Source organism: Fibrobacter sp. UBA3718, from assembly GCF_002371935.1.
Lineage (GTDB): Bacteria > Fibrobacterota > Fibrobacteria > Fibrobacterales > Fibrobacteraceae > Fibrobacter.
The window spans coordinates 173,390-342,887 of sequence record NZ_DFHR01000024.1 but is presented as its reverse complement, the minus strand read 5'-3'; the positions used below and the strand labels follow the sequence as shown (position 1 = coordinate 342,887).

The window sequence follows — 169,498 nt, the reverse complement described above, 5'->3', positions numbered from 1 at the left end:
GCCACATTCCCGCGGGCTTTTTTTGTGCCCGCTAGCCGCCTGCATGCGCTACTAACCTTTCTAGACGAAGGGCAAAATTGGCTGACAGGCATTATTGCGTTAGCGGCTTGTGTTTTTTATTTTCTTCGTAATGACTAGCTTAAAACACATTCTTTTGCTTTTATTGTCTTTTTCTGCAATGTCCTTCGCCGTCCCCGTTTTTTATGGAATGGCGACCGCGGACACTGTCAGAGTGATAAACATGGGTAGCGAGCATCCGCATTCACTCATAGTCGTCGATCGGGGCTGCCGTTCCGAATTTTTCAAACAGGATTCCGTGATAGACAAGAACCTTCCGCAGGATTCGCTCCTGTCCCTAGTGTACGGAAACGTCCCTAGCCCGGATAGTGCAGATATTTATCGCGGCTGGAGCGACAACTGTCAGAAATACGCATCAGAAAGATTTGAAAGTGGCTGGAAATCCATTGCCCTGGGGGTGGTCTCTGTTGCTGTAGGGGTGACCTTGACTTTCATTGTCGACTATGACCACCTGGGAACGGCTATAGCGGGGCGAACTTTTGGCATAGCAACGCTGCTAACTTTAGTTCCCGTTACTTTCTCGTTGGGTGCTTCAGATATTTCTGGCTCGTCGGCGCAAAAGGAGCAAGGCAAACGCTATAAGGAAAAGGCTGAACAGTACAAAGATCGGTACAAAATCAGCGTTGCGCCGGCGATAAACCTGCGCGAACCTGGTGGCGGCCTGCTTGTGCAACTCGGTTTTTAACCGCAGCAATCATGCCAGGCCCCTCAATAAACATCCCGAGTCCCTCAGTTGCTAGTATCCAATGACTAATGACCAATAACTGGCAACTAAAATTTCTATTCTTCACTACATGAAGCCGACAATTTCCTTTGTTCTCCAGCTATCGCCCGCCACAGCCTACAAGGATCTTGAAGCCGTTGCGCGTAATTTGCTCGACGGCCTTGACGTGTTGCTTACGTCTGGATTGGTGAAGTGTTCGGTCTACATGGATGGCCCGACGCTTCGCATGCTTCGCAAGGTGGCCAAACCGCTTGCATTTGGCAAGATAAAGAATGGTATCCGCGAAGGTCTTCTCGAATTCCTGGGCGGTGGCTTCTACGATCCGATGCTTCCGCTATTCCCAGAAGAAGTGCAACGATTGCAGTTGGAACAGCACTGCACGCTTCTCAGGAAGTTTTTCGACATGGAGCCGCAGGGATACTTCAATTCTTCGCTTGTCTGGGAAATGGATATGACGGCGGTGCTCGCGAAATCGGGTTTCGACTATGCACTGGTGAGCGAGGCTGCAATCCAGGATGCTCTCGGACGTTCGACTCCGACATCCGGTTGGTTCACTATTGAGGACAAGGGAGCGCTGATGCGCATCGTTCCTGTTTCCGGTGAGCTTTCGCGTGCCATCGAGAACGACGATCTCAACTGGCGTAAAATTGCGGAGCCTTACTGCCGAGAGGGGAAGTCGGCTGTCGTTCTTTTGGATTTGCCCCCGGAACCTAGCGAAATTGTCGCTTTCTTCGAGCGTCTTGTTGATTTTGTAGAAACAAACGACGTGCAAACGTGGCCTGTGGGCTATACGGTGAACCAGCTTGAACCGGAAGGCTCGCTCAGCTACCTCATGTCGGCGGGTCGCAAGCTCGGGCTTCCCGCCTCGGCGAAAACCTGTCGCGAGATGCTGATCCGCAGGCCCGAAGTCAACGTGCTGCAGAAGTTTTTCCTTTCGCTTTTCCGTCGGGGGCGTGACTCGCTTTCTGACGAAAAGTTCGAAGTCTTTTGCGACAGGCTTATTCCCGCGATGTCCCCGATTTTCTTCCGCGACTTGGCAAACGAGGAGGGGATGCGGTGCTTGAATGTCCGCAAATGGGGCTTCCGTTATCTTCTTACGGCTTCTTCGGCTCTAGACTCGATGATGTCTTTTTCGGGGCTCCGCGTGGAAGTATGCGATTTCTTGCTGCGCGGCGAAAAGCAGATTTGGATGGAAAATTCGAACATGTCTTCGCTGCTCGACTATCGCGCCGGTGGCGTCCTGCGCCTGCTGTGCCACAAGTCGTCGGCAGTGAACCTGCTGAATGCGTGGCGCGATGACGGCGAACCCTCCCTGGGCTTCCTTGACTGTCTCTTGCCGAACGTGGACATGACTCCGGTTCAGATTGGGCTTGCGCTTTCCCTCCGCGAATACCTGCTCAAGGATCCCTACGACTATACGATTAGCCGCAGCGAGTCGGGGGCCGAAGTGCAGCTCCTGGAAGAGCAGGGATTTACGGTTGGCGGCAAGAAGGGCGTATTCCGTGTCGAGAAGGACTATGTGCTTGCTCCTGGTGCATCGAGTATTTCCGTAAAGTACACGCTGTCAAATTCCACGTACATGGATTCAAAGTGCTTTTTCGGTACCATTTTCGAACTCGGTTTGCTTGGAAAATCCGGCGGAAGGATTGTTATCGATGGCTTTGACTTGAAGTGGGATGGCGAGAATCCGTTGGTCTATCCGGAAGCGAAGGAAATGAAGATTCAGGATTTCGCTCAGGGTTGCGTCGTGACGATGAAGTTCGATTCGCCCGCATCCGTTTTTGTCGGTCCTGTATTCGGGGCCTCGTCGTCAGCGGCCCCCGAGGTTTATCAGGGCTTGCGTATATATCCGTTCTGGCGGACGGCGCTTACCGTTATGGACGAAAAGAAGTTCGGCATTTCCGTGTCGGTATCGGGGAGGTAGACGGTGCGCTCTGACTTGATTGACATACAGGTCGAAGATTACGGAGAAGACGTGGAAATTACGCTGTCCGGTTCGTTGGGCGCTTTTCAGCTTCCGGCAGTCCGCGAGAAGATTGACATGCTTGCGGATGGCCCCGGTTGCTTTTTCTTCCTGAACCTTTCGCATGCGCATTTCAAGGTGAACGATTATCTTGACCTGTTCCTTGAACTTTTGAATAAGCTCCAGGCTCAGAACTCCAAGCTGGTCCTGATCTTCGACAGCGAGGAACTGGATGAATACTTTGCGAAGTATCGCAACATCTTCGAGATATTCCCGAGCAGGAGTGCCTACAAGGATTCGGGCATGTCGAAGCAACTGCAACAGATTGGAATCCATTATGCGGTCAAGACGGGAATCAGGTTGAGCCCGAGTGTCGCCATTGCGGGTGCTCTTTTAATTGTGGGCTGGGCGATTACGCTGTTCTTAATCGTAGCGGCGCAGGGTCGTGAGATTGCCGATAAGCAGGCGCAGATTATAGCGCTTCAGGCGCAGAAGGAACGCTATGTCCGCGAAATTGACAGGCTGGAATCTTCTATAGGTCCGCTCCGCAAGCTTGGCGTGGTACAGGATACGACTATGCTCAGTTCCTTTGGCATTATCCAGGACTGGGTGACGTATCTGGAATACCTGGAGAACTCGCGCCGTGAAAAATAGTGTCCGGGTTTCTGGCCCGATGGTGCTTGTCCTGTTTGCCGTCGCGTTCGTGACGATTCTCGTGTTTACGAATTTTTGGCTCGTCCGGCGAAACCAGATGACAGAACTTGTCACCGAGGAAATGGAACTCCGCGGGGATTTGGAACAGCTTGAAACATGGGGTCGCTGGACCATCGAGTATGTAAAAATCGACAAGGCGCTCGCATACCTTTCGAAGGGACGCATTTCCCCGGAAACCCGCGCGGAACTCACGGAACTCATCTGGAAAAATGCGCATTCGTATTCGACGGATCCTCTGCTCATTCTGGCGGTCGTTGCGCAAGAAAGCCACGGCAACCCGAACGCCCGCGGACGCATGCAGTCGGGGGCCTTTTCGGGGGCGCTTGGACTTATGCAGATCAAGCTGGAAACGGCACAGAAGATGGGGCGTCGCTTTGGTCTCAATATCGAGACGACCGAAGACCTGATGAAACCCGAAGTGAACGTGATTGTGGGAACCGCCTATCTCATTCGCCTTATCGCGAAGTACGGAAACTGGAAAGATGCGCTCGTTGCCTACAATATCGGGCATTCGGCAGTTGACAGGATGCAGGAACAGAACCGTCCGCTTCCCACGGGCTATTACGAGAACGTGATGGCGAAATACTGGAATCTTTCGCGCATCGATTTTCTTGCAGATGGCGGCAAGTAGAATCTCCTGACCAACGGAGGTAATTTGGCGACCGCTGACGGGCTTTCCTGTCATGTTTTTGCTAGATTTATATTATGTTCCGCATCGTGGCAGTCCTTTTGGTGGCGACCTTTGCCTTTTCGGGAGAGGTCCGCTATGACTGTATGCGCTTTGTGGAAAAGGGGCTTGCCAATGATCCCCAGCTTGCCGAAACCAGATTCGGTGTGCAGGCCAAGAAGGAAAAGCTTTCCGCGCTCACTTCCGAGGTAATCCTCCCGACATTCAATATCGCGATGATGGTTGGGCCCGCACCTGGCTTGAAGGAAGCCATAGACAACTGGGGCGATACTATCGATGTCTATGACTTTTCGAAGATGGGCCCGTTCTGGGGTGTCGAGGGCAAGTTTATTCAACCGCTGAACTTTGGACAGTATCGCTCTGGGAAAAAGGCTCTGGAGGCGGATGTCCAGCAAAAGCAGTACTCCATTGAAAGCCAGGTCAACAAGAAGGACGTCGAACTTCAGTCGTATTACTACAACTACCTCCTTGCAAAGGAAATGCAGCGGATTGCGTCCGATGCTCAGAAGCAGGTGGACAAGGCCTACGAACAGCTCGAGGAGGCGCTGGATGACGATGACCCGAACGTTTCGCAGATGGACCTCCTGAAGCTGAAAGCGCAGCTCCATTCGGTGAAGGAGGGCGTTACGGATGCGGATCTGGGAATGAAACGCGTGCAGCTCGCGATAAGGTTCTCGCTGGGGCTTTCCGAGGGAGACGTCTTTGTTGCCGAAGATACATGCCTTGCGCCGCGCCCGGAACCGCTTCCGACGCTGGAAGAGGTGCAGAATTATACGGTGCTGTTCCATCCGGAACTCAAGCAGCTTGCGGCGGGACTTTCGGCGCGGAGGCTGCAGATGGACTTGGCCGAGGCTAGGCTTGCTCCGGAGTTCTTTATCATGGGCCAGTTTGAATACGTGAAGAGCTGGGCGGGCAACCGCAAGGTCATGGTGAAGAACGCCTTTGCCGAAGATGCCGTCAACAAGCTTTCGGGGCTTATTGGGGTCGGTTTGCGCTACCGCCTGAACTTCTGGAAAGACTGGTCCAATTTCCGCGAGGCGCGCACGGAATACCGCGGATTGCAGATGAAGGAGCACTATGCGGCCGATGGCCTTGTCGCGAAGGCTGTGGAGCAGTATTACCAGGTGGTTGCTGCGAAGGACAAGCTTGATGCCATCAAGGAGAGCCTGCGGGCGTCGGAAGCAATCCTGAAAGGGGCCGCCATGCAGTATGATTTGGACAAGTCCAAGACGGGTGACCTTGTCTCTGCCTACACGCAGAATGTATCTTTGCAGAAGGATTATTACTTCGCCGTGTGCAAGTATAATATCGAGTTTGCGTCCCTGATATCCAAGATGGGGATGTCGCTTGCGGATTTTCATAAAGAATTCATGGAAAAATAGGAGATGTGTATGATTAGGAAGATGTTTGTGTTGCTCTCGCTCGCATCGGTTCTTGCTTTCGCTGCCGATGATCCCGTGGCTGCAATCAAGAAAAAGGACGCCGAACTTCAGACGCTCCTTAAAAAGTCTAGCAGGAACGCGAAGGAAATGGAACGCGTGAAGTCGTTGCTGAACGATTCGTTCGACTTTGCGCTCCTTGCTAAGAAGTCGCTTGCGAAGGGCGACTGGGACAAGCAGGATGCCGCCTCGCAGGAAAAGTTTGTCGCGGAGTTCCAGCGCATGGTACGCAATTCCAGCGCAAAGCGTCTTGAACTCTACCGTGCCGATTCCACCGTCTATGAACCTGCGAAGATGAAGGGAACGGACGAGGCCCGCGTGACGGCCCACCTCTGGAACAAGGGCAAGGAATCCGTGCTTGAGTACAAGATGAGCCTCGTGAACGGCAACTGGAAGGCTTGGGACCTGGTCATCGACGACCTTTCGACCGCACGCAACTACAAGGAACAGTTCGGCCAGATCTTGAAGACCAAGAGCTTTGCCGAACTCATCGACATCATTAGCAAGAAGGCTGACGAAGCCGAAAAGTAATGGGCGGATTCTTCTTCTGGCTGCTGGTTGTCGTCTGCGTCATCGCGCTGGTTGTCCTGTTTTTCCCTCTCAAGTTCAGGGTTGACTTCGATGCGAACGAACGCGGCGGACGTGCCGAGTTTTTCTTTCTGGGAAAGCGGCTGTGGAGCGGCGAGAAGAAGCGAAAGCACAAGGATGGCGAAGAGGCTTTCGATGTCGACGCTTCGGGTGATTCCGACGCCGCCGTGCCGGAGTTTGTAGATACTGCCCCTGCGCCGGTCGTCGAGAAGAAACCGGCTCCGGTAGAATCGAAACCTGCCGAAGAAAAAACTTCTGGACCCGAGCCGTCAGAGGCAAAGCCCCTCAAGATAGAACCGGCTGAACCAGCCGTGCCAGGGCCTGTAGAAGCGGAGCCTAAACAACAAACCGAGGAAAAAATCAAGGCGAATCCAGCAGAACCTGAGGCCAGGGAATCCGGGAAGCCCGATGAAGAGCCTGCCGCGGAGAAAGAGGAAAAGCGCAAGCTTACGGACAAGGAGTTCTGGACGATTCTGCTTACGCCGGATCTGGACGGTCGTGCCTTCCGTTACCTCAAAAATATTATTGCGGAAAGCCTCCGACTACTCGACATCAAGTTCGTGGACTGCTATGTCGAAGGAATTCGCGGGGACTATACTTCGATGGGTTATGGAGCCGCCGCAAATGCGGTTGCGAAGGGTTTTCCTTACCTGGAAGCCTGGGATTTTCGGATGGACTGGGAACGTAACCGTGAACTGCGTGCGGCGGGGAAAATTTGCGCTTCGACCAACTTCTGCCGCATTTTCTTTTGGCTGTTCCTTGTGGCCGTCTACGGCGGAATTCTCTTTGTTTCGTTCTGGCGCCGTCGCGCCCGTGTGCTTAAGACGGGGGAACTGCCGGAACTCGGATATATCCGCAACAAGATAGTCGCTTTTATGGTGGAGGATTGATGCCCGCTTTGACCTTGGACCGCCTGCTTGCTAGCATCGGCTTCGGAAGCCGCAAGGAGGCCCGTGCGCTTGTGCGTATGGGACTTGTCGAACTGGATGGCGAGGTGCTCGACGACCCGTTTATGGAGTTTGCCTCACGTCCCGAGAGTATCATGGTGAATGGCGAGGATGTCCCGACCGTAGAAAAGTTGTACGTGATGCTCCACAAGCCCGTGGATGTGGAATGCAGCCACAATCCGCGCGACCACCAGTCAGTATATTCTCTGTTGCCGGATAGGTTCTCTGCCATGGGAATCCAGACGGTGGGAAGGCTTGATGCGGATTCGGAAGGCCTTTTGCTCCTGAGCAACCAGGGCGACTTCATCCACCGCGTCGAGAGCCCCAAGAAGGGCTGTCTCAAGCGTTACCGCGTGACGCTTGCTCGTGAATTTACGGATGCGCAGGAGAAGGAGCTCCTTGCGGGCGTGATGCTCAAGGACGAACGTAGACCCGTGCTTGCCCGTGAAATCGTTCGCGAGGAGGGCTCCGTGGTGATAGCCATTGGCGAGGGACTCTACCACCAGGTCCGCCGCATGTTCGCAGCCGTAGGGAACCACGTGGAGACGCTGGAACGCATCTCAATCGGCCCCCTGCAGCTGGATGCGACGCTCGGCAAGGGTGGGTGGCGCTTTTTAAGTGACGCCGAGATAGCCTCATTAATGTAAAAGTAAAGCCGGCGCTTGTGCGTCGGCTTTGCGTATAGTCTTGAGCGAGAATTAAATTTCGATCTTGGCCTCGGCTTCTTCGGGTTCGGTTGCCGATTCTCCAAGGATGCCTTCGAGCGAGTTAATCTTGTCCTTGATGTCGTTACTGAACTTGAACGTGGGGACCATGCGTTCTTCGATCTGGACGGTCTCGCCGGTGCGCGGGTTCCTTGCGGGGCGGGCCTTGCGCGGCTTGCACGCAAACGTGCCGAATCCGCGGATTTCGATGGTGTTGCCCTCGATAAGTTTCTCGCCGACAAGGTCAAGGAACTGTTCGATGACGGTCTTGATGTCGTTGCGCACAAATCCAGTGGACTTGGCGATTTCTTGAATTAGCGATTGTTTTGTAACGTTTGGCACGGTTCAGTGTGGGGTTAATAGATTTTTTACGTCATAAATATAAGTTTAACAAAGAGTTAGCGTATACCTTGGCTGAAAATTAAATAATTTTTTCGGGCTCTCGTTGCGGACAATGTGTGGATAATTGTTGCTAAAATGTTGAAAGATGTTGAAAATTTGGAAAAGGTCGAAAAGCCGTCGCGGACAACTTTCCGGTTGCGGAATCTGGAAGTGTTCCCGAACACGATACTCTCACCGATGGACGGGGTGACGGACGCGCCCTTCCGCAGGCTGTGTCGCGTGCTTTCGGGTGACCGCATGGGGCTCCTGGTGTCGGAGTTCGTGCCCACGGACGGCGATGCGGTGTTCAACCTGGAAGGCCACAAGCAGCTCAGGTTTTTCCCGGAGGAGAGGCCTTTCGGGGTGCAGTTTTTCGGGCGTTTCCCCGACAAGATGGCGGATGCCGCCCGGAAGATTGCGGTGGCGCTCAAGCCCGACTACATCGAGGTGAATGCGGGGTGTCCGGCGCCGAAGGTGGCGGGCAAGGGCAGCGGCTCGGGCCTGTTGCGTGACCTGCCCCGCCTGCAGGAGATTTTGCACGACGTGCGTGCCGCGCTGGACGGTTGCGGGGTGGATATGCCCCTCACGCTCAAGTGCCGTATCGGCTGGGACTCTGAGAGCATCAACGTGCTGGAGACGCTCCGGATTGCTGAAGGCGAGGGCGTTGAAATGCTTACGGTGCACGGCCGCACCCGCCTGCAGGGCTATAACGGCCTCGCCGATTGGGACTGGATAGGGAAGGTCGCCGCAGCCGCGAAGATTCCCGTAATCGGGAACGGCGACGTGAACAGCGTGGAAGTTGCCCGCGAACGAATTGAAAGTTATGGCGTGTCCGGCGTGGCCATCGGGCGCGGCGCCATGCACAACCCCTGGATTTTCGGGCAGATTGCCGACGCCTGGGAAGGCAAGCCGAAGCGCGTGATAACCGCGGGCGAGGCGCTCGACGTGTTCAAGCTTTACTACGGTTTCAAGATTGAGGACGGCAGCACCGACAAGGGCGCCGAAGGCCGGCTCAAGCAGCTCGCCGCAAGGCTCTGCAAGGGATTCTGTGGGAGCGAAGACGATGTCGCGATGCAGGTGCGCCAGGCGCTCCTTTCGAGCAGTTGCGCAGCCGAACTCTTGGACCGTGCGCAGTCCCTCAAGGATGGCCTCGCGAAGGGCTTGGTGTTCGACCCCGGCCGTCTCGTGAACCTGAACGGCGCCAAGGAAACTGAACTCAAGTTCGGCGACCAGTTCAAGGGCCGTTAGCCGCCTATATTATATTTACAAGGTGAGGTTTCTATGAATATTTCCCCTTTGTTCGCGGGTGCGCTTTCTGTACTCGCTGGTGTTGGAACTGCCCTTGCCGCGCAGAACGCGGTGATTGTTGACGACCTGCATCCGGGCGTCGTTATCGACAAGCAGAACATGATGGCGGCGGACCTTGCGATTTGGAACCCGCCCAGCCGTTACTACGATATGACCAGTGCGCTCGTGGATGGCGGCTACACGCTGTTCCGCTTCCCGAACGGGAGCCTTTCGAACGATTATCACTGGAACGGAATCGGCAGCTACGATAGCACCGGGCTCTGGACAGCGGATACTACGAAGTGGGCGCGCGGATTCTTGGGCGAGACGATTTACCGCGGTACGACGAAGGACAACTACGGCTTTGTTCGCAGGAGCCACCTTGCCGACGGCAAGAAGGAAACGATGTGGTGGGGCGAAATCCTCGACCCGGTGGACCCGCCCTGGATAGTGGTGGAATTTCCGGAGAAGATGAATCTCGATTCGCTGCAGATTGACTGGGGTGAACTGCGCCCGAAGGCGTTCGAGTTTGCGTACTGGACCGAGGACTATGCCGAATATCCGGGCGTGCACCAGGCGCTCGAGAACAAGTTGAAGACGGAATCTGTGGTGCGCGTGAACTCTGAGACGACCAAGTACAAGTTCGCACAGATCAGGACACGTTATGTGGCCATCCGCTTCAAGACTCCCGATCTGCCGAGCAAGGGCGTGCAGATTCGCGAGATGAAACTCTATAGCGGCGAGAGTGACTTGCTCGAGGGCAACAACTACAAGTTCTACGCGATGTCTACGCGCAATGGCGACAAGGCCCGCACGGACTGGACCGACATCAAGTGGGATTTCGAGGAGTTCATGAAGTATATCAAGACGCTCCCGAACGCACAGGCCGTGATTTGCGTGAACGCGGGCACGGGAACCTCGAAGGAAGCGGCAGCCTGGGTGCGCTATGCGAATAAAGTAAAGGACTGTAACATCAAGCAGTGGCAAATCGGTAACGAACTTGACGGCGAGTGGGAAGAATCGGGCCCGATTTCGGCAAGGCATTATGCGGCACGTTACCTGGAATACGCCCGCGCGATGAAGGCCGTGGATTCTACGATTATCTTGCATGGTCCGCTGTTCAGCACGCACAAGATGCAGCAGAAGGGCGCGGGCCTGCTCGATGGCAAGTACTGGATGGAAGAATTCCTGCGCATTGTGGGTGAGGCCGAAAAGAAGGATGGCAAGCGCTACCTCGATGTGGTGGACCTGCACAATTACCCGTACTGGACTCCCAACGAGCCGAAGCCTGCCGAGATGCTCAAGGCGATGCTTGACGTGGGCCCGAACATGGATACGCTCGACGTGTGGATGAAGCGCCACCTCGAAGGTGAACGCCGCGTGTTCCTCTCGGAATTCAGCACGTGCGTGCAGGGATTTAGTTTGCTTATGGATTACCCGCAGGCGACCGCGGTGGCGAGCATCTTTGCCCAGCACGCGATGCGTTTTGGTAACCGCCTGCAGGTGCTCCCGTGGGATGCGTTCGGCAACCTGTTCAAGGGCCCGGACGATACCTGGGGTACCATCAGCATGACGGCGCTGTTGAAGGAAGGTTCCTGGAACTACTGGAAGTCGCTGGAACCGACTGCGGAATATTACGGCATGTATATGACGTACAAACAGTTCCTGGAAGACGGCTTTGCCGTGTTGCCGGTTTCGAGCATGAGCCCCGACGTGGAGGCGTATGCGATTGGCAAGGGCGATTCCGTGCGTGTGATGCTTGTGAACTTGTCCGAAGTCCCGCAGGTGGTGCAGGTGGACCGCGCAAGCGTTGCCGCTACCGGGAGTACCGAAGTGGGCAAGGGCGACCTGGTGCGTACCGAGGTGGATATCTTTGGCGCCGAGCAATTCAAGTGGGTAGGGACTAGGCAGGATGCCTTCCCGTACCCGAAAATGGGCCCGAGCGGGCGCCGTATAAACCCGAGCAAGTCGAAGGATATCACGATTCCCGCGTTCGGGCTTGCCGTGGTGCGCATCAACCCGAAGGTCGTCGGGCTTGACAAGGCGACGAAGGAGGATGCGGCGACCCCGCAAATCATTTCCGCATCCCTCGAAAAGAAGGTGCTCCTTGCGGGCGACACGCTCGACCTGTTCGTGACGGCGGTGCAGGAAAACGGCCAGCTTACGAACGGCTCCGTGAGCGTGGGCAACTGGGGCAAGCGCGGCATGATCGAGGTGTCCGCCGTTCCCGATGACGGCAAGTGGAATGCGTCCATCGAGAGCTTCAACGTAAAAATCCCGATTCCGCCCGAGATGTATTCCGCCCCGCGGGAACTCCGCGTTGTTGTACGGGGGCTTGGCGGGAAGGTTGCTGTACTCAACATCCCGTTCCGCGTGCGTGGCGCCTACCGTACGACGATGGTCATGCAGAACTTTGACAACGGGCTCGATGCGGTGGACTGGTACCCGGTCGCGAACGGCGATAATGCGACAACTATCGGCGCAAAGGTGTTCAACGGTGCTCCTCCGCATGGCGGGTTCATCCGTCACGACTTTGTTATCGAGCAGCCGCCTACGCAGAGCTGGCCGAACTTCGCGGGTGCCTACTATGTGATTCCCGAAGAAGTCAAGAAGTCGGTGGGTATCGTGTTCGACTACGCGACGAACCACAACAATCCCGACGGCTACTTCGAAGTGCAGATTGCGAGCAGCCAGGTGGAAGACTACGACGAGTTCATGGTTCGCCTCAAGAACACCCGCGGTTCGTGGGTGCGCGACACGCTCATCTGGGAAAACATGAAGCAGGAAGGCTGGGGCAAGACCATCCCGCAGCTCGACCCGACCAAAATCAAGAACTTCGCCTTCCGCGCACGCCATAGCGGCATGGGCTACATCAGCCTTGACAACATCTACCTGCTCGGCGAAGAGGGCGAAGAAATCCCGATGCCGCGCGGGCTGAGGAGACTGAGGTAAGATATGGATAAAGAACCCGAAGTACACGATGTGAAGGAATTGAACGGCGCCTCGCCCATGCAGAAGGGGCTCGCCGTATTCTTCGTCATCATGTCGCTTTTGTACACGGCATCGCCCATCGACTTGGTGCCCGATGCAATCCCCGTAGTGGGCTGGCTCGATGATGTCGGCTTCCTCGTGACCGCGACAATGAATGCCGTGCAGCAGTTCACGAAAGACCAGAATTCCGCCATGGTGAAAATCCTGAAATACGCCAAGTGGTTCATGGTCATCGCCGTCGTGATTGCTGCGTTGCTACTCGGTGGTTTGATTGCCGCGATTGTGGCGTTGGTGGTGAAGTAAGAAATCTTATACAAAAAGCGAACGACAATAATTGTCGTCCGCTCGTTTTGCTTTAAAGTGGTCTGCAGGGCTGGCGAGCCTATTGTTTATCGCTTGTCCCTATCGATCCAGGGCCGTTCCGTGTAGCCAGTGTAAATCTGGCGCGGACGGTTGATCTTGGAATTCGGGTCGTCGTGCATTTCCTTCCAGTGGGCGATCCAGCCGGGGAGTCGCCCGATGGCGAACATCACGGTGAGCATGTTCGTCGGGATGCCCATGGCGCGGTAGAGGATACCCGAGTAGAAGTCCACGTTCGGGTAGAGCTTGCGCGCGATGAAGTAGTCGTCCTTCAGGGCGGCTTCTTCGAGCTTGATGGCGATATCCAGGAGCGGGTCGTGCACGTGTTCGCGCTCGAACACTTGGTACATGAGTTTCTTGAGCACCTTGGCGCGCGGGTCGTAGCTCTTGTACACGCGGTGGCCGAATCCGGAAAGGCGGAACGGGTCCTTCTTGTCCTTGGCCTTGTCCATCACCTGCTCGATGGTCATGCCGCTCTGCTGGATGCGCAGGAGCGTTTCGAGCACGGCCTGGTTCGCACCGCCGTGGAGCGGGCCCCACAGGGCGCAGATGCCTGCACAGATACTCGCGTAGAGGTTCGCCTGCGAGCTGCCCACCATACGCACGGTCGAGGTGGAGCAGTTCTGCTCGTGGTCGGCATGCACAATCAGGAGCGTGTTGAGCGCGCGTTCCATGATCGGGTCCGGGTGGTAGGGGCGGGCCTTGCTGCTGAACATCATGTTGAGGAAGTTGCTGCAGTAGCTGCGTTCCGCTTCGGGGTACACGAACGGTTCGCCGATGCTTGCCTTGTAGGCGAAGGCGGCGATGGTGCGGATCTTGGAAATAAGGCCCGCGGTAGTGAGCTCGAAGGCGCTCGCGATGTTTTCGTCGTCGTAGAAGCGCGGGGTAAAGAGGCCCACGGCGTTCACGATGGAACTGAGGATGCCCATCGGGTGCGCGCTCGGCGGCATTTCGCGGAAGAAGTGCAGCAGGTTCTCGTGCAAAAGCGCATTCTCGGTAAGGAGTGTGCGGAAGTGCCCGAGCTGTTCCTGCGTGGGGAGTTCTCCGTAAATCAGGAGCCATGCGGTCTCGGGGAAGGTGGCCTTCTCGGCAAGGTCCTCGATGGAGTAGCCTCGGTAGCGGAGGATGCCCTTTTCGCCGTCAACAAACGTAATGGCGCTCTTGGTGCTGCCCGTGTTCAGGTAGCCGTAATCCAGCGTGACAAGCCCGGAATCCTTGCGCAGCGTGCTGATGTCGAGGCCGTGTTCGCCCTCGGAACCTTCCACCACGCTTAGTTCGTAGCTCTTGCCATTATAGTTCAGTGTTGCCTTTTCGGACATTTATCCTCCGGAGGGGCGGGTTTCAACCGCCAATTATTTCATCTTCAAAATGCAATTATAAATATTTTCGAACAGCTTGCCGAGTTTTTCGGTCGGGACGGCGCTGAATGCGATGCGGATAAGGCCCGAAAGCATGATGGTGCCCGTGCTGTAGTCCTTGATGAGCTTCTGGCGGAGTTCCTCGGCATCCACGCCCTTCGGCTTGATGCACATAAAGTAACCGCTGTTGCACGGCATGGGCTCGAAGGCTTCCTTGTATTCCGGGTGGGCAGCGAGTTCGTTCTTGATGATGTCGAAGCGCTTCTTGAGCGTGTTGTACTTTTCCTGTTTCTGCTGCAGGTATTCTGGGCTCTGGAAGGCGGCGAGCAGGATCTTCTGGCTGATGCTCGGGGCGTTAGAGATGTTGCCACGGACCGTACCGGCGGCCTTGTCCTCGAGGGCCTTGAGCTGGGCTTCGGTGGCGCCCTTGAAACCGAAGGTCATGAACCCGACGCGGAAGCCCCAGACGTAGTCTTCCTTGGTGGGGCCGTCGAGCTTGACGGCGAGCAGGTTCTCGTTGGCTTCGAGCAGCTTCACGAACAGGGATTCCTTGGTCACGCCTTCCTCGTACACGAGTCCGAAGTAGGCGTCGTCGAGCAGGGCCACGACCTTGTTGCCCGCGGCGGCGCAGTCGGTGAGAATCTTCGCGATTTCGACGGCTTCCTTCTCGGTGGCGGTGTAGCCGGTCGGGTTGTTCGGGAAGTTCAGGAGCACGACTTTCTTCTGGCTCTTGCTTTCGGCGAGGGCGGCCTTGAGGGCTTCGGTATCGAACCCGCCGTCCTTGAAGGTGTTGAACGTCTTGATCTTCGCGCCGCAGCTGTTCACGAACACGAGTTCGTAGTTGTCCCAGTAGAGGTCCGGGATGATGACTTCGTCACCGGCGTCCAGGAACATGTAGCCCGCGCAGCTGATGGCGTGGGTCAAAGCACAGGTCACGACCGGGTTGCTGAACTGCTTGCCTGCGAGGCTCGGGTTCTTGCGGACAATCTGTTCCTTCCAGGCCTTGCGGAGGTCGGGGTTGCCGAAACTCGGGGCGTACAGGAACGCCTGCTTGGGGAGGTTCAGGCTCTTGAGCACGCAGTCGAGCACGAGCGGGCTCCCGTCGTCTTCGAGGGCGGTGCCGATGGTCGCGTTGATTTCGGAGCCCTTGGCTTCGGCGCCCTGGCCCAGGATGCCCTTGCGCGGGAAGAAGATTGCCTTGCCCCTTTCGGAAAGCATGGAGAGAACGTTGCAGCCGTTTGCGGAGAGTTCCGCGTTTGCCTGTTCGGCGAGAGGATTGTAGCTCATGACCTTGGTCCTGTTAAAAATTCCGAGGCCAAAGATAGTAAAATGGAGGTCTAATTTAAATCCCTGAAAAACTCGGGACGGTGGAAATCCGGCCTCTCGGTGTCGATTGGGAAGGCGCTGAGGTAATGGGGGGTCTTTGCCTTGTCGGCGCACTTGTAGAGGTTGCCGCGAAGGCGCATCCCTTCGAACGAATCAATCCCGAACAGGGCCGCGGGGAGGGTGACGCTCATACCCCAGCTGATGAAGTCCCCGACGACGCTCGCAAGTTGCTTCGTGCGCTTGATGGTCCCGATTTCAGAATCGTCGAGCTTGGTCCTGTTTTCGCGTCCCTGTCCACGTGCGGCGAGGATGAATCCGCGGCTGGTCGTCTCGAAGTTGAAGTATTCGCTAGAGTTGCGTGGATTCTGCAGAAAAATCTCGACACAGGAGTCTTCCCAGCAGGGTCCGCCGTTCTCCATGACGTCTGCCCTGAAGCAGTCGAGCGGTTCCTCGACGGTAAAGTCGACTCGGATGGCGTCGGGGGAGACGGTCAGTTCGGCAAGTACGGTGGGGAGGGCGATCCCCTGGTTCTTTTCCCAGTTCATGTTCGGTTGAAGCAGCATGCCTCCAAGATAATTAAATCACTGATTAATCACTTTAGTCACTGACTAAAAAAATGGGGAAATGCCGTTTTTTGCTCAAAAACGCTGTTTCTGGAATTGGCATGCTTTTTGCACTTATAGGGCGCCCGTGAAGGTCCGGAGCAAAGTGAGTTTTCCGGTGCGGGTTTCATACAAATTACAGGAGGCCTTATGGCAGAAGAAAAAAAAGAAAAAGTGGTGAACGTGTCGACGGCATTCGATTGTCTTGCCGTGACGCAGGTCCTTGTCTATCCGTTCCGCGATGGCGTGAGCCTCGGGCACATGAAGGCGATTGCGACCATTGTCCTCAACGACCAGATTGAAATTCGCGGGCTTCGCGTGATGGATGGCGTGAACGGTCTGTTCGTGTCCTACCCGATTGACCCGTTCTTCAAGGGCGAGGAGTACAAGACGGTCTGCACGCCGATTTCTCGCCAGCTCCGCGAGCATATCGAAAATTGCGTGCTCGAAAAATTCCAGGCGGCAGTAGCTTAGTGGGTGTATCTTGTTCCGCAGAATTCGTTCGTATTGCCTGTTCGGGATAAAGGCTGTTCCCGTTAGTGTCGAAGTAGATTCTTCCCAGGGTTTACCGGGGTTCACCCTTGTCGGGCTTCCCGACAATGCCGTGCGCGAGTCGCGGGAGCGCGTCGTGTCGGCGGTGAGGTCTATCGGGAAGGTCGTGACCGGGTTTAGGACGACCGTGAACTTGTCACCGGCGGATCTGCGGAAGGAGGGGAGTGCACTCGACCTTCCACTGGCGATAGGGATGCTGGATTCGACTGGAGAGATCGAAATCCGGAACCTGGAACGCTTTGTCTTTGTGGGTGAACTTTCTTTAGATGGGTTGTTGAAGCCAGTGAGGGGAGTTCTGTCCATCGCGATGAGTTTGCCCAAGGACGGTTCTAGCGTCTTGGTCGTTCCGCATGCGAATGCGGAAGAGGCCGCGCTGGTGGAAGGTCTTCGCTATGTGAGCGTCTCGACGCTGAAGGAGTGTGTTGATTTTCTGGAGGGAAAATCGGGGAAAGTCCAGATTGCCGAGGGGTTGAAACGGGATGTCTCGGTACAGGGGTGCGTCCCCGATTTTGCCAATGTGGTTGGGATGGAGGGGGTGAAGCGTGCCCTGGAAGTTGCCGCGGCGGGCGCCCACAATTTTTTGCTGGTCGGTTCGCCGGGCGCGGGCAAGACGCTCTGCGCCCGGTGCTTGCCGGGAATACTGCCGGACATGACGGACGAGGAAGTTCTGGAGACGACCCGCATCCATTCCTGTGCGAGTCGCGCGGGGGATGCGTTCTCGTTTCGCCCGGTGCGGTCGCGGCCTTTCAGGACCCCGCACCATAGCGCGTCGATGGTGTCGCTCGTGGGCGGCGGTTCGAGGCTGTTGCCCGGGGAGGCTAGCCTTGCGCATAACGGGGTTCTCTTTTTGGACGAACTCCCGGAGTTCAACCGCTGCGTGCTGGAAGCTCTGCGTGAGCCGATGGAAGACGGCTTTATCTCGGTGAGCCGGGCAAGCGGCACGGTCGTTTGGCCTGCTCGGTTCATGATGGGAGCCGCGATGAACCCCTGCCCCTGCGGATTCGCCATGGATCCGCGACGCGCCTGCACGTGCCTGCCCGATGCCCGCAAGCGCTACCGCGAAAAGATATCGGGACCGCTGTTGGACCGTATCGATATCCAGGTGAGCGTGCCTCCCATGGATTCGCGATCGCTTGTGGATGGCGGCGGCCGCGAAAGTTCTGCCGACATCCGTCGCAGGGTCTGTGCCGCGCGAGCTGTGCAACGTCGCAGGTTCGAGGGACTGCCGTTCAAGTCGAATTCCGAAATGACATCGGAGTGCGCTCGCAAGTTCGCGAACATGTCGAGCGAGACCGAGCGTTTCGCTGTCGCTTCGTCGGACAAGATGAACCTGAGCGCGAGAGGATTCTTCAGGCTCCTGAAGGTGGCGCGCACGATTGCTGATTTGAGGCAGGCTCCCGATGTGGAGATTGCGGATCTCGCCGAGGCCCTGCGCTATAGGACTATGGGATAGCCTTATCGGCGGATGCGGATGGTCGATTCTGCCCCTGCACAGTCCGGGATAGCCTGCGGCTTGCAGATGGAAACTTCGGCCATCTGGGCCTTGGGGTAGTTTTCCAGGATATGTTTCGCCGTTTCGAGGACTAGCGTCTCTTCGAGCTGGAACTGGGAGTCCTGGATGAATTTCTTTAAATCGTCCGAAAGCCGGGCGTAGTCTATGGAATGGACCAGGTCGTCATTTTGGGCGGCCAGCGAAAAATCCAGCCATACGGATACGTTCAGGACAACAGGCTGTTCCCTTACCCTCTCGCTTGGGAGGGTGCCGAGGATACAGCAGAACTTAATGTCTTTTAGTGAAATTTTCCCGGTTTCGATTACCATACGAAGAGCACGATGGCTGCCGTCAGGGAGACTGCGGTGAAGCCAAACCAGAGGTTACGGGCGAATGCGTAGGAATCGCGGGTGTTCTTGTTGGTTTCTATGCGCTTTTCGAGTTCGTTAACCGTGTAGGGAATACCGAAATCGGCATACTGCTTCATCGCGATGACGCAAGCTTCCGGATTGTCGTTTGTCTGGCAGGCGTTATTGATGCCCTGGAAACCTTCGCCGTCGCCGTTCATAATCTTGTCATGAAGGCCGCTGAGGTCGTCGTAGGCGCTGCCGGCCTTGTTCGCTTCCATGTGCTGCAGCACGCCGATAACGGCGCCGGTGGCTGCCAATGCGGAAAGACCGATGGCAGTCCAGAAGCGGACTTCGTCGGCGATACCGAAACGGTCGGTGGCGTTTTCGGAAGCGTCGCTGATGGCATAGTCGCGGGCGTCGGCCTTGGCGTTGGATTCGTCGAGATCGCCGGTGACATCGACATCCTCATCTTCGTCTTCTTCTTCGCAGTCCGGATCGTATTCGTCGCATTCCTCTTCTTCGCTGGAGGCCACGGCGGGCTTTGCGGAAGGAGGTTCTTCGGCGGGAGCGGAGCCGGTCAGTTGCACGGAGGCGCCGTCGATGAAGGCGAAAGCGGTGGAGTAGCCCGGGATAAAGACGGACTTGCCATCGAAGTAGACGGTCTCGACATCTTCTTCGGCAGGCATGCCGCGGCGGGCGTAGAACTTGGCCGTGACGAGCTTGGAGTAGTCAACGCCGTCGGCCTTCAGGGCGGCTATCGAGGAAAGGTTGCCTTTGCCTCCCTGGTAGAGCTGGTAGGCGGTGGGCTGCTCGCCAAACGGGTCTGTAAACTTCTGACGGACGACGAGACGGCCTTCCTGGAGGGAGCTGACCTCGTCTGCCGGAGCGGTCTTGAGCTGGCCGCCGAATTCGGCTGTAATATAGTTGTCGGGGCTTCCGGCATCGGTCGCTGTAAATTCTTCAATGTCATAGGGCCCGGCGAAAGCCGATGCAACGGAAAGGCAGAGTGCCACAATAAACAGACGCTTCATCTTCATCTTAATCTCCGATTCAGACTCTTTTTGGAGAAATATATAAAAAAAAAGCCAGATGTTAAAAAAAATAAGGTTTTTTGAGTATTTTAACCCCGTTTTATGACGTAGAACAATCTTTCTTGTCATTTATATGGTATTCCTGCATGAAAAATTCTACTTTTTAGCCCGTAAATTTTAACCCTAAAAGAGGAATCCATAATGGCAAAGCTCTCTATCGAAGATCTCGAACTCGCCGGCAAGCGCGTGTTCATCCGTGTTGACTTCAACGTTCCGCAGGACAAGGTGACTGGCGAAATCACCAACACCAAGCGTATCGAAGCCGCCCTCCCGACCATCCAGTACGCTCTCGATCACGGTGCAGCCGTCGTGCTCGCTTCCCACCTGGGACGCCCGAATGGCGAAAAGAACATGAAGTACACGCTCGCCCCGGTTGCCAAGAAGCTCGAAGAACTCATCAAGAAGCCGGTGAAGTTCCTCTCCGACTGCGTGGGTCCGGAAGTCGAAGCCGCCTGCGCCGCTATCAAGCCGGGTGAAATCATCCTCCTCGAAAACCTCCGCTTCCACATCGAAGAAGAAGGCAAGCGCAAGATCAAGAACGCCGATGGCACCGAAACTAAGGAAAAGGCCGACAAGGAAGCCGTGAAGGCCTTCCGTGCAAGCCTCACCAAGCTCGCTGACGTCTACGTGAACGACGCTTTCGGTACCGCTCACCGCGACCACTCCTCCATGACTGGTGTTGAACTGCCGCAGCGCGCTGCCGGTTTCCTCATGAACAAGGAACTCAAGGCATTCGACCAGGTGCTCAACAATCCTCCGCGTCCGTTCCTCGCCATCCTCGGCGGTGCAAAGGTCGCTGACAAGATCCAGCTCATCAACAACCTCCTCGACAAGGCCGACAAGATCATCATCGGCGGTGGCATGGCATTCACCTTCAAGAAGGTTCTGAACAACATCGAAATCGGTTCTTCTCTGTTTGACGAAGAAGGCGCCAAGCTCGTTCCGGATCTGATGGCCAAGGCCAAGGCTGCCGGCAAGGAAATCATCCTCCCGGTTGACTACATCGCTGCCGACAAGTTCGCTGCCGACGCTGCTACTAAGGCTGTCTCTGACGCTGAAGGCATTCCGGCTGGTTGGATGGGCCTCGATGTGGGCGCTGAATCCACCAAGCTCTTCGTGAACGCAATCAAGTCCGCTAAGACCATCGTCTGGAACGGCCCTGCAGGCGTGTTCGAATTCGAAGCATTCGAAAAGGCTACCAAGGCTATGGCCGACGCTATCGTCGAAGCTACCGCTGCCGGCGCAATCACCGTGATCGGTGGTGGCGATACCGCTACGGCTGCCAAGAAGTACGGCGCAGACAAGAAGGTGACCCACACCTCTACGGGTGGTGGCGCTTCCCTCGAACTCCTGGAAGGCAAGGTTCTTCCGGGCGTCGCATTCCTCACGGATAAGTAATTTTCCCTTATAGGCTTCGCGATACTGCGTTGTCGGGACCCTCGCTGTATGTCTTATACAGCTTCGGTCCCTCCGCCTTGTCTCACTCGCCTCTAAGAAAAAATTGGATTTTGTGAATCTCGATGAAAGTCGAGATTCTTTTTTTTTGCTCTGCTCGCAACTGAAAAAATTCGTAAGGCGAGTGAAGCGCGAACGCTTGCGTTCGCATTTCCGAGCCTAGAATTTTGCGCTTGCGCAAAAAATTGAATTATATAGAAACTCTCGTGCTCGCGAGAGTTTCTTTTTTTGCTCTGCTCGCAACTGAAAAAATTCGTAAGACGAGTGAAGCGCGAACATTTGCGTTCGCATATATTTTATATTTGGCTCATGTTTTGCAACAGAATCCTCGGGACGACACATCATGGCACCTACAAGAAGGTTGTAGATGTTCCTCTCTTGCGAGAGGAACTCACGGCGCGGTCGGTGCGCTGCATTGCCCGCGATGGTGTTGAAATCGAAATGGAACTCTACGAAGACCTGCAGGAAGGCGATATCGTCGCGGAGACGGAGCAGAATGTCTATGCAATCAAGGTGTTTGTTCCGAAGAAGCGGGAAGAGGCCGAGGTCCCGCGCATGAACAAGAGCTATCTCTGATTTTAGTGGTGCGGACGGCGCGGCCCTAATCCTTGATGCTTAGACTTTCGCGGACGCCGATTTTCTCTTTGCCGAGCAGGCGGTAGAGCTTGCAGCGGAATAGCGGTATGGCTGCGATAACCACGGTTGCGACCACGGGGATGGCAAGGTAGGCGACACCTGGCTTGTTGAAAGCTTCGCGGAAAAGCAGGCGCATCACGAGCAGGGTGTACCAGTGGACGGCGAGAATCACGAGCGCGTTACGCGAGATGTTGCGGAGAATTCCCTTGGCAATGCGGACGGGGATGATGTTCGGCAATTTGTCGGCGAGAACGAAAGTGCCTATGAGGCCCGCGATGCCGAAGAAGGAACTCGCAACAAAAATGCGGAAGTCTTTCCCGAGGTCGTTGTTCATGATGCTGAAATCTGGGTCGGGAACTTCGAGGTATGCGTAGGCGGCGAAAGAGACGATAGTGGCTGCAACGAGAGCCAAGATTTTTTTTGTGTTTTCTTTCAACATTCCCTTACATAGCCAGCCGTTTGCAAAGAAGAACAGTACGGTCAGGTCGCGCTCTATTCCGAGCGGCAGGCGGATGTGGTTGACATACAGGAGCCAGCCACCCGCAAGACTTGCCAGCGAAACAAAGAAGATGAATCTTCTCGGTACAATTTTTTGCACCCCATAAAACAGTAAACTTACCGAGTACAGCGTGAACACGAACCAGAGCGGCCCCGACCCGATGGAAGATTTGCCTGCTACGAAGATTTTCGCGAGGTTCCAGTAGATGTAGTTCCACACAGTCGCGATTTCGGGCCGGATGTTCATCACCGTCATGCGCGGCGCCTTCGGGAAAAGGTCGAAATTGTAGAGTACCGGGTCTAGCGCGAGGAACAGGAGCGAAAGCAAAATGTAGGGGACGAGCAGGACGTGCGTCTTGTGGATAAAGTAAGCCTTGAAATTGCCGAAGCGCCGCGTGCTGAACAGCATTCCCGAAATAAAGAAGAAGGCCGACATGCGGAGTGCGCTCAGGTGCAGCATTCCCATTTGCGCCTGCGGAAACGACTGTTCCACGTGATAAAGGCACACGAGCAGCAACACGAATCCCTTGAATTCGTCAATCCACCCAATTCTTGCCGTCGCCTTGTCACTCATGCTTCGTGCTCACCATCCCCGCATTTGTCATCCCCGCTATACGATACTTGGCAACTTGTTGCCATAGTAGAGTTATCCTCTTTGAGGAGAAGGCGGGGATCTGCTTTAATACCACCTTCTCTCATCCCCGATCGTCGTCATGGGCCCGTGTCCGGGGAACACCACCGTCTCTTTCGGGAGTGAAAGAAGTTTGTTCTTAATCCCGCTTACAAGTGCATCGTCGTCGCCGCCGAATAGGTCGCTGCGGCCGCGGCTTCCTGCGAAGATGATGTCTCCGGGGAACAGGAGCGGTGGTGCCTTCTGACCGTTCACTTCGCCCGGTTTTTCGCAAAAAAACGCGATGCCGCCGGGGGAGTGGCCAGCCACGTGGATGACCTGCAATTCTATTTCCGGCACCCCGACGGCATCGCCCTCGGCAAGGTAGTTGCCGAGCCCGGGCGAAGGTTCACGCAGCGGGAGTCCGAACATCTCGCTCTGTTCTTCTTGCAAATCCAGCATGAATGCGTCTTCTTCGTGAGCCTCGGGCTGCACGCCGTACTTGCGGGCGACAAACGCATTGCCCAGCACGTGGTCCAGGTGCAGGTGCGTGTTGAAAAGGTGCTTTACCGTGAGTTTGCTCTGCTCGATGTAGCTTGCTAGGGCGTCCTCTTCACGTTCGTTCGACACGCTCGGGTCTATCAGGATGGCATCGCCCGCGTCATTGCTGAGCACAAAGCCGTTTACGCCGAAGGGATTGAATACAAATTGCTTGATACGCATAAGATAAAATGTAAAATCGGACAGGACACTTGACAACTGAAAAAATTTAATTATCTTGATTAGACTCACGTTTTTGGAGAGGACCTATGGCGATCAATCCTAATCTTTTGACCGGTCAGTTAAAGTCAGACGGCCTTGCCCGCACGGGCGAGGTTATTCGTGACGAAAAGCCCTTGCCGATTCATCATTCGGGTGCCGTCGTGCGACACCATACGGCGAAAATGCCGCGCATTCCCAAGGCGAAGGCCAAGGGATAAAAAAATCCGACCGCGCATAACGGTCGGAGAATATTAGTTTATTCAAGGGGCTTCCGGGTTATTTCAATTCCCAGGTCGTGCCTTCCTTGCTGTCCTTGATGACCACGTTCATCGCGGCGAGCTCGTCACGGATGCGGTCACTTTCGGCCCAGTTCTTGGCGGCACGGGCTTCCTTACGGGCGGCAATCAGCGCTTCGATCTTTGCGACATCCACGCCGTCGTTTGCGCCCTTCTTGGCATATTCTTCGCGAGGTTCGTCGAGCTTCAAACCGAAAATCTGGTCGAAGTCGGCCACCAGGGCGGCCTTCTCACCGTCGTCGATATCGCTCTTGAGCATCGTGTTCATGATGCCGAGTGCACGCGGCATGTTCAAGTCGTCGCCGATGGCGTCCTTGAATTCGGCCTGGAAAGCCTTGGCGGCTTCGCTTGTAATTGCGGTAGCCTTGCCGATCAGCGGGTCCGTCTTCTTGTGCAAGCTCTTGAGGCCTTCCTTGGCGCCTTCCAAAGCTTCCCACGTGAAGTTCAGGTAGTTGCGGTAGTGACTGCCAATCGCGAAGAAGCGGTAGTCGAGCGGGTTGAAGCCGCGGTCCATGAGGAGCGAAACCGTCAGGAATTCGCCGCTGGACTTGCTCATCTTGCCGAACTTCTGCTCGGTCGTGCCGTCTTCTAGCTTTTCTTCGCTTGCTGTGCGGAGGAATTCGCCGTGCATCCAGAAACGTGCAAAGGTCACGCCGTTGGCGCATTCGCTCTGGGCAATTTCGTTCGTGTGGTGCACGCGGATGTGGTCCGTACCGCCACAGTGGATGTCGAGGGTTGGGCCGTTGTACTTCATGGCCATCGCGGAGCATTCGATGTGCCAGCCGGGGAAACCGACGCCCCACGGGCTGTCCCATTCCATGGCGCGCTTCTTGTCCTTCGGGCTGAACTTCCACAGAGCAAAGTCGGTGGCGTTCTTCTTTTCGCCCATGTCGATGCGGCTACCCTTGCGCAGGTTTTCCACGTCCAGGCGTGCAAAATCGGCATAGCGCGGGAACTTGAGGCTGTCGAAGTAGATGCCGTCGCTGGTGCGGTAGGTGTAGCCCTTTTCTTCCAAGGTCTTCACCAGTTCAATCTGTTCCTGGATGTGCTGCGTGGCAGGCGTCCAGCGGGTCGGTTCCTGGATGTTCAAACGGTGCCAGTCGGCCATAAACGCGTCGGTGTAGAACTTCGCGATGTCCCAGACGGACTTGCCTTCGCGGGCGGCGCCCTTTTCCATCTTGTCGTCGCCAGAGTCTGCGTCACTGGTGAGATGACCCACGTCGGTGATGTTCACGATGTGGTTCACCTTGTAGCCGTAGTACTTCAGCGTGCGGACCAAAAAGTCTTCGAAAATGTAGGTGCGGAGGTTGCCGATGTGGGCGAAATGGTACACCGTCGGGCCACAACAGTACATGCGCACGGCGGGGACGCCTTCGGGGAGTGTGAATACTTCTTTCTTGCGCGATGCGGTGTTGTAGAACTGTAGAGCCATTTTAGCCTCCGTTAAATGCGGCGCAACATGCGCCAAGCGGGGACAAATATAGAAAAAAGGCGAGAGTCACGACAAAGGCGCTTGTGCCATTTGGCATGACCGAGCCGAGCTATATGCGCACCGAAGGGGCGCCAATATAGAAAAATGCACTCCGAAGGAGCGCCAATATAGTTTTTTTCTACTTGATGGCGATGCGCTTCGTCAAACTTGCTGACCCGTTGCGCACGCGCACCATGTAGAGCCCTTCGGCGACATTCAGCTCGACAGAGCCCGTTTCGCACTTGCCGCTGAATACCGGGCGGCCCTGCATGTCGAACACGTCGACCTTCGCAGACTGCGTGCCGGCAATGAACAGCGTGCGGCCTGCAACGTGCATGGTGACGCTCCCCGGACCGGCAGACTGTGCAATCGCGATGGAGGAGTCTTGTGCAGTTGTGTCGGAGCTTGTCGTGTCCGTGACAGTTGTATCTTGGGGCGGCTCGAAGTTTTGAAGCCTCACCAGAATGCTATCGAATGCCGGTTTCGGATTCAGGTTGTCGTCGTATATAAGTCCTTTCTGCCTGTTGAGCCCGCCAAGCCAGCTCCATTTATCGGATACGCCCCAGATCAGGTACGTGTCCGCGTTCGGTTCTTCGAGGATGATGTCCAGGTATTCACGGAAGGTCTTTCCCTGACGTTCGAGGTCGCTCTTGCTCACGTTGATGCCGCTCTTGAATCCGATATCGAGCTCGGTGATTTTCAGCTTGATGTTGAGCTTTGCAAGTTCCCTGGCAAGCGAGCGGAGGCTGTCCGGAGAACCGATAAAGTGCTTGTCGGTAGTGGTGTCTTCCACGTGCGTCTGTGAACCCACACAATGGATAGGAATGCCGTTTGCAACCCAACGCTTCACCTGTTCCAGCAAGAAGCCCGCCTTGGCTTTCGGGCTGATGCCTTGCTCGAGGTTGTAGTCGTTGTAGCAGAGTTCCGCATCCGGGTCGGCGGCGTGTGCCCACACGAAGGCGGAGTCGATAAATTCAGGGCCGATTCCCTGGTACCACACGGAATAGGAACGCCACATGGGTTCGTTGTTGCTGATGGCTTCGTTCACCACGTCCCATTCGTCCACTTGCCCTTTCCAGTGTCCGACAACGTTGTTGATGTGGTTCTTGAGAACGGAGAGCAGCTTCTTCTTGTCGTTCTTGTAGTTGTTCACCCAGTTCGGAACCTGGCTGTGCCAGGCGAGGGCGTGGCCGCGGACGCGCATGCCGTTCTGCTTCGCGTACTTGACCATCTTGTCGCCGTTGTTGTAGTTGAACCTGTTTTCGCTAGGTTCGGTCGCGTCGAACTTCATCTCGTTTTCGGCGACGACGATGTTGAACTGCGTCTTGTGAATTTGCTCGTACTGCGCGGGAAGTCCGCCGCCAAACCACTGCGAGTTCAGAATGGCACCGATATAGATGTCGTTCTTTTCTGCGTACGATCGGAGGGTTTCATCTGCGGCGAAGGTGCTTGCGATGCCTGCGCCAATCAGGGCTACGCTGAGCATAAACCCAGAAACGGGAAAAAGGTTTCTCATTGTTACTCCTTGTTTTTCCCTAATACGTAAACACCCACATATAAAATAATCAAAAAAAGCGGGGACGGGTGTAAATTAACCGAAACAGAAAAAGGCACGACATGCCCAAAATGGCTATATTTCTTACCGTGAAAAAGCGCAAGCGGAAATCTCGTCCCCCCATGACACGTTCGCAAATGATGCGGGCGGTGCGTTCCGAGGATACGAAGCCCGAGGTCCTTGTGCGTCGCGCGCTGTTCCGCGCGGGGCTACGCTACAGGCTTCACCGCCATGACCTGCCGGGTTCGCCCGACCTATTCATCCTGAGGTACAACGTGGTCGTTTTCGTGAACGGATGCTTCTGGCACCAGCACGGCTGCAAGTTTACGAGCCGTCCCAAGAGCAATCCCGAGTTTTGGAACGATAAATTCACGAACAACGTGGTGCGCGACGTGAAGACGGCCTGGAAGCTCTCGCTCATGGGGTTCCGCGTGGCGACGGTCTGGGAATGTTCCGTCAAGAACGATTTTGCCCGCACGGTGGAGCGCCTTGCGGCATTTATCCGGGGCGACGAGGAGTCTGTCGAAATCTAGCCCCGCGAAAAAATTATAATTAGGGAAAACGGAGGTCGTTTATGAATTGCAAATTCGGTATCGTGGTTGCTGCCGCGGCGCTTGCGCTGTGTGCCTGCGGGAACCAGGAACAGTCCAAGGCGGAAACTGCCGCGGAGGCGGCAAAGCCGGCCGTGTCGAAGTCGCTCGTTGTCTATTACTCGCAGACGGGCGCGACCAAGAAGCTCGCGGAGATTTTCCAGAAGGCGAAGAACGCCGACGTGTTCGAGCTTGCGATGGTGACGCCGTACCCCTCGACATACGACAGCACGATTGATGCGGTGGCCGCCCAGCGCCAAACCAAGCTGTGGCCCGCGCTCGTGAACGCGAAGGCAGACCTCGCGAAGTACGATACGGTCTACCTCGGCTACCCGATCATGTTCGGGAGTTTCGCGCCGCCGATCTATACCTTCCTCGCTTCGAACGACCTTTCGGGCAAGGTGGTGGTGCCGTTCTGCACTTACGGTAGCGGCGGCCGCAAGGCTTCCGCCGCGGAACTCAAGACGCTCGAGCCGAACGCGAACGTGACGCTCGCCTACGGGATTTCGAACAAGCGCATCACCGCCGAGAACGGTGCGGAAGTCGCTGCTAAGGAAGTCGAGGGATTTTTCGCGGACCTTGCCGCCGGCAAGACGGACGAAATGCTCATGGGTGGCTTTTCGGACCAGAGAGCGCTCACTGCAGAAGATTCTGCGGTGTTTGCGACCGCGACGAAGGATTACGCCTACTTGAAACTTGCTCCGTTGAGCGTGGCCACGCAGGTCGTCGCCGGTATGAACTATCTGTTCGTGTGCACGACCAGCGGGTTCAACCGCCCTCCGACCGAAACGCTTGTAAAGATTTTTAAGCCGCTCCCCGGGAGGGGCGAACCTGAGTTGATTGTCATGGAAAAGTAGAGTTTGCGGAAAGTTTCCCGCAGTCTATGAAAAAGCCTCCGTTTCGTCGAAGGCTTTTCGTTTAGGTTCTACTGCCTAGCGGCAAGTTCCTCAGGTGTGCGCGCAAGTATATCCCAATCGCCGCGCTTGATTATCTTGTAGGCATAACCCTGTTCCGTGAGGAACAGCTGGCGGTTCATGGCGAATTCCTGTTCCTTGGAATCCTGCGTCACGATGCTGTAGAAGTGCGCGGCACCGCCGTCGCTCTTGGGGCGCAGCACGCGGCCCAGTCGCTGGGCTTCTTCCTGGCGGCTTCCGAACGTTCCCGAAACCTGGATAAGCACGTTCGCGTCGGGAAGGTCGATGGCGAAGTTACCCACCTTCGAAACCATGAGGTTCTTCTGGCTGCCGTCGCGGAAGGCGGCGTACAGGCGTTCGCGTTCCTTGTTCGGGGTCTTGCCTGTGATGAGCGGAATCTGCAGGTCTTCAGAGAGGGCCTCGAGCTGGTCGATGTACTGGCCGATAATCAGCACGCGGTCGTCGGGCTTGTCGAAATGCTTGAGCAGGCGCTCCACGATGTCCGTCTTTTCGGGGTTCGTGCTGGCAAGCGTAATCTTCTCGCGGATGGGCGCGAGGGCGTACTTCATCTTGAGTTCCGCTTCCATCGGGATACGAATCTCGTTACAGTCGGCGGTCGCGATCCAGCCCTGCGCTTCCAGGATACGCCACGGGATATCGTACTTCTTGGGGCCGATAAGGCTGAAGACTTCCGTTTCCTTGTGGTCTTCGCGCACGAGCGTCGCCGTAAGGCCAAGGCGGCGGGTCGCCTGCATTTCGGTACTTAGGCGGAACACCGGGGCGGGCAGCAAGTGCACCTCGTCGTAAATCATGAGCCCCCACTTCTGCTGGCTGAACAGCGGGAAATTCGCGAGTTCCTTCTTCACTTCCTCGTCGCTCATCTCGAGGTCTGCGGTGTCGGGGGCGTTCTCGTCTTTTTTCGCGCGCTTGCGCTGGGTCAATATCTGGTAGGTCGCGACGGTCACCGGGCCGATTTCCTTGACTTCGCCGGAGTATTCCTTCACCTGGTCGAGGGTTAAGTCGGTCTTGTCGCAGATTTCGCGGATCCACTGGCGCGATGCCGAAATATTCGGGGTGAGGATGAGTGTCTTGGTCTGCACCAATGCCATGGTGGCAAGACCAATCACCGTCTTGCCCGAACCACAGGGGAGCACGATGACGCCCGAACCGCCCTTCTCGGATCCGCTCGCATAGAACACCTGTGCGGCTTCCTTCTGGTAGTCGCGGAGTTCGAACTTCTTGCCGCCGAGAGTTGTCTCGCGCAGGTGGATGGGCAAGGGGTCGCCCACGGTGTAGCCCGCGAGGTCCTCGACTGGGAACCCGGCGTTGGTAAGCGCCATTTTGAGGTGGCCGCGGCGTTCCGGGTCCACCTCGGCATGCAGGTCGTCGATGAAGTTCAGCACGAACGGCTCGACTTCCTTGAGGCGACAGATTTCGGCGAACATGTAGTTGTCGTCGGATTCGACAATCAGGCGGTCGCCGTCTTTCTTGAGACGCAAAAGCCCGTAGCGGGCCATGTAGTCCTCGATCTCGGTGATGACGGTCTCCGGGATCGGGAAGCGGCTCTGGCTTTCGAGTCGTTCTATGACATCCTTGGCACGGAGCCCGGTAGAGGCGGCGTTCCAGAGGCTCAGGTGCGATATCTTGTAGGTGTGCAGGTGCTCGGGGCTCTTGACCAGTTCGGTAAAGGGGGCGATTGCGTCGCGTGCCGCTTCGTAGGAGGGGGAATCGACCTCGACCATGATTTCGAGGTTGCTCTGAACAATGATTGCGCCATTCGGATTCATAGGGCGCCAAAGATAGTAAAAAAAGCGTTTTTTGGTTAGAGGGGAGGCGATGAATGGTTTTGCCGACGGAGCAAAAGAAAAACCCCGATTTCCTGTAGAAATCGGGGCTTTCGAGCCACCCAGCAGATTTGAACTGCCGACCTGCTGATTACGAATCAGCTGCTCTACCAGCTGAGCTAGAGTGGCATAGCGGGGTCAAAAATAGCAATAGGCCCCTTTTTTGTCAAGATGCGTTTGGTGTGAGTTGGCAAAGTCTTCCATTTTTTCTATGTTTGGGTCACTAAATTTAAAATGGAAGTCGAAAATGGCTAACGAATCTAACCAGAGCAATTCTGAAATCAAGGAATTTTTTGTCCAACACGGAACCAAGGTCCTCGTGGCCCTGGTGATTGTCCTTGCCGTTGTGGCCGGCGTTGTCCAGTTTAGGGACAGCCAGAAGGCCGCTGCTGCCGAACAGGCCGAAATTCTCGGCAAGGGAATGGCGCTCCTCTACACGAACGACAAGGATGCCGCCCTCGCCGAATTCGAGGCGCAGATTAATTCCGGCAAGATTGACGGCCTCGCTCTTGCGAAGGCAGCCCTCTTCGCTGGAAATATCAAGTATGAGAAGGGTGATTTCGATGGCGCCGCCTCGCTTTTCCAGAAGTCGCTCGATAACGCGGGTTCCGTGGAACTGGTCCGCTCGGCTGCCCTGCACGGTCTTGCTTCTGTGAAGATTGAAAAGGCAGACTACACTGCCGCTGCCGGTCTGCTCGAACAGTACGTGTCCGAGTTCGGCAAGCGCACTGGCGACAAGGAAGACCGCTTCCAGAAGGAAGAACCGGTTGACCAGGTCCCGATGGTTGCCGACGCCATGTGGAAGCTCGTGCTTGTATACCAGCAGCAGGGTGCAAACGACAAGGCGAAGAATACCGCCGAACGCATCGTCGAGGTCTACGGCGACAATGCGATGTATGCCGACAAGGCGAAGAAGTTCCTCGCAAGCCTTTAGCTTAGAGCGAACTTCCAGCCGATAGCGAAAATCGCGAAATAGATAGTGACCCACACGAGGTCGACCAGTTTGGCAGGCGTTCCCCAGCGGAGCGCCTTCTTCTTTGGGATGAACCCGCAGAGCGCGCCCGCGACAAAGCCGTAGGCGTGGCCCAGCACGTCGGCGTTCTCACCGATGCCGAGGAATACGGCGAGCGAGGCGGCGCCGCAGAGGGGGGCGAACCGCCGGAGCATGCCGTGGGTCTCCTTGGGCATGAGCCTGAACTCGATGACGGAAAGCGCGCCGATGGCGGCGAACACGAACGTGGAGAATCCGAGGGCGCGGTAGTCCGTCTGCACGGTGAATGCGACGAAGAAGTTCGCGACGGCGCTTGCGATGGCGAGGAATGGGGCCATGCGTGCGAGCGGCGTGCGGTACGACATGAGGTTCAGCACGATGTAACCGCTCACGAGGTTCGATGCGATGTGGCGCGCGTCGGCGTGCAGCGTGAGCGCGGTGATGGTGCGCCACCACTGCCCGTGCATCACCTTGTCGGCATCGGAAAGCCCGAGACTATGCATGCGGGCGACCTTGCCCGAAAAGTCGAGAAGCGTGCAGACGACAGGAACAAGAAGAACCCAGATGGGTTGCAGGCTCAGCGTGAGGGGGAGCGGCGGGTTCTCTTCTCGGGGAGGGTTCTCCTTGCGGTAGAGCGCGAGCTGCAGGCGTGCGCGGTCCTCGTTTTCGGGTAGGATGAAAATCTGGAACGGGCCCTCTTCGGAGCGCATGATGCGGTGGGTGATGCCCTGCGAAAGGAGCACGAGGCTGTAGTCGCGGATTTGGCGGAATGTCCCTTCGGATATGCGAATCGTTTCGGGGTACTGCGGCTCCTCGAAAGTATCTGCTGTCGTGTCTGGCGCCTGGTTGCCGGAAGCGTTTTTTAATGCGTCTTGCGGGGTCGCGGTATCGCCGTGTGCGGCATCGTTTTCGCGGGGGAGCGGATGCACCTGGAGGCCTTCCCGCGGGATGTCCGTGGGATAACGCATGTAGCGCGGACGCAGTGGCGACATCAAGCGAGGCATGATGCGATCCCCTTATCCTTCGGCCCTTGCCGCCGACGTGAGTGCGAACTTGCCGGTGGCTGTTTCACATTCGGCGCGGAGATAGGCGAAATTGTCCGCGTAAACGGAAATATCTGCCGATTGGGGCGCCGCGACCAGGCTTTCCTTGCAGATTTCTTCGTTCGGGGAGAGCTTGCCGTTGCTCAGGTAGCGTCGTCCGAAGATGCGGATGTTGCGGAATCCGCCGCCGAAGTCGGCCGTATTGCGGGCGTGGAAGATGATTCCCTTGCTCCCGTGGATTTCGGCGCGTTCCCACCAGAGCGCGGGCCCGTCGGTGATGTAGCAGTTGTCGCCTGCGAAAGCGGCGTTCAGCGCCTCGCGCGTGAGTTGCGTTTTTGTCATCCCCGGCTCCGACCGGGGATCTTCTTTCACGGCTGTCCGCACCTTGCCGAAGATGTGGTCGCGGGTGTGGCGCAATGTGAATAGCGGGGTTGCGACGGAGGTGGTGTCATTCAGGTCGCCGTGCGCGTCGTTGCCGCCGATAGGGAGTAGGTAGTTTCCCTTGCCGAGTTCCTCGATCCACCATTGGCGTCCGAGTTTGAATCCTTCGTCGCGGATGCCGTTCCAGAACTGGATTCCGCGAATCTTGTGGCGAGCTTCGAGGTTCAGGTCCTTGTGGCTCCAGTAACCGCGCCGGAAGATGAACTTTTCGAGCAGTCCCATGGGCTGCATTGGGTGCGCCGCGAAGCAGTGCGCTTCGGTCATTTCCAGGAGTTTCGGAATTTTGAACGTGGGCTTGTTCTCGAGCCAGTTGCGGCCGCAGTCGCCGAGGCCGGGCAGGTAGCTGTCGGGCGCGAAGGCGAGCATGTGGACGTTTTCACCCTTGCTGTTGCCTGCGGAAACTTCTTCGCCCGCGAGCAGGAGGGGCATGCCTTCGCCGGCAGGAAGCGACGTAATCTCGTCGCGCAGTGCCTGGAACCTGGGCGCGGGCGATGGCGCTTCCTTCGTGTAGTCTTCTTCAGTGAATGCGAAATCGTAGGCGTGGTCGGTGCAGCTTACGAAATCAAGCCCGACTGCCTTTGCCGCCTGTTGCAATACGGCAGGGGATGCTCCGTGTTCCACGTGGTCGCAGGAGAATCGCGTGTGGCAGTGCATCTCGCCGGCGACAAATCCGGGTGCCTTCGGGGGCTGTTCCGCGAGTACGTGAATTTTGAGCGGCTTGGGCTTTAATCCGGGATAATTCCAACGGTTGAAAATCTTGGTCGCGCAACTTTTCCCGTCTTCGCTGGTTCTTTTTGCATAAATCCTGCAGTTCAGTTCGTGAACGCCCGCTTCCAGGTGCCCAAGCTTGATAGGGTAAAAGCCGAATTGTTCTTCCGCCTGAATGTTTAAATCAAAGTTCTTGCCATTGATTTCCGCTTTCTCGATAAGCGTCGGGAATCGGTGCGCATCACGCACGACAATCCATAGGGTTGGCTCTTCGCCGGGTATAAACTGGAACGGCGCGTCTACGATGATTTCGGGCCACGGCCTGTATAGAAGTGACCACGGAAGCCTGAACTTGAAGTGCGTTTCGGCGTAACGCAGTTTTTCCCCCGGCCAGAAACTCATTTATTCCGCCTTTGCTTTTTCGCTTGCGGGTTGTTCTGGTTCCTGAGCGCTGGGGGCTTCGGCCGCAGGCTCCTTGGCCGTCGTTGATTCGGAGGTGCCCGTCCCTTCGCCAGTCGGGCCGGCCGCGGCCGCGTTCCCTTGTGCGGGAGTGCTTTCGACAGGAATTGCCGGTGCCGTTTCGTTTTCGGTTCTGCTCTTTGGCAGGAGTGGTTCCTTGGGCTTGTTCCACAGGCCGAAGCTCACGCGGATCTGCAGTTGCAGTCCGCCGATGTTCCATTTGGCTTTTTCTTCGGGGCCGTCGGGAACTATGTCGGCGAAGCGTTCCTTGGATTCGACGGAGATGGAACTGAACCCGATGTCTCCGTAGATGTTGAATCCGTTCCAACTGGTGACCAGGTAGCCGAGACTTACTCCGAACCCGGCGCCCAACGGGCTGTTTTCTGCTTCGAGCTTGCCCCAGGTGGTGTAGATCTCGGTGCCGGGAAGAGTCCAGTACCACCGGACTCCGATGCTGAAGAGCGAACCGTTCGAAAGCGTGATGAGGCTTGTGGGAATGGCGAGCCTGTATTCGAGGAACATGGGCACGCCCTGGATTGTGTAGCTATAGTTGTGCGCCTTGTTCTTGCGGTCGGTAAGCACGACGGATTCCTTGTCGTAGATGAATCCGATTCCGGCACTCAGAAAGTGGTCCTTGTGCACCTGGAACTGGATGCCACCCATGACGGGGAAGCAGAAGTTGACCTTCTGGAAGTTTTGCTTTGCGACGCTGAGCGATTCTTCCTTGTCGACGGCCTGCGCCCTGAAGTCGGCGTAGATGGTGTCGATGGCCTTTTGGAAGTATTCACGTTCGTCGAAACTCAGGAACGAAATCGCTGGCTGCATGAATATGGAAAGGCGCGAGTTGTCGTGCTCGACCCTCACTTCCTCGTCGGCATAGGCCGTCGAGACGATGAGGAGTGCGAACAGTATCTTCAGGAAGTTCTTCATGCCAACCACCGGGCGCCTGGCGAATCGCTAGTAGAAAAGGGTCTTCTCTTCTTTCTGGATGCGTTTCTTCTCGGAATCCTTCTTCATGCGCTTTTCAAAATTCTTCTCGGCCTTCGCGATTTTCTTCTCGGTCTTCGCGAGGAGCTTTTGCCCGTCCTTGTCGTCTTCTTTGAGTTCTTCCTTGGCAAGAGCGAGGTATTCGCGGGCGGTTTCGAACTGGTCGAGGTCGGTATAGGCCTGCGAGGTGAGGAAGAGCGCTTCCTTGCGCCTCTTGGACTGTTGGTATGTCTCGAGGAATTCCTTGAAGTAGATGACGGCTGCCTGAGGCTTGTCCATGCGCAGGTAGAGGCGCGCAGTCTGGAATTCTTTTTCGGCAAGGCGTTCGATGAGGAGCCCGTAGTAGTAGTTGATGGAGTCGCGGAGCGGCGTATCCGGGTGGTTCGACAGGTAGCGCTCGAAATCCTTCATTGCGATGGTGGTGTTCGCCTCGTCGCGGCTCACGCGGAATTCCATGTTGAACGAAGCAATCGCCTTCTTGAATTCGGCTGTCTCCACGAAGGGGGATCCGGGGAAGTTCGTGATGAAGCTTCCGTACTCTCCGCGGGCGTCGATCCATTCTTCCAGATTGAAGTAGCTTTCGGCGAGAAGGAAGGACGTCTGTTCCAGGTAGCCAGTCCCTGCGCAATAGCTCATGATTTCTTCAAGTTTGTCTATGACGCGTCCGTATTTCTCTTTCTTGAAGAGCTCCTCGGCCTTGTCGAACTTTTCCTTGCAGAATTGCGTGTGTGTTTTCTTTGCGCCATCGGACGATGCGCAGCCGCTAAAGAGGGTCAATGCGAAAAAAATGCTTGAGAACAGGGCTGTCTTTGCGATGTGGTTCATTCTTTTTCTTTGGTTAATTCTAACTTTCGCTTATCAAAGTAGAAAAATATTACCGAAAAGAAAAATGATTCTAGTCCGTTATGTGTTGAAAGAACTCATTGGCCCCTTTATGGCGGCGCTTTTCGGCATAACGTTTTTGTTTGTCGTCGATTTTCTCGTGAAAATTCTGGACAACGTCCTGTCCAAGGGACTGCCCGCATCGACTGTCCTTGAAATTTTTGCGTTGAACCTCGCCTGGATGCTTTCGCTCTCGATCCCGATGGCCGTGCTTGTTGCGTGTCTTATGGCCTTCGGGCGCCTTTCTGGCGACCACGAGATTACGGCGGTAAAGGCGGCGGGAGTCTCGCCCTTGTCCCTGATGCGTCCGGTGATGCTTGTCGCGATGCTCCTTTCGGTTCTGATGGTGCTGTTCAACAACTGGGTGCTGCCCGAGGCGAATCACCGTTCGGTGGAACTGATGAATGCCATTTCGCGCAAGAAACCGCACGTGTTTGTCGATGCCGGGCGCCTGATTACGCAGTTTCCCGACGTGCAGCTCTGGGTGAACCGCATCGACCCGGTTTCGGGTGTGCTTTACGGCATCCAGGTGTACGAGATGGAACGCAAGGGCCCTCCGCGCGTGGTCTATGCCGACAGTGCGACGCTGGATTACGTGGATAACGGGGCGACGCTCATGTTCCGTTTGCGCAGTGGCGAGACGCATATCGTGGACCCTGATAAGCCCGAAAACTACTTCCGCATCCGGTTCTTTTCGCAGGACCTCGCCATGCAGAATGTAGATGAGCGTCTGGAACGCCGTAGCCGCAGCTATAGGAGCGACCGCGAGATGCCTGTCGAAATGATGATGGACGTGGTGAACGAGGCTCGCGCGAAGTATGATACGGTCTCGCAACAGGCCATGAAAGTCAGACTATCCACTCTTGCAGATGCTAAGGCTTCCGTGTTGGGCGACAGTATTCTCCCGGCGGATGCGGAAGGAATTGCCGAACTTGATTCGGTCCAAGCCCGGCGGTCGCTACAGAAGATGCGTCTTCAGGAAATCAGCGCACTCCGCACGACAGAACGCCTCTGGGGGCGCATGGAATCCGAAAAAAAGCGCGAGGCGCAATACCTTGTCGAAATCCACAAGAAGTTCAGCACTTCCTTTGCCTGCTTTATCTTTATCCTGATCGGGGCGCCGCTCGGGATTATGGCGCGCAAGGGAGGCATTGGCACGGGAATCATCTACAGCCTTGCCTTTTTCGTCATCTACTGGATTTGCCTTATCGGCGGGGAGAACCTGGCTGACCGACTCATCATCTCGCCGGAACTTGCCATGTGGTCTTCCAACATGATTATTGGGGCGTTCGGCGTGTTCATTACCATCGCGATGGTCCGGGACCGCTTTACGGGGGATTCGAAATTTTTCAGGGCGATGCGTGCCATCGGTCGCTGGTTCCGTTCTATCGGCAGGGGGCATGCGTGAAATTCTCTCGTTACCTTGTCTGGAATTTTTTGAAGATGTTCCTTATCGTGACGATCGGGGCCATCTTCATGTTCGCGGTCATCGACTTTGTCGGAAACATCAAGACGTGGCTTGCGCGCGATACGAAGGATGCTGTCGATTACTATGTGAGCTACATTCCGTACATGCTCTATCTCATTACCCCGGTGTCGCTTTTTATTGCAGTGCTCGCTTCGGTGGGCAACATGGCTCGGCACCTCGAGATGAGTGCTATGCAGAGCTCCGGGCAGAGCCCTCTCAAGACCCTATTCCCCATTTTCTTTCTGGGCGTTCTCGCTTCGGTCGGTTCCTACGAGATGAGCGAACTCTGGCTTCCCGATGCAAACCACAAACGCCTGGAAATCATGGAGACGAATGCGCAGAAAAAGAAGAACCCGCGCATCAAGGAAAAGAACGATTTTACCTTTATCGACAGCGAACGCGCAAGCTGGTTTTTCAAGTTCTATTCGGGGAAATCCAGGACGGGACGCGACGTGGTGCTGCTCTTGCGCGAGCAGGGAAGGCTCGTGGAACGTTACGACGCCAAGACGGTCCGCTGGGTGGAACCGGATACGGCATCCCTCGACAGTGCCGCCCGCGACAGCGTGATGAAGACTTTTGCGGACGAGTCGTACTGGATGTTCGAACGCGGCATGAAGCGCATCTTCAACAAGGACGGCACTGTGACGGTCATGCCCCTTGTGCGCGAGAAGATGCGGGGAAAGGTGTTTACTCGGCCTGAGGACTTGATTAACGAACGCCAGGTTTCCGACGAGATGGATTCGAAAATGGTCAAGCAGCGCATCGAGGTGCTCAAGCGCTCGGGCGAAGACACCCGGGTTATGGAGACTGCGCTCCATTTCAAGCTCTCTGCGCACTGGATGAACCTGATTGTCCTTTTGATCGGGGCGGCGCTCTGCCATCGTTATAGCCGCTCTGGGGGGCTTTCCCAGAAGTTCGGTGTTGGCCTTTTGCTCGTTTTTAGCTATTATATCCTTGAACGGATTGGGCTGAAGATGGGCGAAAATGGTGCCTTGACGCCGTTTCTGGCGGCCTGGATAAGCCATATTATTTATGGCGGCGTAGCTTGTCTGATGCTTTACCGTTCGTTTAGGCTGTAGAGGGTCGGATGCTGATGTCCATAATTTTGTTTGTCGTTGCAGGATTGCTGCTGGGACTTTCGTTCCAGGGCGGGCTTCTCCTGTTCCTGATTCCGTTTGCCGGTGTCGCCGCCGCGCTCGGCTATATGAACTTGCCCCGGGTTCCGGGCGGTAAGACGGCCTCGCTTCCGGTGGTGACCCGCGCCATGCGCGCGACGGGGATAGCCCCCGCTGTAACCCCCGAACTAAAAAATTCCTTCGATGATTCTGCCGCCGACTACAATGAGCCCGGTTCTACCCTCCGCGTGAACCAGGTGTGGGCGCGGGCCGATGCCGACGTGAAAAAGGCGTTTGGCGATATGCTCGAAGGGCTCAAGCGGGTTGTCCCCAATGTCCATACGGTTGTGGTTTTCTCTCCGCTCAATTCCATGAAGGAATGGGGAATCCGTGCCTACGCAAGCACCGACCCGAACGCGCAGGTGGCGACCGATGTGAAGATTACCGAGAATTCCGGACTTATCAGCCAGCTGTTCCGCCTCGACGTGAACCGCCTTCTCGAAGGAGACCTTTCCGGCGGCAAGAGCCTGCTCTACTACATCGACAATCCGATGATCAGGTCACTGGTGGCGGTTCCCATGCTCGACAGAAGCAAGAATCGTGTGGGGGCGCTCGTGATGGACTCGCTCTATCCCAATGCGTTTGGCCACCAGACGGCGCAGGCGCTTACCTATATCGCAAGTACGCTCTACGCCCTCTACTTCAAGAGTTTTGCTTCCGCCAAGAACTACATCGAGCAGCAGCAGTTCAGCGTCCTTTACCACTATCAGCATCAGTTCTTCAAGAACATGACGGTCAAGGATATTTACCGCCAGATTTTCGAGTATGTCAAGGGGAATATCCCGTTTGACCGCATGATGCTCCTTGCCCTCGACAAGCAGGACGACAACAACCTTCACCAGGAACGTGTCGGCCATGTGGTCTGCTGCGACGGAATCGATGCCGACCAGTTCTTTGGCAAGAAGTTCTCGCTTTCGGACAAGGGACTCGCGATCCTCGCGCTCTACCACAACCGCCCTGTAGAACGCACCTTCAACCAGTCCTCGTTCAACGCCTATATCCCGCGCATCGACAACCAGGAAAAGAAGAACATGGAAATCCGCCAGCTGTTCGTAATGCCGGTGCCTTCGGATGCGAACACGGAACAGGCGGAGCTCGCTATTTGCCTCGAAAGTCGCAAGAGCGACCGCTATACTGAGCACGAGATGAACTTGCTCAAGGCGTTTGCGGGGGTCGCCGGGTTTGCCTATGCGCGTGCCTGCCAGTTCGAACGCGGCAAGGATCTGGCAACCCGCGACGGCCTTACGGGCCTTATCAACCACCGCACGTTGCACGAGAATTTGCGTACCGAAAAGATTCGCGCTGACCGCCAGAAGTATAACATTGGCGTCTTGATGATGGACATCGACCACTTCAAGAGCGTGAACGACACTTACGGCCATCCGATTGGTGACGTGGTCATCAAGGGAATCGCTGGTGCTATCAGTGGAGAAATCCGCAAGGAAATCGATGTCGTCGCACGCTATGGCGGCGAGGAATTTGTTGTGGGCCTCATCGACACGACTCCCGAGGGCATGATCGAAACCGCCGAACGAATTCGCCATGCGGTGATGAAGCTGGAATTCGATGTACATCAGCAGGACCCGCTCCGCGTGACGGTGAGTATTGGCGCCTTCCTCGTGACTCCGGAATTCCACGACATGAAGAAGGCGGTGACCTATGCGGACCAGGCGCTCTACAAGGCGAAAGAAGGTGGTCGAAATCAGGTTATCCAGTATACGGAATTGCCGCTCGAGCCTGCTCCCGAAACGGACGACGACATCCCGGTCCTAACTTCATCGCTCAAGGCGTAACCCCGATTTATGTTTACCGCTGTTGACTGGCTTGTTCTTGCGGCATACCTGCTGCTTTCTCTGCTTATTGGTCTCTGGGTTTCCCGTGGCAACAAGAACCTCAAGGAATATATGTTCGGTGGCGGATCCATTCCGTGGGTCGCCGTGGGCATTAGCCTCATCGCTACTTCCGTAAGCGCGACGACTTTCCTCGGTGCGCCCGCCGACGTGTACGGCGACAACATGACGTTCCTCATGTTCCAGATAGGAGCTCTCCTGAGTATCGTCGTCGTGGGTTTCGTGTTTATCCCGCGTTTCCGCACGTCGGGCATTTCCAGTGCATACGAACTTTTCGAGGTGCGGTTTGGCTCGAAGACGGTGCGTCGTCTTGCGGCTGTTTTCTACAGCCTGCACTTGCTGCTGCGCACGGGAATTTTGCTCTATGCGCCGTCGCTTGTGCTTGCGCAAATCCTCCACGTCGACCTTAAACTGGCTATCGTGGTAAGCGCTGCGGTCGCGATTTTCTACACGTGGTTTGGCGGAATCAAGGCGGTCATCTGGACCGACGTGATGCAGTTCTGTGTGTTTTTCGGCGGCGGCGTCCTAGTGCTCGTGCTTATCTCGAATGCGGTTGGCGGTTTCGGCGAAATGGCTGCCCTTGCGAGCGAGGCGGGCAAGACAAAGTGGTGGGACGCAAGTCTTGATGTTTCCAATGCGCGCACACTTGTCTCGGCGGGCTTTGCTTATGCCATTCTCGAAATTGCCATCCGCGGATGCGACCAGCAGTTTGTACAACGTTATCTGAGCTGCAAGGACGTGAAGGCGGCAAACCGTTCCAGCATCCTCTCGATGGTGCTAGGTTGCTTCGTCTCGATTCTTTTCTACTGGGTAGGTGCTGCACTCTATGTGTATTACAAGGTTTCGCATGTTGCCGCCCTTCCCGAGAGCGTCGGCCAGAACGATGTATTCCCTTATTTTATCGTAAACGGGCTTCCGGTAGGCGTGACCGGCTTGATTGTCGCCGCCATCTGTGCCGCCGCCATGAGCAGCCTTTCCAGTTCCATCAATTCGCTCAGCAATACATCCGAACGGGATTTTCTCGGCTGGGACGAATCTACCGGAATGGGCGGACTCAAACGTGCTAAAATCTGGACGGTCGTGTGGGGCGTGCTCGGCGTGTTTTTCGCTCTGTTTGCCGCGACGCAGCAGGGGAGCCTCCTCAAGAATGCGCTCTTCTTTACCGGACTCTTTACAGGCCCGCTCCTCGGCATGTTCCTGCTCGCCTTCTTCGTGAAGGGCCTCAAGAGCTGGCAGGTGATTGTTGCCGTCGTTTGCGGCATGGGGAGTCTCGTGCTTATTCAAGGCATTCCCGCCTTTGGTGTGCCTGCGGTTCTTGGTGGAATCTTCAGCTGGCCGTGGATGCCGTTCATCAGCATGACGACCACCGTGCTCGTCGCGGTCGTGCTGAAGTTCTCTGCGATGCTGCTTGCAAAGAAATAAAAGCCATATTCTAGTTTAGACTATAAGAACCGGTAAAATTCTTTTTGCCCGAGAGCCGTTGCTTTTGGGATTCTTTTTTGTGTAGATTGAAAAGGAAATCTCAAAAAGGAGTGCCCTATGCAGAACAAAGTATCATACGTCGTCATCATCGTGCTTGCGTTCGTGTGTCTCGTGCTTTCACTCAGTATCGGGCGCGCCTCCGACGTTTCTGCACAAACGAAGGTATCGTCCCTGGAACCGGCTCCGGAACAGGAGGGACAGCCTTTAGGTGGCGTGACCGTCTCGAGCGAGGAGACGAAGAACTTTCTCGCCGACGAGTATGTCACCAGTTTCAAGATGGTTCTGAAGGACAAGAACAAGGATGTCGCTTACAAGCGCTTGAACGAGAGCCGTGAAAAGATTCTCGCCCTGCTGCAGAAGCATTCCGTAGGCCCGCAGGGGTACGAACTTCTCAGCACGTCGCTCGAGAAGGAATGGGATTATGCAAAGGGCAAGAGGTTTTTTCTGGGGTATACGGCATCGCAGATGGTAAAGGTTATTTCGCATAGCAAGCAGGAATCCGATTCCCTGGAATTCGACTTGGCCAGTTTTGCGTTTGTCGATAACGTGTCCACGCAGTCGCGGCTCAAGAATGCCGAAACGCTAGAGGTTGACGTTATCAAGAGCGCCTGCAAAAAGGCGTCCCGCCAGGCCGAAGTGAACGCGCAGAGTGTTGGCGCGAATATTGGGAAGGTAATTTCCGTGGAAGGCTCTTCGGAAGTGGAAAAGTTGAGTTCTTCGGATTCCGTGGAGGTGTCGGCATCGCTTATGGCGACGCTTTCCCTGGATGGTATGGAAAGTAGCGGAAAGTCGTATGTCCGCGTTGTCCAGGTCGAGCACAAGAAGTTTCTTGCAGACAAGTTTGTCGTAATCGCGAATATCATGTTCGATGGAACTGACAAGGAACAGCTTTTTAAGCAGATGAATGTGCGTCGTGGTGATGTGGTGCAGATGGCGAAAGGCCTTGGCGTTGCCGAATCGGAGATAGAGGCGCAGTCCATGACGCTGCGCAAAAAGCAGAAGTACGAGTTTTACGGCAACGAATCGTCCAAGAATGTCTTTTTGGCGACCCAGAGGGTTACGGTCAACTTTACATCCAAGGACGCCGCCGGTGCGTTCCTGGATGGAATTGTCGGTCTAGAAAACGTTAACGTGTTTAAAGCCGAGCCTGTTCTGAAGAACGAGGATTCGCTCAGGGTGCAGGTCGTAAACATTGCTGGGAAAAAGGCGATGGCGCGCGCCAAGGCGATTGCCGAGGGCTTTGGCGGTTCCTTGAACAAGGTCGTTGCGGTGAGCAACAAGCCCGTAGACGAGTTTGGCGGGACCGTTCTCGGTGCTCGCTACAACGACCTTTCTTTGCGCAAGGCCAGGGGAAAGTCCTTGCCGGCGTATGACATACTGATGGCAGGTTCTTCGGAATCCAAGATGAATATCGCCGATTCCGTCTCCGTCTCGGCGTATTTGGCCATCATGGCCGAGATAAAATAGCCTCCAAAAATACCGCTCGGCTGCGGCAGCTTGTCAACTCGGTTTTGTGAAAAAAGCCCCTTTTTGGGGTGTGAATAGATTTTTTACGCTCCGGAAACAGCTAAATGTTTGTGCAATAGGGACTTGGACCACTCGAAACCCGACCTGCGGTGGTGGTCCGGATTCCGGTTTTGGGGCCGTGTTGATAGTTTGCCTCTATATTACAAAAAAATTACGGGAATTTATGAAAAAAAGTTCCCATTTCCAAAATCTTTTTATTATCTTATGTCTATATCTTGTGTTATTGGTTTGGTGTTGAACACAAGATATAGTAGAAAAAAGGAAAACAGGCTTATTTTGAACAAACGTCTTTTGACTAGGGCTTAGTTAAGGGATTTGAAGGATAGGTGATGATTTTTACAGTCAAGAAGCGCGACGGCCGCGAAATGCCGTTCAACATCGAGAAGATTGCAGACGCCATTGTTAAGGCTTTCCGCGCATCGGGTGAACTCAAGGACCAGATCAAGGCCTCCCAGGAGCAGATGGACCTCCTTGGCCAAGAAGACATTTTGAGCAGTACTGCCCTGAAGGTAGCCGCCTATGCGGTGGGCCGCCTCGAGGCCGAAGGCAAGACCAAGCCGGATATCGAAGAAATCCAGGACGCCGTCGAAAAGGCCCTTACCGACAACAACTATGCCGATACGGCCAAGAGCTACATCCTTTACCGTGCCGAACGCACCCGCATCCGCGAAGTCAACACGCGCCTCATGCACACGCTCCGTGACATCACGTTCAGCTCCGCGAAGGAATCCGACCTCAAGCGCGAAAACGCGAACATTGACGGCGATACCGCCATGGGCACCATGCTCAAGTACGGTAGCGAATCCGCCAAGCACTTCTACACGATGATGATGCTCAAGCCCGAGCATAGCCGCGCCCACATGGAAGGCGATATCCATATCCACGATCTGGATTTCTATTCCCTTACCATGACGTGCTGCCAGATCGACCTGAAGAAGCTCTTCAAGAACGGCTTCAATACGGGGCACGGTCATCTCCGCGAACCGAAGGACATCCGCAGCTATGCGGCCCTCGCGGCGATTGCCATACAAAGTAACCAGAACGACCAGCACGGCGGTCAGTCCATTCCGAACTTCGACTATGCCATGGCCGACGGCGTGCGCATTACCTATCGCAAGGCCTACCTCTCGAACATGGTGAAGGCTCTCATCCTCCTTACCGGCAAGACCGAAGAAGAAATCCAGCCGGTGGTGAAGAAGCTCCACGCCGAAATGGCGGAGATGGGCATGGTCGCGACGCTCGTGCCGAACGAGAAGTTCGTGGAAGCGGAAGCCCGCGAACTTTCCAAGACCTTCGATACCGAAATCGTGATGAAGGCCCAGAAGTTTGCCGAGAAGATGGCTTACGAAGAGACGGACAAGACCACCTTCCAGGCGATGGAAGCGTTTGTCCACAACCTGAACTCCATGCACAGCCGCGCCGGTGCGCAGACTCCGTTCAGTAGCATCAACTATGGCATGTGCACCGAGCCCGAAGCCCGCATGGCGATGCGCAACTTGCTGCTCACCACCGAAGAAGGCTTGGGCGGTGGCGAGACGGCTATTTTCCCGATCCAGATTTTCCGCGTGAAGGAAGGCATCAGCCTCAATCCGGGCGACCCGAACTATGACCTGTTCAAGCTCGCCTGTCGCGTGAGCGCGAAGCGCCTGTTCCCGAACTTCAGCTTCCAGGATGCGCCCTACAACCTCCAGTATTATAAGGAAGGCCACCCGGAAACCGAAATCGCCTACATGGGCTGCCGCACGCGCGTCATCGGCAACAACTACGACCCGACCCGTGAGATTTCGTATGGCCGTGGCAACCTGAGCTTTACCTCCATCAACCTTCCGCGTATCGCCATCAAGATGAAGTCCGTGGACCTGTTCTTCAAGGAACTCGACCGCATGATGCAGCTTGTGAGCGACCAGCTTATGGAACGTTTCGCCGTCCAGAGCCGCCGCAAGGTAAAGAACTTCCCGTTCCTCATGGGACAGGGCGTGTGGATCGATTCCGAGAAGCTCGGCTGGGAAGATACGGTGGGCGAAGTCATCAAGCACGGCACGCTCTCCATCGGCTTTATCGGCCTTGCCGAAACACTCGTGATGCTCACGGGCAAGCACCATGGCGAATCCGAGGAATCCCAGCAGCTTGGCCTCAAGATTGTGGGCCACATGCGTGACTTCTGCGACAAGGAATCCAAGCGCCTCGGCCTCAACTTCAGCTTGCTCGCAACGCCTGCCGAAGGCCTTTCTGGCCGCTTCGTGCGCATGGACAAGAAGAAGTTCGGCGAAATCAAGGGCGTCACCGACCGTGACTACTACACCAACTCGTTCCACGTGCCGGTGTACTACAAGATTTCGGCGTTCAAGAAGATTTCGCTCGAAGCCCCCTACCACGCGCTCACCAACGCGGGCCACATCAGCTACGTGGAACTTGACGGCGACCCGACGCAGAACCTCGATGCCTTCGAAAAGATTGTGCATCACATGGCGAAGTCGGGCATCGGCTACGGCTCCATCAACCACCCGGTTGACCGCGACCCCGTCTGCGGCTTCGTGGGCGTTATCGGCGACAGCTGCCCCCGTTGCGGACGTAGCGATGGCCATGCCATCTCGGAAGAGAAACTGAAGGAATTGCGCAGGCTCTACCCGGGAATGCCGGCGTTCAAGGGCATCCGCTAATCACAGGAATTAAAACAAACTATCAAGGAGTGAAAAATGTCAGAAAGAGAAATGAATCTGTATGGAGAAGGCGTTTGCTTCGAACGCATCCGCCGCATCACGGGCTACCTCGTGGGTACAGTCGACCGCTTCAATAACGCGAAGCGCGCCGAAGTCAACGACCGCGTAAAGCACAGCGTATAATATGGACGAATACCCGCGCTTGCGGATTGCCGGAATCGAGCCCGAATCCTTCGTGGACGGTCCCGGGATCCGCATGACCATCTTTACCCAGGGGTGCCATCACAACTGCCCCGGGTGCCAGAATCCCCAGACCCACGATTTCAACGGGGGTCATTTTATTGATATCGAAGAAATCCTCTCGATGATCGACGAGAACCCGCTCCTGGACGGAATCACCTTCAGTGGCGGAGACCCGATGGACCAGGCGGCGGCGCTTATCCCGCTTGCCCGCGAAATCAAGGAACGCGGACTCAACCTTGTCATCTTTACGGGTTACACGTTCGAGTATCTGCAGCAGCACTGGGAAGAAAAACCGGATTTCCTGGAACTTCTTTCGTTTGCCGATATCCTTATCGACGGTCCGTTCGTCATGGCGAAGAAGTCGCTCGAACTCAAGTTCCGCGGCTCAAGCAACCAGCGTATCATCGACGTGCAGAAGAGCCTTGTCGAGGGCCGTGCTGTGTTGCACCAGATACAGCTAGACGAGATGGCTGCTCGCCCCGACCTCGTGCCGGCGTAGTTGAAAAGGTATGTTTTGATCCCCGCCCCGGTCCGGGCGGGGATTTTTAGTTTATATGGGGTTTGGAAGAATGTGGTGGGTGGGGGAAGGAGGGGTACGGGAAAAGGGAATGTTGTCAATCAGACTCCGCTGGCGCGGCTGATTGACAACCCTTCGGGCTCGATGCTCGCAGGCTCGCATCAAGCTCAAAAACCTCCTATTGCATGCGCTTCGCGCACGGAGGTTTTTGCCGCACCCTCGACCCCAAGGGGTCTCGTGTGCATCCCTTTCCCTGTACTTAAAAAACAAAAAGACGCTTAAAAGCGTCTTCTTTGTTTTTAGAGCGGGAAAAGGGACTCGGACCCTCGACCCCGACCTTGGCAAGGTCGTGCTCTACCAACTGAGCTATTCCCGCGAGGTGAGACCAATTATAGAATATTATTTTAGGCTTGTCAAGGGTCTTTGCAGAGAAAAAATCAAAATTTCATGCTTTTTTCCTCTCAATTCGAAAAAACCTTCCTTCTTGCTCATGTAGCCGTGGGGGAGGGGGCGCGGGAGCATGGCGTAGAGGTCCTCGGAAATCAGGAATTCCTGCCCGAGCTTGGCGCAGAGCGACTGGATGCGGCTGGTGGTGTTCAGCACGTCGCCGTGATAGGCCATCTCGCTTCCGAAGTTGCCGACCTCGGTCGAGATGACTGTGCCGCAGTGGGCCCCGGCCTTGAATTTCGGGGCGCGGCCGTACTTCTTGATGAACTTGGGCGCTATTTTCTCGAGGCATTCGTTGAAGTCGTAGAAGCAGTCCACGGGGCGCGCCTTGGTCCTGCAGGCGGACATGGGCCAGGTCAGGAACGCTCCGTCACCTGCAATCTGGTAGATTTCGCCCTGGTTTTCCTCGCAGCAGTTCGAAAGCAGCTTGTAGTAGTCCTTCATGAAGTTGCTGTAGGTGACATGCCCCAGTTCTTCGGCTAGTTCGGTGGAATTCTTCAGGTCGATAAACATGAAGATGAGGTTCTCTTCCAGTGGCTCCTGCGACTTGCCGAGCAGGGTGTTCCAGAAAACGCGCGTGCCGAACTTCTTGTGGACGCTGCGGATGAAGGTGATAAGGCTTGCGAGCGCGAAGAATAGGAAAATCCGAACTTGCGTTTCCGGGTCGCGGAACTCTGCGATGACGCTTGCGAGCCCCTCCTCGTTTACGATTCCTTCTCCGTCCTTTATTCTGAAAAGCAGGGTGCAGAGGATGATGCTCGAAGAGATGGCACTGATGAAGTAGGCCGACCGCAGCATCAGGGCCTTCCATACGGCCCGGCAGTCCATCTCGTCCTTCAGGATGAGGATGTCGTAGACGCCGTGAGAGAGTCCCATGAAAAGGGCGAACTGTAGCATCTGGAGCAGGTGCACGCCGTCGATCTGGGCATGTTGCGCATACATGATGAGCACGTCTGTGCCTACGGCCGCAAGGATCCAGCAAAAGACGTAATAGCAGACGGCCCTGAACTTTCTTTCTGTCTGTCGCGATATAGCCATTGGAGTCAGTGGATGAAGAGGGGGAGCGCCCAGACCATGGAAATGAGGATGATGTCCTTGTAGGAATCGTCCAGGAGAAGCGACGACGCGAGGAAGAAACAGGTGGTCGCGATAGCAAGAAAAACAAAGAGGGGAAGCCTCTTTTTCATCCTTTGCGCGAAATTGTCTTTTTTCTGCTCTTCCATGTTTACGATTATAAATTAAATTTTTACAAAACGGATGTCTAAAATTATCAAAAAATTGGAATTTTGATGCTCGGCCTATATATACATGTCCCTTTTTGCAAGAAAATCTGCGATTATTGCGATTTTCATGCGTTTCCGGCCCCGGAATGGTTGCAGTTGGAATATTTGAACTTGATAGAGGCCGAAATGAGCACCTTTGCCGGGAGGCGTCCGGGGCTCCTTGAACGGGTCGAGACGCTTTACATAGGCGGGGGGACCCCATCGGTGCTTTCGCCCGATGCCTTGGCTCGCCTTTTCGGGGTGATTGCGGGGGCCGGAGTCCCGATGGGGGCGCTCCGCGAGGCGACGATGGAGTTCAATCCCGAGTCCTGCGACGCTGAGCGCGTGGCGGTGGCCCTGGAATCGGGAATTACGCGGGCGAGTCTCGGGCTCCAGAGCTTGCATCAGCGTCTGCTCGACCGCGTGGGGCGGCATCACGACGTGGAAACGGGTATCCGCGCCCTCGAACGGCTCGTGGGGGAGTCGCGGCTGAGGGTCAATGCTGACCTCATGTTCGATTTGCCGGGGCAGACCGTGGAAGATGTCGTGGAAGATGCTGCCTGGCTTGCGGAAAGCGGTGTCGGGCACATAAGCCTCTACGGGCTGAAGATTGACCCTTCGCGCCGGCTCGGGTTGCGTATCGCGAAGGGGCTTGAATCGGTGGACGAGGACCTGTATGCGGACATGTACCTGCGGGGCGTGGAATGCCTTGAAACACGGGGCTTCGGACGCTACGAGACATCGAATTTTGCCCGCGAAGGCGAGGAAAGCCTGCATAATCTGAACTACTGGAAACGGGGTGAATACCTGGCCTTCGGACCCAGCGCGCACGGCTTTTTGGGCGGGGTCCGCTTTTATGCCCCGGAACGCTATGCGAAGTGGCGGGACTACGTGAAGGCGGGGTGTCCCGAGTCGGGACTTTCGCTCGATACGCTCACGCCCGAGGACGGAGCCGCGGAATTCATCCAGTTGTCGTTACGGACAAAGTACGGCATGAGCCTGGAGGGTTTGGAAAGGCTCGGCTTTAGTGTCCCGGGAAGCGTTTTTTCGAGGTGGATTTCGGAGGGGTTTGCCGAGATGTCGGATGGCATTTTCCGCCTGGTCGGGAGGGGATGGCTGTTTATGGATACGATAGTTCTCGACTTGTATTCAAAATGTATGCAAAATCACTGATTTTGGCCGTTTTCTATTCCAAAGTGGAATAGAAACGAGCCTCTATTTTCCAAAAAAAAAGATACATTTTATAATGTAATGGTCGTACTTGGTGTATAGGCCGTGTTTTTGAGGTTTTTATGCAGTTCCTGAATCGACATTTTCCGCTCCTTTTCCTGTGGTTGCTGTTGCTCCCTGCAGGGCTTTTGGCGCAGGAATCGATCGACTGCATCGACTACGAGGGCGACGCCCCGGACCCGCGCTGCGCCTACCAGCTGTTGCAGACGAAAATCACGAAGGCTCTCGGCCTGTTTGTCGTGCCCGAAAAAGAGGATCCCGTTTCGGCAAACGCGCTCCCGAATACGGATTTCTACATCTATGCCCCGAAGGCGTCTTCCGATTCCGTAGCCGTAAAGCTCGTTTCGGAAGGGATGCCGCAGGTGACCCACATGGAAAAAGTCAATTCCGGTGCAAGCGGGATTGTACGTGTAGTGGCCGAAGCGAAATTCCCTGTCTACAACGTGGCTGTCGGAACGGCGCTCAGGCCGGATGCGGATTTCAATGTTGCCCGAGTCTACAACTTCTACGTGCCGGGCATTCAGTATTGCCTAGACGAGGAATGCGACCATCCTGTGGACAGTGAAACCAAGATTCAGCTCGAGGTGGGTGACGAGGTCAAAATTTACGTGCGCGCCTATATCCCGATAGGCCCCGATTCCGCCAAGACCGATACTGCCGTGAACGAAAAATCTTTCTACATCCAGTCGCTTGCGGCGGGCGAGAACCTGCGCTACTACAGCGTGAGCGGCATAGAACTCCAGAAGACGGTTTTCGGCTACCAGATCGACTTCTACAAGGGGCGCGCCGAGTTCATCATCCGCGCGACGAAGGCGGTGACCGATGGGCCCACGTTCACCATCAGTTCCTTCAAGTACGAGATAGCGGAAGGAGACACGGGCTTCATCGTCACCGAGACTTTCCCGGGAGACCTGCAGTTCGTGAATCCCGACATGCCCATCCTCGACAGCGCGTTCATCTACGACACGAACGGTGACGGAAAGGGCGACAGCATCGGTGCGTATTTCACCGGTCGCCTCGATTCCGTGAAGATGGAGGCGTTCTTCCATAACTGGCCCGACGGCGGCAAGTTCAAGGAGCATACGGGCGAGTCGGATTGGTCCAAGAAGAACGGCGTCCTGCAGTTGACCAACGTGAGTACGGGTATCCCGGCGGATGTGGGCGAGGGCTCGCTCAAGGTCGAGATATCTTCGGTGAATACGGGCGCGAAGGGTGATGCGCAGAAGGCGCTCGTCGATCGTATTGGCCCGGTTATTCTGACAGCGAACCTTATTCCGGGCGACAAGGATGCTTCGACCGACACGCTCGAACTCTTCTACAACAAGGCTGTCGATACGAACTGGACGAAAGGGAAGGGCTACCTCTTGAACGATGCTCCGGTCTACCTCGAGGCAATAGAGAAGGACGGCAGGAGCTGGGTGTTCGTCATCGATAAGGGCTTGGTGCGGTATGGCGATTCCATCCAGATTGCGACTATCTGCAAGAAGGACTGCCCCGACGGCCTCGTGAAGGCGGCGGACGGCAACGAGACGGGCAAGAACAATCCGGCAATCGTCGGCAAATCCGGGCGCAGGTATGCGGACAACGAGAAGAACGCCTTCTTCGACCGCGATGGCGACGGACGTATGGACAGCGCTTCGGTCGTGTTCGATGACGCGCTGACTCGCAAGGAACTCGAAGAAATGACCTTCCGCTACTACTGGCTCGATACCAACGGTAATGTCCTGGAAATTGAACCCGATCCCGACATGCTGACCCTTTCTGCCGACGGCACTGTTGTCGGCTTTGCCCTGAACCTGAAGAAGGACGAGTATCCCATCAAGGAGAAGCTCACCGCTGTCGACGACAGGAGCTACGCAGCGCAGGGCGAACGCTATGGCTACGTCACCTACACTTACACCGAGACCAAGGACGGGAAGGATTCGGAGGTGACGAAGGAAGTCGCGATGAATGACCGCATGGCGCCGGTCATATCGGGAACGTTCCTCATGCCGGAGTCCTACCAGAAGATGGCCTCCGACGTGTTCAAGATAGAGTTCTCCGAAGCAATTGACTACAAGAACGTGAGCACGCTCGAATTCGAGAACGCCTTCCAGTTCTACGTGGATGGCGAGTGGAAGTCGATTCCGTTCTCTGCGGTCGAATGGGCTGCCGACGGCAAGTCTGCCGAAATCCGCATGGAAAGCGGCACGCGGCTTGTGGAACGCATGAATCCGGCCGATTCCGTGAAACTCGATACGCAGTGCGCGAGCTTTGTCGACAAGGATGGGAACGGTGCTTCGGGACTTGCTCCTGCCGAAATGGTCGAGGGCGACCCGCGCGTTATCATGCAGAACTACGCCTTTGCTTCGAGGGAAGATATTGACGAGTCGGCGCAGGACGCCATTACTTTCGATGTCGCCGACAACCTTTCCTCCGAGGAGGCGAAGAAGAACCTGGGCGTGCTGATGGATGTGAGCTTCTCTACGATTATGGAAAAGGATTCCCGCGAGATGGACCTCTCGAAGGTCGGGCTCGAATGGGAACTCCACGTCTACACGAATTTGGGGACGTATGTCGCAGGAGCCTCGCAGAAGATTCGCTGCGACGACAAGGATTTGTTCGATGGCAACTGCTTCGAGAATCCCCATCAGCTGTATTTGCGCTGGAACATGCTTGCCGACAACGGTAGGCGTGTGGCGGTCGGTGCCTATGTCGCGCACTTCAAGGTTCGCGTCTACGGTGCCAAGGAAAATTTCAAGGTGGAAAGGTTCTACAACTGGGGCATCACCGGGTCTCGCAAGATTCGTTCCAGGTAGTAGAATTTTTCGGAGGTTGACGCTATGAAAACGTTGGCAAAATTGTTCTTGATGTGTGTCGCTGCTGCGGGGACTGCCCTTGCTGCGGGAGGGACCATTGCGGCGCCGGAAAACCCGGCGACCGGTATCTGGATTCAGCAGGTCGGCGATATTGTTCCTCACGCCTCCACTAAGGCGACCCTGTATTATACGAAGTATAGCCAGAGCGACCGTGTGAAGAACCTGAGCTACTATTACGATGGCGCGGGTTACCTGCAGCTTCTCAATAAGGAGACTCTCTGTACCTCGAATGCGTCTGACGGCATGGTCGGTGCTGATGGTATCGTGCATCACCCGGACGGAGACCTCCTCGTTGCGGCACAGGGCAGAAACATTCACAAGGTGAGCAAGACTGCAAAGAAGGAAGGCGGTAAGTGCGTTGTGAAGACTGCGACCCCGTTTGGCAGCACGGACGGTTTCTGGCATTTGATGATGGACCCGAACCAGGATTGGCTCTGGGCGGCAGGTATCCCCGGCTACCTCTTCAGGTTCTCGACCAAGATAGACAAGGATCACCCCGAAAAGAAAAATTTTGCGGACAAGGGCTACAAGGTGGTGCTGGAGCCCGACCCCTCGGACCGCCTGAAAAAAGATAAACTGGCGACACTTATATGGGACAAGGACGGCAATGCGTTCTTCACGTATTCCGACTACTTTGGGGGAGGCTGTGAAACTAGCGTCACGGGAACGCCTTGCTCTCCTGAATCCAAGGCGAAAAAGAGGGCTGGCGCCTATTTCGGCTACGTTACCGATACGGTTTGGACCAAGGTGACCAGATCGAACAAGGATTCTATCGGTGGCGAGGTGGACGATTCCGTCATTACGAAGCTAAAAACGAAAATCTTGATAGACTCCCTGGAAGGGGCGCACGGCGGTACGTACGACCCGTATTCCGAGACAATTTTCGTGTTCGGTGGTGCCCGCATTGTACAGATTAAGCCCGAAGTAAAGAACAACAAAATGACGGCAAAAGTTGTCGCTTTTATTGATTTGCGCGATTATTTCTTCGAAGAAGATTCTACGCACCTTACCTTGCCGAGAACCAAGGACAACGGAACGTATGTTGGCTGGCGTCTGGACCAGGGTACGGTCGATGGCATGGGTCACCTGTTTGTCGCTAGCAATACGGGTCACCTCGTGTTCGTGGACTATGCGGCGAACCCGAACAAGTACATCAACGACAACGTGCTCGTTCACTTGCAGTGGATAGACAACTTCCTCGATGACCTGGCTCCGCTTTCGGGTGCAGGTGTCGTGCGTACCGGTGCGAATACGGGCGAGGACGAGGATCTCTCGAGCAGCAGCGTCGGTTTCAGTTCTTCGCGTATTACTTACGAGGAGTCTTCCAGCAGCGCGAAATCGAGCAGCTCCGGCAAGAGCTCCAGTTCTGGCAAGTCGAGCAGCAGCGCGAAGTCCAGTTCTTCGGGCAATAATCCCGGCTCCTCTACGGGCGAGAATCCGGGTAGCAGCAGCGGTAACAACCCCGGCTCTTCTACCGGCGAGAATCCGGGCAGCAGCAGCGGTAACAACCCCGGCTCCTCTACGGGTGAAAACCCAGGTAGCAGCAGCGGTAACAATCCCGGCTCTTCTACCGGCGAGAATCCGGGCAGTTCCAGCGGTAACAACCCCGGTTCCTCTACGGGCGAAAATCCGGGCAGCAGCAGCGGCAACAACCCCGGCTCGTCTGCTGGTGAAAATCCGGGAAGTTCGGACGGTTCCTCGACGGTCAGCTCCTCGAGCAACAAGGCCGGTTCCGAGGATATCGATTTCGGCTCCAGTTCCTCTAGGGTATATGTCGGCTTCGAGGATTTCGACCTCTCCAGCAGCGGAGGCATCGACTTCTATCCGTCCGATGACAAGTTCGAGAAGGGTGACTCCATCGTTTCGGAAGTGGTCGTCCTCATTCCTGTGGATTCTGCAAGCGGAACGGGCCTGATCAAGATAGGCGAAAACTACTACATGGAAGAGAATAACCCCTCGAGCATTTCTCTCGATCTCCATGTGAATTCGAATCTCGATTCCGCTCGCGTAGGCCAGGTGGTTGCCCTTACGCTCGATTCCGCAAAGATCGCGGAGTATTTTGGAACGGATCTGGATAGTCTCGTGTTCGCGACCAATTCGGGCCTGACCTTGATTGACCCCAAAAATCCGAATGCGAGCGATACCATCCACGTCAATGCCGACGGTTCCGTTACGATTTGGGTGACTGCGGACAAGGTTGTCGATGGCGGTTCCATCATCGTCTACGATCCCGTGAAGAATACGACGGTGATTATAGACAACATCAACTTCTACGACCCGATCCCCGATTCGGAACTTGGCTATATCAAGGACTCCGACGGAAACAGGGCGCTTGACTATGTGGAAATCGTCCTGAAGGATTCCGTGCGCTCCGATTTGAAGGTGGCCTCGGTGATGCTCTATGTGAACGGCGATACGCTCAAGACCAAGAATTTGCCGCAGCTGAATGCAGGCCGAGACCGCATTTTGCTGGATGTGTCCGACCTGGAAGACGTCTTCCCCGAAAAGTTCCCGGATAACGCGCGTGCAATTATCACGTATGCCGATGAAAACGACGGGACGACCTACGTCCGCGATGCCAACCTTGTCGAGGTCGGTAGCCAGGTCATCAAGAATGCGTTTGCCATCAGGAACGAGAGAGGCCGCGATTCTCTGTTCGTGGAATTCAACATCGACCTCATCCCGAAGGATGTCTCGTCTCCGGAACAGTTGTTGATGCTCAAGCAGGAAGCCGAGCGCTACGGTTTCAACCTGGACCAGATTACCAACATCTACATGCCGACCAGGAACATGGTGATTCTCGTGGGCGAAAAGATGGGCCTCAAGGGCGACATGCGCGACAGCGTGTCCCTGCATCCCAATGTTCAACTCTCGAACCTGAAATATATTACTTCCGACGAGTTTGACCGCGAGGTGCCGGTATCTGTTGTGGACCGCCTGCCTTCTGTGGCCAATGCGGAATACTGGGATACGGATGGCGATGGTGTCCTCGACCAGATTGTCACGAATTTTGATGAGCCTCTGACCGCGAAGGAGCTCTCCATGCTCTACATGACATTCCCGTGGTACAGCCAGCGTGGAATGATGATCCAGCTGCAGGCCCAGCCTGCCGACTTGAGCTTCGACGGAAAGGATTCTAGCCGCGTGGTCTGGAAGGTCCATTCGACGACTCAGATTGCGAAGGGCGTGACGGACATCAGCGAATCGCTCCCGCCGGCGACGGTGTACAGCTATTACGACGTGCTGGGCCAGACTTTCGTTAGCGAAGAGGCCGCACCTATTGTCGACAAGATGTCGCCGGTCGTTTCTGCCGTGACGCTCAGCTACGGCAAGAAGGCGGACACGCTGATTGTCTACTTCTCCGAGGTTATCAAGTACAAGGATTTGAAGGGCAACGACTTCTTCAGTTACATCCACGGCAAGGATACAATCGACATCATGCCGAAGGGTATCGACTGGTCTCCGGATGGCTTGAGCGCGAAGGTTATCATCGACGGTAGCGTCTCGACGATTCTCCCGGGCGATTCGCTCATGGTCGTGAAGGGCGCAAAGAGCGTCATCCAGGACAACTTCGGCAACGTCGCGGGTGAGGATCCGAGCCCGGTCGTGATTGCAGGCCTCCTGAACCACCTCGTGGAAGCGACCAACATGGGAACCTTCGATGGCGAAGACGAAGTGTTGCAGACGCTCAGTTCCGTTACCCTGCGCTACATGCCGGGCTCCACGACCAAGGAGGACATGGAGAAGGAGGGTGCGCTGGGCCAGCTGGTGCAGCTAGGCGAGAGGTTTGTGCCGCAGTTGCTTGACCGCGCGCAGATATCTGCCGACGGTACTGTGGACCCGTCCGTCCTCGATTCTCTCGACCCGGAAAAGGTGTTCATTACCTTCGTCGTGAACTACTACGATCATCTGGGACAGTACGTGAACGACACGACTATCATAGTGCCGTGCAATAGCCCGAAGTTCGGCGGAAACTGCCTTGAGTCTGACCAGAAGATCTTCGTGAACTGGAACTTCAAGGATCACCGCGGACGCTTCGTAGGAACGGGTGTTTACACCGTTCAGTTCAAGATGGTCGTGCGCTACGAGAAGAAGAGGATCGAAGAAGAAATCAAGGACAAGTGGGGCGTGCGCCGCAAGAAAAAGAAATAGCCTAGAATGGATATGAGAAAGGCTCCGCAAAAGCGGGGCCTTTTCCTTTCATTAAAAAAGATCCCCGCCTGCGCGGGGATGACAATCGCTAGCGGCGGCGTTCAGCCATCTCTTTTTTGAGGATGTCCATGACGGCGCCGAGGTCTGCCGGAGCCTTGAACACGGGGTTCGCGAACTTGGAGCAGATGTTTTCGAGCTTCTTTTCGTGATAGCCGACCTTAAATTCGGTGAACTTGAGGCCGTGTGCCGTGCTGATGACGACCACGTTTTCTTCCTTATCGATCTTGCCCGCGGCCACGAGCTTTTCGAGGGCACCGAGGGCGACACCCGTATGCGGGCAGCAGTAGAGACCGATGCGGTCGCCGCGGTGGGCGGCGTTCGCGAGTTCTTCTTCGGTAACGCTTACGACCATGCCGTTGGTCTTCTGGATGGCGCGTACGGCCTTCGGGTAGCTGACCGGGTTACCGATCTGGATGGCAGATGCGAGCGTCTTCTTCGCCTGCATCGGGACGAGCTTGTCGAAGCCGCGTTCGTAGGCCTGGTAGAACGGGTTGGCGTTCTCGGCCTGGGCGACGATAATGCGAGGAATGCGGTCGATAAGGCCCATAGCCTTGCAGTCTTCGAAACCCTTCGCGAGGGCGCTCACGTTGCCGAGGTTTCCGCCCGGGATAATTACGGTGTCGGGAACCTTCCAGCCCATTTCCTGGCAGATTTCCGGAGAAATGGTCTTCTGGCCTTCCACGCGGAGGCTGTTCATGGAGTTTGCGAGGTAGATGCGGTTGTCGGCGGTGACCTGCTGCACAATCTTCATGCAACCGTCAAAGTCGGTGTCAAGGGCGAGCACGATGCTGCCGTTAGAAATCGGCTGAATCAGCTGGGCGACGCTGGTCTTCCCGGCGGGGAGGAACACGATGCTCGGAATGCCGGCCTTCGCGCAGTAGGCGCTCAAGGCTGCGGAGGTGTCGCCGGTAGAGGCGCAGGCCACGGCGTCTATTTCGTGAATCTTCTTCTTGATAATGTGGTTCACCTGGCTCACGAGGACCGTCATGCCGAGGTCCTTGAAGCTGCCCGTGTGGGAGTTGCCACAGAGCTTCACCTTCAGGCTCTTGATGCCCATTTCCTTGGCCAGCGGGGCCGCGTCAAAGAGCGGGCTCCAGCCTTCGCGCATCGTGACGATGTCTTCGAGGGGCATGTCGGGGAGCACCATTTCGCGCTTGCTCCAGATGCCGCTCATGTCGGCCGGTTCAAAGCTCATGCGGCGTTCGGCAAAGAGCTTCTTCCATTCGTCGGGGCTCTTCTCGGCAAGTGCTGCACGGTCATGTTCGACTTCGAGCAGGCTTCCGTCCACCTTGCTCCTGTAAATGACGTCGGTCAGCGGGTAAGTATCGTCCCCGTTGATGTTCCTGAAATGCGCGTTGAATTGGGCCATAATGTCCTCTTGATTTTACGAGCGCAAATATAGCAATTGTGGCAACTAGTTGCCAGTTGTTTGTTGCTAGAGAAGACTGTCTGCGGGTGCTTTTGTGCTATCGGCCGGAACATCGGGCGTTTTACAGTCCTTGATTGCCTTGCCGACTTCTTCGCGGATGGAGTCCAGTTTTGCCTGGTAGCGCGGGTTTACGGTCGTGTCGCCGTCACAAATCTGGGTCCTTGCGTATTCGCCCTCGTCATACGGGAACGAACGATTGACGCATGTGCGTACGCTGTCGGTGACGTTTTCGCCGGCTGCAGCGAGACTGTCCAGTTTTTCATTTATACAGTTGTTGGAAACTTCGTTTTTTTCTGCGAAATCCGTTTTTTGGCAAAGCGGGGACGGGGCCGCGGAACTGCTGGAAGCCTCGCTGGAGCTGCTAGTGAAACTGGAACTGCTGTTGAACAAACTGTCATATGCGGCTTCTGTATAAATTAGCCCATCCTTCGCCCTTAAATTTGTATAGGTCTTGCCGTCGGAACACTTGTATTCAAAGCGGACTCTCATTTGGTTCATGCATGCAGGAACCCCGTAAACGGGTTCCGCATAGAAGTCGGAGCAATTTTCCAGCTCGTCTTCTATTTTAGCCAATTCCTCGATAGAACGTGTCGTATTGTTCTCTAGGTCAGCTTGTAGAGAAGGACAGGTTCTGGGCCTATCACTATTTGTGCTTAAGTACACACATTCACTGTAGATGATTTGCTCTGAGGTGCAGGTGACGCTCGAATCGCTGGCGAGCCTGTATTGCTCGGCGCTGCTGCTGGAGAGGTTGTCTGCCGGAGTCGAGGAAGACGATTCGGGAGATTCGCTCGATGTCGCTTCGGAACTGCTGGATGTCTCTTCAATAGAGGCCGAAGAAGGCGGTTTGAGGGACTCGCTCGATTCCGGGGCGGAATCGTCGGTGCCAATAGTGCCGTAAAGGGGCTGGGCGTTGTCGGAGCAACTTGCCCAAAAAACGGCCGTTACGGATAGTAAAAACTTGCCTAGTCGTAATCTGAACTTCATGAAAATCCTCCTACTTTATTCAAAATATATGTTTTTTTTGAACGGCGTACACGTAGTGCTGTTTTTTCCCGTTGACTTTATGTCTATGGACGGCTTATTGCGATATGACGGTCTTTTGGATGGGAAAATTGGGCGAAAACAGGGCTCTTTTTCTATATTTATGCCCGAAAAAAGTGTTCAATTCGATACGGAGTACCGAGTGAAGAAGAAAAAAGTTGTTTTATTGTCTTTTTTGACGATTTTGGCGTTAACGCTGTCGGCGTGCCTGTTTGATTCCGACAACAACGCCCTCAGCGGCTGGCTTAAAGACCAGGGCCTGCCGGATAGCTACAGGGTCCAGACGCTTACGGTAGACGGACTTTTGCCCGTGTCTGCAAAGACGTATGAAGGGCGCAAGGTGTTTTCTGCTTCGGATCGCGCCCTCTTGGGGGCGCAGGCCGGAATTTCGCGCGACTTGGTGCTCGATATCGCTTTCCGCGATTCTGCCTTCTTTGCCGAGCTTGACAATGCTGATTCTGCAATCTCCTTCGTTGCCCTTTACGTGTTCAACCCATTCTATACCGCGGACGAGTTCCCCAGCGATTCCTTGCCTTATGAGGAAACGCTCGAGATGAACGTCAGTTGGAAGGTGGAACGCGGAAAATCCAAGGATTTCAACGACAGCATTGCGAAGATTGCCGATTCTACATGGCACGCGGAACTTGAGGAATGGGAGGCGGACAATTCTGCCGACACGACTTATGAAATTTCCGTGGGGGCAAAGGATTCTGTGGTGACGTTCGTTTTGCCCCTCGCCATCATGGAAGATATCAAGAAGGCGGGCCCTGCCTGCCGTATGCAGATTCGTCTCTCTGCACCGAACGCGAAACACATGTACCGTTTTTACGGATCGAGCAATGCTTCCTTTGCGACCATATTCCGCATGAGGACTTTCTTGGATGAAGAATATAAGGATAAGGCTGCTTCGCCCTTTAGAATGGCGAACGTGCTTACCTATAACGAAGATTGTGGCGATTGCCTGGTGCTTCATGGCGGTGCTTTCGATTCTCTGGTCGTGGAGTTCCCGTCCAAGGAAATTATGGAAGCCCTGGCAGAATTTTATGGCGACGACTTCCCGTTTGCGGAAGGCGATGGCTTCGACGTGCGCCAGGCCGTGGTCCTTGCTCAGTTCACCTTTGCCCGGGACGATTCCGGGAGCGAGAGCGAACTGGGACTGCCCGTGCAGGTTGTTGTTGGCTCGTTCATCGACAGCATGGGCACCGAATTGCGCAAGATGGAAAACTACAAGCTGAACCGCCCGCAGGTTGTCGAATCCGGACATCCGAACATGGTTTTCTTTGATGGGGATTCCCTTTCGCTGCAGGTCACTCTGGGCATGCGCAGCTTCATCAACCAGGCGCGAAACGGGGACAATTTCAAGATGATGCTCCGCCTTGGCTTCCCCGTGTTGCAGGCGAAGGATTCGACCTACATGAACTACGAGACGGCGGAAGGGGATACGAGCTTCGTGTTCCTCGGCGTTTTCGATTACAACCGTTACGACTTTACATCGATGATGAACCAGCCGGCGACCCTGAAGCTCTGGCTTGCAACCAAGCGGGGTGAAGAATGAAAAAGCTTTTTGGATTGATCCTCTTTTTTGCGGCTCTTGCCTCTGCCTCGATGATTGGCGTCGATGCTCTGGGCGAGGAGCAGATTGCTAGCGGGTCTGCGGGGGCCGCGGGTCGTGGCTTTGCGGGCGGTGCCAAGACGGGCGAGGCCGAAGGCTTTGTCGTGACGAACCCTGCACGAATCGCCTTCGATACGAAGGTCGTGTTCAACCTGAACTTCTTGATGGATCTGTATTCTGCCGAGAGCCACGGCAAGAGCTATTTCACCGAGACGCTTTCTCTTCCCTCGTTCAACCTCTCCTTCCCGATGGGGGACTTCGGGGCGTTGGGACTCTCGCTCTGGCAGAGCTATTCGACGTCGCTTCTCGAAGACGTAAAGGATTCCGTAAGCAATGCCGATGCCAAGATTGAATACCAGGGTAGCGTCTACGAGATTATCCCGAGCTATGCGGTGAGGCTCCCGTTCTTCCGTGGTGTTTCGCTGGGCTTCTCGGTCCACATCGTCCTGGGCAGCAACATGAGGAGCCTTACGCTTGGCCCCGACAACAGCGATGTTTCCGAGGATGACGCATGGGCGACCAATAACTCCTTGCTCACGGACTACGTGGAAGGTTCTTGGGAAATAGAGAACCATCCTGCCTACTACACGGGTTCCGTGATGTACAGGGGCCGCGTGGCGTCATTCTACTTCTCCTATACTACGGGGCATACGCTCCTGAACAAGCTCGACTTTGATTTCCGCTTCTCGGAACTTGACACGCTAGTGCCGAACAGGATCGACCGTACCATCGATGTCCCTGCAATGTTTGCGACGGGTATCAATTACCGCCTGGCCAGGCGGCATAACGTGATGGCGGACTTGCAGTGGCGCTCGTGGGATGCCGACATTGAAAATATCGGACACAGCTACGACATGCCCTCCTATACGGAAACGCAGAGCGATTTTGTCGTGTCCGTCGGTTACCAGCGCGACGGAAGCGGACTTTACTACGACCCCTACTGGGACAGGATTTCTTATCGTGCGGGCGCCTGGTACAAGAACTGGTACATCAAGGACGTGTTCGAGATGGGCGGTTCTATTGGCGCTGCATTCCCTCTCGGAAAGAAGGGGACGACCATCGACCTTGCTTTGCAGGGCGGCAAGCGCTTCTCTGATTCCAAGGCCAACTGGGAAGAGACGTTCATGGCGATTCGCCTCGGCTTGATGGGAATCGGGTCCTGGGGACAGACGCGCAGGTAAGTTTTATTGAAGGAGGCTGTAATGGCTACGAAAAAGACAAGTGCTACAGTTAAGGCTAAAGCGTCGAAGACGACGGTCGAGAAGGCCGTGAAGAAGACGACCGCGACAATCAAGTCGGCTGTGAAGAAGGTGGCAAGCAAGGCTGCCGAAACGGTCTCGGCTAAGAAGCCGGCGGCAAAGACAGCCGATAAGGCCGCGAAGGCTACGGCTCCGAAAAAGACGGCAAAGTCCATTGTGAAGACTGCCGCAAAGACCATTGCAAGCGCAGTGGTGAAGCCTGTTGCGAAGGCTTCTGCCAAGTCCGCCCCGAAGGCGTCCGAGCAGACCGATGTCGTACTGAAGTCGACCGCCAAGAAGCCGGCCAAGGTTGCCGCAAAGCCTGCCGTGAAGATTCCTGCTGCGAAGGCTGCCGCGAAGCCTGTCACCAAGACGGCGAGCATGGCCCAGAATTTTGATCCGGAATACCTCGTGCTCATGCAGAAGGATCCGAACTGGATGCAGGCCTTCTGGGAAGTCTCCGAAGACCGTATCAAGCGCGCGAAGAAGGGCAAGGGCAAGCTTGTGCTCCGCCTGTTCGATGTTGCCGGCGACCTCACCGTGAAGCGCGCCAAGAAGCGCAAGTTCCGCGACGTGGAAGTCCCCGCCGACGCCCGCAGCTGGTATGTGGAAAACAAGGCTTCCGCATCCACGGTCGCCGTACTCGGTTTCGCCGACGGCAAGAACTTCATGCCGCTCGTGGAATCCGTACCCGTACAGGCCTATTCTCCGGAAGGCTCCGAAGTGAATGTGGATGACGTGTTCGTAAAGGCGTCCCTCGGCGGTGCCGCCATGGGCGGCTTCGGCAGCTCGGGGCTTTCGAGCATGTCCGCGAAAACCTGGCTCGAACAGATGGCGGGCGGCCTTTCGAGTTCCTCGGGCTCCATTTCCTCGGGTGCGCTTTCGAGTGCGGCGCTCAAGAGCAACAAGCTCGAACTCCCGAAGGATTCCGTGAATTATGGCAAGGACTTTTTCCTGTGGGTGAAAACTCGCCTTATCGTTTACGGCGGAACGCGTCCCGATGCCCATTTGCAGGTGCGCGGAGAACCCTTCCCGCTGAACCCGGACGGCACTTTCAGTTTCGAAGAGGATCTGCCCGATTCCACGAAGATCATCCCGGTGTTCGCGACCGACAAGGATGGCGACTTCCCGACAACGATTGTCCCCATCGTGGTCAAGCGCACCGAGTAGGCGAGCCTGCTCGATTGGACAGGGAGGGTTGATTGACCGCACCCGGCAAAATACATCTGCTGCTGCATGCGCACCTGCCTTTTGTGCGCGAACCCGACTATGACCGGTTCTTGGAAGAGAACTGGTTCTTCGAGGCTATGGCGGAAACCTACCTGCCGCTGGTGCAGATGCTCTGGCGCCTGCAGGAGAAGGGCGTGCCGGGGATTCTCAACCTGAGCGTGTCGTCGTCGCTGCTTGCGATGATGACCGATCCCTTGCTCCTTGAAAAGTTTACGGAGCATCTGCGTCGACAGCTGGATCTCATCGAGAGAGAGCGGGACCGCACCTACGGAAACGAGGATCTCGCTACGGTGGTGGATTTCTATTACCGTCGCCAGATTGCGCTGATAGATTGTTGGGAGAACGATTGCGTTTGCGAAATTGTTCCCGTGCTGAAGCGCCTGGAGGATTGCGGCAAACTTACGCTTTTGACCTGCGTGGGGACGCATCCCTTCTTGCCTGCGTACCAGTCCGATGTGCAGTCCATCCGCTTGCAGCTGGGCGTTACGGTCCGTGCGTTCGAGGATGCGTTCGGGCGCAAGCCGCACGGACTCTGGCTTCCGGAATGCGGGTACTTCGAAGGACTCGACTTTTTGCTTGCCGAATTCGGTTTCGAATATTTCTTCCTCGAGACCCATGGCGTGCTTTTGGCAAAGCCCGCGCCCAAATACGGCGTATTTGCGCCAATAAAGACCCCTGCGGGGCTTTATTGCATGGGCCGCGAGCAGAGCAGCTCGATGGAAGTCTGGAGCCGAAAAACGGGCTATCCCGGGCATCCCGAGTATCGCGAGTTCTTCAAGGATATCGCGACCGAACGCACCCCCGGTTATCTCGGCGACTATTTCATGGCGGGCGATACCCCTATCGAAACGGGCCTCAAGTATTACCGGATTACTGGCAGCGAGGAAAAACAGATTTACCGCCCGTGGAATGCGATGCGCCTTGCCGAAGACCACGCACGACTCTTTATTGCGAACCGCGAGGCGACCGTCACCGAGCTTCTCCCGAAGATGGACGGCAATAAGGTTTCGATACTTTGTCCCTACGATGCGGAACTCTTTGGGCACTGGTGGTTCGAAGGACCGCTCTTTATCGAGAAAATGTTTGAACGTGCCGCAAGTTCGAATGTCGTGGAAATGGCATCGCTCGAATCCACGATGCATTCTTCTTGCGATTCGGATGTCCACAGTCCCATATTCTCGTCATGGGGCGAGGGCGGCTTCGGCGAAGTTTGGATGAACGACGAGGTCTGTTTTGCCTATCCGCTGTTTTTCCGTATGCGCGGGATGATGGATTCGTTCAAGAAGGCTCTTGTCGCCTGCGAAAAGAGCGGCAAGAACGCGCAGACAAAACTCTTCCGACGGTTCTACGAGCAGATGGCGCGCGAACTCCTGCTGTTCCAGGCTTCGGACTGGGCGTTCATGATTCACAACAGGTCTGCCGCCGAATATGCGAAGGCTCGTGAAAACGGCCATTACAAGAATGTTTGCGCCCTTTATGCCGCAGCTATGACTGGCCTTGCGATGGGCCGCAAGAAACCCGATACGTCGCTCCTTGTCAAACTCGAAAGACAGGACAATCTCTTCCCGTGGATCGGGGATTTGCTCTAAAATAGGACTAACCTGCCTTTTTTGGAGCGTTTGGTCCTATCAAAGACCCGTTTTTGCTAAGCGTTTTAACTCAACTCGCCAAAACTTCTTGCTGAGATAGGACTAAATCACTTTTTTTGGAGTGTTTAATCCTATGATTTAGTGATTTTGCGCTTCAAAGATAGGACTAAAACGGTTTTTTCTTCGATTTAGTCCTATTTTTTGCCGATACGGGCATTTTGACTTCTAATAAACGACGATAAACTTTTCCGTCTTCCCGCTGGAACCGGCGCGGAAGCGATATACGCCCGGCTTCATTTTCGATTTGATGATGTCGCCGTCGATGCAGTGCGCCGCTCTCGTGTAGGGCTCGCGCATGACGAGTTCCCCGCGCCCGTTCCTTATCTCGATAAAGTTTTTTGACTCGGGCAGCGGGGTAAAGCAGAGCTGCCCGGATCCGCGCCAGGGCACGGGGTAGGCTCGCAGCGTGGAATCGCGAACGAGGATGGGAATGTATTTTGCGGTATCGATGCGGCTGAAAATCCATGTGAGGGAATCGGCGGCAAAACTGTCGTTCACGATGGAATCAAGAGTCGCCGTCGTGTGCACCTTGCGAAGTTCGGCCTTGCCGAACTGGAAGAGAGCCGCCGTTATCTTTCCCTTGAAGTCCTTGATGTTCGGGATTCCGCCCCTGAAGAACGAGTAGGCGAAGTTGGTGGTGTCGGGCTCGAACGATTCCCTCGTACGAATCAGCGGATTGTTCCAGCGCGGCTGATCGGGCGAAATCCATTCGCTGGAATCGATGGCGGCGGCCCGGATCCCGGAGAAGGAGAGCCTGGTTGCAAAGTCGTGGAACACGTTTCCGATGTCGAGTCCTTTTTGGCCAAGAACGGCCTTCAGAACCTCTTCGAATGGTGTGCCGGGATGCTTCGCGTATTGTTCCCAGATGTTTCTGTCGAAGAACTTGTCGATGTGGTTGTAGAGGTCGATGAACAGGAGGCTCACGCCATAGTCGCTCATCCTGTCGATGGATGACCCCGTTTCCTGCATGAAGGTGGAAATGTGGAAAAAGTAGTCGTCGATGTCGGGAGCGCCGGCTTCCTCGATTCCGACCGCGGAAGCTTCTGTCCAGAACGTGCTGTACTTGAATAGGTCCATGTACTGCAACTGGATTGCGTGGTAGAATTCGTGGAATGCGGTGACGCGGATGCCCTTCGCCCATTCCTCCGCATAGGAGTATCCGTATGCGGCGTTGGTAAGGGGTTCGGTAGAAACTGTGTACGGGCAGGACTTGCCTCCGACATCTACCGTATCTGTCGTCACTCCGGATTCGGGGACGAAATAGAAGTCGTTGTCGATGATGATTTGCGACTTGCGGTAGTCCTTTTTATAGTCGGGATGGGTGACGCCAAAGCATCCGTTGCAGCTTGCGGCTTTTAGGACGTCGTAGGGGTCGCGCAAAAAATCGATTTCGACAACCTCGATGGGGTAGAGCCCTGCCTTGACGGCTTGCCTGTAATGGTGCGTCGTATCGCGACCCTGAGGCTTTCGCATGCCGAGCTTGTCGACTTCGAATTCGAATGCGTTTTCAAGGGATGCCTTGAGGCTGTCGATGAACGGAAGCGTCGTGGCGTGGAGTCCCGAGAGAGTATAGAAAATCTGGAAGTGTTCCGTTTCTTCGCTGTAGACGCTGTCGTAGTAGGCTTCGGCTTCGCAGTAGTTTGGCGAGGTTCTCGCGGAGATGGGCGCCTTTCCCTTTTTTTGAAAATTGTCGATGGAAAATATGGTCCCGCACTTGTGCGCCTGTGCGGGGACAATCGCCGAGGCGAGGATTGTCGCCGTTAAAAGTAGAGCCCTGGATATGGCGGGGGTGGCTCTAGCGTGCATTTTCTAGAACCTCCTTCGCTCTTGAAACAACGTTGTCCGGAACTTCGAGCGCCTTCTGGTGGCGCGGCTTGATGGTCGCGTCTATGATGAGCGGGGCCTCTATAGCCCAATGCTTCTGAACAAAGCGTTCGTTCAGTCCGTAGATATCCTGCGCGGGGTCGGAACGCGTGAACGTTAGCCACAGGAAATCGTCCAGGCTCTTTTGCGAGTTGCCACCGATGGTGGAGGTGTCGTCCACGATGCTCACCCACGGGTAGTTTTCGTGGTATTCCCAGCTTGCGAGGACGTTGCGGAGTTGCGCGATGTTTTCGGGAGCGGGGGCGCCGCCGTTTAATACGCCGCCGTTATTGCCGCCATCCCACTGTATGGCGAGCACGCCCTTCATGGCGATTCGTGCATTGCTGAAGCCCACGGGCAGCTTGAGCCCGTCGAGGTCGCCCGTGCACTTGCGTAGTTCGCGGCACTTGACGCCTGCTGCGGCAATCACGAGTTTGGAGCCGTGATTGAGACGCGTTCCCGTGTAGTCGAGCGTGTCGATGAAGGTGGATGTCTGAAAATGCAGGTCACGTGCGAAGTCTACGCGCTCCAGTACGTGCGCGAAGAATGCGGGAACGTCGCGGACGTCCAGCGATCCGGACGCGTCTTCCTTCGCGGCGAGCATCAGGTACTTCGCGAGCGATACCTGGTTAAAACCGAGCAACGCGTTGGCCGTCTTCAGGAGTTCGAGCGGTTCGCGTTCCTCGGGCCTGATGTAGGGTATAAAGTTTTCCTTCGCAATGGCGAGGCACAGCGGGTGCACTCCCGACGCGTCGACCGCGTGGACTGCCTCTACGCCCGGGAGCGACGAGGGGACCATCGGTTGGGTAATGTCGTGTATGAACTCGCCGAAAATCGTGTCTTCTTTCGGGGGCCTGCCTACGGAGGTGAACGGGTAAATCGCGTTCCTCTTGCAGAGCACCTTCTTCACTTTCAGGTAGGGGAACAGGTGCTTGCCGGAGTAGTAGCCCACGTGGTCGCCGAATGGCCCCTCGGGCTTGAGTTCGGGAGCGACCTCTCCCAGGATGCAGAAGTCCGCATCGCTCGAGACGATGTAGCCCTCGTGCATAAAGTAGCGGAAGCGCCGCCCGCCGAGCATTCCGGCGAAGGTCAGTTCCGAAAGGTCCTCGGGCATGGGCATCACCGCGGCAATGGTATGCGCGGGCGGCCCGCCCAAGAACACGCTCACCTTGAGCGCGCGGCCTTCTTCGATGGCCTTCCGGTGGTGCCGTGCGATGTCGCGATTTATCTGGTAGTGGATGCCGCATTCGTCGGGTACAAAGTCGTTCCCCGCAATCTGCACGCGGTACATGCCGAGGTTTGCGGTGAGAATCTTCGCGGTTTCGCTCGGGAGGGTAGCTACTTGCGGAAGCGTGAGGAACGGACCGCCGTCTTCGGGCCAGCCGACGACCTGCGGGAGGTCGGCGAGCGTGCATTCATCGAAGTCGCGGATGCTTCCGGAACATAGCGGGAGGGAACGGATTCCCGCTAGTGCTGCCCGCGTGAGTCTTGAGGGCGTCGGGTGCCTGAAAAATTCTGCGGGGTTCGACTTGAACAGGACCGCGGTCCTTGTGCTTTCGAGCGTGTCGCGGAACAAAAAGTCCATGCGTTCGCGCGTGCCGAAGATGTTGCATGCGGCGCGGAACCTGCTCCCTTTTACCTTCTCGAAAAGCAGTGCCGGCCCCTTGCTGTCGAATGCCTGCCGGGTGATTTCTGCCATTTCCAGGTACGGGTCCACCTCTTCGTGGATACGTCTGAGCATGCCTGCCTTTTCCAGGTCAAGCAGTGCTTGTTCCAGTGAGGAATACATGGCGGAACCCCCGGTGCGGGCTTAACCCGCCGTGGCACCCAGGTCGAGGGATTCGAACGCCTGCGTCTTTTTCTGGGATTCGATGGAAAGCATCACGTCGCGGGTATCCTTGCGGGCAAAAATGCCGTAAACGAGGTTCGCGTTCGCCATGAGCCCCGCAAAGACCTCCTCGGATATGCCGATGAAGCCCTGGAAGGAGAACTCGTCGTAGCAGGCGGTCATGTGGCCTTCGGGGGCGAACTTATGGTTGCCCGTGAATCCGCGGAACGGACCCTGCCCCAGGCGGACGGTGACCTGGTTTTCCTTGACCGAACTTATGATGCCGGTCCACTTGATGGCCTTGAACCCGCACTGGAGGTGGTAGCGGATGGTCGCACCGGGAACGAGTTCTTGGGGGAATACGTAGTGAAGGAGCGGGGTTTTCCCGATAGTCAAGTTCATGGGAGCGTATCGAAGCGTTTCCAGGACATTGGGAAGCGAGAACTCTTGCCATGAAGTTTGACTAAACTGTACCATACATCAAGTAATTTAGCAAAAAAAATGCGAAAAAGGAGCAAAAAGTTGTGATTATGCCGGCTCGAACATGTCGATGCGCTTCTTGTGCTTGCCGCCCAAGAATTCCGTTTCGAGGAACTTGGTGGCGAAAACTTCGCACTGGGCGTAGGCGATGATGCGGGCTCCCATGCAGAGCACGTTCGCGTCATTGTGGAGACGCGTGAATTCGCAGGAGGTGAGGTCGCCTACGACTGCCGCACGGATGCCCTTGTGCTTGTTCGCGGCCATGCTCATGCCGATGCCCGTGCCGCAGATGAGGATTCCGCAGTCGGCTTCCTTGCTAGTCACCTTGTTGCAGACCTTGTCCGCAAAAATCGGGTAGTCGCACGATTCCGTGGAGTCCGTTCCCATGTCAAGGACTTTGTAGCCCTTGCCTTCCAGAAACTTGACGAGCTTTTCCTTGTATTCGAACGCGGCGTGGTCGCAGCCGATAGCGATGGTCTTGAACATTTTTTGACTCCTGGAGTTGCGGAAGGAAAGGTTCTTCCCCGCTTTATTTCGTCCTGCAATATAGTTAATTCATCGGATAATGACCGGGCTGGAGGTCCGTTCGTGCGCAAATAAATCTATTTTTCCATTTGAGAGGTTTGATTCCATGACCAAGTATGTTTTTGTCCTGACAAGTTCCCCGAAGGATTTTTATTGCGAGCAGACGCTCGTGGCGGTTGCATCTCTCCGGGTCCACAATCCGGGTGCATTTGTGACGCTCTTGACCGACGACAGGACGCTTGCGACTCTCACCGGTAACCGTGCCGCCCTCAAGGATGCGGTCGACGAGATCAAGGCGCTCACGCTTGACGAAAAACTCACCCCGATGCTTCGTTCGCGTTTCCTGAAGACCTCGATAAGGAACGTGATTGATGGCGATTTCTTGTTCCTCGATTCCGATATCGCTGTCGTGGGTGACCTCTCAATTCCAGAGGAATGGAAAGGCGGCATCTACGCGGTGCTCGACTTCCACACGAACCTCTCGAAGGCAATCAACCGCAAGAAGGTCCTGAACAACGCGAAACGCATGGGATTTTCGCCGATTCTGAACGACCAGCTTTTCAACAGCGGTGTAATGTACGTGCCGGACACTCCCGAAATGCACAAGTTCTTCGAGACCTGGCATACGCTTTGGGAGGAGTGCGTGACGAAGGGATTCCCCTACGATATGGCGAGCCTCGCCGAGACGGATTTCAGGTCGGGTTATGCCATCAAGGAGATGCCTGGTGGATGGAACTGCCAGCTCGCTTACGGTAACCGGTTCTTGCCTACGGCGAAGGTTCTCCACTTTTTCGGGTCCCGCATTATCGATACGCGCGGTCGCAAGGTTCCCGAGAGTATGAACCTTTTCTTGCCGAAAATCCTGCGTCGCGATTTCTATACGAACCTGAAAAATTTGCCTGTCACGGTCAATGCCGACAGGTCGGTGCATATCGACGGGTATTACGACGACGTGATTGCGCATGCGAAGGAAGCCTTCGAATTCCAGACGAAGAAGGTGGGTGCAGCCGGTGCCTACATTATCCGTAGCTACGCCTTCGCAAAATCGCTTGCGTGGCTATACAAGAATATCCCTATACTCGTGAAACCCCTGGAATTGCTCGGAAAGATTTTCTCCTAGAACGAAACTGTGGCGTAGGTAAAAAAATGAACGAAAAGAAATCCCTGATTGAAAGATTTTCGAACTGGTACATACCCCTGATTTGTGCCCACAAGTACAAGGCGCTGGCCTTCTACCTGCTGCTCGCCGTCCTCTGTGCGTTCCCGATTCTCGTAAAGCCGGGGCTCAAACTCGATGCGGACCTCTCGCACCTGCTTCCCGAAAATACGCCGAGCGTGAAGGCTCTTGAAGAATCTTACCAGCGTTTCGGATCTACCGACCGCTTCATGATTGCCATCCAGAGCGAGGACGTGGAACTGGTCGCCGCTCTGCAGGATTCCATCAGCGATTACATCCGCAAGAACTGGCAGGGCGACTACGTCTCGACGCAGGTGGACAACGACAACAAGTTTTTCAAGGACAATGCGCTCCTCTACTTGCCGGTCAAGCATCTCGAACACATCCGCGACAACCTCGAAGACCTGCAACTCGAAATAGGGCGCAAGAACGGCCCCCTGGTCGTCGATTTGCTGGGCGATGCTCCCGCTTCCGATTCTGCAGGCGGAACGGCATCTGCGGCGCCCACCAAGAAGGAACGCGTGTGGTTCGATGCGAACCTGCCGCAGGAACTGGGACTTCCCGACGAGGCGGTGAGCGCGTTCGATACGTTTTTCAAGAAGGGCGAGGAAGAATCCGCAAAGAAGGACGACAAGTCTCCCGAAGCCGAGGAATGGGACAAGAAAAAGCCTGTCCCGGCACACCTGAAGACGCGCCTTATCGGTTGCCCGCGTCCGGACAGTACCGGAAAGATTCTCTTCAACGGCGTGGTGAACGCGAAACTTCTCAGGCCCTCGACCGATTACGAGTTCGTGACGCGCATTCTCGCGCGGACCGATTCCCTGCTTGCTTATTTCAACTCCAAGACATATCCCGTGCCGACGCGCTTTACGGTGGAAGGGACTTACGAAGGCCTCAAGGAAGTGGATGACGTGGCGAACGATTCCATCTTCTCGTTCGGCATCAGCCTGGTGCTCATCATCTTCCTCACGATTTTCTTCTTCAGGAGCGTGAAGGGCCCGATTCTGGTGACTGCTTCGGTGCTGTACGCTTGCCTCCCGACGCTTGCGTTTACTGCCCTCTTCTACGGGAAGCTGAATCCGTTCACGGTATTTGTCGCTTCCATCATTCTGGGCATCGGCATCGACTACTCGATTCACATTTTGGGCACTTCGCAGAAGTTGCTGCACAAGCATGCGACTTTGGAAGAAGTCCTGGAAGCGGCCCAGAGGAAGATGCTCAAGCCGTTCTTCCTTGCAAGTTTCACGACTATCGCCGCGTTCCTCACTTTGCTTGCGGCACACTTCCGCGGCTTCTACGAGTTCGGCGTGGTGGCGTCGATGGGCGTATTGTTCAGTATGCTTACCTCGGTGCTCGTGCTTCCGGTCTTTATCAAGTGCATGGGGGGGATCCCGAAGGCGCCCGATAACACGCTGTTGCCCAAGTCCTGGGACGAGGATAAAATCCGTCGCTTTTTCAAGTACGCGGCTCTTGCAGGCTTTGCGCTCGGTGCCGTTTCGCTCTGGTTTGCCCAGGATGTGGACTTTGAACACAACCTGCGCAACCTGCGTCGTGTCTCGACGGAAAAGAAACAGGAAAACGGCATCAACACGAGCGTGACGCGTACGAACAACCGGGCCACTTCTACTCCTGCGGCCGTCATGGGAAGCAAGGCCGAACAGCTCGACATGCTTTACGATACCCTGATGGTGCGTCTGCATGTGGAAAAGGATCCTACGCTCCGGAGTTTCCTCACCCTGAAGTCGTTCGTGCCGTCGCTGGATTCCCAGGAACGGCGCCTCGAAATTATCGAGGAAATCCGAGACCTGGTCGAAGCTCGCGTGTTTGACCGTGCCGAAGGGGAGGATTCCGCAAATATCGCGAACCTCCGGAACCTGGCCTCCGTCGAGAAGCCTTTTACGGCCGAGGATATTCCCGAATGGGCGCTCGACCTGCTCCGTGAAAAGGACGGCAGCTACGGAAAGATTGGCTTTATCTACGGCAATTTCCCGAGTTGGGATGCGAAGGCGCTTCATAACTTCCAGGATCGCTACAGCCACTGGAATTTCGACGGCGAGGACCTGCGCACGTTCTCTTCGCAGTTCATCCTTTCCGATGTCATCGAGTCCGTGAAGCAGGATAGCTTCAGGCTTGCTCTCGTGATAATCCTGGTTATTTTCGGTACGCTCGTGGTTTCGTTCCGGAAACCCAAGCTGTTTGCGGCGGGCTGCATCTCCTTTGGAATGGGAACGCTCCTGACGCTTGGACTTTTGGGTGTCCTTACCGACCTGTTCGAGTTCGGGAAAATCAGTATATACAACGTTATCGTGATTCCGATGGCGCTTGGTATCGGTATCGATTCCACCATCCACATGATAACATCCTGGATGAGCGACAAGAACATGACCCTTCGCCAGCTGATGGACACCACGGGCAGAAACGTGATGGCAAGTTCCACGACGACTATCGCGGGCTTTGTCGGGTTCCTGTTTACGACGCATCGCGGTCTCAAGGGCATCGGCGACCTCGCCTGCATCAGTATCGCTATGTTCCTCATCACGAGTATCGTGTTCACGATGTTCCTTTGCGGAACCTGGCTCAAGAAAAAGTGAGCCTCGCTATAAGCTTCGCATAACTTCCTTCTCGGACTCTCGCTGTACTTATGTACAGCTTCGGTCCTGCGGCGTCGTTCTGCTCGCTTCTAGCATCGGTTTTGAAATAAACTTCGGCCAGCTTCGTTCTCGCTTTAGAACTGGCGAAAAAGATTACTTGCGAATTTGTCTATAGAGTTCCAGCTGGCGCGTAAAGCAGTCGTTCCAGCTGAATTTTTCGGCGTAGGCACGGGCTTTCTGCTTCATGGCGGCCATGTCGGAATGGTAGAGTTCCACGATGGCGTCGGCGAGCGCTGTGGGGGTGCGTTCCTTGAGGATGGTCCCTGCTCCCGATTCCGTCACGTGCTCGAAGGCGGCTCCCGCGGCGGCTCCCACCTGGGCGTTCCCGCTTGCCATGCTCTCGAGGATGGAAAGCCCGAAGGTTTCCCAGCCCGATAGGGCGAGCCCCAGGTCCACGCTTGCATAGTAGCGCGCCATCTCGTCGATGGAATTGACGAACCCGATGTAGCGCACGTGTTCGTACTTCCGTGCCGCTTCCTCGACCAGCGGGAGGCTCGGCCCCGTGCCCGCGAATACGATGGCGGGCTCGTGCCGAAGTTTCTGCGTCAGGATGTCATAGGCGCCGAGCAGAAGGTCGATTCCCTTCTCGTTGCAGTGCCTGTGGGGGAAGAAAATGGTGAGGCGTTCGGGACATCCCGCCTTGAGTTCTTGGACGAGGGCTTCGTCTCGCTTTGTAGGCGAGAACATCTGGATGTCGCAACCCAGCGGAATCCAGCGCGGGTTGGGGAGCCCGTTCTTGCGGAGTCGCGCCATCGCTTCTTTCGAGGATGCCTGGATGCAGTCGAAGCCCTTGAATTCCTTGCGGGCATACCAGAACGCTTCCTTGCGGGCGAACGTGCCGATGCCTACGCCGAGTTTTTTTGCGACGGGGCGGCCCACGTAGGTCACGGGGAAATCCGCATGCCAGAACCCGACAAGTTTAGATTCGGGACTCACGCGCCTTGCCGCCCTGCGCACGACGGTCGGGAGGATATAGGGCGACCCCACCTCGATGATATCGGGCCTGTATTTCGCGAGTACGGGTTCCACCTGCGAGAGTTTCCAGATAAAGCGGTATTCCCAGTTGCCGGGGAACTTGAACGCCTGCACATGCTCGATGATAAGGCTATTGCTCTTGACTTCGGTGAATGTCTTTGAATCGGGCATCACGAAAACGGAACGGACACCTGCATCGGGACTTGCCGAAGCGAGTTTCTCGTAAAAAGCCATCTTTTGCAGATGGTAGCGGCGCACGCCACCGCCCGACGGACTCCAGAAGTTGTTGAAGTCTACGATGGTGAACATCAGGCTTCCCAGATGCGGTTGGAATTCTCGTCGATGGAGAGCTTGCCCTTGTAGAGGTTGTTGTTGCCGAGCCGCTTGGAATTGACCGTCAGGAAGAGCTCGTTGTCCTTGGCTTCCAGCCAGTAGATGGCGTCGGAGTCGCGCAGGTAGGCGCGGGGCGCTATCAGTTGGCCGTCGTCATCGACAAGCTCTCCGCCGATGAACAGCGGGATGTCGAGCGTCTTGTAGATGTCTAGCATGACCGACGAACGGCGCTCGTAGATATCCGCGAGGTCGGGACGGTCGGTTACCTTGAAATGGTCGACACCATCGATGATGACGACGAGGTCGTGGTGCTCGCGCTGTTCTTCCTTGAGGGTGGCGAGGAGTTCCTTGTTGTCGAATGCGGGCTGGTCTTCCCAGATTTCCATGCGGTTGTCTCGGACATAGCCCATGAGCTTGCGGGTCGCTTCGAGAATCTTTGCGTTGATGCCCTCGTCGCTGTTGCGCTTGCGCACATCGAGCACGGAGAGCCCGGTCAGCATGGCGACCATCCTGTCGAAGATCTGGCGGCGCGGAGTCTCGAGCGCGATGTAGATAAGCTTGAGGTCCTTGTTTGTCTCGATGAGGTCGAGTGCCATGCTCGAAAGGAGCGACGTCTTGAGGTTGAACGGATTCGAGGATACGTAGAAGATTCCGGACTGGATGCCGTCGATTTCCTTGGTGAATCTCGGGAAGGAGTCCAGCGGGAACCCGACGCATTCGTCGGGCGGGCATCCCATCGCCGTGTCGAGGTTTTCCTTGATGTCCTGCAGCAGCATGGAGCGGCGGTGCGTGTGGACGGTGTCCTCTTCGGTCGAGTCGATAAGGTTCAGGAGCTGGTCGGCGCCGTCGTTACGGACAAGCTGGTCGACGGTCACGTTTTCGGGGAGTACGATGGACTTGAAGCGGAGTCCCTGCGTTTCCGCCATCTTCAGGTAGTTCTGGATGCGGAATTCCTGCTCCCTGCGGTTCGCTTCGCGACGCAGGATCAGCGTGACGGAGTTTGCCCCGCAGGCCTTGAGCTTGTACAGGTGGCTCATCGTGAGGTCCTGGTACATGGTCGAGACCACTCCGGGGATGCCGGCGAGGTCGGCTGTCAGCGCATCGAACATGCCTTCGACGATGATGGGGCTTTCGTTATCGGGCTGGATGTTGAAGGGGATGTCGGTCGGGCCGGACGCATACGAGATGTAGGGGTTGTGCATCCCGTCGTCTTCCATGGAGCGTCCGTAGACGGAGTGGATGAGTCCCTTGGAGTTGCGTGCGGGGATGGTGATGCGGGGCTCGTGGTAGGCTTCCAGGTTGTCGAGGAAGAACGCGACCTGGTGGCGTTCGATGCCCGAAAGCATGCAGTAGCTGTAGAAGGGTTCGGGGTCGCCGCTGTAGTAACCGAGACCATAGAGCTGGGCCTGTCCGATGCTCCAGCCGCGCTGGGCGAAGAAGTCGGCGGAAGAGGGGCTCTTGCAGGCGGCCCAGTGGCAGTAGCGCACGAAGTTTTCGAGCACGCGGGATTTTTCGCCGCCGATTTCCTTGATCCAGGGATGTTCGTCGGGTTCGGAATCCTGTTCTGTTTCCTGGGCTCCCAGGAACTCCATCGCTTCGGCGCGTGCGGCAGGTTCATCGAGGCCGTTGAAGCGGCTCCTCATCACGAATTCGACCAGGTCGCCTTCGCTTCCGCATTGCAGACAGCGGTAGCGCCAGTAGCCGAGCGCATCGTAGAAGAATAGCGACGTCTCTTCGGGCGAATGGAACGGGCAGCTTGCGATAAGGTTGCGGCCCCAGCGGCTCAGGGGAACACCGAGCTGTCTGGGGTGTGTTTTCTTGCGCATGATTCCGGCATGTTCTTGATCGATGACCATAAAAACCTCTCTGTCAAAATCTAATAAGAATTTGCCGCGAAGGCATCGGGCAAATGATATTTATCTAATTTGGAGGCATGATTATTCTTGGAATCGACCCGGGCTCTATCACGACGGGCTACGCCTTTGTCGAAAAGTCGGATGGGAAAGTCCGCGTCCTCGAATACGGGGTGCTGCATGCTCCGGCATCGCATGCCGTGGAAGACCGCCTGCTGCATATCGTGACGGATCTGGAAGCGCTGCTCGAACGCTACCGCCCCGACGCCCTCGCGATGGAGGGCGTGTTCTTCGCGAAGAACGCGAAGAGTGCGCTCGTGCTCGGGCACGTGCGCGGGGCGGTCCTTGTCGCATGCCGCAAGCGGGGCATGACGTTCAGCGAGTATCCGCCGAAGGCGGTGAAGCAGGCCGTCACGGGCGATGGCAGCGCATCGAAGGAGCAGGTCGCGAACCTGGTCTTCGCGCGTCTCGGAATCGAGCCCTCGGACTTGCCTCTCGATGCCTCTGACGCCCTCGCTATCGCCTGGACGCATGCGAACCCCTCGCCACTCTCTGCGGTTCTGGGCTCCCGTGCAAAAAGGGCTTCCGCTCGGAAGAAGGCGAGTGCCGCCGAATGGCGTGCCCTTGTCGAAAAGATGGGAGGAACCCTGCCGTGAACGGAAACAGCCTTTTGCCCTATGGTCTCGGGACGCCCGATCTTGTCGAATTCCAGAAAGGTTATTTTGTCCACAAGGATATTGTGGCGGACCTGGAATGCCTTTGCTCCTTGGCCCGCGACTGCGGCTTTTCCTTGCGCCTCGAATCGGCCTACCGTCCGTTCGAACGTCAGCTTTCCATCTGGAACCGGAAAGCCCGCGGGGAACTCGCCCTGCTCGACGAATTCGGCAGGCCCATGGAACGCCCGCAGGATGAGGAAAAACTGATGTTCGCCATCCTCACGTGGTCGGCACTCCCCGGCGCAAGCCGCCACCATTTAGGGACCGACCTCGACGTGGTCGATGCGAACGCTTGCCCCGAAGGCTACGAGGTCGAACTCACTCCCGAGGAATCTACGGGAATGTTCGGCAAGTTTCACGAGTTCCTGGATTCCCGCTTTGCCGCAGGAGATGCGTTCGGTTTCAACCGCGTGTTCGTTCCCGGCCGCGGCAAGATCAAGCCGGAGCTTTGGCATATCGCGCACCTGCCCACATCGCGCCGTTTGCTGGAGAACTTCTCGCTCGAAGCCCTCCGCGACATCTACCGCGAGACAGACATCGCTTGTAAGGAGGTAATCCTTGCAAACCTCGATACTCTTGCCAAAAACTTCATCTATCCCTACTTTATCTAGAACGATGGGGGCGCGATGAAATTCGAACCGGAAACACGCGGCATCCTTCGCCAGGAAAGTTTTGAATACGGCCGCTCCGTGCTGGGCGCGCCGCTCCTCTGCTACCCGAGCCGCGGAAAGTGCAGGCTCCTTGTGCTTGCGGGAATCCATGGTGAAGAGCCCGAGACGACGTTCCTGCTTTCCCGGGCCGTACGCGCCTTCGAAAGGAACTTCGAACATATCGCCGTCGTGCTGTGCGCCAATCCCGACGGCATCGCCCTTGGTACCCGCGGAAACGCGGACGGGGTCGACCTGAACCGCAACTTCGCGACTACGAACTGGGTGGCCGCTCCCGTGCTTTCGCGCTCCATTCTGGAAGCCGAACGCGATACCTCCCTTTCGCCGGGGAAATCGCCGGGATGCGAGCCGGAAACCCGCGCTCTAGTTTCCCTTGTCGAACGGCTGCAACCGGAATCGGTAATCTCCGTGCATTCCCCAATCGGCTGCATCGATGCCCCACGGTTCACGCCCGTCGTGGAACGTCTGCAGAGGGCGTTCGACCTGCCGTGGAAACCCGATATCGGATACCCGACTCCGGGAAGTTTCGGGACATGGTGCAAGGAACGCTCTCTCGAATGCATAACGCTAGAGCTCCCGCGCCTTGCGCCGGAGCTCCTGTTTGAACGTTATGGTGAATCCTTCGCGCGCTTCCTTGCGGCGCAAGATTAGTTTCCGGCCTTTGCCGCCTTCGCTTCTTCGATAATCCTGCCGCGCTGGACAAGCCCGACCGTGAACCCGATGACGAGGTAGCAGGCCACGAGGACAAGCAGGTATTCGAGGATGATCATCTTCTCGGTGATGAACATGAACCCCGACACGTAGGTAATGACGATAAGGACGGCCTGGAAGATATTGAAGGCCTTGTTCTTGCGGGGTTGCAGCTTGGGAAGGAATAGCGGGCTCACCATGAGGACTCCCGTCACGAGGAGAACCGCGATGGGAAGGTAGATGAGGGAACTGCCGGTGTCGCTGAAAAGTCCGATATTCTTGAGGAATACGATCAGGATGGCGTTGATTGCGCCTGCGAACGTGGACGGGAGTCCGGAAAAGTGGTGATGGTAGGAGTCGCTGTCGCAGGCGTTGTATTTCGCGAGTCGCATGGCGGCGCACAGCACGTAGATGGAGAAGGCGACCGCCATCAGGGGTATGTTCGCATCGAAGAACGGGGTCGCGAGCGTCTTGTAGGCAAAGAGAATGCAGAATGCGGGGGCAAGGCCGAACGCGATGAGGTCGGCGAGGCTGTCGAATTGGGCTCCGAATTCGGAACTTGCGTTCACGAGGCGGGCCGCAAAACCGTCAAGCTTGTCGAGCAGCACGCAAAGGATGATGAAATAGGCGCCCATGAGAATCGGGTCGTTGGCAGAGAATGTCCCGGTCACCCAGCAGATGGAGAAAACACCCAGCAAAAAGTTCATGCTAGTAAAAGCGTTCGGGAAAACAAAGCGAATCTTGTCCACGGTAATCTCCTTTGACGTTGCGTTGAAAATATAAAAAAACGCGCCGTGGAGGCGCGTTTGAATGTCACTTGACCGGCTTGATTTCCCACAGAGCCTTGACGCCTGCGGCCACAATTAAATGCTGGGGCGGAGCGTAGGGGTTTTCTTCGGTGGGGAAGTTCGTCCAGTGCTTGGTGGAGAACTGGTAATACTGCGTGGGGCGGTACATGACTGGCAGCACAGGTATCGTCTGCATGAAGATTTTGTTGAGTTCGCGGTAGGCCTGCGTAAGTTCTTCCTGCGAGGTGATGGTCGGGATCTTCGCCATGACCTTGTTCGCTTCGTCGTTCTTGAAGCGGCCCTGGTTCGAGAAGGCGTCCTCGCCGACGGGCTTGAGTCCGACATGTCCCATCACCTGGTCGAAGCGAGTCCAGGGGGTTGCCGCGGAAAGTTCTGCGGTCTGCGTCTTCATGGCGAGGTCGAAGGTGCACTGGCGCAGGTCCTTGTCCCACACGCTGTAGTCCACGAACTTTTCTTCGGCGGAGATTCCCACTTCCTGGAAGGATTCCACGATGACCTTGATGGCGTCTTCCCAGTCGGTCCAGCCCTGCGGGCATTCGATGCTGATGGTCCGGACGGTCTGGCCCTTCGGGTTAACGAGCTTGCCTTCGGTGTTCCAGGTATAGCCCGCGGCGGTAAGGATTTCCTTTGCCTGGTCGACGTTGAAGGAGTAGCCGAACTTGGCTGCATCGTCCTTGTTGAAGAAGCGGCTCTCGGGGCCAAAGGGCAGGATGAATCCCGGCTGGATGGCGGGTGTGTAGTTCGAGATGGCACGGCTCTTGATCTTTTCGAAGTTTACGGAACGGGCGAGAGCCTGGCGGAAGGCGGAGTCGTTGAACGGTTCCACCTGGTGGTTGATGATGAGCGTCGTGATGGATCCCGGCTGGTGGTAGGGCTCCTGGCGGCTCCAGGCGCGGATGCTGTCCTTGGCCTTATCCCAAATGCGGGGCAGGAAGATGGAAGACACGTCGAGGTGCCCCTTGGTCATGGCGCTGTTGAAATGGTTGTTGCCGTTGTAGAGCGAATGGACGATGTACTTGGGGGCGGGGAGCTTCCCCCCGTGGTTCGCGTTGCCCCAGTAGCTGTCGTTCCTTTCGAGGACAATCTTGTCGGGAGAGAACGTCTTCAGGTTGTAGGGACCCGAGACGATCGGGTTCGCGTCGTTCTTGAATTCGGTAATCTTGGCGAAGTTGTAGGTCTTGCCTTCCTTGGCGCCTTCGATGATAGGCTCGAAGACCGCTTTCGGGAGGATAGAGGTTTCGGCGATGGCGTTCAAGATAATGAGCGGATTCTTGTTGCCCTTCGCGAAATTGATGACGATGTTATTAGACTTGTCGGCCGAGATGGACTCTATATATTCCCAGTTCCCGTGACGCGGGGTCGGGAGGATGGAGTCGATATGGAAGGTGTAGAGGACGTCTTCTACCGTCACCGGGGTGCCGTTGTTCCATTTGGCTTTCGGATCGAGGTGGACCGTGATGCTGGAATCCGTTTTCACGAAGCTGTCAGCGAGCATGGGTTCCAGGTTGTCGCTAATCTGGTTGTAGGTGACCAGAGTTTCGTACATGAGACGGACGTTCCCGTCGATAGGGAAGTTGGGGTCGTAGTCGAGGGGATTGAAGGTCGTGGGTGGGGCCCAGTCGAATCCGCCGATATATAAGGTTTCCGAACGAGGATATTCGGAATTATCGGCTGTTGCCTTTTCCTTGGGCTCGTCTTCGCAGGCCATAAGACCAAACGCGACGAGGGTGAGGGACCCAGACGCTACGAATTTGAAAAATTTGCCTATTGCGCTCATACATATAAATGTAGTGAGATTTTTGTTTTTTTGCCATTAAATTTTATTTACAGGTCTTCTAAAATGGAATAAAATGGGCAAAAATCGAAATGTTGCCTTTATTTTTCAAAATGTGACGCCCGTCACAGGGAAAAGCTGTAGAGAAGTCGCTTGGGTGAGGCGCTGTAGAGTGTCCTGTTCATGACGAACGGAGTCCCTGCGCCGCCAGGGGTGTTGAAGCGATGGGCGACCGTCCCGTCCTTGAGGGAGAGCGCGATGACTTCGCTGCCCTGGTCTATCCAGGCAAGCGATCCGGATATGAATGGCTTGGTGAATACGGAGCTCCTACCCTGGTATTTCCAGAGCGGGCTGCCGGAGGGCGAATAGAGGAGGATGCTCTGGTCCGCAAGCCCCACGAGGATGTTGTTGTCGTGGCCGCCTGTAGACTGGAGCGAGACGATGGACGCTTCCAGAAGGATCTGTGCAGGCTCGCGCGCAGGATCGGATGCGCTGTAGAGGAATATCCTGTTGTTGTCGGTGGCGACCGCGACGGCTGAATCTGCCTGGACTAGGAACGAGATGCTGCCGGCGCGCTTGGGGGCGATTTCGAGAGGCTGCCCCGAATTTTCGACGACGTAGCGGATGTCGCCATCGAGACTTGCCGTGTAGATGGATGCGTCGTGCAGGGCGAACAGGAACGGCGACGTGAAGATCTTTCTGGACCAGGCGAGGCGATATTCGGAGCGGTTGATTTTGAGAAGGAACCCGTTCCAAGTGGAAACGTAGATGGAGGAGGGCGATAGCTGGATGCTGAAAGCCTTCCCAGGTAGCTGGAACGATTGCGGGGGCACATCCTTTTCGAGGTCGTAGAGACTCAGGTTGTATCCGGAAGAAAGCGCAAGCGAAACGTCGTCATTGGCCATGACGGGGCTGTTCGTCATCTTCTCGAGGGTCCTGGACCAGCGCTGTTCACCGGTTTCGGCGTTGATGCAGATGAGCTTCTCGGCGGCAGGATCGACTGTGTAGAGGTTTTTCTTGTTTCCGAAGAACTGCGGGTAGATTGTCTTTGGCGAAATGGCGAGAAGGCTCACGAACTTCGCGTTGATGGTCTTGCTGTAGCGGTCCAGCACGAGGGAACTCGTGCGCGAAGAACTGATGGAAAGGCGGACGGCTTCGGACCAGGCTTTCTGGCGCTCCTTTTCGCTTCCCTTGCTGGATTCGAGCAGAAGCGCCCTGTAGAGCCAGGCTTCGGCATTGCCGGGTTCCAGCTTGAGCAGGGAATCGAGCAACGGCGTGAGTTCCTTCCAGGCTCGGGCTTCGGCCATGGCGGCGACCTTCAGGGTAAGCAGGTCCGATTGCAGGGGGCGCTTGCCGTAGTAGTGTGGGGCGATGCCTTGCAGCTGCGTATCCTTGAAAACAAGGAATATGGATTCGTCGGTGTGGATGGGCGGGGCCGAGATGGGCCTTGCAAAGTTGAAATGCCACAGCGGGATTAGAAGCGTGTCGACGGCCGTGAGCGAACCTTCGTTGGTAAATAGCCCGATGGTTCCCTGGGCGAGGGGGTAGATGCTTGCGGCGTCGCTGCGGATGACGTTTTTCAGGATGCCGCTGGAATGCTCTATCAGGGAAATCCTTCCGGAGGCTTCGAGTACTGCGAAGTTGTTTTCGAAGGGGAGGATCTGTTCAATGTTGTTGAAGGGGAGCTTCCATCGGGGGATTGGGCCCGCCTTGGGTTCGAAGCAATAGAGAATCCCGCCGGAGAAAAGGACGATGTCGTTGCCTTGGACTAGGACTTTCTGGATGGCGTCGTAGAGGGATATGGTGTAGGTCTCGGCGCCGTCGATATCGGAAATGAAGTGGAGGGCGTTGTCGGGACAGTTCAAGATGTAGTGGCTCGTGGGGGAGTAGCGCCCCTCGATATGGCAGCCTCTGTACTTGTCGTTAATCTGTAACGAGATGCCCTTCTTGTTGAGCAGGGTGACTGCGTTTTCGTTTTGGACAATCGCTTCGTCTCCGTTCGAATAGAATTCGATATTGCCGGCGATGGGATAGGCCCTCGACGGGAGCTTGTTGCTTAGCGGCCTGTAGAGAAGGCTGTCCCCGCTTTCGTTCTGGTACCATATCCCGGAATCGTCAATATGGAGAATCCTGGTTCTTGCGATTGACCCCACGCGGACATCGATAATCGTGTCGTTCACGACCTTCTTGACGGATCCGTTTTGCAGGAGCAGGTAGGTGGATGTTCCGCGGAAGGCCTTCGCGATAGGGCTGTGGAGGGTCCAGGACTTTTTCAGGAGCGCTTCGGGGGTGCTGCTGGTGCTCGCCTCTCGCTCGGAAAGCCAGTAGGCCTTGCTGGTCTCTTTCGTATTGGCAAGGCTTTGCTGGTAGTAGAAGTTTGCCGAATTCTGGTTGTCGAAGAGTTCCCGGATTTTCCCTAGGTAGAAGTAGGCCGTTTCTCGGTCTTCGCGGTCGCCTTGGCTTGTGACTTTTTCGAGGATGCGGATGGCTTCTGCCGTTTCGCCCTTCATCTCGAAGCGGTAGATGGCCTCCTGGATGGAGGCGTTCATCTTTTCGGCATGGGCGCAGACGCTGCATACGCAGAGGAAAGCGAGGACTTTCAGGAGTCCTTGCTTCAGGGCCGTGCGGGCCGTCGTATGTAGAATCGTGCTATGCATTGCTGTTAGGCGTCGAACTTGTAGCCGGCTCCACGGATGGAAACGATGATCTTGGGATTGGTCTGGTCGTCCTCGAGTTTCTTGCGCAGGTTCACGATGTGGTTGTCGATGGTGCGCGTCGAGGGCATGTTGTCGGGAGTGTATCCCCAGATGTCGGTGAGCAGGTCTTCGCGGAGTACGACTTCTCCACGGTGCTGCCAGAAGTATTTTAGAATCTGGAATTCGCGCGCCGACATTTCGAGCGGGATTCCCGCCTTGGTTGCCTCGTATTTCTTGAAGTCGAGGTGGATGTCTGCGAAATCGATGGCATCGCTTGTCTGCGGCGCGGGTTCGGGCTGGGAGACCGTCTCGGTGCGGCGGAGGAACGCCTTTACGCGGGCGAGCAGTTCGAGGATGGAGAACGGCTTGGTGACGTAGTCGTCGGCTCCCATTTCGAGACCGGCGACCTTGCTTGTTTCTTCAGTCTTTGCCGTGAGCATGATGATGAAGCATTCCGGATGCTTCTTGCGGATGACTCGGCAGACTTCGAAGCCGCTTTTCTTCGGAATCATGAGGTCGAGGATGACCAGGTGCGGGAGAAAGGAATCTGCCTTCGCGATGGCTTCTTCGCCGTCGGCCGCGGTCTCGACGATGTAGTTTTCCAGTTCAAAGTTGTCCTGGAGCCCGAGGCGGATGATTTCTTCGTCTTCGACGATGAGTATTTTGTGCTGCATATCAGTCAACCCTCTTGAATCTAACGGTAAATGTAGAACCCTTGCCGGGTTTGCTCGAAAGCGAGATGGTCGCTTTGTGTGTTTTGACGACTCTCTTCACGATGGCAAGCCCGAGTCCGGAACCCTTGGTGCTGCGGGTCATTTCGTCTCCCACGCGGTAGAAGTCGTTGAAGATGTTTTTTTGTTCCGAGGAGGCAATGCCGACACCCGTATCGGCAACCGAGAATACGGTGCGGTCCTCTTCGTTGTAGACGCTGATGGTCACCTCGCCGGGTGCGTTCGTGTACTTGATTGCGTTTTCGATGAGGTTCTGGGCTAGGCTGTAGAGTGCCGTGTAGTCGCCCATGACGTAGGCGCCCGGCTCGAACTTTGTGTGGAATTCGAGCCCCTTTTCGACCCCGATGTCTTCGACGGCATCGAATACCTTTTTCGCGCACACGGAAAAGTCGAGCCGCTCCCACTTGAACGCTCCCGTGCCATGTTCCATGCGCGTGTAGTTGAGAATGGCTCCGATTAGGTTCTCGAGTCTGGAGGCTTCCTTGCCGATGAGCCCGGAATATTCCTGGACCTTTTCGACTTTCACGACGCGCCCTCGCGCCATCATTTCTGCAAACATCTTGATGGAAGTGAGCGGGGTCTTGAGCTCGTGCGAGACGCTGGAGAGGAAGTTCGTCTTCATGGCAAGGAGCTTGTGTTCTTGGATAATAAAACGCAGCATGAAGAACGAGCCGAAGATGACGGTAATGAGCGAGAACAGGAGGAGCCCGTACATGAGGAACATCCTCTGGCGTGATTCCTTGCGTATTTCCGAGACGTCCTTCTCGTAGAGCGAGAATTCCCATGGGAAAGCTTCGGAAATGCGGGATTGCGAGAGTATGTTAGAACTGTCCGGAATAGCGCCTGCGAGTAGGGAATCGTTTTCGTCGATGATGGAGAAGGGAACGTTTTTCCAGCGCTGGGAAATGTTCTTTACTTTGTCTATAAGTCTCGCCCTGAAGGCGTCTCGGTCGATTTTGGCGATGACGACCTGGTTCCCGGACAGGAAGGGGTAGTTCATTTTAAATAAGGTGATTTCGGAATCGTTGCGGTAGAGAATGCCTTCGCTGGAAGCATACTCGTTGTCCAGAAGTTCCTGGAAGAGGTTCCTGTACTTGGAAAGAATTTCCATGTACCCCAGCTGCCGGTTGAAGTTTGACCGGAGGTTCCAGAACGCCTCGCGTTTTTCTTGCGGAAGGTCTTCAAAGGAAAGAATTTGCGAGAATGCGGTCTCGAAGAAGAATTTGGCAGAAGGAATGTCCTCGATGCTTTCGCTCTGTAAGAACTGATTCAGTACGGAGAGGCTGTATTCCTCGGCCTCGGCGTGTTTCTTTTGCTTGACGAGGATTTCGAAGTGCAGCAGGTTCACCGAGCGGGTGAGGTCCGCGTGCAGGTAGCCCTGCAGGTGCGGATTGTTTTCGAGTACCCTTAGCCACTTGAGCGCTTCATCGTAGTTCTTTTCCTTGTAGCAGAGGCGCACGATTCCGAGGATGTTCAGTACCTGCTCGTTCTTGGTGGCGAAAGGTGAATTCGCCTTGATGAGCCTATGGAGGAGAACTTCCCGGCTGGTGGTGTCCTGTTCGGCTTCGAAGAGCCGCTGCTCGTTTATGCTTGCGACTATGGAAGAAAAATCGTGAGTCTTGTAGAAGTGCTTCGACGAGATGTCGGGATAGACGAGCTTCCCGTTGTTGTAGAGGAAGATGGCCTCGATGCCTTGCACATCCTTGAAGGATGCCGCGTTACCGAATTCGAGCAGGCTTCGCGGTTGCTCGTAGAGGAAGATGGAGGCGGCCTTTGTTTCCTGATATATCTTTTCTTGTTCTTTCTCGACGGCGTCTTCTATTTCCTTCTGGAGCGCGGCCTGGTTCTCGTCGAAGTTCTTTTGCGCAAGGAACATCTCGTTCTGGATGTTCCTGAACCCGAGGAACGTAAGTATTGCCGTAGGCAGGATGATTCCGCCCACGAACAGGAGGATGAGGACCAGGTTGCCTTTGGAAAAGTGCATCGCCATTCCCCCTTCCTACAGGGGGAGGCTGGCGGAGATGCCCGGACACAGCAGGACGAGCACGCTGCTCGCCATGAGCAGCATCATCAAGGTGAGGGCCAGAGCGGCCGTGATGAATAGCGCCTTTGTCACTTGACTATGTTTGCCCTATGGGTGATGGAAACCCTGTGCCCCATCTCGATGCGACGATTGTTGGAATAGACCTCGCGGATGAGGACGGCGGCTTCGTTCGGTGCGGCCCTGGCGATGAGCCCGCGTCCGAGCAGACGCGGCGGAATGGAGTCGTCGGAGTTGTCTTCTTCCCAGATGGCCACGGCATCGCCGGTGTTGTAGCCCTGTTCGATGCCCTTGTCGATGAGCACGTAGGAGTAGCTGCCGATGATGAGCATCGGGTCCATCGCATAGCGGATCTGGGCCATGGAATCGATGGTGACCTGCTTTTCGTCGGAGTAGCCGCTGACGTTGATGGTGTTGAGCGGCTTCTTGAGGCGGGCCTTGGAAATGTTGATCTTGATCTCACGGAAGCTCTGCATAATCATGGCGCGCGAAAGAGTGTCGCCGATGGCGGTAATCTTTGCGATGCCCGAAAGCCGGAGCAGTGCGAACTTGTCGAAGCTGTGCGACTGCTTGCTTGCTACTTCGATGGGCTTTGCTTCGAGAATTTCGACGAGGTCACCCTTCTTGAGGCCCGGCATGTTCTTCTTGCCGATGCCGACAACGACTTCCATTTCGGGAATGTGGAGGATGGGTTCCTTCTTTTCGCCGGAGCGGATGGAGAAGAAGCTGCTGTCGTTCCTCAGGGAGTCGATGGTGTAGACTTCGGGGGCGAGTATCTGGTAGTAGCCGTTGAAAATCTTGGGAGCCGAACGCTGCTTGTAGAAATAGGTGTCGGCTTCCTGCTTTTTCTTTTTCTGCTTCTTGTCCTTGTCGCGGAGGTTCCCGAGCATGTTCTCGAATTCGCCGGTGCGTTCGTCCTTTTCGTCGCAACCGGCGCTCTCGACAGAATAGCCCTTGCCCTTGGGGAGGGCGGAATCGGGAAGTGCCGCGCTGCAGGGATACTTCTTCTTGTCGGAAGGAATCTGCATGACGCCTTCTTCGCGGATGCTGTCTCCCAGGTAGATGGAGTCACCGGGGTAGATCCAGTGCGGGTCCTGGATGTGGCGGTTGTTTTCCCAGAGGTCGGGCCAGGCGAACGGGTCGTGTAGGTATTCGTCGCTCAGGTCCCAAAGGGTGTCGCCCTCCTTTACAACGTAGGCGGAGGCGATCAGGGCCGAAAGGCCGAGGGAGATTGTCGCACACTTGAAAAAATTCATATAGAACCTTGTAACCCTTTGAATGAAAACGAGTTAACTAATAATAATTTAATCTTTTCTTTGCCTGCGGGGAGAACTTTTTTGGACAAAATGGGGAATATCGCCCCTATTTTGGGGCGTAACGCGTTCGACGGGGCGCTGGACGGGGCGTTTTCCGGCCTTTTTGGCCCCGAAACCGCCCAAAAGGCCTGCCCGGTCGGGGACGAACAGCATCAGGAGCTCGAATCCGGCGGTCCCGGGTTCGAGATCCAGGGGAATTGTTTTGCGCAGCATGTAGCCCTTGTCACGGAACCGCTTGATTTCTTTCGCCGCGTTTTCGAGGTCGGATGTCTGCAGGAGGATTCGTTCGGGGCGGGACGAGGCGATGGCCTGGGCGAGCTCGGCGTTGAAGGTCGTGTCGCTCCCGGTATTCAGGTAGAACGTCCAGCGGCCTTCGTTCTCGTCCTTGGAGAAGAATTTTTCTAGGAAAGCCGGTTCCAGGTGCGCCCTGTGGAATCTCAGGTTGTCTTCGAGGAGGGTGCGCGCGTTGTGCTTTGTAGAAAGCATGGCTGTTTCGCGACAGTCAAGGGCGTCGATGCGTTCGAAATCGTTAGAGAGGCTTGCCGAAACGAAACTGGAACCGCTGAAGAACTCGAAGAACTTGTCCCCGGGGGCGGGGTGGATGGCGTCGCGGATTCTCTGTGGGAATTCCAGCCAGGTATCCTTGATTTTCGGGGCCCAGTCGAGGACGTGCATTGAAAGTCCCGTGCTGGAAAGGGGCATGAAGTCGCTTCCGAAGACGGCCTTCGCCTCGACGCGCATGTTGAGAGGCTTGGTCGGGTCGAATAGGTAATTCGGTGTGCAGCGGAGCTGGTGGCAGCTGATGATTTCGGGATGGAATCTTTCGACGAACTCGAGGAAGGTCTTGCTCGCGTGGGCGGTGGTGCTGCCGTGGAGGTTGGCCTGGATCAGCATGGCGAAACGGCCGTCCCCGGTCGCCCGGAACCAGATTTGACGGAGGGCTCTCTTGAAGGGGCGAAGGTGTTCCTTGTGGAGCTGCTCCAGAATTTTCTGGACACACTCGGGTGCGGGCATGTCCTTCGCGGGAGACTCCAGAGAAATGGATTCGTGCCCGTCCACAAGCTTGTTCAGGATCCTCCAGTCCGAATGGTCGCTTTGCGCATCCTTGGTGAACCAGGCCTGAATCTTGCCGGGGATTTTTTCGTTCTCGGCCCAAGCCGTAAGCTGTTGCTTCTTCTCGTCGAGTGTCAGCGCACGGCGGATAGGCCTTGCCTGTGCTACGGGCTGTTCCTTTGTACGGGACGGCTTGGAAGAACCTGTATGGAACTTGCCTGCTACAAGCTTTTTCGGGGCGCGTCCTGTGGAAAATTTTCTTTCGTTTTTTTCGAACATCGGTTAGGGCTCTTGATACTTTAGAATCTTCGAATTATTCGGAATTGTTGTATGCTACACGAGGAATCGCGGATAGATCCAGGAACATTCGCGTGCGAGCATCTTCGGGAACTCGCGGAACGAACCGTTAATCTGGAACAGGTTGAGGCCGCCTTCGACCGGCGTGAGCGAGATGACGCTGTCGGCGCGGGATTCCAGGTAGGGGTATTCTCCGTTGTTGCAGGCGGTGACCACGGCACATCCGGTAAGGGCGATAATCGTGTCGACCATCTGCATGAGAATCTGGTGCGGAGACCCGGTCAGCCTCATGGATTTCGGATTGTGGAGCACTGCCGATATGGGGTCGATGACGACGACGCGGTAGTCGTGGTTTTCGAGCTTCTTTGCTCCCTGAATGCGCTTCGCGATAAGCTGGGCCGTCTCGATGGGTGAAAGCGCTACGCCGCGGAGGTTGAGGAAGCCGAATTTGGGCGTGTTGGCGCTGAGCCCGCGCTTGTTGCCGAGCATGTGGAGGCGGTTCAGGAATACGGACTTGGTGAGCTCGAAGTTGATAAAGAGCACGTCGTTCGAAGAAGTGGAACTTCCGAACCAGTCTTCTCCGTAACAAATAGAAAGCCCCATGTCCATCAGGGCAAGCGACTTCCCGCTCTTGGGCGGTGCCTGGAAGAGGAAGAATTCGCCTGCGCGCAGCATGTTCTCGATGATGCTCGCATCTTTCTTGGGCGCCTCTTCGCTGTCGCTCGCGAGTTCGATGAGAGGTTTTCCGTCGAGGGAGTACTCGACCCATTCCTGCCATTCCTTGAAGTTCTTCGCCCCCTGTTCGAGGCCGATGAGATACTGCTGCTTGCCACCGCGCAGCACGCCCGGCATGCGGGCCATCATGGTGGGGCTCTTGTTCGCGGAATCTACCTTGAAGCCTTGGGAGTCGAGCGTCTTGAAAAGGAACTCGATGCGCTCGTCGTATTCTTCGCGGTCGTTCGCGCCAATCTTGATCCAGGCCTGTACGGAGTTCGCACCCGTGTTCACGAGGGCGGCGCAGGGGAGGTTCAATGCCTTGTAGTAGGCGAGCTGCTTTGCAAGGGACATCTTCGGGTTGTCGACGACGGCGTAGCGGTAGCGCCAGCTTTCGTCGCTTGCGTCGGCTCCGCCCTTGGTCGCGTTCACGCAGATGAGCGCGCCTTCCTGGCTGTCCAGGCTCTTCATGATTTTCTTGATAGTGTCGTCGCGGTCGACGATGTTCGAGACGAGTTCGGAAGTGGCGGTCGGCGTGTCGGAAATCTTGAAGTCGATGGTCTCGTCGTTTTCGAAGGTGACTTCGAGGAGTTTCGCGAGGTCCTTGCGCCAGTCGGCGGCGGGCCAGGGGATGGAAAGAGCCTCGGGGTCGATCTTGAAGTTCTGCAGCAGTTCCATGGACTGCGTGTCGAGGCCGAGCGCAAGCATCTGCTCCATCGAGATCATGCCGGCAGGCATTGGCGATATGATTGTTGCGCGCTGCGGGGCGACTGTTGTCGCCGGGGCTTCGCCCGGTGCTGCGGGAGCAGCAGCCGCAGCGGCGGCCTTTTCCTCGCTACGGTCGGTGGAGCGCTTTTCGGTAGAGAATGCCCTGCGGAGGATCTGCTCAACCTCGTCGGGTTCCATGCCGTCGTCACGGGCCTTGCCTCCGAGCTGGAAGCTTGCGTCCATGAAGGTCCAGCCTTCTTCCTTGGCGGCTTCGCCAACCTTGAAGAGTTCGCTTTTCAGTTCGGCGGGACTGTATTTTGTCTTGAGGAACTGGTTGATGACTTTTCTTGCGCTTTCCATACGGACCTCTCTTCCGTTTTTATTCCAAGATAAATTTATTTAGGCCTTAATGCGGAGTCTCGCACATTCGTAGAGTCCGAGGGAGAGAGCTACGGATGCGTTGTAGGAGTGGGCTTCGGGCATCATCGGGATGCGGAGGACGGCGTCGCATTTCTTCTTGATGAAAGGCGGAAGTCCGACGTCTTCACCGCCTACGGCGATGACCGCCTGGTCCTTGAATTCGAACCCGGCGAGGTTTGTTTCGGTGTCGGCGTCGAGACCGAGAATCTGATAGCCGGCCATTTTCAGTTCTTCGATGGCGCCTTCCAGGTTGTCGGGGCGGCAGACGCGCATTTTGTCGAGTGCTCCCGCCGATGCCCTCGCGACACTCGGGGTGATTCCGCACATGCCTTTTGCCGGAATCATGAAAAGGTCGACTCCCAGGGCGAGGCAGCTACGGATGCAGGCGCCGAGGTTTCGCGGGTCTTCGATGTTGGTCGCGACGGCGATGAGTTTCTTTTCGCCCTTGTCTACCGCATTGAAAAATTCCTCGCGGACATCCATCCAGTTCAGCAGTTCCTTTTCGTTCATGAGCGCGACGACGCCCTGGTTCGGCCTTGCGTAGCTGTCGAGAATTTTCGAGTCAACCTGCTGCACGTGGACGTGAGCGCGTTTTGCGGCCTTCTGGAGTTCGTAGAGCTTGGGGTTCCCGGACTGGTGCATGAAGAGGATGCGGTGAATGCGCAAGGGCTCCTTGGCGAGAAGCTCGGAGACTTCCCTGATCCCGCCGACGGCGACCTGCGGCTGCGATTCGGCGTCCCCCATGGCGGTGACGATGTTTTCGGGACGGGGCCTGCGGTCGAAGTCACGGCTCCTGAAATCATTGCCTTTGAAATCGCGGCTGCCGAAACTGCGGCTTTCAAAATCGCGGTTGCCGAACTTGCGGTTGTCGAAGCGGCGTCCGAAACCGGGTTTGCGGTCGCTGCCGGGACCGCGACGATTGTCGTCATTGTCAAATTGCATTCTGTTGCTCCGTTGAAAAACTATTGAGTATTGTCTAGTACCTTGGCTTGCAGGCGATGACGGTATCCATCTTGATGTCGGTCGCCTTTTGTTCCAGCGGTTCCTTGGAAATCTGTGCCGGGGTCGCGATTCCCGCCTTGTAGGCGCCCGGGTATTTTGCGAGGAAACGGTCGTAGTAGCCCTTGCCGTGGCCGATGCGGTTGCCGTTCCAGTTGAACTTTACTCCCGGTACGAGGAAGACGCGGATTTCGCCTTCGAACTTTTCGAGACCTTCCCGCGGTTCCATGATGCCGAAGTGCCCGGGAACGAGATCCTTTTTCAGGTTCGCGACCTTGTAGAAATTCATGATGCCCTCGCCTTCGCAGCGCGGGAGCAGGAGCCTGCCTTCGCGTGCGAGTTCCTCGATAATGGGCAAGAGGTTGGGCTCTCCCTTGAGCGGGTAGAACGCGGCAATGTGGTGCGAGTCCCTGTAGCCCGGAATCTCGTGAATCTGCACCCAGGGTTCCTTGATGACGTCGTCGCCGTTCTTTTCGCGCCGTTTCTTGAGGACGAGGTCGACGATGGGGCTACTGCCGAATACGAGCATCACGAGGATGGCGAGTGCGATTGCCGGTAGAAGGGACATGGCCTAATCCTCGCCTATGCGTTTTGCTGTCGGGAGTTTCTTCCGGAGAATCCCGTTCCAGAGGTCCTTTTGCCACGACATGAGGTGGGCTTCGCTATACCGTTCTTCCCAGGCCATGTTGCCGGGCGCGGCAAGCCAGATGAGCTGCCCTTTGTTTGCCAGGAGCGAGGGGTCGAGGTGTAGGATTTCGGCTTCCTCGTCGCGCCATATCTTGAGGGCGGCTAGGAGTTCCGAGTGGGGGATTACTGGTGGAGGCGGAGCCTTGGGCTTGCGTTCGGGCCATTCGCTTTTGGGGGTGGAAACGGCCTGTTGCAGCATTTCCTTGAAGGAATCGAGACGCTCGTCCCTGAAGTTTCGCGGAAGCTTTGGAAGCTGTTCTACCTTCACGTTCGGGAAATGCGCTTGGGCCGCGCGCACTATGGCGAGCATGAGTTCGGCGGGCATCACCTTGTAGGGTGGGCGGTCCATGGCTTCGGCTTGCTTTTCGCGCCATTCCCAAAGAAACTTGAGAATGTTGAGCCCGCAGGGTGGAAAAATGTTGGAACCGGAAATGCGCCAGGGGTCGTTCGTCTTTTCTCCCGGGTTCTTCGCGTGCTCGATGAGAACGCGTCCCTGTTCCATGAGCCAGCCGTAGCGCCCTGCGGCGATGAGCTTTTCGGAAAGGATGGCGCACAGTTCGTGCAGGTAGAAGGTGTCGTGGATGGCGTATTCGCACATTTCGAGCGGGAGTGGGCGAATGGTCCAGTCGGCGCGCTGGTTTTCCTTTTTGAGTTCGTCACCGAAAAATTTCCGGACGAGGTCTGCAAGCCCCAGGTGTTCTTCGCCCAGGAACTTGGCCGCAAGCATGGTATCGAAAATGCTTTTGGGTGAAAACTTGTAGGTCTGCCACAGGAGCCGCAGGTCGTAGTCGGCCCCGTGGAAGATGACCGTTTGCATGGCCCGTGTCGAAAAAATCGGTGAAATATCGACGGCACAGAGCGGGTCGACGATATAGTGGTGTTCGCCAATCGTAATCTGGATGAGGCAGAGCCTTGCAAGATAATGGTGCATGGAATCGGCCTCGGTATCCACGGCAGCCATATCGTAGAGTTCGAGGTCCGCGATAAGGTTCGCGAGGCCTTCTTCGCTGTCGACCAGGATGTATTTTTCGTTCTGCATCATTTTCTTTAAATTTAAATAAATAACGCTTGCCGTTTTAGACCGCCCCGTAAATCTTGCTATATTTGCGCCCATGAAAAAGATATCCCTTACGGGCATCAAGCCCACCGGCACACCTCACCTGGGTAACTATCTCGGTGCAATCCGCCCCGCTCTTGAACTTTCGAAGACCTACGATACGGTCTACTTCATTGCGGACTACCACGCTCTCACTACCGTGCAGAACGGTGCCGAAATGCGTGCGAATATCTACAAGATTGCGGCGACCTGGCTTGCCCTTGGCCTGAACCCGGAAGAAGGCCTGTTCTACAAGCAGAGTGACATTCCTGAAATTTTTGAACTCAGCTGGGCGCTCAGCTGCTTTACGCCGAAGGGTTTCATGAACCGTGCCCACGCCTACAAGGCGAAGGTCGAGGCGAACAACGCCGCCGGTGAAGATCCTGATGCGAACGTGAACATGGGCCTCTATTGCTACCCGTGCCTCATGGACGCCGACATTTTGATGTTCAGCGCCGACATCGTGCCCGTGGGCAAGGACCAGAAACAGCACGTGGAATTTGCCCGCGATATCGCCATCAAGTTCAACAAACATTTTGGGCAGGACGTTTTCACCATTCCCGAACCCGTGTTCCAGGAAACGACCGGTATTATCCCGGGTCTCGACGGTCGCAAGATGAGCAAGTCTTACGACAACGTCATCGACATCTTCCTTGAAAGCAAGGCCTTGAAGAAGAAAATCGGCAAGATTGTCACGAACTCTCAGGGTATCGAAGAACCCAAGGATCCGGATACCTGCAACGTGTTTAAGTTGTACAAACTCTTCGCCACGCCGGAACAGACCGAGGCGCTCGCCGCCCGCTACCGCGCCGGTGGCATGGGCTGGGGACACGCGAAGCAGGAACTCCAGAACGTTCTCGAAGAACACTTGGGTGCTGCCCGCGAAAAGTACTTCTACCTGCTTAACCACACCGAAGAAATAGACAAGATTCTCGCATACGGCAAGGAGAAGGCCCGCGTGAAGTCGAAGGCGATGATGGAGAAGGTGCGTTCCCTGTTGGGCACATACTAATCAAGATAAACAAGATTGCCAGAATCCCATTTGACCCAGTTGCATCGGCTACTGGGTTTTTATAGATTATGGGTAATGCGAGTCCTTGTCTTGACATTCCTTTTGGCCTTTGCGTCCCTGGCCGCTGAACCTGCGGTGAAGGACTCGTTGGCTATAGAACCCTCTGTCGCGGATTCTACGGAACGAACTGCCAAGAAGAGTGTCCCGCTCCCGCGTCAGTCTGCCTATACGGGTTATGGACTTTTGGTGGGGCTTGCGGCAGGAATCTTCAATCCGACCAAGGAATGCGATTGCCTCGGCGTTTGGCAGGGCCAGTTTGAATACTTCTATAGCGACTGGATTAGTGCGGGGGGGGACGTGCGGTTTTTCGGGGGAGACCTTGATACGGACGTGATGCTTCGCTACCAGAGGTACCGGGTCAATACGCGGTTCCATTTCCCGCAGGGCTTTTGGGATTGGTTCGTAGGCCCGATTGTGGAACTGGAAAATACGGACCTTGAGGACATCCGCGAAGAATGGCACCAGCGAGACGATGAATGGTGGCTTCCGATACCGGGGGGGACGAAAAACGAAAAACAGGAAATAGAGGACTGCGAAAAGATGTTCTCGTTGGATGGATTCTCTATTGGAGTCGAAGCCGGGGCGGGAGTCGCGTTCCTTACGTATTTTGGAGCGACGGGAAGCATCCTTTACGAATACAATTTTGGCGGGGCCCAGCTCCTGACGCTAGCTCCGGGCGTGGCGTTCGACATGCAGGAGGTATGGTCGTGGGCGAAGAAGCGGCTGTCGACGATGTGGGTCTCGTTCGAAATGGGTTTCCAGCGCTTCTTCAACAGGTCCGTGGATTCGTGGGCGATGTCTGCCTACCTGGGTGCCATGATCGGTTTTTAATTCTATATTTGATTCGTCTAAAATTTTCTCAAAGGAAAAACAATGGCTAAGAAAGAATCCAAGAAAAAAGTGGTCCTCGCCTATAGCGGTGGACTCGATACGAGTATCATCATCCCCTGGCTCAAGGAAAACTACGACTGCGAAGTGATCGCTTTCGCTGCCGACCTCGGTCAGAACGACTTCCCGGACGCTAAGGCCCTCGAAGACAAGGCCCTCAAGACCGGCGCTAGCAAGTGCTACGTTCTCGACCTCAAGAAGGAATTCCTTGAAGACTACGTTTGGCCGACCGTTCGCGCCGGTGCAAAGTACGAAGGCACGTACCTCCTTGGTACCTCTTTCGCCCGTCCGCTCATCGCCAAGTACCAGGTGAAGATTGCCGAGAAGGAAGGCGCTTACGCTGTTGCTCACGGCGCTACCGGTAAGGGTAACGACCAGGTCCGTTTCGAACTGACCTACGCCGCTCTCAACCCGAAGCTCCAGATCATCGCTCCGTGGAAGGACCCGAAGTGGACGTTCCACAGCCGCGAAGACGCTATCGACTACGCTGCCGCACACAAGATTCCGCTGAACGGCATCAGCAAGAAGAAGATTTACTCCGAAGACGGCAACCTGTGGCACCTCTCTCACGAAGGTGGCGTTCTGGAATTCCCGGAACAGGAACACAAGTACGAATTCCTCAAGCACACCGCCACGTACGAAAAGGCCCCGAACAAGGCCGACCACGTGACGATTACCTTCGATAAGGGTAATCCGGTGGCTATCGACGGCAAGAAGATGGGCGCTGTCGAACTCCTCGAATACCTGAACAAGATTGGCGGCAAGAACGCTTGCGGTCTCTTGGACATCGTCGAAAACCGCCTCGTTGGCCTCAAGAGCCGCGGCGTGTACGAAACTCCGGGTGGCACGCTCCTGTACAAGGCTCACGAATGCCTTGAACAGCTCGTGCTCGACAAGGAAACTTTGTTCGAAGCCCAGAAGATGTCCATGACGTACGCGAACCTCGTGTACAATGGCCAGTGGTTCACTCCGCTCCGCCAGGCTATGGACGCCTTCTTCACCGAAGTGAACAAGGTTGTTACCGGTGACGTGACCCTCAAGCTCTACAAGGGCAACATCATCCCGGCCGGCATCAAGAGCCCCTACAGCCTCTACGATATGGGCCTCGGTGGATTCACCGACGTCGACATGTACGACCAGAAGGACGCGACGGGCTTCATCCGCTGCTTCGGCCTTCCGCTCAAGACGCGCGCCCTGTTGCTCGGCAACAAGACGAACGTGGACTTCGGCAAGGAAGTCAAGCTCCCGAAGAAGTAATTCGGCAGCCCTGTCCGCATGAAAAATCCCTCGGTTCAAAACCGGGGGATTTTTGCATTAGAATTCTGCCAGGTACCCGGCCCGCCAGAGGATTGCGGGCTCGTCGTGCTTCATGAAGTAGTAGATGGGGTAGGCGATCTGGGTGAAGAACCCGAAGAGGTGGATCCGCATTTCGGCGGAAACGTCCAGGGATTCCTTGTAGTTGTAGGGGTAGAGGTACATGGCCCCGTTCGCCTTGTTCAGTGCCTGGTGCATCTTGTTGGGGGCTTCTGCGAATTCGTAGCCGCCTCCGACGCCCAGGTCTACTCTAAACGGGAGTTCGCGGAAGAAAGTCCAGTCGAACCCGCCGCGGAATCCGCACCAGAAGTCGTTTTCGCCCTTGTGGATGCCGAGCCCTTCTAGGTGCAGGGTCAGCGCCTTGTAGCCGATTCCCGCTTCTATCATGACCGGGGTTGGCTGCCCTGCCGATACGCCGGCTTCGAACCTCCAGGGAGAGGCGTTTTGGGCATGTGCGAGCATGCTCAGGAGCAGGATCAGTGTCGCGGCTACGCGGGTCATGTGTGCAATAATAGAAAACGCCTGCCCATTTTTGCCGAAAAAGTGCTATCTTTAAAACGAACATCCGGCCCTGTGGGTTACGCCCGGGCCAAAATGAGGAAAACAACATGAAAATAAAATCGCTTCTTTTGGCATGCGCTACCGCTTGCACATTTGCTGCTCCCGCCATGGCGGAAGGCGGCATGTTCGAGGGCTCGCTTCCCGAGAACTGGACTGCCGATGTGGTCGCCGCTGTCAAGTGGAACTACTACAACTTCTCCAACTGGCAGCAGGATGGAACTTCCAACTACACCTGGCTTGTGTCCTTCGATGCCGACGTGACGGGCAAGTGGAAGGTGGCCAACTGGCGCAACCTCGTGAACCTCGCCGTGGGCAAGACCTGGACGGATGGCCTTGGCCAGCGCAAGTCCGCCGACAAGATCTTCTGGGAATCCATGGTCGACTTCAACATCACCGAGAAGTTCAAGCTTTACGCGGGTAACCGCTTCGAGACCCAGTTCCTCGCCGGCTATACTTACAGCACGGACGACGAGGGCAACGAAGTGAAGAAGGCCGTGTCTAGCTTCATGGATCCTGCATATGAAACGCAGGTCGCCGGTGTGGCCTTCATCCCGAACGACATGTTCAGCCAGCGTCTCGGTTTTGCTAACCGCATGACGATTTCCAACGGCTATGGCTTTGCCGATGACAAGGATACGGAAAAGTTCGAAAAGTTCAAGGATGAACCGGGCCTTGAATCCATCACGGAATTCAAGTATGCGTTCTCCAACATTGCTAGCTTCAAGAGCCGTCTGTGGGCTTTCGTGAACTTCAAGGGCATTGACGAAATCGACGGCAAGTGGGAAAACCTCCTCGCCGTGACGCTCGTTCCTTACGTGGAACTCCAGGTCGGCTACGATATGGCCTACGACAAGGACTTGGACCGCGACGCCCAGTACAAGACGATGGTACTCTTCGGCCTCACCTGGCGCTGGTTCTAATCGACTCGCGAACGGAAAAAATTTTATCCCCGGCCTAGCCGGGGAATTTTTTTGTACAAACTAATTTTTTTAACTGCTAGGCGCGGGTGAGCAAATCGTTCATCCAGGCATCGCGGTGCTTGCGCAGCGCTTCGAGCGACTTGTCGTCGGCGCCGCTTTCGTCTCGGAGCGCGATGAGTTTCTTGTAGCCGTCGATAAGGGAAGTTGCCTTGGCATAGCGTGGTTCGAGCTTCGAAAGTTCGTCAAGGATGGCATCGTCGGAATAGAGGCGCGAGATGCCTTCGAGCGTGTGGTCGACGAACGAGTCCTCGTTTCCTTTGGCAAAAGCCTTCTCGGCTTCGGTGAACTCCAGGGGGCGGATCCTGTCGACCCAGGCGGTTTCTTCGGCGTATAGCTCGTTGTCTTCGGCGATGGCGTTCTTTTTGCGCAGCAGCTGCAACTGGCGCTCCATGTAGGGACGGTAGCTTTCGGTGTCCGTCTCGATTCCCTGTTCCTTGAGGAAGGTGTCGAGGTTTGCGAGGGTGGTGCGCGTGGGGTTGTTGAGCAGGCATTCCTTGAGCACGGCGAGCTTGTCTTTGGGGAGCATGTTCTTGAAGGAATCCGATTCCAGGCTGTTGGCCTTGATGCGCAGGTAGAGGACCCTTAGCAGGATGAGCGCGATGGCGATGGCGAAAATAATGGACCAGTTCATGTCCCAAATATAGAACCGGGTCACACAAATTTGACGAAAAGGGAAGTTTGGACCCCGACTGGAGGTCCAAACTTCATGTTTTTTGTCACGCAAAACCGTAAAACAGCTTTTTTGCGGTGCTTTTTGAAAAAAAAAGAGAATAAATCATCGATTTTGGTTTATATTTAGTATGTATATATACGAATAGAACCTATGTTGAGTAGGTGGAGATTGGATTATATGAAGACAAAATTGGTAGCAGGACTCTCCGTCGCTTTTGTCGGATTGTTTGGATTAACTCCGGTTCACGCCGATGTCGCTGGCGCGGCGAACTTGGATATCATCGTTCGCGATTTCCCCGTGAATCATCCGGACTTCGAGAACTTTTCCGAAGAATACATCAGCACGGGTGACGGAAACTACTGTGGTGGCCAATGCGGCAACAAGATTTTGGCCAAGAACTATCCCGGTTACGACCAGGCGTGGTATGGGCTCGCTCCTTATCACAATTCCTGCGGTAACGGTCGTTCTAAGGCCGGTGCCTGGATTGGACAGGATGGCAAGCCTAATGTTTTGAACCCGTATTTGCCGACGTACCTGCAGGGGGTTACGACGGCCCAGGAACTCAAGTACGGCGAATGTAACGACAAGACGGCCAGGGGATGGACCCGTCGCGGTTACGAAGCGTACCAGGCGGGCGCAATCAGCGGTGCAAAGTGCAACGGGAACTTCTGGGCTAATACGGTGTATTATACTCCCGGCATGGTCCAGTCCTACCTGCAGTTTATCCCCGATCCCGCTACGGGAGAACTCGACATGCTTGACGGCGTGAAAATCCTGGGAACCGGGGCTCCGTTGTGCGACAACCAGTTCTTCGACCAGTGGTATGCCGACGGAAACGGCTGGAGCAAGCGTAGCAACACGGTTCTGGTCCTCCCGTCTGTATCTACGGGTGTCTATTCCATTGACTATAACTACAGTAACGGCGGATACTTCCCGCTCGATATCGTCGATACGAACACGCAGATGCGTATTGATATGGCGACCAAGGCGAACGGCGGCTGCTCGACGGACCAGTGTGACCAGTGGGGTCCGCAGACGCTCTCCATCTTCTGCCCGCCGTATGATTACCAGTATGCGGGTGACCAGACGGACATGATGGGCTCGAAGACCAATGCCCTCTGCAATTCCTGGCTTGCTAACGGTGGCCCCCGTACTCCGACGGCCGCCCAGGCTGCCGCTACCGGTGCGGGCACGCTCGGCCAGCAGCACCTCCGCAACTATGGCTTTACCATGATGGGTTACGCCAAGTTCAAGTATCATTCCAAGAACCAGTCCCCGAACCACGAAATCTTCGAGTTCACGGGTGACGACGATATGTGGATTTTCGTGGACGGCGTGCTTGCCGTGGACCTTGGCGGTACACACCTTGCCGCTCCGGGCCGTGTCGATATCGAGACGCTTGCTGCGAATGGTCATGGCTGCGTGACGGACCCTGCCCTTGCCGTTCTGGGGGCACCTCCTCTTGCGAACAAGACGGGAACGGGTGAAAACTGCCAGCCGAAGGGCGATGGCTCTGTCCATTGGGCAGACAACACCTGGCATCACCTGCACTTCTTCTATGCGGACCGCCAGTCCGACGGTTCCAACATGTACATGAAGACTTCCCTTGCTGAACTTGCTCCGACCAAGTATGGTCAGCCGACAGTCAAGGATGCCGCTGTTACCGTGACCGACGGTGTGGCGACGACAAGCCTTATTTTGAATACGCCGCTTTCTGACGAGACGATTGCCATGATGATTGCAGGCGGCAACTCGGAACAGATTCCGACCCTCGTCGTGGCGCACTGCACCAACTACGATGCTGCCGCCGGTGCCTGTGCCGCTTATGATACGCTTGGCATGTATGTGACCAGCGTGGAATTTGTCATGGACAAGGGTGCCGAAGGTGTTGTCTACGATATCAAGGGCAAAGTGAAGGACAAGAATAACGTAGAAAAGTCCCTTCAGGGTGGCGATATGATTGCGTTCAACTATCCGAACAATGATCCTCTGAGCGAAGCGCATAACGCTTGGAGCGAAAAGATGTTCGTGGTAAACGAATTGGGTCAGCTGGTTCCGGTCTACATCACTTCTTCGGCGGGCAAGACGGTTGAAAGCTTCCCGACGGAATGGGCTTCGACGAAGCTGATTGTGAACCCGACTACGGTTATCGACATGAAGGATACGACGCTTGTCCGTCCGGAATTCTATGTGGATGAGTTGACGGCTTTGGCCGAAGCGTCCGATGACGGAATGCTTAAGAATAACGCCACTGCCGAGTTGCTGATTACTCCGCTTCCGACAGACTTTATTGATGGCGGAGACCAGAACGGCTGGCTCAAGGACAACTGGGACGCCATTACGGGAGCTCCGGTTGGTGCTGATGGCCATGCCGGTGCTGCTGTGACATGGCCGAACGCCAAGATCAAAAACAACAACGGTGTGCAGGGCGATAACGGGACTCCGGTGATGGGCCGCTGCTATGCGGATGCGAACGGCACCGAAAGCTGCTCCAGCATCTCGTTCCGTACGTCGCAGCCTTTCCAGGTGAACGTGCGCGTGTTTGACCACCTTGGCCACTTCATCAGCCAGTACACCGAAAGCGTGAAGGATCCCAACGTGTTCCGCCAGATGGTGACGGACCCGGTTGTGAATGCTGGTCTGCAGGGTCAATACTGCTTCCCGGACAAGGGCGAACCGGTCCAGACGAGCGGTGTTGCCGAAATGATGGTGACCATCAAGATGTATCCGATTTCTCAGCAGGGCCGCAAGCTCGGCACGGGTCCCTACATCTACCAGGTGTCCATCATTAAGGAACATTACAAGTACTGCGCCTACATGGGCAATGGCGCCACGCAGTTCGTGGATGCCCCGTACCAGCGCGCCTCCTACACGACGACTCGCGGCTACCTCCGCCGTGGAAACTAGTTCGGAAGGACAAGCTTGAAAAGGACCCGGCAAAAGCCGGGCCTTTTTTATATATGCTCGAGGCCCGCCCTAGTCCTGTTTTTCCCCGATGAGTGCGAATGGTTCAGCGTCTGTGATGCGGACCATTAGCGACTTGCCTGCGGGAATGTCGCCAACGAGGGCTACCGGGCGGTAGGCCTCGTTCCGCGCGATGGAGGTGCCACTCCGGTGGCCCGCCTTTTCGGCGGTGACGCGGCACTCGCGACCCATCCATCGGGAATTGTTCTGTTGCGCGATTTTTTGGAAGGCTTCGGCGAGGATGGCCGATCGTTCGTGTTTGACTCGGTCGGGCACGCGCAGTGCCGTGTCGGCCTCCATCCGCGCGGCGGCCGTTCCCGGCCGGGCGACAAAGCGCGTGATGTTGCATACCGTCGGTCGGGTGTTACGGAGCAGCTGGAGTGTCGCCTCGAAGTCGCTGTCCGTTTCGCCGGGAAATCCGACGATGAGGTCGGTGCTGAGGGTCGCTAGCGGGAAGCGCGTGTTGAATTCGTCGGCGAGCCGGAAAAAGTCACTTGCGGAGTGCCTCCGGTTCATCGCCTTCAGGATTCTGTCGCTCCCGCTCTGCACAGGAATGTGGATAAACTTGTAGAGACGGTCGTCCTGGAAACATTCCCAGAGCGAATCTGCGTATTGCTGCATGTGGCGCGGGTTTCCCATGCCGAGGCGCATCCGGTAGTCGCCGGGAACATGCGCGAGAATGTCCTGCGTGAGTTCTGCAAGGTTTGTCCCGATGTCGAACCCGTAGCAGGCGCAGTCCTGGCCGGTAAGCTGGATTTCGGAGCAACCGTCAGCTACGAGCTGTTTGACCTGCTCGACGATTCCTTCGGGGGCGTAGCTTTTGAGACGTCCTTTCACGAGGTGCGTGCTGCAGAACGCGCAGGCGTCGAGACAGCCTTCCTCGATATTCACGATTCCTGTGAACGGCGATTCTCGAAGGATCCTGCCTTGCATCGGAATTTTGGATTCCGCGACTAGGTCGCTAATTCCAGCGGCGGCGGAAATTTCCTTTAAATCCGTAAAAGCTACGTTGTTTGTAAATCTGGAGGCTTCTTCGCGGAAGTCCTTTGGGGCGCACCCTGTGATGAACAGCGGCACATCCGGAAATGATTCGGATGCGGTCCGTAAAAGTTTCAGGGCCCCCGCGTTGCCCTTCACGGTGCAGACGTTCAGGTAGATGGCGTCAGGCGTAACCTGCTGACTTGGCTTTCCTTGTGCGGTTGACTTCGCTTCCGGTAGGCTGAACAGGATGCGGCAATCCGGGTGTAGGGTGGCTAGCGCCCTTGCAATGCGTTCCCCGTCGCCGAAATTTGCGGCACACCCCTGGCTGATTACGGCAAAAACCGGATTCTCGGCACTCATTTCTCGAACCGCTCCAGCGTGATTCCCGGGTAGTAGTGCGTGAGGATGGTCTTGAAATCCTGGCCCGCGGCACTCCGGGCGCGGACGCCCATCTGGCACATGCCGACTCCGTGTCCGAACCCTTTGCCGGAGACTGTCCATTCGCCTTTCTTGTGTTCTATCCTGAAGAACGACGACGGGAGGATTGTCCCGCCCTTCTTGAACAGCCATCGCACTTTGTCGCCCCGGACTTCGAACCTGCCCTTGTCTGTTTCGACGGCGAGCGTGAGGATGCGTCCGCTATTGAGCGTGTCCTTGACGACGATGTTCTTGATTTTCTTGAAATCGGGAACTTTGGCCTTGGCTTCTTTCCCGTTCTTCTTTATGAGGGATTCGAGTTCCTTGTCGCCGAACTTGCGTTCCCACTTGCTGTAGCTCGATTCGTTGCACCATGGCGTACCGTCTTCGCGCAGGTCGGGTGCACTCTTGAGATAGGGAAGGTCGGGCCGCTCCCAGGTGGCAAGCGTCTCGCTCATGCCCCCGCAGGTGGAGTGGTAGTAGGCGATGATGAACTCGCCGTTGTAGATCATGACGATTCCTGCGGTCGACTTCACGGCGCTGTCGGTAAGCGGAGTTGCGCTTTGTAGGCCCTTGTACACCTGGTCCTTGGTGTCGGCGTACACGTCGAAGCCCATGGATTCGCGGCTGCCGAAGTGCTTGTAGGCATACGTGCGCGCGGCGATGGCCTGCGATTCGAGGGCACTGAACCTGCTGCTGTCGAGCTTGCCGATTTCGTAGGGCACGACACCGCGCAGGTAGTCCTCTACGTCGACCACGTTTACTGCGTTTATCAAACCCTTGCTTGCGCTTACGTAGAAGTGCCCGGGGTAGCACGCGGTGGCGAGTTCCTTTGTCGTCGGCGCGATAGAGATGCAATTCCCTTCGCCGTAGATTTCCTTGCTGTCGAGCGTGGCGGCGTTTTCCTTGCCCTGGAACTTCACCTTGTTGCCCGCTGGGGTTATGTGTATGGTCTCGCCTTCGAGCTTCAGGTAGAGTTCCTTGACGCCGACATAGACTCCCACTTTCAGGGGGCGGTTCAGGTTCTCGGGAATCTTTTTTGCGATGACGCCTGCCGGCAAGTTTGCGCTTGCGTTGTGCGTTTCGGAGACGCTTGTCGCTTCGATCGGTGTGAAATTTACGGGTGCCCCGTAATCGGATTCGTCGTTTGTCTGCTTCTGTCCGGCGGAGTCCTGCGGTAGAGCTTGCTGGACGGGTTTTGTCTCGGGCAAAACCGGCAGTTCAAAATCGTCGGCAAACGCTATTGCCGAAAGTGCGAAAACGCAGAGCGCGGAAAATTTAGGACACCCAATCACCAACCGCCGGTCACTTCTTCTTCAGTTTTGCCTGGGTCTCTTTCGCCATCTTGCGGAGCTTGGACTGGTTCATCGTGCGGTCGGCGGTAGAAATCTTGTCCACGAACAGGTCGCCGTTCAGGTGGTCCGTCTCGTGCTGGATACAGCGGGCAAAGAGCCCTTCGCAGTTATGGATTTCTTGCGGTTCGCCGTTGATGTCGAAAAAGCGCACACACACCTTGTCCGGGCGCACTACATTGCAGAAGATATCCGGAAGAGAGAGACAGCCTTCGTCGTAGTCCACGGGCTTCGCATCTTCTTCGGGTTCCCATTCGGGGTTGAACATGATGTAGGGACGCGGGTCCTCCTCGCCGGGGATGGCCGTGTCGATGACCACGAGGCGGATGTTCCTGCCAATCTGCGGGGCGGCAAGTCCACAGCCCGGGGCGTCGTACATGGTTTCGAGCATGTCCTGTGCCAGTTGGCGCAGTTCCGGAGTGATTTCGGTAATCGGCTCGCTTTTTTTGCGGAGCACCGGGTCGCCGTAAATGCGGATGGGGAGGAGGGCCATGGGTTATTCCTTGTCGCGGATTACTTCTTTTCGTCCTTCTTTTCTTCGGCGGACTTTGCTTCGGCGTTCAGCACGCGGAGAATGGCGCCCTTTTCGAATTCGATGAGGGTCGTGGAGGATGTACGCACGGTCACGTAGCCCGTGGAATCCTCGATGTTCGTGACGGTGCCGATGATGCCGGCGGTCGTCATGACCTTGTCACCCTTCTTGAGGGCCTTGCGCATTTCTTCCATCTTCTTCCTTTCCTTGCTCTGCGGGCGGATGAAGAAGAGCCACATCACGACGAACAGGAGGATGATGGGAAGGAATCCCATGATGCCGCCGCCGGGCTGCTGTGCAGGGTCGGCTTCCTGGGCGAATGCGGCGATGGAGGAAAGGGTCACGAGGAGTGCGGAAAGTTTCATGTTTAGCCTTGTTTTAAGGTGATTGTTTGTTTCGCGCGGAAATATAGAAAAATTCGCTATACCAGCTTCTTGTCGAGCAGCGGGAATATACGGTTGAGTTCGAGCAGGTCGAGGATATGCTCGAAGTCGCCGGAGATGCTCTCGATGTTTTCGAGGGCGGATTCCTCGCCAAACGCAGGCTCGGATTGGAGTGTCCCGCTTTGCAGTAGCGGCGCGAGCGTGCGCATCGAAAGTGTGCTTCCGAACAGGGTCTTTTTTGCCTGCGACTCGAACGTATCCATGGGAACGGTGGCATGCCCGTTCTTGAGCGGAATCCCGTTGTCGCGGACGGCCTTTACGAATGCGGTGAGCACGAGCTGGTCGGTGATGGAAAGGATGTTCGGCGATACCTGCTTGTTGATGGCGCGGTAGCGGAGGGCCTCGTAGAGCATGGGGACAATCTGGAGGCTGGAGACCCTCACCGTTTCGCCTTCGACTTTCAAAAGTCCGATGCCCTCTAGAATCTGCAATAGTTTGTCTGTGTCGGAAGCATCCGTGTTGTTGAGGACGAGCATCTTCTTGCGGATGGTCGTAACCGGGATGTTGTCCGCGCCCGAGGTAGAAAGGTGCTTGCTGAAAAGGAACAGCAGTGCCGGGAGCGCCTGCACGATCTTGTGCTTTTTCTGGTTGCTCTCGGCGATGTGGCAGTGGTTTGCGATAAACGAAAGCGTGGAGCGGAACCAGGCAGGCTTGAGTTCGAGTTCACGCTGGAGTGCCGCCTGCTCGATGAAGACTATTTCGCTATTTTCGGCGGCGCGGACCGTGTATTCGCGGGGGGCGCTTTCGAGGAGGCTGAATTCGCCGATGAGCGAGCCGGGCCCGAAGTTCTGCCAGTGCCTCTGCCGCAGCTGCTTGGACATGCCGACGAGCATGCCCGACTTGACGATGACGAGGCTCGATGCCTTGTCGCCTTCGAGGAACAGGTATTCGCCTTCCTTGACGAGCATCAGACGGCCCCCCGGAGGTTGGAGTCGTAACGCAGCGCCGTGAGGAAGTATTCAATCTTCTTGAGGTCGATGTGGAACTTGTTCGAAAGCCCTTCCTTGAAGCAGCCCAGGTCCTGGAGCGTAATCCACTGCGCGACATCGATGGGGAGTTCCCTCTCGTTCAGGAGCGATATCCATTCGGGAGCTTCCATCTCGACGGTCTCGTCGAGCGTGGTGAGGTGCACGAGGATGCGTTTTTGCGGGAGGCTCAGCCGGAGCGGTTCCCATGAGATGCCTTCGTCCTGCGCAAACAGGTAGTCCGAATAGATTTGCATGAGCATCGCGTTGTGGACCTGCAGGTAGAGCGAATCGCCGTCTTTCGAAATGGCAATGAAGTTGCGGCGGGCAAGGGCCTTCACGTCTTCCTTGATGGTCGCTGCCGGGATGCGGGTAATCCAGTTGAATTCACGGACGAGATCTTCGAATGCGTACTTGTGCCCCGATTCCAGGTGGGCGCAGTATTCCGCGAGACTCATCAGCGTATTCTCGACCGGGGTCGTGCGTGCGGATTCCTTTAGCAGGCGAGTCTTTACGGCGAGGTTCTTCAGGATGGCGAGCAGCCAGACGGGGATGTTCTTGAGCTCGGACTCGAGACATTCTTCCGAGAGCACGGTGATTTCGGAATCTACGGAAGCCTCGATGGTGTAGCGCAGGGGCTCGCGTTCGAAAAGCGATGCCACACCGACGATATCGCCCGGCTGCATCTTGAACTTGACGGTTCGGTTGCCGCCAGCCTTGTCCACGGCGACGAGTTCGCCCTCGTCGAGGATGATGAGTTCCCGATTTCCGGAGTCCGGAGAATATACAACAAAACCCGCCTTCACGCGCGAATGCGTGGGCGGGATAACTTGCTGCCGGGAATTCCCGTTCATCGGGAAACTACCCCTTGAAGCCTAATTAGGCCTCGCGTTCTTCGATACGAGCTGCCTTACCGCGGAGGTTGCGCATGTAGTAGATGCGGGACTGGCGGACCTTGCCGGCGCGGTCGAGAACGATGGAGTCGATGCGGGGGCTGTTGACCGGGAAGATGCGTTCGACGGCCACGGAGCCGGACATCTTGCGGACGGTGATCGTCTTGGAAATGCCGGAGTTCTTGTGCTGGATCACGACACCCTTGAACGGCTGGATACGTTCCTTGGTGCCTTCAATGACCTTGACGTTCACGGTAACGGTGTCGCCGGCGCGGAAAGCCGGAATATCGGACTTCACGTTTTCGTTGTGGATTGCTTCGATGTTCAGGGACATAATGTGTACCTCTTAATTATTTGTCGCCAAATTTAGCATTTAATTTGATTTTTTCAAGGATGTCGGGGCGTCTTTCTTGCGTTCTTTTCAAGGATTCCTGCCTCCGCCACTCCGAAATGTTCTTGTGATGGCCCGAAAGCAGCACTTCGGGCACCTTTTTTCCCTCGAAAACCTCGGGGCGGGTGTAGACCGGCCATCCCAGTACGCCCTGCGCGAAGGAGTCGGTGTCGCCGCTCTCGCGGTTCCCGAGCGCTCCGTCGATGAGCCTCACCACGGCATCGGTCAAAAGCATTGCGGGCAGTTCGCCCCCGCTGACCACGAAATCGCCTATGGAAATCTCCATGTCGACCTCGGTCTGGCGGATGCGGTCGTCGATGCCCTTGTAGTGCCCGCACACGAGCACCAGGTGGGTCTCGTGTGAGAGTTCCTCTGCAATCTTGTGCGTGAAGGGCACGCCGTCTGCCGTGAGGTAGATGACCTTGCCTCCGTCCTGCTTTACGCCCGTGCTGCGGATGGCTGCGGCGAGCGGTTCGGGGCGGAGCACCATGCCCGGTTCGCCCCCGTAGGGCACGTCGTCCACCTGGCCGTAGTCGTTTATCGCGAAGTCGCGGAGGTAGACCGTGTTGAATTCCATGAGGCCCTTCGCCTGTGCACGCCCCATGATGGATTGCTTCATCGGGGCGAACATCTCGGGGAATATGGTGATGCAGTCGATGACCATCATGCCTCCCCGCTGTTCTCGGGCAGCGCTTCCGAGGAGTGGTCCTCGGGGCAGAGCGCCTTCAGGTAGGCTGCGTCGCACACGATGAACTCTCCGTCCTCGTCGATATCGAGCACGCAGTCGTCTATCCACGGGGCGAGGATGGACTTGCTGCTGAATTCGGACTGGAACGCGTCGTCGAACCTGATGTGGAACGCGTTGACCGTCGGGAGTTCCTGCACCTCGAGCACTTCGCCGATGTCCTTGCCGTCTTCCGTATGGACGCGGAAACCTTCCAGGTCGTCGATGTAGTACTCGCCTTCGGGGGCGGGGAGCCTCTCCGATTCCGGAATCATCACGTCGCCGTTCACGAAGTGCGCGATCGATTCGGGCGTGTCGTAGCCTTCGAACTTCAAAAGCCAGATGTCGTTCGCCTGCTTGGAATCCTCGATACGCAGGTCCAGTTCCTCGCCGTTCGTCTTTTTGAGGCGCACGTCCTTGAGGCTCTTGTGGCGCGTAATGTCGTGGGTGAGGGGCATCGCCTTGATGTAACCCTTCACGCCATGCGTGCGCATGAGCTGGCAGACGGTGATGTAGGCTTCGGAATCAGACATTGGCTAACGACTAGTGACTAATTAGACAAAAAAAGTCCCGTGCGCGGGGCACAGGACTCTTTAGAAAAGCATGATTATGCTTCGGCAGGAGCCTCGGCAGCAGCTTCAGCCGGGGCTTCGGCGGCAGCGGCAGCTTCAGCAGCGGCAGCTTCCTTGGCGGCCTTTTCGGCTTCGATCTTGGCGAGGGCCTTGGGGCCGAGCTTCACGGCCTTCTTCTTTTCCGGACGCGGATTGGCGGTCTTGCCTTCGATGGAACGGCCGGCCTTGATCTCGTGGAACAGGTCGAGGATGCCGACCTGCTTCAGGAGGTTGCGGACGGTGTCGGACGGCTGGGCGCCGACGGAGAGCCACTTGAGGATCTTTTCCTGGTCGAAGCGGATTTCGGCCTTCTTGAGGTTCGGGTTGTAGAAACCGACCTGTTCGATAAAGCTATCGTCGCGAGCCTTGCGGTTGTCGATGACGATGGCACGGTAGATGGGGTTGTGACGCTTGCCGAAGCGGGCGAGACGGATAACAGTTGCCATTTTAACCTCTTTTTGGGCTTCCCGCAATGCGGGGTTATTGTTTTTGCCGGGGCAATATAGAAATAAAACTTTTGTGTGTAAAGGACGGAAATGTAAAAAATTCCGTTCTTTACATATAAATTAACTGTCTAAAATGCAAAAAATGGCGAAATTTCTTCAAAATCGCCAAAATTTAATGCGCTGCGTGTCATCCTGAGCGGAGCGCAACGTAGTCGAAGAATCCAGGCCGGGAAGCCTTTTCCAGCTTTACTTCTCGCCTTTTAATATAGCTCGGAGCTCATTTGCGGCCTTCTCGAGGTCGTCGTTCACGATGGTATATTCGTATTTTCCCTGCGTTTTCGCAAATTCCATCTCTTTTTTCGCATTGTGGAGGCGGGTCTGGATGACTTCTTCCGAGTCGGTGCCGCGGCCGCGGAGCCTGCGTTCGAGTTCCTCTTCGCTCGGGGGGAGGATGAGGATGCCGGTCGCGTCGGGGTAGACCTTGTCGAAGTTCACCTTGCCGAACACGTCGATGTCGAACAGGACGCGCTTGCCCTGCTTGAGCATGTCTTCCACGAAGAACTTGGGCGTGCCGTAGTAGTTGCCGTGCACCAGGTTGTATTCCACCAGCGCATCATCCTTGATCATCTGTTCGAACTCTTCCTTTGTCTTGAAGAAGTAGTGCACGCCGTCGACTTCGCCCTCGCGGGGCTTGCGGGTGGTGGCCGAGATGGAATACACGATGTCCGGGAATTCGCCAATGACCTTGTCCTTGAGGGTGGTCTTGCCTGCGCCGCTTGCGGCACTCATCACGAAAAGTTTGTTCTTCATGGTGTGAAATTTAGTAAAATCGGGCCCGCGGGTGTGATTTTTGACAAAAGGGGCTCCGCGAATTTGATTTTGCTCAAATAAATGAAAGCCGAGGATGTGATATGACGCAAGTGCTCCGCGATGTTGTTAAAAAAAAGTTTTGCGATTGTTATATTTATATTCACTTGGCGAAAGGGATTAGGAGATTCTATGAAATCTAGTTTTATTGCTGTTGTCTTGGCGTGCCTTGCAGGCATGGCCTTTGCCGACCCGACTGTATCTATCTTTGTGAAGGACGCCTCCGAGTTCCAGGCGATACAGGCCGACTTGCAGCAGTTGAAGGCGGGCATCGGGAGCGATAACCCCGAACTTGATTCCTTAATCAGCCGTGCGAACCGCATTGCGAAGATGAACGACCGGTGTAGCATGGTTTCTATAAACGACGTGCTCGACGAGGAGTGTGGACACTTTTATGCCGTGGAACTCCCCGAATTCGAATCGCGCTACATGGAAGTGACCGGCGAACTGCGCCTGGGCGTGGTGACCATGGCGAACGACCTGGAACAGCGCACGCAGCAGATTGACGCCTGTACCGACGCTTTTTCCCGCATTATCGCGAGCAAGGAGAACCTCCTGAAAATCGAGGGCGGCGTGGACCTGGAACCGCTCTCGCATGCGGGCGCTTTCGATGCATCTTACAACTTCAAGCTGCGCTACGACGAACGCCGTATGGACCAGCAGAAGCATTTTACCGAACTCTGGCTCTCGAAGTGCGGTGACATTGTGCTGCGTAAGTCGGGCGACGAGTTTGCACCGCTCTTTGTGCAGGCACTCGACCACATGAACGACTCGCTTTTGCATACGAAGACGAACCTGAAGGTGGTGCTCGATACGAGCGACCTCTCGCTCTACCTGGACCTGAACAGGCCGGTGGCGGGCGCGTACTACCTGAGCGGCGCCGAACTCTTCAACGTGACGCAGATTCCTTCGGGCAAGGAGAACGCACACCTGCTGGTGGACATGAAGGACAAGTCGGTGAACTTCCCGAAGGGGCGCGACGGCGAGATGGCCACCTACAAGGGCCGCGTGGAGTTCGAGAAGGCGAGCAACGACCTCGTGGGCCGCTGGATTTGGGGTCGCGATTCTACGGCCATCAAGGCGATGCCCAAGATGAACACGAAGACGGTTGCATCCGAGGTGGTGACCGCCTCGGGAACGGAAACAAATGCTGCCCCGGTAGCGGAAGCTGCCCCGCAGGCGGGCGACAAGGTCGATACCGGCATTCCCGAAGCGGAAAAGTCGGGAGACACGCACTGGGTGCTTATCGGTATTTCGGCGGCGATGCTCGTTGCGGGCACGACGCTTGCTGTGGTTTACAACAACAAGGCCAAAACCGAAAGTGAAAAGAAACCGGCTTCGCGCGAAGAATTCAATAAGCGACATGACGACATCGGCAAGTACCAGAAATTCCGCACTGCGGGTATCGGCATCGCTATTGTGGGTGGAATCGGCCTCGGGCTGAGCATCGCATTCTAGGGAGGAAACTATGAAAAAGATTTTTGCGCTCATCCTCGCTTTCCTCTTTGCGGCTTGCAGCAACTACCAGGAAGAGTTCGACAACAACTTCGGGGCGCTTGAGTATGTGGACGATGTTGATTATTCTTCGTCGTCGGGAGACGATGATCCGTTGCCTTCGTCTTCGGATGTTGATAATCCGTCGTCATCTTCTGTTCCGACATCGAGCGGTGATATCCAGTCGTCCTCATCAGTCATTGCGACATCTTCATCGCAGGCAGAGCAGAGCAGTAGTTCCATTGCTTCGAGCAGCAGCTCAGTGCGTTCAAGCAGTTCGGTGAAGTCGAGTAGCAGTTCTGCGGAATCGTCTTCCAGCTACGTTCCTCCTTCAGGAATAAGCTATGGAAAAATGACCGACCCACGGACTCCTGCTTTTTCGTACAGGACGGTAGAAATCGGTAACCGGACCTGGATGGCGGAAAATATGGCCTGGCAAAAGGCCAATAGTTTTTGCTATGGCGGGGACACTCATAATTGTGAAATATACGGTCGCCTTTACGTGTGGGAGGATACAAAAAATCTTTGTCCCGAAGGTTGGAGCTTGCCAAGTAAAGAAGAATGGGAACAGTTGGTTTCATCTGTGGGTGGTGCGAATCAAGCGGGCAAGGCTCTCAAGACGACCTCCGGCTGGAAAAAAAATGGTAATGGAACGGATTTGTATGGCTTTTCGGCACTGCCTGCTGGCTATTGGAGTAATTATTGGGGTGAAGGTGGGGAACGATACTTTGGTTTAGAAGGCGCGGCCCATTTCTGGAGTGCAACTGCAACAGAATCCGGATCTAACTCCGCGTATGGTTTAAAATTGGAGAATAGTGCCGATTCTGCATCGATGTCCAAATATAATGTGACTGGAGACTATTACTATGCTCTTTCCGTCCGCTGCATTTTGGATGAAAATTACTTCGTTGATAACCGCGATGGCAAGACGTACAGGATGGTCAAGATTGGCGACCAGACCTGGATGGCGCAGAACTTGAACTATAAAGGGCCATCGGATAAGGATACGATTGGTTCATGCTACGGAAACAATTCAGCCAATTGTAACAAGTACGGCCGCCTTTATACATGGGCTACCGCTATGGGGAGCACGGAAGATAAATGTGGTGATGGTAAAAATTGTGATATATCTGAACGGGCTCGGGGAATTTGCCCCGAAGGCTGGCATCTGCCTTCAAATGATGAATGGCAAACCTTGCTTGAACATGCCGATAGAGATGCGAAGAAACTCAAGTCAACGGAAGGCTGGAGCAATGGTGGAAACGGCACCGATGATTATGACTTCACCGCTTTGCCTGGGGGGTATGCTGAACAAGGCGATGTTGCTTCTCTGCCCGATAATTATTTTAAAGACGAAGGGGCTTATGCAATATTCTGGAGCTCTACCCAGGTTGATGATGAAGATCATACTCAAGCGTACCGCCCGTACTTGAAGGATGACAACAAAGTATCCGAATTCGATGGTAATAATTACAAGGGCTTAGGTTTCTCCGTCCGCTGCTTGAAGGATTAGGAAAGAAACTTCATAAGCACCGAAGGTGCCCACGAAGATACTGGTATCGAGTGTAGGGAGGGTCTTAGGGAGGGCGTTGCCCTCCCTAGTTTTTCTTGTCCTCGATGTATAGCGGACGCTGCTTGACTTCGTCGTAGATGCGGCCGATGTATTCCCCGAGAATCCCGATTGACATGAGTTGCACGCCCGCAAAGAACACGATGGCGGTCATGAGCGATGCCCAGCCGGGAACGGTCGTTGCCGGGGAGAGAATCTTTTCGAGGATGGACCATACGAATACGCCGAAACCGACAACGGTTGCAAAAAGTCCCATGTAGAAACTGACCTTGAGCGGGGCGGAACTGAATCCGGTAATGCCGTCGAAGGCGAGGTGCAGCATCTTCTTGAGCGGGTACTTGGACTTGCCCGCAGTGCGTTCGGCACGGTCATACTTGACGCCAATCTTTTTGAAGCCAACCCAACAGACAAGCCCGCGCAAGAAGCGGCTACGTTCCGGCAAGTTCTTGAGCTGGTCCACCACGCAGCGGTCCATGAGGCGGAAGTCACCGGTATCGGGCGGAATTTCGATGCTTGTGAGCTTGCCGATGATACGGTAGAAGCAGAACGCGGTAAAACGCTTGAAGATGGTTTCGCCCTTGCGCTTGTTCCTCTGCGCGTAGACGACCTGGTAGCCCTCGCGCCACTTTGCGAGCATTTCGTGGATGAGGCTTGGCGGGTCCTGCAGGTCGCCGTCGATAATCACCACCGCATCGCCGATTGCATGGTCGAGCCCCGCGCTGAAGGCGGCCTGGTGCCCGAAATTGCGGCTGAAGTTGATAATCTTGTTATTCGGATTGCCCGGAAGCAGTCCCTCGACAATTTCGCGCGTCTTGTCCTTCGAACCGTCGTTCACGAAAATGAGTTCGTGTTCGATATCCTTGAGTTCTTCTTCGAGAACGCGGTAGGTTTCGGCAACGATTTCTTCTTCGTTAAAGACGGGAATGATGACAGATAAAAGCATGGCTAAATAATAGTAATTAAGGAATCAGGACGGGATGGACGAAGTCCACGTGGCTGCAGTCGATGCTCCCCTTGGGTATAGTCTTGAGGGTGAGTTTCTGGACTCCCTCGGTGTTTGCTGATAGCGTGTGGATGATTCCGTTCTGAAATACGGGGCTCGTGGCAAGCACGTTCCCGTCGCCGATGATTTGTACCGAAACGCCCTCGCTGCAGAGGCTTTCGTCGTCGAGCCCGAACGATGTGCGGAACGCGCGGTACTTGCCTTCGAGATTGAACGATGTTTCCGAGGCGGCGTGAGTCGAGAATCCTTCGGCGAAGTGCTTGCCGTCGAGAATCATGTCGTGGTTCTCGATGCTCTTGCCCCAGTGGAGTTTGCCCCAGTCCTGGCGGTGCTCGACGAGTATCGACTGCGGAAGGCGAGTTGTCCCCCCGGCATCGTTGAAGTAGTATTTTGAAACATCGGCAAGCTTCGTGCGCTTTTCCGTGTCCGTGACGATGTAGCGGATGGTGTTGTAACCGGGCTGCAATTTGTCATAACCCACCAGAACGTTGTATTCTCCGGGGGCGTAGACTGTATCTTTCAGCAGGAACTTGTCAAGCGTAATCCGGAGTGCCCAGTTCCGGGTCGCTTCTGCCTGTTCCTTGAGCTTGTAATTCAGGAGCAGCGGGGATTCGCTTGGATTTTCCGAGGCACTCTCGCTTGCAGTTACGGCGGCGCTGTCGTTTGCTGCTGTGACCTTGCCCCTCGTGGGTTCAGAAACCTGGATGATGTTCGTGGGGTTGTATTGCTTGCGACCGTTGAACTTCGCGATTTGCACCCAGTAGCTGTTGGTAATCAGGATGTTCTTCACGCCCACGAGGTCCATTTCGCGTTCGAACACATCGCAGGTGGTTGGAATACGGTGCTCTACCGCCTTCTTGTGGTAGGTCTGGCTGTCCCAGCAGTCGAGACCGCGGATGTAGTAGACTTCGCCCTTGTACTTGTCGACAAGCTCATTCAGCTGTTCCGTCGACATCTGGCGCGCCCTGTCATAGTGGATGGAAGAAATCCCGTATCCCACAAAATGCCAGGGACGACCGTAAATGAAGTAGCGGTCCTTTTGGGGCAGCTCCTTGAGCCAGCCGAGGATTCCGTATTCCTCGGTGGTCAGGTGGTTGTGGTTATACATGATGTTCTTGTTGAAGTCTTCCTTGTAGTGGAATGTCCATGCGCTGAGGATGATGGTGGCGATGACCATGCCTGCGAATGCGAGCGGCTTTGCCTCTTTCTTGCTTGCGGACAAGGCGAAGTACTCGATGGCGTGCGCGATGGGGAGTGCTGCGACAAACGCCATGCTGGGCAGCATCACTAGGCTGTAGCGCTGGTTAATCTGGATGCTAAAGTCTCCCGAGACGTTCTCGAGAATCATGTAGGTCTGCACGTGATAGAGCAGAAGGAACACGAGCGTCCACAGGTAGAACCGGCTGCCCTTTGTGGCGTCGTAGATAGCGCGGAACAGCAGGTAGACTCCGCCGATGGCGAACAGGTAGTTGAAGTAGGTGAGGAACGGGTTCTCGAGTTCGCCGTTTTCCTTGAGGGGGCGGGTCATCTCGATCCAGTTGCGTTTCAGGTCTTCGAGGAAATGTCCGTGGGCTTCGAATTCGCCGCCCTGGAATCCGAATCCCTGGAAGTAGCTGATGGTAAGCAGTGCAGGTACCGAGAACAGCGAGAGCGTCACGAAGAACGTGGGCGCCTTGAAGTCTTTTTTGTCGAGGATTTTCGGGAAGGCGAAGAATATGAAGGAAAGCAGGCAGAATGCGGTTTCCTGGCGGGTCTGCGCGAAGAATGCGAGGCTGAGGGCGAGGAGCGCCCAGTGCATTACGGTGTTGCGGTCGTAGGCCCACTTGAAAATGAATAGCGAGAGCGCGGAGAGGAAAATGTAGAGCGGTTCCACCGACATGGCGCGGAACTGGAAGAGCACGGTGGGCTGCAGTGCCATGAGTAGGGCTGCGAGGAAGGCGAGCAGGGGCTGGCGCGTCCAGGCGACAATCGCGAGGAACATCAAGAGGAAACTGAGCGGAAGCATCAGGAGCTCGGCGTTGAAAATCCAGTGCAGGTCGGTGCCGAACACGTGCATGCCGAGGTAGTAGAGGAAGGCGAGCCCCTTCGTCTTGAAGCTGTTCGACGTGGCTAAGCACTTGAGGTTGCCGTCTTCGAAAACGCCCTGGTTGCAGGTGCCCGATTCGTGGTTGTAGTACATGTTCTGGGCGACCGACATGAACACGCTTTCGTCGCTTTGGACGCGGTGGCGGGCTTCTATCTGGGTACCCGCGAAGACGGCGATGCCGATGGCCACCGCTATGGCGAGGATGCTGAAAGGTTTTGGCGGGAGGATACTCTTGAACCATTCGCGGAAATCCTTGTTCAGGAACGCGAACAGGATGATGGCGGCCGCGAACTGGAACAGGAACAGCGGGAGGGGGAGGTTCAGGTCGAGCTGGCGGATGATTTCCTTGTGTCCGCCGCTGGGGCGACCGAGAAACCAGATAAGGGCCGGAATGATGAGGGCTATAACCAGGCCGATAAGGCCTGCTGGGTGCAGTAAGTTCTTGAGTGTCAATAGAATAGAGTCTTTAATCTTCATGTTGGAAGCCATAATGCTTTTTTCTTGGTTGCTTGCAAAATATAACTTTTTATGTTATCGAGCTTTAACGGGGGCATCAAGCCTTGAGAGAAAGCGTAAAAAAAACTACATTTGGCGCGTAAAAATCAACACCCAAGAGGTTTTACCGTGCAAGACTCCCTAGTTACGAAAGCAGCCGACAACGTCCGAATCCTTTCTGCCGCGATGGTGCAGAAGGCGAAGTCCGGGCATCCGGGTGGCGCGATGGGCGCCGCCGACGCAACGACGCTTTTGTTTGCGGAATTCTTGCGCTACGACCCGGACGATCCGGAATGGATGGGCCGTGACCGCTTCTTCATGGACCCGGGCCACATGAGCCCGCTCCTGTACTCCGAGCTCGTGCTCACCGGCCGCCTCACGCTCGACGACGTGAAGAACTTCCGCCAGCTCGGCAGCCGCACTCCCGGCCACCCCGAACTTGACGTGATGCTCGGCATCGAGAACTCCTCGGGCCCGCTCGGCATCGGCCACGGCATCGCACTTGGCGCCGCCATCGCCGAACGCTTCATGGTGGAACGCTTCGGCTCCATCCTCGAGCACAAGACTGTCTGCCTTGTTTCTGACGGCGGCCTCGAAGAAGAAATTGCCTACGGCGTGGGCCGCATCGCGGGCCACCTCAAGCTTTCGAACCTCATCTTCTTCTACGACGCGAACCAGGTGCAGCTCAGCTGCAAGACCGAAGACGTGATGAGCCACGACTTCGTCGGCCAGTACAAGGCATGGGGTTTCCGCGTTATCGAATGCGATGGTTCCAACATTGCCGAACTGCGCAAGGCTTTCAAGGAAGCCTGGGCCGAGAAGGAAAAGCCGACGCTCGTGTACGGCCACACCACGATGGCGAAGGGCGCCGTTGCCGAAGATGGCAAGAGCTACGAAGGCGAAGTTTCTACGCACGGGCAGCCGCTCAACGCTGCCGGTGCTTCCACAACCGCGACGGTCAAGAACCTCGGCGGTAACCCGGACGACCCGTTCCAGGTGTTCGACGACGTGAAGGCGGGCTTCGAGGCTCGTGCGAACGAACTCCGCAAGGTTGTCGCCGAATGGAAGAAGGCCAAGGCCGACTGGGACAAGGCGAATGCCGAGAAGTCCGCGACCCTCAATGAATGGCTCTCCGGCAAGGCTCCGGTGCTCAACCTTTCGAACCTCCCCATCAAGGAAGGTGTCGCTACCCGCGTCACGAGCGGTACGGTTCTCGGCTACCTCGCCGAAAACTTTCACAACATCATTTGCAGTTCCGCCGACCTCTCCAACTCCGACAACACGCAGGCGTTCCTCAACAAGACGGGCATCTTCCGCCCGAACGACTTCAAGGGCGCGTTCGTGCAGGTGGGCGTTGCAGAACTCACGATGGGCGCCATCATGAACGGTATCGCTTTGCAGAAGGGACTCTTCCCGATTTGCGCCACGTTCTTCGTGTTCAGCGACTTCATGAAGCCCGCTATCCGCATGGCCGCCCTCATGGGCCTGCCTGTCAAGTATGTGTTCACGCACGATAGCTTCCGCGTGGGCGAAGACGGCCCGACGCACCAGCCCATCGAACACGAGACGCAGATCCGCCTGCTCGAAGACCTCACGAAGGAAAACGGCAAGGCCGAAATGCTCGTGCTCCGTCCGGCAGACGCTTTCGAGACTCTCGCCGCCTGGGAAATGGCTTTCGAGAACAACGACAGCCCGACGGCTCTTATCCTTACCCGCCAGGTGGTAAACACGCTCCCCGGCGAAAACCGCTACGAAGCCGCGAAGGCTTGCCGCAAGGGCGCCTACATCGTGAGCGACAATACCGCAGCGGGAAAGAATCCGGACCTCACGCTTGTGGCGAACGGTTCCGACGTGCTGCTGGAACACCAGGCCGCCGAACTCCTCCGTGCCGAAGGCAAGGCCGTGCGTGTGGTCTCCATGATTAGCCCGGCTCTCTTCCTCAAGCAGGAAAAAGCTTACCGCGACCAGGTGATTGTGCCGTGGACTCCGGTGTTCGCTCTCTCCAGTGGCCTCCCGGTTCTCTTCGACCGCGTGGTTGGTGGCTTTGGCAAGGCCTGCGGTCTGGAACGCTTCGGCGCTTCCGCTCCGGCTGGCGTGCTCGAGAAGGAATTCGGCTACGTGCCCGAGGCCGTTGCCGCGAAGGCCAAGGAATATCTCGCCGAGTTCGCGCAGAACGTCGCCGACTTCAAGAAGGCGAACGCCTAGTTAGAAATTGCCTAGGGCTCGAACCCTGGATATTCTAAATCCATTGCGACCGGATAAAACCGGTCGCTTTTTGTGTGTTGGCGTTCTCGGACAATCCAATAATCTATATTACGATGTAGAGACACAATTCACAAAAGGATACAATATGGCAAACAAGTACGCCGGAACCCAGACCGAAAAGAACCTCCAGGCCGCCTTCGCAGGTGAATCCCAGGCCCGCAACAAGTACACCTACTTCGCCAGCCGTGCTAAGAAGGATGGCTTCGAGCAGATTGCTGAACTCTTCCTCAAGACTGCCGACAACGAGAAGGAACACGCCAAGATGTGGTTCAAGGAACTGGAAGGCATCGGCGATACCGCCGAAAACCTGAAGGCTGCCGCCGATGGCGAGAACTACGAATGGACCGACATGTACGAGGACTTCGCGAAGACCGCCGAGGCCGAAGGCTTTAAGGCTCTCGCCAACAAGTTCCGCATGGTCGCCGCCATCGAAAAGCGCCACGAAGAGCGCTACCGTGCCCTCCTCAAGAACGTGGAAACCGCCGCCGTGTTCGAGAAGAGCGAAGTCAAGGTTTGGGAATGTCGCAACTGCGGCCACATCGTCGTCGGCACCAAGGCTCCGGCCGCATGCCCGGTGTGCGCCCACCCGCAGTCCTTCTTCGAAGTCACTGCTGAAAATTACTAAGAGCCGAATGCCGCAAAGACATGCTGGCATGTCTTTATGGCTGAGGCGAAAAGTAATGCGCTCTGCGCAAATTGCTAATCGAATCCCTTTCAAAAACTAGAAAGCCTCGGTTCTAAACGAACCGGGGCTTTTAATTTGTTTGATATCCTTGACTGCGTTTGGCGCGGCTGTGCGGTTTACTTGACCTGCATGTTCAGGAGCTTGACCGTCGAACCCTGCTGCACACGGACCACGTAGCGACCGCTAGGCATTGCCTTGAATGTATGGGCGAAGTTGCCTGCGGCGACCATTTCGCTGTGGCTTTCGATAGTGACGCCCATCATGTCGACAACCTGGACCTTTACGACGCCGGCCTTGGCAACAGCGACCTGCAAGGTATTGCCCTGGAGGGAGGCCTTGAAGCTCGCGCTTGCGACAGCGGGAATGGCCTGGATAGCTTGGGCAGGCAAGGTCCCGACACATTTCACGTTGTCGATTGCCAGGGAGGTCCCGAGATTCGCTGCGGTAAGTTTCTCATCGACCACCCAGGTCAACTTTGAAACCTTGGCCCAGGAGAAGGCTACAATGCTTGTCGGGGCGACATCTGCAACCCATTCAGGCTGGGCCATGGTGGAAACGGTCACCGTCTTCCAGGCGGCAGCGGCACTCTGGTCGGTTGCTACGTGCTCGTATCCGTTGTCGGCCTTGACTCCTGTCACGGAACTGCGCATGTGGTGTCCGGAACCCTTGTAGTCATATTGGATGGCGGTGCAGTTGGCAAGTGTTCCGGCATCGAAGGCGACTTCCATGCCAACGGACGGGTAAGCCGTGTCGCCCGGTGTAATGCCAGAAATGCCCTTCATCTCGATATAGGAGTTGGTGCCTTCCTTTACAATCATATCCCAGGACTGGTTTGCGTCCTGAGTGTTGGTGAAGGATCCGCCGGCCTTGTACAGGTACCAGTAGGCGGTCTTTCCGAGTTTTTCGGCTGTGGTGTTGCCGTCGTCGAAGTCATCGATGACAACGGCAGACTTCGGGACGTCGGGTGTGGTGCTGCCGCCACCGACGTAGCCGGCGCAGTTCACATCGTCGATGTAGAGATAGTCGGCTGTCGCTTCGCCCTTGATTTCCCAGGCCAGCTGCACGACGTTCGCCATTTTCAGGGGGATCGTGGTTCCCCAGCCATCTTCCTGGGTGAGCGACGATACGGGGACAGATGCCGTGCTCCAGCTTGCGCTGCCCGCCATGGCTTTCGAGTGCCTGTTGTAATCAGTCAATCCGCCTTTTTCGTCGCCGTCCATCACGGCCTTCAGATTGTGGCCCGCCCCCTTATACTTATACGAAATTGCGGTACAGCCGGAAAGGCCCCCCGCGACGTTCAAACCGAGCGTTACGTAGGGGTCGTAGGGGTTGTCGCCCTTGACAAGTTTGATGCCGGTCAAGCCAGCTCCGAATTTTGAACCGCCTGCGGCAGCTTCCGGCAAAACGACGACAAGGCCAAATTCGTCTTCCGTGTTCGTGTAGGACGAAGCTCCCTTGTCGTTTTTGTCGTTGAAAGCGTACCAGGCGTCGTTCTTGCCCCCGGTGCTTGCGAGCCCGTTTCCATCTTCGAAATCGTCGATGTTGGCGGTTGTCTGCGCAGATGCCATGGCGGCAGCCGCGCACAGTGTAAATAGGACTTCTTTGTTCATGAAACCTCCGATTAGTTTATGATTAATTTAGTATTCGCTTCCGATTCCATCAAGCATCTTGTTGCTTATTGGGGGATAAAGCCGCTTTTTTCATGGTTATGGGCAGAAAACCGTTTCGGGAAACATTTGTTTTTCCTAAATTTATCAAGCTAACATTCACCACCGGGATCGCCATCCCGATGGATTAACTCTTAACGTGAGGAATAAACAAAAAATGGCAAGAGCATTGATTATCGGTTGTGGCGCTGTCGCCACGGTTGCTATCAAGAAGTGCTGCACGGCAAGCGAAGTGTTCAGCGAAATCTGCATCGCTAGCCGCCACCGCGAAAACTGCGAGAAGCTGGCACAGGAACTGCGCCCGAACACGAAGACGGTCATCACGACTGCCGCCGTGGATGCAGACAAGGCCGAAAATGTCTCTAAGCTCATCAAGGAATACAAGCCCGACCTGGTGATGAACATCGCGCTCCCGTACCAGGACCTCGCCATCATGGACGCCTGCCTCGAATGCGGCGTGAACTACATGGATACGGCGAACTACGAGCCCGAAAACATCGACGATCCGGAATGGCGCAAGGTCTACGACAAGCGCTGCAAGGAACAGGGCTTCAGCGCCTACTTCGACTACAGCTGGCAGTGGGCTTACAAGGAAAAGTTTGAAAAGGCCGGCCTCACGGCGCTGCTCGGTTCCGGCTTTGACCCAGGTGTTTCCCAGGCCTACTGCGCCTACGCCCTCAAGCACCAGTTCGATACCATCGAAGAAATCGACATCCTCGACTGCAACGGCGGCGATCACGGCTACAAGTTTGCCACCAACTTTAACCCCGAAATCAACCTGCGCGAAGTTTCTGCTCCGGGTAGCTACTGGGACACCGACGAAAACGGCAAGGGCCACTGGGTCGAAATCCCGGCCATGAGCATCAAGCGCGAATACGTGTTTGACGAAGTGGGCAAGAAGGACATGTATCTGCTGCACCACGAAGAAATCGAATCCCTGGCCCAGAACATCCCGGGCGTCAAGCGCATCCGCTTCTTCATGACGTTTGGCCAGAGCTACCTCGACCACATGCGCTGCCTCGAAGACGTGGGCATGCTCAGCACGCAGCCGATCAAGTTCCAGGGTCAGGACATCGTGCCTATCCAGTTCCTCAAGGCGCTCCTCCCGGACCCGGCAAGCCTCGGCCCCCGCACCGTGGGCAAGACGAACATCGGTTGCATTTTCAAGGGCACCAAGGACGGCAAGCTGAAGACCTACTACCTCTACAACGTTTGCGACCATCAGGAATGCTACAAGGAACTGGGCAGCCAGGCGATTGCCTACACGACTGGCGTTCCGGCTATGTGCGGCGCCATGATGGTGCTCACCGGCAAGTGGAACAAGCCGGGCGTACATACCGTGGAAGAATTCGACCCGGATCCGTTCATGGAAGCCCTCACCAAGTACGGCCTCCCGTGGAAGGAAAACTTCAACCCTGTTCTCGTTGACTAGAGAGACTCAGAGCAATGAAAAAATGGCGCATTGACGATTCCCGTGACTTGTACAACGTCAAGGGTTGGGGCGTGAACTTCTTCGACATCAACGAGAAGGGCCACGCAACGGTTCACCCGCTCAAGGAAGGCGGCCCGGACATTGACCTTTACGAGTTGGTGCAGGAACTTTCGCTCCGCGACGTCTCCACCCCGATGCTGCTTCGCTTCCCGGATATCCTGGACAGCCGCATCGAGAAGATCAACGAGTGCTTCAACAAGTCCCGCACGGAATATGGTTTCAACGGGAGCTACTACAGCATTTTCCCGATCAAGGTGAACCAGCAACGCGCCGTGCTCGAAGAAATCGTCAGTCACGGCAAAAAATACAACATCGGTCTCGAGGCCGGTTCCAAGCCGGAACTGCATGCGGTGCTCGCGAATATGGACAATCCTGATTCGCTGATTATCTGCAACGGCTACAAGGACGAGGACTTCATTGAACTTGCCCTCCTCGCGCAGAAGATGGGCAAGAAGATTTTCATCGTCGTCGAGAAGATGAACGAACTCCACCTGGTGGTGGAACTTTCTCGCCGTATCGGCGTGCGCCCGAACATCGGCATCCGCATCAAGCTCGCCAGCTCCGGCAGCGGCAAGTGGGAAGAATCTGGCGGATACCACAGCAAGTTCGGCCTCAACAGTTCCGAACTGCTAGAAGCGCTGGACTACATCAAGCAGGAGAAGATGGAAGACTGCATGAAGCTCATCCACTTCCACTTGGGTAGCCAGATTACCAACATTCGCCACATCAAATCGGGCCTGCGCGAAGTCTCGCAGTTCTACGTGCAGATTCGCAAGATGGGCATGAGCCTTGAATTCGTGGACGTGGGCGGTGGTCTCGGTGTGGATTACGACGGCACCCGCAGTTCCAATGCGAGCTCGGTGAACTACTCCATCCAGGAATACGCGAACGACGTGGTGTATGCCATGTACGAAGCCTGTGAAAACGGGGACGTGCCGCACCCGAACATCATTGCGGAATCGGGCCGTGCTCTTGCGGCGCACCATTCCATTTTGGTGTTCAACGTGCTGGAAACCGCCGGCCAGGCGTTCTTCGACGAGAATACGCACGAGATTGACGACGACGCTCCCGATGCATTGAAGGATTTGTACGGCATCTACAAGGGGCTCACCCCGAAGAACCTGCTCGAAAGCTGGCACGATGCCATCCAGCTGAACGATGACGTTCTGAACGGTTTCAAGGTGGGCGATTACGACCTGCCGACGCGCGCCATGTGCGAACGCCTGTTCTGGAGCATCGTGCGCAAGGTGGACCAGCTGGCGAAGGACTTGCGCCATCCGCCTTACGAACTCAGCGAACTCCCGCGCCTGCTCGCGCAGAAGTACTTCTGCAACTTCAGTTTGTTCCAGAGCCTGCCTGACAGCTGGGGCGTGGACCAGGTTTTCCCGCTCATGCCTATCCAGCGCCTGAACGAGGAACCGACGGTAGAAACCACCCTCCAGGATGTCACTTGCGACTCCGACGGAAAGATCGACATGTTCGTCCGTGGTGGCGATGTGAGCCGCACGCTCCCGCTGCATGAACTCAAGAATGGCGAACCGTACTACATCGCGGTCTACCTCGTGGGCGCCTACCAGGAAATCCTCGGTGACCTGCACAACCTCTTTGGCGATACGAACGCAGTCCATATCGTTTGCAACGACAAGGGCGGCTACGAAATCGACAAGGTGATTGACGGCGAATCTGTGGAAGACGTGCTCGATTACGTGAACTTCAGCGACAAGGCCCTTGTGCGCACCATGGAAAACTGGGTGTCGCGCTCCGTGAAGGAAGGGAAGATTAGCCTGCAAGAAGGCAAGGAATTCCTGAACATCTATCGCGGCGGCCTTTACGGGTACACGTATCTGGAATAAACCGTGATTCACGAAATTGCCCCGCACATTTTAAAAAACGAGTTCCGGGTTCAAAGCCCGAAACCGTCGGATTTTCTTGTTGTCTTTTTCGGGGATAAGAGCCTTCTCAAAAAGAACGGTGATTCCTTTGAAATTCCTAGGGTAGAAGACTTCAATCAGGGGAATATCCCGTGCCATTACCTTTTCAGCATTGACGATACGGCGTATTTCCTGGCGGATTTAAGCATTTCGAAGGAACTGGTGGAATCCGCGTCGGACGATTATGTCCTTTGCCCGGCACGCACGTACCGCTACATGGGCGATCCGCTCTTGCGCATGGGTGGCGCTACCGCCGCGCACATCGCTCACTGGGAATCGCTCAACAGGTTCTGCGGCCGCTGCGGAAGCGAGATGACCCGTAGCGAAAAGGAACGCGCGGTAGTTTGTCCTAAATGCAGGAACACCGTGTACCCGCGCATCTCTCCGGTCGTGATTGTGGCCGTCCGCAATGGCGACAAACTCCTGATGGCCCACAACATCGACAATCCGAACCCGCGACTTTTCCTCATCTCGGGTTTCGTGGAAGTGGGCGAGAGCCTTGAACAGGCCGTGCTCCGCGAAGTCATGGAAGAGGCGGGCCTCCGCGTGAAAAACATCCGCTATTTCGGGAGCCAGCCGTGGCCCTTCAGCGATTCGCTTATCGCGGGCTTCACCGCCGAACTCGATGGCGACGACACCATCCGCATGCAGAAGGAGGAACTCTCCGAAGCCATGTGGGTCAAGCGCGAAGACATTCCCGAGTACGAGACCGATGTGAGCATCAGCTGCTGCCTCATCGAGAACTTCAGGCGGGGTAACTAGCCGCGCGCTATCCTAGCCGTTCTTACCTGCGGTCGCTAACTACTAATGACTAGTGACCAATAACCATTTTTCTATATTTGCACGCGATGAAATTACCTGTCGTATGCATTATCGGGCGCCCGAACGTGGGCAAGTCCTCGCTTTTCAACCGCATCCTGGGGCGGCGTGCCGCTGTCGTTTCTGACCGTGACGGCGTTACCCGCGATAGGCATTACCAGACGGCGAACTACAAGGGCCACGAGTTCACGGTGGTCGATACGGGCGGATTCTTGCCCGACGATTCCATCGACGTGCTGGCCGATAGCGTCCGTGCGCAGATTTTCAATGCGGTCGAGGAATCCGACCTCGTGCTCTTCATGGTGGATGTCCGCGTGGGCATTACCAAGCTCGACCAGCAGTTCGCGCGCCTTATCCGCAAGCTCGACAAGAAGGTGATCCTTGTGGCGAACAAGAGCGAGCAGCAGGGCGACCGACAGGAAAGCTACGAGTTCCTGAAGCTCGGTTTTGGTCAGCCCCGCACCATCAGTGCGCTTACGGGCTATGCCTGCCTCTCGCTCCTCGACGAGGTTGTCTCGATTCTCCCGACGCCGGTGCGTGGCGAGCGCAAGGAAGAACGCCCCATCCGTTTCGCGATTCTCGGCCGCCCGAACGCGGGCAAGAGCACGCTGTTGAACCGCCTGCTGAACGAAGACCGCGCGGTGGTCTCTGACATTCCGGGTACGACCCGCGATTCCATCGACTGCGATTTTGTTGTCGATGGTCAGAAGTTCGTGGTGACCGATACGGCGGGCCTCCGCAAGAAGGCGAAGGTCGAGGACGAAGTCGAAATCTTCAGCAACATGCGCACGCTCGAAAGCATCCGCCGCTCCGACCTCTCGGTACTGATGGTCGATTGCACGCGCGGGCTCGAGGTGCAGGATTTCCGCATCATTACCGAAATCCGCAAGGCGGGCAAGGGCCTGGTGCTCGTGCTCAACAAGTGGGATATCTACCCGGACAAGACGGAAAAGTCCTTCGACCGCATGGTGAAGGAAATGCTAGAACGCGAGCCGATGCTCGAGTATGTGCCGATTATTTCTGCAAGCGCCAAGGAAGGCCAGCGCGTGAACCGTATTGTGCAGGCCATCCAGACGGTGTATGCCAACTGCCGCCGTGTGCTTGGCCGTGACCGCGTGGCAGAATCGTTTGCGAACTTCTTGCAAGAGAAGGCGCCCCCGAGCCACAACGCCCGCGTGGTGTCGCTTACCCGCGCTTGCCAGGTGATGGTGGAACCGCCCGTCATCGCTATCGAGACGCGCACGCCCGAACTGGTAGACGAATCGTACAAGCGTTACTTGCTCAAGAAGTTTTACGAGGAATTCCAGCTGCAGGGTGCGCCCCTGCGCCTGAATTTTGACCAGAAGTTAACCCTCAGAAAGGATGAAGAACTTGAACAGTTTACTGAGTCTTCCAATAGCGTACTTGCTGGGGTCGATCCCCAGCGCCATATGGATAGCAAAGCTCGCAAAGGGAAAGTCGTTCGACATTAGGGATTACGGCTCCAAGAATGCGGGCCTCACCAATACGTTCCGTGTGCTCGGCTGGAAGCCGGCGCTCCCTGTGGTATTCATGGACTTGCTCAAGGGCTTCTTCGGCCCGTGGATTGCCATGCGCATGTGCGAATCCCAGGTCGCTGCCGGTGGTGCGGACTATTCCCACTGGGTTCCGCTTGTCGCGGGTATCCTCGTGATTCTTGGCCACAGCTTCACCTGCTTCGCGGGTTTCCGCGGTGGCAAGGGCGTGCTTGCGGCGCTCGGCGTGTTCCTCGCGCTCTGCCCGATTACGGCGCTTTCTTGCCTCGGCGTTTGGGTGGTGCTCACGTTCAGCACGAAGTATGTTTCGGTAGGTAGCATCGGCGCGTGCGTCGCGCTCGGCGTTTTTGCCGTGATGGGCTTCCTCAAGTTGCCCTTCCCGCCCGACGATATCAACCTCGGGCTCATGATTACCTGCCTTCTGGTGGCGTTTTTCGTGATTGTGAAGCACAAATCGAACATCAAGCGCCTTTTGAACGGCACCGAGAACGGTTTTGGCAGCAAGCGCAAGACTCCGAAGGCATAAATATTGTAGATTGTTGAAAAAAGGATTTTTATCATGAAAGTAACTGTACTTGGAACTGGTGGTTGGGGCCTGACTCTCGGTCAGGTGGTCTATGAAAATAAGTGCGAAGTTTCGTTCTGGACAAACTCGCAGGCCGAAGTCGATCTGCTTTCGACGGAGCATCAGTACAAGGACAAACTCCCCGGCGTAATCTTCCCGGCGGATTTCAAGTACACGACCGACATGAATGCCGCTCTCGATGGTTGCGACATGGTGCTTATCGTGGTGCCGTCGCAGTTCATGGGTGGAGTCGCGAAGAATTTGGGCAAGTGGACTCCGGCGAAGGGCAAGGAGCCCATTGTGGTCTGCGCCACCAAGGGCATTCTCGAAGGTACGAACCAGCTGATGAGCGAAGTGCTGCTCTCGAACGTGCCGTGGCTCACCGACGACAAGATGGTCGCCTTCAGCGGGCCTTCGCATGCCGAAGAGGTTAGCCGCCATATCCTTACCGCGATTGTGGCCGCCTGCGTGAACGAGGAATCCGCGAAGCTCGTGCAGAAGGTGATGAGCTGCTCTTACCTGCGCGTTTACAGTTCTACCGACATCGTGGGCGTGGAACTCTGCGGTTCCGTGAAGAACGTGATTGCGATTGCCTCTGGCGTGCTCTACGGGCTCGAGGCGAGCGGCAAGTACAAGATTGGCGACAACACGCGTGCAGCCCTCCTTACCCGCGGCCAGGCCGAAATGTGCCGCCTGGGCAAGGCTCTCGGTGCAAAGTCCGAAACGTTCGCGGGCCTCGCCGGCATGGGCGACCTCATCGTGACCTGCCTCTCGCAGCACAGCCGCAACCGCTATGTGGGTGAACACATCGGGCGTGGCGAAACCATCGAGCAGGTTCTTGCCGGCATGAAGATGGTGGCCGAAGGCGTGCCCACTTGCAAGAGCACCAAGGCGCTCGCCGACAAGCTCGGTGTCGAGATGCCTATCGTGAACTCTGTCCACGCGCTCCTCTTCGAAGGCAAGAAGGTTGACGATGTCATCAAGGATATGTGGGGCCGCGAGCTCAAGGAAGAAGTCTGGGGCTAAACCCCTAGAAACGGATTGATGCGCCGAAGTGGGCGGCAAACCCGCTTCTGAATATTCCGCCGGATTCAAGTCCGGCGTTTTTGTTTTTGTCAGATGGAGTTTCCGTGCGCTCGGTATAATCGGTCTTGAACGGGACGATTTGCGTCGCGCTGGCGAAAAGCGAAAGATTGCGGAGAATTCCCTGGGTTTCGCGCTCCAGCGTAATCCCGAGCCCGGCGACGAGCCCGTAGCTCTCGAGCATCCACGACATGGAATCATTTTGTGCGCTGTAGCCAATGAAAGATGTTGTCGAAGATGTCTTGTCGACCTCGATTTCGTCGTAGGTGTAGTATCCGTGCAAGTCGATACGCGGGGAAACCTTCGTGTGCGTCGTGATTTCGAATTGCGGGTTAACGTGCCCTCCCAGCGTGACGGCAGAAAGGTCGATGTCCGCATCCACCAGGAAGTTCTTCTGCAAGAACGAGAAGGAAAGCGTCTGCATGATGGACACGGGCAGCAGGCGGTTCGGGGCGAACGTTTCGAAGAACCGTTTCTTGTTCCTTTCCATGTGAATATCGGCCTTGATGCCGCGTGCATCGAGCCCGAAGGTCTCCTTTTCCCACTGAATACTGCCGTAATGCAGGCTTACATCTAGCGGGACGAACATGAAACGCTTGGTGCTGTTGTCGCGCCAGGTGTTCCCGAAAATGTTCACGTCGGCAGAAATTCCCGCATAGAAGAAATCGAGTTTGCTCGTTTCGAAATGGTGCGCGTATTGGGCGTTCCAGAGCCAGATGCGCGAGGAATCCTTGATAAAGTATTCCCGCTTTGCGTTGTACGGAGTCGTGCCGATGTGCTGCAGGCCTGCGGCAAGTTCGTTGCCTGCAAACCTTGCTCCGGCTGTAAATCCCTTGCGCAGGTATTGCGAATTCCAGTCGCCTTCGATCAGGTGGACCTCGTCGTTTTCGTTTTCGGATTCCCAGCGGATGGTCGCAAGGTCCGGAGCTCCGCGCTCGACAAGTGCTGTCGCGTACAGCGAAGAATCCGCAGTGTGTATGGTGACGCTTGATTTTAGCGCCGGCAGGCTGCTTGCCGCTACGGAGAAAGTAATGTTCCGGAAGTCTGCCTGAATGCCCGCCGAACCGATTGTGCGGTTGCTGCTTAAAGAAAGTTCCCAGCCGTCTTTCCAGAGCCCGTCTATGCGGTAATGCGAAAACGAGGCGAAAACGGAATACTTGTCGGAATGTGCCGTGTCCGCGACATTGCAGAAAGTACCGCTCAGTTCTTTGGTATCGGTATCCAGCAAAAAAAGCCCGCCGCAGTGGGCGAGGCCTTTTGTTTCACCATACGCCAATGGCGTTGCAAGGAGACTTGTCAAGCCTATGGCGCATAGTGATTTGAAGATTGCTTTCACTGTTGATTAATCAATGGCGAATTCGTTTTCTTGTTCGTCCCAGTCTTCTTCATCTTCGTAGTATTCGTCGAAGTCGTCGTCGATGGCGCCCTTGATGAATTCATCCCAGAAGGAGTCTACGGTCATGTCGGGGAAAATGCCACCGAACGTGACATCGGGGAAGATGATGAACTTGCGGAGGTCTTCGAAGGTGTACTTCTCGATTTCGGAATCGACCATCTTGCCGTTGAGGAGGCCCTGGATAGTCTCGGTCTTGTTGCCGTCCTTGTCGGTAAAGTACCCGAAGTTGGGAACCTCGTTCTCGTAGAAGGCGACGGCGTACTTGATGGTGCCCTTGTCGTCCTTGCACATTCCTGCGGGGAGCGTCACGTCAGGAATCTTCCATTCGGTTTTTGTTATTGGCTCGTCGCTATTAATCATGGCCCAGGGGTCGCCTTCCACGTAGCTGTTGACGACGAACTTGATCTTGCAACCGTCAGCAACGTAGCCGATTTCTGCTTCGATACGTTCAGGTTCGTAGACATCCATGAAGATTGTTCCCGAGGTCTCGTCGTCTTCCCATCCGCTGACTTGGTTGCTTTCAATGTTGGGGTTGAACTTGTAGTATTCCTGGGCCACGTAACCCTGCATGAACCTCTGGGCGTAAGCATGGTATTCCAGGTCTTCGGACCAGTAGAAACCGCCGTCCGGGTTCACCCATTCGGACTTGTCGTTCACCACGTGGTACGGCAGGAACTTCTGGATACCGTCGGTGTTTTCAAACCACTTGTAGGGCGCGATCTTGATGGTCTTGCCTTCGGCGTAGGGGATGTCGAAGCCGGTACGGAGCTGGGTCTTGATGGTGCTCAGGGAATCGATGATCTTCTGGGCGTCGGCGGTACTCAGGTCGGCTTCTTCGCCGTCACCCACGATGTAGAGGTCGTTTTCCTGGGTCTTGAGGCCGTTCTTTGCTTCTTCGAGTCCGTACTGCAGGCCGAACTGCACGTAGCTAATCGCGCTGTCTATCATGTTCGGGATGTTCTTGTATTCTTTTTTCCAGGAATCATGGACAGAGGTGAACTTGCTGTCTTTCCCGATAAACTTGAACAGGCGCTCGATACCGTGGTTGTCGTAGTAGTTTACCTTGGCGCCTAATTCCATAAGGGAATCAATCCAGTCGTATTTGCCGTTCTCGTCGATGTCGAGGTTAATGCTGACAACTGCCGTGAGTGTCGCCTTGGCGGCGTACAACGCGGCAAGTACCGGGGCGAATTCACCGCGGTCAAGTTCAACATCGCGCTCGTCGATGGTGTAGGTGCAGGTGAACGCGTCGTCGTTTGCGATGTTCGTCATGTAGCGGATGGAGGAATCCAGCGACGGAATGGCGGTTGCGATGGTGGATTGAACGTCGCTTACCAAAATGCCGCGAAGTTCGTCGGTGGAATGGAAGGCGAGATTGAAGGAAACCTCGGAAGAACCCATCATGTCGCGCGAGAAGAGCGATGCGCCGGGCTTACCCGTGCGGGCGAGCAGCGTATCGACCAGGTTGTTGATTTTCTTGTTGTTCGCGATATCCGAGATGATGGATGCCGTGTAGGCGAGCTGCGCTTCGCAGTTACCGGGATACTTCTTGAGGATTGCCTCGATGGAGGACTTTGTCGCGGCGCTCATTTCTTGCGCCTTGCTCAGGTCGCCATCCCCGAAGGTGGAGTAGACATCGGTAAGGTCGCTCTTGATTTTTTCGATTTTGGCCTTGTCCGCTTCGTCCGTGATTTCTTCGCAGCCGACAACGACATCCACGTTGGTTTCTTGGGGTTCTTCGATTGAAGAATCATCCCTGGATCTTATGGGCGATGAATCATCGTCGGTGGAACACCCGGTCAAATATGCCAGGGTGCAGAATGTGAATATGGAGGCTTTTTTCAATAACTTCATGTTGTCCATCCTTTTTTGTTTGTAAAGAAAAATAAGAAAAAAGGAGGTGAAGAGAACAAAAAACTTATTTTTCGTCAGAAAAAGGTGTTTAAGAACAAGTTTTGGGAGATAAAGCGTCTATTTTCGCTTCCCGAGGGCTCCGAAAACCACGGCCCCCTGCACGGCCTGGAATACCATGGGGATGTATCCGAGGAGTGCTGCGGCAAGGACGATGTCGGCGGGGATGCCGAGCAGGCCTGTGAATAAACTAACATTTACGCCTTCGCGGATACCGATGCCGTTTATTGAAATCGGGAGCATCGAGACCGTGATGGTGATGGTCATGAACACCGTGATGGTCGCGATATCTACCGGAACGCCTACCGCCTGGAAGTATGCGTAATGGATGGCGATGGACGAAATCTGCAGCCAGATAGAATCTAGTCCCGAAAGGAAGAACGCCTTTTTGTAATTGCGGTAAATGGAGAAGGCGTCCTGCAACTTTGTCAGGAACGGGATGCGCCCTGCGATTTTTTTAGGGATTCTTATTTTATCCGAAAATAGCCCGCCGACAATGATGAGGACGGAAACGAGAGCGACTGCACATACGGCGCCCGTATACATGGCGGGAATGTCGTAACGGGCGATAACGAACGGGAGTGTTACAAAGAAGCAGATGAACATCGCGATGAGACCCATCACGCGAGAGATGGCGACTGCCGCGACCGAGTTCGCCATGTTCCCGAATCGCTTTCCGAATGCGATGGTCTTGACCGCATCCCCGCCGAATCCGCTGGGGAGCAGGTTGTTGAAAAAATATCCGAGCGCGATGTAGGCGTAGAACGTGCGGAACCTGATTTTCTTGCCTTCTTCGAGTAAAAGCCCGCGCCAGCGGTTCGCCTGGATGAACATGCTGAACAGCGTGCAGAAGAGGATGACGCCAATCCACGGGAGTGCCTGCGCTGTCCAGTGGTTGCTTACATCGGCAAACGGGACCTTGTAGAATATGTAGGCGAGGCCACCGATACTGATGGCCGCCTTCAATACGCTCGAAAGGATTTTTTTTGCCGAACCCTGCTGCATCCCTTAACCTTTTTCTGCGGCGAGCTCTGTAGCAATTTCGCGAATTTGCCTGGCACTCGATTCCCACGTGAACTTGCTTACCCAGGCATCGATTTCGCCATCGTATTTGCCCTTGTCGTCGATGGAATTTTCCAATGTGCGGGCAATGCTTTCGGCATCCTTCGGGTCGAAGTATTTTGCGACGCTCCCGCCGACTTCGGGGAGTGACGACGTGTTGGAACAGGCGACGGGAGTGCCGCAGGCGAATGCTTCGAGTACGGGGAGCCCGAAACCTTCGTAGAGCGAGGGCAGCACGAACAGGTCGGCCAAGTTGTAGAAGTTCACGAGGTCTTCCTGGCTGACCATGCCGGCGTGTATTGTGAGGCCTTCTAGTCCAAGTTCTTTTTCGCGGGTGTCCTGCGTGCGGCCACTGAATGCCTTGCCGACAAGCACGAGCCTGCAATTCTCTTTCCCCTGCATGCGGGCGAAACCTTCCAGGAGCATGTTCAGGTTCTTGTGGGGGAGCAAGTTCCCGACGTACAAAAGAATCTTCTTGTCGCGCGGGATATTGAATTTCTCGTACAGGTATTCAAATTCTTCCTTGGGCTTGCGGACGAATTCCTTCCCGTAACCCAGCGGGACAACAGTTATTTTCGATTCGTCTGCCTTGTAGAACCGCAGAAGGTCGCGCTTGGTGCTTTCGGAATCCGCGAGAATGCGGTTCGCGCGCTTGCAGATGAACCAGAAGATGAACTTGAAATACAGGTGCACTACCTTCATCGGCAAGAACTCGGGGTGCACAAGGTGGGTGAGGTCGTGGACCGTCACCATCATCTTCCCGCGGTAAAAGAGCGGTACGTTGCAGTGCGGGATGTGCAAAACGTCGGGCTTTTGCTTGCGCAACTTGCAGTAGGGGAACTTGAGCTGTTCCTTGTAGCCGTAGATGCCGCTGATGAATGGAATGTGCGTGGGCACTTCGCCGTAGGCATCGAGGTCCTTCGGGTCGCCGAGCGCTACGCTGTAGCCCACGTCGCGAAGCCAGTGCTGGATGCAGGTGCCTATACCGGACCTACTCACCATGCGGGCGTCTATCGCGATTTTCGGGGCGTTACCCATGCAAGTCCTATGCCTCTGCCCTGAAGTGGTCAAACATCTTCTTGAGGGTCGTGCGTATGTCGGTGCCTTTCCAATACTTCTTTATGCGGGTGTTGTCGGCGCACAGGTATGGAGTTTCTACCGGGCGCACCTTCTCGGGGTCCACGACGATTTCAATTTCGGCAGGCGTGAATTTTAGAATCACGTCTTTCAGCAAATCTTCGATCCTGTTTGCGATTCCGGAGCCCACGTTGTAGGTGTCGAACTCGTTTTCGTTTTCGAGCAGCATGCGGTAGACATGTACGACGTCTTCCACATCGGAGAAATCGCGCCAGGCGCTCAGGTTCCCCACGAGAATCTTGCCGGGCTTTCCCGACTTGTCGATTTCGGCGACCTGCTTCACGAAACTCGGGAGCGCAAACGTTGTCGTCTGCCCGACTCCGGTGTGGTTGAAGGAGCGCGTGCACACGATTTGCATGCCGTATTTCTTGCGGTAGAGCTGTGCGAAGTTTTCTTGCGCAATCTTCGAGATGCCGTAGGGGTTGCTCGCTTCGAGCGGGTCCGTTTCCTTGAGCGCCTTGTTCCCTTCGGGAATGGCGTATTCCTCGGCGCTCCCGATTAAAAGCGTCTTTGCGTGCGGCGCATGCTTGCGGATAGCTTCCAGCAGGTTGAGCGTTCCGTTCACGTTCACGCTGATGGTATCGGCGGGGCACTTCCAGGAGGCCCCTACCGAACTGATGGCGGCGAGATTCACGATGGCGTCGGGTTTCGCTCCTTCAATGAGCGCTTCCACCTGGGGCGCGTTCTGCAGGTTCACCTCGGGGAGATCCGCGGTCACCACGCTATGCCCTGCGGCTTCAAGCTCGCGGGTAAGGTACTTGCCTACGAATCCGGCTGCACCGACGATGACGACTTTCATCAAATCTTTCCTTCGGCAAGGAGCTTGATGTCGCTTTCGACCATGCGCTTCGCGAGTTCTTCGTAGCTGATTTGCGGTTCCCAGCCAAGGACCTTCTTCGCCTTGCTTGCGTCGCCGATGAGCAGGTCCACTTCGGCGGGGCGGAAGAACTGCGGGTTCACCTTCACGACTACCTTGTCGGTACCCTTGAGGGTCGCGTATTCGTCGACGCCCTTGCCGTGGAATTCGATTTCCATTCCGGCGGCCTTGAAGGCGAGCGTTACGAACTCGCGGACGGTATGCGTCTTGCCGGTGGCGACCACGAAGTCGTCGGCCTCGGGCTGCTGCAGCATGAGCCACATGGCGCGCACGTAGTCGGCGCTATGGCCCCAGTCGCGGCTTGCGTCCATGTTCCCGAGTTCAAGCACGTCCTGCTTGCCGGCCTTGATTTTCGCGACAGCGATGGTAATCTTTCGGGTCACGAATTCGGCGCCGCGGCGTTCAGATTCGTGGTTGAAGAGGATGCCGGAGCAGGCGAACATGCCGTAGCTTTCGCGGTAGTTCTTGATAATCCAGTGCCCGTAGAGCTTGGAAACCCCATAAGGGCTGCGCGGGTAGAACGGCGTTGTCTCGTTCTGCGGGATGGCCTGCACCTTGCCGAACATCTCGCTGGTCGATGCCTGGTAAACGCGGGTGTCGGGCTTCACGAGGCGGACCGCTTCCAAAAGTTTCGTGACGCCGATGGCGTTGATATCGGCGGTGGAGAGCGGGGTTTCCCAGGAGGTGGTCACGAAGGACTGCGCGGCGAGGTTGTATATCTCGTCGGGTTTCGCGATTTCCATGGCACGCAAAAGCGATGCGGAATCGGTCATGTCGCCGAAGATGAATGTGACCTTGCCCTTGAGGTGCTCGGCGTTGTTAAAGTCGAGCTTGCTCTTGCGGCGGACGAGCCCATAAACTTCGTAACCCTTCTCGAGAAGAAATTCTGCCAGGTAGGATCCGTCCTGGCCGGTAATGCCTGTAATAAGTGCGCGTTTCATGTTGTAAAAAATACAATTTTTGATGAAGGGATATTTTGAAGGAGCTCCTGTAAGTGCTTTTTTGTTAAATTGCGGGTATGGCTTTTGTTCATCTCCAAGTACATTCCGAGTTCTCGATTTTACAGTCGTCCGCCCGCTTAGATGATATTTTTGCTGCCGCAGCGGCCGATAACGCTCCGGCTGTCGCGTTGACGGATCATGGCGCGATGTTTGGTATCCTGGAATTCCAGGAACGCGGGAAGGCCCTGAACAAGAAGCGCAAGGAAAAGGGGCTCCCGCCCATCAAGACGGTGCTGGGGTGCCATGTCTATGTCGATTCTCCCGGTTCGACGCAGAAGGATACGACCACTTACGAACGCCTGACGCTCCTGGTGGAGAACAAGGAAGGCTATTACAATCTGCTTCGTATCGTCAGTTTCCGTTATGAGGAATCGGACCGTTGGGCGGAGATTCCGTCTGTCCCTTTGAGCGTCGTCGCCGAACACAAGGCGGGCCTCATAGCTATTGCTGGAGACTACTTTAGCCGTTATGGACAGAACGTTGCGGCGGCCCGCGAAACTCCTGCTCGCGACTTCATGTTCGAACTCGACAAGATTTTTGATCGAGACCACCTCTACCTTTCGGTTTGCAACAACGGAATCGAACTGCAGGGGCGCGTGAACGATTTCAACGTGCGGCTGGCCGAGGAACTTGGCCGCGGAATCGTTGCCGTGGGCGATGTCCATTACATCAAGCAGCAGGATGCTCAGGCGCACAAGGCGCTCCGCTGTATCGCCCTGACCGAAAAGCTCAAGACGTTTGAAGACAAGCGCTTTCCGAGCGACAAGTTCTATTTCCGCACCGAAGCCGAGATGCGCGAACTCTTCGGCCATATTCCAGGAGCCATCGAGAATACGGTTTCCATTGCGGAACGCTGCAATTTCGAGGTGGTGACGGGTATCGGCGACGACTTTTGGCCCCGATTCGAAATTCCGAAGGAATTCCTGGCCTCGGAAGAATACCAGGAAATCAAGGCCATCATGAAGGCCGAATACGATGCGGAATACCCCACCTTCTACGAAAAGCAGCTCAAAAAGTATTGCGAGAAAAACGAGAAGGATGCGGAAAGCCTCACCGACGAGGACCGGGCCGCCATCGCGAAGGCTACGGCCAAGGATTGCAAGCCGGGCTCCGATTCCGACATCTACATCATCCACCTCTGCAACGAGCGCCTCAAGTGGCGTTTCCCCGATGAGGATTTCAAGTTCCCGACGCACGAGACCGAAGTGGGCCAGCGCATGTACAAGGAACTGAACTGTATCCGCAACATGAACGTTGCGGGTTACCTGCTCATCGTGTGGGACTTTATCAACTGGTCGCGCGAACACGGAATTCCCGTGGGACCGGGGCGTGGATCTGCGGCGGGTTCGCTCGTCACCTACATCATCGGCATTACCGACATCGACCCGCTCAAGTTTGGCCTCCTTTTCGAGAGATTCCTGAACCCCGAACGCGTGTCCATGCCCGATATCGATACGGACATTGCTGACCGTGACCGTGGACGCGTCATCGATTATGTGACGCGCAAGTACGGTGCCGACTGTGTGGGCCAGATTATTACCTACGGCATGCTCAAGTCCAAGCAGGTCATCAAGGATGTGGCGCGAGTCCTGGATATCCATTATACGGAAGCCGACCAGATTATCGCCTGTTTCCCACAGCGCGTGCTCAACTTTAGCCTCAACGATGCCTGGACGGGCCTCGACAAGAAAGGGAACCCGGTTGCTCCGGACTATAGCCCGGAACCGCTTCGGGCGTTGGTCGAGGGCAATTCGCGCTACCAGGAACTCTGGAGTATCGCGCTCCGACTTGAGGATTTGCCGCGCCAGACGGGCGTACATGCATGCGGCGTGGTGATTACGCCGACCCCCATTTACAACCTTGCCCCGCTTTACCGGGCGGCCCCCGCCGATACCCCGGTGGTGATGTACGACAAGCATTATTCCGAGACGATTGGCCTCTTGAAGATGGACTTCCTCGGCCTGATTAACTTGTCCATCATCCAGGATGCGGTGAACATGATCAAGAAGAATCGTGGCATCGACCTGGACATGGGGCATATCCCTCTCGATGACAAGAAGACGTTCGACCTTTTGGGCAAGGGCATGACGACCACGGTGTTCCAGTTCGAATCTCCGGGTATGCAGAAGTATTTGCGCGAACTGAAGCCGAACCGTATTGGCGACCTTATCGCCATGAACGCACTTTACCGTCCGGGCCCGATTGACCAGATTCCGCACTTCATTGCGCGCAAGCTGGGCAACGAAGAGATTGACTGCTACCATCCGGACTTGAACCCCATCCTTTCGGAAACCTACGGCGTTATCGTCTATCAGGAACAGGTGATGCAGCTTGCTCAGGTGCTGGGCGGCTACACGCTGGGCGGCGCTGACAACATCCGCCGTATCATGGCGAAGAAGATGCCCGAAAAGATGGAAAAGCTCCAGCCGGAGTTCTTCCAGAAGTGTATCGACAAGGGCTACGACAAGGCTCTGATTCAGAAGGTGTGGGATGCCGTGCTCCCGTTCTGCGGATATGCGTTCAACAAGAGCCATGCGGCCGCCTATGCGTACGTGGCTTATCAGACTGCGTATCTCAAGGCGAACTATGGCCCTGAATACATGGCCGCTTCCATGACATCCAAGATGGGCAAGACGGAAGACATCGTCACCATCATCCAGGAATGTAAGCGCATCGGTGTGCCGGTGCTTTCCCCGAATATCAACGTCTCTCTCGGCGTGTTCTCGGCCGACAAGGATGGCAATATTCTCTATGGTCTGGGCGGAATCCGGAACGTGGGTATCGCCGTTGTCGAGGATGTGGTGGCCGAACGCGAGAAACACGGCCCTTACAAGGATATTTTTGATTTTTGCAAGCGCGTGGCCGAATATCAGGGCAGCTTCAAGGAGAAACATCCTCCGCTGAGTAAGAAGGTCCTGGAATGCCTCATTATGGCGGGCGCTCTCGATTGCCTTCCGGGAAATCGCGCGGTGCTCATGGCGACAGTGGACCGCGCCATCGAGGTGGCTGCTAAATACCAGCAGGACAAGTCCGTGGGGCAGATGTCCCTGTTTGATTTGGGCGGGGCAGGCGCATCCATGGCGAATACGGCCGAGGTTCTGGAAGATGCCGAGCCGTGGGGCGATATGGAAATGCTCAACAAGGAACGCGAGGTGCTGGGCCTGTTCCTTTCGGGGCATCCGCTCAACGAGTTCCGCCCTGAACTTCAGGGATTTACGACATCTTCGCTTGCGTATGACGAACTGAAACGCAAGGTGGGGAGTACGGTTATCGTGGGTGGCGTAGTCACCTCGATGAAGTCTATCGACACAAAACGTGGCGGTGCCATCGGTATCGGCGTTATCCGTGACTTCCACAGCGAAGTCGAGCTGTTCTTCAAGAAAGACGACTGGGAACGTTTCCGCGACAAGATTTCTGGGGATGACCGTATTCTGGTCAAGGGTTTGCTGGAATACAAGCGGGATAAGGAACGCAAGTTGACAGAGGAACTCCAGATTGCGGTGGAGGAAGTCTTCCAGTTGGACTATGTCCGCGGACGCATGGTCAAGTATGTTCATGTGAGCCTGGATTCCTTGATGCTGACTGAGGAATTCCTTCAAAAACTGGAAGAAGGCATGCAGCGCTTTGAACCGTTCGAAGAAAATGGCGGTAGCGAACTTGTGTTCCATGTCGAAACCGAAACGCTCAATGAGCATGTGATTGTTCTGCGAAAGAAGCGCGTTGAATACTCGCAGGAACTGATGAACTGGCTCGTTCACGACATGGGAGTGCTCAAGTTCTGGGTATCTCCTAAATCTAGACGTTGATGGAGAACACCCATGGCCTACGTCCTTTTTTGCGCGGGCGAAGATTCGGGCGATTCGCTTGGAGCTCCGTTAGTTCGTGAGACGGTGAAATTAGGCTTTCGCGTGGTGGGTGCGGGGGGAGTGCGCATGCAATCGGCAGGGCTTGAACCGATTGTGAACTATGAGCTGCTCCCGGTTTCTGGATTTGGCGATGTGATCCCGCACCTTGTGCGTTTGCGTCGCATGCGCGATCGCCTTGCAGAAGCCCTTTTGGACAAGGATTGCATTGCTCTTGTCGCTATCGACTATCCTGGATTCAATATGGAATTGAACCGGGTGGCGCAGCGATGCGGGAAACCGGTTCTCTATGTGGCACCGCCCCAGGTGTGGGCTTGGAAACGGTCCAGGGCGAAAAAACTGCGCCATGCGAAACTTGCGGTACTCTTTGATTTTGAACGCGACTTTTACGCGCAGCAGGGTTGCCGTGCCGAAATCCTTGAATTCCCGTTCACGGGAAGGATTTCGGCAGAGCGCAACGGCGCTCTCTTGCTGCTGCCGGGCAGCCGCAAACGGCAGGCGCAGCGCAACATGCCGCTGTTTGTTGCATCGGCGTCGCTTTGGCTCCTGAAGCATCCGCATCGAAATGCGGTTGTACTTGCGTCGCGGCCTTCGCTGGCAAAGGCATTCGAAAGCATGCTTCTACGATATGCCCCGGGCGATGTCAAGGATCGGATTTCTGTGGCGGTGGCGCCGTCATCGGCCGATGAACGTGGAACTTTCTTTGCGCGTTTCTCCCTTGCTTTGACTGCCCCGGGGACGGGGTCCCTCGAAATCGCGCTTTCGGGAACGCCGGAGGTTGTATGCGACGTCCTGGATTCGCTGACATACTTTGTCGGGAAGCATTTCGTGAAGACGGATCTTTTTGCCTTGCCGAACATTTTGTCCGGTGGCATGCAGGTCCCGGAACTTTATTTCGACAGCCGAAACGAGAACCGTTCGGCTTCGGCACAGGCTGTGGCAAATGCTCTGGAATCGTGCGCTCGGCAAGATGCGCGGGCGCTTGCGAGCAGGCTTCGGGAACGGCTCTCGAAAGGGCTCTCCCCCGAAAAACTAATGTCTGAATTTCTTGGCGAGCTCCTCTAGCGTAATGCGCATGAGGGTCGGCGCTCCGTAAGGGGACTTGAGGGGATTTTCCGTAATCATCAGCTGCCCCATCAGTGCTGCCATTTCTTCGGGCTTGAGCTTGTCGCCTGCCTGATAGGCGTTGGTGCGGGCCCAGGCCTTGGCTATCGAATCCTGAATCTTGAGCGGGTCGCCCTTGTCGCCTTCGTCTATGCAGCTTTCGAAAAACTGGTGGACCGCCTTGACCGCTCTCGAAAGCGGAAGCCCGCTCGGGATGGCGCGGATCTGGTAGGTGTCGCCTCCGAAATGCTCCACGTAGAATCCGAGCTTCCGGAGTTGGTCGTTTACGGAAGGGAGAATCTGTTTCTCGATTTTGGAAAGTTCGATGAGTTCGGGGAACAGGAGTTCCTGGCTGTCGAGCGAACTGCCGTTTTGCAGGGTTTCGAGCGCCTGCTCGTAAAGGATTCTTGTGTGGGCGGCGTGTTGGTCGATAATCAAAAGGCCGTCGCTATCTTCGCCTGCGATGTAGGTGTCCGCAATCTGGAAAAGCGTCGGCGGATTCCATGCTGCAGGCTCCGGTTCCGGAGGCGGGACGTTCCCGGCGCTGGGCTCAAGCGAAATGATTTTCCCTGCTTCGGGCTGAGAAAACAGGTCCTGCACGTCGTCGCGCGTATTGTAGGATTTTGCCTTCTTTCTTTCGTTCAGGCTTGCGCTAAAGGCCGGAATCTGGTATTGCGAATGTGTCGCTTTTTGGGGGACGCTGTCCGTCGGACTGCCAGCCGCGGTTGTGGACAAAGTTTGTTCGCTTTTGGCATCACTCTTGAATTCTTCGCTCAGGTCGATGAACGGGGAGTTGGCTTCCAAATCTTTTTGGAACGTGTCGCGAATGGCGTGGCTTACGACGAGGAAGACGATGTTCTGGTTCGCAAATCGGACTTCGCGCTTGGCGGGATGCACGTTCACGTCAAAATCCGTATCGGGCATGTCGAGGAAGAGGACGGAAACGGGCTTGACCTGCGCTCCGTAGGGCTCGTAGGCCTGCGAGACCGCCTTCGCAATCATCTTGCTTTCGATAGGCCGGTTGCGCAGGAATAGGAACTGGTGGTGGCGTTTGCCGTTCGTTTCGGTCGTTGGGGAAATGTACCCCGTTACGTGGACTCCCGCTTCGGTATAGTCGACGGGCAAGAGCTTCTTTGCGATTCCCGAACCTATGGCTTCGGCAAGGCGGCTGCGCAGTTCGCCGGGAACCCCGATGAACACGGACTTGTCCCCGACCTTGTAGTCAAATCGAATTTCGGGGTGCGCGATGGCCGCTTTCAGCACGACGTCGAGAATCTTGGTGCACTCCGAGGTCTCGCTTCCGAGGAAGGTCCTGCGGACGGGAGTGTTGAAAAACAGGTCCTCGATGAGGAATGTCGTCCCGTGGCTCGAGGCGTAATCCTCCTCGCCTTCGACGTTTCCGCCCTTGATGATGAGCCTTCCGCCCTCGCCGCTGTCGGTGCTGGTGGAAATGGTCATTTTAGAAATGGCGGCGATGGACGCCACTGCCTCTCCACGGAATCCGTTCGTATGGAGGTGGAACAGGTCGTCAGCCTTGTTCAGCTTGGAAGTCGTGTGCCTCAGGTAGCATAGCCGGAGGTCTTCTCGGTCCATTCCCTTTCCATTGTCCGAAACGAGGATTTTCTTTTTCCCGCCTTGCTCGATTTGCACCTGTATACGGGTAGCGCCAGCGTCAATGGAGTTCTCCATGAGCTCTTTTACAGCCGAAGCCGGGCGTTCTATTACCTCGCCTGCCGCAATCTTGTTGATGATTTCATCCGGCAAAAGGTGTATTTTAGCGGATTTCATGAGCCAAATATAACCAAATCGGCTTGCAAAAGTCTATTTTTTTGTAAATTGTAGTCGAAATCTTTAATTGGAAGATTTCTATCCAAAACGGAGGATAACCTTGATCTCGAATTTCTTTGTTCAACTGGCGCACTTTGAGCTGTTGATATCGTATCCGGTGAAAGATATCTTGACCCTGCTCCGTCGCGATTCTCGTTTCGACACGAAGCTCGTGAACGACCTCTTCTTTGAGGGTGCCTACATGGACGAGAGTTCTTACCGGTTTATCTTGGATAACCTGGTGTCCTGGCTCTATGACCGTGGCGAAAACCCCGATGATTTCGTGGAAAGAATTGTAAAACGTTGCGCCGACTTTGAAGCGGTTCCCGCACGTGGAGTGCTGCGTTCTTACCTGCCTTTCATTTCCCAGTTCTACCAGACCAAGGATGTTCGAGCCCTTTGCCTCGAGATTATTCCCAAGCGTTATCCGTTCCTGACGCATTTCTCGGTGCTGTCCGACAAAGTAGAAAGTGACATGCGCAACATGCACATCTCCTTCCGCTTTGAGACTCCAGGCGCCTTGGTTTCTAACCCCATTCGCTGGATTCTTGGAATGTTCCGCGTGGGCCCGCTTCTGCTTAACACGCCCGCGTACGAACAGATGGATATCATTGCGACCCAGACCTCCTTTATTGAAGCTCTCGAAAATCGTGTCCCGGCAGAAATGCGCGATGGAAACGTCTTTGTCGGAGACCGCCTAGTGGGACGGACTGCTACCTTCGGTGATTGCCTTGATGAACTCGGCTTCGAATGGGAAAACAAGCCTGAACGCGAGGTAGGCTGCGTCCTTGCGCTGGAAGATGTCCGCGATGCGAAGACGAATACGCTCCTGCTCCGCAAGGGCTGCTACTATGGCACTCCGAGCAACATCCTGGATGTCCGGTTCAAGGCGAATGTCATTACGCAGGAACCGTTCCTCAAGCTGATGAGTTCCGTGGTCAAGCAGGAATTCGCGGCCTGGCAGCCGATTCAGAAGGCGCAGGAACAGCTTCTCGGCGCCATGAGTGATTCCGTTGAAGTCATCTACTACAAGAGCGACGATTCCATCTCGGTAAACAACAAGCACCTGATGCGCAACGTTCCCGCCCGCATCCTGCGCAACCTACTGCGCGAATATATGGCGACAGGCCGCGAGGAATACGAGAACCGTGAATTCAAGCGCGACCCGTCCATTTGCATGGACCCCCTGCGTCCGAACTTCGAAAGCCGGTTGAACCGCGTCATTGCGCATATCAACGGCACGGCTGAGAAGGATGGGGCGCCTGGCGAAGGTGTCAAGAAGTTCTTCGAGATCGAACGCCATCGTCGCGGTGGCTTCCGCTTTGTGCCGAAGTGCAAGATCATCTTCCGCGAGGAATAAAGCCCCTCGCGCTGGATTTTGTCGCGGAAAAAACGTGATGAAGGAATGCTAAAAAAATAAGCATTTTGGAAGAACGCGCATAAAGAAAATTTGATAAATTTGGATTCGTTGAGATTGGTTGAAGGGTAAATCCTCACAAGACGTTATCATTGCTCCCCTCCTGATAAGTTAAAGGTTCCGGATACCGCTCAATATTTTCTCCTTCTTAGGAAAGTGCCCCTCACGGGGCGCTTTCTTTTTTTTTCATGCACACCGAAGGTGTGCACGAGCACCTAATTGCGAATGCAGTTAGGTGCGTGTCGGGAGGGTTTTAGGGAGGGGCCGTCGTGCGAACCCCTCCCTAGTCTCATAAAAAAGCCCGCTTGCGCGGGCTCTTAAAAGGCTTGTAATCGTCGGTTACTTGTTGATTGCGGCGAGGAACGCATCCTTCTTTTCTTGCAGGAATTCCTTGCTGTTGTACTTGCGGATGCGGCGGAGTGCCTGGTCGCGCAACTGGCGGACGCGTTCATGGGAGATGTTCATGGATTCGCCCACTTCACGAAGCGTCTGCGGAGCTTCCTGGTTGATGCCGAAGATGCCGGTAATGACCTTCGCTTCGCGTTCGGGGAGCTGCTCCATCAAGTCGCGTGCGAGCGCCTCGACGCTCTGGATTTCGGAATCGGCTTCCGGGTTCGAGGCTCCGGTGTCGGGCAGCACTTCGGCGTAGGTCGCCTTGGAGTCTGCCTTCAGCGGGCTGTCGAAAGAGACGCCGCGCTGGCCGATCTGGATGAGCTCGCGGATTTCCTCGTTGATTTCCTTGCCGCGGGACTGCTCGTGCAAAGCCTTACGCACGCGGAGGTGCTGGTTTGCCGGCAGGCGGATGAGGTTGCCCTGCTCGTTGATGGCGCGGGTGATGTAGGCCTTGATCCACCAAACGCCGTAGCTGATGAACTTGAGGCCGCGGGTGTGTTCGAACGATTCGATTGCGCGCACGAGGCCCATGGCGCCTTCGCTCACCAGGTCCGGGAGCGGGATGGGGCAGCCACGGTACTGGATGGCAACCTTCAGCACGAAACGCATGTTCGCGGAAATCAGTTTCTTGCGGGCAATCTTGTCACCTTCTTTAGCTTTCTGGAAAAGGATCTGCTCCTCGTCGCGGGAGAGGGGGGCAGTTCTTCTGATGTCTTCAAGGTAACGTTTGAGGGTAGTATCGGTAGAGTCTATATGCATTTTCTTTCCTTGCCCTTTAAATATCGCTTTTTTTATTAGCAAGTTGCGTGCCAAAAGTGTAAAATTTTGGTCCAAGTCCGCTTTTTGCCTGAAAAGGCGAGTGTTTCTCCTAAAATGTTGGATTATTTGTCATTAAATTTAACAAATGTCATGATTTTTGTAAAATTATGTTTCGAAAAGTAACCGTGAAAGCTCCGCCTGGGCTTTGCTTGGCCGTTGCGGGGTCATTTCCCTGTTTCTTTTTTCGTATATTTTGCGCGTTATGTCAATTAGAGAACCCGATCAATCTGTATGGAACCGTTTTTGGCAGCGCAAGAACGACATGAACAAGGTGTACCCTTCGTCTCCGTCTGTGCTGCATGCTATAAAGAAGAATTTTAAACTCGAAGGTCTCAAGGTGCTCGAGGTGGGCGCGGGCACTGGCCGCGACAGCGCGGAGCTTGCTCGGTTGGGCGCCGACGTGTATGTTCTTGACTTTGCAGAAAACAGTTTGAAGATTGTTGACGCGCTCCGTGCTAAGGAAAACCTTTACGACAATTTGAAGCTCGTACGCGGCGATGCGTTCAAGGCTCCGTTCCCGGACAACACGTTTGACCTGGTGTTTCATCAGGGACTGGCCGAACACTTCAAGGATTCGCTCCCGCTCATCCGGGAAAATTACCGCATCCTTAAGCATGGCGGCTGTTGCCTTTGCGATGTGCCGCAGACGGTCCACCCCTATACGGTTATCAAGCATATCCTGATTGCGATGGACAAGTGGTTCGCCGGGTGGGAAAAGCAGTTCACTATGCCGCAGCTGAAGAAACTCATGAAGGATGCCGGGTTCAAGTGCGAGTACGCCTACGGCGACTGGATGCGCCCGAACCTCTTTTACCGCATGCTGCGCGAACTCGGGTTCAAGTTCGGAATCGAGCTTCCGAAGTATCCGCTGAACGGTACGGCCTACCAGAAGGCGAAGGATGCCTTGCTCGATGCGCTTGTCTCCGTGCCGGTAATGCACTACACGCAGCTTTCCATCGGGGTGATTGGCCGTAAACCCTAAGATCCCATGGCTCTCAATCCCAAAATAAAATCGGCGCTGGTCTTTGCGCTCAAGCTCGTGGTGACGCTTGTTCCCGCATACTTTGTCTATAGGAACATCGTAAGTTCCCCGGACTGGGACATCGGCGACCTGTACAGGCTGTTTTCGAGGGAAAGCTTGCTCCCGTTCGTGCTTGCGCTTGTCTGCCTTGCCGCTTCGAACTTTACGGCCTGCCTCCAGTGGAAGCTGCTCCTGGAACGGCAGGGGGTGCACTTGGGCTATGGGCATCTGCTTAAGCTTTATTACGTGGGCCTCTTCTTCAACAACTTCATGCCCGGCAACGTGGGCGGCGACGTGAAGAAGGTCTACGATATCCGTATGCAGGGTGGGCAGGATAGCGTGGGGGCCGGGTTCACCGCGACGGTTTTCGACCGCCTCTTTGGCCTCTTCTTTGTTACTTTGTTTGCCCTTGCGATGGGTGCGCTGTTTTTTGTCCATGACGAGGCTCAGCGGGCGTTCATCTGGCCGTCGATCTGGATATTCCTTGGCTTCTGCGCCATGTTCGCCTGCCTTTGCAGTCGCCGTCTCGGGCGGCTCTTGACGCGGGTTATCTCGAAGTTCCTGCCGCAGAGGTTCGGGGATAGGCTTGTCCACATGTTCGAACGCTTCCAGCATTTCCGTTCGGTCAAGCTGTGGTGGCAGATTTCGTTCTTGTCGCTTGTGACGCAGTCGTTGCGCATCTTCGTCCACTTCTACTGCGGCCTGGCCGTAGGGGTGGCGCTTTCGATTTCGTGGTATTTCTACTACATCCCGCTGGTCGCCATCGTGAGTGCGCTCCCGATATCCATCGGCGGATTCGGGCCCCGTGAACTCCTGGCGCAGTCGCTGTTTGCTCGTGCCGGCGTGGCGAGTCTCGAATCGGTAGTGATCCAGCTGCTTGCGTATTTCGTGAGCCTGCTCTTGAGTTTGTTTGGGGCGTTCGTGTTCCTCTTGGGAAGAGGGGCGGACGCTCAAGGCCGTCAGGGATAGCCGTCCCTGCTTTTGTAGATAGCGCGGATGCCGAGGGGGCGTCCGCTTTCCAGAGGTTACTATGGATGCCGAGGGCATCTTGCAAGGTCTCAATTCCGACCAGCGTGCGGCGGTTTTGCATGACCATGAGTCGGGCGCGCAACTCTTGATTTTGGCGGGAGCGGGTTCGGGAAAAACATCCGTGCTGACGAAGCGAATCCAGTACCGGATTGCGTCGGGCGTAAAGCCTGAAAATATCCTTGCGTTGACTTTTACGGCGAAGGCCGCTGCCGAGATGCGCGAACGCGTGCAGAAGCTGTTTCCGGATGCGGCGGTACGGCTCTGCACTTTCCATTCGCTTGCGCTGTTCATGCTGCGCCAGAAAATCGGTGAACGCATGGCCTACGAGCGTGTGGGGATGCGGGAGGCTCCCGTGCCGCAGGATGGTTCCGGGCGCGAATTCATGGATATGGCGGCCCGCCTGGGAATCAAGTCGGGAAGTCTCGAACGCGAAAGGCTCTTTGACGATAGCCTCCCGGTTTCGCTGAAGCGCAAGCTTTCGAAACTCCGGGAACCGGTGCTTGAGTCGGGCCGTGTGGTGTTCGAAGACCTGATTTACCTTGCCATTCAACTTCTGGAAGGCGATGCGGAAGCGCGGTCGCATTTCCAGTCGATGTGGACGGAAATTCTTGTGGATGAATACCAGGATATCAACCCGTCGCAGTACCGGATGGTCAAGGCGCTTCTCGGCGACAGGAAAAGTTTGTTCGTAGTGGGCGACGACGACCAGGCGATATACGGATTCCGCGGGGCCGATATCGGGAACATCAACCGTTTTTGCGACGACTTCAAGGAGAGCACGTTGATTCGCCTGGAATGGAATTACCGTTCGACTTCGAACATATTGCACTTGGCGAATCGCATTTTCGAAAACAAGCCGCTGCGCTTGCGGAAGGTGCTGCGTGCGGGAAACTCGAACGGTTCTGGCGGCAATCCGATTTTCAAGGAGAACCGCGAACCGGAAGTTTGGACAAGCGGAAACCCGGTGGAGGAAATGTGCAGGATCGTCTGCAAGATAAAGGAACTTCGCGAGGCCTATGACCTTTCGTGGAAAAATTTTGCGATTCTTGTGCGTTACAACCGGCAGCGGCTCTATTACGAGGAGGCCCTGCGTGACGAAAGGCTCCCGGTTGCGGGCGACGAACTCGGGGAGGGCTTGGCGGTCGAGGACGGCATCCATGTAGAAACGGTTCATGCTTCCAAGGGGTTGCAGTATGCTGTCGTTTTTTATGCGGGACTGGGCGAGGGGCTCACGCCGGGAACCTGCGAAGGCGACCGTGCGGAACGAAAACGGCAACTTGATGAGGAACGGCGGCTTTACTATGTGGGAGTTACCCGAGCCGAGGCTTGCCTATTTTTATTATATTGTAAACGGCGTTTCTGGAAGGGGCGGCTTCGGAAATTTAAGAAGTCGCGGTTCTTGCCTCGGACGCCCGGTTTTTCGCAAGGTTGTCTCATGCCTCTTATCTTGTTCAAAATAAAAGTGGTCTTGTTTGTGCTTGCCTACATGTTCCTGCACATGCTGGTCTTGCCTTTTATTATCCTCTTCCGGCATCGCAGCGTGAACCTTTGGGTCGACAAGAAAATCCAGGCCTTCGCGCGATTCTGCATGAAGGTCCTGAAAATCGACCTCGATGTCGAGAACCAGGCGATTCTTTCGAAGGTCGACTGGACGCGCCCCGTGTTCGTGATGGGAAACCACAATTCGTATGCGGACATCCCGATTATTTTCCTTGCCATCGAACGCACTATCGGCTTTATCGCGAAGGCGGAACTCCGCTTTATTCCCTTCCTCGGGTTCTGGATGCACCGGATCGGTTGCGTGCTCATCAACCGCGAAAAGGGCGGCGGCGCGGCCCTGATTCGCGAAGCGATGGCGAAGGGGAAGGCCCCGAGGCTGTTTATTTTCCCGGAAGGGACGCGTGGCAAGGACGAGAACATGGTGCCGTTCAAGAGCGGCGGGTTCCGGTTGGCCATCGAGACCGAAGCAACGATTCTCCCCATCTATATCAAGGGTTCCGGTTTTGCCTGGGAACACCGCAAGAGCTCCGCACGTTGCAAGGTGACGGCGACGGTTCTTGAACCCCTGGACGTGAAGGCGCTTGCTGCCGAGAAGGGGACGCTTGACCCGCGCAAGGACGTGATGCACGTTGTCCGTGAACGGATGGAGGCCGCCGTATGATAGGCGTCTTCGATTCCGGCTTTGGCGGCCTATCCATATTGAAGGATTTGAGACGGGTCCTGCCGGAATACGATTTTGTCTATCTGGGCGACAACGCGCGTGCACCTTATGGCTCGCGCACATTCGAAACGATTTTCCGCTATACGCTCCAGGCTGTCCGCGAACTCTTTAGCCGCGGTTGCCCCCTCGTGATTCTTGCGTGCAATACGGCATCGGCGAAGGCGCTCCGGAGCATACAGCAGGATATCCTCCCGTACGAGTTTCCTGACAGGCGCGTGCTTGGAATTGTCCGGCCGACTGCAGAGGAAATCGGGAAGTTCAGCCGAGGAGGACATATCGGCGTGCTTGGAACTGCGGGGACCGTCTCGTCCGGAAGCTACCTTATCGAAATCGGGCATTTTTTCCCGGAATTGAAGGTGACTCAGCATGCCTGCCCCATGTGGGTCCCGATTGTGGAAAACGGCGAGCGCGGGACGGAGGGGGCTAGGTTCTTCGTGAAGAAGGACGTGGATGCGCTTATGGCATCCGACCCGCAAATCGATGCAGTCCTGTTGGCATGTACGCATTACCCGCTTCTGGAATCCGAAATTCGGGCCGCACTGCCACCGCAGGTCCGGCTCGTTTTCCAGGGGGATATTGTTGCCGCCAAGACAATCGACTACCTCAAACGGCATCCGGAGATGGATGCCCGCCTCTCTAAGGGCGGAAAGACGGCCTATTTGACCTCAGATACTGCCGAATTTTTTGAAAAAGGGGCGTTTTTGTTCGGAATTGAGGGAATTTCGGCTGAATCGGTGGCCTTGTAGTCTATAAAAATGTAGATTGCGGATGTAACTGACGAACCTGTTTAGGTCCGCTTGTGTTTTTTTTATCATAGGTGAGTTGAAAATATGCCGAAGACACAAATAAATCTCGAAGGTTGGCAGGATTACCGTGGTAACGCCGCCGGTAGCCTGCTTTACGTGGAAACTAGCCATCAGTCCGAAATGCCGGTTCGTGACCAGCTGAACGAAAACGAAAAGGGCTTCCTCTACGAGCCCAACTACGAGACCAGTACCTACGGCCTGATGAGCTGCTACAATGTGAAGGCGATTAATGCCATCTTGAAGGCGAAGAGCCGTTACATCCTGTTCGGCACCCGTTACGAGGGGTTGAGCGATTCCGAACTCCGCAACAAGTACCTGATTATGGGCTACATGCGCATCGACAAGATCAAGGATGTGCGCACGCGCCATATCCAGCGCTACATGGCGAATCCTGACCTTCCTGAACCGGAATGCATGCAGATGGAGCACAACTGGGCTGTATACGGACCGATGCGCTTCGTCTCCATGAACGATTCCTTCGTGGTGACTGACGAAATCCTCAAGGAATGGGGTTACAAGGGCCATGCGAGCCGCCAGCTCAAGGCTGTGTTCCAGAAGGAACACCTCGACCAGATTCTTTCGTACCTGGATTCGAAGGACGACAAGATTGACGAGTATATCGCGACTGTCGACGAGTACAAGGAAGCCCTCGAAGAAGGGTAATGACGTTTAAATCCGTTTTTTAAACAGCGACGCCCCCGCATTTTTGCGGAGGCGTTTCTCTTATGCACCGAAGGTGTCTTATTTCACAGTCTTGATGGTCGAGGCGCTCGTCTTCACGATATACATGCCCTTCTTAAGGTCGAGGCGGAGCGTGCCGTCGGCATTGAGGGCCTGGCTCTTGATGCCGCTCCAGAGGAGGTTGCCGTTCAGGTCGAACACCTTCGCTTCCTTGTTCAGGTCGCTTGCGGCGAAGTTCGTGCGCATACCCTTGATGGCGGAACTGCCTCCACATCCGGTAGCCACAATCTTTGCAATGTAGATGCCGGCGTTGTCGCTGTTGAACGAGAGCTGCGTGGAGCCGAAGGGGGCTCCGGTCGAGTCAATTTCGTTTGCGAGCGGGACGGATACTTCGGCCCAGGAGCCCGCGGGGGCGGTGTTTCCGTACTGGTAGTTGCTCCAGGTGCTGCCGCCCGCGCCGCCGATGTTTACGGAGGCGTCTTCGGCGTCGATGCTACGCATGGTGAACACGAGATCCTTGCACTTGGTAAGCGGTTCCTTCACTGCGGCTGCATCGGGGATTGTGAAGAGGGCGTGCTGGTAGCCGCAGTTGTCCTGCGCGCAGCCGGCGAGCGGAACCTTTACATATTTTGAAATTCCGTCGAGCGCGGTCGTCTCGAAGGTGACCTTGCCGAGGGTCTCGTCGCTCTTCCAGCCCGCTGCAGAAGTTTCGTTCGCGTAGTCCACAATCACGAGAGAATCACCGAAGTTCTGGTTGGGGTCAATGTACGGGTCGTCGATGGGGGAGTCTTCGCACTGGAGCGCTGCCGTGTTGCTTGTGGTGAACACGACCGTGGTGATGGACTTTGCCGGGGCGTCGATGATGGCGCCTGCGGTGACGGTCTTGCTCTTTTCGCCGCTTTCGGTAGACTGCACGGCGTAAACCGGGTTGTAACCGTTCACGGAGAAGTTCAGGTTCTGGGCCGAGCCCTTGTTGATGGCGATAACGGAGATGGAATCGCAGTCTGCACTGCGGAAGGCGACCGCGTAGACGTTGCTGCCGTCGGCGGTGCTGCTCACGACGCGCCAGCCCGGGTTCACGAACTTCGAGTAGTGGCGCATGGCGTGGTATTCGGGGTTGATGTAGAGCTTTGCTTCGGTGCAGCTGCTCCAGCCTTCGCCCGGGCAAACGCCGATGAGCTGCCCGTTCTGTTCGCCCCAGAAGAGTTCCCATGCGATGTAGGCGTTGAGCTTGCCGCTTGTAAAGCCTACCTGCATGATGTGGGCGAGGCCGAGCATGTCCTGCTCGCGCACGGCGTTTTCCATGGTGCAGAATTCCGTCATGATGATGGGCTTGCTGTCGCTGCCGTAGTTTTTGCCGATGGCGGTCATCGCCTTGCGGAAGTTTTCCGGATTCAGGTAGTTGGTGCCGGAGTTGTCGTTGCCGTCACCCGCATGGTACAGGTGGTAGGCGTAGCCGTCGAGGTTCTTGTCGTCGAGCGCCTTTGCGTACTTTTCGAAGTTGCTGTAGCCGATACCGAGCGGTTCGGGGCCGATAATCTTCGGCGGGTTTGCAAGCGTGCTGATGGAATCGCGTACGGCCTGGAGCGCCTGCTTGTAACCGGCAATCCCGTTGCTTTCGGTAGGCTCGAAGAGGGTTTCTTCGTAATCGGCTTCCATGTCGGGTTCGTTCTGCAGGCTGATGTAATCGGGAGTGATGCCCGCGGTGGCGTAGGCCTGCAGGCTCTTTTTCCACCAGCCGGCGAATTCGCTGTAGACGAACTTGCCGTACGGGTCGCTGTTCGAAGTCTTGAGTGTCTTGTCGGCCTTAGAATGGCCCTGGTTTCCGTTCACGCTGCCACTCGGCTTGAGCCTGCCCGGTGCAGACCAGCTGGACATCTCGATCTTGAGGCGGTTGCCGAGGCGTTCCTTGCCGGCCTTCACGATGGCGGCATCGGCGGAGATGCTTGTGGTGTCTTCCTGCTTCCAGTTGCCGATGCGGAGGAGTGAGAGGTTGAGACCGTTAAAAGCGGTGTCATAGAAGTCCTTCTGCATCGAAGAGCTCATGGCGGTAATCCAGCTCTGGTAGTAGGCGGCGCCTGCACCGAAGCCCACGACCTTTTGTGCCGTGGTGGCGGGATCTACCGTGATATTTGCGGCTGAAGCTATTGATGCCGCAGCAAGGGCGACCGAGGCCGCTGTCAGGGATTTCTTAAACATACACACATCCTTTCTTTATACTCCCCAACCCCAGAAACCATCAATTATCAATCATCAATTAATTAGTAAGCTCCTTCGCCCTTGAACACGACCTTGAACGTCTTGAGGATCAGCTTGAAGTCTTCTCCGAGCTTGCCGTCGCGGCGGATATAGTCATTGTCGAGTCGCATCTGCCCTTCGAACGAGATGTTGCTGCGGCCGCTCACCTGCCAGATGCAGGTCAGGCCCGGCGTCACGGACAGGCGCATGCGGTGCCAGGGTTCGTATTCAGCCACTTCGGAAGGGATCGGCGGGCGCGGGCCCACGATGGACATGTCGCCCTTGATGATGTTCACGAGCTGCGGCAGTTCGTCGAGGCTGAACTTGCGGAGGATGCGGCCGAACGGATAGATGCGCGGGTCGTTCTTCATCTTGAACGTCTTGCCGCCCGTCTCGTTCTGGGCCATCAGTTCTTTTTTGCGTTCTTCGGCATCCACGTACATGCTTCGGAACTTGTACATCGTAAACAGTTTGCCGTTGCGGCCCACACGCGTTTGCTTGAAAATGACCGGTCCCTTGTGGTCGCTGATCTTTACCGCGAGCGCACAGAACAGGAGCAGCGGGGAAAGGACAACCAGGGCGAGGCTCGAACAGGCGATGTCCGTAATGCGTTTCACAACGTGGCGGTAGCGAATCTTGTGCGGGTGTTGCCAGATGTGGTCGAGGTTCAGGCGTTCGAGCGAGAAGAAGCTTCCGTTCGTGCTGTTGAAGTCCTTGATCTTGTCCTCGAGTTCCAGGTTGTCCTTCTCCTGGAGCCCGGTGTAGATATATGCCTTGAAGATGGGCGACTTGGGCTTGTGCCTGAGGGCCTGGATGAGGCCTGCGTCGTTCAGCTTGTGGAGGATTTCCTTGCGGATGGACTCGAGCGTCGAAAGGTCCGAATTCAGGAGGATGATGCCGAGACCGCTGCTGTCGGAAAGGTAGCCGAGGACATCGATAAACCTGAGGTGCGAGAACATGGTGAGCACGCTGATGCGCCAGGTACGCTCGACGGTGCGCGAGGGGCTCCCCCAGCCGAAAAAGTCGTACTGGTGCGAGTAAATCTTGATGAACAGGAATGGCCTGCGGGTGCGGTTCGCCCTTAGGAATTCCTCGTTGAGGCGCGTCCTGAAGAGGCGTGCCGGGTAGACAATGTTCTTGAGCTTCTGCTCGTTGAGCAGGTTGCTGATTGCCGGATTGGATATTTCCTGTTCCATGCGTAAAAATTTAGAAAAAAATGCACCTGGCTTGTTTTGGCAGGAAAAAACACAAATGTGCAAATTTCTTGAACGTAAACAAACCTTTACCAACGGGCGGTGAAAAAAGGAGGGGCTTGTTCGGTAGAACGGGGCATGCCGTTTTTTCTATATTATGTCTCCGAAAAATTTAAAATGGAGACGCAATATGCTGCGTATTGGCTTAATTGGTACTGGAACCGTCGGTGGCGGTGTCATTCAGATTCTTGAACAGAAGATTGCCGAGTACAAGGAAAAGCTCGGTGTCGAACTCGAACTCGCCTGCATCTGCGCGAAGTCCGAAGAAGAAGTCGCCCCGTACAAGGCGAAGGGCTACAAGGTTTCGACCAACGCCGACGAGATGATTGCCGGTAACGATATCGACGTGCTTGTGGAACTTGCCGGCGGCTACAACATGCCGCGCAAGTGGATTCTCGCAGCCCTCGAAAGCGGCAAGCATGTGGTGACCGCGAACAAGGCCCTCCTCGCCAAGTACGGCCACGAGATTTTCCCGCTTGCAGCCAAGAACGGCCTGCATGTGTTGTTCGAAGCTGCCGTTGGCGGTGGCATTCCCATTATCCGTAGCCTCCAGGAAGGCTTGCTCGGTTCGACTGTCGAACACCTGAGCTGCATTATCAACGGTACCTGCAACTACATCCTGAGCCGCATGGCCGACGAAGGCCTCGACTTTGATGTGGTTCTGAAGGACGCCCAGAAGCTCGGCTTTGCCGAAGCGGACCCGACTTTTGATATCGAAGGCATCGACTCCGCCCACAAGACTGCCCTCCTTGCTAGCCTCTGCAGCGGCAAGCGCGTGGACTTCGAAAAGATTCATGTGACGGGTATTTCGAAAATTACCGCCCAGGATATCGCATTCGCCAAGGAACTTGGCTGCTGCGTGAAGCTCCTCGGCATCTACCACCGCGACGGCGACCGCGTGGACGCCCGCGTGCATCCGTGCTTTGTCTCTAACGAGAACCTGCTCTCGAACGTGAACGGCGTGATTAATGCCGTGTACCTCAAGTGCGACAACCTGGGCGAAACGGTTCAGACTGGCGCCGGTGCAGGCCGCTTGCCGACTGCCTCTGCCGTTGTAGCCGACCTCGTTTCCTTGGCCCGCTCCGTGGACCAGGGCAGCCGCAAGGCGCTCCCGATGGGCTGGTTCAACGTCGACAATTCCGCGACTCTCGTGCCTATTTCCGAGACGAGCGCCCGCTATTACCTGCGCTTCACTTCCCGTGACGCCTGCGGCGTGCTCGCGAAGATTACCAGCATCCTCGCCGAAAATAACATTTCCATTGAAACCATTATCCAGAAGAACGTGAAGGACCCGGGCAAGGTTTCCATCGTGGTCATCACCGAAAAGACTTTAGACTGCAAGGCCTCGAAGGCGGTGGACGCCATCGACGCTCTGCCCGAAATCGTCGAAAAGAGCCAGGTTATCCGCTTCCTCGCGTAACGGATGGCCTTCTGGACTGCAATTTTTGTAGTTTGATATAGCTATGATACGCGCTGCGACATTGGAACGCATTCTCGTTATCCTTTCGGATTTCGTGGCGCTTTCGATATGCTTTGTGCTGGCTTTCTGGGTCCAGTTCCATAGCGGCTGGATTGCCGACAAGTACGACCCGTCCAAGCTTTTCTCGGATTACGCCAACATGGGGTTGATCCTGAACGTGGCATGGCTCGTCTTGTTTACCTGCGCAGGGCTTTATCGTTCATGGCTCCTGATGTCGCGGACGCACCAGATTCTGCGCGTGTTGCGGGCGGTGGTGATAGGCGTTGTTCTTATTATCATCAGCCTTTTCGGAACGGAGTTTGTAGGCAAGATCTTTGCCAACCAGCCGTTGAACGAGGGCTACTTGTATGGATCGCGCTTCCCGTGGATTTTTATCTACGGCGGCCTCGCCATGGTGCTTGTTGCCGGATTCCGCATGTTCATTTACTTCTGCCTGCGCGGCTTGCTTCGTTTGGGCTACGGCGCGAATAACATCCTCGTGCTTGGCGCTACCGATGCGGGCAAGAAGATTGCCGAGGATCTCAAGAACACGCCGGCTTTTGGACAGCGCGTGGTGGGCTTCGTCGATGAAAGGTACCAGGTGATGGATCATGAATTTGCCGGGTTCCCCGTACTCGGCAAGTATGCCGATCTCCCTGCGCTTGTGAAAAAGCACCGTGTGGATGGGATTGTGATTGCGCATGAGAGTTCTTCTCCGCAGGAGATTATGCGCGTCCTCGTCTGGATTTGCGAACTTCAACTTCATATTTATATTGTACCGGGACTCTATCCCGTGGTGAATGGCCAGTTCAAGGCGAACTTGGTCCATGGTTTCGAACTTCAGGAACTTTTTGCATTTACGATGCCGCCCTGGCAGGTGCGGGTGAAGCGCATTATCGATGTGCTGTTCGGAGCGTTCCTTGGGATATGCTCTTTGCCGGTCTGTCTGCTTGCGGCTATCGCCATCAAGCTCGAGGACCACGGCCCCGTTTTCTATTCGCAGGAACGCATCGGCCTGTATGGCAAGCCCTTTACGGTCTACAAGTTCCGCACCATGCGTACCGATGCCGAAAAGTTCGGCGCCCAGTGGGCAACGAAGGATGACCCGCGCATTACGAAGGTGGGTAAGTTCCTGCGCAAGACCCGCATCGACGAACTGCCGCAGATTCTTTGTGTTTTGAAGGGTGACATGAGCATGGTGGGCCCGCGCCCTGAACGTGCCGTGTTTATCAGCAAGCTTCGCGAACAGATTCCGTTCTACATCAGCCGCCTCAAGATGAAGCCGGGCCTTACGGGCTGGGCGCAGGTGCGTCACCATTACGATACGAGCATCGAAGATGTCCAGATAAAACTGAAGTACGACATGTATTATTACGAGAACATGAGCTTGCTTCTGGATTTCCAGATATTGGTGCGTACTGTTTACGTTGTCTTGACCGGTAAAGGAGCGCAATAATGTACGGAGACAATTCCACTCCGGTATTCCCAGTTAATGATGCTCTCACGATGATTCGCCTCGCGCTTGCCGAAGACGTGCGCACGGGCGACGTGACGAGCGAATGGACCATTCCTGCCGACCAGAAGCAGCATGCCCGCCTGATTGCAAAAGAAGATGGCGTGCTTGCGGGCCTCCCGGTCATTGAACTCGTGTTCCAGGAACTCAAGGCAAATGTGAAGGTGACGCTCCACAAGAAAGACGGCGACGTGGTGAAGAAGGGCGACCTGATTGCCGAAATGGACGGCACGACGCATGAACTCTTGACGGGTGAACGTACGCTCCTGAACTTTATCCAGCAGCTTTCCGGCGTTGCGACGGTCGCGCATACCTTCCAGGAAGCCCTGAAGGGCGGCAAGACGAAGGTGCTCGATACCCGCAAGACGGTTCCCGGATTCCGCACGCTGCAGAAGTATGCCGTGCGCGTCGGTGGCGGTTCCAACCACCGCATGGGCCTCTTTGACATGGTGCTGGTGAAGGACAACCACATCGCTGCTGCAGGTGGCGTGCTTCAGGCGCTTGAAGTCGTGAAGAAGAACAACACGCAGGGCCTGATGGTCGAGATGGAAGTGGAAAACTTCGACCAGCTGCGCGCTCTTTTGAACAAGGGCGTAGACGTCATCATGCTTGACAACATGAGCAACGAGATGATGGCCGAGGCCCTGAAGATTATCAAGGAAAGCGGTGACAAGTGCCTGGTGGAAGGCTCTGGAAACATGACGCTCGAACGCGCGAAGGAAATCGCGACGCTCGGCCTCGATTACATCTCTGTCGGTGCGCTCACGCATAGCGTGAAGGCTCTCGACATCTCGATGCGAATCTAGTTTTTTGATTTGCGCATGAAAAAGAATTTGGATAAAACTGTACGGAAGTCGAATCGCGAAACTTTTAGCTTCGTCGTGGATGTGGGCAACTCCCACACGGTTTTGGGTATTTTCAAGGGCGACAAGGTGGTGGACCACTGGAGGCTTACTACCCGCAAGGAAACGACGAGCGACGAAGTGATGAACCGCATTGGCGGACTTGTGCGCTTTTCGAAAATCAAGCCGACGGAGATTACGCATGTGGGCCTCTCGACGGTGGTGCCCGCGCATGAGCGCCCCTGGATCAAGGCCCTGCAGACGCTCCTCAAGCGCCCGGTGCAGGTGGTAAGTTCCAAGAACTGCCTCGGTTGCCCGATTGCCTACCCGAACCCGGCGTCGCTCGGTGCCGACCGCTTGTGCAACATTATCGCACTCCGTGACCGTGGCTACAAGGATGCCATCGTGGTGGATATGGGCACGGCAACGACATTTGACGTGATGAAGGACGGCGGCTTCGCTGGCGGTATAATTATTCCGGGCATTAGCGCAAGCCTCGATGTCTTGACCGAGAAGGCGGCGCGCCTGTTGCCGGTAAGCATCGAGTGGCCGGAACACGTTATTGCAAACAATACTGACGATGCCATCCGCGCGGGTCTTCTGTACGGTTTTATGGCGGAACTTGAAACCTTGGTGGCAAAGATCAAGGACGAAATGGGCAAGAAGAAGGTTCCCGTGTTTGCGACGGGTGGCTGGGGCCGCATGGTGATGGGGCACAGCAAGGTTATCGATACCTACGACCCGTACCTGACTCTGAACGGTGTGCGCCTGGTGGCGCTCCATGGCAATTCTGCCGCAGAACTGGAGCGAGACTCCGACGAGTAATTTTAAAGAGAGGTCCCTATGCGTTGCTTAGTTACCGGTGGTGCAGGATTCCTGGGAAGTCACTTGTGCGAACGTCTGCTGGACGACGGTCATGAGGTGATTTGCCTTGACAACTATTTCACGGGTCGTATGGTGAATGTCGCTCACCTGCGCGATAACCGGAACTTCGAGCTCATTCGCCACGACGTGACGGAACCGATTTTGCTGGAAGTGGACCGCATCTTTAATCTCGCGTGCCCCGCGAGCCCCATTCATTACCAGTTCAACCCGGTAAAGACCATCAAGACGAGCGTGATGGGCGCTATCAATATGCTTGGCATGGCGAAGCGTGTGAAGGCCCGTATTCTGCAGGCTTCCACCAGCGAAGTCTACGGTGATCCGGCTGTTCACCCGCAGACCGAAGACTACTGGGGAAACGTGAACCCGATCGGTATCCGCAGCTGCTACGACGAAGGCAAGCGCGTTGCTGAAACGCTCTTTATGGATTACCACAGGCAAAATAACGTGGACATCCGCATCGTGCGTATTTTCAATACGTACGGCCCGCGCATGCTTATGAACGATGGTCGCGTGGTGTCGAACTTTATTGTGCAGGCGCTCAAGGGCGAAGATCTCACGATTTACGGCGACGGCAGCCAGACCCGCAGTTTTTGCTATGTGGATGACCTCATCGAAGGTTTTGTGCGCATGATGAACCAGGACAAGATTATTGGACCCGTGAACATCGGGAACCCTGGCGAATTTACAATGCTTGAACTTGCGAAGGAAGTGCTTGACCTCACCGGTTCCAAGAGCAAGATTGTGTACAAGCCGCTTCCGGGTGACGACCCGAAGATGCGCCGCCCGAATATCGACCTCGCCAAGTCCGCACTCGGTTGGGAACCGACAATCCCGCTGCGCCAGGGTCTCGAGAAGACGATTGTCTACTTCGAGGAACTGCTCAAGGGCGAGCGCTAACAGTTTGCAGATACTAGGACTTGTCATGCCCTGTCATCCTGGAGCCACGTAGTGGCGATAGGATCTGCCGGGCATCTTTGTTTCTTTCAATAGAATTATTTGCTGCCTACGATTTTGCAGATGGGGCAGTTTTCGGGCTTGTGACCCATAGCCTTGCAGTACGTGCGCCCGAAGTAGATAATCTGCAGGTGGCGCTTTTCCCATTCTTCCTTCGGGAAAATCTTCTTGAGGTCGGCCTCGGTCTGTTCCACGCTACTGCCGTCCGATAGTCCCCAGCGCTTGGCTAGGCGGTGGATGTGCGTATCGACGGGGAAGGCGGGAATCTTGAAGATGTGGCTCATCACGACGCTTGCCGTCTTGTGGCCTACGCCGGGGAGTGATTCGAGTTCTTCGAATGTGCGGGGGACTTCGCCGCCGTATTTCTCGACGAGCGTTTTCGACAGGTTATAGATGTTCTTGCTTTTCGTGTTGAAGAATCCGCACGGCTTGATGATTTCTGCAATCGCGTCGATGCCGAGCTTGACCATGGCGGCGGGCGTTTTCGCTTTCTTGAACAACACCTTCGTTACCTGGTTCACGCGGATGTCGGTGCATTGCGCGCTCAATACGACGGCGACAAGCATCGTGTAGGCGTTTGAGTAGTCCAGCGGAATCGGCGGGTTCGGGAAGAGTTCGTCCAGCTTTTCGCCGATGAACTTGATCTTGTCCGTTTTTTTCATGTCCTGCGCCTCCTTTCGTCTTTCGTCTGTAGCGAGCCGCATTGCGACGCAGCGTACTTTCGTCTAGTTTAGTCGCAGTCGCGCGTGAAGTCTTGTTGCATGTTGAAGCTGGGCATGTCGTCGGTCGGGTGGCCGACTTCGACGGCGGGGACGCCTGCGTATGTCGTGTGCGGCGGAACGTCGCAGAGCACAACCGCGCCCGCGCCAATCTTCGCGCAGTCGCCGATGTGGATGTTGCCGAGCAGCTGGGCGTGTGCGCCGAGCATCACGCCGTTCCCGATTTTCGGGTGACGGTCGCCGACTTCGTTGCCGGTGCCGCCGAGCGTCACGCCGTGCAAGAAGCTCACGTTGTTCCCGACGACGGCAGTTTCGCCGATGACGATGTTTGTCGCGTGGTCGATCAGGAGCCCGTGCCCGATTTTTGCGGCCGGGTGGATGTCCATGCCGAACTTGCGGCTGATGATGTTCTGGAGCATCTTGGCGGGGAACGGGCGGTTTTCCGTCCAGAGGGCGTGCGCCACGCGGTAGGCTTGCAGACCCTGGAAACCCTTGAACAGCAGGAGCGGCTCGAGGTAGCTGGTGCAGGCGGGGTCGCGCATCACGGTCGCGTTTAGGTCCTTGCAGGCGGAAACGAGCAGTTCGGGGTACTTGATGTACAGCGCGTTGAACATCTTCTCGAGTTCCGCGCGGTCGATGACTTCGCCGGCCAGCTGACAGGCGAGAGTGACGGATAGCATGTCGGCAAAGTTCTTGCGGTTCAACACTTGCTCTTCGAGCATGAGCTTCGAGAGCGGTTCGTTGGCGGCTAGTTCCGAGGCCTCGTCGCGGAGGCGCTTTTCCATTTCTTCGACTGTCATAGCGAATGCAAATATAGAAATTTGCGGCGGCTGCGGTCTAGCAGGCGAGTTTAATGAGCGCGCGGGCCGGGATGTGGAACCATCCGGGCCTGAACTCGAGTTCGTAGCAGGCTTCGTAAACGGCCTTTGCTAGGATATACGGGGTGGCTGCACGCTCGAGGGTGTCGAGGTCGATTTGCGCGTTGCCTGCATCTACGTGCGCGGCTTGTGCGTAGCCTTCAAGAAACGCGCGTTCGCATGCGGTGCAGTCGAACCCGGATGTTGCTCCCGCATACTGGAGACTGCGCAACATGCCTGCGACATCAACAAGTGGGGAGCGCAGTGCCCTGCGGTATTCGAGCGTGCGGGAGGGTTCACCTTCAAAGTCGAGAATCTTGAAATCTGCGGCGGCAACCAGCACCTGCCCCAGGTGGTAATCCCCGTGGATGCGCTGCGGTGTGAACAACTCGCTGCCGGTTGGCGCTCCGAACGCATCTTTCGCCATGCGCTTGAGTTTCGGCAATGCGGCTTTCACCCTTTCGGCGAGTTCGTGCATTTCATTGCCCGTTGCGCAGTTCAAAAGATGTTCCAGCTTGTCAAAGGGAATTTCTGGATTCTGCGCAGGCGTGCCCGGGAGTCCCCTGAGGGCGCGGTGCATCTTCGCAGTCGCTATCCCGAGTGCCTCGGCGCACGGCGCGTCCATCACGCCGTTGAAATACGCCCACGCATCCTGCATGCCGGTTGCACGTTCCTCGAGAATCCCGAGGGTGTAGCGTTTCCCCGTGGCATCTGCGTAGTAGCATGTGCCGTAGAGCTGTGGGCTCACGCCGGAGCGTTTGCGGTCGAGTTGTTCCATGATTTCGACTTCGGGGTGAATGCCCGGTAAAAGCCTGCGGTACAGCTTGAAGAAAAAATGCTTGGATGCGAATGCGGAATTGCTCTGCTCGGCATCGAGCGGGGCTATATTGAAAAGTTCGTGCAGGGAAACATCTACGGGGAAATTCTCTGTCTGCATGAACATGAATTCGCCGGTCTTAGTGCCGTATCTTGCCTTCTCGCACGAAAACACGTCGTAGAAAAAGTCTGTAGTGCGGGTCTCGTCTTCGATGACGGCGTATAGGTCGGGCTCACAGTTTTCGCTCGCGGCAAAAGTCATGCGGACGATGGAAAGAAACGTTTCCCCGATGGCGACGCGGTCCACGGTCTCGATGGATTCAATCTTGCGGCCCTTGCCCATGAACCAGCGCTTGCTTGCGATGTCTTGCATGCTATCCATGCTTTGAAAAATAGCAATAGAACTATTTCCGGGCTGTCAGTGCAGGGAAATATCCCTGCGTGCGGAGTGTCGCGAGAATCTTGAGCTTGTTTTCGAGCGGTTCGGCGGGAAACCCGTCCACCACGAACTGCGGAATCCGTTTTTGCGGCTTGAATTGCGGCGGCACATCACTGTAGTCGCCGAGTTGCCAGGCACAGAGCATCTTTGCGAGGAACTGTTCCCAGGGGAAAACATCTTTCGGGGTGAGGTAGAACCTGGCGGGCTTCTCGTAATCGCGGGCGTCGAGTAGGAGCGTGCCGTCCCTATAACATGCAAGAAGCGCAGCCTGCCTCTCTTTCATCTGAGTGGCGGGCTGCGCGGGAATAGTCAGAACGAGTTGCATTCGGCGCGGGCGTTATGCAGCGAGGACTTCGCGTTGGATTTGCATGTACTGGTAGCTGGAAATCAGCGTAATTTTCAGAATCAAATCGCGGGCAAGTCCGGCTTTGATGAGGGCCCTAGCGTAGTTCAGCTTGTTCATGTCTGGTGATGTCATAGGAACCTCTGGGTGTTTTTGTTTTACATCTAGAAAATAGAATATTTTTGTGGCAAAAGCATGTCATTTTTTTTGGTAAGAAACAATGTGTAAAGTCTATCACACGCTCCCTTTTGCAAGAAAAATATAATCTGTTGATAAATAAGGAGTTACGAAACTGGTGCTCCAAAGTGTATTATTCCAGCCTAAAATCGCGCTGTGATTTATGTCACGCGTTAGATGCTTTTCAGGACGGGAAAACTCTCGCGGTAGCGGAGGAGCGGTTCGATTTCGATGCGTGCGGATACGATGCACTCTGCGTCCGAATCGGCCTTCGCGACAATGTTTCCGAACGGGTCGACAATGCGTGAATGCCCATTGTATTTGCTATCGGCGGTAACGCTGTTGACGGCGGCGACAAAGGCCTGGTTTTCGATGGCGCGCGCCTGCAATAGCGTGTCCCAGTGCAGGATTCTTTCGGCAGGCCAGGCGGCTTGCACGGTCAGGAGGTTCGCTCCCGCCTTGACCGCATCGCGGTAGAGCTCCGGGAATCGTAGGTCGAAACAGATGGTCGGGGCTATGTTCCACTCCTGTATTTTAAACAAACTAACATCCTGCCCGGCGGTGAATTTTCCCTGCTCCATGAAGAAGGGCTTCCGCTTGTCGTAGCTTGCGTATTCGTGCGGGTTTCCGGGCAGGTGGACGCTTGCATGGTTCGTGAACGAAGAACCCTTGCGGGATATCCCCGCGCCCATGACGGCGCATCGCGTCTGGTTTGCTAGTTTATTCAAAAAAAGTGCGGTTTCACCGCTGGATTCTGTGGAAAAGTCCTCGGCGGCCCTTTCGGGGTGCAAAGGAAGGTAGCCCGTGGCGAACATCTCGGACAGCACGATGAGCCCGGGAACGGAATCCTCGGTTCGTTTGCGGATTTCGCGGGTGAGCGTTTCGACCTTTTCGAAATTCCTGGCCTTGTCGTTCGGCGCGATTTCCATCTGCACTAGAAAAATATCGAGCATACGCAGAGAAATATAAAATTTGGTGGACTGCGGCGGCATAAAATTCTAATTTAGTATCCATGAGATTTCGATCCCTGCTCCTTATAGCCCTGTTCCTGGCGGTGAACCTGTTTGCGGCGACCCCTACGCCCGTCGTGGGCGTGGTCCTCGAAATGGGTTCGGACCTGCCGCTTGACGGAGTTCAGATTACCTACCGCTCCGGCAAAAAACTCGGCAAGACATCCTCGGATGGACGTTTCGAATTTACCGTGGATTCGAAGAACGCGTCGCTTGTTTTCCAGAAGGAAGGCTACGACAGCGTGTATGTGGACCTGCAGGATTTTGCGGACCTGCTCGACATGGTCGTGACGCTCTCGACCGACCTCCGCGACCTCGGTTCGAGTACGATTGTGGGCGGCGGCGAACCCGAGAAGTGGGAACCGCAACGCAAGGTGTCGGTCGACAAGCTCGAAGATGCGGCGGGCATGCGCTTTGACTTGACGGAACACCTGGGGCAGATGCCGGGAATTTCCGGGCAGAAGGATTTCAGCAGCGCGCTCTACTACGACGGCTCCCGCGCGGGCGACGTGGCCTACCACCTGGGGCGGCTCCGCATCCCGAACATGCGCCACCTCGATGTCGGGTTCCCCGGCAACCTTTCGGTGGTGAACCCGCACATACTGAGCGGCATCGAGATTCATGACCACTACGGCAGCGGTCCGATCGGCCAGGGCCTTGCAACTTCGGTGCAGTATATTCCCGAGCAGACGAAGGGCGAGTGGGGGCTCAAGGGGGCCGCGGGCCTCACGGTGCAGGAAATCCAGTTCGATTCCCCGTTCCTTTTCTGGGACAGTTTCCGTTTCGCGTTCCGCAGGCTCGATGGAGAGATGCTCAAGAACCTGGGCGAAAAGTTCTTCACCGAATTCAGGAAGCGCGATGGCGACTGCGTGGATGATTGTCGCGTGAAATCCTCCGACCCCTTCGATCTTTCGGCGATGGATTTCTATGCACAACTTAACGGCTCCGATTCAATGGGCAACACCTGGGCGCTCCGAGCCCTGTACAGTACCGACGAATACTCCATCAGCCAGGACACGACTACTGCGTACGACCAGGTGAACGAAGTCGACATCATCAAGGGGAACCAGGATTACCTGGTCATCGGAGCGGAATACAATTCCAAGTTCGGGACAAGCCTGCATGCGGGATTCGTGCGCGAGAACGTGGGCGATACCCTGCAGGATACGACCGGATTCCGCAACTCCGTCTCGTCGAGGGAGATGGCTGCCTTTATCGACGCCTACGAGATGACGCATACGGTCATTAGCGCCGGTGCGGACAAGGAATTCAAGGCGAAGCTGCTCGGTTCCAAGGTGAGCGGTGCCCTGCTCTATGAGCAGCATTTTGTCGACCGCAGTTACCTGGACTTTGGAGGCAAGCAGGAAGACGACTATACGACGGGCGTGCTTTCGGGCGTGAGCCGCTTTGACTGGAAGTCGGATTATTCGCAGACAATCTTTTCGCTCGGTGCGGTGGCCGATGCTGTTGACCACAATGCGCGCCCGACGGTCTCGCTCGATTTCGAGAAGAACCTGAGCGAAAAAGATTCCACGTATTGGCGCCTGTTCAGCAGCGCGGCCTACCGCAGCGACTGGAAATACCTCTACGACGACGGAAACCTGACGGGAAGGCTTGAAACGGGCGCTTCGGCGAAGGTGGGACTTGGCTACAATTCCAAGTACCTGATTGCGCAGGCGAGCGGCTTTGGCCGCTACTACTTCGACCCGGTGCTGCCCCTGCCCAAGGCCTATGCGCAGTACAGGGACATTACTCCCGTGGAATTCGCCTGGGTGCTCGGTGCGAATGCGAAGGTGGATTGGAAGACTTCGCACCATTTCTCGATGTCAACGAACGTGAGTTCCGTCTATGGCGAATACGAACTCGAAGGTCCCGGTTCGCTCCCGTGGGAAGCGAATTCTCGGCTCGATATCGTTTCGCATTTCCGCTACTACCCGCGCAAGGATTCGCTGTTCTCGATTATCCTCACGCACCATGCGGCGTTGCACCGTCCGCTCTATTTTTACGATATCAAGCCCTCGGATCAGGAAAACCAGATACTCGGGACGCGCAGGCTCCGTGACCTGGAGGAATTTACCGATTTCTTTCGTACGGATGTGCGCGTGAATCTCGATATTGTCCGCGACAAGGGTTGGTTCCGCAAATCCAGATTCTACCTGGAACTGGATAATTTGTTCGGGAACCTCGACGTGGATGCGCTCAAGTTCCTGGGTTCCGAGAACGCCCGCGAACGTTCCTGGGTCACGAAGGACGGCGACAAGAATTCGGACAATGGCTACAGGCTCGAACCGTTCATGGCGAAGGGTATGGGACTATACTTCCAGTTTGGCGTGGAAGTGCTGCTTGGAATATGATGAAGGCGCTGCTTTTTTGTCTGTCGCTCCTTGCAGCGTCGGTGATGGCGCACGAGACGGATGCCAGGTTCGAACCGCCGAAGCCGAAGGAGCCGAAGCGCTTCTGTGCGGAGGTCCAAAAGTGGATCGAATACGCATCGTCGAACAAGGATCTTGTGGAAATAACCAATGAACCCCTGCTTGTCATGGACTTGCGTTACGGGACTTTTAACAACGTAACGGGGCACGACCTGTATTGCGGCGAGCAGAGAGCCTTTGTCCACAGGGACGCCTACGCAAAACTCAAGAAGACCTTCGCCATCATGGAAAAGGAGATGCCCGGTTCGAAGCTCGTGATTTTCGATGCGGCGCGCCCCATTTATGCGCAGGCGGCACTCAAGAAGACTGTGCAGGGGACTCCGTACACCAACTTCGTCTCGTCGGCGGTGAGGGGCGGCCTGCACAACTACGGCCTCGCGCTGGACCTAAGCATTACCGATAGCTCGGGTGCGCTGCTCGACATGGGGACGGATTTCGATTCGTTCGAGCGCTGTGCGGGCGCGGTAGGCGAGGCGGATGCGCTCAAGAGCGGGCGGCTGACGCAGGAACAGGTTGACAATAGGAACAAGCTGCGCCGTATCATGAAGGCTGCCGGCTGGGTGATGCTGAAACACGAATGGTGGCATTTTAACGCCTACACGAGCACTTATACGCGAGAACACTACAGGCTGTTCCCGATGTAAGGCGGCTATTTCGTTGCTTTAGCGTCAAGCCTTGCTTGAACCTCGGCAATCTGTTCCGCGGGAAACCCCATGTCTTTCAGGATGCCGATGGCATCTGCATGGCCTTTGGATTCGCCACGAGCTTCACCTTTAGCCTCAGCTGCAATGATCTTCCCGGCAGCCCAGCATTCGCAATCTTCTTTCGTAGTCATGTCGTGCTCCTGTGCTTCCAAATAATATAACTAAACCAACCCCATAATCGCAAGCCCCTGCCGTTGCGGACTCGCTACCTATAAAAACGATCGAAACGCGAAAATGTTTCGTTTTGGCCGGTTTTTTTTACGGGAGAGCCTTGATACTGGCGCGCTTGAGTCGATCGTTCAGCGCCATGCCGACTCCGGTATTCGGGATCGGGTCCACGAGAATCAAGTCGTAATCGGGCGTATCCAGGTCGTGCATGTAGGCGTATAGCCTTGCGGTAGCCTCGGTCATGTCACCCGTTGCAGACAAGTTCACTGTGGCAGGAATCGCTCCGGCCTGGTTCCCGAACGCGATGCGTGCGGTATGCTCCGGCAGTTTGTAACCTGCGGGCACTTCTCCGAAATAGAGAGGCACCTGCG

140 protein-coding genes and 2 tRNA genes (1 of these 142 only partly in view) are annotated in these 169,498 nt (G+C 55.8%); 70 read left to right on the top strand and 72 right to left on the bottom strand.

The genetic code is table 11. The features are described 5' to 3' along the window. The first annotated feature begins 130 nt into the window (after positions 1-130). From B4A77_RS11950 to B4A77_RS11915, 8 genes are all read left to right on the top strand, one after another. Entirely contained in the window at positions 131-763 is a 633-nt protein-coding gene (locus tag B4A77_RS11950) for a hypothetical protein (RefSeq protein WP_290740985.1), read from the top strand. Positions 764-872: 109 nt separating this feature from the next. Then, complete coding sequence (locus B4A77_RS11945) at positions 873-2,726, top strand: alpha-amylase/4-alpha-glucanotransferase domain-containing protein (protein ID WP_290731152.1); 1,854 nt, start codon at positions 873-875, stop codon at positions 2,724-2,726. 3 nt (positions 2,727-2,729) lie between these two features. Continuing rightward, the gene (locus B4A77_RS11940) at positions 2,730-3,419 is read left to right on the top strand and encodes a hypothetical protein (protein WP_290731149.1); all 690 of its coding nucleotides are present in this window, start codon (positions 2,730-2,732) and stop codon (positions 3,417-3,419) included. Next, positions 3,409-4,110, top strand: a complete 702-nt coding sequence (locus B4A77_RS11935; protein WP_173366573.1) for a lytic transglycosylase domain-containing protein — start codon at positions 3,409-3,411, stop codon at positions 4,108-4,110. Before B4A77_RS11940 ends, B4A77_RS11935 begins: the two co-directional genes overlap by 11 nt. Positions 4,111-4,184: 74 nt before the next feature. Then, complete coding sequence (locus tag B4A77_RS11930) at positions 4,185-5,549, top strand: TolC family protein (RefSeq protein ID WP_290731146.1); 1,365 nt, start codon at positions 4,185-4,187, stop codon at positions 5,547-5,549. Between the two features lie 9 nt (positions 5,550-5,558). Further along, positions 5,559-6,137 (top strand): MlaC/ttg2D family ABC transporter substrate-binding protein, encoded by a 579-nt coding sequence (locus B4A77_RS11925; protein ID WP_173366575.1) that lies wholly within the window; start codon positions 5,559-5,561, stop codon positions 6,135-6,137. Then, on the top strand, positions 6,137-7,084 hold the full coding sequence (locus B4A77_RS11920) for a hypothetical protein (RefSeq protein ID WP_173382505.1): 948 nt from the start codon (positions 6,137-6,139) through the stop codon (positions 7,082-7,084). Before B4A77_RS11925 ends, B4A77_RS11920 begins: the two co-directional genes overlap by 1 nt. Then, positions 7,084-7,788, top strand: coding sequence for a pseudouridine synthase (locus B4A77_RS11915; protein WP_290731141.1), 705 nt, complete (start codon positions 7,084-7,086; stop codon positions 7,786-7,788). The genes B4A77_RS11920 and B4A77_RS11915 overlap by 1 nt, the downstream gene beginning before the upstream one ends. A 51-nt stretch (positions 7,789-7,839) precedes the next feature. Here B4A77_RS11915 and B4A77_RS11910 read toward each other — a convergent pair whose 3' ends face one another. Next, positions 7,840-8,187 carry an HU family DNA-binding protein gene (locus tag B4A77_RS11910; protein ID WP_173382507.1) on the bottom strand — a complete coding sequence of 116 codons (348 nt, stop codon included), beginning with the start codon at positions 8,185-8,187 and terminating at the stop codon, positions 7,840-7,842. 135 nt (positions 8,188-8,322) lie between these two features. On the opposite strand from B4A77_RS11910, the gene B4A77_RS11905 reads away from it, so the two are divergent. The 3 genes from B4A77_RS11905 to B4A77_RS11895 are packed head-to-tail and all read left to right on the top strand — an operon-like array spanning position 8,323 to position 12,807. Beyond that, positions 8,323-9,474: a tRNA dihydrouridine synthase gene (locus tag B4A77_RS11905; protein WP_290740982.1), complete on the top strand. Its 1,152-nt coding sequence runs from the start codon at positions 8,323-8,325 to the stop codon at positions 9,472-9,474. 33 nt (positions 9,475-9,507) lie between these two features. Further along, a complete protein-coding gene (locus B4A77_RS11900) occupies positions 9,508-12,465 on the top strand; it encodes a glycoside hydrolase family 44 protein (protein ID WP_290740980.1) in 2,958 nt (985 codons plus the stop codon). A gap of 3 nt (positions 12,466-12,468) precedes the next feature. Next, complete coding sequence (locus B4A77_RS11895; protein ID WP_290740977.1) at positions 12,469-12,807, top strand: YkvA family protein; 339 nt, start codon at positions 12,469-12,471, stop codon at positions 12,805-12,807. 86 nt (positions 12,808-12,893) lie between these two features. Here B4A77_RS11895 and B4A77_RS11890 read toward each other — a convergent pair whose 3' ends face one another. From B4A77_RS11890 to B4A77_RS11880, 3 genes are read right to left on the bottom strand one after another with little or no spacing between them, the layout of a single operon-like run. Continuing rightward, positions 12,894-14,183, bottom strand: a complete 1,290-nt coding sequence (locus tag B4A77_RS11890; RefSeq protein WP_072812425.1) for a citrate synthase — start codon at positions 14,181-14,183, stop codon at positions 12,894-12,896. A 33-nt stretch (positions 14,184-14,216) separates the two neighbouring features. Further along, the gene (locus B4A77_RS11885) at positions 14,217-15,509 is read right to left on the bottom strand and encodes an aminotransferase class I/II-fold pyridoxal phosphate-dependent enzyme (RefSeq protein WP_290740974.1); all 1,293 of its coding nucleotides are present in this window, start codon (positions 15,507-15,509) and stop codon (positions 14,217-14,219) included. A gap of 50 nt (positions 15,510-15,559) precedes the next feature. Beyond that, positions 15,560-16,111: a carbohydrate-binding family 9-like protein gene (locus tag B4A77_RS11880; RefSeq protein WP_290731120.1), complete on the bottom strand. Its 552-nt coding sequence runs from the start codon at positions 16,109-16,111 to the stop codon at positions 15,560-15,562. Positions 16,112-16,300: 189 nt separating this feature from the next. On the opposite strand from B4A77_RS11880, the gene B4A77_RS11875 reads away from it, so the two are divergent. Together B4A77_RS11875 and B4A77_RS11870 are read left to right on the top strand one after the other, a co-directional pair. Next, positions 16,301-16,624, top strand: coding sequence for a SpoVG family protein (locus B4A77_RS11875; protein WP_290723610.1), 324 nt, complete (start codon positions 16,301-16,303; stop codon positions 16,622-16,624). 10 nt (positions 16,625-16,634) lie between these two features. After that, positions 16,635-18,155 carry a YifB family Mg chelatase-like AAA ATPase gene (locus tag B4A77_RS11870; protein ID WP_173366847.1) on the top strand — a complete coding sequence of 507 codons (1,521 nt, stop codon included), beginning with the start codon at positions 16,635-16,637 and terminating at the stop codon, positions 18,153-18,155. Between the two features lie 2 nt (positions 18,156-18,157). Here the strand turns inward: B4A77_RS11870 and B4A77_RS11865 are convergent, their stop codons facing one another. After that, entirely contained in the window at positions 18,158-18,523 is a 366-nt protein-coding gene (locus tag B4A77_RS11865) for a dihydroneopterin aldolase (protein ID WP_290723606.1), read from the bottom strand. Beyond that, complete coding sequence (locus B4A77_RS11860; RefSeq protein WP_290740935.1) at positions 18,517-19,581, bottom strand: hypothetical protein; 1,065 nt, start codon at positions 19,579-19,581, stop codon at positions 18,517-18,519. The genes B4A77_RS11865 and B4A77_RS11860 overlap by 7 nt, the downstream gene beginning before the upstream one ends. Before the next feature lie 195 nt (positions 19,582-19,776). Here B4A77_RS11860 and pgk point away from each other — a divergent pair, with 195 nt between their 5' ends. Both pgk and B4A77_RS11850 read left to right on the top strand, forming a co-directional pair. Beyond that, positions 19,777-21,033, top strand: a complete 1,257-nt coding sequence (gene pgk, locus B4A77_RS11855; protein ID WP_073055898.1) for a phosphoglycerate kinase — start codon at positions 19,777-19,779, stop codon at positions 21,031-21,033. Positions 21,034-21,399: 366 nt separating this feature from the next. Continuing rightward, positions 21,400-21,666, top strand: coding sequence for a hypothetical protein (locus tag B4A77_RS11850; protein WP_173366907.1), 267 nt, complete (start codon positions 21,400-21,402; stop codon positions 21,664-21,666). A gap of 25 nt (positions 21,667-21,691) precedes the next feature. Here B4A77_RS11850 and B4A77_RS11845 read toward each other — a convergent pair whose 3' ends face one another. Beyond that, on the bottom strand, positions 21,692-22,798 hold the full coding sequence (locus tag B4A77_RS11845) for an acyltransferase family protein (protein WP_173382067.1): 1,107 nt from the start codon (positions 22,796-22,798) through the stop codon (positions 21,692-21,694). Positions 22,799-22,903: 105 nt separating this feature from the next. Further along, complete coding sequence (locus B4A77_RS11840) at positions 22,904-23,557, bottom strand: MBL fold metallo-hydrolase (protein ID WP_290730376.1); 654 nt, start codon at positions 23,555-23,557, stop codon at positions 22,904-22,906. Positions 23,558-23,643: 86 nt separating this feature from the next. Here B4A77_RS11840 and B4A77_RS11835 point away from each other — a divergent pair, with 86 nt between their 5' ends. After that, complete coding sequence (locus tag B4A77_RS11835; RefSeq protein WP_173366904.1) at positions 23,644-23,814, top strand: hypothetical protein; 171 nt, start codon at positions 23,644-23,646, stop codon at positions 23,812-23,814. Positions 23,815-23,872: 58 nt separating this feature from the next. Here B4A77_RS11835 and cysS read toward each other — a convergent pair whose 3' ends face one another. Continuing rightward, a complete protein-coding gene (gene cysS, locus B4A77_RS11830) occupies positions 23,873-25,324 on the bottom strand; it encodes a cysteine--tRNA ligase (protein ID WP_290730373.1) in 1,452 nt (483 codons plus the stop codon). 178 nt (positions 25,325-25,502) lie between these two features. Then, entirely contained in the window at positions 25,503-26,879 is a 1,377-nt protein-coding gene (locus tag B4A77_RS11825; RefSeq protein WP_290740932.1) for an endo-1,4-beta-xylanase, read from the bottom strand. A gap of 161 nt (positions 26,880-27,040) precedes the next feature. On the opposite strand from B4A77_RS11825, the gene B4A77_RS11820 reads away from it, so the two are divergent. Both B4A77_RS11820 and B4A77_RS11815 read left to right on the top strand, forming a co-directional pair. After that, positions 27,041-27,451, top strand: a complete 411-nt coding sequence (locus B4A77_RS11820) for a very short patch repair endonuclease (RefSeq protein ID WP_290740929.1) — start codon at positions 27,041-27,043, stop codon at positions 27,449-27,451. 41 nt (positions 27,452-27,492) lie between these two features. Further along, the gene (locus B4A77_RS11815) at positions 27,493-28,365 is read left to right on the top strand and encodes a flavodoxin (protein ID WP_290740926.1); all 873 of its coding nucleotides are present in this window, start codon (positions 27,493-27,495) and stop codon (positions 28,363-28,365) included. A 68-nt stretch (positions 28,366-28,433) separates the two neighbouring features. Here B4A77_RS11815 and B4A77_RS11810 read toward each other — a convergent pair whose 3' ends face one another. Together B4A77_RS11810 and B4A77_RS11805 are read right to left on the bottom strand one after the other, a co-directional pair. Next, complete coding sequence (locus B4A77_RS11810) at positions 28,434-30,209, bottom strand: DNA repair helicase XPB (RefSeq protein WP_290740923.1); 1,776 nt, start codon at positions 30,207-30,209, stop codon at positions 28,434-28,436. Between the two features lie 113 nt (positions 30,210-30,322). After that, positions 30,323-30,395: transfer RNA gene (locus B4A77_RS11805), tRNA-Thr, on the bottom strand. Positions 30,396-30,513: 118 nt separating this feature from the next. Here B4A77_RS11805 and B4A77_RS11800 point away from each other — a divergent pair. Beyond that, positions 30,514-31,200, top strand: coding sequence for a tetratricopeptide repeat protein (locus tag B4A77_RS11800; RefSeq protein ID WP_173366067.1), 687 nt, complete (start codon positions 30,514-30,516; stop codon positions 31,198-31,200). On the opposite strand, the gene B4A77_RS11795 is transcribed toward B4A77_RS11800, so the two are convergent. Genes B4A77_RS11795 through B4A77_RS11780 form a run of 4 tightly spaced genes read right to left on the bottom strand, consistent with a single transcriptional unit; the run spans position 31,197 to position 35,720 of the window. Then, a complete protein-coding gene (locus B4A77_RS11795) occupies positions 31,197-32,261 on the bottom strand; it encodes a rhomboid family intramembrane serine protease (protein WP_290740920.1) in 1,065 nt (354 codons plus the stop codon). The genes B4A77_RS11800 and B4A77_RS11795 overlap by 4 nt on opposite strands. Before the next feature lie 12 nt (positions 32,262-32,273). Further along, a complete protein-coding gene (locus B4A77_RS11790) occupies positions 32,274-33,851 on the bottom strand; it encodes a PHP domain-containing protein (protein WP_290740917.1) in 1,578 nt (525 codons plus the stop codon). Next, entirely contained in the window at positions 33,852-34,838 is a 987-nt protein-coding gene (locus B4A77_RS11785; protein ID WP_290740915.1) for a hypothetical protein, read from the bottom strand. A 27-nt stretch (positions 34,839-34,865) separates the two neighbouring features. Next, the gene (locus B4A77_RS11780; RefSeq protein ID WP_173366070.1) at positions 34,866-35,720 is read right to left on the bottom strand and encodes an outer membrane protein assembly factor BamD; all 855 of its coding nucleotides are present in this window, start codon (positions 35,718-35,720) and stop codon (positions 34,866-34,868) included. A gap of 64 nt (positions 35,721-35,784) precedes the next feature. On the opposite strand from B4A77_RS11780, the gene B4A77_RS11775 reads away from it, so the two are divergent. The 8 genes from B4A77_RS11775 (at position 35,785) to nrdG (ending at position 46,681) form a co-directional block, all read left to right on the top strand. Then, positions 35,785-37,185 carry an LptF/LptG family permease gene (locus B4A77_RS11775; protein WP_173366071.1) on the top strand — a complete coding sequence of 467 codons (1,401 nt, stop codon included), beginning with the start codon at positions 35,785-35,787 and terminating at the stop codon, positions 37,183-37,185. After that, positions 37,182-38,324, top strand: coding sequence for an LptF/LptG family permease (locus B4A77_RS11770; protein WP_173382057.1), 1,143 nt, complete (start codon positions 37,182-37,184; stop codon positions 38,322-38,324). Before B4A77_RS11775 ends, B4A77_RS11770 begins: the two co-directional genes overlap by 4 nt. 8 nt (positions 38,325-38,332) lie before the next feature. Further along, complete coding sequence (locus tag B4A77_RS11765; protein ID WP_290740912.1) at positions 38,333-40,213, top strand: sensor domain-containing diguanylate cyclase; 1,881 nt, start codon at positions 38,333-38,335, stop codon at positions 40,211-40,213. A 9-nt stretch (positions 40,214-40,222) separates the two neighbouring features. Further along, positions 40,223-41,692, top strand: a complete 1,470-nt coding sequence (locus tag B4A77_RS11760; RefSeq protein ID WP_173382055.1) for a sodium:solute symporter family transporter — start codon at positions 40,223-40,225, stop codon at positions 41,690-41,692. 117 nt (positions 41,693-41,809) lie between these two features. Then, entirely contained in the window at positions 41,810-43,219 is a 1,410-nt protein-coding gene (locus tag B4A77_RS11755; protein ID WP_290740907.1) for an SIMPL domain-containing protein, read from the top strand. A 389-nt stretch (positions 43,220-43,608) separates the two neighbouring features. Then, the gene (locus B4A77_RS11750; protein WP_173382053.1) at positions 43,609-45,939 is read left to right on the top strand and encodes an anaerobic ribonucleoside triphosphate reductase; all 2,331 of its coding nucleotides are present in this window, start codon (positions 43,609-43,611) and stop codon (positions 45,937-45,939) included. 36 nt (positions 45,940-45,975) lie between these two features. Beyond that, on the top strand, positions 45,976-46,122 hold the full coding sequence (gene nrdD, locus B4A77_RS11745) for an anaerobic ribonucleoside-triphosphate reductase (RefSeq protein ID WP_173364802.1): 147 nt from the start codon (positions 45,976-45,978) through the stop codon (positions 46,120-46,122). A 1-nt stretch (position 46,123) separates the two neighbouring features. After that, positions 46,124-46,681 (top strand): anaerobic ribonucleoside-triphosphate reductase activating protein, encoded by a 558-nt coding sequence (gene nrdG / locus B4A77_RS11740; RefSeq protein ID WP_290740903.1) that lies wholly within the window; start codon positions 46,124-46,126, stop codon positions 46,679-46,681. Positions 46,682-47,002: 321 nt separating this feature from the next. Here nrdG and B4A77_RS11735 read toward each other — a convergent pair. The 3 genes from B4A77_RS11735 to B4A77_RS11725 all read right to left on the bottom strand — a co-directional run bounded on the left by B4A77_RS11735 (position 47,003) and on the right by B4A77_RS11725 (position 48,333). Continuing rightward, a tRNA-Gly gene (locus B4A77_RS11735) sits at positions 47,003-47,075 on the bottom strand. A 23-nt stretch (positions 47,076-47,098) separates the two neighbouring features. After that, entirely contained in the window at positions 47,099-48,184 is a 1,086-nt protein-coding gene (locus B4A77_RS11730) for an adenylate/guanylate cyclase domain-containing protein (protein WP_290730339.1), read from the bottom strand. A gap of 5 nt (positions 48,185-48,189) precedes the next feature. Then, positions 48,190-48,333, bottom strand: a complete 144-nt coding sequence (locus B4A77_RS11725) for a hypothetical protein (RefSeq protein WP_173364805.1) — start codon at positions 48,331-48,333, stop codon at positions 48,190-48,192. 102 nt (positions 48,334-48,435) lie between these two features. Here B4A77_RS11725 and hemW point away from each other — a divergent pair, with 102 nt between their 5' ends. From hemW to B4A77_RS11710, 3 genes are all read left to right on the top strand, one after another. Continuing rightward, positions 48,436-49,581: a radical SAM family heme chaperone HemW gene (gene hemW / locus B4A77_RS11720; RefSeq protein WP_290740900.1), complete on the top strand. Its 1,146-nt coding sequence runs from the start codon at positions 48,436-48,438 to the stop codon at positions 49,579-49,581. Between the two features lie 119 nt (positions 49,582-49,700). After that, complete coding sequence (locus B4A77_RS11715; protein WP_290740897.1) at positions 49,701-52,436, top strand: hypothetical protein; 2,736 nt, start codon at positions 49,701-49,703, stop codon at positions 52,434-52,436. Positions 52,437-52,460: 24 nt separating this feature from the next. After that, complete coding sequence (locus B4A77_RS11710; protein ID WP_290740894.1) at positions 52,461-56,648, top strand: hypothetical protein; 4,188 nt, start codon at positions 52,461-52,463, stop codon at positions 56,646-56,648. An 88-nt stretch (positions 56,649-56,736) separates the two neighbouring features. Here the strand turns inward: B4A77_RS11710 and thrC are convergent, their stop codons facing one another. Together thrC and B4A77_RS11700 are read right to left on the bottom strand one after the other, a co-directional pair. Further along, positions 56,737-58,077 (bottom strand): threonine synthase, encoded by a 1,341-nt coding sequence (gene thrC / locus B4A77_RS11705; RefSeq protein WP_290735025.1) that lies wholly within the window; start codon positions 58,075-58,077, stop codon positions 56,737-56,739. Positions 58,078-58,143: 66 nt separating this feature from the next. Then, on the bottom strand, positions 58,144-58,710 hold the full coding sequence (locus B4A77_RS11700) for a hypothetical protein (protein ID WP_290732105.1): 567 nt from the start codon (positions 58,708-58,710) through the stop codon (positions 58,144-58,146). 103 nt (positions 58,711-58,813) lie between these two features. On the opposite strand from B4A77_RS11700, the gene B4A77_RS11695 reads away from it, so the two are divergent. The 5 genes from B4A77_RS11695 to B4A77_RS11675 all read left to right on the top strand — a co-directional run bounded on the left by B4A77_RS11695 (position 58,814) and on the right by B4A77_RS11675 (position 64,850). Continuing rightward, complete coding sequence (locus B4A77_RS11695) at positions 58,814-59,038, top strand: hypothetical protein (protein WP_290723535.1); 225 nt, start codon at positions 58,814-58,816, stop codon at positions 59,036-59,038. 327 nt (positions 59,039-59,365) lie between these two features. Next, the gene (locus B4A77_RS11690; protein WP_290740891.1) at positions 59,366-60,736 is read left to right on the top strand and encodes a hypothetical protein; all 1,371 of its coding nucleotides are present in this window, start codon (positions 59,366-59,368) and stop codon (positions 60,734-60,736) included. Continuing rightward, the gene (locus B4A77_RS11685; RefSeq protein WP_173364813.1) at positions 60,733-61,974 is read left to right on the top strand and encodes a hypothetical protein; all 1,242 of its coding nucleotides are present in this window, start codon (positions 60,733-60,735) and stop codon (positions 61,972-61,974) included. Before B4A77_RS11690 ends, B4A77_RS11685 begins: the two co-directional genes overlap by 4 nt. A gap of 21 nt (positions 61,975-61,995) precedes the next feature. After that, entirely contained in the window at positions 61,996-63,201 is a 1,206-nt protein-coding gene (locus tag B4A77_RS11680) for a DUF4912 domain-containing protein (protein WP_290735017.1), read from the top strand. A gap of 32 nt (positions 63,202-63,233) precedes the next feature. Beyond that, positions 63,234-64,850 carry a glycoside hydrolase family 57 protein gene (locus B4A77_RS11675; RefSeq protein ID WP_290740888.1) on the top strand — a complete coding sequence of 539 codons (1,617 nt, stop codon included), beginning with the start codon at positions 63,234-63,236 and terminating at the stop codon, positions 64,848-64,850. Positions 64,851-65,075: 225 nt separating this feature from the next. Here the strand turns inward: B4A77_RS11675 and B4A77_RS11670 are convergent, their stop codons facing one another. Genes B4A77_RS11670 through rpiB form a run of 4 tightly spaced genes read right to left on the bottom strand, consistent with a single transcriptional unit; the run spans position 65,076 to position 69,567 of the window. Beyond that, a complete protein-coding gene (locus tag B4A77_RS11670) occupies positions 65,076-66,716 on the bottom strand; it encodes a hypothetical protein (protein WP_290740886.1) in 1,641 nt (546 codons plus the stop codon). Beyond that, entirely contained in the window at positions 66,706-68,562 is a 1,857-nt protein-coding gene (locus tag B4A77_RS11665) for a UbiD family decarboxylase (protein ID WP_290740883.1), read from the bottom strand. The genes B4A77_RS11670 and B4A77_RS11665 overlap by 11 nt, the downstream gene beginning before the upstream one ends. A 21-nt stretch (positions 68,563-68,583) precedes the next feature. After that, entirely contained in the window at positions 68,584-69,078 is a 495-nt protein-coding gene (locus B4A77_RS11660; RefSeq protein WP_290740880.1) for a hypothetical protein, read from the bottom strand. Between the two features lie 51 nt (positions 69,079-69,129). After that, positions 69,130-69,567, bottom strand: coding sequence for a ribose 5-phosphate isomerase B (gene rpiB, locus B4A77_RS11655; RefSeq protein WP_290740877.1), 438 nt, complete (start codon positions 69,565-69,567; stop codon positions 69,130-69,132). A 145-nt stretch (positions 69,568-69,712) separates the two neighbouring features. Between rpiB and B4A77_RS11650 the strand changes: the two genes are divergently transcribed. Next, complete coding sequence (locus B4A77_RS11650) at positions 69,713-70,726, top strand: hypothetical protein (protein WP_173382038.1); 1,014 nt, start codon at positions 69,713-69,715, stop codon at positions 70,724-70,726. 26 nt (positions 70,727-70,752) lie between these two features. Continuing rightward, on the top strand, positions 70,753-73,374 hold the full coding sequence (locus B4A77_RS11645) for an MMPL family transporter (RefSeq protein WP_290735001.1): 2,622 nt from the start codon (positions 70,753-70,755) through the stop codon (positions 73,372-73,374). A 153-nt stretch (positions 73,375-73,527) separates the two neighbouring features. Here B4A77_RS11645 and B4A77_RS11640 read toward each other — a convergent pair whose 3' ends face one another. Together B4A77_RS11640 and B4A77_RS11635 are read right to left on the bottom strand one after the other, a co-directional pair. Further along, positions 73,528-74,718: a glycosyltransferase gene (locus tag B4A77_RS11640; protein ID WP_290740874.1), complete on the bottom strand. Its 1,191-nt coding sequence runs from the start codon at positions 74,716-74,718 to the stop codon at positions 73,528-73,530. After that, entirely contained in the window at positions 74,718-76,598 is a 1,881-nt protein-coding gene (locus B4A77_RS11635; RefSeq protein ID WP_173364823.1) for a CHC2 zinc finger domain-containing protein, read from the bottom strand. The genes B4A77_RS11640 and B4A77_RS11635 overlap by 1 nt, the downstream gene beginning before the upstream one ends. A 77-nt stretch (positions 76,599-76,675) precedes the next feature. Here B4A77_RS11635 and ruvC point away from each other — a divergent pair, with 77 nt between their 5' ends. From ruvC to mpaA, 3 genes are read left to right on the top strand one after another with little or no spacing between them, the layout of a single operon-like run. Beyond that, positions 76,676-77,251, top strand: a complete 576-nt coding sequence (gene ruvC, locus B4A77_RS11630) for a crossover junction endodeoxyribonuclease RuvC (RefSeq protein WP_290723510.1) — start codon at positions 76,676-76,678, stop codon at positions 77,249-77,251. Further along, complete coding sequence (locus B4A77_RS11625) at positions 77,248-77,922, top strand: M15 family metallopeptidase (RefSeq protein ID WP_290740871.1); 675 nt, start codon at positions 77,248-77,250, stop codon at positions 77,920-77,922. Before ruvC ends, B4A77_RS11625 begins: the two co-directional genes overlap by 4 nt. A gap of 15 nt (positions 77,923-77,937) precedes the next feature. Then, positions 77,938-78,630, top strand: coding sequence for a murein tripeptide amidase MpaA (gene mpaA / locus B4A77_RS11620; RefSeq protein WP_173382033.1), 693 nt, complete (start codon positions 77,938-77,940; stop codon positions 78,628-78,630). On the opposite strand, the gene B4A77_RS11615 is transcribed toward mpaA, so the two are convergent. The 11 genes from B4A77_RS11615 to B4A77_RS11565 form a co-directional block, all read right to left on the bottom strand. Further along, positions 78,627-79,418, bottom strand: coding sequence for a CDP-alcohol phosphatidyltransferase family protein (locus B4A77_RS11615; RefSeq protein ID WP_173382032.1), 792 nt, complete (start codon positions 79,416-79,418; stop codon positions 78,627-78,629). The genes mpaA and B4A77_RS11615 overlap by 4 nt on opposite strands. A 64-nt stretch (positions 79,419-79,482) precedes the next feature. Beyond that, positions 79,483-81,255, bottom strand: coding sequence for an ABC transporter substrate-binding protein (locus B4A77_RS11610; RefSeq protein WP_290734991.1), 1,773 nt, complete (start codon positions 81,253-81,255; stop codon positions 79,483-79,485). Positions 81,256-81,377: 122 nt separating this feature from the next. After that, positions 81,378-83,909, bottom strand: coding sequence for a PQQ-binding-like beta-propeller repeat protein (locus B4A77_RS11605; RefSeq protein ID WP_290734989.1), 2,532 nt, complete (start codon positions 83,907-83,909; stop codon positions 81,378-81,380). A 5-nt stretch (positions 83,910-83,914) separates the two neighbouring features. Further along, a complete protein-coding gene (locus B4A77_RS11600) occupies positions 83,915-84,622 on the bottom strand; it encodes a response regulator transcription factor (RefSeq protein WP_173382595.1) in 708 nt (235 codons plus the stop codon). A gap of 1 nt (position 84,623) precedes the next feature. Next, on the bottom strand, positions 84,624-86,663 hold the full coding sequence (locus B4A77_RS11595) for a sensor histidine kinase (protein ID WP_173382596.1): 2,040 nt from the start codon (positions 86,661-86,663) through the stop codon (positions 84,624-84,626). 128 nt (positions 86,664-86,791) lie between these two features. After that, entirely contained in the window at positions 86,792-87,976 is a 1,185-nt protein-coding gene (locus tag B4A77_RS11590; protein WP_173364832.1) for a LysM peptidoglycan-binding domain-containing protein, read from the bottom strand. Positions 87,977-88,024: 48 nt separating this feature from the next. Next, on the bottom strand, positions 88,025-89,368 hold the full coding sequence (locus B4A77_RS11585; protein WP_290732069.1) for a hypothetical protein: 1,344 nt from the start codon (positions 89,366-89,368) through the stop codon (positions 88,025-88,027). Between the two features lie 54 nt (positions 89,369-89,422). Then, positions 89,423-91,168 (bottom strand): AAA family ATPase, encoded by a 1,746-nt coding sequence (locus B4A77_RS11580; protein WP_290734983.1) that lies wholly within the window; start codon positions 91,166-91,168, stop codon positions 89,423-89,425. A gap of 39 nt (positions 91,169-91,207) precedes the next feature. Next, positions 91,208-92,170: a TrmH family RNA methyltransferase gene (locus B4A77_RS11575; RefSeq protein WP_173364835.1), complete on the bottom strand. Its 963-nt coding sequence runs from the start codon at positions 92,168-92,170 to the stop codon at positions 91,208-91,210. A gap of 34 nt (positions 92,171-92,204) precedes the next feature. Then, on the bottom strand, positions 92,205-92,795 hold the full coding sequence (locus B4A77_RS11570; RefSeq protein ID WP_290734981.1) for a 5-formyltetrahydrofolate cyclo-ligase: 591 nt from the start codon (positions 92,793-92,795) through the stop codon (positions 92,205-92,207). Between the two features lie 3 nt (positions 92,796-92,798). Further along, positions 92,799-93,956 carry a ribonuclease D gene (locus B4A77_RS11565; protein ID WP_290740866.1) on the bottom strand — a complete coding sequence of 386 codons (1,158 nt, stop codon included), beginning with the start codon at positions 93,954-93,956 and terminating at the stop codon, positions 92,799-92,801. 70 nt (positions 93,957-94,026) lie between these two features. On the opposite strand from B4A77_RS11565, the gene B4A77_RS11560 reads away from it, so the two are divergent. The 3 genes from B4A77_RS11560 (at position 94,027) to B4A77_RS11550 (ending at position 97,227) form a co-directional block, all read left to right on the top strand. Beyond that, positions 94,027-95,022 (top strand): tryptophan--tRNA ligase, encoded by a 996-nt coding sequence (locus B4A77_RS11560; protein ID WP_290732060.1) that lies wholly within the window; start codon positions 94,027-94,029, stop codon positions 95,020-95,022. A 75-nt stretch (positions 95,023-95,097) separates the two neighbouring features. After that, entirely contained in the window at positions 95,098-95,913 is an 816-nt protein-coding gene (locus tag B4A77_RS11555; protein ID WP_290734977.1) for a hypothetical protein, read from the top strand. A gap of 42 nt (positions 95,914-95,955) precedes the next feature. Further along, entirely contained in the window at positions 95,956-97,227 is a 1,272-nt protein-coding gene (locus B4A77_RS11550) for an argininosuccinate synthase (protein ID WP_290732054.1), read from the top strand. Positions 97,228-97,284: 57 nt separating this feature from the next. On the opposite strand, the gene B4A77_RS11545 is transcribed toward B4A77_RS11550, so the two are convergent. Beyond that, positions 97,285-97,785 carry a hypothetical protein gene (locus B4A77_RS11545; protein ID WP_290740863.1) on the bottom strand — a complete coding sequence of 167 codons (501 nt, stop codon included), beginning with the start codon at positions 97,783-97,785 and terminating at the stop codon, positions 97,285-97,287. Positions 97,786-97,892: 107 nt separating this feature from the next. On the opposite strand from B4A77_RS11545, the gene B4A77_RS11540 reads away from it, so the two are divergent. Continuing rightward, positions 97,893-98,765 (top strand): DUF3078 domain-containing protein, encoded by an 873-nt coding sequence (locus tag B4A77_RS11540; RefSeq protein ID WP_173382391.1) that lies wholly within the window; start codon positions 97,893-97,895, stop codon positions 98,763-98,765. A 76-nt stretch (positions 98,766-98,841) separates the two neighbouring features. Here B4A77_RS11540 and B4A77_RS11535 read toward each other — a convergent pair whose 3' ends face one another. Then, positions 98,842-99,456, bottom strand: coding sequence for a hypothetical protein (locus tag B4A77_RS11535; RefSeq protein ID WP_290740860.1), 615 nt, complete (start codon positions 99,454-99,456; stop codon positions 98,842-98,844). 219 nt (positions 99,457-99,675) lie between these two features. Between B4A77_RS11535 and B4A77_RS11530 the strand changes: the two genes are divergently transcribed. Beyond that, positions 99,676-102,405: a fibro-slime domain-containing protein gene (locus B4A77_RS11530; protein WP_290732046.1), complete on the top strand. Its 2,730-nt coding sequence runs from the start codon at positions 99,676-99,678 to the stop codon at positions 102,403-102,405. A gap of 69 nt (positions 102,406-102,474) precedes the next feature. Here the strand turns inward: B4A77_RS11530 and B4A77_RS11525 are convergent, their stop codons facing one another. From B4A77_RS11525 to gmk, 11 genes are all read right to left on the bottom strand, one after another. Then, on the bottom strand, positions 102,475-103,803 hold the full coding sequence (locus B4A77_RS11525; RefSeq protein WP_290740856.1) for a MiaB/RimO family radical SAM methylthiotransferase: 1,329 nt from the start codon (positions 103,801-103,803) through the stop codon (positions 102,475-102,477). Continuing rightward, entirely contained in the window at positions 103,800-105,155 is a 1,356-nt protein-coding gene (locus B4A77_RS11520) for a SpoIID/LytB domain-containing protein (RefSeq protein ID WP_290740853.1), read from the bottom strand. Before B4A77_RS11520 ends, B4A77_RS11525 begins: the two co-directional genes overlap by 4 nt. 10 nt (positions 105,156-105,165) lie before the next feature. Next, the gene (gene def, locus B4A77_RS11515; protein ID WP_173366197.1) at positions 105,166-105,705 is read right to left on the bottom strand and encodes a peptide deformylase; all 540 of its coding nucleotides are present in this window, start codon (positions 105,703-105,705) and stop codon (positions 105,166-105,168) included. A 20-nt stretch (positions 105,706-105,725) separates the two neighbouring features. Further along, positions 105,726-106,109, bottom strand: coding sequence for a preprotein translocase subunit YajC (gene yajC / locus B4A77_RS11510; RefSeq protein ID WP_290734967.1), 384 nt, complete (start codon positions 106,107-106,109; stop codon positions 105,726-105,728). Positions 106,110-106,165: 56 nt separating this feature from the next. Further along, entirely contained in the window at positions 106,166-107,095 is a 930-nt protein-coding gene (locus tag B4A77_RS11505) for a cyclic nucleotide-binding domain-containing protein (RefSeq protein ID WP_290732034.1), read from the bottom strand. Beyond that, positions 107,095-108,006 (bottom strand): cyclic nucleotide-binding domain-containing protein, encoded by a 912-nt coding sequence (locus B4A77_RS11500; RefSeq protein WP_173366194.1) that lies wholly within the window; start codon positions 108,004-108,006, stop codon positions 107,095-107,097. Before B4A77_RS11500 ends, B4A77_RS11505 begins: the two co-directional genes overlap by 1 nt. Before the next feature lie 25 nt (positions 108,007-108,031). Beyond that, positions 108,032-108,379: a 50S ribosomal protein L19 gene (gene rplS / locus B4A77_RS11495; protein ID WP_173382384.1), complete on the bottom strand. Its 348-nt coding sequence runs from the start codon at positions 108,377-108,379 to the stop codon at positions 108,032-108,034. A 16-nt stretch (positions 108,380-108,395) separates the two neighbouring features. Further along, complete coding sequence (trmD, locus tag B4A77_RS11490) at positions 108,396-109,100, bottom strand: tRNA (guanosine(37)-N1)-methyltransferase TrmD (RefSeq protein WP_173382394.1); 705 nt, start codon at positions 109,098-109,100, stop codon at positions 108,396-108,398. Further along, on the bottom strand, positions 109,100-109,693 hold the full coding sequence (gene rimM, locus B4A77_RS11485) for a ribosome maturation factor RimM (protein ID WP_173366192.1): 594 nt from the start codon (positions 109,691-109,693) through the stop codon (positions 109,100-109,102). The genes trmD and rimM overlap by 1 nt, the downstream gene beginning before the upstream one ends. Positions 109,694-109,767: 74 nt before the next feature. After that, entirely contained in the window at positions 109,768-110,217 is a 450-nt protein-coding gene (gene rpsP / locus B4A77_RS11480; RefSeq protein ID WP_072808458.1) for a 30S ribosomal protein S16, read from the bottom strand. A gap of 246 nt (positions 110,218-110,463) precedes the next feature. Next, entirely contained in the window at positions 110,464-111,027 is a 564-nt protein-coding gene (gene gmk / locus B4A77_RS11475) for a guanylate kinase (protein ID WP_290740850.1), read from the bottom strand. 189 nt (positions 111,028-111,216) lie between these two features. Between gmk and B4A77_RS11470 the strand changes: the two genes are divergently transcribed. Then, entirely contained in the window at positions 111,217-112,542 is a 1,326-nt protein-coding gene (locus B4A77_RS11470; RefSeq protein WP_290740845.1) for a hypothetical protein, read from the top strand. 10 nt (positions 112,543-112,552) lie between these two features. After that, positions 112,553-114,091 carry a fibrobacter succinogenes major paralogous domain-containing protein gene (locus B4A77_RS11465; RefSeq protein ID WP_290740842.1) on the top strand — a complete coding sequence of 513 codons (1,539 nt, stop codon included), beginning with the start codon at positions 112,553-112,555 and terminating at the stop codon, positions 114,089-114,091. A gap of 85 nt (positions 114,092-114,176) precedes the next feature. Here the strand turns inward: B4A77_RS11465 and B4A77_RS11460 are convergent, their stop codons facing one another. Continuing rightward, complete coding sequence (locus B4A77_RS11460; RefSeq protein WP_173382378.1) at positions 114,177-115,091, bottom strand: glycosyltransferase family 2 protein; 915 nt, start codon at positions 115,089-115,091, stop codon at positions 114,177-114,179. 16 nt (positions 115,092-115,107) lie between these two features. Further along, complete coding sequence (locus B4A77_RS11455) at positions 115,108-117,714, bottom strand: NPCBM/NEW2 domain-containing protein (protein ID WP_290740839.1); 2,607 nt, start codon at positions 117,712-117,714, stop codon at positions 115,108-115,110. Positions 117,715-117,861: 147 nt separating this feature from the next. Between B4A77_RS11455 and B4A77_RS11450 the strand changes: the two genes are divergently transcribed. Both B4A77_RS11450 and rbr read left to right on the top strand, forming a co-directional pair. Further along, a complete protein-coding gene (locus tag B4A77_RS11450) occupies positions 117,862-119,937 on the top strand; it encodes a transketolase family protein (protein WP_290740836.1) in 2,076 nt (691 codons plus the stop codon). 145 nt (positions 119,938-120,082) lie between these two features. Further along, positions 120,083-120,622 carry a rubrerythrin gene (gene rbr, locus B4A77_RS11445; RefSeq protein ID WP_173366184.1) on the top strand — a complete coding sequence of 180 codons (540 nt, stop codon included), beginning with the start codon at positions 120,083-120,085 and terminating at the stop codon, positions 120,620-120,622. A 176-nt stretch (positions 120,623-120,798) separates the two neighbouring features. Here rbr and B4A77_RS11440 read toward each other — a convergent pair whose 3' ends face one another. Beyond that, complete coding sequence (locus tag B4A77_RS11440; RefSeq protein WP_290740834.1) at positions 120,799-122,292, bottom strand: carbohydrate binding domain-containing protein; 1,494 nt, start codon at positions 122,290-122,292, stop codon at positions 120,799-120,801. Between the two features lie 214 nt (positions 122,293-122,506). Here B4A77_RS11440 and B4A77_RS11435 point away from each other — a divergent pair, with 214 nt between their 5' ends. The 6 genes from B4A77_RS11435 (at position 122,507) to B4A77_RS11410 (ending at position 129,696) form a co-directional block, all read left to right on the top strand. Continuing rightward, positions 122,507-123,781, top strand: a complete 1,275-nt coding sequence (locus tag B4A77_RS11435) for a saccharopine dehydrogenase family protein (protein WP_290732002.1) — start codon at positions 122,507-122,509, stop codon at positions 123,779-123,781. A gap of 14 nt (positions 123,782-123,795) precedes the next feature. Continuing rightward, positions 123,796-125,694 carry a biosynthetic arginine decarboxylase gene (gene speA, locus B4A77_RS11430; protein ID WP_290731999.1) on the top strand — a complete coding sequence of 633 codons (1,899 nt, stop codon included), beginning with the start codon at positions 123,796-123,798 and terminating at the stop codon, positions 125,692-125,694. A 3-nt stretch (positions 125,695-125,697) separates the two neighbouring features. Next, positions 125,698-126,534 (top strand): NAD(+) diphosphatase, encoded by an 837-nt coding sequence (gene nudC, locus B4A77_RS11425; protein ID WP_290740831.1) that lies wholly within the window; start codon positions 125,698-125,700, stop codon positions 126,532-126,534. 86 nt (positions 126,535-126,620) lie between these two features. After that, positions 126,621-128,063 (top strand): ribosome biogenesis GTPase Der, encoded by a 1,443-nt coding sequence (gene der / locus B4A77_RS11420; protein WP_290731981.1) that lies wholly within the window; start codon positions 126,621-126,623, stop codon positions 128,061-128,063. Continuing rightward, positions 127,996-128,631 carry a glycerol-3-phosphate 1-O-acyltransferase PlsY gene (plsY, locus tag B4A77_RS11415; RefSeq protein ID WP_290731978.1) on the top strand — a complete coding sequence of 212 codons (636 nt, stop codon included), beginning with the start codon at positions 127,996-127,998 and terminating at the stop codon, positions 128,629-128,631. The genes der and plsY overlap by 68 nt, the downstream gene beginning before the upstream one ends. Positions 128,632-128,664: 33 nt before the next feature. Beyond that, entirely contained in the window at positions 128,665-129,696 is a 1,032-nt protein-coding gene (locus tag B4A77_RS11410; RefSeq protein ID WP_072813577.1) for an NAD(P)H-dependent glycerol-3-phosphate dehydrogenase, read from the top strand. Between the two features lie 4 nt (positions 129,697-129,700). Here the strand turns inward: B4A77_RS11410 and B4A77_RS11405 are convergent, their stop codons facing one another. The 6 genes from B4A77_RS11405 to gmd all read right to left on the bottom strand — a co-directional run bounded on the left by B4A77_RS11405 (position 129,701) and on the right by gmd (position 137,077). Beyond that, on the bottom strand, positions 129,701-130,981 hold the full coding sequence (locus tag B4A77_RS11405) for a hypothetical protein (protein WP_290740828.1): 1,281 nt from the start codon (positions 130,979-130,981) through the stop codon (positions 129,701-129,703). Between the two features lie 114 nt (positions 130,982-131,095). Beyond that, the gene (locus tag B4A77_RS11400; protein WP_290740825.1) at positions 131,096-133,003 is read right to left on the bottom strand and encodes a hypothetical protein; all 1,908 of its coding nucleotides are present in this window, start codon (positions 133,001-133,003) and stop codon (positions 131,096-131,098) included. A 117-nt stretch (positions 133,004-133,120) separates the two neighbouring features. Beyond that, positions 133,121-134,065 (bottom strand): lysylphosphatidylglycerol synthase transmembrane domain-containing protein, encoded by a 945-nt coding sequence (locus B4A77_RS11395; protein ID WP_290723433.1) that lies wholly within the window; start codon positions 134,063-134,065, stop codon positions 133,121-133,123. 3 nt (positions 134,066-134,068) lie between these two features. Then, on the bottom strand, positions 134,069-135,160 hold the full coding sequence (locus B4A77_RS11390; RefSeq protein ID WP_290723432.1) for a glycosyltransferase family 4 protein: 1,092 nt from the start codon (positions 135,158-135,160) through the stop codon (positions 134,069-134,071). Positions 135,161-135,167: 7 nt separating this feature from the next. Beyond that, the gene (locus B4A77_RS11385) at positions 135,168-136,058 is read right to left on the bottom strand and encodes a GDP-mannose 4,6-dehydratase (RefSeq protein WP_290723430.1); all 891 of its coding nucleotides are present in this window, start codon (positions 136,056-136,058) and stop codon (positions 135,168-135,170) included. Next, the gene (gmd, locus tag B4A77_RS11380) at positions 136,058-137,077 is read right to left on the bottom strand and encodes a GDP-mannose 4,6-dehydratase (protein WP_173365301.1); all 1,020 of its coding nucleotides are present in this window, start codon (positions 137,075-137,077) and stop codon (positions 136,058-136,060) included. Before gmd ends, B4A77_RS11385 begins: the two co-directional genes overlap by 1 nt. Positions 137,078-137,154: 77 nt before the next feature. Between gmd and dnaE the strand changes: the two genes are divergently transcribed. Both dnaE and B4A77_RS11370 read left to right on the top strand, forming a co-directional pair. Next, positions 137,155-140,943: a DNA polymerase III subunit alpha gene (gene dnaE / locus B4A77_RS11375; RefSeq protein ID WP_173365302.1), complete on the top strand. Its 3,789-nt coding sequence runs from the start codon at positions 137,155-137,157 to the stop codon at positions 140,941-140,943. Between the two features lie 12 nt (positions 140,944-140,955). Continuing rightward, a complete protein-coding gene (locus B4A77_RS11370) occupies positions 140,956-142,065 on the top strand; it encodes a lipid-A-disaccharide synthase (RefSeq protein WP_290731961.1) in 1,110 nt (369 codons plus the stop codon). Here B4A77_RS11370 and mutL read toward each other — a convergent pair. Continuing rightward, positions 142,033-143,892: a DNA mismatch repair endonuclease MutL gene (gene mutL, locus B4A77_RS11365; protein WP_290723423.1), complete on the bottom strand. Its 1,860-nt coding sequence runs from the start codon at positions 143,890-143,892 to the stop codon at positions 142,033-142,035. The two genes, B4A77_RS11370 and mutL, sit on opposite strands and share 33 nt — an antisense overlap. Before the next feature lie 100 nt (positions 143,893-143,992). Here mutL and B4A77_RS11360 point away from each other — a divergent pair, with 100 nt between their 5' ends. Next, positions 143,993-145,291: a hypothetical protein gene (locus B4A77_RS11360; protein WP_173365305.1), complete on the top strand. Its 1,299-nt coding sequence runs from the start codon at positions 143,993-143,995 to the stop codon at positions 145,289-145,291. 396 nt (positions 145,292-145,687) lie between these two features. Here B4A77_RS11360 and B4A77_RS11355 read toward each other — a convergent pair whose 3' ends face one another. Beyond that, positions 145,688-146,500, bottom strand: a complete 813-nt coding sequence (locus B4A77_RS11355) for a sigma-70 family RNA polymerase sigma factor (RefSeq protein ID WP_173365306.1) — start codon at positions 146,498-146,500, stop codon at positions 145,688-145,690. Positions 146,501-146,762: 262 nt separating this feature from the next. Between B4A77_RS11355 and B4A77_RS11350 the strand changes: the two genes are divergently transcribed. From B4A77_RS11350 to B4A77_RS11330, 5 genes are all read left to right on the top strand, one after another. After that, a complete protein-coding gene (locus tag B4A77_RS11350; protein ID WP_173365307.1) occupies positions 146,763-147,542 on the top strand; it encodes a class I SAM-dependent methyltransferase in 780 nt (259 codons plus the stop codon). A 6-nt stretch (positions 147,543-147,548) separates the two neighbouring features. Then, the gene (locus tag B4A77_RS11345) at positions 147,549-148,550 is read left to right on the top strand and encodes a lysylphosphatidylglycerol synthase transmembrane domain-containing protein (protein WP_173382276.1); all 1,002 of its coding nucleotides are present in this window, start codon (positions 147,549-147,551) and stop codon (positions 148,548-148,550) included. 61 nt (positions 148,551-148,611) lie between these two features. Next, positions 148,612-150,771, top strand: coding sequence for a UvrD-helicase domain-containing protein (locus tag B4A77_RS11340; protein WP_290740822.1), 2,160 nt, complete (start codon positions 148,612-148,614; stop codon positions 150,769-150,771). Then, positions 150,768-151,577, top strand: a complete 810-nt coding sequence (gene murI, locus B4A77_RS11335) for a glutamate racemase (RefSeq protein WP_290723415.1) — start codon at positions 150,768-150,770, stop codon at positions 151,575-151,577. The genes B4A77_RS11340 and murI overlap by 4 nt, the downstream gene beginning before the upstream one ends. 84 nt (positions 151,578-151,661) lie before the next feature. Then, positions 151,662-152,300 (top strand): hypothetical protein, encoded by a 639-nt coding sequence (locus B4A77_RS11330; protein WP_173365308.1) that lies wholly within the window; start codon positions 151,662-151,664, stop codon positions 152,298-152,300. 78 nt (positions 152,301-152,378) lie between these two features. Here the strand turns inward: B4A77_RS11330 and B4A77_RS11325 are convergent, their stop codons facing one another. After that, the gene (locus tag B4A77_RS11325; protein WP_290740819.1) at positions 152,379-154,517 is read right to left on the bottom strand and encodes a glycoside hydrolase family 30 beta sandwich domain-containing protein; all 2,139 of its coding nucleotides are present in this window, start codon (positions 154,515-154,517) and stop codon (positions 152,379-152,381) included. A 62-nt stretch (positions 154,518-154,579) separates the two neighbouring features. After that, positions 154,580-155,752 (bottom strand): sugar transferase, encoded by a 1,173-nt coding sequence (locus B4A77_RS11320; RefSeq protein WP_173365310.1) that lies wholly within the window; start codon positions 155,750-155,752, stop codon positions 154,580-154,582. A 187-nt stretch (positions 155,753-155,939) separates the two neighbouring features. Between B4A77_RS11320 and B4A77_RS11315 the strand changes: the two genes are divergently transcribed. Genes B4A77_RS11315 through B4A77_RS11295 form a run of 5 tightly spaced genes read left to right on the top strand, consistent with a single transcriptional unit; the run spans position 155,940 to position 161,405 of the window. Further along, entirely contained in the window at positions 155,940-157,229 is a 1,290-nt protein-coding gene (locus B4A77_RS11315; protein WP_290740816.1) for a homoserine dehydrogenase, read from the top strand. 43 nt (positions 157,230-157,272) lie between these two features. Further along, positions 157,273-158,724 carry a sugar transferase gene (locus tag B4A77_RS11310; RefSeq protein ID WP_173382273.1) on the top strand — a complete coding sequence of 484 codons (1,452 nt, stop codon included), beginning with the start codon at positions 157,273-157,275 and terminating at the stop codon, positions 158,722-158,724. Continuing rightward, a complete protein-coding gene (nadC, locus tag B4A77_RS11305; RefSeq protein WP_290740813.1) occupies positions 158,724-159,587 on the top strand; it encodes a carboxylating nicotinate-nucleotide diphosphorylase in 864 nt (287 codons plus the stop codon). The genes B4A77_RS11310 and nadC overlap by 1 nt, the downstream gene beginning before the upstream one ends. Positions 159,588-159,602: 15 nt before the next feature. After that, the gene (locus tag B4A77_RS11300; protein WP_290731948.1) at positions 159,603-160,448 is read left to right on the top strand and encodes a type III pantothenate kinase; all 846 of its coding nucleotides are present in this window, start codon (positions 159,603-159,605) and stop codon (positions 160,446-160,448) included. Between the two features lie 18 nt (positions 160,449-160,466). Next, the gene (locus B4A77_RS11295; protein ID WP_290734948.1) at positions 160,467-161,405 is read left to right on the top strand and encodes a UDP-glucuronic acid decarboxylase family protein; all 939 of its coding nucleotides are present in this window, start codon (positions 160,467-160,469) and stop codon (positions 161,403-161,405) included. 95 nt (positions 161,406-161,500) lie between these two features. On the opposite strand, the gene nth is transcribed toward B4A77_RS11295, so the two are convergent. From nth to B4A77_RS11265, 6 genes are all read right to left on the bottom strand, one after another. Continuing rightward, positions 161,501-162,124, bottom strand: coding sequence for an endonuclease III (gene nth / locus B4A77_RS11290; protein WP_290740810.1), 624 nt, complete (start codon positions 162,122-162,124; stop codon positions 161,501-161,503). Positions 162,125-162,192: 68 nt separating this feature from the next. Further along, positions 162,193-162,981 carry a serine O-acetyltransferase gene (gene cysE, locus B4A77_RS11285; protein ID WP_290731942.1) on the bottom strand — a complete coding sequence of 263 codons (789 nt, stop codon included), beginning with the start codon at positions 162,979-162,981 and terminating at the stop codon, positions 162,193-162,195. A 37-nt stretch (positions 162,982-163,018) separates the two neighbouring features. Continuing rightward, positions 163,019-164,236, bottom strand: coding sequence for a phosphotransferase (locus tag B4A77_RS11280; RefSeq protein WP_290740807.1), 1,218 nt, complete (start codon positions 164,234-164,236; stop codon positions 163,019-163,021). A 22-nt stretch (positions 164,237-164,258) separates the two neighbouring features. Further along, entirely contained in the window at positions 164,259-164,618 is a 360-nt protein-coding gene (locus B4A77_RS11275) for a hypothetical protein (RefSeq protein ID WP_173365315.1), read from the bottom strand. 12 nt (positions 164,619-164,630) lie between these two features. Then, complete coding sequence (locus B4A77_RS11270) at positions 164,631-164,771, bottom strand: hypothetical protein (RefSeq protein ID WP_173365295.1); 141 nt, start codon at positions 164,769-164,771, stop codon at positions 164,631-164,633. Positions 164,772-164,986: 215 nt separating this feature from the next. Then, positions 164,987-165,766 (bottom strand): nitrilase-related carbon-nitrogen hydrolase, encoded by a 780-nt coding sequence (locus B4A77_RS11265; protein WP_290740804.1) that lies wholly within the window; start codon positions 165,764-165,766, stop codon positions 164,987-164,989. A 59-nt stretch (positions 165,767-165,825) separates the two neighbouring features. On the opposite strand from B4A77_RS11265, the gene B4A77_RS11260 reads away from it, so the two are divergent. Together B4A77_RS11260 and B4A77_RS11255 are read left to right on the top strand one after the other, a co-directional pair. Further along, entirely contained in the window at positions 165,826-168,177 is a 2,352-nt protein-coding gene (locus B4A77_RS11260; protein ID WP_290740801.1) for a hypothetical protein, read from the top strand. Further along, positions 168,174-168,899: a M15 family metallopeptidase gene (locus B4A77_RS11255; protein WP_290740798.1), complete on the top strand. Its 726-nt coding sequence runs from the start codon at positions 168,174-168,176 to the stop codon at positions 168,897-168,899. Before B4A77_RS11260 ends, B4A77_RS11255 begins: the two co-directional genes overlap by 4 nt. A 5-nt stretch (positions 168,900-168,904) precedes the next feature. Here the strand turns inward: B4A77_RS11255 and B4A77_RS11250 are convergent, their stop codons facing one another. Next, positions 168,905-169,090, bottom strand: coding sequence for a hypothetical protein (locus B4A77_RS11250; protein ID WP_290740795.1), 186 nt, complete (start codon positions 169,088-169,090; stop codon positions 168,905-168,907). Between the two features lie 127 nt (positions 169,091-169,217). Next, positions 169,218-169,498: the end of an L-threonylcarbamoyladenylate synthase gene (locus B4A77_RS11245; protein WP_290740792.1), read on the bottom strand. The gene runs 685 nt beyond the window's last position; the window shows 281 of its 966 coding nt (coding positions 686-966); the start codon falls outside the window, past its right edge; its stop codon occupies positions 169,218-169,220.

Excerpts from the sequence above, each read along its gene's own strand:
- B4A77_RS11820 (WP_290740929.1), top strand. The coding sequence starts at position 27,041 with ATGACACGTTCGCAAATGATGCGGGCGGTGCGTTCCGAGGATACGAAG.
- B4A77_RS11790 (WP_290740917.1), bottom strand. The coding sequence starts at position 33,851 with ATGAGTTTCTGGCCGGGGGAAAAACTGCGTTACGCCGAAACGCACTTC.
- B4A77_RS11635 (WP_173364823.1), bottom strand. The coding sequence starts at position 76,598 with ATGGTCATCGATCAAGAACATGCCGGAATCATGCGCAAGAAAACACAC.
- B4A77_RS11780 (WP_173366070.1), bottom strand. The coding sequence starts at position 35,720 with ATGAACCACATCGCAAAGACAGCCCTGTTCTCAAGCATTTTTTTCGCA.
- B4A77_RS11605 (WP_290734989.1), bottom strand. The coding sequence starts at position 83,909 with ATGCATAGCACGATTCTACATACGACGGCCCGCACGGCCCTGAAGCAA.
- B4A77_RS11730 (WP_290730339.1), bottom strand. The coding sequence starts at position 48,184 with ATGGCTATATCGCGACAGACAGAAAGAAAGTTCAGGGCCGTCTGCTAT.
- B4A77_RS11710 (WP_290740894.1), top strand. The coding sequence starts at position 52,461 with ATGAAAACGTTGGCAAAATTGTTCTTGATGTGTGTCGCTGCTGCGGGG.
- B4A77_RS11295 (WP_290734948.1), top strand. The coding sequence starts at position 160,467 with ATGCGTTGCTTAGTTACCGGTGGTGCAGGATTCCTGGGAAGTCACTTG.
- rbr (WP_173366184.1), top strand. The coding sequence starts at position 120,083 with ATGGCAAACAAGTACGCCGGAACCCAGACCGAAAAGAACCTCCAGGCC.
- B4A77_RS11370 (WP_290731961.1), top strand. The coding sequence starts at position 140,956 with ATGGCCTACGTCCTTTTTTGCGCGGGCGAAGATTCGGGCGATTCGCTT.
- B4A77_RS11885 (WP_290740974.1), bottom strand. The coding sequence starts at position 15,509 with ATGAGCTACAATCCTCTCGCCGAACAGGCAAACGCGGAACTCTCCGCA.
- rplS (WP_173382384.1), bottom strand. The coding sequence starts at position 108,379 with ATGTCCCTGAACATCGAAGCAATCCACAACGAAAACGTGAAGTCCGAT.
- B4A77_RS11410 (WP_072813577.1), top strand. The coding sequence starts at position 128,665 with ATGAAAGTAACTGTACTTGGAACTGGTGGTTGGGGCCTGACTCTCGGT.
- B4A77_RS11670 (WP_290740886.1), bottom strand. The coding sequence starts at position 66,716 with ATGCACGCTAGAGCCACCCCCGCCATATCCAGGGCTCTACTTTTAACG.
- B4A77_RS11350 (WP_173365307.1), top strand. The coding sequence starts at position 146,763 with ATGTCAATTAGAGAACCCGATCAATCTGTATGGAACCGTTTTTGGCAG.
- B4A77_RS11860 (WP_290740935.1), bottom strand. The coding sequence starts at position 19,581 with ATGAAGATGAAGCGTCTGTTTATTGTGGCACTCTGCCTTTCCGTTGCA.
- B4A77_RS11680 (WP_290735017.1), top strand. The coding sequence starts at position 61,996 with ATGGCTACGAAAAAGACAAGTGCTACAGTTAAGGCTAAAGCGTCGAAG.
- B4A77_RS11525 (WP_290740856.1), bottom strand. The coding sequence starts at position 103,803 with ATGAGTGCCGAGAATCCGGTTTTTGCCGTAATCAGCCAGGGGTGTGCC.
- B4A77_RS11945 (WP_290731152.1), top strand. The coding sequence starts at position 873 with ATGAAGCCGACAATTTCCTTTGTTCTCCAGCTATCGCCCGCCACAGCC.
- B4A77_RS11795 (WP_290740920.1), bottom strand. The coding sequence starts at position 32,261 with ATGCCTCGCTTGATGTCGCCACTGCGTCCGCGCTACATGCGTTATCCC.
- B4A77_RS11695 (WP_290723535.1), top strand. The coding sequence starts at position 58,814 with ATGATTTGCTCTGAGGTGCAGGTGACGCTCGAATCGCTGGCGAGCCTG.
- B4A77_RS11685 (WP_173364813.1), top strand. The coding sequence starts at position 60,733 with ATGAAAAAGCTTTTTGGATTGATCCTCTTTTTTGCGGCTCTTGCCTCT.
- B4A77_RS11715 (WP_290740897.1), top strand. The coding sequence starts at position 49,701 with ATGCAGTTCCTGAATCGACATTTTCCGCTCCTTTTCCTGTGGTTGCTG.
- B4A77_RS11610 (WP_290734991.1), bottom strand. The coding sequence starts at position 81,255 with ATGAGCGCAATAGGCAAATTTTTCAAATTCGTAGCGTCTGGGTCCCTC.
- B4A77_RS11385 (WP_290723430.1), bottom strand. The coding sequence starts at position 136,058 with ATGAAAGTCGTCATCGTCGGTGCAGCCGGATTCGTAGGCAAGTACCTT.
- yajC (WP_290734967.1), bottom strand. The coding sequence starts at position 106,109 with ATGAAACTTTCCGCACTCCTCGTGACCCTTTCCTCCATCGCCGCATTC.
- dnaE (WP_173365302.1), top strand. The coding sequence starts at position 137,155 with ATGGCTTTTGTTCATCTCCAAGTACATTCCGAGTTCTCGATTTTACAG.
- B4A77_RS11250 (WP_290740795.1), bottom strand. The coding sequence starts at position 169,090 with ATGACTACGAAAGAAGATTGCGAATGCTGGGCTGCCGGGAAGATCATT.
- B4A77_RS11265 (WP_290740804.1), bottom strand. The coding sequence starts at position 165,766 with ATGCTCGATATTTTTCTAGTGCAGATGGAAATCGCGCCGAACGACAAG.
- B4A77_RS11640 (WP_290740874.1), bottom strand. The coding sequence starts at position 74,718 with ATGTTCACCATCGTAGACTTCAACAACTTCTGGAGTCCGTCGGGCGGT.
- B4A77_RS11765 (WP_290740912.1), top strand. The coding sequence starts at position 38,333 with ATGCTGATGTCCATAATTTTGTTTGTCGTTGCAGGATTGCTGCTGGGA.
- B4A77_RS11400 (WP_290740825.1), bottom strand. The coding sequence starts at position 133,003 with ATGAAGTTATTGAAAAAAGCCTCCATATTCACATTCTGCACCCTGGCA.
- B4A77_RS11925 (WP_173366575.1), top strand. The coding sequence starts at position 5,559 with ATGATTAGGAAGATGTTTGTGTTGCTCTCGCTCGCATCGGTTCTTGCT.
- B4A77_RS11315 (WP_290740816.1), top strand. The coding sequence starts at position 155,940 with ATGCTGCGTATTGGCTTAATTGGTACTGGAACCGTCGGTGGCGGTGTC.
- B4A77_RS11845 (WP_173382067.1), bottom strand. The coding sequence starts at position 22,798 with ATGAGTGACAAGGCGACGGCAAGAATTGGGTGGATTGACGAATTCAAG.
- thrC (WP_290735025.1), bottom strand. The coding sequence starts at position 58,077 with ATGGCCCAATTCAACGCGCATTTCAGGAACATCAACGGGGACGATACT.
- B4A77_RS11575 (WP_173364835.1), bottom strand. The coding sequence starts at position 92,170 with ATGCAATTTGACAATGACGACAATCGTCGCGGTCCCGGCAGCGACCGC.
- B4A77_RS11915 (WP_290731141.1), top strand. The coding sequence starts at position 7,084 with ATGCCCGCTTTGACCTTGGACCGCCTGCTTGCTAGCATCGGCTTCGGA.
- B4A77_RS11660 (WP_290740880.1), bottom strand. The coding sequence starts at position 69,078 with ATGGTACAGTTTAGTCAAACTTCATGGCAAGAGTTCTCGCTTCCCAAT.
- rpiB (WP_290740877.1), bottom strand. The coding sequence starts at position 69,567 with ATGTTCAAGACCATCGCTATCGGCTGCGACCACGCCGCGTTCGAATAC.
- B4A77_RS11840 (WP_290730376.1), bottom strand. The coding sequence starts at position 23,557 with ATGCGTATCAAGCAATTTGTATTCAATCCCTTCGGCGTAAACGGCTTT.
- B4A77_RS11330 (WP_173365308.1), top strand. The coding sequence starts at position 151,662 with ATGCCGAAGACACAAATAAATCTCGAAGGTTGGCAGGATTACCGTGGT.
- speA (WP_290731999.1), top strand. The coding sequence starts at position 123,796 with ATGAAAAAATGGCGCATTGACGATTCCCGTGACTTGTACAACGTCAAG.
- B4A77_RS11590 (WP_173364832.1), bottom strand. The coding sequence starts at position 87,976 with ATGAATTTTTTCAAGTGTGCGACAATCTCCCTCGGCCTTTCGGCCCTG.
- B4A77_RS11275 (WP_173365315.1), bottom strand. The coding sequence starts at position 164,618 with ATGCAACTCGTTCTGACTATTCCCGCGCAGCCCGCCACTCAGATGAAA.
- trmD (WP_173382394.1), bottom strand. The coding sequence starts at position 109,100 with ATGGTCATCGACTGCATCACCATATTCCCCGAGATGTTCGCCCCGATG.
- der (WP_290731981.1), top strand. The coding sequence starts at position 126,621 with ATGAAATTACCTGTCGTATGCATTATCGGGCGCCCGAACGTGGGCAAG.
- B4A77_RS11785 (WP_290740915.1), bottom strand. The coding sequence starts at position 34,838 with ATGAAGAACTTCCTGAAGATACTGTTCGCACTCCTCATCGTCTCGACG.
- pgk (WP_073055898.1), top strand. The coding sequence starts at position 19,777 with ATGGCAAAGCTCTCTATCGAAGATCTCGAACTCGCCGGCAAGCGCGTG.
- B4A77_RS11835 (WP_173366904.1), top strand. The coding sequence starts at position 23,644 with ATGGCGATCAATCCTAATCTTTTGACCGGTCAGTTAAAGTCAGACGGC.
- nadC (WP_290740813.1), top strand. The coding sequence starts at position 158,724 with ATGTACGGAGACAATTCCACTCCGGTATTCCCAGTTAATGATGCTCTC.
- B4A77_RS11465 (WP_290740842.1), top strand. The coding sequence starts at position 112,553 with ATGAAAAAGATTTTTGCGCTCATCCTCGCTTTCCTCTTTGCGGCTTGC.
- B4A77_RS11280 (WP_290740807.1), bottom strand. The coding sequence starts at position 164,236 with ATGGATAGCATGCAAGACATCGCAAGCAAGCGCTGGTTCATGGGCAAG.
- B4A77_RS11500 (WP_173366194.1), bottom strand. The coding sequence starts at position 108,006 with ATGAACGGGAATTCCCGGCAGCAAGTTATCCCGCCCACGCATTCGCGC.
- B4A77_RS11750 (WP_173382053.1), top strand. The coding sequence starts at position 43,609 with ATGATTTTTACAGTCAAGAAGCGCGACGGCCGCGAAATGCCGTTCAAC.
- murI (WP_290723415.1), top strand. The coding sequence starts at position 150,768 with ATGATAGGCGTCTTCGATTCCGGCTTTGGCGGCCTATCCATATTGAAG.
- B4A77_RS11460 (WP_173382378.1), bottom strand. The coding sequence starts at position 115,091 with ATGCTTTTATCTGTCATCATTCCCGTCTTTAACGAAGAAGAAATCGTT.
- B4A77_RS11865 (WP_290723606.1), bottom strand. The coding sequence starts at position 18,523 with ATGGTAATCGAAACCGGGAAAATTTCACTAAAAGACATTAAGTTCTGC.
- B4A77_RS11255 (WP_290740798.1), top strand. The coding sequence starts at position 168,174 with ATGATGAAGGCGCTGCTTTTTTGTCTGTCGCTCCTTGCAGCGTCGGTG.
- mutL (WP_290723423.1), bottom strand. The coding sequence starts at position 143,892 with ATGAAATCCGCTAAAATACACCTTTTGCCGGATGAAATCATCAACAAG.
- B4A77_RS11545 (WP_290740863.1), bottom strand. The coding sequence starts at position 97,785 with ATGACCCGCGTAGCCGCGACACTGATCCTGCTCCTGAGCATGCTCGCA.
- B4A77_RS11815 (WP_290740926.1), top strand. The coding sequence starts at position 27,493 with ATGAATTGCAAATTCGGTATCGTGGTTGCTGCCGCGGCGCTTGCGCTG.
- B4A77_RS11530 (WP_290732046.1), top strand. The coding sequence starts at position 99,676 with ATGAAGACAAAATTGGTAGCAGGACTCTCCGTCGCTTTTGTCGGATTG.
- B4A77_RS11950 (WP_290740985.1), top strand. The coding sequence starts at position 131 with ATGACTAGCTTAAAACACATTCTTTTGCTTTTATTGTCTTTTTCTGCA.
- B4A77_RS11895 (WP_290740977.1), top strand. The coding sequence starts at position 12,469 with ATGGATAAAGAACCCGAAGTACACGATGTGAAGGAATTGAACGGCGCC.
- B4A77_RS11875 (WP_290723610.1), top strand. The coding sequence starts at position 16,301 with ATGGCAGAAGAAAAAAAAGAAAAAGTGGTGAACGTGTCGACGGCATTC.
- gmd (WP_173365301.1), bottom strand. The coding sequence starts at position 137,077 with ATGAAACGCGCACTTATTACAGGCATTACCGGCCAGGACGGATCCTAC.
- B4A77_RS11665 (WP_290740883.1), bottom strand. The coding sequence starts at position 68,562 with ATGTATTCCTCACTGGAACAAGCACTGCTTGACCTGGAAAAGGCAGGC.
- B4A77_RS11595 (WP_173382596.1), bottom strand. The coding sequence starts at position 86,663 with ATGCACTTTTCCAAAGGCAACCTGGTCCTCATCCTCCTGTTCGTGGGC.
- B4A77_RS11310 (WP_173382273.1), top strand. The coding sequence starts at position 157,273 with ATGATACGCGCTGCGACATTGGAACGCATTCTCGTTATCCTTTCGGAT.
- nrdG (WP_290740903.1), top strand. The coding sequence starts at position 46,124 with ATGGACGAATACCCGCGCTTGCGGATTGCCGGAATCGAGCCCGAATCC.
- B4A77_RS11905 (WP_290740982.1), top strand. The coding sequence starts at position 8,323 with ATGTTGAAAGATGTTGAAAATTTGGAAAAGGTCGAAAAGCCGTCGCGG.
- rpsP (WP_072808458.1), bottom strand. The coding sequence starts at position 110,217 with ATGGCAACTGTTATCCGTCTCGCCCGCTTCGGCAAGCGTCACAACCCC.
- B4A77_RS11920 (WP_173382505.1), top strand. The coding sequence starts at position 6,137 with ATGGGCGGATTCTTCTTCTGGCTGCTGGTTGTCGTCTGCGTCATCGCG.
- B4A77_RS11260 (WP_290740801.1), top strand. The coding sequence starts at position 165,826 with ATGAGATTTCGATCCCTGCTCCTTATAGCCCTGTTCCTGGCGGTGAAC.
- ruvC (WP_290723510.1), top strand. The coding sequence starts at position 76,676 with ATGATTATTCTTGGAATCGACCCGGGCTCTATCACGACGGGCTACGCC.
- B4A77_RS11440 (WP_290740834.1), bottom strand. The coding sequence starts at position 122,292 with ATGAACAAAGAAGTCCTATTTACACTGTGCGCGGCTGCCGCCATGGCA.
- B4A77_RS11395 (WP_290723433.1), bottom strand. The coding sequence starts at position 134,065 with ATGCAGCAGGGTTCGGCAAAAAAAATCCTTTCGAGCGTATTGAAGGCG.
- nrdD (WP_173364802.1), top strand. The coding sequence starts at position 45,976 with ATGTCAGAAAGAGAAATGAATCTGTATGGAGAAGGCGTTTGCTTCGAA.
- hemW (WP_290740900.1), top strand. The coding sequence starts at position 48,436 with ATGCTCGGCCTATATATACATGTCCCTTTTTGCAAGAAAATCTGCGAT.
- B4A77_RS11455 (WP_290740839.1), bottom strand. The coding sequence starts at position 117,714 with ATGAAGATTAAAGACTCTATTCTATTGACACTCAAGAACTTACTGCAC.
- B4A77_RS11825 (WP_290740932.1), bottom strand. The coding sequence starts at position 26,879 with ATGAGAAACCTTTTTCCCGTTTCTGGGTTTATGCTCAGCGTAGCCCTG.
- rimM (WP_173366192.1), bottom strand. The coding sequence starts at position 109,693 with ATGTCTGATTCCGAAGCCTACATCACCGTCTGCCAGCTCATGCGCACG.
- B4A77_RS11435 (WP_290732002.1), top strand. The coding sequence starts at position 122,507 with ATGGCAAGAGCATTGATTATCGGTTGTGGCGCTGTCGCCACGGTTGCT.
- B4A77_RS11760 (WP_173382055.1), top strand. The coding sequence starts at position 40,223 with ATGTTTACCGCTGTTGACTGGCTTGTTCTTGCGGCATACCTGCTGCTT.
- B4A77_RS11555 (WP_290734977.1), top strand. The coding sequence starts at position 95,098 with ATGCGAGTCCTTGTCTTGACATTCCTTTTGGCCTTTGCGTCCCTGGCC.
- B4A77_RS11585 (WP_290732069.1), bottom strand. The coding sequence starts at position 89,368 with ATGTTCGAAAAAAACGAAAGAAAATTTTCCACAGGACGCGCCCCGAAA.
- B4A77_RS11550 (WP_290732054.1), top strand. The coding sequence starts at position 95,956 with ATGGCTAAGAAAGAATCCAAGAAAAAAGTGGTCCTCGCCTATAGCGGT.
- B4A77_RS11810 (WP_290740923.1), bottom strand. The coding sequence starts at position 30,209 with ATGAATCCGAATGGCGCAATCATTGTTCAGAGCAACCTCGAAATCATG.
- B4A77_RS11340 (WP_290740822.1), top strand. The coding sequence starts at position 148,612 with ATGGATGCCGAGGGCATCTTGCAAGGTCTCAATTCCGACCAGCGTGCG.
- nth (WP_290740810.1), bottom strand. The coding sequence starts at position 162,124 with ATGAAAAAAACGGACAAGATCAAGTTCATCGGCGAAAAGCTGGACGAA.
- B4A77_RS11570 (WP_290734981.1), bottom strand. The coding sequence starts at position 92,795 with ATGTCCCTTCTACCGGCAATCGCACTCGCCATCCTCGTGATGCTCGTA.
- B4A77_RS11890 (WP_072812425.1), bottom strand. The coding sequence starts at position 14,183 with ATGTCCGAAAAGGCAACACTGAACTATAATGGCAAGAGCTACGAACTA.
- B4A77_RS11900 (WP_290740980.1), top strand. The coding sequence starts at position 9,508 with ATGAATATTTCCCCTTTGTTCGCGGGTGCGCTTTCTGTACTCGCTGGT.
- gmk (WP_290740850.1), bottom strand. The coding sequence starts at position 111,027 with ATGAAGAACAAACTTTTCGTGATGAGTGCCGCAAGCGGCGCAGGCAAG.
- B4A77_RS11325 (WP_290740819.1), bottom strand. The coding sequence starts at position 154,517 with ATGTTTAAGAAATCCCTGACAGCGGCCTCGGTCGCCCTTGCTGCGGCA.
- B4A77_RS11775 (WP_173366071.1), top strand. The coding sequence starts at position 35,785 with ATGATTCTAGTCCGTTATGTGTTGAAAGAACTCATTGGCCCCTTTATG.
- B4A77_RS11560 (WP_290732060.1), top strand. The coding sequence starts at position 94,027 with ATGAAAAAGATATCCCTTACGGGCATCAAGCCCACCGGCACACCTCAC.
- B4A77_RS11650 (WP_173382038.1), top strand. The coding sequence starts at position 69,713 with ATGACCAAGTATGTTTTTGTCCTGACAAGTTCCCCGAAGGATTTTTAT.
- B4A77_RS11930 (WP_290731146.1), top strand. The coding sequence starts at position 4,185 with ATGTTCCGCATCGTGGCAGTCCTTTTGGTGGCGACCTTTGCCTTTTCG.
- B4A77_RS11725 (WP_173364805.1), bottom strand. The coding sequence starts at position 48,333 with ATGAAAAAGAGGCTTCCCCTCTTTGTTTTTCTTGCTATCGCGACCACC.
- B4A77_RS11600 (WP_173382595.1), bottom strand. The coding sequence starts at position 84,622 with ATGCAGCACAAAATACTCATCGTCGAAGACGAAGAAATCATCCGCCTC.
- B4A77_RS11390 (WP_290723432.1), bottom strand. The coding sequence starts at position 135,160 with ATGGGTAACGCCCCGAAAATCGCGATAGACGCCCGCATGGTGAGTAGG.
- B4A77_RS11755 (WP_290740907.1), top strand. The coding sequence starts at position 41,810 with ATGCAGAACAAAGTATCATACGTCGTCATCATCGTGCTTGCGTTCGTG.
- B4A77_RS11880 (WP_290731120.1), bottom strand. The coding sequence starts at position 16,111 with ATGCTGCTTCAACCGAACATGAACTGGGAAAAGAACCAGGGGATCGCC.
- B4A77_RS11540 (WP_173382391.1), top strand. The coding sequence starts at position 97,893 with ATGAAAATAAAATCGCTTCTTTTGGCATGCGCTACCGCTTGCACATTT.
- B4A77_RS11645 (WP_290735001.1), top strand. The coding sequence starts at position 70,753 with ATGAACGAAAAGAAATCCCTGATTGAAAGATTTTCGAACTGGTACATA.
- B4A77_RS11850 (WP_173366907.1), top strand. The coding sequence starts at position 21,400 with ATGTTTTGCAACAGAATCCTCGGGACGACACATCATGGCACCTACAAG.
- B4A77_RS11505 (WP_290732034.1), bottom strand. The coding sequence starts at position 107,095 with ATGCTCGTCAAGGAAGGCGAATACCTGTTCCTCGAAGGCGACAAGGCA.
- B4A77_RS11270 (WP_173365295.1), bottom strand. The coding sequence starts at position 164,771 with ATGACATCACCAGACATGAACAAGCTGAACTACGCTAGGGCCCTCATC.
- B4A77_RS11800 (WP_173366067.1), top strand. The coding sequence starts at position 30,514 with ATGGCTAACGAATCTAACCAGAGCAATTCTGAAATCAAGGAATTTTTT.
- mpaA (WP_173382033.1), top strand. The coding sequence starts at position 77,938 with ATGAAATTCGAACCGGAAACACGCGGCATCCTTCGCCAGGAAAGTTTT.
- def (WP_173366197.1), bottom strand. The coding sequence starts at position 105,705 with ATGGCCCTCCTCCCCATCCGCATTTACGGCGACCCGGTGCTCCGCAAA.
- B4A77_RS11320 (WP_173365310.1), bottom strand. The coding sequence starts at position 155,752 with ATGGAACAGGAAATATCCAATCCGGCAATCAGCAACCTGCTCAACGAG.
- cysS (WP_290730373.1), bottom strand. The coding sequence starts at position 25,324 with ATGGCTCTACAGTTCTACAACACCGCATCGCGCAAGAAAGAAGTATTC.
- cysE (WP_290731942.1), bottom strand. The coding sequence starts at position 162,981 with ATGACAGTCGAAGAAATGGAAAAGCGCCTCCGCGACGAGGCCTCGGAA.
- B4A77_RS11565 (WP_290740866.1), bottom strand. The coding sequence starts at position 93,956 with ATGATGCAGAACGAAAAATACATCCTGGTCGACAGCGAAGAAGGCCTC.
- B4A77_RS11355 (WP_173365306.1), bottom strand. The coding sequence starts at position 146,500 with ATGCATATAGACTCTACCGATACTACCCTCAAACGTTACCTTGAAGAC.
- B4A77_RS11535 (WP_290740860.1), bottom strand. The coding sequence starts at position 99,456 with ATGAACTGGTCCATTATTTTCGCCATCGCCATCGCGCTCATCCTGCTA.
- B4A77_RS11470 (WP_290740845.1), top strand. The coding sequence starts at position 111,217 with ATGAAATCTAGTTTTATTGCTGTTGTCTTGGCGTGCCTTGCAGGCATG.
- B4A77_RS11580 (WP_290734983.1), bottom strand. The coding sequence starts at position 91,168 with ATGGAAAGCGCAAGAAAAGTCATCAACCAGTTCCTCAAGACAAAATAC.
- B4A77_RS11300 (WP_290731948.1), top strand. The coding sequence starts at position 159,603 with ATGAAAAAGAATTTGGATAAAACTGTACGGAAGTCGAATCGCGAAACT.
- B4A77_RS11345 (WP_173382276.1), top strand. The coding sequence starts at position 147,549 with ATGGCTCTCAATCCCAAAATAAAATCGGCGCTGGTCTTTGCGCTCAAG.